Here is a 185,244-nt window from a genome sequence, read left to right as displayed (position 1 = left end):
GCGAGATGAGCGAGGAGACGAAGCTGTTCCAGCTCGCCGAATCCTCCTTCATGCCCTCCGCCACGCCGATCACCTCCCGATGCCCGTCCGACCCGATGCCGATCGCGACCAGTATGCTCACGTTCTCCACGGCGCCACCCCACGAACGCTTGTGCCACACGCCGTCCATGAACACATACGGGTAGGGCTGGGATAGCGGGCGTTCGCGCCAGGCGTCGATGTCCCCGTAGACCTTCCTGAGCTTGTCCGACAGGGTCTGCGACGGCATCCGCGCTCCCCACAGCGCCTGGGAGATGTCGTCGACGCGGCGGGTGGACACGCCCGCCAGGTACATGTCGATCAAGGCCTCCTCCACGCTCTCCTCCCGGCGTCGGTACCGTTCGATGACCGCCGACTCGAACAGGGCGCCCTTCAGCTTCGGCACCCTCACACTCAATTTGCCGGCCTTGACCGTCAGATCGCGTTCGTAATGGCCGGCACGATACGCCTTCCTGCCGCAGGAACGCTCGTAGCGGGCCGCGCCGGTGATCTCGTCGGCCTCGGCGTCCAGCATCCGGTTGAGGATCTCGGTGACCTTCTCGCTCACCATCCGGTCCAGTTGGGTCTCGAACATGGGTTGATTCACCTGTAAAATGTGCTTGGGCATGGCCCGTACCTGCTTTCCAATCGGTTTTCTCTTTCAGCGATTGAAAATCGTACACACAGGACGGGCTATGCTCCCACCACCTCAAAACTGCGCAAGAATCCGGACGTTATCGGCGTGCAACATTGCCAATACCTGACTGTCGGATTTGTGCAATATCTCAACCCGACCCTGCAATTTCTCTCTGCAATTCTCTTCCTGCACGAAGCCATCAATCACACCATGTTGATAGCCTTCTGCATGATTTGGCTATCTCTTGCCGTGTACTCCTTTGCATTGACAGCCCAATATAGAGCGACTCAAAAGGTGATACGGGATCTCTAGGTGGATAACGCACAACATGCTGCCGACTAAGGGAAATCCATGCTCGCGGTTGCTGTTTCGTCCGTGATATTTCAGTGCATGGTTAGTTCAAGGCACTGTGGGAGTGGCGAATAGCCGATATTTCGGCACTCCCACGATGCATGCTGAAATCTGCCCGGTGAGTGCACCGTTAGTTGACAGCGAGGGGCTTTCCGTTGCTGCCGATGGATGGCAGGGTTGAGCTTCCGATTTGCGATTCCTGAAGTCCGACTGCCGTGAGGAAATCGGATACCAGATCGCTATTGGCGCTCTCTATGCTGACCAAATCCCAGTAATTTTGGTTGATACGCACGGTCGGAGTCGTCATCTGGCCCTTGTTCGAGCCTGAGACATTCCATAATTCCTTACGCAATGGCGTGTAGGCCGAAATCTTCGTGATCCAGCTCTTGTAGGTTCCGGCCGTAGATTTCTTGGCGACATCGGATGGCACGCCGGATTTTACCGCCAGCTGTTGCAAGGTCGCGTCACTCACCGCCTTGTAGGCACTTTCGCTTGGTTGGAAGTCCTCAGCGAAGAGATTGGCAATGAAGGCGAGCACATGATCGGGATCGTTCTGTGCAATGTAAGCAACCTGGCTTGCAGTACGTGTCGAATATTCATCGGTTGAGAGAGAATCCAGGAATGCGCTCGGATAGATTTCGAGATTGACCTGACCGGCCTGCTCCATTGCCGTCAGTGTTGGATCAAGTGAGCGGTTCAGGGAGCCGCAGCCAGGGCAGAGGAAGTCCATGTAAATTTCGACCGTTGGAGCCTTGGCAATCTTCTTGTTCAGCCCGTCCTTGGAAATCAGGAATCCACCCTTGCTGTTTGCCCCCGTTGGCTTTGTCTTGACTGCCTGTGCGGCATCATATGACTGCTGCACGGTTGCCTCACTGACGGGACGGTTTGCTCGCCATACCGAGAACCCTGCTATCGCGACCAAGGCAACCACAACGGCTACAACGATGATGCCGATTATCGTCTGTTGCTTCCGCTCTTTTGCAATCAATGCAAGCTGCTCGCGCTCAGCCTGTTCCGCTGCTGCTCGATGCCTGTTGCTTGCATTGGTGTTGCGTGAGGCGCGAGCCGAAGAAGATCCTGATGTGGGTTTTGTATTGGTCGATTTCCTTTTGGGGTTCTGAGCCATCTGATGTCCTTTCGAGGTTCATATCAGCCTTACTCTACTGTATGTTTCTCAATATATTGCTTGCAGTGGATTCCAGTCGATATCTGGGGACTGTAAGAGAGCCACACATATTGCCATGCAGGCTGCCAACCAGACAAGGAGAAGCACTCTCGATGGCGTTGAGCTGAATGTTCCATGGGCAGATTCCGAATCATCCTGGGGACGCTCAGCGAACGTTTCGTGAATGTCGTAGTCATTGGGCATAGGGGATTCGTTAGCATTGTCGCCAAGATATCTGCCTCGAATGCGACCTGCACCAATGTGGATGATCTGGGAAAGAGGTCCGGAAGTCGTCAGTAGCCAGGCGAGGAGCATGGCCACGGCGAGCATGATGCCAGTCCCCGAAAGAGCGCTGCCAGAAGGCAGGGAAACGTTCAGGGTGACGGTACCCAAGGTCATGACATGCGTCGTTGTGGGCAGCGACAAGGCAACGGTGGTGAGTCCCACCACGATGAGCAGAATGATGATTTGCACCAGTGCGCGCGACAGCATGATGATGAAGGATTTGGCGATATGCCAGGGCAAGGTCGTGAATGATATAAAGGTATCGGACTTCGTACGAAACCCCCCTCTGCGCGCTTCTCGTTGCAATTGAGCCTCGGTGGCCGTTCCGAAGCACATGCAGATCCAGAGTCCAATGCAAGAGGCGACGAAGGCATAGACCGGTATGAATGCGAACATTGCAGTCATCAACACAGCTATGGCAATCAGAACAATCGTGCCTCGATGCCGGTATGCATCACGTTCCTGGTCGGGAATGTCGAGCGGCGCGAAGTCGCTGGGATCTCGGCGCTCAGGTGACTCTTTCGGCCGCTCGGGCTCGGCAGAATCAATGTCCCACAGCGCCCGGGGATTGGACAGGTCCTGTGCAGCCACCCCACCTTCGCCAATCGCAGTCGTGGAAAGATCATTCAAAGAGGTGTCGCCAAAAGGGCGCATCACCTTTGTTTCAGGCGCATGATCGGGGATTGCTGTGGGTTGCTCCCTGTTGCCCAGAGTTCTGGTGTTGGAGTTGTCGGCTGCAGCAGAGTTGCCGAGTAGGGCCGTAGAGGATTCCTGACTGGCGATTGCCTGATGCCAAACCTGGGGTTCAAGGGCATCCAGCGCAATCGCATGCAAAAGTTCCTCAGGTGTCGAGCGCGCATGAGGGTCTGGTGAAAGTGCCTTGCGAAAGGCGTGCTGAGTTCTCAGAGGCAGCCCTGATAGGTCTGCATTGCCGGAGGCTTCGCGCTCCAAGACCGTCATCATCGGACGTGTGCCAAATACTGCCTTTCCGGTGGCTGCATAGGCCAGCACAGCCGCAACGCTCCACCAATCGGTCGCCTCCGAGGATTCTGCGCCATCAATGATTTCCGGGGCGATGAACCCAGGCGTTCCCATGACCAAGCCTGTTCGCGTCACATGGCTTTCCCCTTCGCCCATGGCGATGCCAAAATCGACCAGAATCGGTCCTGTTGCAGCAACCATCACGTTTGTCGGCTTAATGTCTCGATGAACGATGCCGGCACGATGTACGGCGTGCACGGCATCCATGAGCTTATGCGCAAGACGTTCCAGATCATCGCCAATATATCGTCCATTGTCGGCAATGTCATCACGAAGGTTATTGCCTTCAATGAGTTCGGTCACAATAAAGGCAAGCGCGTCATCAAGCTCCATATCTACGATTTCTGAGACTCCCGGATGATGCACGCGCTGCAGTGCCATCGCCTCTCTGCGAAGGCGCTCGCGGGCGGTGACGGTCTCGGAGATGCCCGAATCGGCGTTCCTGTCGACGGTGGTGCTTACCAGGGATCGTTCGTCAGTCAGGGAATCTCGGAGGATTTTCATGGCGTGGAGCTGACCGCCGTCATCCCTGACCTTCCATACTGAACCCATGGCTCCTCCACCGAGAGGCGCAATCAACGTGTATCCGCCGATCTGCTCTCCAGGTTGAAGATTGACCATGCTCAAATCATCCATGCTTCTATTGTGCTCCATTTCAGGGTGAGTGGGCTTAAAGATGTGTCGATGTTGCTTGAAAGTCATGAAGATGCAGAGGAGCATCGCCGAACAGGGATTGTTTCATGTGGGTTTTCGGCGCAATCGTTTATATGAGACACGCCGTATGTTTGATAATTCCTCTGGTGTATAGTTGGCGGTGGCTCAAGGGAGAGTTTTCTTCGATGAACCACATAACATAACGCTGCAGCGAGCATTTTCCCACAGTCGGGAAGGTAATTGCTATACAGCACCACAGTGAAACCCTTCACTACGGATCGTTCGGCACGTACCTGCCGATGAAAGGAAAACAACATGGCAGAAGTGGTATTCGAGCATGTTACTCGTATTTACCCAGGCAACGATAAGCCTTCGGTAGATGATTTGAATCTGGATATCAAGGATGGGGAATTCCTGGTTCTGGTTGGGCCTTCCGGTTGCGGTAAGTCAACTACTCTGAGAATGCTTGCAGGACTTGAGGAAGTCAATAAGGGTCGCATCCTCATTGGTGGCAAGGATGTCACTACGATGCAGCCAAAGGATCGCGATATAGCCATGGTGTTCCAGAACTATGCGCTGTATCCTCATATGACCGTTGCAGACAACATGGGCTTCGCTCTGAAGATTGCCGGCACTCCTAAGAATGAGATTCGTCAGCGTGTTGAAAAAGCAGCTGAGATTCTTGATTTGACCGAGTATCTCGATCGCAAGCCGAAGGCGTTGTCCGGTGGTCAGCGTCAGCGTGTTGCGATGGGTCGTGCAATCGTTCGTGAGCCAAAGGTCTTCCTTATGGATGAGCCTCTCTCCAACTTGGATGCAAAGCTTCGTGTTCAGACACGTACGCAGATTGCGGCACTGCAGCGTCAGCTCGGTGTTACAACCCTCTATGTGACCCACGATCAGACTGAGGCTCTGACGATGGGCGACCGCATCGCCGTCATCAAGCTTGGTCTGCTCCAGCAGGTCGGCCGTCCAACCGAGCTCTATGATCGCCCAGCCAACGTCTTCGTTGCAGGCTTCATCGGCTCGCCTTCCATGAACCTGAACATCCACCCAGTCGTAAATGGTCAGGCAAAGATTGGTGATGACACAATCAGTCTCCCCAAGGAGGCCGTTGACAAGCTCACACCTGAGGACAACAGCAAGATCGTTCTTGGATTCCGTCCAGAAGATGCCTCACTCGCAGGCCCAGCCGAACCGGATGCGTTCTCGCTGAAGGTTGCAAACGTTGAGGATTTGGGTTCCGATGGTTACATCTATGGACACATTCTGACCGACGATTCAGCTGCCGAAGATGCAACGATGATGTCCGATCAGAACAACATGACAACTGTTCGTGTGTCTCCTCGTGAGCTCCCTGCGGTTGGTGCAACTGTGAAGATTCACATCGATCCAGCGAAGATGCACCTCTTCTCCACTGCGACCGAACTGCGTCTGAACTAATTCGGCTACCGAGCCAGGGCTTGTGGAGGCTTTGACTCGGTCACCGTATAATCCTCTCTATTCCTTCTCTCTGATGTGCTCCCGCCATGAAGATGGCGGGAGCATTTTATTTCTGTTCTGCCTGATTCGGCGTTTCGCCAGATTGGCAATCTTGTTCGGCTCTGTGTGGATACTGGAGATATGACTATGGATGATCAGAAACTCTCGCGGATGGACCCAAGGGCCGTCAAGGCAACGTCAGTCGTCTCAATGGATGAACCGAACGAGGCACATGTTGCCCATGCATTGCGCATTACCGCGGCAAGTTCGAACCCAAAGATGTTCACTCTTCCTTGGGAGAAACCGCTTTCACAGTGGCCAAAGGATTGTCTGGCGAATCTGCCTCGTGGCATATCACGACACGTGGTGCGTTTTGTACATGTCGGTGATGATGTGTACGCGATGAAGGAGATAACGCGCGCCGTGGCCGAACGTGAATACGAGTTGCTTCGACGTTTGCAGAAACTTGAATTGCCAACTGTCACGCCGATTGCCGTGGTGACCGGCAGACATACGCCAGAAGGGCAGGAACTCGAGGCCATTCTGGTGACGAGGCATCTGAAGTTCTCTCTGCCATACCGCGCATTGTTTGCACGCAACCTTCGTGCCGATACGGCTGAGCGCCTGATTGATGCCCTGGCAGTGCTGATGGTTCGTTTACATCTGGTTGGCTTCTATTGGGGTGATGTCTCGCTTTCAAACGCCCTGTTCCTGAGGGATGCCGACTCCTTCGCCGCATTCCTTGTCGATGCTGAAACCGGTGATTTGCATCCGAGTCTCACTGACGGTCAGCGAGAATATGACATTGACCTGGCGCGCACCAATATCATCGGCGAATTGATGGACTTGAATTCAGGGAATCTCCTGCCAGCGGATGTTGATGAAGTCGCTGTCGGTGATAGGCTCGTTGAGCGCTATCGGTCATTGTGGGGCGCACTGACCGATGTGGATAGCTTCAACCCCAACGAAATGTGGAAGATCGAGCAGCGCGTCAACAAACTCAACGATCTGGGTTTTGACGTTGACGAATTGGAGATGAGGACTGCAACCGATGGCAACCGAGTGCTGGTTCGCCCTCGTGTCGTCGATGCGGGATATGCCTCGCGCAAGCTGCTGCGTCTGACAGGCCTGGACGTCCAGGAGAACCAGGCGCGGAGACTGCTCAACGATCTGGATGCGTATCGTGCCTCGACATGGCGGCAGGGCGAGGATCTCGAGATTGTTGCCACAGACTGGATGCGTGAGGTATTCGAGCCCACAGTACGCATGATTCCAGCCGAGTATCGTTCACAGATCGAGCCGGCGCAGTTCTTCCATGAGATTCTGACCGATCGATGGTATCTGGCAGAAAAAGCCGGGCACGACATTCCTATGGGTGATGCTGTTGAAAGCTATATTGAGCATGTCTTGCCAAAGTACAAGCTTGATGAGGCTGCGATGAAGGACATCAATGAAGAGGCCGAGAGCGGCGTCATTGATGATGAGGCAAGCTATGGGGATTACAACCCCGAAGATGATCCAGATGCCGCGGTTTGGGCCAGTTGACACAAGTTGCAGTGCCGGTTTGAAATGAAATTCGCGAGTTTTGTGGCAATTCTCAAGTATGAATGGCATTCTCCGTTGAAAATTCAACGGAGAAAAGCCAAGAATCGACATTTTCCGGTCATCTCGAGCGGAGGCGAAGCCGGAGTCGAGAGATCTCCGCTGTGGATTCCAGCGGGATTGAGATCTCTCGACTCCGCTACGCTCCGCTCGAGATGACGAAAGAGGACAACGGTCAGGAACAGTTGGAACTTGAGAATTGCCACAAAACTCGGGAATCTTGCCTAACAGTTACTCGGTTCGTGCCTTTGCAACCGCATACAGGCTGATTCCTGCGGCAACCGATGCGTTGAGAGACTCGACCATCGAACTGATGGGTATTCCTGCTATGACATCGCATGTCTGGCGCACCAGTCTGCTCAGGCCCTCGCCTTCGGAACCGAGGACAACGACCAGAGAATCACGTTCGAAACCAGTTTCACCAACTACCGAAGTTCCACCTCCATCGAGACCGACTGTGTAATAGCCACGTTCTTTCAAGCCTTCGAGCGCGCGGGTCATATTCACGACGCGTGCAACGGGCATGTGCGCTGCGGCTCCGGCAGAGACCTTCCAGGCAGCAGCCGTAACTGAAGCGCTTCTGCGTTCTGGAATGATGACGCCTGAAGCTCCGAAGGCAGCTGCGGAACGGATCACCGCTCCAAGATTCTGCGGATCGGTAACATTGTCAAGGGCAATGAACAGTGGCTTAGCCTGGATTTTAGCCTTTTCGGATGCTCCATCCATGGCCCGAGACTTCTTCTCGGCATGTTCAACGAGATTCTGCAAGGAAGAGTATTCATATGGTTGAACCTTGAGAACAACACCCTGATGGTTGCTGGAGTGTGCGATGCGATCCATCTCATAATGGTCAGCCTCAAGCAGATTCAATCCAGCCAGGCCGGCAAGGCGCACGATCTCGCGTGTACGATCGTCGTGCTCGAGTCGACTCGCGATATAGAGCTGAGTCGATGGAACACCAACGCGCAATGCCTCAAGAACTGAGTTGCGGCCAAATACGAGATCGTCTGAATCCGAAGTGTAACGAGCCACGCGACGGCGCGCAGCAAGTCTAGGATCGGAAGCGCGACGGCGCTCGGATGCCTTCTTCTCCCTGTATGCCTTGTGATATGTACGGTCCTCTGCCTTCGGGGTGGGACCTTTTCCGCGCAGTTTGCTGCGATGCTTCCCGCCCGAACCCTTGGTCGGACCTTTCTTAATAGCCATGCAGTCAAACCTACCTGTTGCTCTTGTCATCGCCTATTAATTCCGGTACAAATCCCAGGATTCTTCGCTGACATCAAAACATTGCGTGTGAATTGCGTCATTTAACAAAGCCATATGACATAATAAACGTGTCACACCGGTGCAAACGCACCGGAAAACAACCGCGCAGTCATGGCTCTCGCTATCGTGTGTTGCTCGAAGCATCATGGGGATATGCGTTATGAAGCCCGATGACTGAACACTCCGCGGCTGATCTAGGAGTTCGAGAATGACTGGACCTACCAGTGAACATATCGAAGTATCCGTGCCACAGGTAGCGGGCAACAGCCCAGCTTCCGACATTCAGGCAGACATTCAGGACCAGGATCCTTCGCAGCTTGATGCACGGAATGTATTACGGGCGATGCATGTGGATGCATCTACAGGGTTGAGCTCTCAGGAGGCGGAGCGCCGCCTTGAGCGATTCGGCCGCAATGAGCTCGAATCCGCTCCACCCGTACCGAAGTGGAAGAAATTCCTTGAGCAGTTCAGGGATCCTCTGGTCTACCTGCTGTTCGTGGCCACAGGAATCTCGGTGGTCGCATGGTTCATCGAACGATCGCAGGCATCGCACGGCGGCGAGGGTAGCGAGGTGCTCCCGTTCGATGCCATGGTCATCGTGCTTATCCTTGTGCTGAATGCGGTGCTTGGATATTTGCAGGAGGCCAAGGCGGAAAAGGCGGTCGATGCGCTTGCGAAGATGACCGCGCCGCAGACATCGGTGCTGCGTGATGGCCGCGTCTCACATATCAACACAGCCGAACTCGTGCCGGGCGACATTATGGTTCTCGGTGAGGGTGACACAGTTTCGGCAGACGGACGTTTGCTCAGCGCTGCCAGTCTTCGTATCGCAGAGGCCTCACTGACCGGTGAGTCGGTTCCTGTCAGCAAAAAGCCCGAAACGCTTGCATCTGCCAAGGCTCTCGGAGATCGCACCAACATGGTCTTCAATGGCACAGCCGTGACTCAGGGAACGGGCAGGGCGATCATCACCGGCACGGGCATGAACACACAGGTCGGCAAGATCGCCGACATGCTTTCCCAGACCGAGGATGAAACCACGCCACTGCAGAAGGAGATGGCCCACGTCTCGAAGATCCTCGGCATTGCGGTATGCATCATCGCAGTGCTTGTGCTCGTGGCACTTGCGACCATCTCAGGATTCCACAGCACACAGGATGTCATTGATTCCCTGCTGCTGGCAGTCTCTCTCGCTGTCGCGGCGGTGCCGGAAGGACTCGCGGCCATTCTTACCGTTGTGCTCGCGCTCGGCGTTCAGCGCATGGCACAGCATCATGCCATCGTGAAGAAGCTCAGTTCAGTCGAGACTCTCGGCTCCGCATCGATTATCTGCTCCGATAAGACCGGAACGCTGACGCGCAACGAGATGACTGTTGAAAAGATCGTCACTCCCAGCGGCGAAGTCGAGCTGACCGGCACTGGCTATGCACCCATCGGTCAGATGGTGGGCACTGGTGGTTCCGATCTTTCCCTCGATGCGCCTGAACGCGTCGAAACGCTCAGTACGCTTGCAATAGGCGCGATAGCCAATGACGGCGATGTACGCAAGGACGACAATTCCAACGAATGGAAGATCGTAGGCGACCCGACGGAAGTGTCCTTGGTAGTTGCCGCACGCAAGGTTCATGCGGATAAGCAGCTCAACAGCATGAATAGAATCGCAGAAATTCCGTTCACATCGGAACGAAAGCGGATGTCGATAATAGCGGAAGACAAGGGCGATGGCAACAAGCTCAGCGTCTTTGCCAAGGGGGCCCCTGACGTGCTCCTGCAGTACTGCACACGAATCAGAGTGAACGGACAAGTCCGCAGACTCACCGAAGGTGACCGTCAGACGATTCTTGCAACCGTTGAGAGATTGTCAGGGCAGGCATACCGAACCCTCGGGCAGGCATACCGTCCACTTGGCACGGCAGCACTTTCCGAGGTTCCTGGAGTCATCTCCAACGCTGCCGGACAGGTGAGCGATATTTCGGAACAGGACGAGGCAATCGAAAAGGACTTCATCTGGACAGGCATGGTCGGCATAATCGATCCACCGCGTACAGAGGTTCGCTCGGCGGTGGCAGAGGCGCACAGGGCTGGCATCCGAACGGTCATGATAACCGGCGACCACCCTCTTACCGCGGCACGCATCGCAAGCGATCTGGGCATAATTCGCCCAGGTGAGCAAGCCAAGACGGGCGATGACCTTGACTCCCTGTCGGAGAAGGATTTCGACGCGACCACGAGCGATGTCTCCGTGTATGCGCGCGTGGCTCCCGAGCACAAGCTCAAGATCGTGTCATCCTTGCAGCGTCAGCGTAACATCGTTGCAATGACTGGTGATGGGGTGAACGATGCGCCCGCTGTCAAGACTTCGGATATCGGTGTTGCCATGGGCATCACCGGAACCGAGGTCACCAAGGAATCCGCGAAGATGATTCTTGCGGATGACAACTTCTCGACGATCGTTGCCGCCGTTCGTGAAGGGCGAGTGATATTCGACAACATTCGCAAGTTCCTACGGTATTTGCTCAGCTCCAATGTCGGCGAGGTACTCACCGTGTTCGGTGGTGTCATCTTCGCTGGATTCCTTGGCATCACGCAGCCTGGGGTGGAGGGTGTCACCGTTCCTCTGCTCGCCACGCAGCTTCTCTGGATCAATCTGCTTACCGATGCGGCTCCGGCACTCGCGATGGGCGTTGATCCACAGACGGACGATGTGATGGGACGTGCGCCTCGTGGACTTTATGATCGCGTGATCGACGGCAAGATGTGGGGCGATATCATATTCATCGGCATCATCATGGCTGCGGTGACCCTGATTGGCATGGACATGCATCTCAGCGGCGGATTGTTCACTGACCGTTCCGTTGAAGCGATGGGTCATGATGCCCAAATGGTGGAGGCGCGGACGATGGGCTTCACCATTCTGGTATTTGCTCAGCTGTTCAATGCCATCGCCTCGCGGTCGGCCCGCCAGTCGGCCTTCATAGGTCTCTTCACGAACAAGTGGCTGTGGGGTGCGATCGGACTGTCTATCGCTCTGCAGTTGCTGGTGATTTATGTGCCGTTCCTGAACACCGCTTTTGGAACCACAGCATTGAATCCTATGGCGTGGATCGAGTGCATAGCGCTCGCGGCCTTCGTGCTGGTTGCCTCTGAGCTGAGGAAGTTCGTGCTGCGCGCAATGAAACGTTGATTGGAGAACCGCCAGGCCGCTGAGTCGTGCCTGAAGTGTGCCAGGGCGTGAAAACAATGAAGGCATGGGTAACTTTAAGCGGTGGCTGGCCAAGATTATTGCGGTCGGCCACCGCTTTTGCATGCTCAGGATCGTGCAGCGATGAATGGACAATGAGCAAGGGCAACAATTCAAGAATGCCAATTAACTATGTTATTATATTAACTTAGTAAATAATGGTAGCTGCGATTTGGCGCACCTTGTGAACGATACTGTGCGGTCTACGGCGCGGCATCCCATTCTCTATGGCTGTGGCTGAGTTTCCATCACTGATTTCGCGAGGGGCAGTGACTGCAGACCACACATAATGGGGAGAGCAATGAGCACCGTAAGCGTGAATAATCGCGGCAAGGCGGACATCAAGTTTCTGATTCCAGTCATGGCATCATTCTTTGTCATGGGTTTCGTTGATCTGGTTGGAACAGCAACCAATTACATCAAACCAGAGTTCCACCTTTCAAATTCACAGACGAATCTCTTCACCTCCATGGTGTTCTTCTGGTTCTTGATCTTCTCCGTGCCGACAAGCGTGTTGATGAACAAGATTGGGCGTCGTCGCACGGTGCTGCTGTCTATCGTGGTGACGAGCCTGGCCATGCTGCTGCCGGTCATCGCATATATCGCCATGAGCGGCACCTCTCGTTATGTCATGATGATCGTGTCGTTCTCGCTGCTCGGCATTGGCAACGCCCTAATGCAGGTCTCGCTGAACCCACTGCTTACGGTCTTCGTTGGGGGCGATAGACTTGCATCAACGCTGACGACTGGCCAGTTTGTAAAGGCGATTGCATCATTCTTTGCACCAATCATTGCGGGTTGGGGTGCTGCGGCATTCAACGCCTGGTGGATTCTCTATGCCGTCTATCTCGTAGTTGGCGTTGTCATTGGCGTGGCCTTGGCCTTCGACAAGGTTGAGGAACCGTTACCAGATGCCGGAAAGGCGACGATCCTGAGCTGCTTCAAGCTCTTGGGCAAGCGCATCGTTCTACTCTGCTTCCTGGGAATTATTTGCCATGTTGGCATTGATGTGGGAGTCAATGCACAGGCACCAAGAATTCTTATGGAACATACCGATGTAACCTTGGAAGTCGCGGGTGGGGCAACATCCGTCTACTTCGCATTCCGTACCATTGGGTGCCTGACGGGTGGACTCATTCTTCATCGCCTGAGCAACAAGTTCGCGTTGCGCTGCTGCGGAGTGATCATGCTCAGCTCGGCAATCTGCTATGCGATATTCGCCATGATTGCCGTGAACCCTCCGCAGTGGCTCTTCTATCTTGCGACTGCATTGATTGGGTTCGGCAATTCCAATGTTTTCTCCCTCTTCCTTTCACATGCATTGCTGAAGATGCCAAAGCATCAGAACGAAATTTCCGGACTGATGATGATGGGCCTGCTTGGAGGCGCGATCTTCCCGCCAATCATGGGTACCTTGGCGGATCACTTTGGTCAGATCGGGAGTATTTCGATGATTGCCATCGGTGCCCTGTACGTGCTTGGCGTCTCGATCTTCTACAGGCTTCTGCAGACCAGGGACGGCAAGGAAATCGAGGCATAGGGCGATTGCCGCACAGACAATCGCTGAGTTACTTCGAGACGTCCGCCCTATAGAAGTTGACGAATGAGCGAGAGGGAGTCGGTCCGCGTTGCCCCTGGTAATGCGAGCCGGCTCCTTGTGATCCATAAGGATTCTCAGCAGGAGAAGACAGGCTGAAGAAGCACATCTGCCCAATCTTCATGCCTGGCCACAGCTTGACGGGCAGTGTGCTGACATTCGAAAGCTCTAGAGTAATGTGTCCCTCAAACCCTGGATCCACAAAGCCTGCGGTTGAATGGGTGAGAATGCCGAGACGCCCGAGAGAACTCTTGCCCTCAAGCCGCGCAGCAATGCTCGCATCCAGTTTGATATATTCCCATGTCGATCCCAAGACGAACTCTCCAGGGTGGAGAATCCATGGATCACCATTACGAACTTCAAACTGCTCCGTGAGCTGGCCCTGATCTTCCGAAGGATCTACATAGGTGTATTCGTGATTGTTGAACACGCGGAAGAAGCGATCCAAACGCACGTCGACACTTGCGGGCTGAACCATCTCAGGGGTCCAGGGATCCAACGAAATGCGCTTTTCCCGATAGGCAGCCTTGATGTCACGATCGCTTAATAGCATGTATTCTCCTTAAGGTCAGTACCCAAGTTTAGCGCCTACATGGGAAGGTCATGCGCATTGATGTCTTGTTGTGATGCTGGGAACCCCCGTGATTGCCGCTGCTAGGGGAGCACGCGGATGGTTCTGCCCTGTCTTAGGAAACCCGAGACGACGAAGCGCCGAGAGGAGATGGCTTCGGCTCGGCCTCGTTCGCCATTCGGATGCATGCTGCCAAGAGCGATGGTTCCGCTAAAGTCCTTATGCTCAAGCAGCAGAGGGATTGCATTGAGCGTTGTCCGCAATAGATCCGGTATCGGCTGCACCCATGACGTGATTGGCTGCGGAAAATAATTCGTGATGTCCCAGCCGCCAAAACTGGCAATGGAAAGCTGCTCGGGAACTTGAAAGTCGTTCTCGTAGAGCACGTGTATGAGCGCCGCGGCGAGAAAATCGCTCATTACCGCTACCGCCGTTGGGGAACCGTTTCCAGACTGCCGAAGGTAGGGAATGATGGTACGTGCAACGAAGCTTTCAGCTGAGGTTTTGTATCGTCGATAATCAATCGGTATCGAAAAAACGGTCGCGCTCCCGAATGGGAGATGGTGATGAGCAAACGCGTCCTTGACCCCGCTGATGCGGTCCTTGAAATAGGGCATTCCGCCTGAATTCTCTTCAGTCAGGATGAGCATTCTGCGATGGCCTGCATCAAGCAGAGCATTGGCCGCCTGCTGTGATCCAAAGCGCTCATCGCTGACAACAGCCGCGTAATTGTCTGGTGCATCGTCTGAAGAGACAAACAGAATTGGCTGCTTGACCTGCGAAAAGCGTCGTGAATCCGAGATGAGGGTCCAGCCGATAATAATGAACAGCGACACTGTGTTGCGATTCTCCTCAGCGACCATGGCATCGATGACATCGGCATCGTAGGGAACATACAAGGTCGAGAGGCGCATGCCCAAGGTTTGTTGAAACATTTCAAAATCCTGCATGGTCAGCAGATGCGCAACATCCTGACCGGTCCGCACCACCAGACACACATTCGTGGAGGAAGAGCCCATGCGCATGGCTCGGGCGTTGCTGTCGGGAAGATAGGAATACTCCTTCGCGGTGGCGATGATCTCTTTGCGCAAGGAACTGCTGACACCAGCTTTATGATTCAGTGCTCGTGAAACAGTGGCCGTGCTGACATGGCAAATCTTTGCTAGATCTTGAATGGTGGTCTGATGAATCCCCATGACGACTCTCTTTTCAGCCGAAATTCTCCCCTACGTGCAATTTCTCATGGCTTCGATTATTACGCAATCGTTTACGCCGAACCCGCAATCGTTTACGTTCTATTCTAGCCTATTTTCAACTGAAACCCCTGCCTATGATACTGGCGCAGAGTGGCGTCTGTGTCAGGGTGGGGGCCCTGACTTTATGTGTTGAGAGGGGGATAGATGAAGTATCGTATTTTCTCAGCAAAAATAACAAGTATTCACCGAGTAATACTTAGTTTTTGCATAGTTGTGCTGGCAATGCTTTCCTGCACGATAAGTCCATTTGCGGCACACGCTGACAATTCTTCAGGCAACATAGATCCAAGCCAACGAGGATCTGTGACAGTTCATAAATACGCACAACCAAACATCAATACGGATTTGCCGAATGATGGTTCGCAACTGGGAGCTGACCAGCTCGCAGATCTGACGGCAATCCCTGATGTCACTTTTTCCATCAAGAAAGTGCCTGGCGTTGATCTGACTACCGAGAGTGGTTGGAATGCCGTTACGTCCACCTACAGCGGTGATGATGCTGTGAACCATGCAATTGAAGCCACCAAGGATGTTGCCGCGCAGAGCGAGACCACCGACGCTTCCGGCATGGCAAGTTTCACCGACTTGGATCTGGGCGTCTATCTGATTCAGGAAACATCGGCTCCTGCGAATGTGACCCCGTCACAACCGCTTGTGGTGACGGTTCCGCTTCCTGGCTCTGACAATGATGGATCATGGCTGTACAACATCCATCTGTATCCGAAGAATGTCGTCTCCTCAATCACCAAGCAGGTCGAACAGGGCACGACAAGCGATGATCCAGTTATCTGGACGATCGAATCTTCGATTCCAGGCGGAAAATCGACAGATATATATCGCATCGTTGACACCTTGGATGCTCGGCTCGCATTGGTGTCAAGTGCGGTGGCAATAACCGGATCTTCGGGAGTCACCATCAGCTCACCTGACGATTACACGGTCACATCCGTGCCTGGTGCGGGTGGCGAAGGCAATACAGTGACTATCGAATTCACTGAACTTGGCCGATACAAGCTCTTCGAGGCTATAGCGGCTGATGCCAAGAGCTCGGTTCGGACAGTGCTTACCACCAAGGTCACGGATCTGGGAACTGATGGAATGATTCCCAATGTTGCGACGCTATTCCCGAACTCTTCGACAACGATCGTCTCAAACAAGCCAGAAGCGGTATTCGGCAATGTCACAATCAAAAAGGTCGCCGCAAGTGATCAGCGCACGCTCACGGGTGCACGCTTTCAGATTTTCCCATCGCTTGCCGATGCACAGACGTTGAAGCATCCTCTTTCCATCAATGGCAAGTCGGTCTGGGAATCCGACAGTCAAGGGTTGCTGACCATCAGTGGTCTTGCCTATGGCAACTATTGGATTCGCGAAGTCACGGCTCCAGATGGCTTTGTTGTCTCAGGTGATACCCATATGGTGACTGTCAATTCCTTCGATACGTCAGTGGATTACACCATATCGAACACCGCAGAGAGAGTCACCAACCCACCGACGACTGCTTGGGGTACAGGCGGCTGGTATAGCGGGCCATTGGCCAGAACGGGTTCAGGCATTGCTGCATTCGTGGTGCTGCTTGCAGTGAGCGGTGTGTTGGGAACGGCACTGTTGAGAAGAAAATTCTCATCCAGCGCCTATCTGGGAGGTGAAGAGCGATGAAGACACCACAGCATGTACTCACTCTGAAAGGTTGCGTGCGAGTTGCGTGTGCATTCCTTGCAGGGTTGGCCGTCTTTGCAAGTGCCGGAACAATCAGTCTGTTCAATCCACAGCATGCTCAGGCCGCTGTAAGCGCGCTCTCGTGTGCCACTGGCGATTTCTATTCGGTAGATGACTCCGGGGTTGTGTATAAGGCGACTGCGAGCGGGAATGGGATTAATTCCGCACTTGCAACCGTAGGCATTACTTTCCCTGATACGAGCAATACCAGCGTCAATGGCTTGGCGATCGGTTCAAACGGAAGCACTGTTTTTTCATTCACTAGAGCCAATCAGGGCGATAATGTGACACTGAACAAATGGAGCGCTTCAACGAATGCGATAACGACGAAAGTCTTGAATCCGCTGTCAATTCCATCGCAGTTTTCCTTTGAGACCTCGAGTCTCATCGCAGGAGGCGTCAATCCCAAGGATCCCACCGGCTACTACTATTTTGGCGGATATTCGCAACTGAATTCCCAAACGGTTTTCCTGCTGTGGAAGGCAAATCCTGACACTCTCGAGACTTCCTTTGTTGGCTATATCGTCATGCCCACAGTACCTTCGGGAACAAGGAACGGTGACTTGTCATTCGACCAGAATGGTGACATGTACCTGTTGCTGAGCACGGGCGGCGGCAATACCAATATGATCGTCAGCGTAACCGCTGCTGTGTTGGCAGCTTCGAACGCTTCCTCGATTCCACGCTCAGCCCCTGTGTCCATTGATGCATCAGGAATCGTATATAACGGCATGGCTCTGAGTAACGATGGCAAGGTGTACGTCCAGGGGCAGATCACTGTTCAGGGTGCAACGGTCACCGAGATTGGCATGGCCGATCCACAAAGCAGCGGTGCCGCAACATCCATGACTCCGGTCACTTCTCAAGGCCGCAATATCGCTGGTGTGGATCTGGCATCGTGCCAGACACCTCCTACGATTCAGTCCTTGAAGAAGAACGTCGTCAGCCGATACAACGCTACGGATCAGTTCCAGCTCAGCATCACTCCCGCTGGCAGTTCCACCGCGAGTGCCACGGCGACGACAACAGGTACTGCAAGCGGCATTCAAAGTGAGGTTGCAGGGCCGATTGTGGTCTCTCCGGGTTCGACGTATGTGCTCGAAGAAGTTGGAGCCGGAACCCCGGCTGCAGATATTTCGAAGTACGTCTCGACGCTGAGCTGCATTGACACGAACAATGGCAATGCAGCCGTCACGGTGACCCCTGTTTCAGGGAGTTCGACCAAATATACGATTACGATTCCAACCGGTACCATCGCTGCAATATCGTGTACCTTCACCAACACGGCTGTGCAGAAGCTCTGGAATTTCTTCCTGCAGAAGTATGGCCCCAACGCAGCGACGACGGGCACACAGACGGCTCTTGACGGAGCTGCCTTCCAGATTCTGGCAGATTCGGGCAATCAGCCGGGAGCAGTGCTTCCCGCCTACAATCCGGCAGCGGTAAGTGGGCAGACAGGGAAATTCTCGGTCGGCAACATACCGGAAGGTACCTATTGGTTGAAGGAATCCAATAGCCCTGCTGGATACAACGGGTTGGCAAGTCCGGTTCAGTTCAAGGTTGGAGCTGACGGTTCGATTTCACTCACCGGAAGTTCTACCCAGGTTGCGGTTGTGAAGGACCAGACCGGGAAGATCTTTACCATCAATGTTTCCGATCCTCAGAAGCCAGGAGTCGTGCTTCCCAATACGGGTGGCGAAGGTACGCAAATGTATCTCGTCGTTGGGCTGCTGGTATTGATTGGCGGTTTCGGAGCAGTGCTGTTTACCAAAAGAATGACGATTGCAAGGTAGCCAATCCTTCAATGTAACTGTTGTGCGCGCCGATGTCTGCAACAACGCCCTCGGCGCGTTGGGGAGTATCTGATTGAACAAGGGGAGATTATGAAACACCATTCACAGCCAAGCGTTATCAAAGCGCTAGCGGTCTCGCTGGTCTGCACCGCAGTAGGAGCTTTTGGATTCGTTTCAACGGCCAATGCTACGGAGGCCAATACGGGCAACCTGAATCCAAATACCAAGGGAACGGTGACGATTCACAAATACAGCGAATCCGTCAACAAAGGCTCTGCAGCTTCGGGCCACGAGGACGCGAGCCAAGTCCCGGCAGGTGCACAGCCACTCGCAAACGTCGTGTTCACTGCGTATCAGATTACCAATATTGATCTGATGACCAATGCAGGGTGGGATGCTGCAGCGACCTTGGCACCAGGCTCGTTTACCGTCGATACAACGGCGAAGACTCTCACGGCCGGTGCTGCAAGCTATACATTGGGGACCGGAACAGCTTTGCCGGCGACCAACTCGAGCGGTCTCGCCGTCTCACCTTCGCTGAGCCTTGGAGCGTATGTGTTTGTTGAAACGATTCCAGACGGAAGCAATATTGTCAGCTCTCAACCATTCGTAGTGACTGTTCCGCTTCCTGACTCGGACGGTTCTTGGAATTACAACATTCATGTGTATCCGAAGAACTCGATAACGGCGCTCAGCAAGGATGTCAACGATGCCAACGCCTATAAGGTCGGCGACACCATTGCGTGGCCTATCAAGCTCAGTCTGCCATACCTGCCTTCGGGCAAGAGCTTCGATACGGTTGAGGTCTATGACACTTTGGATGATGCATTGACCTATTCAGGAGTGGTTGTCACGCAAGGAGCCACGACCTTTGTGCAGGGAACGGACTATACGGTCGTTCAGGCTGGCCAGAAAGTGACCGTAACCTTCACTCCCGTTGGCCGAGCCAAGCTGACGCAAGGCACTGATGTCACCTTCACGCTGTCTACAACAGTGAACTCATCGCTTGCTGCAGATGCAGACGGCATTATTTACAACCAGGCATTCGCCAACGTCAATGACGGCAAGAATATCCCTTCAAACAAGCCTCACAGTGATTGGGGATGGCTGACCCTTGAAAAGTATGCCGAAGGCAAGAGTGAGAAATCCCTTGCTGGTGCGAAATTCGACGTGAAGAACGCTGCGGGTGATGTTGTGACCGCGCTTACCACCGATGCAGATGGGAATGCGGGACCGATTGCTCTCAAGGTCGGCAATTACACGCTCGTTGAGACCGCCGCACCTGCTGGCTATGAGCTCAGCACTGATCCGATTGCAGTGACGATCGTAGCGGGAGGGAAGAGCAGCGCGAAGGTTGTAAAGATTGCCAACAAGCAGAAGCCGCCTGTTAAATTGCCTTTGAGCGGCGGAACCGGAACCGTCATCTTCACGATTACGGGTCTCACCCTGGTCGGTGCTGCGACTGCTCTGACGATTCGTTCTCGTAGAAAAGTCGCACAGGCTTCATCGCTTCGTTAAACTCGGGCGTTCTGAGCAACGCTATTTCCAAGCAGAAGTCGGAGCCGGCTGATCTTCATTGCGCTGAGATTCCCAAACTCAGTGCAATGACCTGAAAAGGCGAATCGAGAAGTTAACGCTACTCTTCTCGATTCGCCGCTTATGCTTGTGCGTCACATTTGCACTTCTTGGGCATTCCGAAACGATAGTCGATCGCTATCTCTGATGCCCGGAATGGAGAAGAAGGACATGGCTCTTCAATTCCCGGAAATCATTGAGGCTGAACGAGCAGCCAGACTGCCACTCCTTGTGCGGGTGATGCAGAGCAGACTCTGGAACATTACGCTCGCCATCTTGATATGCGTTGGAGCCGCAATTGCGCTTTATCCTTCAGGTGCTGATTGGATTTCGGCCATCGGGCATGCACAGACGCTTCAGGTGTATCAGAGTGCTGTTCGATCAAAAAACCAGGTAGAACAGGCTCAGGCACTGCAACAGGCCACGATCTACAATGATTCGTTGGGGCCCAATACGGTGCTCGATCCATTTGCCGGCACTGCGGACGGCAATTCCCAAGGGAATGGTTCACAGGCGCAGCCAAGCACTGCTGCTGCGAGCGAGAAATACAACAGTCTGCTCGATCCTGCCGGTGATGGTGTGATGGCAACAATCGTGATCGCGAAAATTGGCCTTGATCTACCGATCTATCATGGCACGACAGAAGAGACACTGGCACGTGGAATAGGACATCTCTATGGAACGTCACTGCCCGTCGGCGGCGAAGGAACGCATGCGGTGCTCACCGGTCACAATGGGTATGCACTCTCGCAGCTCTTCTCGAACGTCCACAAGCTCGTCTTGGGAGATACGTTTCAGATTCACGTCGAAGGCGAGACGCTGAGCTATAAGGTGGATCAGATAAAGGTTGTCTTGCCCAATGACATGTCAAGTCTGCAGAAGGTGAAGGGCAAAGACTATGTCACCTTGGTTACTTGCACGCCAACGGGTGTGAATTCGCATCGTTTGCTGGTCCGTGGAGTCAGGGTTGCCTCGTCCAGGGTGGTGGATGCAGGAGCTCATGAATCCGATGCATCGGAGGATAAAGTCGTGGTGCCATTCCCCTGGTGGGCTGTTTGGCTTGCCGCTGCAGTCACGGCGGCGGTTTGGGTTGTCGCGGGTCCCGCTATCTCGACCCCCGCGCGCCACAGGAGATCATGAACGAACGAGACGCGCAATTGCGGCGCTTGCCTCGTGAACCTTCTCATCAGCATCCTCATCGCCCTGGTTGATTGCACTTCTTACGCAATGATCGAGATGGCTGTCCAAAAGCTCTAGGGCAACGGCCTTCAGAGCTTTGTCTGCTGCAGCAATCTGAGTGAGCACATCGATACAGTATGTTTCGTCTTCAATCATTCGAGTGATGGCTCGAACTTGCCCCTCAATGCGCTTCATCCGTGCGACTACCCTGGTCTTTTCCTTCACGTAGCCAACACTTGCATGGGATGCGCTGCCATGCTCAATATTCCCGTGGCTGGTGCCGCCCGATGTCTTGTCATTGCTGACGCGTGTCTTGTCCATTGCGATACCCCTGTGGTCTTGGTCCTCGTTAGTTTGCGCCGCCTGTGCTGAGCGTTATATGCCAAGAGAACATTTCTATGGCAAGTATACCCCCTAGGGGTATAATTATGTACGTTATTCGTTCAGAGCATGAGCCGATGGGAATTCGACGGCACAGATGACGATGGAAGAGGCGGAGGCATACATGACAATTGCAATCGCGGTGATTATTGCAGCGGTGCTGACGGCTGCTGTGGCGTTCTATTTCTTTGCACCGAAGAAAGCCAAGGAGGCATCCGACGAGGGAGGCGTGCAGATTGCCCATATTGAGGTTAAGGGTGGTTATACGCCTGCACATATAGCGGTGCGTTCTGGAAAGCCGATCAAGTTGGTATTCGAGCGTAAGGAAGCGGGAGAGTGCTCCTCGCATGTCGTCTTCTCCGATCTGGGCATAGACCAGGCCTTGCCCGCATATCAGACCACGACCTTGGAACTTCCATCGCTTGCTGTGGGAGAGTACCCGTTTGCATGCGGTATGAACATGTTGCATGGCATGCTCGAGGTTCGTGGCGAAGGAAAGATCGATAATGACCAGAGCTCCGGGAGCGCTGCAGTGCCTCAGCATGGGGAAGTTGACGTTTCGCGCTCCACGAGTGGGCAAGGCACGGATGCAAATCACGACAAGACATCTGATGAACATGCCTGGCGTGGGGCAGATGTCTCGGAACGGATTGACGCGAACGATTCAACTCGTTCTGCAGCACAGGGTGATGATAGCCATACCAAGGAAATTCATGAACTTTGGGTTCGTCTGATCGTTGGCATCGTCTTCACTCTGCCGGTATTCTCCGCTGCAATGCTGCACCCGTTCCTCGGTCATATGATTCCTTCGTTCCTGATGAATCCATGGGTTCAGCTTGTGTTGACGTTGCCGGTCATGTTCTATTCCGGTTGGCCGGTGCATCGCACAGGGTGGCTGGCCATGGCGCATCGCAGCGCAGAAATGAATTCCTTGGTCGCCGTAGGAACCGGCACCGCATTCATTTACAGCGTGGTGGTGACGGTAGACCCCGCCATCGTTCCTGCCGGTTCGCGAGAGCCGTATTTCGAGGCTGTCGGAACCATCATCACCCTGATGATTCTTGGCCAGCTCCTTGAAGCCAAGGCGCGCGCAGGTACTGGAGACGCCATCAGGAAACTCATCAATCTTCGGCCATCGACGGCTCGTATCGTGCTCGATTCCGGCTCTGCCGATGAACATATCGAAGAGATTCCAGTTGAAAAGGTTCAGGCTGGCGATGTTATCGTCATACGTCCCGGTGAGAAATTCCCAGTGGATGGTTCGGTGCTTTCTGGTGAGAGCAGTGTCGACGAATCCATGATTACCGGTGAATCAATGCCGGTCAACAAGGTCAAGGGCGATGATGTCATCGGTGCCACGGTAAATGCCAATGGCTCACTTCGATACAGGGCCACCAAGGTAGGCAAGGACTCGGTGCTGTCGCACATCGTTGACCTGGTGCGCAGTGCGCAAGCGTCGAAGGCGCCAATTCAGCGACTTGCAGACCGCATTGCAAAGTATTTCGTACCTGCTGTAATGATCATTGCAATATGGACTTTTGTAGTCTGGTGGATCCTCGGGCCAGTTCCGCAGGCGGTGCATGGTCTTGTTGCAGCGGTTTCGGTTCTGGTGATTGCGTGTCCATGCGCTCTCGGGATTGCCACACCGTTGTCGGTCACCATCGGAACTGGCAAGGGTGCGCAGGCAGGGGTGTTGATTCGTTCAGCGGTTGCGTTGGAATCATTGCACAGTCTCAAGGTTCTTGTGCTTGACAAAACGGGAACCATAACCGCGGGGAAGCCCACGGTAACCGATATTCTGCCGCAGAATCTCGATAACGATGCACTGGCGTTGATCGCATCTGTGGAGCAGAATTCCGAACATCCATTGGCCCAGGCCATCGTCTCCAAGGCTCAGCAGTCATCGGCACCCTTGAAGAAGGCAGAGCATTTCAAAGCTGTGGCTGGGCAAGGTGTAGCTGCCACAGTCGACGAGCATAGCGTCGTCGTGGGGAATGTGACGATGTTGAAGAATCAGCATGTCAATGTTGAAGATGAGGCAGCTGTGGATTTGTTCAGGCAGTCACGGAATTTAGCCGCGCAGGGCAAGACCCCGGTTGCCGCGGCAATAGACGGAACACTGGTGGCGGTCATGGCGATTGCCGACGCTGTTAAGGGTGATTCCAAGAGCGCAATCAGCGAATTGAAGAAGCGCGGCATCGATATCTACATGATTACCGGCGATGGAAGCGGCACTGCCGAATCAATTGCGCAACAGGTCGGCATTGAGCATGTCATTGCCGAGGTCCCACCAGAGGGCAAGGCAGCGAAGATTAGGGAATTGCAACGCAACAATGCGGTTGTTGGTATGGTTGGCGATGGCATCAATGACGCGCCGGCTCTGGCACAGGCGAATATCGGCATCGCAGTCGGAACGGGAACGGACATAGCCATCGAATCCTCTGATGTAACGTTGATGTCGGGCAAGCTGACCGGTGTGGTGACTGCGATTGATCTTTCGCGGGCAACGATGCGCAACATCAGGGAGAACCTTGGATTTGCGTTTGGATACAACATGCTTGGCATTCCGATTGGTGCAGGAGTGCTGTTCCCGTTCACCGGTCTGCTGTTGAACCCGATGATTGCGGGCGCTGCGATGGCATTCTCTTCACTTTCGGTCGTGATCAATGCAAACCGTCTGCGTTCGTTCTCTTGGAAGGCCGATGATGTGCATGCGACAACAGACCACGTAGCATCTTTGGACAATGCTCAGGAAACAACAATCCACGAAACAGAAATTCAAGAAAGTAGCAAAGGAGACAGTGCAATGTCACAAACAGGAGAATCCACAGTAAAAGATCCAGTATGTGGAATGAATGTCAATATTCGAGATGCGGCAGCAACGCGAACCATAGATGGCAAGCAATACGCTTTCTGCAGCAATCATTGCGCTGCCGAATTTGACAACAACCTCGATCAATACACCAAGGCGTGATGGCAAACGCCTCTGAAATGCAGAAATTGCCCTCCAACTCAACGAGTTGGAGGGCAATTCTTGAGTTTTGCGACAATTGCAAAGTGTATAACCGTATTTTTGACTTATCCTCGGTCGAATTTCAACGATTTCAAACCTGAGTACCTTACAATTGCCACAAAACTCATAATCTCGGTCGGAACGCGACCGATTTCACATCATCCGGTGTTCTGCAGACCTGCAGCGACACCCGAAACGGTGCAGAGAATCAGGTAGATGAAGTCTGACTGCTGGCTCTTGCTCAACTCTTCCTTGTCATTGCGACGGCGAAGGGTGCGGAGCGCACGAACCTGAGTCATCGAAAGCGCATCAACATATGGCGAGCGAATTCGGATTGCTTGGCCAAGCACGTGACGATGCTGCAATGGCCATTGATCACCAACAATGAGCAGAACCCACTTGCGGGTGAGCTCCATCTCGTGCAATACCTTCTTGCTCAAGTCATCGCGATCTCCCAAGGCAAGATACATCTTGGCGATACGCTCATCCGTCTTGGCAATCGACATTTCGATGTTGTCGATGAAGGTGCTGAACAACGGCCATTCCTCATATGCCTTGCGCATTGTATCGAGATCATTGAGCTTCTCGCAGGCCGTACCTAGGCCGTACCAGGCAGCGAGATTGATTCGCGCCTGAGCCCAGGAGAATACCCATGGAATAGTTCGCAAATCATCCAATGACTTTGCGCCTAGGCCTCGCTTTGCAGGACGAGAACCAATTGGCAGCAGGCCGACCTCATTCAACGGTGTCACAATCGAGAACCAAGGAGTGAAGTCAGGTGTATGCAGCAGGTCAAGGAAACGTTCGTGTGAGGCATCATTCAACGCAGCGGCCATATCCGCATACTTCTCAGTCATCTCCGTATTGCGCTTCTCGACGCTTGGAGCAGACTGGAGCAGCGTTGCCGCAGCAACGGATTCGATATGGCGAATGGCGAGAACCGGGTTGCCGTATCGCGCGAAGATGACTTCACCCTGTTCAGTGAGTTTGAAACGGCAGTTGACAGAACCCACAGGCTGAGCCAGAACCGCTCGGTTTGCAGGACCGCCACCACGTCCAACTGCGCCGCCACGGCCGTGGAACAGAGTCAGATCAATGTCGTGCCTCTTTGCCCACTTTGCAATGCGCTCCTGAGCGGAGTGCAAAGCCAGTGTGGCAGAAGTCGGGCCTGCGTCCTTGGAAGAATCCGAGTAACCAAGCATGACTTCCATCTTGTTGCCAGTGGCCTTCAGACGTGCCTGAACCTCGGGAATCTTAATGATTTCCTCAAGCGTATCCACGCTGTTCTGCAGATCTTCGAGCTGCTCGAACAAAGGAATCACATCGATCGTTGGGACATCTTCGGGATGGGCGAATGCGAGACGATTCAGCTCGAATACATCCTTGACATGCTGAGCCGACTTGGTGAACGAAATGATGTATCGGCGAGCGGCCTTGATGCCATTGCGTTTCTGAATCGAGCCAAGTGCACGGAAGGTGTCGAGCACCTCGTGGGTCATGGGCTGAAGTTCGCCGCGTTCGCCATGGAGGCCGTGTTCGCGAATATCTTCGAGCGCACGGGCATGAACGACGGAATGCTGACGGAATTCCATCTCGACAAGATGGAAGCCAAAGGTCTGTGCCTGCCAGATGAGCTCCTGCAAAGGACCATAGGCATGACGTGCGGCGCCGGCCTGTGCCAACGATCTCTGTACAATCTTCAAATCGGCAATGAAGTCATCACAGCTGTGATACATCAAATCTGCATCACGGTTGATGGATTCATGAAGGCGATCCGCGATGACCAGCATCACTGCACGATGCGTTTCGTGGCGAGAGATCAGAGCTGCCTTTTCAGTAAGGCGCTCACTCATCTCTTTCTGATGATTCCACAGGTTCAGCAGCTCAGGACTCGAAGGTGTCGTGTCCGTCTCAACCGTAAGGTTGCGGCCAACCGTACGCGTTGCATCTTCAAGCTTGGAAATGACGTGGTCGGTGAATTTGCGGGCAACGCGGCGGCTGATTTTCGCCGTAACGTTTGGATTGCCATCGCGATCCGAACCGATCCAGCTTCCAGGATGGAAGAATGCCGGGCAAACGGGAGGAACCGTGCCGGCCTTCTTGCCGAGAACCCAGTCATCGAAACGGCGATAGACCTTGGGAATGGTGTCGAACAAGGTGTTGTCGAAGATGTCGATAATCGTGTCGGCCTCTTCAACGGGCGTGGGCTTCTTCAAGGCGATTGGGGACGTGCGGAACAACGCGTCGATTTCGTTGCAGAGCCGACGTTCGTTCTCTTCCAAATCAGAGCCGCCAAGCGTTGGACGGAGCTCAAGCAAATCCGCGATACGGCGAATCTTGCCTTCCACAGCCTTGCGTCGGGCCTCAGTCGGGTGTGCGGTGAAGACGGGATGGAACTCAAGCTTGTCGAGCAGATCTGCTGCCTTTGCCGGACCCATTTCGTCAATGAGCTGGTGATAGGCACCGGTCATCTCGTTCACCGGATCGGTGGCCGAATTGATGCTGACTTTCATCTCACGTTGGTGCAGTGCTGCAACACGATAGTTCTCTTCGCACAGGTTGGCGAGATGGAAATATGTGGTGAAGGCACGAGCAAGGAGCTGGGAATCATGCATTGGCATACCGTCAATGAGGGATACGGACTTGGCAAGTCCATCCTCATCGGGATGCGGGTCAACGAGCACATCGCTGAAATGTTCAGCGCTTGCTTCGACTGCATCTTGCCTGAGGGCATCGAATTTCTCGAGCAGCTCAGGGCTGAATTCACCAAGCACAACGCGAAGAAGTCGCAGACATAAGTCCATATCGCGCTTGAGTGTTGTGGGAAGATCACGCTCTTCTGGGCCTCTGGTGCCCGTTCCGGATGTCACTATTGCAGCATCCGCAGCAGTGATCTGTTGATTGTTATCTGTCATCAGACCTCCTATTCCAAACTTTTGGTTGCCCGGTCATCTCGTCCTTCGCAGCTCCTCTGCGATTGTGATGCGAAACGTTGCAGGCCCACAGCCATCCATTTGGTAGTTACGGGGAACATTGTATGCCCTTTTGTTACATTTTCATGTCATATACCCGAAAACGTATGCTTTTTCGTGACTTTTCTATGCCCATGAATCATGGTAACGGGCTTGAATTGCGGATAATGAACCAAGAGCAAGAAATGCACGCCGAGGAGTACAAATAGAAGGGTGAGTTTCGGATCAATGTTTATTAAAGGTCGAGAAAAAGCCAAAAATCGGCGTGACAAGGAGCGAGAGGCCCAAGACAAGGTCTCCGTTTACCATAGTCATGCTTTGCCATTGGATATGGAAGACATCACCCGAGACTATGACAAGCCTGTCACCGATGCCGGTTTGGCAGCAAAGACCAGCCTTATCGTTCGGGTCGGCATGCTCGATCTTGGCGCAGGAACCGGAAGCTTTCGCGTCAGAGAGATGATGCATCGCATAGCATTCCCATTGGGGGTTCATGTTCGATCCGATGTGAACCTGACCGATATCGAGGCTACCTGCACCGATGGCAAGGAACGCATCACCGAAGTTGTCGATTTGCCAACCACTGGCGTGAATACTGAAAGAATCTGGTTGCTTGAACATTTTGCCGATTGGTTCAGCGTGCGCTGCGGACTGACCAGCCTCTACCACCATGAGTCATCCATCTCCACCGAATTGGTTGATTCATTGGGAACCAGGGAGTCAGAAGGCTCGGCGCTACGAGCGATCAAGAAACACAGAAAAAAGCTTGCGTCCAAGCTTCCCACCGGTGAATATGCGGAACATTTCGAGCACTATCAGCCAGATTCATTTGCTCATGGCACGAAGCCCATCACCGTGCGAGAGGCCCATGCTCGACTCGACACGATCGAACATCGTCATCCGCTGTATTCTCCTCAATTTGCAGGGTTCGCATCTGCGGTTGCCTGCGCATCATTCGTCTTTCTGCTCGGCGGCGGGCCCATAGACATGCTCGGCGCTTTCATCGGTGCGGGAGTTGGACACTATGTTCGCAGACTGCTTCTTGCCAGGCACATCAATCAGTTCTTCGTCACCTTTGTCGTTGTCGCTCTCGCTGCTGTGGCATGCGTTGGAACGTTGCGTCTCTTCGGTCTTTTTGATCCCGCCGCGTTGGAACACGACACGGCGTACATTGGCGCAACGCTGTTCGTGATACCTGGCTTTCCACTGGTGACGGGCGGATTGGACATTGCCAAGATCGACTACCCATCGGGTATTCAGCGGCTCACCTATGCGCTTTCCATCATTCTGATGGCCACATTGGCTGGTTGGGCGGTTGCTCGAATAGTCATGCTCAATCCGCGAGGCTTCGAGCCATTGGGCTTGAACGACTGGACGAATGGCATGCTTCGCTGCATCATGGCGTTTGGTGGAGTCTGGGGCTTCTCCGTCATGTTCAACTCGCCACAGCGCATGGCCCTGACGGCAGCCAGCATTGGTGCGGTCACGGATACCTTACGTTTGGAGATACAGGACCTATTCGGTGTGCCGCCGGAAGCCGCGGCCTTTGTAGGAGCCTTCATTGCTGGCATTCTGGCTTCATTCTGGCGCAGTGCCGTCAGACGGGGATGGCTGCCACCGCATCTGGGCTATCCTCGCATCTGCCTTACGGTTCCCTCCATTGTGATCATGGTTCCAGGGCTGTATATGTACCGCGCAATGTTCTATCTGGGGCAGTTCAACACACTTCAAGCTCTCGACTGGGGGTTCAGGGCCTTCATGGTCATTCTGTGTCTGCCGGTCGGTCTTGCTATGGCCAGAGTCATCACCGACCGTTCGTGGAGATACGACAAGTAAGTGGGAATCAGTACACCATACCCATGGCGGAACGGACCTCGTCGAGGGTCTGCTCGGCGATTTCGTTGGCCTTGCGATTGCCATCCTCGAGAATGTCGCGAACCGAGTCCATATCCTTGGCCAATTCGGCACGGCGCTCGCGATGAGGCGCGAGGAATTCATTCACTTGCTCGGTCACGTACTTCTTCAATGTTCCGGAACCCCCATTGCCGATTTCCTCGGCGATTTCTTCCGGCTTCCTACCGGTAACCAGCCCGGCGGTCGTCAGCAGCGCCGAGACCTGTGGACGAGCGATGGGATCGAAGGTGATCATCCGTTCGGAGTCCGTTGGCGACTTCTTGATGAGTTTCGCGGTTTCTTCGGCAGTTGCACCCAACTGAATCGAATTGCCATACGACTTGCTCATCTTGCGACCATCGAGTCCTGGAATTTCAGGTGCTTCGGACAGAATCGCCGATGGCTCCGGGAAAATCTCGTGCTTTGGGCTGTACCTTTCATTGAACCGACGGGCAATGGTGCGCGTGAGTTCAACGTGTGGCAGGTTATCCTTGCCGATCGGCACGACGTTGGCCTTGCAGAAGAGGATGTCGCATGCCTGATGCACCGGATAGGTCAGCAACAGTCCGGTGAGTGCATGACCGCTAGCTTCCATCTCGGATTTGACCGTCGGATTGCGGTGAAGTTCTGCTTCCGTAATCAGCGAAAGGAATGGCAGCATCAGTTGATTTTCGGCTGGGACTGCCGAATGCGTATAGATCATGGTCTTGCTTGGATCAATGCCCGCTGCGAGATAGTCGAGGACCATATTCAGGACGTTGTCTTGAATGTGTGCGGTGGTGTCGCGGTCGGTGATCACCTGGTAGTCCGCGATGATCAGATTGGTGTGGACTCCGCGCTGCTGCATCTGCACGCGTTCCAGAATTGATCCAAAGTAATGACCGAGGTGGAGCCGACCAGTTGGACGGTCTCCCGTAAGCATTGTGAACTGTGAGGGGTTTGCCTTCAAAGCGGCGAGCGTCGTGTCAGATCGCTTCTTTGCAGCGATAAAACTCGCACTGATTTCGTTGCCAGCTGCAGTCAACTGTTCTACGTCCGTCATCGGCATGTCCCTTGTGTTGTTCTTGCAAAGAGTGTAAAAATTCTCGCTATTATCGTAAAAGTTCCAGCAGACAACGTAACTGGTGGTAACCTCTTATGTGATGGAAATTACGAAATACATTGCCTAATACAGGCATCTAGCTGGCGAAGGGGGTCGGATGGGCCGCGGACGTCAGAAGGCTAAGCAGACGAAAATAGCCCGTAAGCTCAAATATCTGACAACTGATACCGATTACGATGAACTTGCTAAGGAACTCAGACACGAAGAAGCGGATACGAATAGCGTTGACCCCTTCATCGAGGATTCCAAAAAGTATAATCGGGATGAGTCGGATTCATCTCATAACCATTCCTACAATGATGATGCAGATGAAGTGAATCCTGTTGATGATGATTTGGATGATTACGCCAAATGGGCCGCACAGGCAGCAGCAAAGGCAACGACGGGAGAGATCCCTGCAACGCCTAAGGTACATAAGCCGATACCTATGCCAGTGCCAAGTATGCTTCATCACAGGAGCAGCAGGGGCAACGATGGCGAAGCATCTCCAGTCGCCGTCACCAAAAAGTCGAAGACAGCCACGAGTTCTGGTCACGCCAATGATCTAGATGCTCAGTCGAAGTCCAGCGAAGAGGCAAAACCCAAGGCTCGAAGCAAGGCAAGCGCAAAGGCGGGTCCTGGATCAGCCGCAAAGACTGCAACACGCACGAAGAAGGCTAAAGTCGTCAAGAAAGCCAAGGCGACGAGGAATCCTGCAGCAAAGGAGTCTTCTGCCTCTTGATCGGGGTAGGGTAGGGTATGCTGCTCACAATTAATTTAACGCCAGGATGCGCGTCTCAGTGAGACGCCTGGGCGTGCAACGGCGCGCGAGTCGTCTTGCGCATCCGGCTTGATTACTACAGCGAAAGATTCAATCTGGGATTGCTCATATTGCATAGCACAAGAATCACTATCAGCGCTGCAACAATGAATCCGCCATATATCCACATTCGTGTGGCAACACTTTTTCTCTTGAGCCGCGGAATTCCATTGGTGAGCAACTCAGTCAGCGCGATGCCTGTGACGAATCCTCCGACGTGAGCCTGCCATGCAATGCCACTGATGACAAAAGGCATGAGAAAGTTAATGCCAATCCAAATCAGCATGGGGCGGATATCCGCGCCGACCCTACGGAACACCACCATAACCGCGCCAAAGAGCCCAAATATCGCGCCCGAAGCGCCAAGCGCATATGTATACCAGCCAGGGGCTGGTTCGATGACAGCCCAGAGAGTCAAACCAACAGCACCGCCCAAGCCCGAGATAAAATAGAGCGCACAATACTGCCAATGCCCCATCAGCCGTTCCAGCAGCGGTCCAACCGACCACAGAGCCATCATGTTGAACAGAACATGCAGTACATTCGTGGAATGAAGGAACATGGAGGTAAAGATCCGCCATGGGTTCATCAAGACAAGACTGGGACTGACAACCCCTCCAAAGACAAAATCCATATAAGCTTCTGGGGCGAGAAAACGTAGAATAATCTCAATCAGCCACACTGCAACGCATACGACAATGATGCTTCCGGTAATGACCGGACCGCCACTGCGCCAGGACTTGCGAATCTCCTGTGGATTCACCAGAGTACGCAGTGGTGAGCGGTTGTTGAAATTGCCAAACCTGTTGAAGCCATTTTGCATAATCACAACTCTAACAACACCGTATGGAAAGCTCGTCACTCTGCCAGATTCCTTGTGCGCACAGAGAACTTCAAGCGAACATTACCGTTCGCTTCACACTATTCACACGTAATCGCCACATAAAGACCATTAAGATGAGTACTAGCGTTGGCTTGGAAGAGCAGGCTGACATTCATCGCTGAAAGGAGCCACCATGGAGAATAAGTCTTCAAACGGCTGGAAATTCTTTGCGCTGCTATTCGGCGCACTGCTCGCAGGTGTCGTCGGACTCTACATTTACAAGCAGCAGAATCCTGACTATGACCCTTGGGAGGAACCGTGGGAGAACAGTTCTTCACCGGTTGATTTGGGAATTGCAAAGGAATCTGAAAAAGACGAGGATTCTGATGCAGACGAGGATGCTGACAAGGGCACCGATGCTGACTCGGCGGAAGAGAATACCGAAGAAGCTGCTGAGGGAAAGTCAGCTGAAGCCGCTGACGAGTGAGTGCTGAGTTGAAATGAGACCCAAGCTGGGAGTGACTCAGACTGGGAATGGCTCAGGCCGGAAATGACTCAGACCGGAAATATAGTATAACTTCAAAACGTTCGATGGCGACACAGCAGTAATGTTGTCGCAGCTTTCAACGCAAGGGTCTGGAAACGCACGCGTTCCCAGACCCTTTTTTATGCGCCGAGAAGTCACCCAAGCGCTCATTGTGAACTCATCGAGGTATCAAAGCCTGAAATCCACGATATATCGATCCTTCAAGGCTAAAAATCGTTGTTGATACTTTGATAAGTTCACAATGAGTGCAAACATGACGCATTTGGCTCAGCGTTGCGGCTCGGTATGCCAGATGCGCGTGAGATAATCCTCGATGGAGCGGTCTGAACTGAAGAAACCGCTATGCGCAACATTGAGAATGGCCTTGCGCGTCCACTCGTCCGGATTGCGATACGTAGCCTCGATCTCTTTCTGAATATCCATGTAGGCAGTGAAATCTGCCATCGTCATGAAGTAGTCATGAGTCAGCCAGTCAGATGTCAAAGCTGCATAGGTATCGCGGTCGCCATGGGAGAATGCGCCACTGGCAACCAGATCAATGGCATGGTGCAGCCGTGGATCCGCATGCACGTATTCCATGGGATCGTAGCCATCGGCATAGAGCTTCTCGACATCTTCGACTTGCATGCCGAAGAGGAAGAAGTTTTCCGCACCGACACGCTCACGAATCTCGACATTGGCGCCATCCAATGTGCCTACGGTAAGCGAACCGTTCAGCGCAAACTTCATGTTGCCTGTTCCAGAGGCTTCCTTACCGGCCTGCGAGATCTGTTCATCGAGCTCGGTGGCCGGAATCAGGTGCTCCGCGAGGTCGATGTTGTAGTTCCACGGGAAATACACTGCAAGCTTGCCTTTGACGGCAGGATCGTTGTTGACCACGCGGGCGACGTTATTGATTAGCTGAATCGTGAGCTTTGCCATGGCATAGCCAGGGGCTGCCTTGGCACCAAAGAAGACTGAACGTGGCAGAATCTCGTCGACATTCACCGACCCATCCTTGATGGCGGCATATTCGGCGATGACCGCGAGAATCTTCAAAGACTGACGCTTGTATTCGTGCAAACGCTTGATCATCGAATCGAACATCGTGTTGGTATTGATGCTGAAGTCGAACTTGTCGCTCGCATACTTGGCAAAGTCTTGCTTGTTGGCCTCCTTGACCTTGCGGAAGCGCTCAACGAAGCTCGAGTCATCGGCGAGAGGCACAAGGCCCTCGAGCTCGTCGAGATCATGAAGCCACTTGTCGGTTCCCAGACCTTCGGTGATCAGGTCGGAAAGGCGAGGATTGGCAAGCTTGATGAAGCGGCGCGGAGTCACACCATTGGTGACGTTGGTGAACTTATTGGGATAGACGCTGCTGAAGTCCTTCAGCGTCACATCCTTGAGAAGCTGCGAATGCAGAGCGGCCACGCCGTTGACGTACGACCCGCCAACCGTTGCCAGATATGCCATGCGAACTTGGCCGTCGGGACCATCTGTAGCAATGCGCATACGATCAATCACATCATCATCAATGCCCTTGGACTCAAGTTCTTGAACAAACTGAGCGTTGATGGACCTGATGATTTCAAGATGACGAGGAAGCAGCTCGCCGATGAGCTTGGCAGGCCAGACTTCAAGCGCTTCGGGCAGCAGGGTATGGCATGTGTAGTTGAAGGTCTTACGAGTGATGTTCCAAGCAGCATCCCAATCCATGCCGTGCTCGTCCATAAGAACACGCATCAGCTCAGGAATGCCGATTACCGGATGCGTGTCGTTCAACTGGAAGCAGATCTTGTCGGGGAAGGTAGTCAGATCAGGGTTCTTCTCGCCCGGATAGAAGGTACGAATTGCGTCGTGAATCGAAGCGGAAACGAAGAAATACTGTTGTTCCAAGCGTAGCCGCTTGCCCTGGGGAGTCGAATCTTCGGGATAGAGCACCTTCGTGATGTTTTCGGCATTGACCTGTGGAATCACTGCTCCCATGTAATCTGATCGGTTGAAGGTGGCCAGATCGAATTCATCATATGACTTCGCAGTCCAGAGACGAAGCGTGTTGACTCTGCCTGAATCATAGCCTGGCACCAGATAATCGACAGGAACCGCACGCACAGACCACGCCGGCTTCCAGACTCGAGCGCCATCGTCACCATCAACGACAGAACCGCCGAAACTCACACGCTGGGATCGCACAACATCCTCATGTCCCCATGGATTGCCTTCGCTGAGCCAATAATCGGGTTTTTCGACCTGCTTGCCCTCGTCATCGAATTCCTGGCGAAAGATGCCGTATCGGTATTGAATGCCATAGCCAAAGGCGGGAACGCCAAGCGAGGCCAGAGAATCCACATAGCATGCGGCGAGGCGGCCGAGCCCGCCATTGCCAAGTCCTGGCTCAGGTTCTGTCGCGATAACATCCTTTGCCTTGAATCCAAGCTCTGCGACGGCACCTTCAAATTGCTGCGTCAGCCCTGCATTGAGCAGTGCGTTGGAAAGTTGACGACCTATTAAAAATTCTGCACTCAGATAGCCTACTGCTTTGACGTGGCCTTTTACCATGCGCTTCTTGGCATCAAGCGAGGAAACGGAGAGGTAGTCCCGAACGACCTCTGCAGTTGCTGCATAGACATCGGCAACTGTTGCCTCTTCGGGTTCCACACCCTGTTTCTCCTGCAAATTCGTGGTTATTCGTTTCCTCAAGTCATCAGCAGACAAGGATGCTTGCGGCGCTGTGATATCAACCATGAAAACTCTCTTTCCATAACGGCAACAATCTCGAACGGCTACGCTGCCCATTATGCCCGTCATTGCTTGAACCACGCAAACACATCAGCATAATCGAGGGCAAACTCTCTATGAAGTTAACACATCATGCTAAACAGTACCTATGGCTGTGATTCGAGAAAAAGATGTTGCTGTTGGGGAGCAATCATTGCAACAGTGGGCAGAGGGTGCAAGGAGGATGCTCCCTGCACAGGCGGGCGAAGAGGAGCGATCTCGTTTTGTCTCCCCTGATCTTCCAAGAGCGGTCTGGGCAATGTCGGTGCGATACTCCCTCTATCTTCTGCAATTGCGCGCTCCAGGCCCAGGGGTCGAGGTTCGCGTTGCACCGTGGGGTGCAGTGAAGATTCTCGATGGACCAGCTTCCGATCCCCATAATCTGACGCCGCCCGACGTTATCGAGCTGGAACCGGATGTCTGGCTTCGACTCGCGTGCGGAATTACCACGTGGTCAGAGGAGAAGCAAGCTGGCCATATCTCGGCCATTGGTGAACGAGATGACCTCAGCAGGCTCCTTCCCCTGGTGTGAGCCCGCAAAGAGTTCTTTGGTCTGCGTTCTGCCTCCTGGGATGGGTTCTGAGCAAAAACACGGCTGAAACCGACTCATGTGACGCAACATGTGACAACAGTGACTTCATAAGCACAACCAAGACCTTGAACGATTGTGGATTCCGATATGTGAGGCGGTTCGTATCGTATGACGGAATAAGCCCACGTCTGCTGATCTGGTTGGCTTCTCAGCACCTGATTGTTGAGTTTTGTGGCAAATTACAAGTATGAAGCGTGAGAAATGGCTTCATACCGACGGTAGCTGCAACGATTTCGACCGATGCCACTTTCGTAATTGTCACAAAACTCAAGAAGTCCTTCTACAACAAGTCTCAACAACCCGAACAGTCGTTTCCATGTAAATAACACGGATGTAGTTTATCCACATGTGTGCATAACAATGTGCATAACTTGTGGATAGACGGTGGACTGTGGTGGAAAACTTCGAAACCCTCAGTTTCCTGAGCTGTCGCTGGAGTCATCGGAGGATGCTCCAACATACAGCGTCACATTGTTGTTGCTGTCCGGAGTGGCTGAAAGTACCTTACCCGCCTGCGAGGGATCAGATGTGTCTTGCGACTGGGTGGTGAAGTTCGTATATCCATAGGTCTTCAGGGTCGCTTCCGCCTGCTGCACCGTGCTGCCGATCACCTTGGTCAGACCGCTGGAATCAGGAGACGTGGTCAAGGTGATAGTCGCACCTTTATCTGCCTGGGAGCCAGCCTGCAGATCCTGCGACGTGACTTTTGCCTTATCTGTATTCGGGCCACTGACCTTTACCGTCAGCTTTCCGTCCAGTGCTGCCTTGGCCGCGCTCAAGGTCATTCCGGTGTAATCGCTGACGGATATCTGCTGTTTGCCATTCGAAACGTACACATTGACAGTCGTTCCCTGCTCAACGGACGTACCGGATTGAGGATCGGTCCTGGTTACTGAACCGGATGGAACGGTATCTGAATTCTCCTGGGTGATGCTTCCGATACGCAATCCCTCGTCCTGAATCAGCTTGGTCACGTCGTCCTGCGATTTGCCGACAAGATCGTTCGGTACCTGAGTCATACCCGATGAAATGTACAGCAGGATGCTCCCGCCCTTTTCAAGCGATTTGCCAGCGGCTGGATCGGTTCTCGTCACGTGATCCTTCGCAATCGTGGCGCTGTCTTCCACCGAAGCTGAAGAACTCACCTTGAACCCAGCATCCTCAAGAGTCTGGCGGGCCTCCTCCTGAGTACTTCCCGAGACATCGGGTACCTGAACCGATTGCGGGCCAGCTGAGAACCATACCGTGACGGTCGAACCTTTGGCGACCTGCTTGCCACCGGCGGGATTCTGCTTGGTGAATGTTCCTTCAGCCTGATCAGAAGAGGTGTCTTGTTTCTGCTGGAACTTCAAACCAGCGGATTCGATGAGCTCCTTGGCGCGCGCCTCGGACATCTGTGAGGTAATGGTCGGCACGGTGACCTTCTCATTCGTTTCCTGATTGGACACCGCCCACACACCTGCGGCGATACCGATAAGAGCAAGGAATGCGATGACCGTGATGATGATCGCCCGCTTCTTGCGCTTCTTCTTTTCCTGAGCTGCCCGCTGTGCTGCTCGACTTTCGGTGCCATTCGCCGATGGAACCGCTTCGAACTGGCCTGTCACAGGATTAAAGGCCTGTGTTGCCGAGACGGTGTCTGTCTGCGGAGTCATGGCAACGGTGGCCGTACCCTGCTCGGCATTCTTCCGGGCCTGCATGTTGCTCAGATCGGTCAAAGGATTGAATGCCGCCGCGACCGGTGTGCCACCGTTCATGAAAGTCAGCACATCGTTCTTGAATTCGGCTGCAGTCGTATAGCGGTTTCTGCGATCCTTTGCCATTGCCTTGGCACAGATCGAATCCCACATCTTTGGCAGGCCGGGAACGATGTTGCTCGGTGGAGTTGCCACTTCCGAAACATGCTGGTAGGCGATTGCCACTGCGGAATCACCGACGAACGGTGGTCTTCCCGTAATCATTTCGTAGAGCACGCAACCCGCCGAATACAGGTCAGAGCGCACATCGACCGTCTCGCCGCGAGCCTGTTCAGGGCTGAGGTATTGTGCCGTACCGACAACGCCTTGTGACTGAGTCATTGTTGCCGCGGAATCGTCGAGAGCACGGGCAATGCCGAAGTCCATGACCTTGACCGTTCCCTGATCGCTGATCATGATGTTCCCGGGCTTGATATCGCGGTGGATGATGCCCATGCGATGCGAATACTCAAGCGCATTCAGCACGCCGAGCATGACCTGTTCGGCATCGCGTTGGCCCAATGCACCATTGGCACGCAGCACATCTCGCAAGGTCTGTCCCTTAACGAATTCCATGACCAGATATGGCACACGCTCGTTGCGCCCTGCCTCGTCCGTCAGTGTCTCCTCACCGGAATCGTAGATTGATACGATATTGGGGTTGTTCAGCTGTGCGACCGAATGCGCTTCACGCCGGAAGCGAGAGAGGAAGATCTCATCATTCGTCAAATCGGAACGCATGATCTTGATGGCGACGGTGCGACCAAGTCGCATATCTCGAGCCACATGAACCTCTGCCATGCCACCCCGACCGATAAGCTGTCCAAGCTCGTAGCGACCGTTGGCCAATGAATTCGGCAATGGAGTGCTCATTTCGATTCCTCTCTTCTTGACATCTCTGATTCGGTGTCCAAGTATCTGCCAATTCGGTCCGCTATCGGAGCTTGGGAAGCGTCCGTGTGACCTGTTGCGCGCCATGCTGCCTGCATCATATTCCGCACTGAATGCGGGGCACTCACAACCTTACGGGGAAGTCTAGAACCGGGTTGGAAAATCATTTCAGTATCCATGGTCTGCTGATCCAGCAGTCTTCTTTGGATTCTGGCAAGCGTCCGTGCCACGCTCAGGGCATCCGTTGGACGATCATTCGGATCTTTCGCCAACATTGACATGACGTATCCTGCAAGCTGCATATCTGTCGAATCGGGCAATGGAGGTACCGGTTCATTCACATGGGCTGCCGCGATATCAACCGGAGTTGCTCCGGTGAAGGGGCGGTGCCCGCACAGACCTTCATAAGCAACGACGCCGAGTGAATAGATGTCGGATCGTGCGGTTGCCTGGAAGCCTTGTGCCTGCTCTGGCGAAATGTATTGTGCGGTGCCTACGACCATCCCATCCTGAGTGATCTGCGCCTGATTTGTGGAATAAGAGACTCCGAAGTCGGTTATCTTGACCTCTCCGCTGTCGGAAACCATGATGTTTGCAGGTTTCACATCGCGGTGAATTACACCGTGCGAATGGGCGACGAATAGTCCACGAGCAGTCTGAATGAGTATCGGCAGGAGTTCCGTAGGATCCAAGGCACCGGATTCCTGATATATCTGTGCGAGTGATTTACTCGGCACATATTCCATGATCAGGAAGCCGATGCCGTCATGTTCGTAATACTCGAATAAGGCAGCGATATTCGGATGAGCCAGATTGGCAGAATTATGTGCCTCTACTCGTAGACGGCGCAGCTTGGCCTCTTCCTGCACCACATCGCCGCGCAATGCCTTGATCGCAACGGTTCTGCCGAGCTCGATGTCGTACCCTTTCCACACCTCGCCCATGCCACCCTGTGCAAGACGCTGATCCAGACGGTAGCGGCGGTGTATGAGCTGCCCTTCGACCAGTCTCATTGCAGCGCCTCCTTCATTATCTGCTGCATGATCGGGCCAGCAGCATCAACACCATACGTTGTCACATTATGGACAACAACGGCGACGGCAATCTTTGGATTTTCCGCAGGCGCAAAACCTATGGTCCAAGCGTCGTTCGAACCACCGGAGCCGATCTGCGCAGTGCCGGTCTTGGCTGCCACCTTGACATTGCTTATGGCAAGTTCAGGGGCATCCTTGGTAACCACATCCTCCATCATGGACGTGAGTTTTGAAGCAGTGCCCGACGAGAAGGCCTGTGAATACTCCTGTGGCGATGTCTTTGACAGCACACTGAGATCGCTCGCCCGCACACGATCGACGATTGTGGGCTTCATGAGCTTTCCGCCGTTCGCGACGGCTGCGGCAACCATGGCGTTCTGCAAAGGAGTCTCCACATTGTCGCCCTGACCGATGGAAGCAAGTGCCAGCTTGTCTTTCGTCGTTGTGTCAGGGAAGTTGGAAGCTGTAGATTTCATAGGTAGGCCTGTCGCGGTGCTGCCATCAAGAATCATTGAAGAGCCGAAGCCGAATTTCTCCGCTTGGCTGGCAAGTGTATTTTGGCCAAGGCTGACACCCAATTGCGAGAAAGCCGTGTTGGAGGAATATGCAAGTGCATCGTCAAGCGTGATCTTGCCATCCGTACCGTTTCCGGTGGATGTGGCATTCGTCAGGTTCGTGCTGGTGCCTGGCAAGGTATATGAACTACCTGCGGGAATCTCGGTGGTCGTGTCGTATTTTCCGCTCTCGAGAGCTGCCGCGGCCACGATGACCTTGAAGGTTGACCCCGGCGGATAATACTGGTTGATTGCACGGTTCAGCATGGGATTGTCGGTATTCGACGCCAATGAGGTGTATTCCTTGGCTGCATTCTGAGAGTTATGCGTTGCCAGCACGTTCGGATCGTAGCTAGGGGTGCTTACCATGGCAAGGATTCTGCCGGTGCTGGGCTCAATCGCCACAACCGATCCGGATTGAGTCCCCAACAGCTTGTATGCCAAGGTCTGAAGCTTGGTGCTGATGGAAGTCTCTATGGAAGCGCCGCGATTCTGGGTTCCGGTGAGTTGTGACTTGAAACGCTCCCACCAGAGGCTGTCGGATTGTCCACTCAGCAGTTCGTTACTTGATGCCTCGATGCCTCGATCGGCACGTGATGTTATCGAATAATAGCCTGTGACTGGGGCATACACAGCGCCATTGGAATATTTGCGCTGATATTGGAATGAATCATTGACCGCATCGGATTCGGCGAGAACAGTGCCATCTGACGCAAGTATGGATCCTCTGGGCAGACCATATTCCTGATATAGCGCTCGCGTATTTCGAGGATCGGCGTTGAGTGCATTCGTTCGGACCGTCATGAGCAGTGTCGTCGAGAATCCAAGCACGACGAAGAGCACCAAAACAGCGGTAAAGAGCTGGCGTAGATTCTTATTCATTGCGATGCCCCCTTACTGTTCTCGGCTCCCTGGGCCGTGGGGAATCAGCCGAATCAGTTGATTGCGGATCTGGATCCCGAATGATGGCCATGGTTGCCGTATCGGAACCTGCCTGCTCGGCCTTGCTCTTTTCGACCTCATGCTTTCTCAATGCCGCCAATGCCTGATATTGGAAGGTGTCGGAGAGCACCTGCGGATCTGGTTTGTTAGCTTCATTCGAGATAATCACCAGTAAGATCACCAGAATGAAATTAGCGAGAAGGCTTGAACCTCCTGCCGCCATGAAAGGCATGGTGAGACCGGTCAGCGGTATCACCAAGGTGATGCCGCCTACAACTGTGAAGACCTGGAAAGCCATCGTGAATACAAGCCCAGAGGTCAGAAGCTTGCCAAAACCATCGGTTACCTTCATTGCGGTAATCATGCCGGAACTGATGATCAGCAGGTAGAGCAGCAGCACGAGCATTAATCCTGTGAGCCCAAGTTCCTCGCCAACGGAGGAATAGATGAAATCGGAGTTTGCCAGCGGTGTGATCCATGGATGTCCCTGACCAAGACCCGTGCCAAGAAGCCCGCCGGCCGCAAGACCGAAGACGCCCTGCACCAGCTGGCCTGAACCACCGTATGTCTTGTTGTATTCGGCGCTGCTGAAGGGATTCAGCCACGCGGTGACGCGGTCACCAACGTGGCTGAAGACCACGGCGGAAGCGACCGCACCGATGACGAAGAACACGGCTCCTATAAAGATCCAACTTTTCTGACCGGTTGCGACATAGAGCATCGAAACGAACATGGCAAAGAACATCAGCGATGTGCCCAGGTCGTGCTGCAAGACCAAAACACCCATCGAGACAACCCACACGACAATGATCGGCCCTAAGTCTCGGGTTCTGGGCAGTCGAATGCCAAGTATTTTCTTGCCCCCCACGGCAAGTTGATCGCGATGATCAAAGAGATACGAGGCGAAGAAGAAGGCAAGAAACAGCTTTGCGAATTCGCCAGGCTGAAGACTGTGGCTGCCGATGCCCAACCAGATTCGCGCTCCGCCAATTTCACGGCCGATTCCTGGGAGCATAGGGGAGAGCAGCAGGACGATACCGATGACCATGCTGACATAAGAGAATTTTCGTAAGACCCGGTAGTTTCTTAAGAATACAACCAGAAGACAGCACAGCACCAGAGCGCAGGCAAGCCAGATCATCTGCTTGTCGCCAGCATCGGAACTGATACCCAACTTCTTGTTCCCCACGTCGATTCTGGAGATCATGGTAATGCCTATGGCATTGAGAATCATGACACAGGGCAGAATGGATTGGCTCGCATATGGCAGAAACGTGTTGATGAGAACCCAGAGCACGATGAACAAAGCCGCAACGATAATCAGCAGTATGGCGAAGTGAACTGGAAACGTTCCAGTTGTGCGTTCAAACATCTGGAAGAACGATATACCACTGATGGCCATCGCAACAATCATCAACGATGCCTGACGCAAGCGTGCACGAATCATCACTTGCCTCCCTCGGAGCTGCCTGAAGCGCCTGCAGAAGGACTTGAGGTCGAGCTCGATGACGGGGATGAACTTGCGGCGGTACCGTTCGTCAGGCTCTTGGCTTCGCTCTTGATGAGCGCTGCATGGCGTTCCGCCTCGCTCATGCTGGATACGACGATGCCTTCGGCCAATTGCTCGCGCCATGACTTTGGCAGTGCAGAGACCTTGACATTGGTTCGCTTGACTTCATGAGAAAGATTGAAACCGAAGAAATTTGTGGGAACGCCCTGATAGATGACCATCGTATTGTTTGATTCGCCAAGATAATATTGCGTCTGACTCCAACGGTATGCACCGAATCCGCCGATTATGCCACACAGCAGAACGGCTGCAAGAATGCTGACTATGGTGACGCGAATGCGCCGAACCCTGGTTTTCTTCTCGTGAAGTTCCTTATAATGTGCGCTGCGAATTGCATTCGCAACTTCAGGATCGTTCGGATCAGCGCTGGAAGTGCCATCCTGCTTATGCACGATAGGTATTTCTCCGGTATCGGGAACAAGTCTGCGGCCACTTTCCTCTCGTTCGGTCGATGGCTGAGCCACTCGTGCAGTTGACCCTTGTGGTGTCTGTTGGGAAGGATTGCGCAGTGCGGCGGCTCTTCTTGCAGGATTGTTGCCGCTCTGCCTCAAGGCAGGCGCACTGGCGACCTGACTGCCAATGATGTCGGCTATTGGCTCCAGAGAACTTCCTGCAGCGCCTCCAATCAGAGGCGTCTGATGTGGCAGATCGAAGGCATTGGCATCCAAGGCCAGAGTTGCATCGGCAATGATTGCGGTGACGTTATCTGTACTGCCAGCCTTCAGAGCCATGGTTACCAGCCGTTGGGCGCATTCTTCCTGATCCGAGACCGATTCAAGAACCTCTTGTATGGTCGAATCTTCAAGTACTCCGCACAGACCATCGGAACACAGCATCCAGCGATCTGCAGCCTTTGCAGGTCGAATTGATATGTCAGGACGTGGATCGATGTCGAAATCGCCCAAGACACGCATGACGACATTGCGCTGTGGATGATTCTTCGCCTCGGCTTCGCTGATTCGCCCGGTGTTGATCAGGTGCTGAACGTAGCTGTGATCCTGCGTCATTCGTATCAGTTTTCCGTCACGGAGCAAATACCCTCGGGAATCGCCGATATGCGCAAGAACCCAGTATCCAGCAACCAGTGAAACCGCGGTGACCGTTGTCCCCATGCCCGAGAGCTTGCGTTCACGCGTTGCCTTGCCAACGATCGCATCGTGCGCTGCCATGACGGACGTTTCCATCATGCGTGCAACAGCTTGCACATCGTTGTCGTCGTCATCGCGCTCAATATGCGCCAGTGAAAGCACGGCGATTGTGGATGCCGTGTCGCCTCCGGCGTGGCCGCCCATGCCATCACAGATGGCTACAAGGCGTTGACCGGCGAATGCGGAGTCCTGATTATTGCTGCGTACATATCCAATGTCGGAAACCGCAGTCGAATAGAGGAACAACGCATGAGCTGGTGTCATATCGGTCATACTTATTTACCTCAGCTCGAAAGTCGTTGCACCAATTCGTACGGGGACTCGCGCTGGCAAACTGACAGGCTCGCTGATGCGTTGTCCATCGACAACAGTGCCATTAGTGCTGCCCAAATCCTCAATGATCCATGTCCCGCTGGATGGATCCTGGAAAATGCGTGCGTGGTGCGAAGACACGAATTCATCTTCCAAAACCATTGTATTGGAAGCGGCGCGCCCCAAAGTAATCGCCTGATGACTCAGCGGAATGGAAACGCCGGCTGTTGGTCCATCAATGACTACGAGCAGCGTGGGGTCTTCATCCTGTGCAGGGGTGTTCGAAGCTTTGGGCTGCGTGGTCGAGCGTTGCGCCCGTGCCGTCGATCTGTTGGCTGCTCGGGCTCTTTTACGGCGTGCACGTGAGGTCGTCGGACTGAAACTCTGAATGTCCTGACGCAATGAGCGTACGGCGAGCCATGCGAAAACCCATAGCACTATCAGGAATCCGTATTTGAGGAAGGCGAATGTGAGTTCAGTCATATTGATTCGACCTTTGCCTCGGTCAAGGCCTAGTCCTGTTCCTGTGACGATGCCCAGTACAGAATGCGTGTGCGACCGATGGTTATTGTGTTGCCGTCAAGAAGCGTAGCCGCAGGTACCTGATGACCCTCGACATACGTGCCATTGGTGGATCCAAGATCCCGAGCTATGACACCCTTGTCTGTGACATCGATTTCGAGATGTCTGCGAGAGATGCCTGGATCGTCAATGACGATGTCGCAATTTGAACCGCGTCCCAGCACAGTCTTCGGTGCCGTCAGCAGGTATTGTCGTCCGTTGATCTCGAGGGCAGGGCAATCCTTGGAACTTGATTGGGGTGATGCCGGTGCCGCGTTGCCTTGAACTGATTCTGAACTCAGATGGAAGTCGCCCGCTCCGAGATTCAGGTCCTCTTCAAAGATGACAACTACGGGACCAACAAAGGCATAATGCTGAGTTTCTGCGTATTTTGTCAGTTTGTCAGCCAATTCATTGGCCAAGGTCTCAGAACCCCACTGCTCGATGCGGTCAAAGTCCGGTGTGGAAAGCTTAAAACGGTATTCGTTTGGTGCAACGGTTCTATCGCGGCCCATTGCCATTGCCTGAGAATCAATCTCTCGTTCCAAGGCACTCGACAGGTCAACAGGTTGAAGATCCTTGGAACCAAATTTTGAGAACACGCCATTAACGGCACCTTCAACGCTTTTCTCAAAACGGTCGAGAACGCTCATGGTCATCCCTTTCTATATGCTCACTACATCTTACGCAGTGTTGCGAATTCCTCATACCGTGCTCGGAAATTCTTGCAAAGTCTTCAATACGTCTCATTTGGTCAGAGTCCAAACGCAATACATACCTATGTGGCAATGCACATATCAGTGATGCCGTCTGGACTGCACGGTGCTAGCGTGAGATTCATGAGTGAAACCAAGCATAGTGTTATAAATCGGGGAATCGTCAACTTTCCAAGAAAAGAGGCACGAACCTTACGCTTCTCATTGGGGGCACCGCGTTCGGCTCGAGCCTTGGGGGACGGCTCACGTGTTGTATTTCTACGTTCCGGTGGCCAGGAGGATCCGGTTACCAGCATGTGGATGAGTTCTTGGAATAGTCAGGGAAAGCATTGCGAGACATTGATCGCCGACCCTCGAAAGTTGATGCAGGGAGCCGCAATCGGCGAGCATCTGGGACATGCTGATGACGATGTTCCGGATGAAGAGAAGGCACGCAGGGAACGCAGTCGTGAAAGTGCCGAGGGAATTGTCGATTATAGCGTTGATGATGACGGCGAACGTGCGGCTTTTGCTTTGGGTGGGAACATCTGGGTTGCCGATCTTTCAGCAACGGTGGCCGACGAGAGTTCCTCGGAGGGCAGGCACGCTCGATGCATTCATGTTGTTGATCCCACGGATTCAAGTTCGCTTGGAGCACAGGATAGTCCGAAGCTGAACCCGACAATATCTCCGGATGGTTCGCTGATCGCCTATACAACAGGCAGAAGTCTTGTAGTCATTCGGCTTTCGCAGAACGATGTCGCCGAATCCGGCGATGACATCAAATCCGAGGAGCTGAATGCCCCAATCGTAGCTGCGGTCGATCTGGCCGAGAGCGCCGGCGAAGATGTCAGGATAGGTCTTGCAGAGTTTGTTGCCGGTGAGGAAATGGACCGCTACGCAGGGTTCTGGTGGTCGCCGGATTCGCGTCAACTATTGATCGAACATTACGACGCCTCGAATGAGGATGTCTGGTATATCAGCGATCCGGCCAATCCAGATCATCCAGCATCTCGGCGGAGATATCCGCGTGCATTGACGAATAATGCCAAGGTTGGCCTGCTGCTTCTCGACATATGGAAACCGCAGCTTTCACGCGTTGCTTGGGATACTGCAGCATATGAATATCTCGCTTCAGTCCATTGGGTTGCCGGTCATGATGCGCTTATTCTGGTGCAGAATCGTCGGCAGAACGGCGACCAGATTCTTCAGATTCCACCATTCGAGTCCTCGCATGATTCTGCCACAGCAGAACAGTCATCGTCACGCTATGTGCTTGATAATAATGAGATTTCCGATCTGCACAGCATACTCACCCATGTTGCCCAGACGCATAGCGACGACTGCTGGCTCGATCTGACACCCGGAGTGCCGACATGGTCGCCGAAGGGCAAGCTGATAGATGTTCGTGCTGATGAAACAAACGACACCAATAGACTCTATTCGGATGGGAGAGCCATCTCACCAGTAGGCTGGCAGATTCGTAGCGTTGTTGATGCCAGCGATGATTCGATTCTGGCAATTGCCTCGAAGGATCCTCGAAGCTTTGATGTCGTTCGATTTTCATATGACGGCAACGCTGAAGTTCTTAACGATGAGCCAGGTCTATGGACTGCTTCTCAATCAGGAGAGGGCATTGTCATTGCAGGACGAGGGATGGATACCGCACGATCCCAGATGACGCAGTTCTTTACTGTGCGTGATTCCGTGTCTCATGAGACTTCTGCGAAGACCGCAGCGATTGATAATTTCGCGGCAGAATGTGGATTCACACCAAATGTCGAATTCGTGACCATGGGCAAGCATGCCTTGCGCGCTGCGATTGTGAGACCTTCCGAGGGCAGCGGGTACGAGCACGCAGAAAAGCTGCCGGTATTGGTCAAGCCTTATGGAGGTCCTGGCCATCAGCAGGTTGTGCTGGCACAGTCATATTACTGGGCTTCGCAATGGTGGGCCGATCAAGGATTCATAGTACTTACGGCAGATGGGCGTGGAACGACTGGCAGAGGTCCCGCTTGGGATCGCGCCATCATGGATGACATGGCTCAGGTCACCTTGGACGATCAGATAGAGGCGGTTCAAGCCCTACCGGAGTTTGCTCCTGAGGCAGATCTTGATCGGGTCTCGATCATTGGCTGGTCGTATGGCGGTTTTCTCTCGGCACTCGCAGTGCTTCGCGCGCCTGAAGTGTTCCATGCTGCATGCGCTGGTGCACCGCCAACGGACTGGACGCTCTATGACACGCATTACACCGAGCGCTACCTGGGTTTGGACGAAGACACATATCGCCGCAACAGCATTATCGATGATGCACCGAAGCTGCGCAGACCACTCATGCTGATCCATGGCTTTGCCGATGACAATGTCTCAGTGGCAAATTCGCTGCGTCTCTCTGAAGCTTTGCTCAGTGCAGGACGTGCCCACACCGTGTTGCCTCTCAACGGCATCACGCATATGACCAATGATGAAAAAGTCGCAGAGAACCTGCTGCTTCTCCAGCGTAATTTCCTCAAAAGTTCCCTTAGTCTGCGGTGAAAGTGCATACATCAGAGAAACATTGATTCATTGTGAACTTAGCAAAGTATAAACGAGGGAAAACGAGAGAATTTCGTGGTATTTTTTCGAAAAATTGGGTTCTATACTTTGCTAAGTTCACAATGAGCAGACTTTTGGTTCGAAACAGCTATCCGACGGGCCATTGTGTCGTGTTGCCGGTAGAGACTTGTGGAAGTGATCATGTGGGGAGGTAGCCGGTGAGTGTGGCTTTTCGAATATATTGGCGGGATGTCCTTCGTCTGCTGCGCAATCCCATCGCCCTGATCATTACGATTGGTGTCTGCCTCATCCCCTCGCTGTACGCATGGTTCAACATCGCTGCGAATTGGGATCCATACTCGAATACGAAAAACCTGAAAGTCGCCATTGCAAACGAAGACAAGGGTGCGCATTCGGATTCGTTCGGAACCGTCAACATCGGCAGTCAGGTGGTCACCAGTCTGCACAAGAACAAGGAACTCGGATGGCAATTCGTCGATGAAGATGATGCCATCAATGGAGTGAAATCAGGCGAGTATTATGCTGCCATAGTCTTGCCGAAAGGTTTCAGTGCACAGGTCATCGGCTCGGTAGAAGGCAAGACTGCTCAAGCGGCGCTGAAATATTATGTCAACGAGAAAAAGAACGCCGTAGCCCCGAAGATCACCGATACGGGTGCCAGTTCCATCGACAAGACGATCAATTCGATGTTCGTTTCGACGGTGAGCGATGTCGTTGCGTCAAGGCTATCTGCGGCTGCTGGCAATCTTGACAGCTCGGCTTCGAAAACCCGGGCAAGTGTCGTATCAAACCTGAATTCCACGATTGACGACATCAAGGGCCTCCGGGCGAACCTCCAAGGCATGCAGCACACGATATCCGAGGCTCAATCGGCTGTGCAATCTGCGGAAAAAACCTGTACAGGCCTTTCGGCGCAGATGACTTCGGCGCAACAGGCACTTGCTCAGTCACAGAAAACGCTTAGCACGGCGCGTTCATCATCTCTCACCTTTTCACATACATTGATAGGCGCCTTGAACAATGGTTCGACGGCGCTTTCTGGCATTACGGTCGATGTGAATCTGGCTTCGAGCTCGATTCTCGATGGATTCAATACCGCGGATAAAACAGTGAATACCGTGAATGACAGACTGACTGGCGTCTTGGACACCAACGACGATGCTCTCGATGACCTGCAGTCAGCGTTGAAGGATTCTGGACTCGACCCAGATGGGCAGGCATACCAAAGGATTGAAGCTCAGATAGACGCGTTGCAAGGAATCAACGATCAGCAGCGCAAACAGCTCAACACCTTCAATTCCTCGACGAACACCTTTATCGACGCTGGAAAATCCGCCACCGGAAGCATGTCGAGTGCGGTCAACAATTCCGCGAATTCAGGCATAGCGACCTTGAACACTGCGAGCAATACGCTCTCAACAACCACGCTTCCCGGCCTGCTGAATGGTCTCGACTCATTCTCGGCTGCTGCTGGCACCTTGTCCGGTTCGGTCACATCGCTGCAATCAACGGTTGATCAGTCTGCGTCTCTGCTCGCCGAGTTGAACAGTACGCTCGCGGATGCAGGCAGTTCAATTGGCACAACGGAAGCATCACTTTCAACAGTGCAGGCTCAACTCACCTCGGTGCGAACCGATGTGGCAGCGTTGGGCAGTTCGGCGGTGTGGAAGCAGGTCGCCAAAGTCATGCATCTTGATAAGGCCGGCATCGCACAATTCATGCAGTCGCCTGTCGACCTCACCACAACAACCGTGTACCCAATTGCGAATTATGGTTCGTCCGTAGCGCCTTTCTATACGAACCTTGCGCTCTGGGTGGGTGGTTTCGTCATCATCGCGATCTTCAAACTTGAAGTTGACAAGGAACAATTTTCGCATATCAGCACAACCTCCTCCTACCTTGGCCGGGGCATGCTCGTCAGTACGCTAGGAGTGTTGCAGGCCTTGTTCGTGACAATAGGTGATTTGGTCATCGGCATTCAATGCCAATACCCCTGGCTCTTCGTGTTCGCGGGTGTGCTGGCATCGTTCGTCTACGTGAATATCATCTATGCGCTTGCGACGGTTTTTCGGCATATAGGAAAGGCAGTGGCAGTGATTCTGCTGATCCTGCAGATTCCTGGTTCGTCGGGCATGTATCCAATCGAGCTGATGCCCGAATTCTTCCGCAGACTCAATCCCTGGCTGCCTTTTAGCTACGGCATCAACGCGATGCGTGAGACCATAGGCGGCATGTATGGCACACATTATTGGTGGTATCTGCTGAGCCTCTCCTATTACATTCCGATTGCCCTGCTGCTGGGCCTGTTCGTGCGTAGATATCTGTTGAACCTGAACGTCATGTTCGACAACAGGCTGGCAGTGGCCGATCTCTTCATTACCGAGCAGAGCAGTCTCACCAACCCGAGTTTGAATCTCGCTTCGATGATGCGAGTCTTCGGCAATTCCAAGGAATTCGAGAACGATCTTCGCAAGCGCGGTCGCCGATTCTTCCGCAATTATCCATTGATGATTCGCGCCGGACTCATATCCGTCGTCGTGCTCCCGATTATCTTCCTGGTGCTGCTGTTCAGTATCGAAGCGAAAATCGTGATGCTGAACCTGTGGATAGCTTCGATCATTCTGATAGATTTCTATCTGATCATGGTCGAATATGCGCGTGATAGCTATGCTCGGCAGTTGGGCATGACATCGGTCGCATTGCGGCATTCTCAAGATACCGGTGCTGTGCATGGAGCGGGACATGACTCCGCCTCAAGACTTTCAGACAATTCCGGCAGCATCTCTGAATCAGCGGGTGAGGTGACTCAGGAACTATGAGAAACATATGGAGGCTGTTCATCGGTGATCTGCGCAATGCCACTCGCAACGTGATTGCCATCATCGTGTGCATGGGGCTGGTCATAGTCCCTGCACTGTATGCGTGGTTTAATATCGCTGCGAGTTGGAACCCATATGACAACACCAAGTCATTGAAGGTCGCCGTTGCCAATACCGATGCTGGCTATAAGTCAGACTTGATTCCCATCAAGGTCAACGTTGGCGAAACCGTGCTGAACCAGCTGCGCGCGAACGACCAGCTTGACTGGCAATTCGTATCGAAGGCCAAGGCTCTCGATGGCGTGAAATCCGGTGACTATTACGCGGCGATCGTTATTCCCAAGCAGTTCAGCGCAGACATGATGACGCTGTTCTCGACCCAGATTCGTCACGCCAAGCTGCGCTATTACATCAATGAGAAATCGAATGCAATTGCGCCACACATTACCGATAAAGGCGCTGACACCGTCACCACGACCATCAACACCAGCTTTGCCAAGACAATAGGAAGTGTGGGTCTCGATATTGCATCGAGCGTTCTGAAATATGCATCAAGCCCACAGGCCAAGGACTATGTGACCAATGCTACCAATCATGTGGCAACTCTTGCAGACCAGCTCAATGGAGCTGCCAATCAGCTTGATGCCTACTCGGGTTTGCTCGGCGCTTCAGGTAATATCATTCAGTCAACCAACGCGTTGCTGGGCGAGACATCCGATGGTGCAAATTCAGCGCGGAAAGCCTTGAAACAAGGTGAATCTGGCATTGCTTCAGCTCGAGATTCGCTGGATGCGACAACACAGTCGGTGAACACTGCGCTCGCAAACGCCAGCAGTTCCTATGATGTGATTTCGCAAGAGGTCGATTCCGCCTTTGGCAACGTGTCGAAGCAGGGGAGCTCAATTCAGACTCAGCTCAATACCATCAAGACCCAGGTTGACAGGAACGCTACCGATTTCGGTACAATTGCGCAGAAATTCAATGATCTGGCTGCCCAGGCAGATAACGATAACGTGAAAAATGCTCTGCATGCTGTGGCCGATAGCGCAACGCAAACTCAGAAGAGGCTGGAAAGCATCTCCACACAGCTCTCGGACGCAGTCACATCCATCAGTACTGGCGATGGCAATGCACGCAAAGAGTTGAACAACATACAGGCCAGCATTGCTTCCGCCAAGGCCTCGATGACGAAGGTCTCGAACGATTATGCCAACAATCTGAAGCCACAACTCGAAGCGTTGAACCAGTCGATGCGCAATCTTTCCAACCAGACCGATTCGGTCATCGGCAGTCTTGCAAGCACCATCTCCGATGTTTCCGGACTCTCTGGCAACACGGTGAAGGGCATTCATTCGCTGCAGTCAAACCTGGGCAGCTCTGCCAAGACACTCCGCAAGGCAGCCACATCGCTTTCAGACTTCGGTAACCAGCTCACGGCTGCATACAATAAGGGCGACATTGCAGGGCTGAATGAGCTGAGCAGCGCCAACCCAGATGCCTTGGCAGCACTGCTCGCGGCTCCGGTCGGGCTCAAACGCATCCCAATCTATGCGGTTGCCAACTACGGATCCGCGATGACACCTTTCTACACGATTCTTTCGATTTGGGTTGGCAGCATCATTCTCGTTGCCATGATCAAGGTAGCGATTTCCAATAGGCAGAAGGCGAAGGTTCTGGGTTTGAAGCCCATGCCCAAGGAGGGCGTGACCCCTCTCGAGATGTTCCCGGAATCAGCGGGAAGCGCTCAGGACTATGGCCTGAGACTCCATCAGGAATATTTCGGACGATATCTGTTTCTGCTCCTGCTTGCCTTATGTCAGGGTGGTTTGGTGGGACTCGGCGATCTGTTCTATCTCAAGGTCCAGGCCGACCACGTCTTCCAGTTCATGCTGGTTTGCTGGCTTTGCGCAGTCGTATTTTCGAACATCATGTATACGCTTGCGCTCTCCTTCGGCACGATTGGCAAGGCGTTTGCAGTGATCTTGCTGGTGATGCAGGTCGCGGGTTCTGGCGGGACCTTCCCGGTTGAGCTGCTTCCGAGCTTCTTTCAGAAGGTCTATCCCTTCCTGCTCTTCCCGCATGCGATACAGGCCATGCATGCCGCGATGGCAGGTTCATATGGCAACGAGTACTGGCAGCAGATGGGCTATCTCACACTGTTCCTCGTACCCTCGCTCATTCTTGGTCTCTTCTTGCGCAAACCGGTGATCAGTCTGAATCAATGGATTGTCAGGAATGTGGAATCCACCAAGCTGATGTAATGCACAATCGCAGGCTGCCCTAGGCGTTCTATACTCCGTCAGTCGCTTTTTCGTCGCCGCGGGTGTTCTTTCTTTACCCCGTCAGTCCTTTTTTCTATTGCCGTGGCTTTTCTTTCTTTACCCCGTCATCTCGAGCGGAGGCGTAGCCGTAGTCGAGAGATCTCAGTTGTTGGCATCCTGTGGAGGGTGAGATCTCTCGACTTCGCTGCGCTCCGCTCGAGATGACGGGGGGGGGGGGAATCTCTCGACTACGGCTACGCCTCCGTTCGAGATGACAAGGAAAGAACGTTCGAGATGACAAGGAAAGAACGCTCGAGATGACGAGGAAAGAATGCTCGGGATGACGTAGTGAGGTGTGCTCGGGATGACGGGGAGGAAGGGCGCTGGGGTGCGAGGTGCGAGGGTTGGCTATTCCAGCTCGACCGCTCCGGTGTAGAGCTGATAGTATTCGCCGCGTTGGGCGATGAGCTCCTCGTGAGAGCCGCGTTCGATGATTCTGCCGTGATCGAGCACCATGATCACATCGGCATTGCGCACGGTTGAGAGTCGGTGGGCGATGACGAACACCGTTCGACCCTGCATCAGCGCATCCATACCAGCCTGTACCACTGATTCGGTTCTCGTATCAATCGAGGATGTCGCCTCGTCAAGGATCATGGTCGGAGGATCGGCAACGGCTGCCCTCGCAATCGAAACCAACTGGCGCTGACCTTGCGAGAGGCCGCTGCCATCGCCCTCCAAAATGGTCTGATACCCCTGCGGAAGCATGCGGATGAAGCCATCGGCATTCGTAAGACGTGCAGCCTCGATACATTCCTCATCGGTGGCATTGAGCCTGCCATAACGAATGTTGTCCATCACCGTTCCGGTGAAGAGGTTCACATCTTGCAATACAACGCCCAGCGAGCGACGCAGATCGGGTTTTCTGATGTTGCGAACATCGATGCCATCGTAGAGAATCTGGCCTTGCTGAATGTCATAGAAGCGATTGATCAGGTTCGTGACCGTGGTCTTGCCTGCACCGGTTGCGCCAACGAGAGCAATTTTCTGCCCCGGCTTGGCAAACCATGTGATGTCATGCAGCACAGGCTTGTTCGGCGCATATCCGAAAGTCACATCAGTAAAGCGAACGTCGCCACGAAGCAATGTCAAACACCCATCGACGGAAGTCACGGCGACATCCTTGGCCTTTTGTGCGACTTCTGCCGCGCTGGAGCTCAAGAGGCTGGCCTGTGCCAGGGAGCGGGTGCCATCGTCGTCCGGTGCACGCTTCCAAGCCCAATGCTGTGTTGGTGCATCGGATTCGACGAGTCCGCCGTTGGAATCCTTGGTCACGTTGACAAGCGTCACAGAGCCGTCATCGACCTCGCATGGCTCATCCATCAGCGCAAAGATTCGAGATGCGCCGGCCAGGGCCATCATCACCATGTTGAACTGCATTGATACCTGCCCGATGGGGTTCACATACGAACGAGTCAAGGTGAGCAGCGCAATGATGGTTCCGAGCGTCATCGTGCCTGCCCCTGAGAGTCCGAAGTTTCCCCAGCCGGAGATCGCCGTGATGCCGCCGGTTATGGCAACCAGGATGTAGAGCAGATATCCCATGTTGGCAACGACTGGCATCGTCGTGTTGCCGTACATGTTTGCCTGAGCGCTGGCATCGAACAGGAGCGCGTTCTTCCTATGGAACGTGTCCGCAGTCTGCTGTTCATGATTGAACACCTTGATGATCTTCTGACCATTGACCGATTCCTCGACGAAACCGTTGACATCGCCCAGGGCCTCTTGCTGAATGATGAAGAAGTGGCCGCTTCTCGTGACCAGCATGCGCACGACGACGATGAGCAGAACGCTGAACACAATGGTGAACAGCGTGAATGGGATGGAAAGCCAGGCCATGGCGATCAGAGAGGCGAGAGCCGTCACAATTGAAGAGAACATCTGTGGCAAGGACTGGCTGATTGCCTGACGAAGCGTATCGGTGTCATTTGTGTAGCGGCTCATCACGTCGCCATGCTCGTGCGAGTCGAAATATCCGATGGGAAGATGCTGCTGATGGGCGAACATCTGATCGCGAATGTCCTTCAGGGTTCCCTGCTCGACTCCGACGAGCAGCCAGTTATAGAGCCATGTGCTGAAGGTGCCCAAGCCATAGAGCAGCCCCATGAGCACGAGGGCTTGCAGCAGCGGTTCCCAATTCGGATTCGTCGCGCCTACAAGCGGCAGAATGTAACTGTCGACAAGTGTCTGCAAGAAGAGTGCGGAACCAGCCTGTGCTGCAGCAGAAATGAGGATCGAAAGCACGATGACGATGACACGCCACCGGTATCTGAGAATGTATCTGAAAAGACGCTTTGTGGTTCCGGGTGCGGCCTTGCGTGAGGCTTTCGACCGACTCATGTTCGCGTTGTCTGATTGTGGTGCGTTGCCATGGTTCAGAGCCTTTGGCGCCTGCGTTGCCTTCCCTGGCTGCTGTGCTTCAGTAGCGGTGCTCATGCCTGTGCCACCTCCTTGTTCTGGGTCTGTGACTCATAGATTTCGCGATATTCCTCACTGCTTTCAAGCAGCTCATCGTGTGTCCCCTCATCGATGATCTCCCCATCCTTCATCACGATGATCAGATCTGATTCCTGTACCGAAGCAATGCGCTGAGCGATGATGATCTTGGTTGTGTCGGGAATCTCTTCATGGAACGCATGGCGAATGAGCCGATCTGTATTCGTGTCCACTGCACTTGTGGAATCATCGAGAATCAGAATCTGCGGCTTCTTGAGCAATGCCCTCGCGATGCAGATGCGCTGCCGCTGGCCTCCCGAGACGTTTGTGCCACCCTCATCGATATGGGTGTCGTATCCGTCTGCGAATTCACGAATGAAGCCATCAGCCTGGGCGAGCTTGCATGCATGAACGATTTCCTCGTCAGTTGCCTTTGGATTGCCCCAGCACAGATTTTCTCTGATCGTTCCAGTGAACAGCAGGTTTTTCTGCAGTACCATCGCCACTGCATCACGTAGGGTTTCAAGATCGTATGCCTTGACGTTCACGCCACCCACCTTCAGTGAGCCGCCTGTCACATCATAGAGCCGTGGAATGAGCTGAACAAGGCTTGACTTCGATGAGCCGGTTCCGCCCACGATGCCGACCGTTATGCCGCTTGGAATCGAGAGTGAGAGATGATTCAGCACTGGCTTTTCGGAACTGCTTGCGTATCGGAATGTCACGTTGTCGAATGCTATGGAACCATCGGCAACCTTCGTGATGGGGTGTGCCGGATTGGTGACCGTGCTTTGTTCAACAAGCAGCTGCGTGATTCGTTCGGCAGATGCGCGCGAAATGATCACCATGACGAAGATCATCGAAAGCATCATCATGCTCATCAGAATCTGCATGGCGTAGGTGACCAGAGCAGTCAGATCGCCGGTGGTGAGTCCGAGTGAGGAAACGTTGCCTGATGCCACGATCTGGTGTGCGCCAGCCCACGCAATCACGATCATCGTCGCATACATGCATAACTGCATCAAAGGCATATTAAAGCTCAGAACCTTCTCGGCCTTGACGAAGTTCTTATAGATCAGCTGAGATATCTTCGAAAACTTGTGGACTTCAAAATTCTCGCGGTTATACGATTTCACCACGCGTACCGCCTGCAAATTCTCGTCGACCGTATTGTTGAGCACATCATAGGTGCGGAAGACGCGCTCGAAGATCGGGTGAACGAACCACGCCAAGGCCATCAGACCGATGCCGAGAACTGGAATGGTGATCAGGAAGATCACGGATATCGAAGGACTGATGCGGAATGCGAAAATCCACGACACAATGACCATGACCGGCGCACGCATGCCGAGACGAACAATCATCTGAAAGGCGTTCTGGATGTTGGTGACATCGGTGGTCAGCCGTGTGATGATCGATCCGGTGGAGAAGCGGTCGATATTCGTAAAGCTGAAGGACTGCATTCGGTCGAACATGTCGCCGCGAAGGTTTTTCGCAAGGCCCGAAGCAGCATAAGCCGCATATTTTCCTGAAAGGAATCCACAGGTCAACGACACTGCCGAACAACAGAGCAGAATAATCCCAAAACGCCATAGCGCGCTGATGTTCCTGCCGGTTATTCCCTCATCGATCAGCGCCGCCATGATGGTGGGGATGATGATTTCGAGAATGCCCTCGACGAATACGAACCCAGGCGCCAGCAACGTCGTCTTCTTGAATTCACGCAGACTTGAAAGCAACACACGCAAGGTATCTGTCCCGCGAGTCGTAAACGACTCCGGTGTCATCTGTCTGCGAACATCTTTCCGTTCAGTGCCTGCATGTTCTGGCTGTGAAATTATATCGTCACGTCGCGTTGCTCTTGACGTCATTCGCTCTCGTTCCTTCCTCGTCTCTTGTCTCAAATCCCTGCCTCTGGCTGAAGCTCGTGTGTCGTGGAATCGTTCTTTTCCCCTACTGCGCCAAGTTGAGGTTTCTCCCGTGAGTGTTGATCCCGATGTGTTCCGACCAGTCCGGTTGAAATCAGATTCTTCCTCATGGTTGCAAGCGCTTGCAGCAGTTGCTTGATCTGCGTCTCACTCAGACCTTCAAGCAGTGTCTCTTCCATATGAGACGCATTCTCGCGTAATTGCTCGACGATGCCCCATGACTTATCGGTGAGAGAAATCTTACGCAATCGCTTGTCTTGTGCGACTTCCTCGCGCTTGATCAGCCCCTTGGCCTCCATGCGTGTGAGCACTCGGGATGCCGTCGATCTGGTAATCGAAAAATGGCGTTCGATATCGTGCTGGAATACGTCGCCCGTCCGATGTCTGGAAAGATAGACGATTATTGGTGTATTCGAGCCTGTTGCGATGCGTGCATCTTCAGGCAGCGTTGCGCTGAGGTAGCGGTGAATGAGGTGGTGCAGGCAATGAATTGCCATGCTTGGCCGCTTCAGACCTTCGCTGTTGACAACTTTGTGGAGGAATGTGCCGTTGACCGTATGTTGTGTCTGCAAGTCCCCCCCCCTCACTTTCTCAATCTTGAAGCCCCCGCAACGAAAAAATGCGGATATAAGCAAGAAGTCAGAGTAATACCCGATATGTACATTTGTTGCATATACAACAATTAATGCTTATTGCGCGTCTTTGCCTTTGTGACACCCTTTGCTTTTGCAGCACCCTTGGCCTTAGCCAGGGTTCTTCGCTGGATAAAGGCCGTCTCATCTTCGTGGAATAGTTCATCGTCCGGTGCATTCGCTGCGTGGTAAGAGCCAGCGCAGTGCTTTGCAGACGAGGTCTGCAACAGGTCCAACATGGTATGCGCTGCGTAATGGGCGTTCTCAAGGGCATTCTGGCGGAATGTAGCCAGTCCAATGAGCTGAGAGACCGGATTGTCATCGAAGCCGACCACTGATACGTCTTCGGGCACTCGGAAACCGTGTTCGCGCAAGGCCGACAATAGGGTAATGGCAAAGTCGTCGGTCTCCACGAACAGCACCGAAGGCTGAACTTGCGAGGATTCCCATCGCGTGATGATCGATTCGACTCCAGCTTTGTCCGCTCTGCCATCTTCGCTGGTGAAATGCTCGAATGACTGCGATGTATATCCTTGCGCCTTGCAGATGCTCTCAAACTGCGGAATACGCTCCGAATAGCTGTAATCGCGAAACAATCCGGGCTGTGGATAGTGAACGAAACCGATCGTTGTGTGCCCGAGCCGCTTGATTGTCTGTGCGGCAATGGTCATTGAACGCTCGTTATTGAGTATAATCGCGGCATCGTAGCCCTGAGTCCCATACGAATCCAGTCCAACCACAGGAATGTGAGAGGCTGCGAGCTGTTCGGTATGCTTCTTGCTGAGATGAATCGAAGAGATGATGATGCCATCGGTGTTGTTGTTTTTCGATAACGATCTGAAATATCTGTCGAGCTCTTCGGGAGTATGCAATGCGAGTGGAAAGAGATCATAATCCGAAGTTTCGATTACTGAATACAGGCCTTCGAGAGAAGTTGAAGTAAACCAGGTGTTGAAATGATCGACAAAAAGAGCTGTAATGCGGAAGGATTTGCGTGACGCCAGCGCAGAGGCGCTTTTTGAGAGTACGAAATGCTCGCGGTCCGCGATCGCCTGAATGCGCTGCCTTGTAGGTTCGCTGATGCGGGGGTCACCGTGAAGCGCTCGCGAAACAGTCGAAAGGGACACGCCCGCCACCTTGGCCAAGTCCTTCAAAAGCATCGTTCACCCTACTCCCTGTGCGCAGCATGGCTTATCTCGCACGATCAAGAATACCCCTGCGCTGCCAGCGAGTTGCTACTCCATTGCCTCATGGCGGCGCGAGAGGCTTGGAATCTAGGAGCCGGGTCATTACGTCCAGCATGAGGTGGCACGATGAACGAAGAAATGCTAGCGCTTGCATAAACTGTGTGCAAGCGCTAGCATAAAACCGATATTGCAATCGATGACGATACGAAGAAGGTCAGAGTTGACTATGAATAACGACTCAAAGGATACTGCCGAATTGGGGCATGACAATGCTTCCCTCAGTGGGAACGTCTCTGCCAAGGCTTGTGCCGGTACCGACAATTCGGAAGGGACGTTGGTTTCTGATGATCAGGCATTGTGGTGGAAGCAGGCGAGTGTCTATCAGATTTATCCGCGATCCTTCAAAGACAGCACAGGCTCTGGCCTTGGTGACATCCGTGGCATCACCTCGAAGATGGATTATCTTCATGAGCTTGGCATCGATGCCATTTGGCTGAGTCCGTTCTATCCATCCCACTTGCTCGATGGAGGATATGACGTTGACGACTATCGCAATGTCGATCCTCGGCTTGGCACCATGGCAGACTTCAGTGACATGGTTCAGGCCGCACATAGCCGTGGCATCAAGGTGGTTGTCGATATCGTTCCCAATCACACATCGATGTATCATCCATGGTTCCAGGAAGCCCTCAACTCTCCGAAGGGTTCCGTGGCCAGAGATCGATACATCTTCCGTGATGGCCGTGGTGAGCATGGTGAATTGCCACCAACGAACTGGACCGCGAACTTTGGAGGTCCAGCATGGAAGCAGGTTGCGGATGGGCAATGGTACCTGCATCTGTTCACACCTGGACAGCCTGATCTGAACTGGAAGAATGAGGAGGTGCGTCAGGACTTTATCAAGACGCTTCGCTTCTGGTGCGATCATGGAGTTGATGGCTTCAGGGTCGATGTGGCACATGGACTGGCCAAGGATCTGGATCGTGACGATCTCGATGACTGGGATGTTGATGTTTTCAAGCCCATTCCTTCTGACGGATCGGATCCTGTATACGACCGCGATGAGGTTCACGAGATCTATCGTGAATGGCGCAAGGTGTTCAACCAATACAATCCTCCACGTTTCGCCGTGGCCGAGGCATGGGTCAATCCCGATCGCCAGTATCTGTATGCCAGCACGAAGGAGCTTGGTCAGGTCTTCAACTTCGAGTTTGCCAAGAAGAACTGGATTCGCGATGAGATGCATGATGCGATAGCCGAGGGAATTGCGGCTGCAGACAAGGCAGGATCGACATCCACATGGGTGATGAGTAATCATGATGTGCCGCGCAGTGCCAGCCGATATGCTCTTCCGCAGATTCCAAGCCCTGGGCACATGCATCAGATGTCGCTCGATTGGTTGCTGCGTGATGGTTCTGGATACGTCGAAAACAGGGAGCTCGGCACCAAGCGCGCCAAGGCTGCGATACTGCTTGAGTTGGCTCTTCCGGGCTCGGCATACATCTATCAGGGTGAGGAGCTCGGGCTCTTTGAGGTTGCCAACATCCCTTGGGACGAACTCGAGGACCCGACTGCCCTGCGTACGCGTCAGGCAGATAGCAGCAAGGGCCGCGATGGTTGCCGCGTGCCCCTGCCATGGGTGGCCGAAGACGGTTCGGAAGATTCCCATCACGATGGATTCGCTCGCAGGGGATCCTTCGGATTCTCGCCAGCATCGACGAATGGTTCAGAATTGCAGCGTCCACACCTTCCACAGCCGATGTGGTTCCATGATTGTGCCGTTGATCGTGAGGAGAGTGACGATGATTCGATGCTCAGCCTCTACCGCAAGGCCCTGCGCATTCGTCACGACTTGAAAGTCTTCAATACCGATTTCGAGTGGCTTCCTCAAGATTCGGCTTCTGACATTGCCGATGGCGCGACGGGCAATCACGGCGGAGTAATTGCGTATCGCAGGAGCAATGGCTGGGCTAATGTCACCAACTTCTCAGCTGCTCCCATCGAACTTCCCGAAGGCGAGATCATGCTTGCTTCCGGCACATTGACCGCAGACGGCACACTGCCACAAGACACCAGTGTCTGGATGAAGCTCCGCTGAGGGGCTTTAAGTAAGGAGCAAGACAATGAGCACACAAACTCGAAGCATTCCTGCACATTCCGACGCGGCAACACTGGATTCGCCTGAGATGCGCCCTACCATCACCCAAGCGCTGGGCGCACAAGCCGTTGTCGACGATGCCGGTCCAGCTGTTCAGCTGGTTGCGGTAAGTCCAAGCAACGATGATTCCACGTCTTCACCACTATCAACACGAGATTTCTGGAGATATCTGATTGGATTCTTCGTATTCAATACACTGATCTATGCCGGTTTTACGATGGTTACCGGTGTATTAATGCCGCAGAAACTCAAGGATTTGGGTATTGTCGATTACAGCTCGGCACTGGGAACCATCAACGCGGTTGGCGCGGTGCTTTCCATGTTCATCAACGTGTTTCTCGGAGCGCTTTCCGATAGAACGCGCTCGCGATTTGGCAAGCGCACACCATGGATTGTCGTTGGCGCATTGCTGACAGGCTTGGGATTCTTCATCATCAGTCTTCCGGCAACGTGGATTGGCGTAGGTATCGCCTATTGCACGTCACTGATTGGTTTGAACATGATGGTTGCCCCAATCACGGCAGTGCTTTCGGACCGTATTCCAGAGGAACGCAGAGCAACGATTTCGGCAGCATTTGGTGGCGGGGCAGTCGTAGGCCAGTCGATCGGCAACATGGTTGCTGCCGCATTCCTCACCACGGTGCTGCTCGGCTTCGGAGTGGCTGCGGTGCTGCTCATTCTTTCGGGCATCTTGGCGGTTCTTGCCTTTCCCCGCGAGCAGTCAAGCAAGAACCTGAAGCATGAACGCGAAAGCCTGGTCCAAGTAATCGTCAGATCGTTTACGCCCCCGATTGCAGGAGCGAGCGACTTCTGGAAGGCTTTCATATGTCGAACCGGCTTGATCATTGCATACCAGATGGTTACTTCATACCAGCTGTATATCCTTGAAGACTATATCGGTGCTTCCAAGGCGACAACGGCGGCAGCCATCTCGCTGATGTCCATCATCACCATGATCGTCTCGCTGATTGCATCCGCGACCTCAGGGCCAATCACCGATTTCATTGGACGCAGAAAGCCATCGATCTGCCTTGCCGGTGTGCTGTATGCGATTGGCATTGCCATGCCATGGATCATGCCGAGCGAACTGGGCATGTATCTTTTTGCCGGGCTTGCCGGTTTCGGTTATGGCATGTATATGGCCGTCGATCAGGCGATCAACGTGGATGTGCTTCCCAACAAGAAGTCTGCAGGCAAGGATCTGGGATTCCTCAACATCGCAACCTGCGCAGGTCAGGCTCTGGGCGCGTCGTTCACATCGTTGATCGTCGTGCAGCTTGGCGGATACTTCTGGGTCTTTCCCACGGCAATCGTCATGACCGTCATTTCAGTGATCTCCGCCCTCTCGATTCGCAGAATGAGGTGATGTGAAGCATCCCGTGCACAGGGTGGGCGCACCGTGTTAACAAAGATTCTCGCAAAGCCTGAAGTCCGTTCTCGTACCGTTGGGAATGCACATGCTCGTGGTCGAGTTGATGAAAATACCATCCATGAGCGGGAAAGCTCATGGATGAATATTGCGAATATTGCGTGCCGGGTAGTGTCGCCGGGTAGTGTTGCCGGGGCGAAGAGCTGCCAGCATATATGTCTGCAATCCAGACGAATGCGACTGCTCGAGGAACCTCGAACAATGAGGGCGCTCCATCTTCGAAGAACATGACGACAGTTATTTCTTCTCGCCCGAACACGAACAATTGATGTAGATCCGGCAGCTTGTCTTCACATGATTTGGCGTTCATAGCAGCTGCTGGCGCCAGTTGCCATATTCGGTCCTTTCGGAGAAAACCGTGGTTGCGCAAATGGCCATTAAGGTTCCCGATTGCTGCACCGAATACGGCACGCTTCCATGGCGCAATGCTGCTGGCCGCCTATTGAGGCTGTGAATTCCGCCAGATCCATCCAATCTCCGTCGTCACCATCTGAATTCTCCAGCGCAGTCATGGCCGAGATGTATGGAATCTTAGCAATGTGCCCTCATGAGACCGACTGCCAAAACACAGTGTGAGAAGAACGCTGTGTGGCCAAAACGCTGTGTGGTCAAAACACGGTGTGGCCAAAACACGGTGTGGCCAGCATGCCGAAATCTCAATCAATAGAACCATTGGTATACACAATAGAATGATCGTTAATGACCAACATATGAGTGCTTATCATCCTGTGTTTGTGGAGTCGGCCATTCCACGGCTTGAGCTTTGCGAGGTGCTTTTCGGTTGATCTTGCTCAACAAGCGTTCGCAAAGCACAAACCGCACGATAGAGACCGAAATTCGGGTAGAGTGGAGTGATTATGGACAAGAGTGTGCAGAGGGCTGAGCGAGTGTTCGGCATGACATTCGCATCCGTGTATCCGCTGCTGGTCAAGAAGGTGGAGCGCAAGGGCCGAACCCAGGATGAGGTGGATGCCGTGATCGAGTGGCTGACGGGTTATGACAAGCAGGAGTTGTTGGCTCAGCTCGACAAGCAGAACGATTATCGGACCTTCTTCGCCGAAGCACCCTGCATCAATCCCCATGCCAACTCAATAACAGGATCAATCTGCGGCATACGCGTGCAGGATATAGAAGATCCGCTTATGCAGAAAATCCGTTGGCTTGACAAGCTCGTTGACGAGCTAGCCAAAGGAAAACCCCTTGAAAAAATCCTGCGCTAGTCCGCTGTTGGCCAGTTAACATTGGCTAACATTGGCCAGTCACCATTGACCAGTCAACAATGCAACAGGTAGCGTGTATGCATGGCTACACACTTTTATACGGCCTCGAGTCTTGATGGGTATCTTGCAACGCCTGACAACTCTCTGGAATGGCTATTTAAACAGCATTTTGACATGCAGGGTCCGATGGCTTATACGGAATTCATCAAACGAATCGGGACTCTGGTCATGGGACGATCCACCTATCAATGGCTGCTCGATCATAGTGATGTCTGGGAATATGCTCAACCGACCTGGGTGTTTACCCATAAAGAGCTGAAACATCCGACTGGTGCCGATATTCGTTTCGTCCAGGGGGACATCGGTGCGATTTTTCCGAGGATTCAGAAGGCCGCTGGGGATAAAGACATCTGGATTGTCGGGGGTGGAGTTCTGGCGGTTCAATTTGCGCAGGCTGGGTTGCTCGACGAGCTTTGGGTGCAGTTTGCTCCTGTGACTTTGGGATCCGGCAAACCCCTCTTCCCGCGTGAACAGCAGTTTGAGCTTCTTGAAACCGTGAGAAATCAAGATTTCGTGTGTGCTCACTTCAAGCTTGCACATCAACGTACTATGCATTGAGTTCTTGGGATCGTGTTTTCGGTTGCTCAGCTTGCTTGAATTGCTTGAGTTGCAGCATCTCAGATAGCGTAGCCTAGTCTAGCTTAGCGTAGCGTAGCACAGTATATTAGCGGCCGAACTGGGTGGCGGATTCGATGGACGAGGTGAACAGTTCACGATAGAGGTCGGTTTCGTGGGGATTGACCGAGCTGCTGAGAAATTCAATGCTGCGATGCTCGTTACCTGTTCTCAACAGGTTTTTATCATCCAGCAGGTGCGTGAGATGACGTGTGAGCCCTTCGTACCCCGTGAAGAAGCGAGGATGCGAAGGAATGCACTCCGCAATCAGATCCTTGACGAATGGGTAATGCGTGCATCCGAGAACGATGGCATCGAACTGTGTGTCACTCGTGGTGCTGAGCAGCCTTCGCAAAAGGTCCTTGACGTCATCGAGTCGTTGTGCGCCGCATTCGATGAGTCCCGCGAGACCTGAGCACGGCAGGGTTTCGATGTGGCGCTCACCGGAGAAGAGACGCAGCTGCCTCTGGAATTTCGGCATGGCAAGTGTGAGCGGCGTCGCCATGACCAGAATGTTTTGGGCTCCGTTATCGACTGCCTCCTTGAGTGCGGGTTCGATGCCGACAATTGTCAGATCGGGGTAATGCTCAAGCAGCATCGGCTTGGATGCGCTGGTCGCCGTATTGCAAGCAATGACCATGCCCTTGATGTGGTGTGTCAGCAGCTTCTGGACTGCGTTGTTGGTCAGCCGTTGCACTTCTTCGCGTCGTTTTTCGCCATAAGGTGCGTTTCCAGAGTCGCCAAAGAAGACGAAATCCTCGTGTGGCAGCATCTTTGCAAGAACCTTGAGTGTGCTGATGCCGCCGACACCGGAATCGAAGACGCCGATTGGTGAATCTACCCTGTTCAACTTGCTGCCTCACATTCATATGGTTACGACATATCTTTACCACAACCATTTGTAGGTCATGTGCGCATCACGACGTCAACGGGGATCAGTCAGTTGGCTTATGGCCAGGTATGGCTTCCATACCTGGGGAATGTCTGTCATGGCGTGCCTGGAACGCGTAGAAGATGATGAAGATCAAGCACCAGACAATGGCACCGAAAGCCCCTGTGCGATCATCGGGCATAACGAACAGGCTTAGGAAAATCAGACCAAAGAAGGCAATGCTTACAGGACTGGTAATCGAATAGGCGGGCATGACGAAGCCGCTGGGCATGAAGTCGGCGGATCGCCGATATTTGCGGTGAGCGAGCATGGCAAGAATGTAGACCACTATATAAAGGTCACTTGAAATGCCGGTGACAATGGTGAAAGCGCCACCTACTCCTCGAAACATACTGATGAATGGCGCAAGAAGCATCAGCATTCCGGAGATGACGATACCATGCGCGGGAATGCCGTTCCTTGAAATTTGCGCAAGGAAGCCATTGAATCCATTGTTGCCCTCTGACTCTGTCGCGATCTGATAGAGATGCCTGCCAGCTGAGAATATCGAGCTGTTGAGTGCGGAAGCGGCTGCCGTGAGCACCACGGCATTGATGATCGCAGCTGCTGCTGGCAATCCAGCAAGCTGAAACACCTGAACGAACGGACTCTTGTCGGGTTGAATGCTCTTCCATGGGACGATCATCATGATGACGACGAGTGAGAATACGTAAAACAGCAGAATACGAATCAGAGTGTTGTTCACTGCCTTGCGAATGATCTTGCGAGGGGACTTTGCCTCGCCGATCGTAATGCTGATGAATTCAATGCCTTGGAATGCGAAGAACACCATGGGGAATGCTGCCGCAAAGGCCATGAAGCCTTTAGGGAATGCATGAAGATCAATGAAGAGATTCGAAACGCTTGCATGCCCAAGTGGAGTGGCTGCGTGATTGATGGTCATGACGATGCCCGTGACGATCAAGGCGATGATGGCCACAATCTTGATCATGGCAAACCAGAACTCGGTCTCTCCGAAAAGCCGCGCCGTCGAAAGGTTCAGCAGGACCAGCACTACCAGCACGCACAATTCGATAAGCCATGCAGGTACTTGGGGAAGCCAGAACTGGACGTAATTGCCAATGGCGGTAAGTTCGGCCATGGAAAGGAAGACCAGACCGAGCCAATAGGTCCACCCTGCGAACTGTCCGGTGCGACGGCCTAGATATTTTGCGATGTAGGCAACGAAGGTATGCTGCGAAGGATCGGCGTAGAGCATCTCGCCTATGCCACGCATCATGAGAAAGAAGAAGAGCCCGAGAATCAGATAGACCAACAGCACCGACGGGCCAGTCTGGCTGATTGTTGTGCCCGCACCGAGGAACAGCCCGGTACCTATCGTTCCACCGATGGCAATCATCTGAACATGTCGATTGCTGAGCGACCTGTGTGTGCCGTCCTTGTTGATAGTCGGCTGTGTTTGCGCCATTATTTCCCCTCCGCCCGGGCAGCCACGATGCAAAGACCGCCAAGACTCAAACTCTTTGACACCTTAGAGTCGCTCTGTGACATATTTCTGGGGGGTTATCTGTTCATTGCGAACTTGTCAAAGTATCATCCACAAAAATCGACCAAAATCGAGGGGTCTTGGCTCCAATATCGGGCATTTTCATGAATGATACTTTGATAAGTTCACAATGAAGCGGATGCTGCCACTTCCGCAGTTCATGAGGTGAGTATACGATTGCTCGACGTGCGATGGTTGTTGCACGTGATGGCATGGAATCATTGTATTTGTGTTTATTGGCACACATATTGGGGGATTATGGCCAGCAATAATGAGGAGTCACAAGAGGACTCCAAGCAGCGAATCGTGACTGAAGATCGAAGCGATGCCGATTATTCAAAGGACTTGAAGCCACGGCATATTCAGATGATCGCCATCGGCGGCTCGATCGGAACAGGTCTGTTCCTTGGCGCTGGTGGGCGTCTCGCGCAGGGCGGCGCTGGCCTGACCATCGCGTATGCGGTGTGCGGAATCTTCGCGTTCCTCATGGTGCGTGCGCTTGGAGAGCTGGCAATCCGTCGCCCTTCCTCTGGTGCGTTCGTGTCCTATGCTCGTGAATTCCTTGGCGAAAAGGGTGCTTACATCACCGGTTGGTTGTTCTTCCTGGACTGGTCAACAACGATCATGGCTGACATCACCGCTGTTGCAGTCTATGTTCATTATTGGAAGTCGCTGCAGTTCATTCCGCAATGGATTATCGCGCTCGCAGCTCTGGCACTTGTCTTTGTCATGAATCTCATGAGTGTGAAACTGTTCGGAGAGGCTGAATTTTGGTTCGCGGCCATCAAGGTTGCCACGATTCTCATATTTATGGTGGTGGCCATTTGGGCGATCGTATCGGGGGCTGCCGTAGGCAGCTCGCACGCAGGATTTGTCAACATCACCGACCATGGCGGCTTCTTCCCAGAGGGATTGCCGATTGTGTTCGCATTGACGCTCGGTGTGGTATTTGCCTTTGGCGGTACTGAGATGGTCGGCGTTGCCGCTGGCGAGGCAAAGAATCCTCGCAAGGTGCTGCCCAAGGCAATCAACTCAATGATTATTCGAATTTTTGTATTTTATGTCGGTTCCGTGGTTCTCATGGCGCTTGTTCTGCCGTATACCGCATACTCCAGCAACGAATCGCCGTTTGTCACTTTCTTCTCTGGCCTCGGCATACCCTATGCGGGAAGCATCATCCAGCTCGTTGTGCTGACTGCTGCGCTGTCTTCACTCAATGCCGGACTGTATGCAACTGGTCGCACACTTCGTTCGATGGCAGTGGCGGGTTCCGCTCCGAAGATTGCCAAGGTCATGAACAAGCATCACGTTCCTGCAGGTGGCATTATGATCACTTCAGCCTTGGGTCTGTTTGGTGTGCTGCTGAATGCCATATTGCCCGATGAGGCTTTCGAAATCATCATGAACCTTGCCGGCATTGGTATCGCTGGAACATGGGCGGCGATTCTGGTGACGCATCTGGTATTCCTGAGACGTGTGAAGCAGGGCAGGGAGACCAGACCTGCGTATCACATGCCTGGAGCTCCCTACACGAACTATCTGGCGCTGATCTTCTTTGCGGTTGTTGTCGTTTCGAATCTTGCCAGCACTTCTGGCCGGTGGACCCTTGCGCTATTCTGCGTGGTAGTGCTGCTGATGGTTGCTGGATGGTATTACGTGCGTGGTCGTGTGCGCGGGGATCTGCTTGATGAGATCGACCTTGGACAGGACGACGATGCCGATGAAGATGACGATGATGCCACGCCATCTCTGGCTTCGGCCAAGTCGATGATCGATGTTGCCGAGACAAAGTCGAGGCAATCCACCAAATAGACGAACAAAAACACTACGACGAGCAGTGACAAAGATTCACGAAAGGTGAGTGGTTGACATGCGCATTCATGTGACATATACGGGTGGCACCATCGGTATGGTTGAGTCCGATGAAGGTCTGGTCGTTGGCGCTGACATGCGCGGCTGGCTGTTCCGCATTCTTGCCGAGGGAAACGAGGAACGCAGCGATGAAGTCACTTTCACCGAGCTAGATCCGTTGATCGACTCCGCGAATGCGACGCCACAAAGTTGGCAACAGATAATAGATGACTTGCAGCAGCATCGTGACTCTGCGGACGCGTTCGTTGTCTTGCACGGCACCGACACGATGGGATATACCACAGCAGCGCTTTCGTACGCCTTGACTGAGTTTGGCAAGCCAGTCATATTCACCGGTGCCCAACATCCGCTTGGTCGTATCGAATCCGATGCGACTGCCAATGTGACGGGAGCATTGAACGCTGCCCTGAGCGGGCGCGCGCGTGGGGTCAACCTCTTCTTCGGCCATCATCTTTTTGCCGGCAACCGTGTGACAAAAACGTCTTCGTGGGCGTTTGAAGGTTTCGATTCGCCAATAACCGGTCCCGTGGCTCAATCTGGAACGCCGTGGCATTGGCGTGACATCAACCGTACAGGCAAGGGCTGGGTGAATCCCAAGCCGTATCAGCGCCATGATGTCGCGGTCATCGACATGGTTCCAGGAATCACCGCAACGCGATTTGCTGCAATGGCCTCGCCACAGCCCGAAGCAGTGATTATCCGTGCATACGGCGTGGGTAATGTTCCCAGCGATGAGGAGGGGTTGACCGGTGCAATTGCCGGATTGCTGGACAATCAGGTGCCCGTGGTCATCACTTCGCAGTGCGAACAGGCTGAGGTGTTGCTTGGTCGTTATGAGACTGGCGACGCGATAGCTCGAGCAGGCGCATGCAGCTCTGCCGACATGACTTTCGAAGCCGTCTATGCAAAGACGATTTTCCTGCTTTCGCAAGGGCTGAGAGGCAAGGAGCTTGCCAGTTGGATGAGCGTTCCCATCGCTGGAGAACTCACACCCGGGGTTGTCTGAGCAGAACAATAACGTGATTCCCGAGTTTTGTGGCAATTGCGGAGTAGAAACGTTGGAACTCGTTGGTACGGCACATGAAATAAGCCAAAAACGTGGGTTTCCATTCGGCAATTGCCACAAAACTCGGGAATCACGTTTCAGATTGCTTGGCTGGCATGCGCCAGCCGCCATGCATAGAGTCAAGGAGTGCCCTGCTTGCTCTGACGAGGGTGTACAAGGCGCTCCTTGACAAGCGCTGATTCAGCGGTGGTTCATCTTGCGGTCTGCCCAGTTCGCCACCAGGGTGAGCAGCGAGATCGCCACGAAATAGATCACACCAACCATGAGCAGCGTCTCGGTAACGCGGAAGTTTGCTGCATACAGCTGTTGTGCCTGATAGAGCAGATCCGCGAATCCGATGGTGAGCAGGAGCGAGGAATCCTTGATCATGATGATCAGCTGATTGATCACGGAAGGCGTCGCAATCTTGAATGCCTGGGGAAGAATGATCTCTCGCATCGTCTGACCGTAGGTCAGGCCAAGGGATTGTGCGCCTTCGGTCTGCCCTATGTTGACGGATTGGATGGCACCGCGCAGAATCTCGGTGAGATATGAACCGGAATTCAGCGAGAGTGTGAGCAGACCGGAAATCCACAGCCAATTGCTGATTGCGTGGCCGACCAGCTGCGGCACGCCAAAGTAGAAGAAGAATGCCCAGACCAACAGTGGTGTGCCGCGGAATACGGCGACATACAGCTGGGCTATGAATTGCACGATTCGATTCGGGAACACGCGCATCAGTCCGAAGACAAGCGAGAGAATCATGGCGACGATGAACGACAGCGCTGTGATGATCAAGGTGTTTCGAAGGCCGAGCAGCAGAGCGGGATATGATTGCTTCACCAACTGCCAGAAGCTTGCACGAGCAGCGGTCTTGATCTTTGCGGCTCCGGTCGAAGCGCTGCTTCCCAGATATTTGACCAGGACCTTGTCGTATTTGCCATTGTCCTTGAGATTTTGCAAGCCAACATTGAAGGCTGCCAACAGCGCCGCGTTCCTGCCCTTGTTTACGGCGAAGCCGTACGAACCTTCGGGAACTTTTTTGGTTACCGTCTTCAAGCCATTGTTCTGTGAAACGCCATAGGCCAACACCGGGTAGTCGTCGAACACAGCTGAAGCGTTGCCCGATTTGACCATCTCGTACATGGTTGCGGATTGATCGACCGACTTGACGGTAAAGCCGTATTTGCTGGCTATTGACTTTGCATAGCTTTCGCCCTCGGAGCCGGACTTTACAACAACCGTCTTGCCTTTCAAATCTTTGTATGACTTGATGGTGCTGTCATTGCCGGCGATGGCCATCTGGATTCCGGATTCAAAATAGGGGTCCGAGAAATCATAGATCTGCTTGCGCTCGTCGGTTATCGACATGCCAGCTATGACTCCATCGGCCTGATTCGAACTCAATGCCTGCAAAGCCGCATTGAAACCAAGGGATTGAATGGTTATCGTAAAGCCTTGATTCTTGGCTATCGCATTCATGAGATCCATGTCGATGCCGACCATCTTGCCACCTTCACGGAACTCAAATGGCGCAAAGGTCGTATCTGTGGCAATCGTGAAAGACTTGCCCTTTGCCTTCAACGCCTCTTTTTTGGTTGCTGTGGTGACTGTAGATGTGTTCGATGTCGACTGAGTGCCCTCGGCAGCTTGGGCGACCTGCGTGCCACCTACGAATAGTCCCATGACCATTGCGGCGGTGGCGATGATCGACACCAAGAGTTTCATCTTCTGAGATGGTCCGGCGTGCGTGTCAGTGCCTGATTGCATATGTATTCCCCCTATGCTCAGCCTGAACCGGCCAAGTATGTAATCCGAATTTCTACCTACGATAGTCGCAGGGGCATCTTTATGGCTTCTCAGTATTGGTAGACGGACATGGAACAGTGCCTATCCACGATCGAGAGGCTTTGATCCCACTTCTGGCAGGTGAATGAGTTTCATCCTTTGCAGGGCTCCGGTATGGGTCTCGTGACGTACGGAATAGACGATAAGGAGTGCAACTGCCAGGAGTGCCATGGGTATGCCGGACAAGGCGGGTGTGTGGTAGTTGCCAGAAGTGGCGGTAAGGCTCATTCCACCGATGATTGAGCCAACCGCATTGCCAAGGTTAAACGCGACCTGAACCGCTGCACCACCGATCAGTTCGCCACCGCCTTTCCCGGCATCGACCATCAGAATCTGCTGGGGAGAGGAGACGAAGAAGAGACCGAATGAAATCCAGAAGGTCAGGATCGCGGTGGTGAGTGTGGTGCCTGGAACAAGAAACGCCAGCAGCAACCCCACCGCAGATAGAATCTGCCCTATGGAGGCTGTGCCTGCATGACGCCAGTGATCGGCTATATTGCCCCCTATAAGACCTCCGATGACCATGCCGAATCCAGCCAACATCATCATCGTAGGGATTGATTCCGAAGCGTAACCGCCAACCTTGATGAGCCATGGCGAGACGTAGCTCCACCAACAGAAGATGCCTGCGTTGCCGAAGAATACCGCACCGAGAATCAGCCAAGGTGCGCGTCTGCGCAGAAAGGCAAACTGGCCGCCGATTCCGGCATCTGCGATGGCGGGCACGTCCGGCAGCCACACCAGAGAAAGCACCAAGGCGACAGCCGCCCAGGCACAGAGCGAGGCAAAGGTCATTCGCCATGTTAGATGTTCAGCGAGCAAGGTTCCGGCTGGAACCCCAAGCATATTGGCAAGCGTCTGGCCGGTGACCATCATCGAAACCGCCTTGGTCTCTTTACCGGGCTCAGCAACTGATTTTGCTATGAGGGTTGCCGTTCCAAAGAAGGCTCCATGTGGGAGCCCGGCTATGAAGCGAGAGACAATCAGCATCGGCGCGTTCACCGATAATGCAGAGAGCAGGTTGCCGACGATGATCAGTGCAATGAATATGATGATCAATCGTTTTGGAGGGATCTTGCGCCCGAAGACCAGTATCAAGGTACCTACGCAAACACCGATTGCATAGGAAGAAATGAAGTTGCCGGCAACCGGTATGCTCACCTTCATGGCATGAGCGGTCTGTGGGAGGATGCCCATCATGACGAACTCTGCCGCACCAAGCGCAAAGGCGCTCAATGCCAATGCAAAAAGACTCTTCTTCACCAGTGTCCTTTGGATAGCGTCATCATTCTTTTCGTGGCATGCTTCTCAATGATTATCATGCCGGCGACGTTCAGTTATGAGGATACAACAGTGGATTTCCTTATATTGAGCTCAGGTTCCAATTCTCGTCGTGAAGGAAGCCAGCTTTTTCGCTCACGCTCTGCAGTGACCAACATCATTGCCTGCTTGGCGATTCGATCCCACGGCAGCTGCACGGAAGTAAATGAGGGAGACTCCAACGTTCCACTCTCGCAGAGCAAGGAATCGTGCAAGACTGCAATTTTGATCTCCTCGGGAACGTTGAGTCCTGCTGCTTTACATGCCCTGAAAACGCCAACTGCGGTCAGACCATCGGAACAGATTACTGACTCAGGGTAGAAGTTGTGTTCAGACAGCATCTTCTTCATGATCCGATATCCGGAATCAACGCTTTCAGGTGTGAAGTGAATCCACTCCGTATAGGTTGAAAGTCCGGAAACGGTCATCTGCATGTGGAATGCGGTGAACAGCGTCATGCCATCGAGATCGTTCGTAGAAGACCCAATATAGGCAACGGATCTTGCCCCGGCTGTGCTCAAGTGGTCTGCAATGATCTGCATGATTGTGGTTTCACTGATTCCAACCCAGTCAAGTTTGTTGGAATAAGTCTGAGAAAGCAGCTGAACGACAGGAATTTGCCTCGCCACATTTTCAAGAAAAGGTACGATGAATTCAGTCTCGGCGGGGATGATGATGAGACCGTCGACACGATGAGAGATTCCCAGGCGAATTCGCTTCTCCTGTTCGGCTGCCGTGGACCCTATTCCGAGAATGAGTTGCTTGCCCACATGGTTCACCGCTGGTTCGATGGCCTGCACAAGAGAGGAGTACATCGAATTATTGAGTTCCGGCACAATGAGACCGATACTGTTTGTTATGGCGCTACGCAAGGCGCTTGCAGCATAGTTGACCGAATAGTTAAGCTGTTTGGCAGCTTCCCTGACACGTCTGCTCAGGTCATCGTCTTTGCGCCGACGACCTGAAAGTACGCGAGAAACCGTGGCTGTCGACACGCCGGCCAATGCTGCGACATTCGCAATTGATACATCACCGTCAAACGAATTTTGCGACATGTCACCTCACTGTTCTCGATGCTCCCACTTCAACACTCGCACCTCATAGGTTCTCAATAAGGAACAGGGACGTGCGGAGCTCGTCCAAAGTGAGATGTTACTTATTCTGCAACAAAGTCTGAACGAGTTGATCTGCCGTGTTTTCAGCGTCTTCCCCTTTGACGGTGATTTCTATGGTGTCGCCCTTTTTGATTCCAAGGCTCATGATCATCAACACGCTGGTTGCATCAACACTTGCATTATCAGGTTTCTTCGCGATGGTGACCGTACAGGCGCTACTTGCTGCTGCCTGAGAAAATGCCGATGCAGGACGTGCATGAATGCCGACTGGATCTGTTATCTCTACTGTTCGTGTTGCTGTTGACATGAATCCCCCTTGTGTGGAACGGCATTGTGCCTCTGTGCTCTGTCTGGTGACATCACGATTCATGATACCTCGGTTTGAACTTTTTCAGAAATCGATTACCATAATGATCAGTGGGTTTTACAGCCACATTGGGGTCGGTTGTAAAACAGTATTGTATCGCGAGCCCAAATCGATGAATCGCGGTAATGGCTTGGCTTACCTAAAAGCCTGACATTGGGGTAGTTGTCTCGCACAAGAAGGAGTGCGCATGAATATACAAGGAACAGGAATCGGACGTGGCGTCGCAACAGGACGTATCCTACGTGTGGCACCAGCGCTGAAAGAGCCGGAAGACGTGGCAAGGAATCCTCAGATTAGCGATGAGGATGCTGAACAGCAAGTACTCTCAGCTCTCGAAGATGTCAAGTCCCAGCTTGAAGCGAGGGCCGAGCAGGCCTCGAAGGCATCAAAGAATGATGAGATTTCGGACATTCTTGGCGCATTGGCACAAATGGCGGCAGATCCGGCACTTATTGGTGAGATTTCCAAGGTTGTGAAATCCGGTAAAACGCCGGAGCGTGCAGTTTTTGACGGCTTTGGTGAATTTGAGGCAAAGCTTGAGGCTCTCGGCGGCTATATGGCAGAAAGGGCGAAGGATCTTCATGATGTTGGGCAGCGCGTCATCGCTCTGCTCACCGGTGCAGCCATGCCAGGCATCCCCGAAGGCAAGGGACCGAGCATTCTCCTGGCTGAAGATCTCTCACCAGCGGACACGGCTTCCTTGGACTTATCTCAAGTCCTTGGAATCATTACCATCCAGGGAAGTCCGACCAGTCACACGGCCATTCTTGCACGATCCCGTGGAATCGTTGCGATTGTGGGAGCACAGAAGGCAGACTCTCTGCACGATGGCGATACAGTCATACTCAATGCCGCAAAGAATGTGATTGTTCTCGATCCAAGCGACGATGACATTGAAGAGGCGGAACATCAGAAACGGCAATCCGAGCGGGCACGTTTGCTCAGAGGCAAGCCAGGAGCGACAAAGGACGATGTTCCCGTTGCACTGCTGGCGAATGTAGGCAAGCCTGAAGACGCCAATGCCGCGCTTGAGCACGGAGCCGAGGGAGTCGGGCTGTTCCGTACCGAATTCATGTTTATCTCATCCTCGCAGTCGCCTTCTGTGGAAGATCAGACCAAGGCATACGTTGAGTTGCTCAGGCATTTCCCACATCGCAAAGTCGTTATTCGCATGTTGGATGCTGGTGCTGATAAGCCCATGGAGTTCCTTACACCAGAGAATGAGCCCAACCCTGCACTCGGCCTGCGTGGTCTGAGAACATTGCGTGCTCACCGTCAGGTGCTTGACGATCAGTTGGAGGCTCTTGCTCGTGCCAACGAACAGACCGACGCAGATCTTTGGGTCATGGCACCGATGGTGGCCGATGAGCATGAAGCTGACTTCTTCGTCAAGCTTGGCAAGGCGAAAGGCATCGAACACGTTGGTGCGATGGCAGAGGTTCCATCGATTGCGTTGATGGCAAATGAAGTGGCGAAAGTTGCCGATTTTGTCAGTATCGGCACCAACGACCTGACTCAATATACCTTGGCCGCGGATAGAACCCTGGCATCGGTCGGGGCGTATCAGACGGCTTGGCATCCAGCGGTATTGCGAGCAATCAAGTTGATTGCCGATGCTGGCAAGGAACACGATATGCCGGTTGGCGTCTGCGGTGAAGCAGCTGCAGATCCCGATCTTGCACTGGTTCTCGTCGGGCTTGGTGTGACTTCACTGTCAATGGCGCCGGTCGCTTTGGATGATGTGAGGGCGAATCTTGCGGAGCACACCTTCGAGGAGACGCAGAAGCTTGCTTCGCGTGCGCTTGCCGGTGAGTTCTATCCTCAGCGTACGGATGAGTAGTGGACACGAATAGCACCAACCTAGACATTGTTTATTGGAGGTAAACATGGCAACTGACCTTGAGGAATTCCTGCCGGATTCGGCATTCCTTATCGATAAGGAGGCACAGGATTGGAGGGATGCAATCCGCTTGGCGGGCAAGGGTTTGGCGGATTCTGGATTCACCACGGATGCCTACACGGATGAAATGATCGCAACCGTGGAAAAAATGGGGCCGTACATCGTAATCGCACCAGGGCTTGCCCTCGCCCATTCACGACCGTCAGACGCTGTATTGCACACCGGATTGAGCTGGGTGCGCCTTTCAAAGGCTGTACCTTTTGGCAATAAGGCGAATGACCCGGTGTCATTGGTGATTGGGTTGGCAGGGCGAGATGAGAATGAACATCTTCAAGTCATGTCTGCGATTGCAAGAGCATTGTCGAATCCCCAGACGAGTTCGGAGCTGCGCAAGGCTGCAACGCCGGAGGAGATCAGGGCCATTCTCAAGCGATAGGCAGGTTTCGTCTCGCCGTATCTCGAAGTTGTTAATCAGAATACCGATATTACAAAGGAAAAATTATGAACATTCTATGTGTTTGTGGAAATGGAATCGGAACATCTGTTCTTCTCAAAGTCAATGTCGAGCAGGTGGCATCGGACATGAATATGGATGTGACCGTCACGACTTCTGACGCAGGTAGTGCAAAAGGCACTGCAAACATGAATGATTTGGTGCTCACGTCGCCGCAGTTGGCGGCAGAGCTCGAAGGGGTTGACGTTCCTGTGGAGACCATTGAGAACTTCATGGATCCAGATGAAGTCAAGAAGATTTTGGAAAAATACGCCGATTGATTATTGCGCAATCGCAGAAACGATTGTGGCATCGCATATAGGAAGGTAGAAAATGGGCGTTATCGTGCAAGTCCTGAACTTCATCAGTCAGGAGATACTCAATGTCCCGGCTTATCTGATCGGCATCGTTGCCGTGGTTGGGCTGATAGCTTTGAAGAGAAGCGCAGGTCAGGTTATTTCTGGCGGTCTCAAGGCCGCCATGGGCTATCTGATTCTTGGAGCCGGAGCAACGGTCGTCACTGCGGCCTTGGCTCCATTCGGTGAATTGGTGTTGAAGTCAACTGGTGCACATGGTGTTGTACCGACTAATGAAGTCATCACTGCTCAGGCCTCGAACCAATATGGTGCAACGTCTGCATACATCATTGTGCTCAGCTTTGTGGTGATGCTTATCCTGGCAAGATTCACGCCACTGAAATACGTGTTCCTTACCGGCCACCATATGGTGTTCATGTCCACATTGCTCGCGGTTGTGCTTTCCGTGGGCTTGGGTTCACAGAATCAACTGCTGGTCATTCTTGTCGGCTCCGCCTTGATGGGAGTGCTCATGGTGGTGCTGCCTTCGTTCGCACAGCCATTCATGAACCGCATCACTGGTAACGACAAGCTCGCCATTGGGCATTTCAATACCTTGGGATACATCATTTCCGGTGCTGTCGGCACGCAGGTCGGCAAAAAGTCAAAGTCCACCGAAGATATCAACTTCCCGAAGGGCTTGAATTTCCTTCGTGATTCGATGGTCTCGACGACCTTGCTCATGGTCATCCTGTATTTCGTATTCTCGATCTGGGGCGCGATAGTGCTTCCTGCAAAGACTGCGTTTGCGATCTTTGCCTCCGGTCCCAAGGATTATGGCGCATTCTTCATGGCTGCCTTCGCTCAAGCCCTTCAGTTCGGCATCGGTGTGAGCATCATTCTCTATGGTGTTCGCATCATTCTTGGCGAGCTTGTTCCAGCGTTCCAGGGTATTGCAAAGAAGGTTGTTCCTGGAGCAAAGCCAGCACTTGATATTCCTATCGTCTTCCCCTTCGGTGCCAATGCTTCGCTTATCGGTTTCCTGTCATCATTTGCGGGAGGTCTTGTCGCCCTTGTCATCATCGCCGTATGGCTTGGGCCGGCCTGGGGTGTCGCTCTGATCCTTCCTGGAATGGTTCCTCATTTCTTCGATGGTGGTGGTGCAGGCGTGTTCGGCAATGCAACAGGTGGAAGAACCGGGTCGGTTGTTGGCGGTTTCATCAACGGCATGCTCATTACCTTCCTGCCAGCGGCATTGATGACAGTTATGGGAAGCTTCGGCATTGCGAACTCCACCTTCGGCGATGCAGACTTTGGGTGGTTTGGTACGATCGTCGGCAACATCGCCCACTTGGGTCCGATGGGTGGCGCAATTGGTCTCATCATCTTCGCGCTGATTCTGTTTGCGGGTGCCTGGATTTGGCAGGTACGTGTTGTCAACGCTGGATGGCTTCCAGCCAAGGAACATGCTGACTTCATTCAAAGTGTGAAGGATGCGGAAAAGGCAGAGAAGGAAGCCAAGAGGAACGCGAAGAAGGCTGCGGCCGCACAGGCATGAGTAACTCCTAGATACAAGGTCTGCTGCCCGGCAATGATGGTGCCTGTGTGTGATTTGATTTCGATCACATGCAGACACCATCATTGCCATTCAAGGACTCTCAATGTTCTCAACGCTTCTTGGATACCGAGCTGTGTCGCGATTCCTGCAAATGATGGTGCAGAAGATCAAGCATGCATACGATGATGCAGACCGCGACGATTGCAATCATCAGCAGATCGCCGCCTGAGACTGTGGAGTTGATTTGCAATATGTGGAACACCAGGGGCGTGGAAATCGCGGCACCAATGAATTGAGAGGTGCGGAACATGCCGGTGGCCTGTCCAAGCTGCTGAGGTCTGACAGTACGATTCAACTCAAGTTGATTGCCCATGTTATTGAACCCGGAGGGCGTGCCCAGCAGAAAAGTTGCAAAAAGGATCAGCGGATGCATCCCAAAATGGAAAAGAAGCATTGACATCAAAGCGCTGCCACCGAGCAACAGGCTACCTATTCTGCGTAACTGTGGTGGGGTGAATGATGTGAGTCTTGAAGAGGCAAGTCTTGTGGTGATCACTCCGGCAAGAAAATTTGGAAAAAGCAGCAATCCTGCCTGAGCCGCATTCAGGCCCTGCCTGGATTCGAGCCACTGGGGAATGCCATAGAAGACGATGTAGAATGCGATGTTGACGAGGATGGTTCTCACATAGACATAGGTCACCGTCGGGTGTGACGATATGAACGCGAAGTCAATGAACGGCCTGGGAGCTCGTCTTTCCTGGCAATAGAAGAGCGCGAAGCATATTGAAGATACGCATAGGCCCAGAATTGCAAGGGGAGTGGAGCTACCCAGCAGCGCATAGATGAGCGCTATCAGCGCAACACAGAAGAGCGCGATGCCACAAGGGTCAATGCTTGGAAACATGCCATGCCTGCGTGCTGTACGCGTGCTGGTTGATGCATCGCTGACATCAAAATCTTTCGCAGAGGTCGATGGCACCTTTCGAGACCATAGATAAGCGTTGACGATCAGGGGAATGTTAATCCAGAATATCCAATGCCACCCGAATGCGACGATAACGATACCGCCGATCAGAGGACCAATCGCCGCCGATACCTGCCCCAACAGAGAGATCACCCCGACGGCGGCCGAGGAGCTTGTGTGCCTCGTCTTCGCAAGATGTATGACCATGGCGATCGCAGCCGGAGACTGTGCGGATGTGCCAAGCCCCAGCAGGGCACGCGCGAGAATAAGGATCCAGATGTTTGGTGAGAGGGGGCCGAGAATGCTGGCCATGAGCGTAATGGCCAGGCCAATGTCATAGATGCGTTTGGCGCCGAACAGGTCTGAAAGATGCCCAAATGTGGGAGAACCGACCGCTGCTGTAAAATACAACGCGCTCACGAGCCAAGGCATGGCCGACGCGTCAGGGAAGCTGAGGCTGATGGATCCGATTGCGACAGCGATCATCGATGAATTCAAGCCCTGAAGCAGCGTTCCTAGTCCGAGCCGCCAGCTTGCATTGTCAGGGTCCAGAGCATCTCCCTGAGAGACTGAGCCGGTTCGCTGAGTGGTCATGTGCACTCTCCTGAAATCATTGATGGTTACTGATACATTGGGGATGTTGATTGTTTGCCCTGCGATAGATTAGGTGCGTAAGGCGATCGGCACCTGTAGGTTCCGATGTGAAGGCCAATGGCGGAGGTCACGGTAATGAAACCATCCGACGAGGGGACAAGTTCCACCACGGAACGTGTGATTCGAACATATTTGGCTCTTGTGTCAGGAAGCAGCGAAGTGGGTATAACGGATCTCGCTACGGCCACAGGCATGAGCAAGGCAGTCGTTCACCGCATCATCGGGCACTTCGTGGATTACGGTCTTGCGGCGCGCAATCCGGTCACGCGAAGGTATTCTCTTGGTCCAAAATCCTTCGCACTCGCAGAGGCAGTGCGGCCGAAACAGGTTCTCAGCACTTGTGCTCGACCATTCATGGAGTATCTGTACGAGCTGACTGGAGAAACGATCACCTTGACTCAGCGAGTCAATTTCCATCATCTGTATGTCTCTCAGATTGAAAGCCCGCACGAGATACACATTTCCGTCGCACTCGGCACTGATGTGCCGCTTACCGTGGGATCCTGCGGCCTGTGCCAGCTGGCTTTCCTCGATCAGGAAACGATTGACCTGATTCTCAGGATTCCGAGAAAGAAATACACGGATGCGACTGTCACGGATGATGCGACGATCCGTGCACGACTCGATGACATCAGAAGGGATGGGTATTCCGTCACATCGGGGGAACGCGTGTCTTTATGCACTTCCATTGCAACGCCAATCCTTGCGGGTAATCACAATCCAATCGGATCCTTGGGGGTGGCATGCTTGGATTCACGATTTCCCTTGATCGATCGGCAGATGCTGATTCAAGAGACGAAAAGGGCTGCCTCTCAGATTGGAAAGAAGGTTCTTGCCGCTTCCCACCCAACGTTGCCATGATGCTGAGCATGTGAAGATATCTGTTGCTCATGGTTTGGATTTCATGGCCTTTCGAGATGGAATTCGGTTATTCCCTGATATGCTTTCGCAAAGCTGAAGGCCAGATCCTCACGATGAGCGGGTGCCATGATCTGCATGCCGATTGGCAGTCCCTCAGCATCACGACCAATGGGAACGCTCATCGCCGGGATGCCTGACATGCTGGGGATCGCTGTGTATCTCATGTTTCCTGACAAAGCGCTCACGCTTTTGCCATTTTCTATTTCCACCGCGGTGCTGCCTATCCTCGGGGCTGTGAACGGCAGGGTTGGAGTCAGGACAACATCCACTGTCTTGAACATTTCGGCAACGAGCTTGCGGAAGTGCTCTCGGAAACGTTGCGCCTGAACGTACTCGACACCCGTTATCGCACAGCCTGCGAGCAGTCTGGAAAGGACATCCTTCCCATAGTCGTCCGCGCGTTCCTTGATGAGTCTGTAGTGGACCGCACTGGGCTCGACGGCATCGACGACCAGTTGCGCATCAACGACTTCATCAAGTCCCTGCAGACGAACCGGGACGATTGTCGCGCCTTTGCTCTCGCACAGACCGAGCATCGTCTTGAATGCATTGCGGACATCAGGTTGAAGCCCCTCAAGCGAGTAATCTTCGATGATTCCTATTCGTAGCCTGGACAGATCGGCAGGAGCAGTCGGCGTGAGCGTTTCTGATCTTCCACTCATAATCGAGAACATGAGTTCCACATCTTCCGCATTCGAGCAGAGAGGCCCAACCGTATCCATGCTCCAGGCAACGGGGAATATACCATCGATGCTGGTGTCTCCCAATGTCGGTCGTATGCCACAGACGCCATCCATGGCCGATGGCAGGCGGATCGAGCCTCCGGTATCAGTGCCAAGCGCCGAACAGACCATGCGCTTGGCAACGGCGATGCCTGATCCTCCAGAGCTTCCCGCGGGAATGCGCTCCTTATTCCAAGGGTTTCGCGCAACTCCATAGTGTGGATTGGAAGTCGTTCCTCCCCACGCGAACTCATGAAGGTTCGTCTTGCCTACAATGATTGCGCCAGCAGCCTTGAGGCGCTTGACGACGGTCGCATCCTCAGCGGCCTTATGGTCGCGAAAGATGCTTGATCCGTACGTTGTCGATCCATACGCATAATCGATGTTGTCCTTTATTGCGATGGGCATGCCATGCAGAGGGCCCAGATCGTAACCGTTGACGAGGAGGGATTGGTATGCGACCGCCGCATTCGTTGCCTCCTGGTCAAAAACGCTGATGAAGGCCTTGAGGTCTTCCCCTTGTCTGATTGATGACAGCGACTCGGATATGAGATCCTGAACTGTTATTTCTCCGACGCGCAGGAGCATGCCAAGCTGCCGAATGGTGTTGGTCCCAAGATATTCACCCACTGTTGTTCCTTTCAATTGGATTTGTAAGAGACGAGATGGCATCGACCGACGATCGTGCGGTCGATGCCATGCTGATCATCTGGGGTGAGGAACAACAATCATGCCGTCCTTGTAGTCGACCATGTCCGCAACTGCGTCGGCGAGATTTTCCGCCCGCTTTTTCCATGCGGCAGACACGTCGCTTGAATCCTCGTTTGACTCGTTCAATCGGTCCTGCGGGCTGCTCATGATTTCTCGGCCGCCTTCGCAAATGATGGGTCGACATTCGTGGCGTAGCTGGTGTTCTTGGTGTTCAGCCCGTCGACGTTTTTGATGAAGGCTTGGATGGTCATTGCATTCTTCCATGATGCTTCACTGACGAGTGCGTGTTCGGGATAGGATTTCATCTCGATCGAGTGCGTCACCGCATGCTTGACGATGCTTGCATCCATGTCGGGAAATTCGCTCTGGCCGATGCTGACCGCTTCGGCAGGGTGAGCGTAGATGTACTGGCAGGCTTTCTCGAATGCATTGACGACTGCCTGGGTCTCCTTCTTGTGGGATTGGGTATATTTTTTCGTGGTCGTCAACGATGAGAACGCGTATGGAGACCATCCCGAATCCTCTGGGAATGAATATACCTCGTGCAATCCCTGCTCCATCGTTGCCTTGCTGGCATTCGGCTCGGCGACCATGGCATAGTCGGCCTGACCTGCTGCGACAGCCGCAAGCTCGTTGCCTATCGAGACGTTGACCAACTGCACGTTTTTGAGATTGTTCTCCTTGATCAGATAGGTCATGAATGCCCATGTGGAATCAGGTTCGGGACTCACGATAACCTTCTTGCCTTCGAGCGCTTTCAAATTGTTCACTACCGAGGTGCTGCTTTTCCCGACAAGGTACTCTGCGGGTGCGTTCATTACAGCGGACACGATAACGCCGTCGCCGCCACTCATATGTGACTTGGGGGAAAATACCGGATCCTGTATGGAGAAGTCTGCAGAACCCCCAAGGACGGCAGAGAATGCCGCCGAGCCGCTTCCGCCGGTGTCAAGTTTGATATCGATGCCCTCTGCCTTGAAATATCCCTTGTCTTGTGCCACATAGAGGGGCAGGTACGATAACGTCTTGACCGCTTGATTGATTGTTACGGTAGTCAATCCACTTTCGGATGACGAGGATGATCCTGAGCCGGTCGCACCACACCCAGACACTGCCAGCACAGCTGCGGCAATGAATGAGACAGTGCTGATTTTCCAATTCTTCATTTCTTTCTTTCCTTTCATTGTCCTATCGGTGAAGATAAGAGCGAGGGATGGGCAGGCAACATGCCCGGTCTGAGTGGTCTAAGCCAAATGGCGCTTCCTGAGAATGCCATTGATTGCGCCTAGAACGAGATTGAATGCGAGCACGAGAAGCATGACGAGCACCACGCCGGCCAGAACCTCGCCGATTTCAAAGCTTGCTCCGGCAACCACGATCATGTGCCCAATGCCGGCATTCGAGGAGATGAATTCTCCGACGATGGCACCAATCAGGGCAAAGCCGACATTCAGTTTCAAGCTCACCATCAGCCAAGGCATAGATGCGGGAACGATGAGCTTGGTGAACATTTGCAATCGTGAGGCTCTGAAGGATCTGAAGAGTTCAATCTGGTCATTGTCAACCTTTTCTGTTCCTTCATATGACTGAATCAATGCGACGACGATGCAGGAGAATGCTGCGACCACAACTTTTGAGATGAAGCCGGTGCCAAACCAGATAATGAGCATCGGAGCGACTGCAAGGACTGGGATCGATCCAATGGCTGCGATGAATGGCATGGACACATCTGCTATGAATTTTGAGAACCACAGCAGCAGTCCCAGGACCGATCCGCCGATTGCTCCGATGAGATATCCCACAAGGGTCTCGTTCAGAGTGACTTGCACATTGTCCATAAGAGTGCCACGGCGGAACTGGTTGATCAGAATCTGAACAACGGCGCTGGGTGAGGAAAACAGAAACTTGTTGATGATGCCATGGTTGGCTCCCAGTTCCCATCCGCCTATGAACACAACCAGTATCGCCACCTGCAGTGAGGTGATTCCAACTGATTGGCGGGTGCCTGTTTTACCTTTTCTTCGGACTGCTGTTTTTCCTTTGGCTTTCTGCATTGTCTTGCTTTTTTCAGATGAAGAGACTTGCGAGTCTTTGTTGGGCAACACCGATTCGGCCAGCTTTGCGGTTGCACTCGATGGTTCGAACTTTTCGGTCATCGTTGTCATTCCTACCTTTTCTCCTGCCTGATGCCGCTCTCGACGGTTTTCCAGATGCGTTCGTAATATTCGTTGAATTCAGGGGCAAGACGGCGCTCGTTGATTTTGTTCGAATTGCAACTCAGATGGATCTGCATCTCGTCCACAATCTCTCCAGGATGGGCTTTCAGGATGTAAATTCTGTCCGAGAGGGTGACTGCCTCTTCGATGTCATGCGTGACGAACACAACCGTTTGCCCTGAATCCTTCACCCGGTCGAGCAACTCGCTTTCCAACTCGATCTTGAGGGGATAATCAAGGGCCTTGTATGCCTCATCCATGAGAATTATTTCTGGGTTCATGAGCATTGCTCTCATCAATGCGGCACGTTGTCTCATGCCGCCGGATAGTTGGTCTGGATAGCTGTCCTCGTATCCGTGAAGGTGGTAGGCGTGAAAGAGCTCCGTGATCTGTTGAGCGTCGATGTGTCTGTTGTGCGAAAGTTCGGGCCCAAGAGTGACGTTCTTTCTGATGGTTCTCCATGGCAGAAGGAGGTCCTTCTGAAGGACGTACCCGATTTTGTCAGAGGGAGAGCCTGTGTTTTCCTTGTAATCGACGATGACGCTTCCGCTGCTCGGTGCCAGCAGTCCTGCAACTATGTTGAACAGCGTGCTTTTCCCGCATCCAGAAGGTCCCACAAATGTGACGAATTCCCCTTTATCTGCATGGAATGAGATGTCGCGCAGCACCTCAGCATCATTTCCGGGATATGTCATGCTGACTGAGAGAATCTCCAGTGCTGTTTTGCTGTGCTCTTTCAATGCGGCTGAATGAACTCCTGATGGTTGCGAAGGATTCGTTTCAGTGGTGGATGTATTCGTCATGCAGTCCCCCAAATAAGTTGACGGATATTTCATTTAACGGAATATTGTTTGTGATTGATAGTATGAATTCACTGCATAAACATCGAATTACCTAACTATGACAACGATGTTACGAAGTAACGGATGTATCAACTAGTTCCACTGAACGGAACATAAATATAGAATAATTTTGCGATACCGAGTCATGTTGTTGGGGGTTATAGGCTCAGAGGTGTGGGTTTATGCCTTCGCTGGTGTGCTGGCGTGTGATTCGTTCCAGTCGATGTCATGCTTCTTCTCCGGTCACTCGGAGCGAGCGCAGCGAGTCGGTCGTATGAACTTGTCAAAGCTGTATGCACCATCGTCAGAGTCGGCCGTATGAACGACAAAGCTGTATGTTCCATCGTCATTCCGAGCGAGCGTAGCGAGTCGGCCGTATGAACGACAACACCCTTGTCATTCCGAGCGAGCGTAGCGAGTCGAGGGATCTTGGCTGTTGATGCTCGCAAGGGTGAGATCTCTCGACTCGCTGCGCTCGCTCGAGATGACATTCAGTCGGAGTGACGAGGCAAGTGGATTCGGTCGGAGTGACGAGGCAAGTGGATTCGGTTGGGGTGACAAGAGAGGTGGGGATGACAAGAGAGGTGGGGATGGCGGGCATCGGCATTGGGTTGTTCCTGCTCTCGTGGTTCTGTTGCGATGCATGATGGTGCCGCAATGCGGGCACAGGGTTGCGTTCATGCACCTCAAGTCAAACAGAATTATCAACCAGCCCAAACCCCAGTCGGAAGAACGTCTCACGGCCTGTTTCACACACACGTTCATGCCGTGCCGTTATCGCAGTGGAAAAATTATAAAACAGGAGCAACACCCACTCCCACAAGGGCTAGGAAACGATTTCCCACACACTTTTGTGCCTATGGTCCGAAAAGTCAAAACCATCGAAGCGTTGAATATCAACGGTTCGATGGTTTTCCATTCGTGCGCGCGGGGGGAGTTGAACCCCCACGACCTTGCGATCACTGGCACCTGAAGCCAGCGCGTCTACCATTCCGCCACGCGCGCAGACAACGCTCAAATCTAGCACCTACCGGCAACAAACTGCAACTATTTCAACTCGTGTCGTCAGGTTGCGTACAAAACGTCAGCCTCGTGAGCCGTTTTCATAGAAGCGAGTGACGGTTTCCTGCCTGAATTCATCAAAGTAACCACCCTCGATCGACTTGCGGATATCGGCAAGCAGTGTGATGAAGAAGTGCTCGTTATGAATCGTGGCAAGCGTATATCCGTTCATTTCGCGTGCCCGAAGCAGATGGTCGATATAGGCGCGGCTGTAGTTGCGGCACGCATAGCAGTCGCAGCCATCTTCGATTGGCCTGAAGTCATGTTTGAACTGCGCCCGTTTGATGTTCCATCGACCGTGATGCGTGAACACTGCGCCATTTCGTGCACAGCGTGCGGGTGCGACGCAGTCGAAGGTGTCGCCTCCGTTCTCTACTGCGCTGAATATATCGTCCACTGATGCGATGCCAAGGACATGACGTGGTCTACTCTCGGGCATCGCATCGCAGATCCACGCACAGGTCTGACCAAGCAGACGCTTTTCGATGGCGCCACCGATGCCTACTCCGTCAAAATCCAGCGAGGCTATCTGAGATGCTGCAAGTCGTCGCAGATCCTCATAGTTTGCGCCCTGAACAACGCCGAACAATGCCTGATATGGCTTGCCAAGGCGCTCTTCAGTAAGTCGTTGATGCTCTGCGACACAGCGCTTTGCCCAACGGAATGTTCTCTCCACTGATTGCTCCTGATATCTGCGAGTATTCATCAGGGTTGTGAGCTCGTCAAAGGAGAACATCATGTCGGCACCAATGTTGTGCTGAATTCTCATCGAAATTTCGGCTGAAAAGCGCTTCTTCTCACCGTTCAGAGGGGACTTGAAGGTAACCCCATCCTCATCGACAAAAGCCAGGCGTTCCTTGCCCTTTGCAATGATGTCGTCGGATTTCATGCCTTCGACATCCATGGCGAGAGTCTTCTTGAATCCGGCGCCCAATGAGAGTACCTGAAAGCCGCCGGAGTCGGTGTACGTTGGCCCGTCCCAGTTCATGAACGTGCTCAAGCCCCCAGCTTCATTCAGAACTTCGTCGCCAGGCCGTTCAAACAGGTGAAAGGCGTTGGAAAGCAGACATTGCGCGCCGAGTTCCTTCATCGCTTCCGGCAGCACCGCCTTCATGGCTCCCTGAGTGGCAACTGGTATGAAGGTCGGCGTCTGTATGTCTCCGTGCGGCGTGTGGATTATTCCCGTACGGCCATAGCGCGCACCATCCTTGCCAAATCCATCGGACCGGCTCTCCAGCCGCTTCTGTGTCTCAAAGCTGAAGGCGGAACGATCCCCGGGCTTTCCCTCTACTGCTCCCAATGGTTTTCTCATTTTCGTCATGAGCCCAACCATATCCTTAAGCATCGGCCAAGCGCCAAGGCTCTTGAAAGATACATGGCCATTCCAACAGCTTCAGCAGCATCGAAGGCTTCAGTGAATGAGATGAAGGGTCCCAGATTTTTCAGAGAATTCCGTCATTGGCGAACTATCTCGAAACATCGAAAACAATGAGATGGAGGCATATCAAGGGAATTCCCCGAATTTTCTATATTTTAGGGGAGAATTCGCTAACATCTTCCAAAGAACATTCAGATAACTTTCAGGCAAGCTATCTTAACTCATAGGTAGCAGCAAAATGCGTGAGTCGTGAAGTTGTCTTCACGGCTCCGCCTGGCGGAGAGCCCATGTGGCTTGCCGTGCGAAACGTAAGGAGCAGCAATGGCTGAAGATGAACACAAGATTCACCCGTGGGAGGGTGATGGCGACGATCAGTCGTGGCAGCCAAGCCACATTGATTCGCATGACACCACCAACAATGACGATAGTATTGACAATGTGAGCAATGATGCCGTGAATGACTCAGAGAGCACTGACCCACTCAACAGCGGCACCGCAGCCGATGGCACGGAAGAGAATCACGATTTCTTCTCTTCAAACGATACGAAGACGGAGTCCTTCAACGAGCCGTTGACGCAACCGATCGATACGAACCATGATTCGAGCGCACAGGAGACACAGCAACTCGATCCTGCCTCGTCCAATGATTATCCAACCACTCAAATTCCGAATGGTGATAATGACTGGTTGAATGCTGGTTCCTATGGATCCTCCACTGGTGTCGATGGCAATCCATTCGTGAGTCATGTCCAGAACGGAAACCCACAGAGCGACAGTGTTCAGAACGACAATGCTCGGAACGATGATATGCAGAAGGGCTATGACGATCCAGGACAAACACGAAATTTGAGTTCGGTTGCCGATGAAGACACGAATGACTCAGACAGCCCAACTGAAACTCTTCCTGCCAGCGCTGATCAGTCATCATCGACACAGCCTGACTATGCCAGCCAACAGGGGTATCGTCCTGCACCAGAATATGGAGCATTCGCTCCAGGATATAATCAGCAGAACGACGCTACTCAGCAGGGCAAGCCAGAATATGGCGCATCATATCAGGGCCAATTCAACCCATATCCATACGGAGGCCCTGAACAGGCGCAGGATTCGCAACAGTCCAATCAGCCCGACCAGCAGTCTCAGCAGAACCCTCAGTACGTTTCACAGTATGGTTCTGAATATCCGCAAGGATCGCAGTCTCAGCAGAATCCACAGACTCCAGGACCACAATATCCACAGGGTCCACAGGGTCCACAGGGTCCACAGGGGCCACAGGGGCCTCAATACCCGTTTGGACCGCAGTTCAATCCACAGAATGGACCGACAGGACCGAACCGCCGCAACGCGAAGGCAGGCAGTCGCAATAAGCCAATAAACACAATTCTGGTTGCAATCATCGCGGCATTGGTGAGCGCGGCATTGATGCTTGGCTTGGGCTGGGCAGCGATCAGCAACGGTTTGGTGACATTGCCCACTTCTGCCTCAATTTCCAGCCTTGATTCATCAACCTCGGGATCAGGCAGTGCAACTGCCAAGAGTGGCGAAGCACCAGATTGGCAGGCAGTGGAAAAGCAAGTCTCCTCATCGGTCGTGTCCATTGAAACCACGGTTTCGGACGGCGTTGATATGGGCTCAGGTGCGATCATCGATACTGATGGCGATATTGTGACCAACAACCACGTCATTACCGGTGCGACAAAGATTCAGGTCACACTCTCCAATGGTCAGATCTATTCTGCAAAAACTGTTGGAACAGATTCCACAACGGATTTGGCGGTCATCAAGCTGGAGAACCCGCCGAGCAATCTGAAGGCTGTCACATTCGCCGATTCGGATTCGGTTGCGGTGGGTGAAAACATCATGGCAATTGGTAACCCTCTGGGTTACGACAACACGGCAACCACAGGCATCGTGTCTGCTCTGAACAGGCCAGTCTCCGTTATGGATGATACGAGCACCACGATTGTTACGAACGCCATCCAGATCGATGCAGCAATCAACCCGGGCAACTCGGGAGGACCAACGTTCAACGCAGCTGGTCAGGTCGTAGGCATCAATTCGTCGATTGCCTCAACGGCAACTTCGAGTTCAACGGCGGGATCTATCGGTATTGGATTCGCGATTCCATCCAATCTCGTCAAGCGAGTGTCTCAGGAGATCATCAAGGATGGCTCGGTAAAGCACGTTGCCTTGGGCATCAGCATTCAAAGCGCAACAGTTGAATCGGATGGAGTCACCCGTGGAGGTGTCAAGATTGTCTCGGTTACATCCGGCAGTCCTGCAGCGAAGGCTGGTTTGAAGACTGGTGATGTGATCGTTGGGTACGATGGCAACGCAGTGAACAGCAACTACTCAGTTCTCGGCTTCGTGAGGGCCTCTGCCTATGGTGCGAAAGCAACGATAACAGTGGTTCGCAACGGCAGTACGCAGAACGTCTCGGTCACGCTGGACCAAGAGGAGTCTGCAGTCACCGGTAAATCAAAGACGGATTCGGATTCGGATTCAGGTTCGGGCAGTGGCTCGAGCGATGGCAATTCGGATAACGACAATGGATTGACAGATCCATTCGGTTTGCTCGAAGGCAACTGATTCACTGAGTGGTGCAACGGCTGAATTATTCATCTCAATCAGCTGGTGAGTTGCTCGCAGGAGGGTGTGGGTCGTCTTATGGACGCCGGCACCCTCCTCTCTTCTGAATAACGAAGCGAGCTGAATGGGACATCAGAAAGATTCCTGTTCAGATTATGTTCAGCAAAAATACAGCATGCAAGGTTAGGATTTAGCGCATGAACGGCAAGTTTAAGGTGCATGGGCATTTCAATGGATTGAAAACGACCCTGCTTTTTGCTCTGATGTGGGCGATAATCATGCTTATCTGGTGGTTCACCGGCGGCACACAAGCGACATTGGGAATCTATATTGTCATAGGCCTGGTGACGACCTTCGCTTCGTACTGGTTCTCGGACAAGATTGCGGTCGCCTCTATGCGCGCTCGCCAAGTCAGTGAGCAGGAGGCTCCCGAGCTTTATCAAATCGTGCGTGAGCTCTCGGCCAAGGCTGGAAAACCGATGCCTCGCATCTACATTGCACCGACAATGTCTCCCAACGCCTTCGCAACAGGTCGCAACGAACGTCATGCTGCGGTCTGCTGCACGCAGGGCATTCTGCAGGTGCTCAATGCGCGCGAGATTCGTGGCGTGCTTGGGCACGAGCTCATGCATGTCTACAATCACGATATTCTGACTTCGGCGATCGCTTCTGCCCTGGCAACGATCATCACCTATCTTGGTTATTCGATGATGTATCTCGGTGGGGGAGGCCGCGATCGCAATTCACGTGATTCCAACGGTTTTGGACTGATCGGCATATTGCTGAGCACGATTCTCGCTCCCATCGGAGCCACACTCATTCAACTCTCCATCTCTCGAACTCGTGAATTTGATGCAGACGAAGATGGAAGCCGTTTAACGGGTGATCCCGCGGCCTTGGCCTCCGCGTTGAATAAGATCGAAAATGGCGTGCAACAGAATCCGATGCCTCAGACAGCCGGCACGCAAAGCGTGTCTTCGATGATGATCGCGAATCCTTTCTCTGCAAAAGGTCTGAGCCGCCTGTTCTCGACGCATCCGCCGACCAGTGAACGAATCGCTAGATTGATGCAGATGGGCAATGAGATGTCGGATGCCCAAATTCAACAGTCTGCCGGCCAGACTCCAACATATTCGCAGTATTCAAATCCGAATATTCGCTGAATTGATCATTATCATTCTCCAAAGTTGAGTTTTGTTGCCAACAGTGGTGAGAGTCGCAAGAAAAATGGGTACATTCGTTGCAAATACACGGCATTTTTCTCGCAAATTCATGGAATAAGAAAAAATAAGCAACAAAACTCGAAGACCATGCTGCTCAGGGGAATGTGGGCATGGACTGTGTCGTTTCGGGCTGTGGCAGATGCTAGAATGTCTGCTTGTGCGCTATTCGAGATATCGGATAAGCCATGCGGGCGTAGTTCATCGGTAGAATGGAAGCTTCCCAAGCTTCAGAGGCGGGTTCGATTCCCGTCGCCCGCTCCACTCGGTTTTGCCGAAACGGTAATGATCATGATGCACACCTTCAGATTTTGTGCTCACAGAAATGTTAAAGGTATTCCTTATCTCCATCTACACGAATGGCATCTTGCTCGGTGAATGATCAGCTGTGAATGCGTGAGCGTGTCCCCTCCAGGTTCGGGCAAGTGGATGGTTTCAGCGGCATTCCTACGATTGTTGGCGGGACTGTTCGACCGCTCGGCATTGAGAACGAGGAATGGGTGAGTTCACGACACCGTGTGATGGCCAAGAAGTAAGCATGACCCCAACGATGATGGTCATTCCACCCACTATCTGTGCAACGCTGATGAGCTCTCCTGTGGCTACTGCCCAGAGTGCGGTAAAGACGGTGATGAGATTGAGAAACACGCCTGCCCTTCCCGATGGAATGACGGTGAGGGCGGTGTTCCACAGCACATAGGATAGGCAGGACGGGAACACGGCAATGAATAGCAAGGATCCCAATGCTGGCCCGCTGCTGGGTAAGGTCACTCCCACGAAAGGAGCGATACTGCCAAGCCCGATCACGATGAAGGCGACTTGAATGGTGACCGCGGTGATGGGTGGAAGCTTTGGTCCTTTGCGCATCGCTATCGTATAGGCAGTCCATGAGCAGATCACTGCAATCATCAGCATGCTGCCTGGTGTGAATATGGTTGCCAGCGTTGAGAAATCGCCTTGGGTAAGAACCACAAGCACGCCTATGAGCGCTACCGCGATGCCGATTGCGCCACGCCAGCCGATTCGTTCATGCAGCACAGCCATGGCTGCAAGTGCAATCAATGCAGGATTTGCAGCATTGATCAACGAGGCAGCGAATGCCGTGGAGCTGCGCAAAGCCTCATACAGGAGGAAGTTATAGGCGAAGAGACCCAGTGCGCTTTGCATGAGCAGAAAAGGCCAATGTCGCAGAACGGACAACCAGTCAGGGTGCTCGACGGTTTGAGAAATGATGACCAGCGGCACCAACGCAATCGACCAGCGCAGCAGCACGATGCTGAAGGGTGACATGTCTGCAACGGCAACTTTGCCGAAGACATAGTTACCCGCCCAGAATGCAGCGGCTAGAGTCAATGCCACAATCGCCTGGCTACGTCGTTTCATTGACGCACCCCCATAATTCCGTCATACTTGCAGATTTTTTCCTCGACTGCTGCGATTGAGGCATCGATCCGATCTCGACGTCTCACCAGCTCATCTCGATGGGCGATGAGCAGATCCCTGCGTGCGCCGACCGTTTCTCGCCCCTCATCACGCAACGCATCGAAACGGCGGATGACGGCGATCGGCACACCTGCTTCGCGCAACCAGTGGGCGCAACTGATTTTCTCCAGATCGAGCTCGCTGTATCGGCGAGATCCTCCGGAAGTGCGGCCTGCAGGTGCCATGACGCCTTCGCGCTCGTAGTATCGCAGGGTGTCTGCCGGGACTCCCGTGCGCCTTGCAGCGACTCCGATGGGGTAAAGAGGTTTCAGCCACTCGCTGGGCACGCCGTCCGATTCGCCGAGCAATCGGTCGACACCGTTCTCGACTGGTGTATCTTTCTGTGCATTCATATTGCAAGATGATAGAACCTGAAGTTCACTCCAAGTCAAATGCAGATCTGATTCTGCCGAAATCATCCTGTACATGAGCGGCATGATCGTTGCTTGCATGAAAATGCCATGCTGTTGCCCGAAGTGTCGCTCTGACTGTTTCAAGCTCGAGTTGAGCGGTGAATAAGGATATCTCGAATCCCTTATGTCACATATCAATCGCGTATCGCGAGTGCTGCATCAAGCGATGCGGCATCGAATCCGATACGTTCGTATGGTTGCAGATATGGGCGATACAGTTCCATAAGTGACGTGCTGATAGGTGTGCTGACCCCGGCAGCCCTGCCCAGATCTACGAGAGGGACGATGCCGAATGGAACATCCTCCTGAATGAAGCGATGCTGTAGAGAGCGTGGACCTTCAAGAGTGGCATACAGCGTCTGGCTTTGGAAGAAGTCCTGGAGCGTGGGGCGATGCACATTCCAAAATCCGTTGAGCTGCTCGAGAATAGGCAAATAACTCACATGCAGGCATCTGGCGAGCGATTCGCGCTCGGCATCAAGACCTCGTATAAGACTTTCGGTTTCTGGACCGAATCCATCCACCAGTATGTGAAAACTATCTCGCTCTTGGATTCGGGCAAGGTTGAGAAGACACAACGGGGCATGAATGACGGGATTGGGAGCTGAAAGCGAAGTTGCGAAGCAGGAGTCTTCATGATGGACATCGTTGAAAAGCTGCCCCAGCAGTTCGTCAAGCTCGAGATCGGGACTGCGTTGCTGAGAAATCGTTATCGAATCTTTGATCCCAGATATCGAAAGGCTTATATCATGCTTCGAGAGAGCATATCGGCTCACATAGGGCATGCCAGCGCTCTCTGCAATCTTGAAGTGAATTCCACGCGGCTTGACAAGCGAGCCGGCTTGGTAAGCCCCCCAGTTTCCGTTCAGGATGAGAATGCTTCTGCAAGAGCTCTTCTCTGTGCTGCTCGCGATCTGCCTCAATACCTCGCCGTGCGCATTCGCCCATGTCGATATGATGAGCAGATCACATGACGTGACAAGTTGCCGTACATCAGTGGTTGCCTGAATAGGGATATTGCCATGCAGCGCACCCTTGACCTTGAGTCCTTTGCCGAGCATCGACACCATCTGGGTGCGCCTGGTGAACATCAGCGGTGCAAAGCCCTTGGCCACAAGATGCGCTGCAAGTGCCAGACCTGTGTTCCCGGCACCGATGATGCCAATGCGTCTATACGTCATGATTCGCTCCCTGAGAGCATACTGGAAGAGTCGCGCAACCAGCACGACTCATTTGTAGGATAATTTGCTAATGAAAGCTTGGACTCGAGGCTCTTTCGGATGATCAATGACTTCTTCCGGAGTTCCCCTCTCTAATATTCTGCCTTGGTCAACGAACACGACCTGTGAAGCAACTCGGCGTGCGAAGCCAATTTCGTGCGTGACGATGATCATCGTCACGCCGGTCTTTGCCACGGCTGTGATCGCTTCGTTCACATCGCTCACCAGTTCTGGGTCAAGAGCCGATGTTGGTTCATCAAACAGAATCACCGATGGCTTCAAGGCAAGTGCACGTGCGATGGATACGCGTTGCTGCTGCCCGCCCGAAAGCTGAACCGGGTATCGATCCTCGAACTCCGATAGGCCGACATCGGCCAACGCCTTCCTTGCCTCCTGCCGAGCCTCGTCGCGTGACTTCTTCTGTACAACATGCAGACCCTCCATCACGTTCTGGAGCGCCGTCTTGTTTCGAAAGAGGTTATAGCTTTGGAATACCATCGCGGTTTTTCTCCGAAGATGCAGCACATCCTGTCTCGAATGCTTCTGGGAATAGTCGATCTTCTGCCCATCGATGCTCACGGTTCCACTCGCTGGTATTTCCAACGCATTGATGCATCGTAGCAAGGTGGTTTTCCCAGAGCCTGACGATCCAAGTATGGCCAATACCTCTCCCTGATGCACCTCCAGACTGATTCCTTTAAGGATTTCGTGCTCTCCAAAGGTCTTATGAATATCATGCAGGGTGATGACGATGCCATTTGTGGAGGCTTTCTGTGTGCTCATTGCTCTGATGCCTCGCTCCTTCTTCTCTTGAAGCGAAGCACGCAACGTGGCTTGCCATCCGCGATAGTGCCTTCAAGCTTGAACCTCAGTCCAGGGAATTCCGCTGCGAATGCGTGGTCGCCAGCCATGGCAATTTCGCAGAGACGCGAAATCTGGGCATCAGTCTTTCCCTGACGAACCCATTGCGTCACATATGGGCAATAATGAAAATCGATTTCCAACTCGTCGTCATTCTTGACGACAGTCTCCATTTCATAGATGTCCTTGTTGTGGTCAGTACCGAAGCTCTCCTCGAATTCCTTGAAGGAGTCAGGCTTTTTCATCGTTTTACGGAATTCCTTGGCGTTGTCGTGGCCATAATCGTATACGGCATCGTATGCGAACTGATCGTCAAGTCCGTGTTTTGCAGCCTCATCAACCATTCTGCTGATGGTTGCCGCACGACGCTCGGATATTTCTCGAGTTGCATCGACCGTGGCGTTCCTCACATGTGGAACATTGTTTTCGAATGACATGGTTTCCTTCTTTCGTTACAGATATGGGTGGATTCGTATCGATTGCGTTTGCTCAGGACGAGATCGGCCTGACCCTACTTTCGGGTTGACGCATAAAGAACCCGATGTGATGCTCAAAACGTCCCATCATGAATTCGATGCCCGCGCAGACAGCCCAATAGATGACCGCGGCATCAATATATGCTTCCAGATATTGGTATCCATCGGCTGCGCTGATCTTTGCCGTAGTGAGCATTTCGACCACATTCACAATCGATGCGAGTGCGGTGCCCTTGAGCAGCCAAATGAAATAGTTCGTCATGCTCGGGATCGAGATCACCGCAGCCTGAGGAATGATGAGATGCGTTATGCCTTGGAACTTGTTCATGCCGACGGCATCTGCCGCCTCGTACTGCCCGCGGTCGACTGCACGCATTGACGAGACAACGACATCAGTAATGTAGGCTCCGAAATTTGCTGCCAGTGCGAAGACGGCGGCTGCGAAATATGGAATGTGCCGAGGATTGTACTGATAGCCGAGGAATCCGTTGCAGCCTTTCGCGACATATGGAACGGCATAATAGCAGAACAGCAGCTGCACGGTGAGTGGAACGCCCTTGATGAAGGTGTTGATGATGATCACTGATTGTTTGAGAATGGGTACCCGTGAGAGGATGAGACCACCGAACACAACCGCCATGGCGATTGCGAACAGCATGGACCAGAAGGTAAGTATGAGCGTCTTTGGCAGACCTGCAAGAACGGTTGGAAGGTCTGAAATCATAAAGTCATAATCCAGATCCATTACGATCTCCTTCCGTGACGCTCCATATGGTGCGAAGCTGCCGTGAATCCCAGCTCAAGCAGCGCGCACAATATGAAATAAATGATTGCTGCCACACCTAGAATCCAGAGCTGCCCCACCCCAAATTGGTTGGAGATCACTCGATTCGCATAGCCAAGTATTTCCATCGCGCCGATCGTATATGCGACCGAGGTGTCCTTGAGAACGTCAATTTCGAGATTCTTGAGATTGAGTATGGAAATCTGAAGGGTCTGCGGTGCAATGACGCGGAAGAAGTTTTGGAATCTGCCAAAGCCGATGCTTTTCCCCGCTTCGATCTGTCCGTGGTCCACACCGAGGTAGCCGCCTTTCAGGACTTCACAAACGAAGCAGGACAGGTTGAGCGATGTGGCGATAATGAAATATGCACCTGCTGGCCAGCCATCGATGTCGACATGAACAGCCCAGAACAGTTTCGGCAGTCCGAAGAAGATGATGTAGATCTGGACTATTCCTGGTGTACCTCTGAAGAAGGATATGAAGACGGTGCATGCCCAATACAGAACTCTATGCTGCCCGACGCGCACGATGCACAGGAGCGTGCCAAGAAGCAATGCGATTGCCGATGGCACGAACCAATATAACAGTGTTGTCGGGACCTGTTGGAGTAACCCTGGAAGTACCGATTGCAATACATGTGTTGGCATATTAATTCTTTGTGGTTGATGATTTAGCACTGATGTTTCTCGAACCCCGGCCCCGTGTATGGGTGAACCGCCACATATGGGTCATGGGTTCGACACAGTCAGTTTTGGAAGACATCTAGTTTCTTTGCGAGGGCAAAGTTGTCCTGCTTGAACCATTTCTGAGTGAGTTTGGGAAGCGTGCCATCAGTGATCAGGGAGTCAATCTGTTTGTCAATTGCACCTTGCAGATCCTTCTGCTCCTTGTTGTATAGAACAACCGTGCCTGCGCCATCGACGATGTCAGTGACCTTCATCTTGTAGCCAAGCGTGCTGGCAACGCCCTCGTACTGTGCCTTGGAAAGATACACCGCGTCATAGGTTCCATCGTGAACGGAGTTGAACATGTCCTGGAACGTGGATTGATTGGACACTTCGGGTACCGTGATTTTCACCTTCGGGTTGCGCTTGAGCCAGTCATGTATCGCAAGGTAGCGTCCGTCGGTGGGAACGATCGGATCGAGGGTCTTGCCGTTCATGTCCTTGAGACTGTTGATGGGGCTGCCTTCGGGAACGATCAGATTCATGAAATAGTAGTTGTATGGTGTGGAAAGCAAATATTGTTCAGCTCGTGCCTTGGTTTTGAAGAATGCTCCGATCAACGCGTCATATTTCCCCTGCTTGACACCGACCAAGGCGGTCTCATAATCCTGGACGCTGTATTCAAATGAATACTGTGGCAGTTTCTTGTCGAGCTCCTTCAATACTGCAAGATCGAATCCTGCTGGCTTGCCGTTGTTATCGGCATATGAATATGGGGGATCCTGGCTCTCCAATGCAATCTTTATTGTCTTCACGCCACCTGAATTCGTATTCCCCTGCGCCGATCCGCTTCCGCATGCTGAAAGCGATCCGATCACGAGCACGGAGGCTATTGCAGCAACGATTTTTTTCCTCATGGTTCCTCTTCTTCAACAGTTGATGGTGCTTGCCGAATAGGTCTTGGCGAAGCCTCTCCATCCTAAGTTGAGGAGTTTGGGAATCTGAAATTCACAGTATTAGGTTTTTCTTGGGTGTCATTATAAGTTGGGCATATATCGAAGCATGTGCTCTTGCAGATGGGTATGGGCTGCATCCGTGACTGCTATTGTTGATGAGTTGTTATGAATATGGCAGATTCAGGGAAGGCAGGAATGCAGACCAAGCTGTTTTCTGTGTATCAGATCTTGCGCGAGAGGTATGGCGATTTGCATTGGTGGCCAGCAAAGACGCCATACGAAGTGATGGTTGGTGCGATTCTGACGCAGAATACGGCGTGGACCAATGTTGACAAGGCGCTTGATAATCTTCGCCCAGACAGGCTGCACGCTGAGATCATTGCCCGGATGCCCAGGGAAGAACTCATTGATGCCATACGTCCTGCCGGATTCTTCAACCAGAAGTCGACATATCTCAAAGCTCTGACGGCATGGTTTGCTCAATATGATTACGATGCCGAGGCGGTGCGTCGTCATCCGCTCAAGCAATTGCGCGCCGAATTGCTTGCCACCAAAGGAGTCGGGCAGGAAACAGCAGATGACATTCTGCTATATGCATTCAACAAACCCACTTTTATCGTGGATGCATATACGAATCGTCTCTTGCATCGTATCCCCATTGAGGCTGGCAAGAACAATACGGAAATCAAGACTTTTTGCGAGTCGCAGCTTCCCAGGAGCGTTGAACTGTACAACTCGTTCCACGCCCTGATCGTGACCAACGCAAAAGAGCATTGCCGCAAGCGCCCACTGTGCAACAACTGCCCATTATTTGACCAGTGTTCCAAAATGGGCATTCTTTTCTGAATGGTGTGGCAGTTTTTTTCGAACATATTGGCGTGATATCTGAACAATCGTTGATATTCCAACTGCTCCAGTCTCCTGAGTGGCGGCGTGTGAAGGCACAGACCACAACAGGCGACTGCCTTGAAAGCGAAGACCATGCAATCGAAATGAGCCATTAATATTCGGCCCACTCTTCTTAACTCCTCTGTAACAGATTGACCGCGATTCTGCTTGCTAGCTCTGCAAGAATTCAATGCATTGATGATACGCATATGCAATTTCAGGTATGCATATCTGGATTGATAACAACACATCGTATGCAATGAATCACCTGGTACAGATCGGAGAAGCAATGTCAGAAGTAGCACATGTTCTCGATGAGCCACAACAGTCGGTCAGTTTGAATGCCTTTAGTGACCTTTCCAAAGGCGATCCGGCTCCTTTTTGGCTGTTCAGCGGTGTCTGCGCGATTTGGGGACTGCAGAAATCTCAGACGACTCTGGATCTGATAACCGTTTCGGAAAATGCGACCTTTCTACTCAAGATACATGGTGTGAACGAAGGCGTGATTCGCGTATCGCAGCCAGGCTATGTGGGTGGACCAGAGGCGGTTGCATCCGAAATACTGTGGCTCAATGCGCTTCATGATGTCGCTGGAATCAATCTGATCAATCCAGTGCCGACCATTCGAGGGACCTTCGTCGGGACGGTTCGTGATCGCAACGACGTCGGATGGACGGTCATCTCAACCAAGTTTGTCAGTGGAACTGTGCTTGAAGATCTTGACAATCCAGCTCCGTATTACACGACGATCGGCTCGTGGGCCGCAAAATTCCATGAACAATCTCGACACTGGAAGAAGCCTTTTGGCTTTCGACGTTTCAACTGGGATATTTCGAACATGGTTGGACCTTCTCCCCGCTGGGGCAGATGGGAAGACGCATCGCTCACGCAAGAGCAGCGCAGCCTGTGCGAAAAAGCACTATGGAAAGCCATGGATGTGGTGATGAAAACCCCCCGAAATCCTCAAACTTGGGGGTTGATTCATGCAGATTTACGACCATCTAACATCATCAGAGACAACGACGAAACGTTGACCGTCATTGATTTCGATGATGCGGGATACAGCTGGTATCTCTATGATTACGCGTCCTCGCTGAGCTTTATAGAACATATGCCGTATGCTCCCGCTCTCGCAAAGTCGTGGATAGCCGGTTATGAAAGCGTTGCCGGTGCATTTGATGATGGGCAGCTAGCCGTAATGTCTGCACTCTCCATGATTCGACGATTGCAGATGCTTGGCTGGACCACAAATCACCGCAAAGATGCGTTGCCTCAAGAACTTGCGACAACACAGGTTAGTGGAACTGTTGATTGCGCCCATCGTTATCTGGAGGACTCCCTATGGCTGCTCAGATAACCCTATTCCATGATGGCATTCTTCATCGTGGAGCCGCCGGTAGGCGCCCGATGATGACGGTCATTTGAACACAGAGACAGCATAGAAACAAGAAAAGGTGGTGAGAGGTATGTCGGTAATTACCGCAGACGATACTTCACGAGAGCTCAAAGGTGCTGGTGGCGTCACATATGTGACCACAGACAAGGACTATTTCAAAAAGCGACAGCTGAGTCGAACCACAGGAGCTTTTGGACTGTGGGCAATCGGAATATCCGCCGTTATCTCTGGCGATTTCTCCGGCTGGAATGGGGGCATTCTGCAAGCAGGCTGGGGCGGCATGCTCATAGCGTCCATCGTTGTTTTCATCATGTATGTGTTCATGCTGAACTCGATCAGCGAGATGGCATCCGCAATGCCACACACAGGCGGTGCGTACTCGTTTGCTCGAGCGGCAATGGGGCCTTGGGGCGGATTCGTCACCGGTCTGGCCGAAACCATCGAATACGTGATGACTGCCGCGGTGGTCGTATACTTCTCTTCGGCATATGCTGATGCCATCTTGAATGATCTTGCCGGTTTCTCCCTTGATGCGCATGGTCTGATGTGGGTGTGGTGGCTGCTCTTATATGTGATCTTTGTGGCGATCAATTGGGTTGGTGCACAGACCTCATTCAGATTCGCGCAGGTTGTTTCGATTGCGGCGCTCGCCATAGTCGCCATTTTTGGAATCGGCGCATTCGTGTCGGGCAAGGTCGATTTTGGCAGTCTCCTGAACATGGCTCCGACAACAGGAGACTCAACTTTCCTTCCATTTGGTGTGCAGGCAATCTTCTATGCGATGCCATTCGCAATGTGGCTGTTCCTTGGAATTGAGCAGCTTCCACTCGCTGCCGAAGAGGTGCGTGATCCAGAACGCAACATTCCGAAATCGTCACGCCTTTGCATTCTGACGCTTGGCATTTCAGCACTTGTCATAGTATTCCTTAATCCGGCAGTCATCGGTTCCAAGGCGCTCTCGTCTTCGGATGAGCCGCTGCTTGACGGCTACCGCGCCATACTTCCAGGCAATCTTGCCGCAGTTCTTTCGGCATTTGCTCTCATCGGCCTGCTAGCATCGGTGCAGGGAATCATGTTTGCATACGGGCGCAATCTGTATTCGCTCTCGCGAGCGGGCTATTACCCTGCTTTTCTCTCTCTCACCGGCAAGAAGAAGACACCCTATTGGGGACTGATCGTTGGTGCGGTCTTCGGTTTTGCGGCGCTGTTCATCGTGGCCTATGGCGGTTCAGGAGCCGGTTCGGTGGTGTTGAACATCGCGGTGTGGGGAGCGGTTCTGGCATACCTTCTACAGATGGTCTCGTTCGTTATCCTTCGTAAGAAAATGCCGAAGATCAAGCGGCCATTCAGAAGCAGCTTTGGTAGCACCGGAGCAATCGTTGCAGGAACCGTTTCATTTGTTATCTTCATTGCAGTCCTGATGAATCCAGACTACAGGCTCGCCGTGTATGTGATGGTCGCCATATATGTGGTCGCGTTGTTGTTCTTCGCGCTGTATGGCCGCAAGCATCTGGTGCTGTCTCCTGAAGAGGAATTCGCCGCCTCAGGAGGTGAAACCGAATATAGAACCGACAACTGAGTGCAGTGCATCAGTACTCAGGCAATACTGCGGGCGAGAGCGAACATGATGGCGCTTGGCTCTCTGCCCGCACACGCTGTATCAACGAAGCTGCACAGCAACAGCACAACCTTTTCACGTAACTTATCAATACTGATTACTCAAGAATCGAAGGCATCATGGCAGTCCGCTCAACGATCATGGATACGAATAGTTTTCGGCCGGAAATGGAGAGTGCGCTCGACCCGCAAACGCGCCAACTTACGCGAGAACGTGCGGTACTCGGACCCGCATATCGTTTGTTCTATCGAAAACCTGTTCATCTGGTGAGAGGCAGAGGAAGCCACCTGTGGGATGCAGACGGGGTGGAATATCTGGATGTCTATAATAACGTGGCATCCGTTGGACACTGTAACCCACGTGTCGTTGAGGCGATAACCCGGCAGGCTTCCATGCTGAACACGCACACCCGGTATCTGCACGAGAACGTGCTTCATTACGCAGAAGACATTCTTTCGACGATGCCTGATGAGGTCAATCGCATCATGTTCCAGTGCACTGGATCCGAAGCCAACGATCTGGCCATTCGCGTCGCTCAATCGTATACAGGTGGCCAGGGCGTCATCGTCACGCATGAGGCGTATCACGGCAATTCGGCACTCACGTCGAAGCTGTCACCTGCTCTGGGCACTGCCCAAAGCCTGGGACTGAGGATGCGAATGATCCCGACACCTGACACGTATCGTGTCGAAATAGCGGGTCAGGTGGCCAATGAGTGCAGTCCTGAAGTGTTTGGCGGTTGGATGGCAGACCAGCTCGCTCAGGCAGTTGCAGACATGAAGCGGCATGGCATCAAGTTCGCTGCCTTCCTTGCCGACTCGATATTCTCTTCCGATGGTGTGTACCCCGCCCCGGTAGGTTACCTTAAGCCAGTCATCGATAAGGTCCATGAACTTGGTGGCGTCTTTATCGCTGACGAGGTTCAGCCCGGTTTCACTCGTACCGGTGATGCGTTCTGGGGGTTCCAACGGCACGGCGTGGTCCCTGATCTGGTGACTTCCGGTAAGCCGATGGCCAATGGTCTGCCGACCTCGCTTATGGCCGCAAGAGCTGAGGTCCTGGAACCTTTTGCCTCCTCAGTCCCGTACTTCAATACCTTTGGCGGCAATCCGGTATGCATGGCAGCGGCTCAGGCAACATTGGACGTCATGCGTGATGAAGACACGATGGGCAACGCCAAGAAGGTTGGTGGCGTATTCATGAAGGCGCTGAAGGAATTTCAGGCCGAACACGCGTGCATCGGCGATTTGCGAGGTGCAGGGCTCTATATCGCCTGCGAAATCGTGAAGCCGGGAACCAAGGATCCCGATCAGCGCAAAGCGTTGGATATTCTTGAATCTCTGCGAGGCAATCGTGTGCTGACCTCAGTATGTGGACGCTATGGCAACATTCTCAAGCTGCGGCCTCCGCTGGTTTTCAGCGAGGATGATGTGGATTGGTTCTCCACTGCCTTTGGAAAAACCCTCAAGGAATGCGGTGAATAGGCGCGCTGTGGATGCGTGTCCGCGAATGCCATGCTCGTGGCGACATTCCCGTGGTGATATATAAAACTCATTGCATGTCGTTAGCTCGTAACGCGCTTCGAAACGTGGACATATTAACTTCATGGGAATAAAGCAGCGATTGTTGGGTGCATGGGAACCACAGTGTGACCTTGGAACTGCGACTCCTGCAATGCAGGAATGAAGGTGGTGACAATCGGATGGGCCCATCGACTCACATGGCATCGAATCTTCCGCGTAGGTTGACTCAGCTGGACAACCTTCGGCTATTACGCAATCTGATTCATGAGCACGAGCTTTTGCCTGGTGAACGGCTCGGATCAGAACGGGAAATTTCGGCGCAACTGGGCATTACCAGAGCGGATTTGAGAATTGCGCTTGCATCAATGGAAAAAACTCATGAAATTGTCAGAAGGATAGGTCGTGGCGGGGGAATCGTAATCTCAGACGAACGGCTTGAACGCAATATCAACACCCTTGAGTCATTGCCGATGATTGCCCGTCGTCAGGGCAGAATATTGCATTCAAAGGTGCTTTCTGCAGTTATCGAATCGGCATCGGCTTCCGACATTCGGCTGCTTCAACTGCAACAATTTGCACCTGCATCGATCCACAACATCTATCACATCACGCGCTTGCGCTTCATCGATGGCACGCCGCTGTCCTTGGAAACTTCCCGGCTGCCATCCGATCTATTTCCAGGGCTGCTCAACAAGGATCTGACAACATCCTTCTATCAACGTTTTGAAGAGGATTATGGTCTGCGCCCAACTGAGGTTGATGAAACATTGGAAATCATTCAGGCTGATGCAGAATGTGCGGAGCATCTGCAAGTTGCCGAGGGAACTGCTCTCGTGAGAATCAGACGCATTGCCAAGGTCGCAACCGGCAGACCTTGTGAACGTGCAATCGATGTGTATATTGCCTCACGCATGCGCTTTGCCATGCACCATTCCGGCTATGTCAGGCTATCCGCAACGGCGAACAGTTGAGTACCTGAATCAAAATCATCAGCCTTCAGGGATCAGGCGCCGATATCGGCTGAATCTGATATGTGATTGAAAGCACAACGTCTATTTACGTTTGGCAATCAATCAAGGGGGATAATGGTGACTATGACGGTTGCGACTTCAGAGCGCTATGCGCATATGCTTGATTCTGCGAGGCAGGGTGGATATGCCTATCCTGCAATCAATGTAACCAGTACTCAGACTTTAAATGCTGCGCTTCAGGGCTTTTCCGAGGCTGAGTCCGATGGCATCATTCAGGTATCTGTCGGCAGCGCGGCATATCTATCCGGCCATGTGGTCAATGACCGCGTTGCTGGTTCCATCGCATTCGCCAGGTTTGCACATGAAATCATCAAGCATTATCCCAATATCACGGTTGCTTTGCATACAGACCACTGTGCCGTGCAATACCTCGATGAGTGGGTCCGTCCGCTGCTCCAATATGAAGCCGATCAGGTGACACACGGCGAGGAGCCTCTTTTCCAATCGCATATGTGGGATGGTTCGACGATTCCGTTGACCAAGAATCTCGAGATCGCCAAGGAATTGCTTGCCAAATCAGTGAAGGCACGAACAATTCTCGAAATTGAAATCGGCGCGGTTGGTGGTGAAGAGGACGGGCAGAGTGCCGCAATCAATGACTCGCTCTATTCCACGGTTGCTGATGGGAAGCGGGTGATTCGTGAGCTTGGACTTGGTGAAAACGGTCGGTATATGGCCGCCTTCACCTTTGGTAACGTTCATGGAGCGTACAAGCCAGGATTCGTGAAATTGCGGCCCGCATTGCTCAAGGAGATTCAGGAGGGCACGGCAGCTTCACTCTCGGATTCACATGGGGGCAAGCCTTTCCTGTTGGTATTCCACGGTGGTTCCGGCTCTCGCCCTGAGGAGATCGCTGAGGCGGTTTCGTATGGCGTTGTCAAGATGAACATCGATACTGATACGCAATATGCATTCACCAGGGCAATTGCAGACCACATGTTCAAAAATTACAATGAGGTGCTCAAAGTCGATGGTGAGGTCGGAGAGAAGAAACTCTACGACCCACGTTCATGGGGACGCGAGGCCGAAACCGCAATGGCGCAGCGTGTGGTCGAGGCTTGCAAGCAGCTCGGCAGCGCCGGCAAAGCCCTGCGCTGATTCCCCTACGCGCTTCCCAGACCTTCCTCATACCGGTCGTCCCATCCCCGTCACCCCCCAGCGTTCTTCTCTTCTGTCATCTCGACTCCGCTCGAGATGACAGAAAAAGCGTGCGACAGAGGGCGTGAGTTATGGAATCTTGACAATCTCCAACTCATGAAGGTGTTGCACTTGCTAATTAAACAACGGAGAGGTAGGTGAAAACATGTACATAATGTATGATTTTGTTCATCATGTTCGGTTGCATGTTCTCTCCGTTAGGGTTATGCCCGGTGGTTTTGGTGGTTTGGCGAGTTGGCGGTTTCTAGTGAGCCAGTAGCGGGGGGGGGGGTGCTGTTTTTGCTTTCTGCGAGGTGGTGTCGTTATGGGTTGGTTGCGCGTGGTGGTCACTCGTGTCCTTTTGGTGGTTTCGTATACCGATGGTCGTTCCCATTCGGTGTCATCCCGAGCGAAGGTGCGCGGCGCCGTAGTCGAGGGATCTTCCGCTGTCTCTGCCCTTGTGCTGTCATTCCTGATGCTCCTATCGGCCGTGCTCGTGGTGGTACCGGTTGAGCGTGCGTCCGCGGATTTGGTTGAACTTGGCCCCGATGGGTATTTCAGCACCCTTGAGGATGGTGCGACTCCGGTGATCGACAATGAGACCGGTACTGCGGGGTCGATGTCGGCGACTGGTTGGGCGAATACGCGGCGGATACTTTTCGGTAAGCAGGGCTCGTCGGGTACGTATGACGGTAAGCAGGTGTCTGGTGGGTATAAGACCTTGGGGTATGGGGGCGCGACTGGTATTGCTTCGGTGCCGGATGCCTTGTTCCAAGGTATGGATAGCGCGTATTGGAAGTCGGCGACGACGGCTGTTGCTGCGAACGAGGCCATGTTGTGGGCTGATGATGTGGTGACCTCTGGTTTTGCGTTTGACACGAATGATACGTATCGCAACTCCTTTGACAGTGTCACGGGGCCTTATCAGTCGAATGTGGCGGTGGTGTCGAATGCGGTGGGGGCTGCGAATTATTCGGGTTTTGAACAGGGTCTGTTGCGTGCGGCTCCGGTTGAGGGGGTGTGTACGGCGGCGCAGTCTGCAGGCTGTGGGTCAGGCACTTATACGCAGCAGAGTGTTTCAATGAATAATTACACCGTGTTTCCCTTGTCGATTGGTGATGTGCGTCAGTATCTTGGTCATGACACTGGGTATACGGCTGATGCGAATTTCGACTGCCCTTCAAGCTCCTGTGCAAATAATGTTACTGGATCTTGGCTGCGTTCTGCTCACTGGAGCTATACCAACGTTGCATACCTTTTGAAGTCCGACGCCACACTGGGCAATGACTATACGCTCGCCCAGGTTTTTGGGTTGCGTCCTGCTCTTCGTTTGAATCTTGATAATCTGCTGCTGTCGGCAGACAGCAGCAATCAGAGCCAGAGCGTTGCGGGTGATCTGCGTCTGACTTTTGTGGAGACTGGCAGGAAGTTGGATACGTGGTCGGCTTCGGTTACGGGTGGTACGGGTTCGCGCACGTTGAGCCTGTCGGGTTCGTCTAATTTGGCTTCTCAGTCTGGTTTGGGTTGGAAGATTGTTGATCCCACTACGAATACGGTGTTGGGTCCGGGTAAGACGAGTGCCGGTGGCAATGTGGCGTTGCCCGAGTCGCAGATGACAGAAGACTCGAAGAATTATGACTTGTATGTGTGGGGTCAGCAAGACGGTAGTTCTGCGGAGGGTTTGACGAATAGGGCGAGCGAGCCGGTGAAGGCCACAATCAGGGGTTGGCAGGTGAAGACTCCGCCCTCCTATGGTATCGAGCTGACGGGTATCACGTCGGGCATGTTGAAGGCATACAAGATTGGCGGCTATGAGGATGTGGCGTTCGATCAGGCTGGTGCGTTGAAATCAGTGAAGCTGGCGACTCCTGTTGATCCGGTGAAGGCTTCGGTACTTGCTGCAGTGCAGGCTGCTGGCGGTGCGGGTGTGGATGCTGATAATCCTGCAGGCTGGGTGGGGGCGCATTGGTTGGGGTACCCGACCGATCCGTTGAGCGATGACACGACGAGCGCGTATAGCCCGTATGCGGGTAAGCTTCAATTGTTTGCGCAGGAGCTTGTGAAGCTGGGTGATGCGGCTCTTGGCGGGGTTAAGGGCTCTCTGGCTGGCTCAGATCTGGCATCTGCCGGTGGCACTGCGACGCTCACGGTGTCTGGTCCGGGTGTGTATCTGATTGTGGATAATAGTCAGGCTTCCGGCGGGTCCCTGCCGATCATCGTGGGCACGAAGGCGTTCAACGAGGATCTGGGCGATGATGGTCGGATGGTGGATTTCGTGGATGCGGGCGTCAAGGGTAAGCCTCGTCTTGGTGTGGCCGCGTTGAAAACCTCGGTGACGGACGTGTCGAAGCGTGTGCTCAATGATGCCGGGATGGATGGTTTTGATGTGGGTGCGTCTGTGGCGTTTGAGATTGCGCTTCGGGTGCCTGATTTGAGTGGTTTCTCCTCGGTGTCGTATGCGGCGTATGAGTTCAAGGTGCAGGATGTGGCGGGTGAGGGGTTGGTGTTGCCTGACTCGTCGGTGGTGCGGGTGTTGATGGATGTGCCTGCTCCTGATAGTGAGGTGACGGGTGGTTTGCCGGGTTCGTCGATCCAGGTGGCTGGCCAGTCGTTGACGGTGGATGGGTTAAAGGCCTTGTTCGCGGAGGATGCGTCCGGGCATGTGGCGCTCAAGGCTGATGTGCCTGTGGGTTCGTTGATTCGTGTGCGGTATGCGGCGGTCGTGGATGCGGATGTCGAGTATTCGAGTCCTGGTGGTGGTGGCATGCATGCGAATGTGAACACGGCGACCCTGACGCGCTCCACGAGTGAGAGTGATCTTGAGACCAAGACCGCTACCGCGAACGTGTATTCCTTCGAGGTGGACTTGGTGAAGGTGGATAAGGATGACACGTCGAGGCTGCTTGGCGGCGCGAAGTTCGAGGTGTCGCGTGACGGGCAGCCGTTGAAGTTCTCGAAGTTGTCCGATGGACTGTATCGGTTGGATGCCGCGGGTGGCACCGAGCTGGTGACCCGTACGGATGGGTCGTTGACCTTGCAGGGTGTGGAGGCGCGTGGCTTGCAGTTCAAGGAGACTAATGCCCCGTCTGGCTATTTCAAGGTGGCTGATTTCACTGTGGAGACGCTGCCGTTGTGGGATGTGGATGCCAGCGAGGTGACTTTGGCGTCGTACCGGACCAGTGGCACGAACCTGGCGTATGTGTCGCAGGACGGTCGCACGGTGGTGGTGGCCGACCCGGCGCATTCCCTGGCGAATCTGCCGTACACGGGAGGCTTCGGGGTTCTGGTCCTGCTCGTCGTGGGTGGCTTGATTCTCGCATTCGCGGTGCGCCCGTATTACCTGTCCCACCGTGCCGAGACCACCGCGAATATTCTCGAATAACCCTGCACACTCGGCAGGGGTGCAACGAGATCACGCAGTGTTTATTGCGCGTTAGAGGTTCTTGAGATTTTGGCGCGTAGGTTTCCTGCTATGTACCCTGTCATCGCGAGCAAGGCGCACACTCGTCCCTGACATCCCGAGCGTTCTCTTCTCTTGTCATCCCGAGCGTAGTCGAGGGATCCCGCTCCATTGGAATTCAGGCGAGACGCGTCCACTATGTTGAGCTGTTGAAGCAGGGCATGAACTTCACCCAGGCCGCGCGCATGGTCGGGGTGTCCAAACGTACGGGGAAAGCCTTCCATCCGAGCCCGAGGACACTTCCCCAACGAACAGGCCGCGCTCAAATGACTCTAGCTGACCATACGGTCGCTCGACCCCACCGGTAAGGGCCAGATACGATGGGTCACCAGATGGAAACCCGCGTTAAACGCATTCGCGTTTCCCCTTCGCCGACCGCTGGCCAGACGGCAAGGAACAACAATGAAAACCGCCAGTTACACACTTAACGAGATAGACCCGAGAAGAACGCTGGGGGGTGACGGGGAAGGAACGACCGGGATAGGGAAGGTCCTTGGGACGCGAGGCCGAAACCGCAATGGCGCAGCGTGTGGTCGAGGCTTGCAAGCAGCTCGGCAGCGCCGGCAAGGCCTTGCGCTGAACGTTCTGACGCGGCATGATTGATAACCGCCTTTTTACGCACTGCGCAACAGATTGCTCCATGCGTTGGGGTAGTCTCGTCATGGCGGAGAACTGTTCCGCTGCCGCACATTATGGAGGTGCATATGCCTGGAATTGTTCTTGTTGGAGCCCAGTGGGGCGATGAAGGAAAAGGCAAGGCAACTGATCTTATCGGCGACAAGGTTGACTATGTCGTTCGTTTCAATGGCGGCAACAACGCAGGCCATACGGTCGTTGTGGGTAATGAAACGTATGCACTGCACCTTCTGCCATCCGGTATCATTCATCCAAATGTGACCCCGGTTATCGGCAACGGAGTTGTTGTTGATCCAGAGGCACTGTTTGCGGAACTTGATGGACTTGAATCACGCGGTGTTGATTGCAGTAATCTTCTGGTCAGTGAATCTGCGCACATCATCGCTTCCTATGACCGCACCATCGATAAGGTGACCGAACGGTTCCTTGGCAAGCACAAAATTGGCACCACCGGTCGTGGCATAGGTCCTGCGTATGCAGATAAGGTCAATCGCGTCGGCATACGCGTTCACGACCTCTTCAATACAGACCATCTGCGCGATAAAGTCATCGCAAGCCTGCACCAGAAGAATCAGATGCTCGTCAAACTGTACAACCGTCGCGCCATCGATGTCGAACAGACCGTCGATCAGCTCGCGGCCGTTGCCGATCGTTTGAAGCCCTACGTTGCCAATACTTCCCTCTTGCTGAACAAGGCGCTTGATGACGGCAAGTCCGTGCTCTTTGAAGGCGGTCAGGCCACGATGCTTGATGTCGATCACGGCACATACCCATTCGTAACCTCCTCGAACTGTACGGCCGGTGGCGCTTGCACTGGCAGTGGCGTTGGTCCAACGAAGATCGATCGTGTCATCGGTGTCTCCAAGGCATACATCACCCGCGTTGGCGAGGGTCCATTCCCCACGGAACTCAATAATGATCAGGGCGAGTGGCTTCGTCAGCAAGGTCACGAATTCGGCGTCACCACAGGCCGCCCGCGTCGCTGCGGATGGTTCGATGCATTGGTGAACCGCTACGCTGTGCAGGTCAATGGTCTCACCGATATTGTGCTCACCAAGCTTGACGTTCTGACTGGTCTTGAGACCATTCCGTTCTGCATTGGCTACAACGTCACGATGGCTGATGGTTCGCACGCCCGTTGCGACGACATGCCAACCGATCAGGCTGAATTCGCTTCCGCAACCCCAATCTATGACGAGATGCCGGGTTGGAACGAAGATATCGCAGGGATGCAATCCTTCGACGAGTTCCCGCAAGCCGCACAGGACTATGTGCATCGTCTCGAAGATCTCTCAGGATGCCGTATCTCTGCAATCGGTTCAGGTCCGGGACGTGATCAGATAGTTTCGATTCATTCACTTATCGACTGAGGATTCACGCTCGCTTTGAGCTAGATAAGAAAAGAGGCGATGCACATGGTGGGCATGCGAGACGTTGCACGCAAGGCCGGAGTATCCCTCAGTACTGTTTCTTTGGTGGTCAATAGCAACGGATATGTTTCCGACGAAATGCGGGTTCGCGTTGAATCGGCCATGAAGGAATTGAGCTATGTTCCCAATGAACTGGCGAGAAATCTATATCACGGCCGGACCAATACGGTCGGCGTGATCATGCCAACCGTGCAGCATCCATTCTTCGCGACGCTTCTTGGATCCTTGCAGAAGGCTCTCTACAAGCGGGGGCTGAATACGATGCTGTGCACCACTGCCGATATGGAGTCTGGCGAGGAACACTACGTTGGCATGTTGCAACGCCATATGATGGATGCCATCATCATGGGTGCCCACACGTCGCATGGTCAGAACTACTGGACTTCCATCAGACGACCGATTGTGGCCTTTGATCGTTATCTTGGGGATGGAATTCCTTCCGTTGGTTCTGATCATGAGCAAGGTGGTGAGCTTGCTGCCATGATGTTTGCACTCTCGGGGGCGCGGCATGTGGTGCTTCTGGGCGGGCCGCGTTCGCGCTTTCATGATTTGGCACAGACCCATGGAGGACCGAATGCTTCGGATGATGCCTCTCATGAGCTGACGTCATTCCCGTCTGTCAGGTATCAGATAGCGCTTGAGGACACCCTGGACAGCGCAGGAATCCGTCACGATTACATTGAGATTGACGACCTTGCGAAGATGCAGGAATTCGAGAATGCTGCGCGTTCCGTCCTGGAACGCTTCCCCGATGTCGATGCAATTGTGGCACCGGATCTGGCTGCCGCTCTCTGTGTCCAGGAGGCCATGCGCAGAGGCTTTGTCGTTCCCAGTTCTCTCCAAATACTTGCATATGACGGCACCTTTGTCACTGATACCGCAGGTCTTCGTGTCACGAGTATTCTTCAGGGCTTTGACGCGATTGCCGAACGCATTGCGATGCGCACCGTAGAGCAGATTGAACGGTATCAATCTGAAGCTTCGTCCAATGCTCACACCAGCTCCTCTGGATCGACGATCGCAGGCAGCGATGGCGATAATGAGACTATCTCTGATCCAGAAGCCGGAAGAATTGGTGATCTAATCCCAATGAAAGTGAAAATTGGAGCAACCACGCTCTGGAATGATGCAATTCATGAACTCTTGGATGGATCGCGGCCGCAAACCGACTGAATGGCCTCTGGGACGCTCCTGAAATTCAGATAAAGCGACTGAAATCTCGATGTGGCACACGAATGACACACTGTGTCAAACCGGTTCGATATGCTTGGCGAGACGAACTTTTCACCAAAGACGGAGGAGGTCCGATGCTCAATAAGGTGCAACTCATTACGTATGCCGATAGGCTCGGCGAGGGAACACTCGAATCGCTGACCAAGGTGTTGCGAACCAGATTCAACAACATTTATGAGGGAGTGCATATACTGCCGTTTTTCACTCCATTTGATGGGGCGGATGCGGGTTTCGACCCGATAGATCACACCAAGGTAGATCCTCGGCTTGGGTCATGGACTGATGTTGCGGATCTCTCGAAGACCCACGAGCTCATGGTAGATGCAATTGTGAATCACATGAGCTGGCAATCTCGACAGTTCCAGGATGTTCTTGCTCGCGGCGAGGAATCGCCCTATGCCCCCATGTTCCTGACCATGAGTTCCGTCTACCCTGATGGGGCAGACGAGAAGGAGCTTGCGGGTATATATCGTCCGCGCCCGGGTCTGCCATTCACCCATTATGACTGGGCAGGTACCACTCGACTGGTCTGGACGACATTCACACCACAGCAGGTCGACATCGACACGAATTCGACCGAAGGTTGGAACTATCTGATGTCGATCCTCGACACGATGGGCAAGTCAGGGGTGACCAACATTCGTCTAGATGCGGTTGGGTATGGTGCAAAAACCGCTGGAACCAGCTGTTTCATGACACCTGAAACATTTGGACTCATCTCACATCTACGCGAAGAAGCAGCCAAGCGTGGACTGCAGATCCTCATCGAAGTGCATTCGTATTATAAAAAGCAGATTGCGATTGCGGGCAAGGTTGATAGAGTCTATGACTTCGCGCTTCCACCACTGCTTTTGCATACGCTGTTCACGGGTGATGCCACAGCACTCGAACAATGGATTCGCATCCGCCCGACGAACGCGGTCACCGTTCTCGACACTCACGATGGCATTGGTGTGATTGATATTGGGCCAGACCAGCTCGACAAGTCACTTGCTGGTTTGATTTCGGATGCTCAGGTCAACGATCTGGTCGAAAGGATTCACAGCAATACCCGCGGTGAGAGTAAAGAGGCAACAGGCGGCGCTGCTTCGAATCTCGATCTCTATCAGGTAAATTCGACCTTCTACTCGGCTCTCGCATGCGACGATCAGGCGTATCTTGCGGCGCGCGCCGTGCAGTTCTTCGTTCCTGGCGTTCCTCAGGTTTATTACGTTGGTGCACTCGCAGGCAAGAACGACATGGATTTGTTGAAACGCACCAACAATGGGCGTGACATCAATCGTCATTACTTCGACACTGCCGAAATCGACAGAAATCTCGAACGACCGGTGGTTAAGGCACTTAATGCGCTGTGCAGGTTGCGCAACTCGCTCGATGCCTTTGACGGAGAATTCTCATATCAGGCCAATGAAGAGGCCAATGCCATCACCTTGCAATGGAAGGGTGCACAATCCTCAGCGAAGCTCATCTTTGAACCATCTCGCGCAACTGTCGGCACGGGTAAGGGGGCATCTGCCTCGTTGTTGAAACTTGAGTGGAATGATGCGAACGGAGCGCATGAGACGGCCGATCTTTTGGCACATCCCCCGATTGTATAAGCCATGTCTTTCCGTGTGGGCCATGGAAATCACGTGACCGGCCAGCTGCAACCTATGTCCACTATGTGGACATAGGTTGCTTCTTTGTAGGAGGAGACCTAACTTCATAATCATTCAAGGCAAGAAATCAGTACACAAGAGGTCTTGATCATCACAGTGAAGGGGATCCACATAATGAGATGCACATCAGCATTCCGCGTTGTGGTTTCCTCTAACATTGTTCTGCTGCCGATTCGAATTATTAACCCGTCTTTCTTGACGGACTGAATCCAGCACAACACACTGTTCGGCCCCGTTGAGAAGCGGGGTAGAACACATCAGGCGGCGCATTCCAATTTCCTTTTGTTGTAGCACTAATTCATAATCTGGAATTCAAAGCAGCTCATGCTCCATCTCGCATCTCAATGAAGGTCGTGGTTTCGGCTGAAAGCCAGCCGGACCGAAAGAGTATTGAGGAGATGAAGTGATGACAGCAGTCAATCAGACTGTTCAGTCTGCGGGCAGTGCCGCAGCCGTTGGAGCCCCAAGCAAGTTGGGCGTTTCGGCAGCGAGTTCGGTCAATCTGCCAACAAGTCGTTCACTCGCAAACCGGTTCAAGACAATGAGCCGCGATTCGGTGAAAACGGTTATCGGGGCATCCATGGTCGGTACCGCCATTGAGTTCTACGATTTCTATGCATATGGAACTGCCTCGGCCAACTACTTTCCTAAGCTGTTCTTCCCGGAGACTAACGGAACCGTTGCACTTCTGGCATCGCTGCTCACTTTTGCCGTCGCCTTCGTAGCGCGGCCGGTTGGTTCATTGGTATTCGGCCACTTCGGTGACCGTCTCGGCCGCAAGGTAACGCTCGTGGTTTCGCTGCTCACGATGGGCTGCGCGACCGTGCTGATCGGCGTGCTGCCAACATATTCAACATGGGGCGTGTTCGCAGTTGTTGCGCTCTGCCTCTGCCGCTTCGTTCAGGGCATCGGTCTTGGCGGAGAATGGTCCGGTGCGGCGTTGGTCGCCACTGAAAACGCACCTGAGAATCGCCGTGCATTGTATGGATCCTTCCCTGAGCTTGGTGCCCCGATTGGTTTCTTCCTCTCCAACGGAACGTTCTTTATTCTTGGACTCTTCTGCACTCCAGACCAGATGATGAGCTGGGGCTGGCGCGTGCCCTTCCTGCTTTCGTCAGTCCTCGTGCTTGTTGGGCTTGCAGTGCGGGTGACGATGGAAGAAACCCCGGTATTTCGCCTTGCACTTGAACAGAAGACGGTGGTAAAGGCCCCGTTGCTTGAAGTGTTCAAGAAAAGTTGGAGACAGGTTCTTCAAGCAACCTTCCTCGTGGCTGTCACATACACGCTCTTCTATACCCTCGCAACCTGGTCGCTTGCATTCGGTACCAAAACCACCGCACAGGGTGGCGGTGGCCTCGGCTTCACGACTCAAGAATATCTGCTCATGCTCATGGTCTCCATCGTTGTTTTCGCGGTATTCATCGTGCTTTCGTGTGTTTATGCGGATCGAGTCGGTCGCAAGCGTGTTTTGGTCGGGAGCTACGTGGCGTTGCTTGTGTTCAGTCTGCTCTTTCCATATCTGCTTATGGCGCATCACAACACATTCCAGGTCATGACTTTCCTCTGCGTCGGATTTGCACTCATGGGCATAGCATTCGGACCTATCGGCGCATTCCTGCCAGAGCTTTTCGAAGCGAATGTCCGCTATTCGGGCGCTGGAATTGGATACAATCTCGCGGCCATAGTCGGAGCGGCATTCGTGCCAACAATCGCAACTTGGCTCTCCAGCCATTGGGGCGTGCGTTCGGTCGGCGTCTACCTCGCGGTGATGGCGGCGTGTTGCTTGGTATCAGTGCTTTCGTGCAGCGAAACCAAGTCTGTGGATTTCACAAAATAATTAAAATCTTGCTTTGATCACAGCGTCTAACGAAAGCTTGGCGCTCTGTTGAAAAGCACTCGAGAAAGCACTTGCGGACAGAGAAATCCCAAAAGGATCTGCTCGAAATGTGACTCGTGGAGCGGTTCGCTAGAAGAGTCGGGTACAATCAAGAACGGCTACCATAAGACTTTACTTCGGTAATGGCCACGCGGGACAAAATCTCGTAGCGTCACACCGACTAGCAGCGACATTCAGTACAAGACAACCAATGGCATGGCAGCAATTTCTAACCTGCCCTACATATAAGCATTTACATTACAAGGAGTACACATATAATGGCAGCACAAATCTGGTATGAAAAAGACGGCGATCTCTCGGTTCTCGCGGGCAAGAAGGTGGCCATCATCGGCTACGGTTCGCAAGGTCACGCACATGCGCTGAATCTTCGCGATTCCGGCGTGGATGTGGTTGTTGGTCTGCGTCCAACGTCAAAGTCCGTTGAATTTGCAAAGGAACAGGGTCTCGAAGTCAAGTCGGTACCGGAAGCGACCGCTGAGGCGGATATCGTGATGATTCTGGCACCAGACCAGTACCAGCGCACCATCTGGAAGAACGATATCGAGCCAAACATCAAGGAAGGCGCAGCAGTCGCCTTTGCACACGGCTTTAACATTCATTATGGCTACATCAAGCCTTCCGCAGATCACCCGGTCTTCATGGTCGCGCCAAAGGGCCCAGGCCACATCGTCCGTCGTGAGTATGCCGCAGGCCGTGGCGTCCCCGTGGTTGTCGCCGTCGAGCAGGATCCCCGCGGTGATGGCTGGGCAATCACCCTGGCCTATGCCAAGGCACTCGGCGCGCTGCGCGCAGGCGCCATCAAGACGACCTTCAAGGAAGAGACCGAGACCGATCTCTTCGGCGAGCAGGATGTGCTCATGGGTGGCATCAACCACCTCGTCGAGACCGGCTTCGAAGTGCTGACCGAGGCTGGCTACCAGCCAGAAATCTCCTACTTCGAGGTTTGCCACGAACTCAAGATGCTCGTTGACCTCATGAACGAAGGCGGCCTGAACAAGGCTCGCTGGAGCTGCTCCGACACCGCACAGTACGGCGATTACGTGTCCAAGGTCGTTGACGAGTCCACCAAGGATCGCATGCGCTTCCAGCTCGGCCGCATTCAGGATGGCTCCTTCGCCAAGGAATTCATCGACGATCAGGATGCAGGAGCTCCTAAGTTCAAGGAACTGCAGGAGAAGTACTCCCACGAGAAGATCGAGGAAGTCGGACCGAAGCTCCGCGCCATGTTCTCCTGGAACAAGGGCGAGGCGGCTGACGCTGATGAAGCACAGTCCTTCACCGGCAAGATCGCTCGCGCACAGGTTCAGGAGTAGTCTTCGGGCCTTCGGGTTATTTCGAAGTCTGATTGTTCTGACTCAGTGTTAGTCGTAAATCGAGGGGGATGGTGTCTGAGTTCGCGCCCAGGCACCAGCCCCCTTTTTTGCCGCGATTGCGTGACAGGCTAAGGATCAATGAGCGAAAATTCTCGATTTGGCCACCAAAGCTGGTTGACTGAACTCGGAGAGTCAAGTTCGATGAGGAGCGTATGGGCATAACTGCGATTTTTGCCCCATTTTTTCTAATCTAAATTATTTTGTTGCCTGATTCTGGGTTTTGCCGAGTATCGCTCTTTTTCGCCGTTGATATGAAGCCAATCTTCAACGGTGCGAAGGCGTGTTTCTCAAACCCCGGCCGCAATTTAACGCAGGCAGGCTTGCTTTCGGTCGTTGGAGACACAGAATATCTGAATGTTCCATAAAATGAGACGAAACGTCTCATGTTATGGAATAGGTGAACGCACTTCACTCAGACTGCGCTTTGTGCGTCACTTTCCCAATTGCTTGTGCTTCGTGAGTCGTTTTTCGGGCATATTCAAGCAAAAAGCGACTCGCGAAACACAACGCCTACACAGACTACTGTTAGATGCGCTTTGACCTGCTCTGCTGTTGGGCCCGGCTGCTGTTTCGCTTGCGAATCTGGTAAGCGACAAGCAGTACGGCTATCCAGATGGGGCCGACCAGCACGGCGATGCGATAGCTGGGCGAGAGCAGCATCAACACGATGAGCATGGCCAGCGAGACGAAGACGACATTGCGGCTCACGGTCGGCGCGGGAAGCGCGAAGTGCAGCCGTTGCAGCCCTGCGTTGCCGTGGACTCCGGCAAGTTCGTTCGGGCCTTTGCCCGCGACGATTGCCTTGCGGAAATGTGATTCGGTGATCATGATCATCGTCCAATTGATGACTCCTGCGATGGTGGCGACCGACATCAGATAGTTGAAGGCGAACTGCGGCCAGAGGAATACGACAACGACGGCGAGCGAGATGATCACAGCCGATGTGAGTACGCCTGCAACGGGGACGCCGTTGCGCGATACGCGGCGCAGATATCTCGGTGCATTGCCCTGGCGCGAAAGTGAATATAGCATACGCGAATTGGCGTAGAGGCCGGAATTATAGACACTCATGACGGCGGTCAGGCATACGAAATTCAGGATTCCTGCCGCGGCGTGAATGCCGACCGATTCAAAAATCTGTACGAACGGGCTGATAACCGTTCCTTGCGCGTTGGGCTTGCCGATCATATTCCACGGAACCACGGCCATGATCACGCCAAGCGCCCCGACATAAAAGATCAGGATGCGCCAGATGATGCTGTTGGTCGCCTTTGGGATGGTGGTGCGTGGTTTTTCGGTTTCTCCTGCGGTTATGCCCACAAGCTCTGTGCCGCCGAAGCTGAACATCACCACTGGCAATGCCATGAGCAGTCCGGTCCAGCCAGTGGTCGAGGAATGTTCGATGATGCCGTGAGGGAGGAAACCGCCGCCGATATTGAACCAATGAGCGAAGGACGCCGCAACGTCATTCGTGGATTTGAGCTGGAATGCAACGACTGCGAGACCTCCGAGAATCATCGCGACAACCGCAACGATCTTGATGATGGCGAACCAGAATTCAAACTCTCCGAACTTGCTCACGCCCAGCAGATTCGTCGCGGTGATGAGCACAAGGAAGAACGCTGCCGAAGCCCATGCGGGAATGTTTGGGAACCAGAAGTTCACGAATGAACCGACGACGGCGAGCTCGACCATTGATACGAGCACATAGTTGAACCAGTAGTTCCAGCCTGAAACGAATCCTGCGCGCTGCGACCAGTACTTGTTTGCGTAGTAGCTGAATGCTCCGGCCGCCGGTTCTTCGGTGCTCATTTCGCTCAATGCGCGAACCACGAGGAAGATGATGATCCCTCCGGCAATGTATGCGAGAAGAATAGAGGGCCCTGCAATGGATATAGCTTCACTGGATCCATAGAACAGCCCGGTTCCAATTGCTCCGCCGAGTGCAATGAGCTGAATCTGACGATTCTTCAATGTTCTGTGCAAAGTCGGCTGTTCCGCGCGTATGTGGTTGCCAGATGGGTCGGTTGAACTTCCACTGGTGGCCGAGGCGCTATCGGTCATTTCGGAACCGTCCTCATTGCTTTCCTTGGTATTTGCATGCATATGCATCGCTTGCGTATTCCCCCCGTGCAGTCTTGCCCAAATACTAGTACGATTTGCGCTCGTGTACGCCAGATTCTTCAAGTGGGTGGACGAAAAGTCGGTGAGATTTCGAGTTTTGTGGCAATTGCGAAGTAAACATGTGTAAATCGGGCTTAATCTGACCAGTATTGCAACGATATCGAGGTCCTGTAGTTTGAGATTGCCACAAAACTCGTAAATCTCGGTCGTGGACACCTCAAGAAGGCAAGCACGTTGCATGCATGTGTTCCATAGTGAACGCCCTAGTGGTGGATTCTGTGAAAATCGATTGTCTCACGCTGTGAGCAATATATCATCGTTAATAATAAACAGTGTTAGATAAATGGTATACAGTGTCTTTCGATTGGAGGTGCAATGAGCTTTGCAGATGAGGCATTCGAACAGATGAAACGAAATTTCCGGAGCGCACACTCCGGAATGATGAAGAAGGCGAACCGAGAGTCGCAGGGCGAGCCCTTGATCCTGAGCATTCTCATGCAAAAGGGAGAGCAGACTCCGTCTCGGCTAGCCGAGTTCTCGGGCAGCAGTTCGGCCCGGATCAGTGCGGTTCTCGGAACTCTGGAAAAGAAGGGAATGATTACACGCCGGATTGACTCTGATGATCGCCGCAACATTCTTGTCTCCATCACGAGTCAGGGAAAGGAACGGATAGAAAGCAACCATCGCGAGATGCGCGATACGCTCACATGGATTTTCGAGCAGATGGGGGAGCAGAAAACGCATGACTTCATGAAGTTGATGAATGAATTCGTCACCTACATGGCGCTCACTCATCCTGGCGAGCCCCGCCCAACGAAGGAATTGGTGCAGGAGTCGCTGAGAGAGGCACAGGACTCTTTTGAAAAGGAATTTTCTGCCTCGAAGGATGAAACCTAGGGCAGTACGCGGTATGAACTCGTGAAAAGCCCAGAGCGGTGCACTTCGTGCAGAAAGGAATGGCATGACGTTGCTCGCGACATCAGGCACCGCACTAGCTCATTGCCCGCTGCGCGCTCCTTGCCTGCAAAGTTCAGCAAACTTCAATCTTTCACAATCACATAGCAATACCTGACACATACTTGTAATTCAGAAACGAGGCCAGACTTGGCCTCTCTTAGTCCTTGGAGGACTTCGTGCTTCGTATATGTAAATATCTTTCAAAGCTTGAGATCGGGGAACTCATTCTTGGGGTTGCCCTCGTGATCTCGCAGGTCTGGTTCGACCTGAAACTGCCTGACTATATGTCAGACGTTACGCGAATCGTCGAGACGCCGAATTCAAAGGTTTCTCAAGTCTGGACGGCGGGCGGCAAGATGCTGCTCATTTCGCTGGGCTCCATTGCGTGCGCCATCGCGACAGGCTTCATCGCAGCCCGGGTTGCCGCAACGTTCACCCAGCGTCTGCGTTCGCTTGAGTTCAAGCACGTGGAATCATTCTCAACCCAGGAGTTGGGCAATTTCTCGACGGCAAGCCTGATAACTCGCTCGACCAACGACATCACGCAGATTCAGATGTTCATCACGATGGGATTGCTATTGATAGTGCGCGCGCCCGTCATGGCCGTGTGGGCAGTCCTGAAGATCGCTGGAAAAGGTTTCGAGTGGACCGTCGCAACAGGTGTCGCGGTCGCATTCCTGGTCGTTGCCATCATCATCCTGATGAGCATGGTCGGCCCGAAGTTCCGTAGCATGCAGCGGCTTACCGACAACATCAACCTCGTCGCACGCGAGAATCTGACAGGTCTCAGAGTCGTCCGTGCATACAATGCGGAGGATTATCAGGAAGAGAAGTTCGATCATGCCAATGACGATCTGACCTCGACCCAGCTCTTCACCAACCGTGCCATAGCCGTGCTGATGCCAATGATGAACACGGTGCTCAACGGCCTGATGCTTGCCGTCTACTGGATTGGCGCCTATCTTATCGAACAGGCGACGCTGGGCGACAAGCTCACCCTCTTCTCGAACATGGTCGTGTTCTCGAGCTACTCGGTGCAGGTAATCATGGGCTTCCTGCTGATGAGCATGGTGTTCGTGCTGCTGCCTCGTGCGAACGTCTCGGCAAACCGTATCCTTGAGGTTCTTGACACCCCTATCTCAATAAGCGATGGAAGCCGGGACGATGGGGAGCAGGGACTCAAAGGAACAGTGGAATTCCGCAACATGGGATTCAAGTACCCCGATGCCAAGCACAACGTCCTCGATGACATCAGCTTCACGGTGAGCAAGGGTCAGACCATAGCGTTCATCGGTGCGACAGGCTCGGGAAAGTCGACGCTCATCAACCTCGTGCCGAGATTCTATGACGCCTCATCCGGCCAGGTGCTTGTCGATGGTGTCAATGTGAAGGACTACAAGCTCAGCGCACTTCGCAATAAGATCGGCTACGTGCCTCAGGAATCATTCCTCTTCCGAGGAACCGTCGAGTCGAATATTGCCTATGGCGCGAAGGCGGATGCGATCTCGCCTGAAAAGAGGAAGGAAGGTGTCGAGACTGCGGCTTCAATCGCTCACGCGACGGAATTCGTTGAAAAGATGCCAGAAGGCTTCGACTCTCCAATCGCCCAGTCCGGATCGAACGTGTCAGGTGGTCAGAAGCAGCGACTCTCGATTGCGCGAGCGGTATGGAGCAAGCCGGAGATACTGATCTTCGATGATTCATTCTCGGCTCTCGACTTCAAGACGGATCGAGAGGTTCGCGACGCGCTCGCGCGTGAAACTGCCGGCAGTACGGTCATGATCGTCGCTCAGCGCATCGGAACCATAATGAATGCCGACACAATCGTCGTGCTTGACGAGGGGCGCATCGTTGGCGTGGGAACGCATAAGCAATTGCTGGACTCTTGCGAGATATACAGGCAGATAGCCGAAAGCCAGCTCAGTGCAAAGGAATTGGTGGACTGATGTCTTCAGCAGATACACAATCACAGAGTCAGCAAGCTCCCCGCAGGCGTATGGGAGGTCCAGGGCATGGCATGGGCGGGCCTGTTGAAAAACCTGAGAATTTCAGCGTTTCGATGGGCAAGCTCGTCAAGTTCACGCGCAAGTATATTCCGGCCACCTTGCTTGCCTTGGTTTTGGGCGCAATCGGCACGGTCTTCCAGGTCGTCGGCCCAGACAAGCTCAAGGACATTACGAACTACATTGCCAAGGGTTTGCCAGAAATCATCAATGGAAAGCCGGTGCTGCGTTCGATCGACATGACTTCCGTCGAACATGTCGCCTATCTGCTTGTGGGTCTTTACGTTGGATATGCCTTGCTCAGCTATATTCAAAGCTGGATCATGGCGACCATCACGCAGAATACCGCGCGCGAGCTTCGCGATGCAATTTCGAAGAAGATCAACAAGCTACCGTTGAAATACTTTGACAAGGTCAGCTATGGCGATGTGCTCAGCCGCATCACGAACGATGTGGATGCTATCGGCCAGACCCTGGGTCAGAGCCTTGGCGCGCTGATCACTTCCGTGACGTTGTTCGTCGGTTCGCTGGTCATGATGTTCGTCAACAATGTGATCATGACCCTTGCGGCCATCGGATCAAGCATTCTCGGACTCGTTCTGATGTTGGTGATCATGAAGGTCTCCCAGAAGTACTTCGTGCAGCAGCAGCTTGCACTGGGTCAGGTAAACGGACATGTGGAAGAGAAATACACCGGTCACATCATCGTCAAGGCATATAGTGGCGAGGCTGATTCCATCAAGGAGTTCGAGCGTTACAACCAGAGTCTGTACGAATCAGGCTGGAAGTCGCAGTTCCTTTCCGGACTGATGATGCCAGTCATGAACTTCATCGGCAATCTTGGATATGTCGTCGTCTGCGTCGTCGGTGCCGTGCTGGTCATCAACAATTCGATAACCTTCGGCGTGATCGTTGCCTTCATGATGTACATCCGCCTGTTCACCCAGCCGCTGAGCCAGTTCGCCCAGGCCTTCCAGAACCTTCAGCGCACGGCTGCCGCGTCTGAGCGTGTCTTCGGATTCCTCGAAGAGCCGGAGATGGCCGATGAATCGCAGAAGCAGGCGCTGCTTGGCCGGGATTCCACAGGCAATCCCGTGCCCGTGAAGGGTGATGTTGAATTTGACCATGTTCGCTTTGGCTATGATCCGCAAACTCCAGTCATTCATGACTTCAGCGCCTCTGTCAAGGCAGGCGAGAAGGTTGCAATCGTTGGGCCGACAGGTGCCGGAAAGACGACTATGGTGAATCTGCTCATGCGCTTCTATGATCTGACCGGAGGCACGATTCGCATCGATGGGGTTGCAACGAACGATGTTCCTCGCTGGAACGTGCACAGCCAGTTCTCCATGGTTTTGCAGGATACATGGGTATTCCGAGGCAGCATCTACGAGAACGTCGCCTATTCCAAGAAGGGTGTGACGCATGCGGATGTTGAGCGAGCATGCGCCGCAGTAGGGTTGGATCGTTTCATTCAGACTCTGCCGGACGGATACGATACCAAGCTTGATGACAAGACCTCGCTTTCGCAAGGTCAGCGCCAGTTGCTTACGATTGCCCGTGCCATGGTTCAGAATGCACCCATCCTGATCCTTGACGAGGCGACAAGCTCGGTCGACACCCGAACCGAGGAGGTCATTCAGAAGGCCATGGATTCGCTGACGGTTGGGCGCACCAGCTTCGTGATTGCACATAGGCTTTCGACAATCAAGAACGCCGACATGATCCTCGTCATGGATCACGGCGACATCATCGAGCGTGGCACACACGATGAGCTTCTTGCCAAGGGCGGTTTCTACGCCGATCTCTATAACAGCCAGTTCGCCCAGACAGAGCTCACTGCATAGAATTCGCCTACTATTGAAATATCCAGAGGGAGGTGAGTCATGATCGTAGAACAGCGTGAGCTCATGTGCCGCAACCATGCGGTACTGTCATTCGCGGTAGATGCCGATTCTGGAGATGCAATTGGTTCCGGGCATCTCCTTGATGAGTCTCGTCTACCTTTGGAATTCTACGATCATGGCAGACTGAGTCTGCATGCCCGGAAAATCAGCGATTGGTGGAGGGCAAGAGCGATTCCCGATACTCGAGACCACATTCACGGCGGACTTCAGTCAATCGGCGTGAAATCGACCACAGATGTGTTGAATCGCTCACTTGGACTCAGTCTTTCGGATCAATACTGGGTACGCCCTCAACACAGCGACACACAATGGGAAGAAGTGAACTTCTACAACAATGATTTCGATGAGGATCTTGGAAAGGCGTTATTCTCAGCGGTCTCATCGTCTGCACGCATCGCTTCAGACAAAGTTGATTTCAACTCGCCAGATGCCACAAGTGCAGGCGATTTGCCGAAACGCTGGTCAATTGATCCTTCAGATGGTTCTCGCGTTCTCATTAAAAGTAGCCGCTATAATCAGGAACCACTCAATGAGCGCATTGCTTCGGATCTGTGTGCAAGGCTCGGCATTTCACATGTTGAATATCAGCTTGCCGAAGTCGATAACCGTCTTGTTTGCATGTGCAAGGAGATGTTGACCGACGATGAGGAATTGATTTCGGCATGGCAGGCAGTCAGCGCTCGCAGTCAAGACAATCAGCTGAGTAAGAAAAATCAGTGGATAGTTTCGGCAACCGCTTTGGGGGCGGAAGTCGAAGCGGTGACCTTGCTTACCGACGGATTTATTCTTGTGGATTTTCTCATGCGCAACATCGATCGTCACTACGGGAACTTTGGACTGATACGTAATGTTGAAACATTGAGCGTGCGGCCGGCACCCCTGTATGACATGGGTGCATCGCTTTGGGTCGGTGAGCTCCATATAGACAATCGCGATTATGTAGCCAAGCCATTCTTTTCATTGGTGAGGAAACCCAACGCCCTGCGCCATCTTCGACTCTTGAGCAAGGCTTCTTGGGAACGGCTTGATCTCGGAGCTTTGAAAGATTGGCCACAATGCGTTGCGCATGAATTGTCCCGTTTCGACCTGATTGCACCGAAACGGGTTATGGCTATTCGCAAACTGCTCTCAGAAAGAATCGAGCTGGTAGCTTCCGAACGTGAGAAGGCTTTACGCTAAAAACCATTCAGGATCACTCGACCGGCGTTTCCTTCGCGATGCTGCCCGCCTTGGAGACCAATTCGTTGGTTTCACCCGCGCCATCCTTGGCCTTGCGCGTCCAGATGTCTGCGAGCTGGCTTTTCTGATCCTCAATGATCGACTTCGGCAGAACGTTCCTGTACATTGGGTCCTTTGCCTTGATGATCGTGATCGCTTCGTCAATCACGATCTGCGGATCATATTGTTCGTGAGGAAAATTGAGCTTCGAATAGTCGAAGACTGGCTTCGGCGTATCCTCGCCCCAGTTGCGGTACGTTTCAAACATTCGATCGTTGAATCCGGTCAGGAACGGACCGGGATTGATCGTCAGAACATCGACATCATAAGGTCGTGTTTCCTTGTACAACGCTTCTGCAAAGGCCTCGACCGCATGTTTCGAGGCTGAATATGCGCCGGAGAATGGATCGACGGTCAATCCTGCCACAGAGGACATGAATATGATCCGGCCGGATTTTCTCTCGATCATCTTGCGGGCGATTATCTGAGTCAGGGCTATCGGACCGATGACGTTGGTCTGAAGTTGGGCATCGATGGCCTTGGCTGGTATATCCAGTACAGAGCCACCCTCGCTGATGCCAGCATTGTTCAAGAGCACATCAACATCCCAATCCGCTGCCTTGCTGCGGCTGTCAGCAGAAGTTACATCAAGCTTGTCGAATTCGATGTTCTTCAATCCGAGCTTCTTGGCTTCCTGCTCGAGCGGAAATATCTGTGCGTAATCCTGAGTCGTTGCAATGACCTTGTAATTGCTGTCTTTTGCCAGTCCAAATGCGATGCCACGTCCGAATCCTGAGCCGGTGCCTGTTATCAAAACCTTTGTTGCCATGTTTCTTCCCTCTTCTATGTTCAGTTTTTGTCTGACTCTTTTGCCTACCACTGTAGAGATTGAGAACCGATATATCTAAGACCCACCGCCTATCCGCTTGGCGCGAACTTGGAAATGGGCAAGTGCAGCCGAGGACGAAGGAAGACAAACACAACTACTCTTAATTAGTATTGTCAAGAAAGGAAACAACATGAGAGTGCTCATGTCAATAAAACCGTGCTTCGCGAATGCGATACTTTCTGGTGAAAAACGCTATGAATATAGACGAAGGATCTTCTCTGATACGTCGGTCAATACAATGCTGATATATGCTACGCACCCAGTATCCAAAGTTATTGGTCAAGTTCATATAGATGCAATAATGCATGATGATCTTGAGACAATTTGGAGAAATACCCATGAGTTTGGCTGTATCGATCACGATTCCTTTATCCAATACTTTACGGACCTATCCGAGGCATACGCAATCAAATTAAGTGATCCAAGAAGATATGCAAGTGGCCTAAGACTCTGTCAATTGTCAAATCGAATTACACGCCCACCTCAGTCTTTTATGTATGTATAATTACTGAGAACTACTCAAATTCATTGGTCCCGGAGGCTTCAGTGGAGAGTTTTGCAGTATGGTGCAAGAAAGCGCGACCTGAGGGGAATGCCACTGATTCCAAACTCAAGCTCCTATTGAATTTCAATCTATGGACTAACCAGAAAAGTAGTAGTCGCAATGTTAATCTTGACGTGGGTTTTATGCTTTCGCAAGAGAAAAATGGGTCAGAAGAAGCTGTGCCCATAAGCAAAATCGCTGAATCAATCATATTTTTCTGCCCATTTCGGATTTTGGATGCCGATATTGAGGATTTACAGACTAAGCTTGATCAGAATGTACTTGGTGCAGTTTTTAATGATCGGTGTACGTTAACAAAACCTGATGGCCACAATTATTCAACTGCGACTTTGATCAATGAGCCATCGGAGTCCAACTTTATGCTGTATTCAATTAAAGGCATTCCTGAGACGAGGCTTCTCGAGTTAGAGGAACATTCGCAAGGAACGATGTTGAAGATTACAGTACCTGACTCGAACGAGGCGTCTTTACCAATCTATTATCGTTTCAGAATAACAGGTTCAGGAATTTCAAAATTAGTTTTGGATTCCTCTTCGAAGGATACTTTGCTTACCAACGCGTTTGCGAAGGAAGAAGTCATCGATTTCAGGCTCAACGACTACAGGACGTTGCCGCTGGATATTTCAGATAATATTTCAGAAAATTCGAAGACAAATGTTCATCTTGTGATAGAGCCAATCCATTTTCTTTTGATGACAGATGCAAGTGTGGATGTAGATTCTGCAGAGGAACTTAAAGAACGTCGTTTGTTGGAAAAAAACGTTTGGAAAAACTATGTTCCAGCGCAGGTCAAAAACGATGTTATCGCTTGGCACTGGAAAACTAGTGTGAAAAAACCGAGCGATGGTTATCGCAATTATATTAAATTGCGTTTACATGAGTTTAATGTCAGAACTATATTGATTTATCTTTCGATCCTCATCGTCTTGACAATTGGTTCAGATATAATTGAGCATTTCTTATTCAGCACATGGGGGTGGAGTTGATAGACTATTACTTAGTCAATCAAATTGGTAAAAGAAAGGAGTCGAGATGACTGGAAAGATTGTTTTGTGTACCGATTATAGCTCCGGATTCGGGGCCATTGATGCGTATAGATTATGTATATCTCATTTTTATCCCGACTTCGATGATTGGTTCTCAAAAAAAGTACTACCTGATATGGGCATTACAAGACAGATACTGTTCTTTATTGGCGATGACGGTTCAGTTCAAGGGGCGGAGGTACTCAAGGACTCTCCGGCCGAAAAAAAGATTTGTGCGATACGCGTTTTGCCCAAATACAGGGAGCAAGGCATAGGCACAATGCTTGTAGGGGCAGCTTTAGATGTGTTGGGCACGGCTTATCCACTTATAACTACACCTGAAGAGATCAACGACAGTTTTGAAGGTATTTTCAAATACTTTAATTTCAAGCTTGAAGGGGTTTACAACAATTATTATAGGGAAGGCATTCGTGAGTTTTCGTATAATGGTCTCTTAAGACCTTCTTATGAAACACCTTGGAAGAAGGAAACCGAGACAATGCAATTGATGGGAATTTAACGGCACTCTCAACTCTTTAGCTTATCGGTGCTTTTGAGCTACTCAGTTAATCCCCAGCTATTCGTGGGTGAAGAACGTGCCTGGGAAATGCTCTGATGTGCTGGCTCGGCGTTGGACGTTGAGGATCGCGCAGTCGAAGGTGACTTGGTCGGCAAGCCTCAATGCCAGATCGTTGGGGTTGGTGACGAAGAGTGCGGTTGAGATGCCGTCTGCCCAGGCGGTGGGATGGTTGCGAACGTTCTCTGGGTTGTCTTCTTTTGCAACCTGTACCCATGTGGCAGCGATACTTCGTGCCGGTTCTCCATCAATTGCGTTGAGCAGATGATGCATGAGCAGCAGATGGGAATCTTTCGCGATGGATTGCTCAATGGATTGGGCGGCGGAAGATCTGTGCGATTCATTGGCGGATTCCTTGGAAGTATTGGAATCTTTGATGGCATTCGTGTAGTTGGGGTCTTTCACGAACCAATGCCGCCTACTGGGAGCAGATGCACAGAAGGAAGCATCGCTGACTGAAGCCGTTCCCACGGCCCGCGTTGTATCGAGCGGATCTTCGAGAGCTATGGACTGTGGTTGCGATGTGTGTATGCGCAAGTCCCCACCGGCATCGATGACATAGGATGTCTGCGGCCCACATTGGTCTGCAATCTGGTCGGCAATCACATCAACGATGAAGCCCTTGCCGACTGCGCCAAAATCGAGCTGGACGGCGCGATGAGTGCGCAACATAGAACCATCGCGTTCAACGGCTTCTGCCCAGCATGGTCGACCATGAGCTGCGCCGTTATGTGCCAGCGCGTCGGGCTGCATCTGGAAACTCAAGCCGGGGCTATAACCCAATCGCACCAAATCTGCACCAACAAGCGGGTCTATGGCACCCGCGGTAGCGGAGTAGAGGGCATCATATATTTCGAATATGGAAGTCAGAGTTGCAGAGAAATCAAAAGTTCCTCCATGCTTGGCATGGGCCATGGCGCTCACTGTGGAGTCGTCTCGGAATCTGGACAATTCAATCTCAAATTTTTCAATCATCTCAGCAATGACATCGTGAAAATCCTGCGCTGGGAGCTGGTCAACAGCGATGATGATGCCGGTCCCTAGTGCTTTCGGGAAGGTCACTATATGAGATAACACGCTCATAGTGCATCATCGCCCTTCCAAGGTTGACCCAGAAACCCCACCATTGCACAAGAAATCAATCTTTACACTATAAATCCTAAAATAACAAGACTGTATATCTTAGCTTTTTCAGATTACATTATGGGATTGGTGATATTCATCACACCCTTCACGCGCCCATCGCAAGGCGATTGTACCGAGAACACTTGAAGAAACCTTTGGAGAGAGTCGAAAATGCAGCATGAACCTCTTGTTCAACGCAAAGGCTTACGAGCGGTTGTAGCACTTGGCATTGCGCTGCTATCGATTGCTGCCATGTTCGTACCCACCGCAGCACACGCGGCAGATACCATTCAATACGCAACTTGGAGTGACGTTTCCACCGCCATCTCAAAGCAGCTGAGCGAGGGACAACAAGGCTATGCATCCGGTGACACGGCAGGGGCGGCATCGGATTTTGGCAGTGCCTACAACACCTTGTATGTGGCTACAAACTTCGCAAGCGTTACCAGCGAAAAACTCGGTGATCAGACGCAGCAGCAGTTGCAGCAAGAGTTCCAAGATATCCAGCAGCTTTCATACATGACTGGCAATGGCGAGAAGATTCAGCAGCAGATTGCCACGCTCGACCAGCAGGTGAATGCAGCGGCTCAGAAACTCGATGCCGACACATCACTCGCCAAGCCGCCGGCATACGCAAAAGCATTGAATGCGCAAATCGAGGCCGACCGTAAAAAACTTGATGCTGCGAAAAAAAACAAGAACAACGGCAAGGGATCAAGAACTTGGGTTCAAGTTGCATCGCAGATGACGAAGATTCTTGACAAGGCTCAAAAGGCCAGTGATTCCGGTGATGGCCGCAAAGGATCTGACCTCGTCAACGAGGCGTATTACCAGTATTACGAGAAGCTTGGCTTCGAAAAGACCGTGATGAACGCCATCAGTGGCAATCGCGTCTCACAGGTTGAATACCAGTTCAAAGAGACGCGCATGGCGATGGTGAAGGGCGAATCGAAGACAACCATTGCCAATCTTGTTGCTGAGCTCAAGAAGATGCTTGTCAAGGATGCATCGATTCTGGACGGCGGTGCCGCAGGCACAGTAAGCCCGATGACTGCATTCTTTACGAGCGCCTTCGGTCAGGCTTTCGTCGTGTTGCTCCGTGAAGGTCTGGAAGCGATTCTCGTTGTCGCGGCAATCATCGCATACCTGCTTAAGGCTGGTCACAGGGACAAGATCAGATACATCTATTGGGGCATTCTGGCAGGCCTTGTTGGGAGCGGTTTGGTTGCACTGCTCTTCACCTTTGTGTTCAGCTCGGCTGGTGCACATCAGGAGATGCTTGAAGGTGTGACCGCGCTGATCGCCATGGTCATGCTGCTCTTCACGAGCAGTTGGATGCTTTCCAAATCGTCGGCTGAATCCTGGAATCGTTACATCAAGGAGAAGACGGTAGCGGCCGTGTCGACCGGCAATGTCATTTCGCTTGCACTGCTCTCATTCCTTGCTGTGTTCCGCGAGGGAGCCGAGACCGTGATGTTTTATCAGGCGATCTTCACGATGGCGCCCAGTGGAAGCCGCGAGATATGGGCTGGATTCGCGGCGGCGGCGATTCTGCTGGTATGCATATTCCTGCTGATCCGCTTCACTTCGGTGAAGATCCCGATTCGACCATTCTTCGTGATCACCAGCGCCCTGATGGCAATCATGGTGGTGATTTTCGCCGGAGGCGGCGTGCACGCACTTATCGAAGGCGACCTGATTCCTGCGACCTATTACCCATCCGTTCCAACGAACGATTGGCTTGGTCTGTATCCATACGCGCAGACCATTGCTGCACAGATCATCGCAATCATTGCAGTCATTGCCCTGCTGCTGATTTCGGTGATTCGCTCTCGAAGAGAACGCAATGTACAGACGGCCGAATAACGCAGTCTCTTGCAACACGAGCAGTCGCAGGACGAGGCATTGAATGGACGGACTGTAGAGCGGCACATACAACTTCAACTGAAACCAATCAATAACCCTATAAAACAAGGAATAAGAGAAATATGAAGAAGAATAAACTCATGATAGCCGCCGTGCTTGTTCTTTCCGGAGCACTTGCGCTCTCCGGCTGCGGTTCGGCAGCCACCAGCAGCAGCGCGAAGAGTACATCGTCGGCATCCGATAGCTCTTCGAGCAGTTCCAATGGCTTCGAGGAGGTTCCCATCGGCGATGACCAGCAGGTTGGCCCACTCAATGTGGGCACCGTGTTCTTCCAGCCAGTCGATATGGAACCGGCAGGCATGGGTCTGAAGGCAGCGGATGCAAACATGCATTTGGAAGCGGACATTCATGCGCTCGCCAATAATGAGCTCGGCTACGGCAAAGGTGAATTCGTCCCCGATCTCACGGTGAATTACACCATTACTGATGAAAGCGACGCCAGTAACACTCAATCGGGAACCTTCATGGAGATGAATGCTTCCGATGGCCCACATTATGGTGCAAACATCATGCTCAAGAAGGCTGGAACATACAAGCTTACCTATAAGATCGAATCGCCGGAATCCAAAGGCTGGATGCTGCACGTCGACCCGGAAACCGGTGTGAAGGGCCGTTTCTGGACAACACCATTGACGGTGAGCTGGAACTGGGATTACACGCCACACGAGTGGTAAAGAGTCAGGCGGTACATAACGCTGTACGTTGCCTGTGATGTGCTCGCATTTGTGAAGGGTGTTCTGACAACATTGGTTCTGAAGCATTGGCAGAAGCTCCATTCAGAAATGCGAGTGTGAAAACTGTTTCAGGGAAGGGGTGCACATGCTTGAACAGTTTGTTACCGTGATGCCGGGGACATTGGGCCCGGCTTTGCTCGTTATGTGTCTGAACGTTCTGCTCTCGGTTGGGGAAGGCCGAAAGCGGCCATTGAGCGCACATTGGCGCTGTATCGGACTGGTTGTGGGCATACTTGGAGCCGTTGTATTTGCGGCCTTGCGTGCGACCGCAGTAATCATCCAGCGCACCTTCATCAACTATCCGACGCTTGTGTGCTGCGTTATCGCTGATATCGCGCTTATCATGGTCATCGTGCGTGCGCGTGGCCTCACCCGCGATTGGGCTCATCACGCAGTCTGGCTTCACATTGGAAATGCTGTCGCTGGTATTGCGATTGCCCTCACCGTATTTCGCGCCTTGCCTGATGTGATACTCGAACTGACGATTTTCATTGAGCCAGGCGATCCGGTATTCACTTCCGAGATGCTGCTGCGTGCGCTCGGCTTCATTCTGGGAGTCGCAGCGTCGATCATCGTCGCATGCATCATCAGATCAATACGGCTCACAGCCACACCGTTATGGTTTACGGTTGCAGCGCTGATGTTGATTGCCTTGATTGTTATTCAGCATCTGACGTCGTTGGTTACCTTGATGCTTTCCGTTGGCGACATCATGCTTCAAGGCTTGAGCTTCCATGTGTTGGTGTGGCTCATCAATAATGCGAGTTGGCTGATCATCGCACAGGTATGGGTTTTCATCGTGCCCGCGATTGCAAGTGTTGTTGCTGGTTTCCGCATTCCCGCCGTTGCACGCAATCCAGCGGATTCGCGTAGGCGTACGGCGTTGAGGCGCCGTGCGATGCTTTCGGCAGCGTGGACTGTAATCGTTGCCATTGGTGTCACGGTTGCATTGACCTATGGTGTTGCACAGACCAACAAACAGCCGGTACTCTCTCCTCCAGAAAGCTATTCGCTCTCCCATGATGTCGCAACGATCAAGTTCTCTGAGGTTTCGGACGGGCATCTGCATCGCTTCCAATACAAGGCGAAAGATGGCACAGTGATGCGGTTCATCATTATCAAGAAGAACGGGGGGGCATACGGTGTCGGACTTGATGCATGTGATAACTGTGGCGATGCCGGATACTACGAAAAGGATGGGAAGATCATCTGTAAACGCTGCGATGTCGCTATCAATCTTGCGACCATCGGTTTCAAGGGTGGTTGCAATCCGATTCCTTTCCCCTATAAGACAACCCACGGCGCGATTGTGATCAACACCGCGGATCTTGATGCTTTGTCCAGTCATTTCAAGAGTTGAGGTGATGCTGAGATGTTCTTGAATCGTATGGTGTTTCGCTCGTTAAGCAGGCAATTGCGCCGTCGCATACTGATTGCGGTGAGTGTGGGGCTTTCGACCTGTGTGTGCACTGCCATGCTTGGAGTCGTGTTTGATGTCGGTGACAAGTTAAACGCCGAGCTTTCTACCTATGGCTCGAATATCGTCGTACAGCCAAAGTCGGATGCGGTGATTTCAGATCTGTATTCGTCCGGTGGCGCCGATTCCGGAGATGATTCGGGCAATGCCGCTGCAACAGGAGGTTCGACCGATACCGATCCCACTGCATTCATGAAGGAATCTGACGTGCAGAAGATCAAGACGATCTTCTGGGCATATAACATCACGGATTTTGCGCCTCAGTTGAACATGCATGCAACGGTCGGGGAAGTATGCCGCGATGATTCGCAGAAGGCATCGTGCTCTTCTTCGCCCGGATCCGGGTCATCGTCTGTGGCAATTGTTGGCACATGGTTCGCGAAGACGCTCAGTCTCGATACCGGCGAATCCACCGTTGCCGGCATCCGTAACATGCGCTCGTGGTGGAAGGTGACGGGCAATTGGGCATCCGACAAGATAACCAAGCGGTCTGGCATGGAAAACAGTGAGGCGATGATTGGCAGCACGCTCGCCCAACAGTTGAACGTGCAGGTCGGTGGAAGCATCACCCTGCATAAATCGGGCCGAGAACAGCATGTGCGCATTGTGGGCATCTTCCAATCAGGCGATAGTGATGACAATGCGATATACATGACTTCTGAAGCTGCCGAACGCTTGAACGATACTCCAAATTCGGTTGATCGCATCGAGGTGAAAGCGCTGACTACGCCAGAAAATGACCTGGCGAGGAAGGCGGCGCGTAATCCTGCAGCACTCTCTCAGGAAGAATGGGAAACATGGTATTGCACTGCATATCCTTCGTCAATTGCATATCAGATTGAGGAGGTTATTCCTGGTTCGGTTGCCAAACAGGTGCGTCAGGTTGCCGCGTTGCAGGGCGATGTGCTGAAGAAGACTCAGGCAGTGATGATTCTTATGACAGTGCTGAGTCTGATTTCAGCTGCCATTGCCGTAGCGAATCTTATGGCAGCGTCGATTGGTGAACGTTCCTCGGAATTCGCGTTGCTCAAGGCGATTGGCGCGAGCGATGGTGCGGTGATCCGGTTGATCCTTCTTGAAACGGGTGTGGTAAGTCTGGTGGGTGCGCTCGTTGGGACTGCACTTGGTTCTGGGGCTGCGCAGGTGATTGGACACGTCGTGTTTGGTTCCGGCATTTCGATGAGCCCTATGGTCTTTGTTCTGGTCTTTGTGCTGCTTGCTGTCACGATCCTGTTGGCATCATTGTCTGCCATTCGGTCGATTCTCGGGCTGCGACCGGCGGAGGTGCTGCATGGAAGATAGGATCGCGAGTTTCGCGGATTCGCTGCCTCACTGCGTGGCGTGGCGATACGAGGGGAAGTTGGTTGAATGGTGTTGTCAATGTGTGCAGAGGGATTGATATGAATAACTCACGGATGTTCATGGCGATGATTCTCGGGGCGATATTTCGTAGACGTTCGCGTGCACTGATGGCAGTCATTGCAACGATGGTCGGTGCTGCAACGCTGTTTTGCCTTGCGGCGGTATGTATCGCAGTGCCGCAGCAGATGAATGAGGATATGCGCCCCTATGGTGCGAATCTTGTCGTTGCTGCCATCGAGAAGCAAGGAGCTGAGAAGACCGGCATCTCTGACGCGATGGTTGCGCACACCACCTCGATGGTGCGTGCGAAATCATCTGCCAAATTCGCGACATACCGGTACGAGACCGTGCGTATTAACGCAGCTCCATACATGCTTGCGGGAATCGAGAGCACTCAGGTGAGGGCTCTGAATCACCACTGGAGTGTGCAGGGTTCATGGCCTTCGCATGGTGCGGTAATGGTTGGCAGTGATGTGGCTTCGGCTTTGGGATTGAACGTTGGTGGCAATGTAACGATTGCCTATCAATCCTCAGATAATGGCGGTTCGACTACTTCGAAGACAACGCAGGATGGCCGGGTTTCCACGGATATTCTCAACGGCGGCGGAAGCACATATCGGGTTGCGGGCATCGTTAATACCGGCGGTTCGGAAGACGAGATCGTGTACGCCACGAATGCCGATGTCAATGCACTTTCCGGTGTAAAGCGTGGAGCGGATGTCATTGAATATTCTTCGAGTGCGATGGGTACCGATCTGACCGCGATTGCAACGAGCATCAACGACATGACCAGTATGGGCGTGAAAGCGCAGACTGTCACGAAAATAAGCTCTTCCGACACGAAGATCATCACCATGCTGCAAACATTGTTCTGGTTGATTTCCGTGGTGGTTCTTGCACTCACCTTCGTTGGTGTGGGAACGACCATGACCTCGATCGTTTCCCAAAGGCGCAATGAAATTGGACTTCGCAAGGCTCTCGGTGCTCCCAACTCGAGCATTCGTACCGAGTTCTATACGGAATCGGTTATCTACGGCCTCGTTGGTGGCGGTCTGGGCGCGACCATTGGTTTCTGGCTCGCTCGTTTGCTCTGTTCGCTCGTATTCGGCAGAAACATCGCGATGAATTGGTGGCTCGTGGGTGTCGCGGTTGTCTTGAGTGGAATCATTGCCATTTTGGCGACGATTCGACCCGTTGTGAAGGCTTCGCGCATAGATCCGGCAGTCGTTTTGAGTGAGGAGTGAGCGAAAAATGAATTTTGCGGCCTATTTTAGAGAATCTCCGAGTATAAGCGTTTTTTCGCACCGTCGTTTCAACGTTTTTCAAGCTTCGTTTTTAGACAAGGCAACAAAAAACAATCTCATCGTGAATTTGACACGAAAGGAGCAGACATGCTGCTCGAATTAGATCATGTTTCGAAGATTTATGGCGATTTGCATGCGGTTGATGATCTCAGCCTCTCGGTTCAGGAGGGGGAGTGGCTCGCTATCGTAGGCTCGTCAGGTTCAGGCAAGACCACGCTGATGAACATCATCGGCTGTATGGATACCCCGAGCGAGGGAACGGTGACGCTTGAAGGTCGAGAGCTCAATGATCTGAATGCATCCCAGCTTGCCGATGTAAGAAAGAACATAATCGGACTGGTCTTCCAGAAGTTCTATCTGGTTCCTCACCTGACCGCGGTCGAAAACGTGATGGTCGCCCAGTACTACCATTCGGTCGTCAACGAGAAGCAGGCGATGGAGGCACTCTCCAATGTTGGGCTGGCCGAACGTGCGCACCATTTGCCAAGCCAATTGTCTGGAGGGGAACAGCAACGCGTGTGCATTGCAAGAGCTTTGATAAATTGCCCCAAACTGATTCTGGCTGATGAGCCTACGGGAAACCTTGATGAGGCAAATGAGAAGATTGTGCTCGATCTTTTCAAGAAGTTGCATGCACAGGGTACGACTATTGTGGTCGTTACTCATGATTCGCTTGTTGCTTCATGTGCACAGCGCGAAATCATGCTCAACCATGGTGTATTGGTTGGCGAGCGATGGAACGACGAAGCCGCGCAGCAGCGATATGTCGATGCAGGCGGTGAACCGGCCAAGACTCGTCATGCTGAAAACAGCAAACAGTCGGCCGAGGAATCATCGATGCCTGTAGGTTTTGATACCATCACGAAATCGGCAAAAGCACACTGATTATCAAGCATTGCGGTTGTGATGCAGCCGAAGCAGTCCGAGGGAAGCACAGATGAAGAGCAAGAACAGCACAGATGTCGTTATCAACGCCGCAGCTGTGCCACGAAGAGTGAGACATGCAGCCTTGGCTGCTGTGGGAGTGGTTGCGGCGAGCGTGGTGTTTAGCGCATGCGGTCAGCCGAAAGCCGTACCGATGGACGACGAATACGCTGGCGGTGGCGAAGAGTCAAGTTCCGCTCCCACGGACTCGAGTGGGTCGAGCGGCTCATCCTCTGCATCCTCGACTGCCTCTGCGTCGCCATCATCGACGAAAACTGACAGTGGCACCTACAAGGATGGAACGTATTCAGTCAAGAGCACATACGGGCCGGTTGGTGAAGATTCGATTGATGTGCATGTTAAGGTAACGGCCGGCAAGGTGAGTGATATAGAAGTCGTCGGTCACTCCTCAAACTCGATCTCACAGAAGCATCAGCGAGCCTTCATCAAGGCAGTTCCAGGGGTTGTCGATGGCAAAGCTCTCAAGACCCTCAAGGTGGACAAGGTGGCAGGAGCCAGCTGGACATCTGACGCCTTCAACAAGGCCATAGAGGTAGCCCGAGAACAGGCCTCCGAATAAGACGAGAAACAGATTGTGCTTTGGATGACGGTTTTTCAACCACAATGGTCAAAAACCGTCATCCAAAGCACAAGGTATATCAGTGCCGCGGCCACCATGGGCGGAGCGGGTACGTCGTCGTTCCGGTTTCAGGGTCTGGCTTGATGCAGAGGAACTGATGTATCTGGATTGTGTTCATTTCGAAGTTGAAGCGTGAGCCTGCCATATACACGCCCCAGAGGCGTGCCTTTTGCTCTCCGACCATGTCGACGGCCTTTTTCCAGTTACGCTGAAGGTTCTTGTTCCAGTTCATCAGGGTCAGGGCATAATGCTGGCGAAGATTCTCCTGGTTGATGACTTCGAAACCCACATTGTTGATCACGTATTCGATCTCACCTGGGCTTGCGAGTTCACCATCGGGGAAGATGTAACGGTCAATGAAGCCGCCCGCACGCTTGCCCTGATGTGAATTCGTCCGTGTGATCTGATGATTCAGCAACATGCCGCCTGGACGCAGCTTCTCAAGCATTTCCTTGAAGTAGGCGGGATAATGCTTATGCCCAACGTGCTCCATCATGCCAAGCGAGCAGATTCCATCGAAACCGGACTCAGGAATATCGCGATAATCCTCGAGTCGGACTTCGGCCAGATCTTCAAGACCCTCTTTGCGAATCCAATCATTTGCCCACTGTACTTGCTCCTCTGACAGGGTGACGCCGATAACGTGGATGCCGCGCTTTGCGGCGGTGACCTCCATTGAGCCCCAGCCGCAGCCGATATCCAGCAGATAGTCGCCGGACTTAAGGTTCAGCTTGTCAAGCACAAGGTTCAGCTTGTTGTATTCTGCCTTTTCGAGTGAGTCGTCTTCCTTGTCGAAGCAGGCGCAGGTGTAGGTCATTGAAGGACCGAGGAAGAGATTGTAGAACTCGTTGCTCAGATCGTAGTGATAGCTGACTGTAGTTGCATCGCCCTTTTTGGTATGTGGCAAAATGCCCTCGCTGATGCGCCTGGCCACGGATGGCAGTTCGATCTGAGGTGGCTTGGGAACGTGGAACCCGTGTGAAAGAATCGACGAGGTGATGTTTGCCAAGGTCGCTGCCGTTGGCTTGTGGAACTGAGCTTGCAGTTCCTCCAATTGCTTGAACACCTCATAGGGGTCTCCGGGCGTGAGTTCTGGAGAAGCGATGTCGCCCTGCAGATATGCGCGGGCGAGTCCCAGATCGTTCGGATTTTCGAATATATAATATACAGCCCGTGAATTGCGGACTTCAAGATGAAGTTGTGCATCGTCACTGCCAAAATGGGAACCGTCGAACGCGGTGACCTGTAGAGGCGCGTCGGGATCGACAAATGCCTCAACCATTTCTGCAACATTCATTCTATGCTTCGCCATAAAACCCCAATCTTTTCTGAATGTTCCCCAACAGCCCTGTATCGCAGGGTAAGTACTGCTTACCTAGGTTACTACCCCTGGCATAACAAATCATATGTTTGTTCACTTGTGCAATTTCGGACTGGCGCTATGATTCTCACGTTATACAGTGGAGTCATGCAGCCGAAATATGACACTCAATGGGTTCAGGGGATGCTGGCAAAGCTCGCAAAATCAAAGTTTCGTGCGAGCTTTACGCTGAGTGTAAAAGATAGAGCCTATGCACGGAGCAAGGGTCTGGACACCATCGACCGGCATGCTCATGACATGTTGGGTACTCGCGTTGGTGCTGCTTTCCCTGTAAAGGACGGTAAGCAGACACCGTATCGAGGACATCCAGTCTTCACCGCGCAGCATGCGACAGGCACATGCTGCAGAACGTGTATGGAGCGCTGGTACGGCATTCCCAAAGGTCATGAGCTTACACCAGACGAAATCAACCATCTTTCGGCTGTCATCATGGCCTGGATAGAGCGCGACATGCGTGAACACCCGGTGCAAGCGGCAAGTCACGAGGCCGAACAGCTTACCTTGCTGTAGTGGCTGTAGTGGCTGTAGTGGCTGTAGTGGCTGTAGCGGCTGTAGCGGCTGTAGCGGTTCGGAATGGCGTGTAAGGGTATTTGCCCTACATCTCCTGATGGGTTCGTGGATCGAAGTCGCCCATGCTGCCGTTCGGGCTGTCGAGACTGGCCAATTGTCTGCGGTCTTCGTCGTCGAATTCGAATCCCATGACATCGAGGTTCTCGAGTTGGCGCTTTGGATTCTGCGACTTTGGAATCGGTACATCACCATTGTCTACGTGCCAGCGCAATACGACCTGAGCGGGATTGGCATGGTGTTTCTCTGCAATTTCTACGATTGTTGGGTCGTTCAGCGTCTCACGCATACGGCGGAGCGGACTCCAAGCCTCGGTGATAATGTCATTGCGATCATCGAATGCCTTGATCTCCCGCTGCTGCAGATAGGGATGAAGCTGGATCTGGTTGACGCAAGGTGCGACTCCTGTCTCGGCAACCAAGCGTTGTATATGTTCCGGAAGGAAGTTGCTCACGCCGATATGATGTACCAAACCGCGCTTTTTTGCCTCGATCAGACCTCTCCAGGCGTCAACGTAATGATCCTCGAGCGGATTTGGCCAGTGGATCATATACAGGTCAATGTATTCGAGGTGAGTACGCATCAGGCTCTCCTGCACGGTTGCCAGAGCGTCATCGAAGGACTGATACTTTCCGGGCAGCTTCGAGGTCACGATAATGTCTTCGCGGGAGACTGAGCTGAGCTGGACAGCCTGTCCGACTGTGCCTTCGTTTTCGTATCGGACGGCGCTGTCGAGCAGACGATAGCCGGCATCAAGCGCGGAAACAATCGATTTCACGTCATTGTTACCGCGCAGCTTGTAGGTGCCAAAGCCAATCGCGGGCAGAACCAATCCATCATGCGACTTGCGGGTGGGCAACGGCTGGTCGGCGAACGAGGGAGACAAGGTCATAGGAAACGCCCATTTCTTCTCAACAGTGTGGAAACGACTTCCACTCTAGCAAGGTTTGCAGCGGTTCATGCGTTTGGGCAGGGAATGACGTGCTAGAGCGATGGTGATTTTTCACGGTGTGCAGATCTGGGCGTAAAAGCTCACTGCGGCATGCCGCTCTTGTGTCCCTCACACATTCTTGGCCAGGTGCTCGGCTGCGGCGATTACGCCCTTGTCCGAACCTGAGGGGCCAATGAGACATGCGCCGCAGGGCAAGCCTGCCTTGGTCCTTATCGGAATGTTCACTGCCGGCAAGCCTGCGATGCCGGCGATTGTCGTCAATAGCATGGTTTCGGCTCTGGCGTGCGCGATTGCCTGGATGCTCTCGTCGGAATCTCCGGCGAGCGGTGCGACACAGCTGACGGTTGGAATAAGAAGGAGATGGTTGCCGAGGAGATTCCTGATCTCGGCTCTGGCATCGGCAAAGGTGACGCAGAAATTCTCATAATCTTCCGCGGTGATGTGCATGTCGCGTTCAAAACGTGATGCAATCTGTGGATCCATATCATTCCAATGGTTGCTGACCCACCCACCATGTGCCTTCCATGCTTCGTAACCCCGCACGGTATTGAATATGGTGAGCCAGGCATCAAGCATGTCGTGTGTGATTGCAAGCTCACCCGAATTGGCTGTGATTGTAGAATCGTGGATTTCGCAATCGTGAGTGTGAAGATTGCGAAGCGCTGTGGAACGCCATTGTGAAAATGCGATTCGAACATCCTCGTCAACACAGGAATCCAACAGCACGTCTGTCTTCACGCCGGCTGGTGCGGCTCTATCCGGTTCCGGCATGAGTTGCTCTGCGGCGATGGCAAGTGTGTGCGCATCCCTGGCAAGGATGCCTACCGTGTCAAAGGACGGTGAGAGCGGATGAACACCGTCCCGCTGAATTCTGCCCGTAGAGGTGCGAATGCCCCATAATCCCTGATAGGCGGCAGGTACGCGAATCGAGCCTGCCGTATCTGTGCCGAGCCCAATCTCTGCCTGCCCGCCTGACACCGCAGTTGCGGGTCCTGAAGAGGAACCCCCACTGATTCTGCCAGGTGCGGATGGATTGGGTGCAGCCCCATAGTGGATGTTGACCCCTGACAACGAATAGGCGAATTCATCGGTTTGAGCGATGCCGACCACGTGAGCCCCCGCTTCAAGCAATGAACGAACTGCCGATGCGTGATTCTTCTGTATGCGCGCTTCGCTGAGGAACTTCGGATTACCGGCACCGATGGCAAAACCTTGAACGGCAAAGAGATCCTTGACTGCAACGCCCAAGTCGTGCAGGGGACCATCGTGCACTGGGGGGACAAGAGGATTCCCCACAATTCGCCAGACGCTGGGATCTATGAATTTATGGTCTTGCGATTGCTGAGAATGAGGGCCACCCGCAGCTTCGTGATCGGGAGCGGAAGACAAATCGGGCATCCTCGCTGACACATCTTCGGATGGTTGCAGAGTACGATCTGCTTTGCAATCCTGTCTACTTGATCCATTCATGGCCTGCTCCATCGATTATCGCTCCCATGCCTATTCCCTCTTATTTTCTCAGAATCAAATGTTCCCTGCTTGCAGTCGGCTCTGCCCCGCCAATGAGTGTACGAACGACCACCCCCTGAAGATCCTTGCCGTCAAAGGCACTGATTGGATTGCGGCTACTGAGCTTGGCAGCATCGACAATGAAATGCTCCTGAGGTTTGAGTACAACGAGATCGGCCCTATTGCCGACGGTGATGGATCCGCGATCATGTAATTCTACAAATGCAGAGCTATTGGTCGACATCCAGCGAATCACATCCGCAAGACCTAGACCTCGTTGCATGGCTGAGGTGAGTACGGCACGGAATCCGACTTGTAAGCTCGAAACCCCACCCCAGGCAGAGGCGAGTGTTCCCGCCTTCATACGAGCGGTCGTTGGAGAATGGTCTGTCACCACCATGTCAATCGTGCCGTCCACCAGACCTTCCCACAGCTTGTTCTGTTCCTGGAGACTTCGAATCGGTGGGCAGCATTTAAACGCAGTATTGCCGTCGGGGATGTGGTCGCAGTCCAGAGTGAGGTAATGAGGACAGGTTTCCGCTGTGACTGGCAATCCGCTGGCCTTCGCATCGGCAAGAACGGACACCGTCAGACCGCTGGAAACATGCAGAATATGAGTTTTGCAACCAGTGCGCTCGACCAGCTTCATCACATGTTCCACCGCATCGCTTTCGCTCTTGGCGGGTCGGGATTCAGCGAAGCTGCGATAGCTCTGACCGATTTTTGTGGGGTCCGTCATCAATTCATCCGGTTCTTCCGCATGAATGATGAGTTGACCTCCGAAATCGGCTATCTCCCGCATGGCATCTTCGAGCTGATCAAATGAGAGTGAGCCATATTCTTCGACCCCGCTGGGGGAGAGGAACGCCTTGAATCCGAATACTCCAGCATCCCAGAGTGGTTTGAGATGACCAAGATTCGAACCGTCCACGCCTCCCCAAAAACCGAGTTGCGTATAGGCTTTGCCTGCCGCGATCGATTGTTTGAGTTCGAGTGCATCAACACTTAACGTTGGTGGATTGCTGTTGAGAGGCATGTCGATGACCGTGGTGATGCCACCGTATGCCGCTGCTCGCGTGGCATAGTCGAATCCTTCCCACTCGGTACGCCCTGGCTCATTGATGTGTACATGGGTATCCACCACGCCAGGAATGAGCACCTCATCATCACTGAGCAACGTTTCTCGCTTCGATGCAATGCTCCCGGCAGGATCTTCGCAAACCTGGCTTATCGTTTCGCCAGTGATGCCAACTGAAGCTTGAGAGACAACACCATTGATCAGTATCTTGCCTCGGAAGACTTCGTCGGCAGTTCGAGCGGAACCGTCATCGTTATTATGCATATGAAACCTCCAACTTCGTGTTGAGCTGTGTGATGTGCCTAAGCTTGATCGAATCGAGCGGCGAGCGTTTCCACAGCCTGCTCAAATGCATCGATGCCAAGGGCGACATCGATGTCTCTCACGGATTCATCAGGACTGTGGCTGATGCCTCCCTTGCAGCGTACATACAGCATGGCAATGGGAAGCAAGTCGGAAACGGCCATGCCATCATGCCCGGGGAAGCTTACCAGACCAAAGGCATCCTTGCCCTCAGCCTTCTCGATGCCTTCGGCGATGCATGAGCGCAATTGAGTATCGCAAGTTACCGCACTCGCGGTGTGAATGAGCTTTCTTTCCACGCTGACCTTACGGGATGTGCAGATGGTATCGATGGCGTTCCACATCGCGGCCAATGTCGAATCACGTATGTCATCGGTGCCCGCCCGCACGTCGAGGCTGAACGTCGTTGTACCGGCAATCACATTCACGCCGCCCGGGAAGGCGGAGATTTCGCCAACGTTGGATCTTGCCCCTGCCTCACGGCTGATACGATCGATGCTTTCAATCATCTCTGCGGCGGCGGTAAGAGCATCCCTTCTCAGGTTGTATGGGGTGGCAATGTGCCGAGATTCCCCGGTTACTGTTATGACATATCGCGATGCAGCTGCAATGGAAGACACGAAAGACAAGGATCTGTCACGAGACTCAAGAATAGGTCCCTGTTCAATGTGGAGCTCCATATAGCCAAAGGCATCTGCAGGGCTCAAGGCTGCCTTGCCGACATCGTCAGGGTCAAGCCCAAAGTCGAGGAATGCCTCTCTCATGCTGATGCCGTCGGCGTCCTTGAGATTGAGCCATTCGCGATTCCAACTGCCCGCAAGGGCATACGAACCGAGAAGAGTGGCTCCAAAGCGTGCACCCTCTTCATCTCCGAATCCCACGACTTCCAGTGAGAAGGGCAGCCTGTTCATCAGTCCACTGGTAGTTAGCCGTTTCGCTACAGCAATTGCAGAGACGACACCAAGGATGCCGTCATATCGTCCGGCATCGGGCACGCTGTCAAGGTGTGAGCCAAGAACGAGTGCCGGAAGACCATTTTCGCGCCCTTCGACTTTGCCCACAAGATTGCCGGCCGGGTCGATATGGACCGTCAAACCCGCTTCCTTCATCCATGAGCCCGTGAGCTGGTATGCACTCTTCATCTCTGGTGAAAGATAGGTGCGTTCAATGCCGTGTTTCATCTGAGAGAATCCGGCAAGCTGGTCGCAGCGATCCATGATGATGCCGGCCTCGCTGCTTGCCCATTCACTTGGTCTGCCATATGGATGCGAGAGTGCCAGAGCCGAATCCAGGGAATCCGTTGTCGTTTCCCGCGTTGTTTCCCTCGTCGTTTCCTTCAGCGATGCCTTCATGCCTTGCTCTCTTTCTCTGACTGGGCGTAGATGGCGGAAGCTGCATCAATGCCCTTCTGAATGTCAAGTTTCGCGCCGTTTTGATTGAGAACCGTGCCCAAAGCCGATGCGGCCGTGAGTACTGCATCCTTCCGGGCATTCCACGCCATGACTCCGATTCGCCAGATTTTGCCTTGCAGTGGGCCGAATGAGGACGCGATTTCAACGCCGAACTCCTCAAGCAGTTGTGAACGGATTGCCGTGTCATGAAGACCGTCTGGAATGACTACGCCTATGACGTCGTTCATTCGCGTTTGCTGATCTCCATACAGTTTCAGGCCCATCTTTAGCAGTGCGGTTGACATTGCAAGTCCGTTGATTTGATGGCGTTCGATCACATGATCTATTCCCTCTTCAGCGATGATTCGGGTAGCCTCGTGCACTCCATAGAGCAGGTGTGTGGCCTCGGTGTGGTGATTGAGATGCCGCGGTCCCCAATAGTCGATGATCTGTGGCAGATCGAAGTAGTTGCTGTTAATGCGGTTGTTCTGTATCTCTTCGCTGGTGTCGGCTATGCCGGCCTCAATGCTTTTGCGTTCATCCATCACTGCGACCGCTCGCTCAGAAATGGTGATTGGAGCCATGCCCGATGAAGCTCCCAGGCATTTCTGCATCCCGGCAGTGACGATGTCGATCTGCCATTCGTCGGTTTTCAGCTCGTTGCCGGCTAGTGAAGCGGTTGCATCGGTGAAGAGCAATGCGCCATTCTCGTGGCAGATCTCACCGAGTCCTTCGAGTGGTTGCAGCATGGTCGTCGATGTGTCTCCATGAACCGTGGCTACAAGTTTTGGGTGAATGCGCCTGATCGCATCGGCGATTTCGTCGATGCTGAAGACTTCACCCCACGGGCGCTCGATAACATGGGTCTCAGCCTTGCACCGTTGGGCAATCTCCTTGAGAAGCATCCCGAAGCGTCCGGCGCAGCAGACCAACACCTTGTCGCCTGGCGCAAGCACGGAGACGAAGGCGGCTTCGATTGCTGAACGTGACGTTCCGTCAACGACGAATGTCTGTTTGTTGGTTGTTTTGAAAATCGCACGCAGCATGAGCTGAACTTCGCCCATGACCTTGAACATGTATGGGTCGAACTGTCCGACCGTAGGCTGTGACATCGCACTCAATACTCGTGGGTCGACATTCACCGGTCCCGGTGCCATAAGCAAACGATGCGGTGGGTTCAAAGGTTCCACCTGCATGACTTCTGCATTGATATTTTCATTGGACTCTGCGCTCATAACCTCTCCTTTGGGCTTGAAACCTCTGTAGGAAATCTCTGGATCATTCATATATGAAATTTATTATTCAAAAATTACCAACTTGAAACAATTATTTCTATCATGAATCTGCCCCATCCAGAGTGAACGGTTGCAACAGCCCAACGACAGGCTTTGCCGGAGGAAGTGCGAATTCTCCCGTGGTGCTTGTACGTATCTTCATTCTCACCAAAGCCTGAGCGAGTGATACAGCGGCCTCAACACCGTCAATCACAGGAACATGCAGCGCTTCGGTAAGGCGTTGGCACATTCCGGCCATGCCGGCGCAGCCCAGAACGATGGAATCTGCGCCGGATTCGGCAAGCACCTTCTTTGATTCGGTCTCCAGCTTGCGATAGCAGGTCTGCGGGTCGTTCTCAAGAGCGAGAACGGGTATTTCACAGGCTGCGTAGCTCACACAGAGCTTTGAAAATCCATAGGCATCAACCAAGTCCCTTGCCCTGCCCAATGTTCGAGACAGTGTGGTGACTATGCCGAATGATCTGCCGGTGAAGCTGGCTGCATGAAACGCCGCTTCAGCAATGCCGAGAACCGGAGCGGACGTCAACTCTCTGGCTGCGTCGAGCCCTGGATCTCCAAAGCATGCAATCACATACGAATCTGTGCCTTCGTCTTCACCTCGGCGAATCTCGTCAAGTACACCGAGACTGGCAAGAGCTTCGTCATAGTGACTCTCAATGGACACGGGTCCCATCCTTGGGCTCACTGCCTCGATGGTTGTGCCATCTTCTGCTACCAATAGCGCAGCGTGCTTGATGGACTGCGTCATCGCTTCGGTTGTATTCGGGTTGATTACCTTGATTTTCATAACGGTGTCTATGCCTTCGTTGAATGATCAATTATTTGCCGGCAGAGCGCCGTTGTTGACGTCTGGCGAAGCGGCATCCAGCTGTGGCATCTGTGGATTCCTCCGTTCGAGGATCACGAACAGAACATATCCCAAGCCAGCGCCGATGAACCAGCTGAAGTTGGAAATCCATGTGATGTCGAAGAGTCCAAGCTGCTTAAGAGGCGAAGGGGCGATGGCGCTTGCGACCGAGATGACACCGGCGATGGCGAGTGCAAGCACTGCATTGGGGTTGAATCCCTTGTGATACCAGTAGTGTCCTTTCGGACTCATCGTGAACATGTCGTCAACGGCTACGAGCTGCTTTGAGATGGTGAAATACCCGGCGATCAGAATGCCGAAGAGTGGTCCAATCAGCGATCCGAGAAGGTCGAGCGTGTAGTGGATTGCCTGATCGTTTGCGTACCAGTTCCATGGGGTGATGACGACCGATCCGATTGCGGCGATCATGCCACCTGCGCGCCAGCTGATCTTCTGAGGATTGACGTGTGAGAAGTCGAATGCCGGTGAAACAAAGTTTGCAACGATGTTGATGCCCACGGTTGCAATGACGAAGGTCAAGCCTCCAAGAAGAATTGCAACTGGAGCGCCGATCTGTTCAACGGTTTCGATTGGGTCGGTGATGAGTTTGCCGAACACGGGTTCCGTTGCCGAGGCGCAGATGACGGTGAGCAGTGAGAAGACGAGGAAGTTGACGGGGAGTCCCCAGAAGTTACCCTTCTTGACGCTCTTGTAGGTGTGCGAGTACCTTGAAAAATCGCCGAAGTTCAGCATGGGTCCTGCAAAGTACGACACGACCAGTGCAATCGCGGTGATGATGACTGGGATTGACTGCATGAAGCTCAGTGGCTTGCCGGATGAGAGATTGAGGTTGATGTGGCTGATGCCTCCGGCCTCGATAACGAGGTAGACGGCGAGAATGAACATGACTGCATACACGAGTGGGCCCGCCCAGTCGATGAATTTGCGGATGGCGTTCATACCCTTCCAGAAGACGCAGGTCTGTGCGATCCATAGGATTCCATACGAGATTCAGCCGAGTGCAGACAGCCCAAGGAACTTATAGTCCGTCGCAAGGGTCTGGGATGAGGGAATGAATTTCAGAAATACGATGTTCAACGATTCGGATGCAAGGAATGTCTGGACGCCGTACCATGCCACGGCGATGATTCCTCTGATGATTGCGGGAATGTTGGCACCCTTGACGCCGAATACGAATCGGGTGGTGACGGGGAATGGGACACCCATGCTTTGGCTTGGTTTTGCAACCAGATTGACGAAAACCTGAACGATGACGATTCCCACAATGAGTGCGAGCAGCACCTGCCAGCTTGCTATACCCAGTGCGAAGAGGCTTCCTGCGGTCACATATCCACCCACGGAATGAACGTCTGACATCCAGAATGCGAAAATGTTGTACCAAGACCACGTCTGTTTCTTGAGTGGTGCGAGATCCGAATTGGCCAGACGTGCATCGTAGTCGCTTTTGATGATCACCTCATCTTGCGGGGTTGTGTGACTGTGTTGTATTCCTTCTTCAACTGATATTGAAGTCATGTCTGTTCTCCTTGCCAAGCGAGCTTCTGCGATGGTTGACGGCAGAGGGTGTGGAAATTTCAATTTCAGTGAGAACTTAGTGAATTGAACCGATTGCTGTATATCTTGAAGCTCAACGTGTGATGACGGATTCACTATCTGAAATATTTGTTTCAGAACTTATATTCTGAAATTTCTATTTCGTTACGTAATTGTGCGAGACGGAACATTTGGTGTCAAAGTCACTTATATGTGGAAACCTATTGGTAAAGGATCGGAAATATTCGTTACTTGGTGCCTGCTGCTGCTCTGCCGGGCAGCACATGCGGGTGCGCAAGTCGCCAGCTCATGATCTGGGGCAGTGTTCAAAGGCGGCCACCATTGTAAGATGTGAGGGTGATGAGCATAGTTGAGCGTATACAGGAAAATTACGATTCACTTACAGCAGCTGAGCAAGACGCAGCGATGTTCATTCTTGGGCATCTTTCGGATGCGCTCCTTTTGAACTCGGCGGAACTCTCCAAGCTCTCCAAGGTCTCTCAGCCAACCCTAAGCCGCCTGTACCGTAAGATAGGGTTTCGCAATGCAGCGGAATTCAAGCGTGATATACGAAGGCATCATCAACCCGGATCGCCTGAGTTCCTCAGCCAGGGAGAAACCACCAGGGGTCTGTTGGTCGATCATATGAACAACGATGTCGCCGCGCTGCAGCACACCTTCAGCCGACTCGACAACGCCACGATGGATCGAATTGCTCAATCGATTATGAAGGCCAGAAATGTTGCAGTCATTGGGCTGCGAAATAACTATCCGATGGCCCTGCACCTACGTGAGCAACTGATGCAGTCACGGGCAAGGGTGCAGGCGCTTCCAGAGCCGGGGCAAAGCCTGGCCGAAGAGATAGTGGATTTGAACAAGGAGGACGTTGCAATCCTCTTTGGAGCGCGCAGACGCACGGCAGTGTTCCACAATCTTGCCACAACGCTTGCGGAACAGCATGTGCAACTCATCATCATCGGCGATTCTACAGTTCGTCGAACCGCACTCGAAGCAGATGCGCAATTCATTGAGACCGATCTCCACTCTCATGTGCTCTCAAGCTACACGGCCGTATTCAGTGTGCTTGCACTGATCGCCGATTATGTGGCAACCAGCGCTCAGCAAGGTGAGAATGTGGATGCATCCCGGAGTCGAATCGATACGATCAATCAGCGTTTTGACAAACTCAGAGAGCTGGAGAACTATGCATCCCGTCGGTGAATGTGAGATGCAGCACAACAGGCTTATCGCGCATGGGATGCCTCCTGAATCGGATTTCTCAAACGCTCAGGATGCAGGTCGGCGAGGGGATATGCAGCGAAGCTTCCTCATGAGGTTGGCCGTCATCATCGCAGGTAAAGCCATTGATCGTGGACGTAAGCTGATTCGAGACGAGCAGTCTGTGACCGATTGCCAGAATATGTCTTGGCCAGCTTCCGCCGCTGGGGAAACCGCTCTGCCATGAGTCGTCACCTGAATTTGAGAGTCTTGCCAGCGTGGATCCATTCCAACGCAGCGGGATGATGCGGTTGGTTCCACGCAGCCCGACATAGGCGAAGCCGTGCTCGGGGTCATTGGCATCGTCGGGGATATATGCCAGCGATGATGCCTGATCCTTCTGCGTTGCGCCAAGATCCACATTCGTGACGATGCTGATTCCTGCAGGATTGGATGAGTCAAGTCGCAACACGAACGCCTTGCGGCTCCATTCGGTAATGAGGATGATTGCAACCGAATCGCCAAAGTCCTGCAGATGCGCGGGCAGCATGTGCAAGTCCCTCGGCCCGGTACCGGCTGGCAGCTGTAGTGATCCAATCTCGTTGAGATTTCCGTTGCTCCAAGCATATGTGCGGATGCGGTCTGCGCCGAGGTCACTGACCAATACCAAATGGCGGGCGGATGGAGATGATCCGGCAGTATTCTGCGCGCGGGCCTCTATCGGGAGAATCCAATGAGCATGGGAATGTTCCTGTGCGGGGAGAGGACCATGCCCTTCTCCATGCAAGGCTTGCTCGGCCTTGCCAATGCTTCCCTGCGCATCGATAGGATGTACGGTTACGGTTCCATCGCCGTAGCAGGCACTCACTATATGCATGGAGCCCACATCGTCCTTGCACAGGGCAACGTGCGTCGGACCTTCACCCGGCGTGCTCACTCGCGATAGCTGGTGGAGTTGAAGCCCTGGGTGCTGCCGATCCCTGCTCGTCGTGCATGAGTATGACACGAGTTCGTTGCTGAATTCCAGACAGCCATACACGCTGCCGTTGTTGAGGCACAGCCATGATGGTGAAGGAATCTTAGCCACGCATCCGTGATGTTCGAGTCCGATGCCATCTTCGTTACCATACCCATGACCTGATCGGCCAGTAGATTGATGGCATGCAGTGATCCATTCGATGCCCTGTGCCTGGCCATCTCCGTCTGCACTCCAGCCGCCCACAAGCAGTTCCTGATCATTGTCATATGCCGGTGTTCCCAAACGTGTTCCCATACAGAGCATTCTACCGATGCTGTGGAGATGATTGATACTGGGCAGATTCCCCAATTCCGCACCATGCGGTATTATTGTCGGGCTTTGCGATACGACGTGTGGTGCGCGTTGCCACGCGATGGAAAGTCCCGTATCGATAAGGTCAGTGCATAGAGCATCACATTCACTGACCGAATGCTGACTGTGGCGCGTTATTTGCGTGTGTTTTCCGCCTGATTGAGGACCATTGCTCCGGTCTTTTGCATGAATTTTGGCTGCAGAAAGTCAATTTGGGCTTCCGAGCTCGATTGCGCAATAACGACAAAGTCGGCCCATAAGCAGGATCGAAGAGCACGATCTGCATATACAAGGAAAGAATGCACAGCAAGTCAACTACACGAACGTCACATGGTATGAAAACCTCTTCCGAAGCTTCGATGGCTGCAGCGAGATCGGCCACTCAGAAGGAAACGCAGACAAGGCAAGCAGAGGAGGAAAGAAAGGTCGCGAAATCGGATCGCACAAGGAAGCATCATCGCATTCGCTTCCCCTTCCCACGACCCAGAAATCTTCAACGAGATGACATCGTTATGGTCGAGGAGGATTCCGTCAAGCAGGCAGTGCTTGGCACTTCGGTGGGCAATTTCATGGAATGGTTCGATTTCGGCATTTATGGCTATCTGACGGTGGTGATGACGACCGTCTTCACCAAAGGCATTCCGAATTCGCTGGGCGTTCTGATAATGTTGCTGGGCTTTGCGGTGAGCTTCCTGGCTCGTCCTCTCGGAGGATTCATTCTCGGGCCATTGGGCGATAGAATCGGCCGGCAGAAGGTGCTGTTCATCACCATGTCGGTGATGGCAGTCTCCACATCGTTGATCGGGGCCCTGCCTTCTGCGGCGCAGATCGGTCTATGGGCACCGGTGCCTCTGTATGTTCTCAAGATGATCCAAGGTTTCTCCACAGGCGGTGAATATGCAGGAGCAGCGACATATGTGTCCGAGTTCTCTCCAGACAGACGCCGAGGGTTCTTCAGTTCATGGCTTGATGTCGGTTCGTATCTTGGTTTCGCCGTCGGTGCAGGCGCGGTGGCGGTCACGACCGCCATTTCCGAACACTACTGGGGTATTGACGCGATGGTGAACTGGGCTTGGCGAATCCCATATTTCCTGGCGATTCCTCTTGGGGTCATCGCGGTGTACTTCCGGTCTCGAATACCTGAGACTCCTCATTTCGAGCTTGAAGATCCTGATGTTGACATGAGCAAACCGAGAATATCCAAGCGAGGGCGTTGGCGCTTCTCCATCGTTGGACCGAAGCAACGCGATGAACGCATATTCGCCACGCATTCGCTTCGTGGCGTTTTCAAACATTTCCACAAGGAGATTCTTCTTGGCATCGCACTCGTCGCAGCAGGCAACACACTTGGATACATTCTGACAAGCTACATGCCAACATATCTTTCACATGAACTTGGCGAAAGCACCACCAATTCAGCCATGGCCACGATTCCAGTACTGGTGCTCATAACAATCCTGATGCCGTTCGCCGGCCGTCTTTCGGATCGCTATGGAAGAAAGCCTGTGTTCGTCACATCCGCGGTGATTGCTGTGGCCGCGGTGATTCCTGCATTCATGCTCATCAATTCGGGCAATTCGCTTGCCATGCATCTTTCGCTCATCATGCTTGCACTGCCGGTTGCCGGTTATATCAGTGTGATTGCCTCGGCGCTTCCGGCACTTTTCCCGACAGCTTCACGTTTCGGAGGAATGGCCATCACCTATAACGTTGGTGTTTCACTTTTTGGTGGCACCACACCATTCTTCGTGCAGGGATTGATCGAGTTGACTGGCAACGCCTATATGCCTGCGTTCTATGTGATGCTGTTCTCAGTGATTGGCGGAATCGCCATCCTGTTCCTTCCTGAAACTGCCGGAAAGAACCTCATGGGTTCGATGCCGGCCGTATCTTCGGCCCAAGAGGCCTCAGAAATACTCGCCACACAGCAGATTGATCCGAAAATCGATCTGGACACGATGCCCGTTGACGCGGTGACTGAAGCGTGGAAAGTTTCGGGCACAGGCGAGCAGAAAACATCTCACAACGCAAACGATCAGCAGCTTGCACGATAGCATGTCGAACGAGTCAACGAGATCGCGAGTTTCTATCTCAAAACTTTGCAGCGGAATTGTGAATCTCCACTGTATTATCATCGTTCTGCGCTGCGGGCGAGAGGCAATCGACCGTATAATCCTTAAACGGTATGCATATAAATAATGGCGAGAGTGAATTTCGCCGGTAACGGTTCGTGCGACGGTTCTGAATCGCGATATGCACCAGGATCGTTGAGCCGGAAAGGTGGAGCAGAGCTTTCATGAAGGAACTGACGTATGAGCAAGACCGTAGACGAGCGCAGTCGGCCCTTCTGGGCACTGAGACTGCGTCGAAGGTCTCGGGTCATGTGATGCGTTCTGCCAGTCCTCAGCTTGCTTCCCATACTGCGCACGTCGATAGCACCTCGCGTGGGGCATTTCATTCCGGATATGGCGAAACATGGGCAAAGACGATACTTATTGGAGAGCACAGCGCAGTCTACGGATACCCTGCGGTGGCCTTTCCCCTGCACAGCATGAAGATGAAGGCGTGGGCAACTCCGAACCTCAATGGCAGACACGAATTACGAGCCCTGGGATTCAGCGCCCCGTTGGAGGAATCCGGTCAACGTTTCGCCGGCATTCGAAGAGCTGTGACTGTTGCAGAGGAATTCGTCTCACCGAGACGCTGGTCGGCCTTCACCTTCGTGACCGAGGCGGATTTTCCGGCAGAACGAGGACTTGGTTCTTCGGCCGCCGCGGCTGGAGCCGTTATCCGAGCAGTGCTGGATGCCTACGGAATGAGCGCTACTTCTCAAGAACTGTTTGAACTCACCAATCGCGCAGAAATGGTCACCCATGGTCACCCATCTGGTCTGGATTCGGCAACCACATGCTCTCGCAATGCCGTGATGCTTAGCGCAGGCAGAATCTCACAGCTATCCATTCAGTCTTCGGGTGTACTGATCATTGCCGATTCGGGAATCTGTGGAAGTACACGTGAGGCGGTTGATAGTGTACGTAGCCAATACGAGCAGGATAAGCCCCGTGTTGGCGCGATTCTCGCGGAACTTGGCACTCTGGGGTCACAGTCCGTGAATGATCTGCAACGAGGAGCGATTGGCGATTTGGGAGTTCATATGAACGCTGCTCATATCCTGCTTGCCCAACTCAAGGTAAGCGATCCAACCTTGAACAGGTTGGTGAGTGCCGCACGCGAGTCAGGAGCTTTGGGTGCGAAGATGACCGGCGGTGGACTTGGCGGCTGCATCGTCGCACTCGCGGCAGACCAGAGGCAGGCTGATACGGTTATGCGCAAGCTCAAGCAAACAGGTGCACGAGGCGTCTGGTCCCATAGGCTCGGAGCCGTGGCATGAGACTGGAGAGTGCACAGATCAACGCACAGATAGATCAGGTGTCTTCCGGGTCGATGCAGGCAACCGCCAGTGCAAACGCCAATATCGCTCTCGTGAAATACTGGGGCAAGGCCGACGAATCACTGATCATTCCAAATGCGTCCAGCCTTTCTCTGACCGTTGATGGATTGAGCACGACCACCCAGGTCACGTTCCATACCGATACATCCAGCAGGGACTTGAAATCCATACATACGTCCGAAGAGTGTAGCGATGCTTCTGCGACGAGTCCCGATACTTTGATAATTGACGGAGAACGGCATCAGGGAAAGGCCTTGCACAGGGTGAGTTCCTTTCTCGATAGGATTCGTGAGCTCTCTGGAATTCATGCGCCTGCCAGCGTTATCTCACACAATACCGTGCCGTATGCGGCAGGCCTGGCGAGTTCCGCATCCGCATTCGCAGCGCTCGCGGCAGCGGCTTCGCGCGCGGCTGGTCTGAATCTGGACGACAGGTATCTTTCAAGACTGGCAAGGTGTGGTTCGGGCTCGGCTTCACGCTCCATCTATGCTGGTTTGGCGGTGTGGCAGGCCGGACATGACGATGCCACTTCATATGCCGAACCAATTGCATCCCTGCTTGAATCCAATGGTGAGTCTGTTGCTGCGGGTAGGTCTGCACACGACTTCGGCATGCAGCTCGCGATGATCGTAATACTTATTTCTGACAAGAAGAAGGCCGTCTCAAGCCGCGTCGCCATGCGTCGCTCTGTTGAGACTTCGCCCTTGTACGGATCCTGGATTCAATCATGCACAGACGATCTGCAGCAGGCCATCACTGCTGTCAGTCGTGGCGACGTCGAGATGCTTGGAGTTGTGACTGAAAGAAACTCATATGGCATGCATGCAACGATGATGACGGCGCAGCCGCCAGTTCTGTATTGGCAGCCAGAAACAGTGGAGGCATTGCACGCGGTTGAGGATGTTCGCGCCAGTGGCTTGGGAGCCTGGTCTACGATGGACGCAGGGCCAAATGTCAAGGTGCTCACTTCTGCGCAGGATGCTGTGCACGTATGTGAAGCACTGCGTGAACGTATGCCGCAGCGCGATATTCACATACATATGGCCGGTGAGGGTGTCCGAATACTGGATCAACATTTGGACATATAAAGTCGTGTGCTCTGATAAACAGCGCAAATGGAAAATCGGACGAAGGACGATGATTTGGAAGAGACAGCTACTGGCAGAGCACCTGGAAAACTCTATGTGGCAGGTGAATATGCGGTTGTCGAGCCTGGCCACCGTGCAATTGTCGTTGCGGTAGACCGTTTTCTTGATGTTGAGGTTCGAGCTTCGCATGGCGATTCCTCTCAGGGATCATTGCAGTCGAACAGATTTACGCAGCAATCTGTCCAATGGCATCGCAGTCAGGACACGATAGTCGTTGATTCTGCGGATCAATCGGGCTGGGGATTCATCATCAATGCCATCCGCATGGTTGAAAAGCTTGCACGTGAAGTGGGAAAAACGCTGAAATACTGTGATATTTCCGTATCAAGCGGATTGGATGATGCGTCGGGAAAGAAATACGGCCTTGGCTCTTCAGCTGCGGTCACCGTAGCCACGGTCCAGGCACTCTGCAGTTTTTACAATCTTGACATCGATGCGATGCAACGTTACAAGCTAGCCTTCCTCGCAGCGAACGAAGTGCAATCATCGGGTTCGGGCGGAGACATTGCAGCAGGTACATTCCATGGTTGCATTGCATACAGTTCGCCAGACCGTGCATGGATAGCGGCGCGCAACGCGGAATCATCGCTGAGCATTGCACAGCTCATCCATATGGATTGGCCGGGATTGTCAATCGAACAGCTGCCGATCCCTACAGCAATGAAGTTCCTCGTCGGATGGACGGGAGCGCCTGCTTCGACGCCTGAGCTGGTCGCAAACGTGCAGCACAGGGTGCATGGAAATACCAAGCATCAGCTTCATGCGCAGTCCGGCACCGTGGTTTCAAAAACCGTGGTTTCAAAAACCGTGGTTTCAGAACCAGTGGTTTCAGAACCAGTGGTTTCAAAAACCGTGAAAGCGCATGAATCGTCTGCTCACGCTGAACAGCGTTATGCAGCGTTCATACAGCGCAGCGATGCCTGTGTTCAATCCATGGCCGAAGCCTTCGGACATGGCGATATCAGTGCAATCCAGACACAGATTCGCGAGGCACGCCGGATCCTGCTGAGTCTTACCGAGATAACCGGTACCGTCGTTGAAACACCAGCGTTGCATCGCTTGGTGAGCATTGCCGAATCCCATGGTGCTGCTGCAAAAAGTTCTGGAGCAGGGGGAGGCGACTGCGGTATCGCCATCTGCGGAATGGATGTTGATGCGCGTGCAATTCAACACGATTGGAATGCCTGCGGTATCGAGGCGTTGAATCTTCGCATCAGCATGGGGGATGAATGATCATGTCAACTGGGAACACGCCTGAACATGCTGATCCTGCAATGTCACCGGCACACGCTACTGGTCTGCAATCCGCGTCCGCATCAGCCGCTGCGCCCCATGCTGCATATGCCGATCAGGTACATAGAGCCGCGCAACAGTCGTATTCTCGTAAAGACGACCATGTGAGACTGGCAAACAGCCAGCATGAAGCCGAGAATCGCAACTCCTTTGACGATGTCAGATTCATTCACAACAGCTTCCCTGACATCGCGGTCACCGACATCGATCTCCACACGGATGTGCTCGGTGCGCGTTGGGAGCTTCCGTTCTATATCAACGCCATGACGGGTGGTTCCAAACAGACGGGAGTCTTGAACGCTTCGCTGGCAGAGGCAGCCAATGCAACAGGCATCTCCATCGCCTCGGGCTCGCAGCATGCGGCCTTGCGCGATTCGTCGCTCACGCCAACATTCGCAACGCTCAGAGAACATACGCGAGGCTTTCTCATAGCCAATGTTGGGCCGAGTGTAACCGCGGCACAGGCACAGCAGGCCGTCGAGATGATTGATGCAGATGCGTTGCAGGTCCATGTCAACGCTGCCCAGGAGATTGTGATGCCCGAAGGCGACCGGGACTTCAGGGATTGGAAGGCGAGCATCGATGCGATTGCAGAGACTGTGCAGGTTCCGGTCATTGTCAAAGAGGTCGGTTTCGGCATGAGCCAGGCAACGATCCGTTATCTCTACACCACGAAGGCTGCCGCAATCGATGTGAGTGGCAAAGGTGGGACTGATTTCATCACCATTGAAAATCAGCGCAGAAAGCGTTCCGAATTCAGCTACATGACGGGTTGGGGAGAGTCAACGGTGCTGAGTCTGATGAACGTTGCCACAGTAGACAACGATATATTCGGCCAAAACCGTCCCACTCAAGAAGGTGCAGAGCGGCATTGTTCCAAACCGCAAGTGATTGCCTCCGGTGGAGTCAGAACGCCACTCGACGTTGCCATTGCGCTCTCCATGGGTGCTCAGGCGGTCGGGGTGTCCGGGCATTTTCTGCATACGTTGATTGCATCCGGCACGGAAGGCCTGATCGCAGAAATCGAGCGATGGAAGCAGCAGTTGGGTTCCATCATGACCTTGTTGGGGGCGCGTTCTCTCACTGAGTTATCGAGGACTGATCTTGTGATCACGGGCGAGACGGCGCAAGAGGCCGAGGTGCTCGGAATTTCACTGAAAGGCTACGCAAATCGCTCGGTTCACTGAGTGGACTACTATTGACATGTCCTTTTTGCATCATCAGATTTTCTTGCGAACACCATGTTGGCATCGTTGGGAGAAAGACGTCTGCATGATGGCAATTGGTTGAGAGCGAGATAGGGAAATGGCCGGCTGAGACCGGCGATGGACGCAATGAGAGAGCAGTTGAGCACAACTGCAGAAGGCGAGTAAGCGACTCGATGACAGTTGAGATGACGGAAACGGTACCAGAGCGGCAAATTCGGCGATATTTCGGGACTCGAGCATATAACCGTGCGTATGAAGTGATATCCAGCGGTCGTATGCATTCCATGAGAAGTGCGACCAAGAACGAAGGCACCTCAGATGCTCTGCTCATGCTCTCCGCAGAGGTGGAGAGCACAGCTCCCGTGGTTTCCACACGATTCCACTCTTCGGTTGGAAACTCCGACTATCAGGTAAGTGCAGCAATCGCGATTCCCAGTGGAAAGATCGTATCAATCTCATGCACATGCCCTGCATTCAATCGCATGGGTGCCGGCTGCAAACACACAGTTGCGCTGATCAAACAATATAACGAACATCCAGAACTGTTCCTTGGCTCAAGTGTGCCACGCTCTCCACTGCGGGAAAAGGTGAATCACAAAGGCACTACGAGAATCTTGAGAAGGTTCATGCGTCAACGCGATGCCGAACAAAGCGCTGAGGCCAAAAGCCGCCAGATAGCACTTCTGAAGGAAGTCAGCACCGTATCTGAGGTAGCCGGTGGCCATGCTCACTCGGATATGCACAAGAACATGCCTGATGGTAGCGTGCGGCTGCGCCCCAGCATTGAATGTGCTGCACGTGGTTGGTCGCTGCGCCTCCGCATTCTTGTACCCTCCCACAACATCAACTACGTGGTCAAGGATATTCAAGGCATGATCGATGCCTTTCGCGCTCGAGAATATTTTTCGTATGGACAGCGTCTTTCCTTCATTCACACGATGGAAGCTCTCGCACCGCGCTCTCGCGAAGTACTGGGCATTATCGACCGTGCTCTCGAGATCCGAAAGAGTCTGGCTTCCGAACGCAGTTCGGGCTATTATGCCGAGCATTATCAGCCGAAGATAGCAGCCCTTTCGCTCTCTGACTCTGAAACCGCAGAATTGCTGGAACTGTTCGTCGGTTCGGACGAAACCATCGACTATGCCCCACCACAGGAACTTTTCGAGGCTTCGGGACCGGCGCATGTCGTTGACGGCGATCCCGATCTGGGGATTCGGATAGTCCCAGAGCATGACTCCACAGAGAAGCCTGATGCCTTCGGGTCGCGGAGCGATCAGGACTCGGGATATCTGATTCAGCATGACGCTGTTGCCGAGCGGTTCATCCCAGGTAGAAACTCGTCATTTGTGGTGATTCGCCCCGTCGAAGCACCTTCTCGTGCCGTGAAGGCAATCGAAAGGAATGCCGCACTTGCAGCGTTGGCCGAAACGTCGAATCCATCAGCCTCAATGCCTTCTCTGGCATCACAGAGCATGGTCATCAATCAAGCTGTCATCTATCGGTGCAGTCAGTATTTTGTGAATCATCGTGAGCTTATTTCAACCCTGTGCGCTGAGGGAGACCCGGATGGACTCTATCTCGGTGAGGATGACCTGGATGCCTTCACGCGTACCATTCTGCCATTTCTTGCCACTCCTTCTGAAACGCAAACTTCGCCAGGCATCCCAGAGGATCATGATCCCGCAGGCTCAGGCGCCCCATCGTCCCGTCCAGGCGGGAAGAGCCATATCATTGCGGACATTCCAGAGGAACTGCTGCAGTTGCGCACTGAGCCCTGCGTCATCGAGTGCTATCTCGACCGTGACAAAGAGGGTGTCATCTGCGACGTACAGGCCAGATATGGCGATGAGAGCTTCCACGTTTTTTCTGGAATTGATGCCAGAAACAGCAATGGAATCAAGCGTGACAAAGACACCGAGCGCTTGGCTGTCGAGGCCGTGCGCCAGTACTTCCCCATGCCTGACGGTGTGACTGCCCGCATCGAAGAATCTGATGACAAGGCAATATACAAGCTCATAACCGAGGGATTGACCATCTTGAAGAGCCTCGGGAGCGTGTTCGCAACGCCAGCTTTCGACGGTCTGACCGACATGCCGAAGCCAATCATTGGCATTGGTCTGAATATGAAATCTGGGCTGGTCGAGATTTCGCCGATTGCCGACGAAATCGACCCAGACGAGGTACGGGAACTGTTGCAAAGCTATCGCAAGCATCGGCGCTTCCACAGACTGCGCAACGGTACCTTCGTCGACATGGGAACTGTCGATACCCATCAGCTTGACGATATTGCCGACGACCTGGCCATCAAGCAGAGCGCATTTACATCCGGCAGTGTTGAATTGCCTGCTTTTGAGGCGTATTACCTCGATAGTCAGGTTCCCGATTCTGCGAAATCAGACAGCTTCAAAGCGTATGTGCAGGAGTTGAAGGTCATAGACCCGGCTCGGTATTGCGTGCCAAAGTCCTTGCAGGGCGTGCTGCGGCCTTACCAAGCCGAAGGCTTCAGATGGCTCAGTGCCGTGTGTGACAAGGGATTTGGCGGCATTCTGGCCGATGAGATGGGCTTGGGCAAAACTGCACAGCTGCTATCCTTCTTGCTGGCACGCCAGAATGAGGCGAGAGCGACGGGGCCTAACCTGATCGTGTGCCCAGCATCACTGGTCTATAACTGGGCTGCAGAAGCTGAAAAGTTCGCCCCAGACTTGAAGGTTGTGGTGGCATCGGGAACGAAGGCCGAACGCCATGAATTGCTTGAACAGGCAAGAGCTTTGAGTGTTGCCGAAGCGGAGCGGACTACGGACGATATGCCATTGTCTGCCACGGCAGAGCATGTGGCATCATCGACCCAGGCTCCCGATGTGATCATCACGTCGTATGATCTGCTGCGCCGCGACTTGGACGACTATAAGACATTGCAATGCTATTGTATGGTGCTTGATGAAGCACAATATGTGAAGAATCATGCAACCAAGTCATCTCGCGCCGTGCGATCGATCAAGACTCTGCATCGATTTGCCCTGACCGGTACGCCAATTGAGAACCGACTCTCGGAGTTGTGGAGTATCTTCGACTTCCTGATGCCGGGCATCCTGGGATCCTATGCTCACTTCCGTGAACGATTTGAAATGCCTATCCTGAGCGGCGATCGCAATGTTCAGTTGAAGCTGCAAGGGTTCATCGGACCATTCATCTTGAGGCGTTTGAAATCCGAGGTCCTCAAGGATTTGCCTGACAAGATTGAGAATGTCATCACCGTGAAAATGCAGGGAGAACAGCGAAAGCTCTATGCCGCACTTGAACAGCGTCTGCGCGATACGCTTACACGCCAGAGCGATCCCGATTTCACGGAGGGGAAGCTGCTTGTCTTGGCTCAGCTCACCAAGTTGCGCCAGGTATGTTGCGATCCGCGTCTGCTCTTTGCCGATGCTGCATCAGGCAAGGGCGAGTCTGCAAAGTTGGATGCCATCGAAGACTTGGTATCAGCATCCCAGGATGCTGGGCGCAAGATGCTCATCTTCTCGCAATTTACAAGCTATCTCGATCTGATTGCGGAACGTTTGCGCATGGACGGTGTCAGATACGATGTCATTACAGGTGCGACGCCGAAGAAGAAGCGTCTCGATCTTGTCAATCAGTTCAACAAGGACGATACGCCGGTGTTTCTGATTTCGTTGAAGGCAGGAAACACCGGACTGAACCTCACTGGTGCCTGCGTTGTGGTGCATGCCGACCCGTGGTGGAATGCGGCTGCACAGAATCAGGCAACCGATCGCGCTCATCGTATCGGTCAGACGCAGGATGTGAATGTCTATCAGGTCGTTGCGCAAGACACCATCGAGGAGCGCATTCTGAAGCTGCAGCATTCCAAGTCTGATCTCGCTTCCCGTTTCGTGGATTCCGCATCCCGTTCCGGTCAGTCCATGTCGTCCCTCACCAAGGACGACCTGCTCTCTCTGCTTTCATAAGTAACAGTGGCAATCCAACTTCGTGACGAATTGCAAGAATTCTCAGCTATTCTGCCATCTGAATGGCTGAGAATATGAACCAGCATCGATGCGGCGGATGTGTTCGCCATCATATAAATCCCCTTTCGGTATCTGCCGCTTCGTATCATATTGCTGTATATGGCAGATTGAAGAGTCTTTGACGGTGATGTCGTTTTTCGCATGGAGGTAGGGGATTGAGCGGATCTGAAGATGACTGTGGCAGGAGCTCGAAGCATGGGCGGAAGCGGGAAGGAAACCAGCAGCGCAAGGAGAACGGGGTCTCACGCTCTGGGCGTCGCACTTCAGCGATGTTTGCATTCGGCATTCCGATTGGGCTGATTGCGTTCTTTCTTGGGAAGAATATCCCGACAGCATGTGTTATCGGATGGGTCAGTGCATGCCTGTTCTATCTCGCACGAGTGTGGCTGCGCATCGCCAGGCTTGATGGCGAGAGAACCCGCGAACACGCGCAGGGTGAGGATCCATCACGAACCATCGCGGATATTGTCATTGTGGTTTCCAGTGTGGTTTCGGTGGCAGCGCTCGTCATCATGATGAGCACAGGGCGCACTTCTCAGGAGCATACCTTGCCGGTCGCAGCGCTGACCTTGTCGAGCATCCTGCTCACGTGGGGGCTGATTCACACCTTATACACACTCAGATATGCGGGAATGTATTACAGTGCGGATCATGGATGTGTTGACTTTCCTGGCACGAAAAATCCGCAATACAGTGATTTTGCCTATCTTGCCTTCACCATGGGTATGACTTTTCAGGTCTCTGACACTGATCTGACAACTCAAGCCGTCCGCAAGGTCGCTCTGGCCCATACGCTGCTTTCATACCTATTCAATACGTTGCTGATCGGCGCAACCGTCAACTTCCTCGCGGGCGCGATGTCGTGAAACGCTTGTTGAAGCCACGACCGCTGTCTGGTGCGGTTTGAATGTCGTTACACTGATAGGGAGCGACAAAGAATGTGGAGGATTGCGTGAAAGAGCAGCACAGTGGTAATCGGATCGAGCAGAAGACGCTGAAAGTCACGGTATATTGTGGAGCGGCAACCGGGAAGGATCCCAAATATGCGGATTGGGCAGATCGGCTGGGCAAATGGATTGCCGATTCGAGGGGTGAGCTGGTATTCGGTGCAGGAGGCGTTGGGCTTATGGGTATCGTTGCCAAAAGCGTGCTGAAGCATGGCGGTTCGGCACATGGCATTATTCCACAGGCACTCGCCGAACGCGAACGACCATACGAAGGATTGACGACTGTTGAGGTCGTGCACGACATGGATGAGCGCAAACGTCGAATGATGGAGCTTGGCGATGTGTATATTGCGTTCCCCGGTGGCCCAGGAACTGTCGAGGAGATCACCGAGGCATTTTCGTGGGCCAGAATTGGTCTGACTTCGAAACCATGCGTCTTCTTCAATCTGGATGGTTACTGGGATCCGATTCGTACCATGTATCAGCGCATGGTTGACAACGGTTTTCTAAACCAAGGTTCATTTGACAAACTTCTGTTCGCCAATTCCTTTGATGAAATCATCCCGTGGGCCAGGCAATACGTTCCGCCAACAGTCCGCACCTATACCCGCACGCAGTGATTTGCCGCACCTTGTATGCACAAGACCGTTCACAAGGCGGTGTACGCCTTCGCATCACTGAAGCAGTGTTTGTTGCCTGCCCATAAACTTGTCCCGCACAGGCACAGGGGAGGTAAACCCGTGATGGGGAAGTTCAAAAATGTCATATGGAGCTCTGCTCCTCGCTGTAAAACTGGATTTTGAGCATGTGATTGTCTTGCGAGAAGTGATGTCAATGAAAATTCATGCAATTTGTATACGGGACTGCAAGTTTTGTTGCCTTACAGTGCCGTGGTTGTTTTAAAACGAAAACACTCTTGCGTTTACGGTTCAACCGCAGGGGCGTTGTGTCTGATGCAGCGGCCTGTCGATTCACGCACGATCAGCTCGGGCTCGAAGAGAATGACGTCTCTGCGTGATGTCAGTGTCTTGTTTTCCATCATTGCCATGAGGGCATTTATAGTCGAAAGGCAGATCCTTGCCACCGGCTGGCGAACTGTTGTCAGCGAAGGGGTCATGAAGCTCATGGCCGGTGAATCATCGTATCCAGTGACTGAAACGTCCTGGGGAATGCTCAAGCCGAGTGAACGCGTGGCCTTTATCGCGCCCAACGCCAATTCGTCGCTGGCACAGGCGATGGCTGTAGCCCCATTTTCGATGAGCAGTCGTGCTGCCATCTGCCCGGATTCGACACCATAGGTGGTCCAGGCTGTCATGTCATCACCATGCTCAATTGCATGCCGGGCAAAGAATTCAAGAGCTGCCCCATGCTTGATGATCGAGGGGAAATGATTCCTGTCTCCGAGCAGAAGTCCGATATGACGGTGCCCGAGGTCGGTGAGGTGTTTCAATGCGATGGTCATTGCCAGCGCATCGTCGGTGCTCACGTAGATGCCATCCATGTTTCGCTTGGCACCGTTGACGAATGCTGCGGGGATGCCGCGGTCGGCGAGTGTGTTGTAAATCAGCAGATTCGAGTCTTTGGTATCGTACTTTCCGCCAAGAAAGATAACGCCGGCGAGGGGCTGACTCTGTAGGAGTTCAAGGTATCCATCCTCTGAAGTTCCCGAAGGTGTATATGAGCATACAATGACGAGAAAACCGCGTTGCGCGAGAAGATTCGTAATTTCTGTCACGAATTCGGGAAAGATGGGATTCGACATATTTGGTGTGACGATTGCAATGAGACGTGTCCCGTTACGCTGCATCTTGTCGACTGGCATGCCTAGGGATGTGATGGCATCGATAACGGTATTGCGTAGATCCTCGGAAACCCCGGGTTTTGCATTGATAACGCGCGAAACCGAAGCCTGGCTCACCCCTGCCTTGGAGGCTATATCTGCGAGTGTTGTTCCCAATCGACCGCTCCGTTCACTATATTCTTCACCTATTGTGCCCCAAAAATCGATTTTGGGAAGCTAAAACAGCAAAAAACTCGAAAATATTTCGAATAGTTTCCAGAAAGCTTACATTTCTGCGATTGAGCTGTTATTTAACATTCAACTACGTTGACAGCCAGACCACCGCGTGAAGTCTCCTTATATTTGTCCATCATATCGTGACCCGTCTGCTTCATGGTGTTGATTGCCTGATCAAGGCTCACCATATGCTTGCCCTCTGCCAGCATGGAGATGCGCGCTGCGTTGATTGCGGTCATGCTTGCCATGGCATTGCGTTCAATGCAGGGTATCTGAACAAGCCCTGCAACAGGGTCGCATGTCAGTCCCAGGTGATGTTCGATGCCGACTTCCGCTGCATTCTCAATCTGGGCGGGTGTGCCCCCAAGCACTGCGCATAGGCCGGCTGCTGCCATCGAGCAAGCAGAACCAACCTCACCTTGACATCCGACCTCCGCGCCAGATATGGAGGCATTTCTTTTGAAAAGATAGCCGACTGCACCGGCCGTGAGCAGGAAGCGCTCGATGCCGTGCATGTTTGCACCATCGACAAAATACCAATAATAATGGAGCACAGCTGGAATGATGCCAGCGGAACCGTTGGTTGGTGCCGTGACGATTCGACCGCCACTGGCGTTCTCCTCGCTCACTGCCAGGGCAAAAAGATCAACCCACTCCATTTCCTTCTCTCTCAGCGAGGCGTTGAAGGAATGGCTGTTTTCATTCAGTATGTCGATGCCGCTGGGCTTGAGATTGGCGTAGATATGTGCAGCGCGGCGAGGAACATGCAGACCGCCAGGCAGTGTGCTGCGCTTGCTGGTGCACCCTGCCTGGACGCAGGAATGCATGACATTCCAGATCGAATCCAGCCCGGCAACAACGTCGGCTTCTGAACGAGATGCCTTCTCGTTGGCCATCATGATTGCTTCAATGCTCAAATGTTGCACATCACACAGTGTGAGTAGCTCGTCGCACGATGCGAAGTTATAGGGAACCGGTGCCGAGTCACTGTCTTCGTTGGCTGGAACATCGCCGATGTTGCCCTGTGAAGCGTCACTTGCCGGAGTCGTTGTCTCGCCAAGCCAACTTGAATCTGCCGTCGCATTGTCATGTAGACCGACGAGAGGGTCGTGAGGTGTCCCCTTTCTGATGAAACCGCCTCCTATGGAATACCAGACCTGTTCATCGAGTACTGAACCTGAGTCGTCGAATGCTTGGAATCTCATGCCATTGGGGTGAAGTAGCATGCGCTTCCAACGCTCAAAAACGATGTCCTCGCCATAATCAAAGGCAATGCTGTGCGTACCCATCAGATGTAGGGATGCGTTACGCTCGCAGTTCTGCACGATTTCGGCCATGTGGTCAGTGTCAACATCAGCCGGCGTTGCGCCTTCGAGCCCGGCGAGAATGGCTCGGTCCGTGCCATGTCCGAGACCGGTAAGCGCCAGCGAACCATAGAGCGTCACTTTGATGCGCCTTATGGCGCATAGCAATTCACCATCCTCCACAGATCCGATGAATGCTCGTGCTGCGCACATCGGACCAACGGTATGTGATGATGACGGTCCCACGCCGATACTGAAAATGTCCTGTATGCTCAACATGGCTGCCTCTCCTTCCGTAGAGAAGCGTATAACCAAAATGATTCGGACATATATACGCATGCTCTCTCGTGGCAAACACTCTCTCTGGGCGAACACTGTCAGGTGCACACCTGACACCGCTTGAGGCAGCACCGCAGATTGCCAACCCAGACCCTGAAGATCTAGCGCCCCGGCGCAGGCTGCTGATACTTGGCGAGCAAGAGTTCGGCGGTACTTTGATCCGTCACCAGTGCCGAAAGATATCCGCCCACCAGGCAGGCGCGAATGGCCTCGATCTTCTGCTTTCCCCACGCCACGCCGATAACCAGAGGAATATGCTTCAGGCGTTCGATGTCAATAGAAATGGTTCTTACGCACAATTCGGTATGAACGTGATTGCCCTGTGCGTCAATGAAATGACCGCAGACCGTTCCGACCGCTCCCAGATCCCTCATTCGCCTGATCATGGGTGCATCGACATAATTATCGAACACCGGACTCAAATGATTGTTGATAACGGCACCAACGCCCTCTATCGCTACATCGGCTCCGCCACCCAGGGCGAGGGAAGTGGCGATCTGCGGTTCTCGCCGCATCGCAGCGGCGATCGATGGAGCTGACATGATCATCGGTGCATGCAGTGGGGTAAATGTGCAGTTCAGACGATTGGCAAGCAGATGGCAGATATCTGGAGAATCTGTCATGTGGTTGGATGGCGAAAGCGCACCCACCATTTGCGCGACATTGGCCTTGGGCCAGTTTCTGATAGGAATGTTGCGCACGGTTGCGGCAACCGCACGACCGTTGGAGACGGTGATCAGCGAGTCCTCCTGCGCCTTTTCGGAAAACAGGGTGGCAGCATACTCCGGGACTGTTTCTGAAGGGGTCTGATCGGAAAAGCTTGGCGCCACACGGGCGTATTTCAGACCGAAACAATCGATGAGCCTGTTTTCAAGCGTCATCACGCGTTCAAGTACATGGCCGATGTCGATGTGGACTATGCCTTCGTCTCGAGCCTCTTGAAGCAGGCGGGAGACCGTTGGGCGGGAGTAGCCGATTGATGCTGCAATTTGTGCCTGGGTCATGTCATGCATGTAATACATGCGAGCCACCCTGAGCGTGAGCTGGATATGCTGACGTGATTCAGCTGATGCCAGCTGCGAATTTCTTATGAACATTTGTTCATAATCATACACTCAAATTCGAAGACACCTGTGTTAAGTAGCCATAATTTTGGGAATTGCTGTTTAAATGAGCGAAGACTTGAATAGTCCAATGAACATATGTTCATCAATTCCATAGATGTGACCACCTAATTGCGATACGTTACATAGGTAAGTCTGTTACGGCGAAATCGTTCGTCTGGGGAACCGAACAGGGGGTTGTGCAGCGAACAACGTGTATGCGTACGCGTCAACGTTGCGCGATTCGATTCCTCAGCACACAAGCGACGGTGCTTGGTAACAACACGATGACTCCCAGGACTCAAGGAAGAAGTTCTGGAACAACGAAAGGGAAACCATGAGTGTCATCAATACAATAATAGGTTTGGGCGCAGCTGTGATGATGCCTATAATCTTCTTTGTCGTCGGCCTGATATTTAGGCTCGGCATCGGAAAATCGTTCAAGGCCGGCATGACGGTTGGTGTCGGTTTTGTTGGCGTCAATATGGTCATCAACCTGCTGCTCGACAACCTCGGGCCCGCATCCAAGGCGATGGTCAATCGCCTGGGCATGCACCTGACGGTGGTCGATGTCGGTTGGCCAACAGCCTCGACGATTGGCTGGGGCACGCCTATCATGGCCGCAGTCGTTGTCGGTTTTCTGATAATCAACGCAATCATGGTTGTTTTGAAGCTGACGAAGACCGTTGATGTCGATATCTTCAACTACTGGATCTTCCTGCAGGTTGGAGCGACGGTATTCGCCGTCACGAAGAACTTCTGGTTCTCGACCGTTTTCGTCTGGATCATATTCGCCATCGTGCTCAAGGTTGCCGATTGGTCTGCGCCTTACATCCAGAAGGAATACAAACTCTCGGGCATTTCGTTCCCGCACCTTGCCGGCATGATGTGGTCTCCATTGGCCATTGGTGTGAACTGGGTGATCGATAGAATTCCTGGACTCAAGAAGGTGGACTTCAACGCGGAGAAGATCCAAAAGCGTTTCGGCGCCTTTGGCGAGCCAGTAGTCCTGGGCTTTATCCTTGGTCTGATCATTGGAATTCTCGCTGCATATTCGCCTGCGAAGGCCATCAGCCTCGCCATCAACGTCGCGGCTGCCATGGTGCTGCTGCCAAAGATGATTGGCGTGTTGCTCGAAGGTCTGATTACCGTGCGTGATGCAGCCGAGAAGCAGCTGAAGAAATGGTTCCCGAACAGAGAGTTCTTCATCGGCATGGATACTGCGCTGCTCATTGGTGAGCCATCGGTTCTCGCCTCTGGTCTGCTGCTGATTCCTGTCGCAATCGTGCTCGCGCTCATACTTCCTGGCAACAGGATGCTCCCATTCGCAGATCTTGCATCCCTTACCTTCCTGCTCGCGCTGGTCACCCCATTCGTGCGCAGAAACATGTTCAAGATGCTCATAACAGGAGCGATCAGCATCGTCATCATTCTTTACGTTGGTTCATATATCGCACCGTACGTTACGCAGTCCGCTGTAACGAGCAATATCAAGCTCCCTGCAGACTTCACGGGCATATCCAACATGACCGGTGCCGTCAGCGGCTGGGTCGGCTGGATTGCCGTCGAGGCCGGCAAACTCTTCAATTTGATCTGATATTGAAATCTGCATAAGGAGATAGGTATGTCAATGGAGCATAAGCATTTTCTCGTCATCGACAATGGTGGAACCAATACCAAGGTCATCATTCTTGATGAAACGGGCAATCAGTTGTCTGTGGTTTCGTTCCCAACAGATGCAGTGGAGGGAAGACCTGGATTCCGTGAAGTCAATCCGCAGCAGATGTGGAGAGATATCGGCAAGGCCACGAACTCGTCACTGATGGATGCCGGTCTGACCGGCGACCAGATCGATGCCGTAGTGCCGGTCGGACACGGTAAGGGCCTGTACATGTTGGATAAGGAAGGCAAGCCTTCGATGGATTGCATCCTTTCGTCTGATAGCCGAGCATCCGATCTTGCCAATGCATTTGAGGCTCGGGTTGGTGAGATCTATCCCATAAGCCACCAGCATGTCATGGTGATGCAGTTCCCGGTGCTGTTGCGATGGATCAAGGATCATGAGCCGCAGAAATATGCATCGATCGGCCATGTGCTTTCCAATAAGGATTTCATTCGGTTCATGCTGACCGGTGAGATCTGGGAGGAACAGGGAGATGCATCAGGCAATAATCTGGTGAATCTCGAAACTGGTGAATACGATTCACGGCTCTTCGATTTCTTTGGAATCCCGGAGATGCTGCCTGCAATGCCACAGCTGGTGCGTGCAACGGATCAGTGCGGAAGCATTTGCGAACAGGCCTCGAAGAATACGGGAATCGCTGTTGGAACGCCTGTATTCGCAGGCATGTTCGATATCGATGCCTGTGCAATCGCCACAGGTGTTCTCGACGAAGACCTGTTCAGCGTGACCGCAGGAACATGGAATATCAACGTATTCCCGAGCAAGACCAAGGCTGCGCAAAGCAGTGGCTGCATGAATTCACTGTTCCCCACAGGTGATGTGTTGGTTGAAGCCTCGAGTCCTACATCTGCGGGAAACCTCGACAACATGCTTCGCATGCTTTCGAAGGATGGCCGTCAGGCTATCGGATACGACGAGCTTGAAAAGATTCTCTCGTCGTCCGATGCGCGAAATTCGACATCGCTCTTCTTCCCGTTCCTCTATGGAAACAATGTGAATCTGGGGGCTGAAGGTGCGCTCATTGGCATGCGCAGCTCGGATTCCTTTGCACAGATCATCAGGGCTGTCTATGAAGGTGTTGCCTTTGCCCACCGCCAGCATGTTGACCAACTGCTTCGAGTGTTGAAGCACAAGCCAACGGCAATCAGAATGTCAGGTGGCGCGTGCAACTCTGCGGCGTGGGTGCAGATGTTTGCAGACGTGCTCGGCATCACGGTTGAAACCGTTGCAGTCAAGGAGCTTGGTGGCCTCGGTGGCGCCATTTGCGCATCTGTGGGTCTTGGAGTCTACAAGGACTTTAACGAAGCCTCTGCACACATGACGAAGGTAGCTCAGCAATTCACGCCAGATCCTGAGCAGAGCGCGATATATGACAAGAAATACCAAGCGTATTCTTCAATGCTCGACGTTCTGGATTCGGGCTGGAATGTGCTGCGCACGATGCAACGGGAGCTGGAGGATTAATCGATGGTTGTCAATGCTGTTGGCATCTATGAAAAAGCTCTGCCTAACGGTCTCTCCTGGGAAGACGAATTCAATCTGGTGCATACACTCGGCTTCAATTTTCTGGAGTTCTCAGTTGATGAGAGCGATGAACGGTTGAAGCGTCTGGATTGGAATAAGCCTGAACGGGAGGACTTCAGAAAGGCTCTCTGGAAGACAAACAGCAGAATCAATACCTTGATGCTCTCTGGGCATAGGCGCTTCCCGCTCGGTTCCGCAGATCCAGAAACGCGGCGCACGTCGTTGCAGATCATGCGCAAGGCCATTGATCTGGCGAGCGACTTGGGAATCCGCAACATTCAGCTCGCGGGCTATGACGTGTATTACGAGCACAAATCCTTGAGTTCTCGGGAATATTTTGTAGAGAACCTGAGGAAATGCGTGCACATGGCCGCCAAGAAAATGGTGATGCTGTCCATCGAAACGATGGATGACCCATTCATCAACACCCTTGACAAGGATGTGTACTACAAGTCATTGATCCGAAGCCCCTGGTTGCAGGCATATCCAGACATTGGCAATCTGACGGCATGGGAGGGTGCAGATATGGGACGCGATATCGAAAGCAACATCGATAACGTCGTCGCCGTGCATCTCAAGGAGACCAGGCCCGTTACCGACACATTCCCAGGAGCTTTCCGCGACGTGCCCTTTGGGGAGGGAACGGTTGATTTCGAGGCTGCCTTGAGGTTGTTCGCAAGACTGCAATATTGCGGATCCTATACGGTGGAGATGTGGAAGGGCAAGGAGTCCGATCCTCTCGCCGCCGTGCGCAAGGCCAAGGCCTTCTTCGATGCGCTATTCGAAAAGGTTGGCATCGTTCAGGAGCCGATACTGGCGTGAAATCATGCCGGTGGTGAGGAGCTGCGTCTGCGATCCGGTGCATTCGCAGCTCACGGTGCTCTTCTGCAGCAACCATGATGTACAGATTTGTTTTTCAGATTCGTTTCCCAATACCTTTTACAACATTCAAGAAAAGAGCGATGAATATGGCATCACTGAACGATTACTCTGACGAGGTCAGGGCCGAAGTCAAGGAAGTTCGCGAAACGGTTGCGACCTTGCACCAGCAACTATTGAAGTGGAACCTCGTGGTCTGGACTGCCGGCAATGTCTCCCAACGTCTGCATTCTGCCGATTTGATGGTTATCAAACCATCCGGCGTGCGATATGAGTATCTCACGCCACAATCCATGGTTGTCACGGATCTCGATGGCAATGTGGTTGATGGAACGGAGGCACCCTCATCGGACACGGCCTCTCACGCATATATCTATCGCCATATGCCAGATGTATATGGGGTTGTGCATACGCATTCGACCTATGCAACGGCATGGGCGGCAACGGGAAGGGACATACCCTGTGCGCTGACGATGATGGGGGATGAATTCGGTGGACCGGTACCAGTCGGCCCATTCAAACTCATCGGGTCAGAAGCCATCGGTCAGGGAGTCGTGGAAACGCTGAAGCAGTATCCACACTCACCAGCTGTGCTGATGCAGAATCATGGCCCTTTCACCATTGGCAAGGATGCGGAAGATGCGGTAAAGGCCGCTGCCATGACTGAAGAAGTCGCGCATACCGTGTGGGCCGCTCAGCAGCTGGGCGATGTCATTGAGATCGAGCAGAGCGATATTGACAAGCTCAATGATCGCTATCAGAACGTGTACGGCCAGCACTGAAGTAGTTGAACCATCTCTTCGCCCATGGAAAGTTCCATGGGCGAAGATGGCCTGTGATGATTACGATGAATTCATGCAAGAAAATTCGACAATGAACGCCATCGTAATCAATCAGGTGCAATCGCACGATGATTCGCGGAGCTTTCGCGATATGGTCGTGGATCGACCGGCACAACCGCAGCATCGAGACCTTCTCGTCAGGGTTCATGCCATTTCGATCAATCCGGTTGATACGAAGATACGCGCCTCGATGGGATCTCAGCCCGCATCTGAAACCCTCCGAATTCTTGGATGGGATGCTGTCGGGGATGTCGTCGAAGTCGGTTCCGAGGCAAGTCTCTTCCATGCAGGTGAGCGAGTCTGGTATGCGGGAGATATAACCCGGCAGGGTTCGTATGCTGAATATCAGCTGGTCGATGAACGCATCGTTGGCCATGCTCCGGCCAGTCTTGATGACGCCCACGCTGCAGCGATGCCATTGACGAGCCTTACCGCCTGGGAGGCATTGTTTGACAAGCTGGGCATTGAACATGACTCGCACCCAGCAACGATCAATCCAACATCCACACAAGCTATAGACACGTCGCAGAGGCAGACGCTTCTGGTCGTTGGCGCTGCAGGTGGAGTCGGCTCCATGGTCATTCAACTCGCACACCGCTTGACGACGCTCAGAATCATAGCACTTGCCTCGAGAGATGAATCTCAGCAATGGGCTCTAGACATGGGTGCCGATGAGGTGGTCGATTACCACGAGGGAAACCTTGCACGGCAGATACAGGCACTGGCACCGGCCGGTATCGACTGGATATTCAGCGCCTACAGCAAGGGCAACATAGAGCTGTACAACACAGTGATGAAGCCATTCGGCGAGATTGTGGCGATTGATGATGAGAATGATCTCGATTGGTATTCTCTCAAGGACAAGGCTCTTTCGTGGCATTGGGAATTCATGTTCGCACGTGCAAAGCATCACGCACCCGATATGATTCGCCAACATGAGATTCTCGATGCCGTTGCCGAACTTGTCGATTTGGGTATCATTCGCAGCACCTTGGCACGGCAGCTCGGCCCTGTGAACGCTGAATCCATAGACAAGGCCCACCGCATGGTGAAAAGCGGACACATGGTGGGCAAGGTAGCCATTTCGGGCACATCACCGGAGTGAATCCTTGACATAGAGATGCTCCACGCCATGTATGTTCCCAGATTGCATGTTCCGAGGCAGGCATGGTCTGGCGAGTTATGCCAGTGCGATGCCGCGCTGGCATAACTCGCTTGTTTTTCAAGAGAGTAAGCGCTTGCGTACCGCGTTGCCGAGTCATATACTTGTCAGTGCTACGCGTTTTGCCGTTCAATGCAGAGGGGCATCGAACGGTCTGAATATTATCACTTCGTGATAACTCAAGTACTCTCAACAAGGTACTTCGAATCCAATAGTCCAACTAACAGCTGTGTATATTGCAGGGGATGAGTCGGCAGGCGAATGCCGTTCAGGCAATGCATGCAGTTCAGACACAGTGTTATCGAAACATCTTCACAGTCGAAGAGGTGGGGAACATGGGGACACATATAACTCGAAAGGCCGTATCTGCTGCCGTTGCTACATTGAGCATTCTGGGATTGGCTGGCTGTGGTGGTTCGGCCACTTCGGGAACGGCATCCACAATAACATTATTCGATTCAAAAGTTGAAATCGTCGATTCCTTGAAGGCCCTGGCCAAGGAATACAAGAAGGAAAAGGGCGTAACCGTTGAGGTTTGGGGAACTACCGGGGACGATTACATTACTCAGCTGAAGACCAAGCTCACCAATCAGACTACCGGACCGAACATTTTCATGACCGGTGGCGGACAGGAGGGCGATACGCTCAAGTCGTATATGGCCGACCTGACGAACGCTCCATTCACCAAATATATTGCGAAAAACAAGGCATATGAAGTAGGTGGGAAAGTCTTCGGCATGCCTGCAGCCGTTGAAGGATATGGGCTGATCGTCAATACCGGTCTGGTCAGTGCCTCGAAAGTGAGCACGCAGAGTGATTTCATCTCTATGCTCAAGCAGGCAAAGGCCGATGGCAAATACACAGGGTTCGAGCTTTCGCAGGAATCATACTTTCTGATTGGGCATATGCTCAATACGGCGTTCTCGATGCAGAGCAACCCGAAGCAGTTTGTCGCAGATGTCGTATCGGGCAAGGTGAAGCTTCAAAACGTCAAGGAATTCAAGGAACTGGGCACGATCTACGAGGCAATTCGTGCCAATACCAATAATCCGCTGCAAATAAACTATGACAAGGAAATTGGCGATCTGATGACGGGGAAGACCGCTTCGGTAAACCAAGGCATGTGGATCAACACGATGATTTCGTCTGACTACAAGGATTCCGCTGCGAAATTGCAGATGGTTCCTTTCCCTCTTGATGGCAACGACAAGCTAGCCGTAGGGGTGCCGCTGTACTGGCATGTCAATGGCACAAAATCGACCGCTGAGCAAAAGGCCAGCATTGATTTCTTGAACTGGCTTGTTACGAGTAAAACAGGTCAGGATTACATTGTGAACAAGTTCCAATTCATTCCGGCAATGACCAATATCAAGGTCGATGAATCGAAGATGGACGTCTTGGCCCAAGCCGTCTACAAGGCCTCGAATTCCGGTGATAACATCCCTTGGGTGTATCAGTACTGGCCTTCAGGAATTGCCGACACGTATCTTGTTGGAACGGCACAGTCCTTCTTCACCGACAAGGCGATGACCGGTCAGCAATTGATGACAAAGCTCAGCGAAGACTTTGTCACAGCTGGTGTCAAGCGCTGATTGCCTATTGATGAGACAACTGGCGCGAGGTTGAAAGGGCATTGACATATCAGGGTGGTCAGCGGTCGACTGACCCCTGCCACCCTGACTTTCTTGACACCTGCCCGCCAGCGCCTCCAAGCTGAGGGGAGTAATGCAATGAAAAGAAAAGACTGGTATTGGAATCTTCTCTTCGTTGGACCTACGGTTTGTATTTTTTCGCTGGTGGTACTGGTTCCCTTTGTTATGGGAATCTCATATTCCTTCGTGTCATGGGATGGCATCGCGGCGAATGCGAAACGATTCATAGGTTTTACGAATTATGTTTCTGCCATGAGCGACACGAGATTCATCCGTTCTGCTGTGAAGACCTTCATATTCACCGCTGGAGCAGTCGTGTTGACGAATGCCCTGGGGCTCATTGTTGCCTTGCTGGTGACATCGAAGATGAAGCTCGCGGGTGTGGTCAGAACCTTCTATTTCATGCCCTATCTGATAGGCGGTCTGATTCTTGGCTACATCTGGAAGTTCATCTTCTCAGACGGCTTTGCCATCATCGGCAATGTGACGGGATGGAAGTTCATTTTCTTCAACTGGCTCCTGAATCCAACTTTCGCGCTGTTCGCCCTGATCTTCGTCTCGACATGGCAGACGGCAGGGTATGTGATGATCATCTACATCTCAGGTATCCAGACCATCCCTCAGGATCTGATTGAAGCTGCCGAAGTTGATGGTGCACATGGGTGGAAACTGTTCTGGCATATCAAATTCCCGCTTATCATGCCGGCGTTCACAATCTCGCTGTTTATGACCCTGTCCAATTCTTTCAAGATCTTTGACACCAATCTCTCGCTCACTGCTGGTGGTCCGAGTAATGCCACCGAACTGTTTGCCATGAATATCTATAACGAAATATTCCTCAACGGCAATTATGGCTATGGCCAGGCCAAGGCAGTGCTGTTCTTCATCATCGTTGCAATATTTACCTTGGCGCAGGTCAGCATCACCAAGAAGAGGGAAGTGGGGCTGTGATGAGTGAAAAACAGGCAAAAGTCTGGCTTTGGATCGGCAGTCTGCTGGTGTTTGCAGTCTCCCTGATCCATCTCTCGCCGCTGTATCTCTTGGCAGTCAACTCGTTCAAGACACGGGAGGAACTGTACGAAAACGTGCTCTCTCTGCCCAAAAGTCTCAGCTTCCAATACTACCAAGTGGCCATGGAACGCATGAATATTCTGACGGCCATCATGAACAGCTTCATCATTACGGTGGTCTCAACCTTGCTGATCATCCTCTTCTCATCCATGACGGCATGGGTTCTGGCACGACACGAAGATAGGATGTGGGCGAAAGTTATCTACATGACTTTCGTTGCCACGATGCTGATTCCCTTCCAGACATTGATGATGCCGCTCATCCAGTTCTTCTCACAGATTCAGCAGACGCTAGGATTCCAGATCATCGATACGCGGCAGGGTCTGATATTCATGTATATCGGTTTCGGATCGGCAATGTCGGTGTTTCTCTATCACGGATTTGTGAAGTCGATCCCCATCAGTCTGGAAGAAGCAGGATATATCGACGGTGCGTCACCATGGACGGTCTTCTGGAGAATAGTCTTTCCCATGCTGCGTCCCATAACGAACACCGTCGTGATTCTGAACGTGATTTGGATCTGGAATGATTATCTGCTACCTTCTCTCGTCCTTTCGAGTGAGCACGTGAAGACGATTCCTCTTTCAACATTCTCGTTCTTCGGACAATTCACGATTCAGTGGAATCTTGCCATGGCCGGGCTGGTCATGACAATTCTGCCGGTCATCATCTTCTATGCGGTCGCGCAGAGAAACATTATTCGAGGTATCGCTGACGGAGCCGTGAAATAGCACCGATTCGTTACGGAGATAATGATAGCTATGAATGTCAGAATTGAGGAAGTGGCCAATGCTGCCCAAGTATCGACGGCGACCGTCTCCAGAGCGCTCAACAACTTGCCTGGTGTGGGGCAACAGACACGGGAGCATGTGCTCAAAGTAGCACTGGAACTTGGCTATTCGCCATCGCATAGTGCCTCGGCGCTGGCAAGCGGCACCTCGCATTCGATCGGGATTGTGCTGCCCGATGTGTCACGATGGTTTCTTGCCACGGCTGTGCAGTCGATTGAGATGGCACTTCATGAGAGACATTATGATGCCCTGATATACACGCTTCCTGATGACGAGGGAAAGCCGAGACCGACCTTCAATCCAACAGTGCTCCGTAGCAAGGTCGATGCAGTGGCCGTGCTCTCGGTGTACTTCAGCGAACAAGAGGTTGAGCTGTTGAAATCGTTGAATCTGCCGGTTGCGTTTCTTTCGGTGCGCCAGCCCGGGTTCTCGCACGTCGGAATCGACGACGAAGCCGCGATGCGCAGCGCGTGCGAAAATCTGATTGCTCACGGTCACAGGATCATTGGTCACCTCTCCGGCATGACGAACGACACATGCCCCAATGCACCAACGGAGCGCAGACGACGGGCATGGAAAGCCATGCTCGGAAGGCACGGGCTGGAATGTTCCGACAGCCTTGATTCGCCGGCACGGGTGATGACTGCACAGCATGGATACGAAGCTGCCAAGATTCTGTTGAACCGGCGGCCGGATGTGACAGCCATCGTTGCGTCTTCCGACGAGATGGCCATGGGTGCGATCCAGTGTCTGCGAGAGCGCTCGCTTACACCCGGCGTAGACGTTGCAGTCATTGGCATTGACGGCAACAATCTCAGTGAAGCCTTCGGCCTGACAACCGTTGCTCAGCCGGTATATGAGCAAAGCATGGCATTGGTGACGATTCTTCTCGCGGCGCTCGCCGGCGACACTGCACACAGAGAGCTCATTTTCCCGACGCACCTCATCGCCAGGAACTCAACGGCAAGACAGCATGTCGATATTGCTCATGCATTGCAAGGGGGCTGAATATCAACGGTTTCAATGATGTTCGTGGTACCCGCATTACTCGTGGAAATTCAAATGCACAGGGCATCACGTCACCCATGGTTGCCTTGGCAGCAATTCCGGCGAGTGGCTCGAACAGGCGGAAGAATATAGGTAGACTTCTTATATGTTGGGTGAATTCGCCTGCAATACTTGCCAATCTGGCATCATGAGCGTGAAGGAAGTGCGTTGAGATGAAGGCTCGAGAGCAAAGGGTCGTGCAACATCGTCCTGAGACTTTTGCGAAGCGTCAGGAGATTCTCAAGGTGGCGGCCTTGATGTTTGGCGAGAAGGGGACAAGCAACACCACGTTGCAAGATATCGCAGGGCAGGTCGGCATGACTCACGCCGGGGTCTTGCATTATTTTGGCAGTAAGAAGGGTCTGCTGCTTGAAGTGTTGAAATATCGTGACAGTCAGGACGTTGCCGGCCTTGAGGGCAAGCACATGCCAGGCGGTCTTGATACATTCCGCCATCTGGTCAAAACGGCCTTTGAGAACATGAAGCGACCTGGCATTGTACAGACATATCTGATTCTTTCTTCAGAATCAGTCACCGAGGGAAATCTGGGCAAGGAATACTTCTTCTCGCGATACCACTCTTTGAGAGCCGAGCTCGCGGAGGCTCTATGCATGGTTGTTGAAGGAGAGCATGGGACGTTGGATGAGCAGAGTCGGCAACAGATTGAGGATGCTGTGGCGAGCATTCTTGCTGCAATGGACGGCTTGCAACTGCAGTGGCTTCTTGATCCCGAACATGTGAACCTTGCTCGCGCGTCTCGCTTCATCATCGAAGCGGCCGTTTCGGCAATCATCGATCCACATGAGGATTGCCTGGAGTCGAAGCACTGATTCTGCACGCTATTTTCTTGGGGTTTTCTGACATCATACGAAGATGTCAGATATGCGAAAATCGTTGCAATTTCAATGATTTGACTTTTTACTTTCAAGTAAGTAAGCTTTTTTACTGGAAGTAAGGGCATGTTCTTGAGGGGCATTGGTTTTCAACACAACATATGTGCAAAGTGGCGCAATATATGAAAAACCAAGCTTACGTTCCCAAGAGATGGTCCTGATCCAAAGCATTACAGAGACGTAAGAAAAGGATCAGCAATGAAGTGGAGAATAAAAGGGGCTGTGGCGGTGCTTGCCGCAGCATCAATGATTTTCGCAGTAGCTGCGTGCGGCTCAGGGTCGTCCGCCAGCACATCACGTCCTCTGACTTTTGGCAAGCCAGATGGTCCTCAAACCAATAATTCAAACCCATTCCTAGGAACCTCAGCAGCAAGTGTGCAGGGATACCGTTATGCGATCTATGAGACCTTGGTGCAAATCAATGATGTAAAGCCAACGGAAAAGCCTGTTCCGTGGCTTGCCACGAAATGGTCATGGAATTCCGATTACACTTCGGTTACCTTCACGATACGAAAGGGAGTCAAATGGACTGACGGCAAGCCGTTGACGGCTGCCGATGTTGCATTCACCTTCAACCTTGTCAAGAACAACCCAGCCTTGAACACCGGTTCAATTCCGTTCAAGGACGTGACACGATCCGGCGACGACGTCACGGTGACCTTCACTGAGAATCAGTATGTTCACATGAGCTCGCTGTATCAGCAATTCATCGTGCCAGAACACATCTGGAAGTCGGTCGGTGACCCCTCGAAGTATCTTGACAAAAATCCTGTGGGGACGGGGCCATACATTCTCAAGACCTGGTCGACGCAGGGCGTGACGCTTACCTCAAATCCGAATTACTGGAAGGGCAAGCTCAATGTTGCAACCATTCGATACATCGAATACAACGACAACACGGCACTCACCAGTGCCATGACATCTGGCCAGGTTGACCACGGATTTGTGTACATCGCCAACTACAAGACCGCATGGCTATCCAAGAATTCTGCAAACAAGGCGTGGTATCCATCGACTTTGGGTAACACCACGCTGTTCATCAACAATGCCAAGGGAGCATTCTCCAACATTGCATTCAGAAAAGCAGCCTCAATGATCATCGATCGTTCTGCCCTTTCCAAGCAGGGCACGACCGGAGCTGCGAATCCAATCACCTCGGTGACCGGTCTGCCGTCATCGGGCAAGAGCTTCATCGATTCGGCGTATTCGGGTCAGACCTTCAAGGTGGATGCATCCGGTGCCAAGGCAATCCTTACTCAAGCTGGATACACAGGAGTGGGAAGCAGCAATGGCTTGAAAGATTCGACCGGGCAGGCGGTTACCGTAACGCTCACGGATCCTTCCGGATGGTCCGATTACGACACAGAGCTGCAGCTCATCGGTTCTGAACTGCAATCGCTGGGAGCCAAGGTCACGGTGCAAAACCCTTCGTATGATACATGGAATGAGCAGATCGCCAAGGGTAACTTCGACGGCGCACTGCACTGGACCGATTCAGGCTTTACGCCATACAACATTTATCTCGACAGCATGGGAGGCACTTTCTACAAGCCGATCGGAACCGATGCGAATTACAACTTCGGCCGATTCCAGAATGCTCAGGCTGATGCTGCGATCAAGGACTATGCGGCTGCAACGACCGACGCACAGCGAACCAAGGATCTGGCGACACTGCAGAAGATTTATGTTGAGCAGGTTCCGGTCATTCCAGTTCTCGAAGTGCCGGTGTGGGGCAACTACACCAGCCGCAGCTACACCGGATGGCCCTCGGAGAGCAATCCATACAGCAACATCAACATGACGACTCCTGCCGAGACCTTGGTACTGACCAAGTTGAAGCCAGTCAAATAGATGCACATCTTGATGAACAGTGCCGTCGCTGCTTCAACACGACTGCGCTGCTAACTCGAATATTCACAGAACATGTTGTGCGCCCGCGCATTCTTCCCGGCGCGGGCACAACATTATTCCTTAACGTCATTGCTCCCTACAAGGAGGTTACTGTGTCTGAATTTCGACAAACAGTGCCTGATAATATACGAAAGCCAGTTCTGAGCGCCCAACATGTCACCAAGCATTATCCGGTTTCAGGTTTTGGCAAGAAGAACGTGGTGCATGCAGCCGATGATGTCAGCCTTGATCTGTATTCAGGTCAGGTTGTCGCGTTGGTTGGAGAATCCGGTTCAGGAAAGTCAACAATAGCGAAACTCCTTGCACAATTGGAGCCCATCACATCCGGTTCCATCAAACTCGATGACAAAGAGGTCAGGGTTTCTTCCGGTCACCATTTTCGCTGGTATGCAAGCCAGGTGCAGATGATTTTTCAGGATCCCTTTGGCTCCTTGAACTCAATTCATACGGTGAATTACATTCTTGGACGTGCCCTTCAGATCCATCATCGCCATCTGCGCGGTGAAAAGTTGGACAAGTCCATCAGAGCATTACTGACGCGTGTCAAATTAACGCCTCCCGAGCGTTACGTCGATAAGTTTCCCCACGAGCTTTCGGGCGGCCAGCGGCAACGTGTCTCCATCGCTCGCGCACTCGCAGCGGATCCTAAAATCCTACTTGCAGATGAGCCGATTTCGATGCTGGATGTTTCCATACGCTTGGGAATTCTGAACTTACTTGAGGAATTGCGCGACAAGGATGGCATCGCCATCCTCTACATCACTCATGACGTTGCATCAGCCCGTTATTTTGCCGATGAAACGCTGGTCATGTATGCCGGCAGAATCGTTGAACGTGGCGATTCGGAAACGGTCACACAGCATCCGGCACATCCCTATACGGCCCTGTTGGTGGGTTCAGCACCTGATCCAGACCAGCTTGCCGACATAGCACATGCCGCACGTGGCGAAGCACCGAGCCTGATCCATCCACCATCGGGATGCAGATTCAGAACGCGCTGCCCATTTGCCACAGCAATATGTGCGGCCAAGGTGCCCCCCTACTTCACGTCACCACACGGCCAGCAGGTTGCATGCTGGTTGTATTCAGACGAGCCTGACACCCCGGTTCGTGGCGGCGATGATCTTATTGCACAGATGAGTCACCCTGCGGAAAAAACCATTGAAGCAATGACGCATAACAATACAAATCAGGTGTCCCAATGAAATTCTTTATTCGGCGTGCAGTGTTCTATGTCATCACAGCGTGGGCTGCGGTGACGCTAAACTTTTTCATACCTCGTCTGCTGCCAGGCGATCCGGTTCAATCGCTGCTTTCAAGATATCAGGGCAATATAGATGTCAATGCCGTCAAATCGCTGAGAGTACTGTTCGGACTGGATAGTCAAAAACCATTGTGGCAACAGTATTTCGATTATTTTGGCCAACTCTTCCACGGCGATCTTGGCATATCGTTACAGTCTTTCCCGACTCCGGTCAGCGAGATCATTGGTCAATCCCTACCGTGGACGATTGGTTTGGTGGGGATGTCGACGATCATCGCCTTTGTGCTGGGCACGCTGCTTGGCATCGTTCTCGGCTGGCATCGCGGCACCAAGTGGGATGCCTTGATTCCTCTCACGACCTTCTTCTCGTCGGTGCCGTACTTTTGGATTGCCCTGATCGCCATTGCAGTGTTCGGAGTCAATCTTGGGTGGTTTCCACTGTCAGGATCGTATTCACCGGATGTGATGCCCGGCCTGAATATGTCCTTCATCGCTTCGGTCTGCTATTACAGTTTCCTGCCTGCCTTGACCATTGTCATTTCGTCCATAGCAGGTTGGATTCTCGGCATGCGCAATATGATCGTGACCGTATCGTCCGAGGATTACGTCACCGTCGCGCAAGCCAAGGGATTGCCGGAATCCGACGTGATGTTCCATTATGCAGCTCGCAACGCCATCCTGCCGCAGATTTCAGGTTTTGCGCTATCGCTCGGCTTTGTCGTCTCAG

At 52.9% G+C, this 185,244-nt stretch carries 133 protein-coding genes, 2 tRNA genes and 3 pseudogenes (1 of these 138 cut by a window edge); 79 read left to right on the top strand and 59 right to left on the bottom strand.

What is annotated here, in order from left to right; genetic code table 11:
* The 3 genes from BAQU_RS01715 to BAQU_RS01705 all read right to left on the bottom strand — a co-directional run.
* Positions 1 to 646: IS256 family transposase (locus BAQU_RS01715; RefSeq protein ID WP_211277081.1), on the bottom strand; the 646-nt coding region annotated here is incomplete at its 3' end.
* 490 nt (positions 647 to 1,136) lie between these two features.
* Positions 1,137 to 2,132, bottom strand: coding sequence for a DsbA family protein (locus tag BAQU_RS01710; RefSeq protein ID WP_143241943.1), 996 nt, complete (start codon positions 2,130 to 2,132; stop codon positions 1,137 to 1,139).
* 48 nt (positions 2,133 to 2,180) lie between these two features.
* Positions 2,181 to 4,133, bottom strand: coding sequence for a serine/threonine-protein kinase (locus tag BAQU_RS01705; RefSeq protein ID WP_094692317.1), 1,953 nt, complete (start codon positions 4,131 to 4,133; stop codon positions 2,181 to 2,183).
* A 333-nt stretch (positions 4,134 to 4,466) separates the two neighbouring features.
* On the opposite strand from BAQU_RS01705, the gene BAQU_RS01700 reads away from it, so the two are divergent.
* Complete coding sequence (locus BAQU_RS01700) at positions 4,467 to 5,594, top strand: ABC transporter ATP-binding protein (protein WP_094692316.1); 1,128 nt, start codon at positions 4,467 to 4,469, stop codon at positions 5,592 to 5,594.
* Between the two features lie 210 nt (positions 5,595 to 5,804).
* On the top strand, positions 5,805 to 7,178 hold the full coding sequence (locus tag BAQU_RS01695; RefSeq protein WP_415447715.1) for a DUF4032 domain-containing protein: 1,374 nt from the start codon (positions 5,805 to 5,807) through the stop codon (positions 7,176 to 7,178).
* Positions 7,179 to 7,466: 288 nt separating this feature from the next.
* Here BAQU_RS01695 and rlmB read toward each other — a convergent pair whose 3' ends face one another.
* The gene (gene rlmB, locus BAQU_RS01690; protein ID WP_094692314.1) at positions 7,467 to 8,441 is read right to left on the bottom strand and encodes a 23S rRNA (guanosine(2251)-2'-O)-methyltransferase RlmB; all 975 of its coding nucleotides are present in this window, start codon (positions 8,439 to 8,441) and stop codon (positions 7,467 to 7,469) included.
* 268 nt (positions 8,442 to 8,709) lie between these two features.
* Here rlmB and BAQU_RS01685 point away from each other — a divergent pair, with 268 nt between their 5' ends.
* Together BAQU_RS01685 and BAQU_RS01680 are read left to right on the top strand one after the other, a co-directional pair.
* Complete coding sequence (locus tag BAQU_RS01685) at positions 8,710 to 11,685, top strand: cation-translocating P-type ATPase (protein ID WP_094692313.1); 2,976 nt, start codon at positions 8,710 to 8,712, stop codon at positions 11,683 to 11,685.
* A 358-nt stretch (positions 11,686 to 12,043) separates the two neighbouring features.
* Entirely contained in the window at positions 12,044 to 13,282 is a 1,239-nt protein-coding gene (locus BAQU_RS01680) for an MFS transporter (protein WP_094692312.1), read from the top strand.
* Between the two features lie 28 nt (positions 13,283 to 13,310).
* Here the strand turns inward: BAQU_RS01680 and dcd are convergent, their stop codons facing one another.
* Positions 13,311 to 13,892 (bottom strand): dCTP deaminase, encoded by a 582-nt coding sequence (gene dcd, locus BAQU_RS01675; protein WP_094692311.1) that lies wholly within the window; start codon positions 13,890 to 13,892, stop codon positions 13,311 to 13,313.
* A 101-nt stretch (positions 13,893 to 13,993) separates the two neighbouring features.
* Positions 13,994 to 15,106 (bottom strand): LacI family DNA-binding transcriptional regulator, encoded by a 1,113-nt coding sequence (locus tag BAQU_RS01670; protein ID WP_094692310.1) that lies wholly within the window; start codon positions 15,104 to 15,106, stop codon positions 13,994 to 13,996.
* Positions 15,107 to 15,310: 204 nt separating this feature from the next.
* Between BAQU_RS01670 and BAQU_RS01665 the strand changes: the two genes are divergently transcribed.
* The 4 genes from BAQU_RS01665 (at position 15,311) to BAQU_RS01650 (ending at position 21,393) form a co-directional block, all read left to right on the top strand.
* The gene (locus BAQU_RS01665) at positions 15,311 to 16,825 is read left to right on the top strand and encodes a SpaH/EbpB family LPXTG-anchored major pilin (RefSeq protein WP_094692309.1); all 1,515 of its coding nucleotides are present in this window, start codon (positions 15,311 to 15,313) and stop codon (positions 16,823 to 16,825) included.
* Complete coding sequence (locus BAQU_RS01660; protein WP_094692308.1) at positions 16,822 to 18,678, top strand: SpaA isopeptide-forming pilin-related protein; 1,857 nt, start codon at positions 16,822 to 16,824, stop codon at positions 18,676 to 18,678. Before BAQU_RS01665 ends, BAQU_RS01660 begins: the two co-directional genes overlap by 4 nt.
* 90 nt (positions 18,679 to 18,768) lie before the next feature.
* On the top strand, positions 18,769 to 20,196 hold the full coding sequence (locus BAQU_RS01655) for a SpaH/EbpB family LPXTG-anchored major pilin (RefSeq protein ID WP_094692307.1): 1,428 nt from the start codon (positions 18,769 to 18,771) through the stop codon (positions 20,194 to 20,196).
* Between the two features lie 228 nt (positions 20,197 to 20,424).
* Positions 20,425 to 21,393 carry a class C sortase gene (locus BAQU_RS01650; RefSeq protein ID WP_158215606.1) on the top strand — a complete coding sequence of 323 codons (969 nt, stop codon included), beginning with the start codon at positions 20,425 to 20,427 and terminating at the stop codon, positions 21,391 to 21,393.
* Here the strand turns inward: BAQU_RS01650 and BAQU_RS01645 are convergent.
* The gene (locus BAQU_RS01645; protein ID WP_415446290.1) at positions 21,388 to 21,657 is read right to left on the bottom strand and encodes a metal-sensitive transcriptional regulator; all 270 of its coding nucleotides are present in this window, start codon (positions 21,655 to 21,657) and stop codon (positions 21,388 to 21,390) included. The two genes, BAQU_RS01650 and BAQU_RS01645, sit on opposite strands and share 6 nt — an antisense overlap.
* 280 nt (positions 21,658 to 21,937) lie before the next feature.
* Between BAQU_RS01645 and BAQU_RS01640 the strand changes: the two genes are divergently transcribed.
* Complete coding sequence (locus BAQU_RS01640; protein WP_094692357.1) at positions 21,938 to 24,787, top strand: heavy metal translocating P-type ATPase; 2,850 nt, start codon at positions 21,938 to 21,940, stop codon at positions 24,785 to 24,787.
* A 197-nt stretch (positions 24,788 to 24,984) separates the two neighbouring features.
* Here the strand turns inward: BAQU_RS01640 and BAQU_RS01635 are convergent, their stop codons facing one another.
* A complete protein-coding gene (locus BAQU_RS01635) occupies positions 24,985 to 27,741 on the bottom strand; it encodes a phosphoenolpyruvate carboxylase (RefSeq protein WP_094692304.1) in 2,757 nt (918 codons plus the stop codon).
* 285 nt (positions 27,742 to 28,026) lie between these two features.
* Here BAQU_RS01635 and BAQU_RS01630 point away from each other — a divergent pair, with 285 nt between their 5' ends.
* Positions 28,027 to 29,634 (top strand): threonine/serine exporter family protein, encoded by a 1,608-nt coding sequence (locus BAQU_RS01630; RefSeq protein ID WP_094692303.1) that lies wholly within the window; start codon positions 28,027 to 28,029, stop codon positions 29,632 to 29,634.
* A 7-nt stretch (positions 29,635 to 29,641) separates the two neighbouring features.
* Here the strand turns inward: BAQU_RS01630 and trpS are convergent, their stop codons facing one another.
* On the bottom strand, positions 29,642 to 30,733 hold the full coding sequence (trpS, locus tag BAQU_RS01625) for a tryptophan--tRNA ligase (protein WP_094692356.1): 1,092 nt from the start codon (positions 30,731 to 30,733) through the stop codon (positions 29,642 to 29,644).
* A gap of 157 nt (positions 30,734 to 30,890) precedes the next feature.
* On the opposite strand from trpS, the pseudogene BAQU_RS10560 reads away from it, so the two are divergent.
* A pseudogene (locus BAQU_RS10560) lies at positions 30,891 to 31,256 on the top strand (DUF3073 domain-containing protein); the annotation flags it as partial.
* 373 nt (positions 31,257 to 31,629) lie between these two features.
* On the opposite strand, the gene BAQU_RS01615 reads toward BAQU_RS10560, so the two are convergent.
* Positions 31,630 to 32,415: a rhomboid family intramembrane serine protease gene (locus BAQU_RS01615; RefSeq protein WP_094692355.1), complete on the bottom strand. Its 786-nt coding sequence runs from the start codon at positions 32,413 to 32,415 to the stop codon at positions 31,630 to 31,632.
* Between the two features lie 193 nt (positions 32,416 to 32,608).
* Here BAQU_RS01615 and BAQU_RS01610 point away from each other — a divergent pair, with 193 nt between their 5' ends.
* On the top strand, positions 32,609 to 32,902 hold the full coding sequence (locus BAQU_RS01610; RefSeq protein ID WP_244568392.1) for a hypothetical protein: 294 nt from the start codon (positions 32,609 to 32,611) through the stop codon (positions 32,900 to 32,902).
* A gap of 327 nt (positions 32,903 to 33,229) precedes the next feature.
* Here BAQU_RS01610 and BAQU_RS01605 read toward each other — a convergent pair whose 3' ends face one another.
* Positions 33,230 to 35,686 (bottom strand): glycogen/starch/alpha-glucan phosphorylase, encoded by a 2,457-nt coding sequence (locus BAQU_RS01605; RefSeq protein WP_094692300.1) that lies wholly within the window; start codon positions 35,684 to 35,686, stop codon positions 33,230 to 33,232.
* Positions 35,687 to 35,828: 142 nt separating this feature from the next.
* On the opposite strand from BAQU_RS01605, the gene BAQU_RS01600 reads away from it, so the two are divergent.
* Positions 35,829 to 36,251, top strand: coding sequence for a sterol carrier family protein (locus BAQU_RS01600; protein WP_094692299.1), 423 nt, complete (start codon positions 35,829 to 35,831; stop codon positions 36,249 to 36,251).
* A gap of 473 nt (positions 36,252 to 36,724) precedes the next feature.
* Here BAQU_RS01600 and pknB read toward each other — a convergent pair whose 3' ends face one another.
* From pknB to BAQU_RS01565, 7 genes are read right to left on the bottom strand one after another with little or no spacing between them, the layout of a single operon-like run.
* A complete protein-coding gene (pknB, locus tag BAQU_RS01595; RefSeq protein ID WP_094692298.1) occupies positions 36,725 to 38,920 on the bottom strand; it encodes a Stk1 family PASTA domain-containing Ser/Thr kinase in 2,196 nt (731 codons plus the stop codon).
* Positions 38,917 to 39,951, bottom strand: a complete 1,035-nt coding sequence (locus tag BAQU_RS01590) for a serine/threonine-protein kinase (RefSeq protein WP_094692297.1) — start codon at positions 39,949 to 39,951, stop codon at positions 38,917 to 38,919. The genes pknB and BAQU_RS01590 overlap by 4 nt, the downstream gene beginning before the upstream one ends.
* The gene (locus BAQU_RS01585) at positions 39,948 to 41,408 is read right to left on the bottom strand and encodes a peptidoglycan D,D-transpeptidase FtsI family protein (RefSeq protein ID WP_094692296.1); all 1,461 of its coding nucleotides are present in this window, start codon (positions 41,406 to 41,408) and stop codon (positions 39,948 to 39,950) included. The genes BAQU_RS01590 and BAQU_RS01585 overlap by 4 nt, the downstream gene beginning before the upstream one ends.
* Entirely contained in the window at positions 41,401 to 42,915 is a 1,515-nt protein-coding gene (locus tag BAQU_RS01580) for an FtsW/RodA/SpoVE family cell cycle protein (RefSeq protein WP_094692295.1), read from the bottom strand. Before BAQU_RS01580 ends, BAQU_RS01585 begins: the two co-directional genes overlap by 8 nt.
* On the bottom strand, positions 42,915 to 44,459 hold the full coding sequence (locus BAQU_RS01575; RefSeq protein ID WP_094692294.1) for a PP2C family protein-serine/threonine phosphatase: 1,545 nt from the start codon (positions 44,457 to 44,459) through the stop codon (positions 42,915 to 42,917). Before BAQU_RS01575 ends, BAQU_RS01580 begins: the two co-directional genes overlap by 1 nt.
* Before the next feature lie 6 nt (positions 44,460 to 44,465).
* Positions 44,466 to 44,981: an FHA domain-containing protein FhaB/FipA gene (locus BAQU_RS01570; RefSeq protein ID WP_094692293.1), complete on the bottom strand. Its 516-nt coding sequence runs from the start codon at positions 44,979 to 44,981 to the stop codon at positions 44,466 to 44,468.
* A 29-nt stretch (positions 44,982 to 45,010) separates the two neighbouring features.
* On the bottom strand, positions 45,011 to 45,712 hold the full coding sequence (locus BAQU_RS01565; RefSeq protein WP_094692354.1) for an FhaA domain-containing protein: 702 nt from the start codon (positions 45,710 to 45,712) through the stop codon (positions 45,011 to 45,013).
* 186 nt (positions 45,713 to 45,898) lie between these two features.
* Here BAQU_RS01565 and BAQU_RS01560 point away from each other — a divergent pair, with 186 nt between their 5' ends.
* From BAQU_RS01560 to BAQU_RS01550, 3 genes are all read left to right on the top strand, one after another.
* Positions 45,899 to 48,289 carry a S9 family peptidase gene (locus BAQU_RS01560; RefSeq protein ID WP_094692353.1) on the top strand — a complete coding sequence of 797 codons (2,391 nt, stop codon included), beginning with the start codon at positions 45,899 to 45,901 and terminating at the stop codon, positions 48,287 to 48,289.
* A 218-nt stretch (positions 48,290 to 48,507) separates the two neighbouring features.
* Positions 48,508 to 51,129: a YhgE/Pip domain-containing protein gene (locus BAQU_RS01555; protein WP_094692292.1), complete on the top strand. Its 2,622-nt coding sequence runs from the start codon at positions 48,508 to 48,510 to the stop codon at positions 51,127 to 51,129.
* Positions 51,126 to 53,390 carry a YhgE/Pip domain-containing protein gene (locus BAQU_RS01550; RefSeq protein ID WP_094692291.1) on the top strand — a complete coding sequence of 755 codons (2,265 nt, stop codon included), beginning with the start codon at positions 51,126 to 51,128 and terminating at the stop codon, positions 53,388 to 53,390. Before BAQU_RS01555 ends, BAQU_RS01550 begins: the two co-directional genes overlap by 4 nt.
* Positions 53,391 to 53,798: 408 nt before the next feature.
* On the opposite strand, the gene BAQU_RS01545 is transcribed toward BAQU_RS01550, so the two are convergent.
* The 4 genes from BAQU_RS01545 to BAQU_RS01530 all read right to left on the bottom strand — a co-directional run bounded on the left by BAQU_RS01545 (position 53,799) and on the right by BAQU_RS01530 (position 59,606).
* Positions 53,799 to 55,790, bottom strand: a complete 1,992-nt coding sequence (locus BAQU_RS01545; protein ID WP_094692352.1) for an ABC transporter ATP-binding protein — start codon at positions 55,788 to 55,790, stop codon at positions 53,799 to 53,801.
* A 92-nt stretch (positions 55,791 to 55,882) separates the two neighbouring features.
* Entirely contained in the window at positions 55,883 to 57,673 is a 1,791-nt protein-coding gene (locus BAQU_RS01540; RefSeq protein WP_094692351.1) for an ABC transporter ATP-binding protein, read from the bottom strand.
* 113 nt (positions 57,674 to 57,786) lie between these two features.
* A complete protein-coding gene (locus tag BAQU_RS01535) occupies positions 57,787 to 58,386 on the bottom strand; it encodes a MarR family winged helix-turn-helix transcriptional regulator (RefSeq protein WP_211277079.1) in 600 nt (199 codons plus the stop codon).
* A 110-nt stretch (positions 58,387 to 58,496) separates the two neighbouring features.
* Positions 58,497 to 59,606: a LacI family DNA-binding transcriptional regulator gene (locus tag BAQU_RS01530; RefSeq protein WP_094692290.1), complete on the bottom strand. Its 1,110-nt coding sequence runs from the start codon at positions 59,604 to 59,606 to the stop codon at positions 58,497 to 58,499.
* A 253-nt stretch (positions 59,607 to 59,859) separates the two neighbouring features.
* Here BAQU_RS01530 and BAQU_RS01525 point away from each other — a divergent pair, with 253 nt between their 5' ends.
* From BAQU_RS01525 to BAQU_RS01510, 4 genes are all read left to right on the top strand, one after another.
* Positions 59,860 to 61,731, top strand: a complete 1,872-nt coding sequence (locus tag BAQU_RS01525) for a glycoside hydrolase family 13 protein (RefSeq protein ID WP_169713246.1) — start codon at positions 59,860 to 59,862, stop codon at positions 61,729 to 61,731.
* Between the two features lie 25 nt (positions 61,732 to 61,756).
* Complete coding sequence (locus BAQU_RS01520; protein ID WP_244568391.1) at positions 61,757 to 63,157, top strand: MFS transporter; 1,401 nt, start codon at positions 61,757 to 61,759, stop codon at positions 63,155 to 63,157.
* Between the two features lie 920 nt (positions 63,158 to 64,077).
* Positions 64,078 to 64,440 carry a DUF2200 domain-containing protein gene (locus BAQU_RS01515; RefSeq protein WP_094692288.1) on the top strand — a complete coding sequence of 121 codons (363 nt, stop codon included), beginning with the start codon at positions 64,078 to 64,080 and terminating at the stop codon, positions 64,438 to 64,440.
* 81 nt (positions 64,441 to 64,521) lie between these two features.
* Positions 64,522 to 65,058 carry a dihydrofolate reductase family protein gene (locus BAQU_RS01510; protein ID WP_094692287.1) on the top strand — a complete coding sequence of 179 codons (537 nt, stop codon included), beginning with the start codon at positions 64,522 to 64,524 and terminating at the stop codon, positions 65,056 to 65,058.
* A gap of 106 nt (positions 65,059 to 65,164) precedes the next feature.
* Here the strand turns inward: BAQU_RS01510 and murI are convergent, their stop codons facing one another.
* Positions 65,165 to 65,965, bottom strand: coding sequence for a glutamate racemase (murI, locus tag BAQU_RS01505; RefSeq protein ID WP_094692286.1), 801 nt, complete (start codon positions 65,963 to 65,965; stop codon positions 65,165 to 65,167).
* 85 nt (positions 65,966 to 66,050) lie between these two features.
* The gene (locus BAQU_RS01500) at positions 66,051 to 67,475 is read right to left on the bottom strand and encodes an amino acid permease (RefSeq protein WP_094692285.1); all 1,425 of its coding nucleotides are present in this window, start codon (positions 67,473 to 67,475) and stop codon (positions 66,051 to 66,053) included.
* A 336-nt stretch (positions 67,476 to 67,811) separates the two neighbouring features.
* Here BAQU_RS01500 and BAQU_RS01490 point away from each other — a divergent pair, with 336 nt between their 5' ends.
* Both BAQU_RS01490 and BAQU_RS01485 read left to right on the top strand, forming a co-directional pair.
* Entirely contained in the window at positions 67,812 to 69,365 is a 1,554-nt protein-coding gene (locus BAQU_RS01490) for an amino acid permease (protein WP_094692283.1), read from the top strand.
* Positions 69,366 to 69,423: 58 nt separating this feature from the next.
* Positions 69,424 to 70,431, top strand: coding sequence for an asparaginase (locus tag BAQU_RS01485; protein WP_094692282.1), 1,008 nt, complete (start codon positions 69,424 to 69,426; stop codon positions 70,429 to 70,431).
* Positions 70,432 to 70,671: 240 nt separating this feature from the next.
* Here BAQU_RS01485 and BAQU_RS01480 read toward each other — a convergent pair whose 3' ends face one another.
* The 4 genes from BAQU_RS01480 to BAQU_RS01465 all read right to left on the bottom strand — a co-directional run bounded on the left by BAQU_RS01480 (position 70,672) and on the right by BAQU_RS01465 (position 75,060).
* The gene (locus tag BAQU_RS01480) at positions 70,672 to 72,240 is read right to left on the bottom strand and encodes an amino acid ABC transporter substrate-binding protein/permease (RefSeq protein WP_244568390.1); all 1,569 of its coding nucleotides are present in this window, start codon (positions 72,238 to 72,240) and stop codon (positions 70,672 to 70,674) included.
* A gap of 120 nt (positions 72,241 to 72,360) precedes the next feature.
* A complete protein-coding gene (locus BAQU_RS01475) occupies positions 72,361 to 73,581 on the bottom strand; it encodes an MFS transporter (protein ID WP_094692281.1) in 1,221 nt (406 codons plus the stop codon).
* 74 nt (positions 73,582 to 73,655) lie between these two features.
* On the bottom strand, positions 73,656 to 74,693 hold the full coding sequence (locus BAQU_RS01470; RefSeq protein ID WP_094692280.1) for a LacI family DNA-binding transcriptional regulator: 1,038 nt from the start codon (positions 74,691 to 74,693) through the stop codon (positions 73,656 to 73,658).
* 97 nt (positions 74,694 to 74,790) lie between these two features.
* The gene (locus tag BAQU_RS01465) at positions 74,791 to 75,060 is read right to left on the bottom strand and encodes an HPr family phosphocarrier protein (protein ID WP_094692347.1); all 270 of its coding nucleotides are present in this window, start codon (positions 75,058 to 75,060) and stop codon (positions 74,791 to 74,793) included.
* 247 nt (positions 75,061 to 75,307) lie between these two features.
* Between BAQU_RS01465 and ptsP the strand changes: the two genes are divergently transcribed.
* From ptsP to BAQU_RS01445, 4 genes are all read left to right on the top strand, one after another.
* Positions 75,308 to 76,960 (top strand): phosphoenolpyruvate--protein phosphotransferase, encoded by a 1,653-nt coding sequence (ptsP, locus tag BAQU_RS01460; RefSeq protein WP_094692279.1) that lies wholly within the window; start codon positions 75,308 to 75,310, stop codon positions 76,958 to 76,960.
* A 46-nt stretch (positions 76,961 to 77,006) separates the two neighbouring features.
* A complete protein-coding gene (locus tag BAQU_RS01455; protein ID WP_094692278.1) occupies positions 77,007 to 77,456 on the top strand; it encodes a PTS sugar transporter subunit IIA in 450 nt (149 codons plus the stop codon).
* Positions 77,457 to 77,521: 65 nt separating this feature from the next.
* The gene (locus BAQU_RS01450) at positions 77,522 to 77,794 is read left to right on the top strand and encodes a PTS sugar transporter subunit IIB (RefSeq protein ID WP_094692277.1); all 273 of its coding nucleotides are present in this window, start codon (positions 77,522 to 77,524) and stop codon (positions 77,792 to 77,794) included.
* 52 nt (positions 77,795 to 77,846) lie between these two features.
* On the top strand, positions 77,847 to 79,367 hold the full coding sequence (locus BAQU_RS01445) for a PTS ascorbate transporter subunit IIC (RefSeq protein ID WP_094692276.1): 1,521 nt from the start codon (positions 77,847 to 77,849) through the stop codon (positions 79,365 to 79,367).
* Between the two features lie 109 nt (positions 79,368 to 79,476).
* Here BAQU_RS01445 and BAQU_RS01440 read toward each other — a convergent pair whose 3' ends face one another.
* A complete protein-coding gene (locus BAQU_RS01440; RefSeq protein ID WP_094692275.1) occupies positions 79,477 to 80,925 on the bottom strand; it encodes an MFS transporter in 1,449 nt (482 codons plus the stop codon).
* 117 nt (positions 80,926 to 81,042) lie between these two features.
* Between BAQU_RS01440 and BAQU_RS01435 the strand changes: the two genes are divergently transcribed.
* Positions 81,043 to 81,846 (top strand): IclR family transcriptional regulator, encoded by an 804-nt coding sequence (locus BAQU_RS01435; RefSeq protein WP_094692274.1) that lies wholly within the window; start codon positions 81,043 to 81,045, stop codon positions 81,844 to 81,846.
* Positions 81,847 to 81,887: 41 nt separating this feature from the next.
* Here the strand turns inward: BAQU_RS01435 and BAQU_RS01430 are convergent, their stop codons facing one another.
* The 7 genes from BAQU_RS01430 to tgt form a co-directional block, all read right to left on the bottom strand.
* Positions 81,888 to 83,258, bottom strand: coding sequence for an amidase (locus BAQU_RS01430; protein WP_211277078.1), 1,371 nt, complete (start codon positions 83,256 to 83,258; stop codon positions 81,888 to 81,890).
* A gap of 75 nt (positions 83,259 to 83,333) precedes the next feature.
* Positions 83,334 to 83,486 carry a hypothetical protein gene (locus tag BAQU_RS10395; RefSeq protein ID WP_158215605.1) on the bottom strand — a complete coding sequence of 51 codons (153 nt, stop codon included), beginning with the start codon at positions 83,484 to 83,486 and terminating at the stop codon, positions 83,334 to 83,336.
* A complete protein-coding gene (locus BAQU_RS01425; RefSeq protein WP_094692272.1) occupies positions 83,483 to 84,505 on the bottom strand; it encodes an ABC transporter substrate-binding protein in 1,023 nt (340 codons plus the stop codon). Before BAQU_RS01425 ends, BAQU_RS10395 begins: the two co-directional genes overlap by 4 nt.
* 78 nt (positions 84,506 to 84,583) lie before the next feature.
* On the bottom strand, positions 84,584 to 85,504 hold the full coding sequence (locus tag BAQU_RS01420) for an ABC transporter permease (protein ID WP_211277077.1): 921 nt from the start codon (positions 85,502 to 85,504) through the stop codon (positions 84,584 to 84,586).
* A 2-nt stretch (positions 85,505 to 85,506) separates the two neighbouring features.
* On the bottom strand, positions 85,507 to 86,358 hold the full coding sequence (locus tag BAQU_RS01415) for an ABC transporter ATP-binding protein (RefSeq protein WP_211277076.1): 852 nt from the start codon (positions 86,356 to 86,358) through the stop codon (positions 85,507 to 85,509).
* A 961-nt stretch (positions 86,359 to 87,319) separates the two neighbouring features.
* Positions 87,320 to 87,402, bottom strand: a tRNA-Leu gene (locus tag BAQU_RS01410).
* 79 nt (positions 87,403 to 87,481) lie between these two features.
* Positions 87,482 to 88,780, bottom strand: a complete 1,299-nt coding sequence (gene tgt / locus BAQU_RS01405) for a tRNA guanosine(34) transglycosylase Tgt (protein WP_415447710.1) — start codon at positions 88,778 to 88,780, stop codon at positions 87,482 to 87,484.
* Positions 88,781 to 89,158: 378 nt separating this feature from the next.
* Here tgt and BAQU_RS01400 point away from each other — a divergent pair, with 378 nt between their 5' ends.
* The 3 genes from BAQU_RS01400 (at position 89,159) to BAQU_RS01390 (ending at position 92,910) form a co-directional block, all read left to right on the top strand.
* Positions 89,159 to 91,426 carry a trypsin-like peptidase domain-containing protein gene (locus BAQU_RS01400; RefSeq protein ID WP_169713245.1) on the top strand — a complete coding sequence of 756 codons (2,268 nt, stop codon included), beginning with the start codon at positions 89,159 to 89,161 and terminating at the stop codon, positions 91,424 to 91,426.
* 197 nt (positions 91,427 to 91,623) lie between these two features.
* Positions 91,624 to 92,589, top strand: coding sequence for a zinc metalloprotease HtpX (gene htpX, locus BAQU_RS01395; RefSeq protein WP_094692270.1), 966 nt, complete (start codon positions 91,624 to 91,626; stop codon positions 92,587 to 92,589).
* A gap of 247 nt (positions 92,590 to 92,836) precedes the next feature.
* Positions 92,837 to 92,910: transfer RNA gene (locus BAQU_RS01390), tRNA-Gly, on the top strand.
* A gap of 183 nt (positions 92,911 to 93,093) precedes the next feature.
* Here BAQU_RS01390 and BAQU_RS01385 read toward each other — a convergent pair.
* The 8 genes from BAQU_RS01385 to BAQU_RS01350 form a co-directional block, all read right to left on the bottom strand.
* Positions 93,094 to 94,029, bottom strand: coding sequence for a DMT family transporter (locus BAQU_RS01385; RefSeq protein ID WP_094692269.1), 936 nt, complete (start codon positions 94,027 to 94,029; stop codon positions 93,094 to 93,096).
* On the bottom strand, positions 94,026 to 94,481 hold the full coding sequence (locus tag BAQU_RS01380; RefSeq protein WP_158215604.1) for a MerR family transcriptional regulator: 456 nt from the start codon (positions 94,479 to 94,481) through the stop codon (positions 94,026 to 94,028). The genes BAQU_RS01385 and BAQU_RS01380 overlap by 4 nt, the downstream gene beginning before the upstream one ends.
* Before the next feature lie 194 nt (positions 94,482 to 94,675).
* The gene (locus BAQU_RS01375; RefSeq protein ID WP_094692267.1) at positions 94,676 to 95,722 is read right to left on the bottom strand and encodes an NAD/NADP-dependent octopine/nopaline dehydrogenase family protein; all 1,047 of its coding nucleotides are present in this window, start codon (positions 95,720 to 95,722) and stop codon (positions 94,676 to 94,678) included.
* Positions 95,723 to 95,770: 48 nt separating this feature from the next.
* Positions 95,771 to 96,544: an amino acid ABC transporter ATP-binding protein gene (locus BAQU_RS01370; protein WP_094692266.1), complete on the bottom strand. Its 774-nt coding sequence runs from the start codon at positions 96,542 to 96,544 to the stop codon at positions 95,771 to 95,773.
* Positions 96,541 to 97,059: an L-2-amino-thiazoline-4-carboxylic acid hydrolase gene (locus tag BAQU_RS01365; protein ID WP_094692265.1), complete on the bottom strand. Its 519-nt coding sequence runs from the start codon at positions 97,057 to 97,059 to the stop codon at positions 96,541 to 96,543. The genes BAQU_RS01370 and BAQU_RS01365 overlap by 4 nt, the downstream gene beginning before the upstream one ends.
* 52 nt (positions 97,060 to 97,111) lie before the next feature.
* A complete protein-coding gene (locus tag BAQU_RS01360) occupies positions 97,112 to 97,843 on the bottom strand; it encodes an amino acid ABC transporter permease (protein WP_094692264.1) in 732 nt (243 codons plus the stop codon).
* The gene (locus tag BAQU_RS01355; RefSeq protein ID WP_094692263.1) at positions 97,843 to 98,529 is read right to left on the bottom strand and encodes an amino acid ABC transporter permease; all 687 of its coding nucleotides are present in this window, start codon (positions 98,527 to 98,529) and stop codon (positions 97,843 to 97,845) included. Before BAQU_RS01355 ends, BAQU_RS01360 begins: the two co-directional genes overlap by 1 nt.
* Positions 98,530 to 98,627: 98 nt before the next feature.
* On the bottom strand, positions 98,628 to 99,464 hold the full coding sequence (locus BAQU_RS01350) for a transporter substrate-binding domain-containing protein (protein ID WP_094692262.1): 837 nt from the start codon (positions 99,462 to 99,464) through the stop codon (positions 98,628 to 98,630).
* Between the two features lie 210 nt (positions 99,465 to 99,674).
* Between BAQU_RS01350 and BAQU_RS01345 the strand changes: the two genes are divergently transcribed.
* The 13 genes and pseudogenes from BAQU_RS01345 (at position 99,675) to ilvC (ending at position 118,723) form a co-directional block, all read left to right on the top strand.
* Complete coding sequence (locus tag BAQU_RS01345; protein WP_211277075.1) at positions 99,675 to 100,349, top strand: endonuclease III domain-containing protein; 675 nt, start codon at positions 99,675 to 99,677, stop codon at positions 100,347 to 100,349.
* 331 nt (positions 100,350 to 100,680) lie between these two features.
* Positions 100,681 to 101,748, top strand: coding sequence for a phosphotransferase enzyme family protein (locus BAQU_RS01340; RefSeq protein WP_094692342.1), 1,068 nt, complete (start codon positions 100,681 to 100,683; stop codon positions 101,746 to 101,748).
* A 109-nt stretch (positions 101,749 to 101,857) separates the two neighbouring features.
* Positions 101,858 to 103,366, top strand: a complete 1,509-nt coding sequence (locus tag BAQU_RS01335; protein ID WP_094692261.1) for an amino acid permease — start codon at positions 101,858 to 101,860, stop codon at positions 103,364 to 103,366.
* Between the two features lie 158 nt (positions 103,367 to 103,524).
* A complete protein-coding gene (locus BAQU_RS01330) occupies positions 103,525 to 104,889 on the top strand; it encodes an aspartate aminotransferase family protein (RefSeq protein ID WP_094692260.1) in 1,365 nt (454 codons plus the stop codon).
* A 218-nt stretch (positions 104,890 to 105,107) separates the two neighbouring features.
* Positions 105,108 to 105,899, top strand: coding sequence for a GntR family transcriptional regulator (locus BAQU_RS01325; RefSeq protein WP_244568389.1), 792 nt, complete (start codon positions 105,108 to 105,110; stop codon positions 105,897 to 105,899).
* A gap of 123 nt (positions 105,900 to 106,022) precedes the next feature.
* The gene (gene fbaA / locus BAQU_RS01320; RefSeq protein WP_094692259.1) at positions 106,023 to 107,057 is read left to right on the top strand and encodes a class II fructose-bisphosphate aldolase; all 1,035 of its coding nucleotides are present in this window, start codon (positions 106,023 to 106,025) and stop codon (positions 107,055 to 107,057) included.
* Positions 107,058 to 107,421: 364 nt separating this feature from the next.
* Positions 107,422 to 110,478 (top strand): SpaA isopeptide-forming pilin-related protein, encoded by a 3,057-nt coding sequence (locus BAQU_RS01315; RefSeq protein ID WP_094692258.1) that lies wholly within the window; start codon positions 107,422 to 107,424, stop codon positions 110,476 to 110,478.
* Positions 110,479 to 110,757: 279 nt separating this feature from the next.
* Positions 110,758 to 110,962 (top strand): annotated as a pseudogene (locus BAQU_RS01310) (IS256 family transposase); the annotation flags it as partial.
* Positions 110,963 to 111,260: 298 nt separating this feature from the next.
* A complete protein-coding gene (locus BAQU_RS01300; protein ID WP_094692340.1) occupies positions 111,261 to 112,562 on the top strand; it encodes an adenylosuccinate synthase in 1,302 nt (433 codons plus the stop codon).
* A 45-nt stretch (positions 112,563 to 112,607) separates the two neighbouring features.
* Positions 112,608 to 113,795, top strand: a complete 1,188-nt coding sequence (locus BAQU_RS01295; protein ID WP_094692339.1) for a LacI family DNA-binding transcriptional regulator — start codon at positions 112,608 to 112,610, stop codon at positions 113,793 to 113,795.
* Between the two features lie 134 nt (positions 113,796 to 113,929).
* A complete protein-coding gene (gene gtfA, locus BAQU_RS01290) occupies positions 113,930 to 115,453 on the top strand; it encodes a sucrose phosphorylase (RefSeq protein WP_094692257.1) in 1,524 nt (507 codons plus the stop codon).
* Positions 115,454 to 116,054: 601 nt separating this feature from the next.
* Positions 116,055 to 117,350 (top strand): MFS transporter, encoded by a 1,296-nt coding sequence (locus tag BAQU_RS01285; protein WP_094692338.1) that lies wholly within the window; start codon positions 116,055 to 116,057, stop codon positions 117,348 to 117,350.
* Positions 117,351 to 117,664: 314 nt separating this feature from the next.
* Positions 117,665 to 118,723, top strand: a complete 1,059-nt coding sequence (gene ilvC / locus BAQU_RS01280) for a ketol-acid reductoisomerase (protein ID WP_338022666.1) — start codon at positions 117,665 to 117,667, stop codon at positions 118,721 to 118,723.
* 585 nt (positions 118,724 to 119,308) lie between these two features.
* On the opposite strand, the gene BAQU_RS01275 is transcribed toward ilvC, so the two are convergent.
* A complete protein-coding gene (locus BAQU_RS01275) occupies positions 119,309 to 120,889 on the bottom strand; it encodes an amino acid permease (RefSeq protein ID WP_244568388.1) in 1,581 nt (526 codons plus the stop codon).
* A gap of 393 nt (positions 120,890 to 121,282) precedes the next feature.
* Here BAQU_RS01275 and BAQU_RS01270 point away from each other — a divergent pair, with 393 nt between their 5' ends.
* From BAQU_RS01270 to BAQU_RS01255, 4 genes are all read left to right on the top strand, one after another.
* On the top strand, positions 121,283 to 121,804 hold the full coding sequence (locus BAQU_RS01270) for a MarR family winged helix-turn-helix transcriptional regulator (protein ID WP_094692254.1): 522 nt from the start codon (positions 121,283 to 121,285) through the stop codon (positions 121,802 to 121,804).
* Positions 121,805 to 122,040: 236 nt separating this feature from the next.
* Positions 122,041 to 123,810: an ABC transporter ATP-binding protein gene (locus tag BAQU_RS01265; RefSeq protein ID WP_094692253.1), complete on the top strand. Its 1,770-nt coding sequence runs from the start codon at positions 122,041 to 122,043 to the stop codon at positions 123,808 to 123,810.
* A 50-nt stretch (positions 123,811 to 123,860) separates the two neighbouring features.
* Entirely contained in the window at positions 123,861 to 125,711 is a 1,851-nt protein-coding gene (locus tag BAQU_RS01260) for an ABC transporter ATP-binding protein (protein ID WP_415447171.1), read from the top strand.
* 39 nt (positions 125,712 to 125,750) lie between these two features.
* Positions 125,751 to 126,950 (top strand): HipA domain-containing protein, encoded by a 1,200-nt coding sequence (locus BAQU_RS01255; RefSeq protein WP_094692252.1) that lies wholly within the window; start codon positions 125,751 to 125,753, stop codon positions 126,948 to 126,950.
* Positions 126,951 to 126,963: 13 nt separating this feature from the next.
* Here BAQU_RS01255 and BAQU_RS01250 read toward each other — a convergent pair whose 3' ends face one another.
* A complete protein-coding gene (locus BAQU_RS01250; protein WP_094692251.1) occupies positions 126,964 to 127,818 on the bottom strand; it encodes an SDR family oxidoreductase in 855 nt (284 codons plus the stop codon).
* A gap of 606 nt (positions 127,819 to 128,424) precedes the next feature.
* Between BAQU_RS01250 and BAQU_RS01245 the strand changes: the two genes are divergently transcribed.
* Entirely contained in the window at positions 128,425 to 129,429 is a 1,005-nt protein-coding gene (locus tag BAQU_RS01245) for a hypothetical protein (protein ID WP_094692250.1), read from the top strand.
* Positions 129,430 to 129,475: 46 nt separating this feature from the next.
* On the top strand, positions 129,476 to 129,988 hold the full coding sequence (locus BAQU_RS01240) for a GNAT family N-acetyltransferase (RefSeq protein ID WP_094692249.1): 513 nt from the start codon (positions 129,476 to 129,478) through the stop codon (positions 129,986 to 129,988).
* A 57-nt stretch (positions 129,989 to 130,045) separates the two neighbouring features.
* Here the strand turns inward: BAQU_RS01240 and BAQU_RS01235 are convergent, their stop codons facing one another.
* Complete coding sequence (locus tag BAQU_RS01235) at positions 130,046 to 131,128, bottom strand: FAD:protein FMN transferase (RefSeq protein WP_094692248.1); 1,083 nt, start codon at positions 131,126 to 131,128, stop codon at positions 130,046 to 130,048.
* A gap of 213 nt (positions 131,129 to 131,341) precedes the next feature.
* Between BAQU_RS01235 and BAQU_RS01230 the strand changes: the two genes are divergently transcribed.
* The 7 genes from BAQU_RS01230 to BAQU_RS01200 all read left to right on the top strand — a co-directional run bounded on the left by BAQU_RS01230 (position 131,342) and on the right by BAQU_RS01200 (position 139,477).
* Positions 131,342 to 133,036, top strand: coding sequence for an FTR1 family iron permease (locus BAQU_RS01230; RefSeq protein ID WP_094692247.1), 1,695 nt, complete (start codon positions 131,342 to 131,344; stop codon positions 133,034 to 133,036).
* Between the two features lie 122 nt (positions 133,037 to 133,158).
* Positions 133,159 to 133,770, top strand: a complete 612-nt coding sequence (locus BAQU_RS01225; RefSeq protein WP_094692246.1) for an iron transporter — start codon at positions 133,159 to 133,161, stop codon at positions 133,768 to 133,770.
* 145 nt (positions 133,771 to 133,915) lie between these two features.
* Entirely contained in the window at positions 133,916 to 135,190 is a 1,275-nt protein-coding gene (locus BAQU_RS01220; protein ID WP_094692245.1) for a DUF2318 domain-containing protein, read from the top strand.
* A 12-nt stretch (positions 135,191 to 135,202) separates the two neighbouring features.
* Entirely contained in the window at positions 135,203 to 136,609 is a 1,407-nt protein-coding gene (locus BAQU_RS01215) for an ABC transporter permease (RefSeq protein ID WP_094692244.1), read from the top strand.
* Positions 136,610 to 136,707: 98 nt separating this feature from the next.
* The gene (locus tag BAQU_RS01210; protein WP_094692243.1) at positions 136,708 to 137,913 is read left to right on the top strand and encodes an ABC transporter permease; all 1,206 of its coding nucleotides are present in this window, start codon (positions 136,708 to 136,710) and stop codon (positions 137,911 to 137,913) included.
* Between the two features lie 147 nt (positions 137,914 to 138,060).
* Positions 138,061 to 138,858: an ABC transporter ATP-binding protein gene (locus BAQU_RS01205; protein WP_094692242.1), complete on the top strand. Its 798-nt coding sequence runs from the start codon at positions 138,061 to 138,063 to the stop codon at positions 138,856 to 138,858.
* A gap of 52 nt (positions 138,859 to 138,910) precedes the next feature.
* A complete protein-coding gene (locus BAQU_RS01200) occupies positions 138,911 to 139,477 on the top strand; it encodes an FMN-binding protein (RefSeq protein ID WP_094692241.1) in 567 nt (188 codons plus the stop codon).
* Between the two features lie 79 nt (positions 139,478 to 139,556).
* Here BAQU_RS01200 and BAQU_RS01195 read toward each other — a convergent pair whose 3' ends face one another.
* Entirely contained in the window at positions 139,557 to 140,849 is a 1,293-nt protein-coding gene (locus tag BAQU_RS01195) for a class I SAM-dependent methyltransferase (protein WP_094692240.1), read from the bottom strand.
* Positions 140,850 to 140,978: 129 nt separating this feature from the next.
* Between BAQU_RS01195 and BAQU_RS01190 the strand changes: the two genes are divergently transcribed.
* Positions 140,979 to 141,428, top strand: coding sequence for a DUF4186 domain-containing protein (locus tag BAQU_RS01190; protein ID WP_244568387.1), 450 nt, complete (start codon positions 140,979 to 140,981; stop codon positions 141,426 to 141,428).
* 85 nt (positions 141,429 to 141,513) lie between these two features.
* On the opposite strand, the gene BAQU_RS01185 is transcribed toward BAQU_RS01190, so the two are convergent.
* The 7 genes and pseudogenes from BAQU_RS01185 to BAQU_RS01155 form a co-directional block, all read right to left on the bottom strand.
* A complete protein-coding gene (locus BAQU_RS01185; RefSeq protein ID WP_094692238.1) occupies positions 141,514 to 142,377 on the bottom strand; it encodes an aldo/keto reductase in 864 nt (287 codons plus the stop codon).
* A gap of 168 nt (positions 142,378 to 142,545) precedes the next feature.
* Positions 142,546 to 143,907, bottom strand: coding sequence for an amidase family protein (locus BAQU_RS01180; RefSeq protein ID WP_244568386.1), 1,362 nt, complete (start codon positions 143,905 to 143,907; stop codon positions 142,546 to 142,548).
* A gap of 40 nt (positions 143,908 to 143,947) precedes the next feature.
* On the bottom strand, positions 143,948 to 145,288 hold the full coding sequence (allB, locus tag BAQU_RS01175; protein ID WP_094692237.1) for an allantoinase AllB: 1,341 nt from the start codon (positions 145,286 to 145,288) through the stop codon (positions 143,948 to 143,950).
* 38 nt (positions 145,289 to 145,326) lie between these two features.
* Positions 145,327 to 146,679, bottom strand: a complete 1,353-nt coding sequence (locus BAQU_RS01170; protein WP_094692236.1) for an allantoate amidohydrolase — start codon at positions 146,677 to 146,679, stop codon at positions 145,327 to 145,329.
* The gene (locus BAQU_RS01165) at positions 146,676 to 147,953 is read right to left on the bottom strand and encodes a pyridoxal-phosphate-dependent aminotransferase family protein (protein WP_244568385.1); all 1,278 of its coding nucleotides are present in this window, start codon (positions 147,951 to 147,953) and stop codon (positions 146,676 to 146,678) included. Before BAQU_RS01165 ends, BAQU_RS01170 begins: the two co-directional genes overlap by 4 nt.
* Before the next feature lie 100 nt (positions 147,954 to 148,053).
* A complete protein-coding gene (locus BAQU_RS01160) occupies positions 148,054 to 148,800 on the bottom strand; it encodes an aspartate/glutamate racemase family protein (RefSeq protein WP_094692235.1) in 747 nt (248 codons plus the stop codon).
* Between the two features lie 27 nt (positions 148,801 to 148,827).
* Positions 148,828 to 150,396, bottom strand: a pseudogene (locus BAQU_RS01155) (NCS1 family nucleobase:cation symporter-1).
* 378 nt (positions 150,397 to 150,774) lie between these two features.
* On the opposite strand from BAQU_RS01155, the gene BAQU_RS01150 reads away from it, so the two are divergent.
* Positions 150,775 to 151,635, top strand: coding sequence for a MurR/RpiR family transcriptional regulator (locus BAQU_RS01150; protein WP_094692234.1), 861 nt, complete (start codon positions 150,775 to 150,777; stop codon positions 151,633 to 151,635).
* A 58-nt stretch (positions 151,636 to 151,693) separates the two neighbouring features.
* On the opposite strand, the gene BAQU_RS01145 is transcribed toward BAQU_RS01150, so the two are convergent.
* Positions 151,694 to 152,905 (bottom strand): lactonase family protein, encoded by a 1,212-nt coding sequence (locus tag BAQU_RS01145; protein ID WP_158215603.1) that lies wholly within the window; start codon positions 152,903 to 152,905, stop codon positions 151,694 to 151,696.
* A 356-nt stretch (positions 152,906 to 153,261) separates the two neighbouring features.
* On the opposite strand from BAQU_RS01145, the gene BAQU_RS01140 reads away from it, so the two are divergent.
* The 8 genes from BAQU_RS01140 to BAQU_RS01105 all read left to right on the top strand — a co-directional run bounded on the left by BAQU_RS01140 (position 153,262) and on the right by BAQU_RS01105 (position 165,654).
* The gene (locus BAQU_RS01140) at positions 153,262 to 155,016 is read left to right on the top strand and encodes an MFS transporter (protein ID WP_211277074.1); all 1,755 of its coding nucleotides are present in this window, start codon (positions 153,262 to 153,264) and stop codon (positions 155,014 to 155,016) included.
* A 242-nt stretch (positions 155,017 to 155,258) separates the two neighbouring features.
* Positions 155,259 to 156,353, top strand: a complete 1,095-nt coding sequence (gene mvk / locus BAQU_RS01135) for a mevalonate kinase (RefSeq protein ID WP_211277073.1) — start codon at positions 155,259 to 155,261, stop codon at positions 156,351 to 156,353.
* Positions 156,350 to 157,501, top strand: coding sequence for a diphosphomevalonate decarboxylase (gene mvaD, locus BAQU_RS01130; RefSeq protein WP_211277072.1), 1,152 nt, complete (start codon positions 156,350 to 156,352; stop codon positions 157,499 to 157,501). Before mvk ends, mvaD begins: the two co-directional genes overlap by 4 nt.
* A gap of 27 nt (positions 157,502 to 157,528) precedes the next feature.
* Positions 157,529 to 158,794 (top strand): phosphomevalonate kinase, encoded by a 1,266-nt coding sequence (locus BAQU_RS01125; RefSeq protein ID WP_094692232.1) that lies wholly within the window; start codon positions 157,529 to 157,531, stop codon positions 158,792 to 158,794.
* Positions 158,795 to 158,796: 2 nt separating this feature from the next.
* Positions 158,797 to 160,041, top strand: a complete 1,245-nt coding sequence (gene fni, locus BAQU_RS01120; protein WP_211277071.1) for a type 2 isopentenyl-diphosphate Delta-isomerase — start codon at positions 158,797 to 158,799, stop codon at positions 160,039 to 160,041.
* A gap of 194 nt (positions 160,042 to 160,235) precedes the next feature.
* Positions 160,236 to 164,027 (top strand): DEAD/DEAH box helicase, encoded by a 3,792-nt coding sequence (locus BAQU_RS01115; protein WP_244568384.1) that lies wholly within the window; start codon positions 160,236 to 160,238, stop codon positions 164,025 to 164,027.
* A gap of 215 nt (positions 164,028 to 164,242) precedes the next feature.
* Positions 164,243 to 164,953 (top strand): DUF1345 domain-containing protein, encoded by a 711-nt coding sequence (locus tag BAQU_RS01110; RefSeq protein ID WP_143241940.1) that lies wholly within the window; start codon positions 164,243 to 164,245, stop codon positions 164,951 to 164,953.
* A gap of 86 nt (positions 164,954 to 165,039) precedes the next feature.
* The gene (locus tag BAQU_RS01105; protein ID WP_211277070.1) at positions 165,040 to 165,654 is read left to right on the top strand and encodes an LOG family protein; all 615 of its coding nucleotides are present in this window, start codon (positions 165,040 to 165,042) and stop codon (positions 165,652 to 165,654) included.
* A 302-nt stretch (positions 165,655 to 165,956) separates the two neighbouring features.
* On the opposite strand, the gene BAQU_RS01100 is transcribed toward BAQU_RS01105, so the two are convergent.
* The 3 genes from BAQU_RS01100 to BAQU_RS01090 all read right to left on the bottom strand — a co-directional run bounded on the left by BAQU_RS01100 (position 165,957) and on the right by BAQU_RS01090 (position 169,791).
* Positions 165,957 to 166,991 carry a LacI family DNA-binding transcriptional regulator gene (locus BAQU_RS01100; RefSeq protein ID WP_094692230.1) on the bottom strand — a complete coding sequence of 345 codons (1,035 nt, stop codon included), beginning with the start codon at positions 166,989 to 166,991 and terminating at the stop codon, positions 165,957 to 165,959.
* A 134-nt stretch (positions 166,992 to 167,125) separates the two neighbouring features.
* On the bottom strand, positions 167,126 to 168,634 hold the full coding sequence (locus BAQU_RS01095) for an L-serine ammonia-lyase (protein WP_094692229.1): 1,509 nt from the start codon (positions 168,632 to 168,634) through the stop codon (positions 167,126 to 167,128).
* 161 nt (positions 168,635 to 168,795) lie between these two features.
* Entirely contained in the window at positions 168,796 to 169,791 is a 996-nt protein-coding gene (locus tag BAQU_RS01090; protein WP_094692228.1) for a sugar-binding transcriptional regulator, read from the bottom strand.
* A 343-nt stretch (positions 169,792 to 170,134) separates the two neighbouring features.
* Here BAQU_RS01090 and BAQU_RS01085 point away from each other — a divergent pair, with 343 nt between their 5' ends.
* The 13 genes from BAQU_RS01085 to BAQU_RS01025 all read left to right on the top strand — a co-directional run.
* A complete protein-coding gene (locus BAQU_RS01085; RefSeq protein ID WP_094692227.1) occupies positions 170,135 to 171,394 on the top strand; it encodes a PTS galactitol transporter subunit IIC in 1,260 nt (419 codons plus the stop codon).
* Positions 171,395 to 171,421: 27 nt separating this feature from the next.
* The gene (locus tag BAQU_RS01080; protein WP_094692226.1) at positions 171,422 to 172,945 is read left to right on the top strand and encodes an FGGY-family carbohydrate kinase; all 1,524 of its coding nucleotides are present in this window, start codon (positions 171,422 to 171,424) and stop codon (positions 172,943 to 172,945) included.
* 3 nt (positions 172,946 to 172,948) lie between these two features.
* Positions 172,949 to 173,827 carry an L-ribulose-5-phosphate 3-epimerase gene (locus BAQU_RS01075; RefSeq protein ID WP_094692225.1) on the top strand — a complete coding sequence of 293 codons (879 nt, stop codon included), beginning with the start codon at positions 172,949 to 172,951 and terminating at the stop codon, positions 173,825 to 173,827.
* A gap of 146 nt (positions 173,828 to 173,973) precedes the next feature.
* Complete coding sequence (locus BAQU_RS01070) at positions 173,974 to 174,666, top strand: L-ribulose-5-phosphate 4-epimerase (protein WP_094692328.1); 693 nt, start codon at positions 173,974 to 173,976, stop codon at positions 174,664 to 174,666.
* Positions 174,667 to 174,757: 91 nt separating this feature from the next.
* Complete coding sequence (locus tag BAQU_RS01065; protein ID WP_094692327.1) at positions 174,758 to 175,831, top strand: zinc-binding alcohol dehydrogenase family protein; 1,074 nt, start codon at positions 174,758 to 174,760, stop codon at positions 175,829 to 175,831.
* Between the two features lie 392 nt (positions 175,832 to 176,223).
* Positions 176,224 to 177,480 (top strand): ABC transporter substrate-binding protein, encoded by a 1,257-nt coding sequence (locus BAQU_RS01060; RefSeq protein ID WP_158215602.1) that lies wholly within the window; start codon positions 176,224 to 176,226, stop codon positions 177,478 to 177,480.
* A 138-nt stretch (positions 177,481 to 177,618) separates the two neighbouring features.
* Entirely contained in the window at positions 177,619 to 178,491 is an 873-nt protein-coding gene (locus BAQU_RS01055; RefSeq protein ID WP_094692223.1) for a carbohydrate ABC transporter permease, read from the top strand.
* Positions 178,491 to 179,342 carry a carbohydrate ABC transporter permease gene (locus BAQU_RS01050; RefSeq protein WP_094692222.1) on the top strand — a complete coding sequence of 284 codons (852 nt, stop codon included), beginning with the start codon at positions 178,491 to 178,493 and terminating at the stop codon, positions 179,340 to 179,342. Before BAQU_RS01055 ends, BAQU_RS01050 begins: the two co-directional genes overlap by 1 nt.
* 30 nt (positions 179,343 to 179,372) lie before the next feature.
* Positions 179,373 to 180,410 (top strand): LacI family DNA-binding transcriptional regulator, encoded by a 1,038-nt coding sequence (locus tag BAQU_RS01045; RefSeq protein WP_158215601.1) that lies wholly within the window; start codon positions 179,373 to 179,375, stop codon positions 180,408 to 180,410.
* 212 nt (positions 180,411 to 180,622) lie between these two features.
* Complete coding sequence (locus BAQU_RS01040) at positions 180,623 to 181,279, top strand: TetR/AcrR family transcriptional regulator (RefSeq protein ID WP_094692220.1); 657 nt, start codon at positions 180,623 to 180,625, stop codon at positions 181,277 to 181,279.
* Between the two features lie 261 nt (positions 181,280 to 181,540).
* Positions 181,541 to 183,193, top strand: coding sequence for an ABC transporter substrate-binding protein (locus tag BAQU_RS01035; RefSeq protein ID WP_211277069.1), 1,653 nt, complete (start codon positions 181,541 to 181,543; stop codon positions 183,191 to 183,193).
* A gap of 152 nt (positions 183,194 to 183,345) precedes the next feature.
* On the top strand, positions 183,346 to 184,458 hold the full coding sequence (locus BAQU_RS01030) for an ABC transporter ATP-binding protein (protein WP_211277068.1): 1,113 nt from the start codon (positions 183,346 to 183,348) through the stop codon (positions 184,456 to 184,458).
* A protein-coding gene (locus BAQU_RS01025) for an ABC transporter permease (RefSeq protein WP_094692218.1) crosses the window boundary here: on the top strand, positions 184,455 to 185,244 show its 5' portion. 191 nt of this gene lie beyond the right edge of the window; the window shows 790 of its 981 coding nt (coding positions 1-790); the start codon lies at positions 184,455 to 184,457; the stop codon falls past the right edge of the window. Before BAQU_RS01030 ends, BAQU_RS01025 begins: the two co-directional genes overlap by 4 nt.

It is taken from the genome of Bifidobacterium aquikefiri (genome assembly GCF_002259795.1).
In the GTDB taxonomy this organism is placed as follows: Bacteria; Actinomycetota; Actinomycetes; order Actinomycetales; family Bifidobacteriaceae; genus Bombiscardovia; species Bombiscardovia aquikefiri.
The sequence above is the reverse complement of the archived record's forward strand: the minus strand, read 5'-3'. Positions and strand labels throughout refer to the sequence as shown.

Bases quoted from the DNA above. Each gene is read 5' to 3' on its own strand.
- BAQU_RS01710 (WP_143241943.1), bottom strand. From the start codon at position 2,132: ATGGCTCAGAACCCCAAAAGGAAATCGACCAATACAAAACCCACATCA.
- BAQU_RS01705 (WP_094692317.1), bottom strand. From the start codon at position 4,133: ATGGATGATTTGAGCATGGTCAATCTTCAACCTGGAGAGCAGATCGGC.
- BAQU_RS01700 (WP_094692316.1), top strand. From the start codon at position 4,467: ATGGCAGAAGTGGTATTCGAGCATGTTACTCGTATTTACCCAGGCAAC.
- BAQU_RS01695 (WP_415447715.1), top strand. From the start codon at position 5,805: ATGGACCCAAGGGCCGTCAAGGCAACGTCAGTCGTCTCAATGGATGAA.
- rlmB (WP_094692314.1), bottom strand. From the start codon at position 8,441: ATGGCTATTAAGAAAGGTCCGACCAAGGGTTCGGGCGGGAAGCATCGC.
- BAQU_RS01685 (WP_094692313.1), top strand. From the start codon at position 8,710: ATGACTGGACCTACCAGTGAACATATCGAAGTATCCGTGCCACAGGTA.
- BAQU_RS01680 (WP_094692312.1), top strand. From the start codon at position 12,044: ATGAGCACCGTAAGCGTGAATAATCGCGGCAAGGCGGACATCAAGTTT.
- dcd (WP_094692311.1), bottom strand. From the start codon at position 13,892: ATGCTATTAAGCGATCGTGACATCAAGGCTGCCTATCGGGAAAAGCGC.
- BAQU_RS01670 (WP_094692310.1), bottom strand. From the start codon at position 15,106: ATGGGGATTCATCAGACCACCATTCAAGATCTAGCAAAGATTTGCCAT.
- BAQU_RS01665 (WP_094692309.1), top strand. From the start codon at position 15,311: ATGAAGTATCGTATTTTCTCAGCAAAAATAACAAGTATTCACCGAGTA.
- BAQU_RS01660 (WP_094692308.1), top strand. From the start codon at position 16,822: ATGAAGACACCACAGCATGTACTCACTCTGAAAGGTTGCGTGCGAGTT.
- BAQU_RS01655 (WP_094692307.1), top strand. From the start codon at position 18,769: ATGAAACACCATTCACAGCCAAGCGTTATCAAAGCGCTAGCGGTCTCG.
- BAQU_RS01650 (WP_158215606.1), top strand. From the start codon at position 20,425: ATGGCTCTTCAATTCCCGGAAATCATTGAGGCTGAACGAGCAGCCAGA.
- BAQU_RS01640 (WP_094692357.1), top strand. From the start codon at position 21,938: ATGACAATTGCAATCGCGGTGATTATTGCAGCGGTGCTGACGGCTGCT.
- BAQU_RS01635 (WP_094692304.1), bottom strand. From the start codon at position 27,741: ATGACAGATAACAATCAACAGATCACTGCTGCGGATGCTGCAATAGTG.
- BAQU_RS01630 (WP_094692303.1), top strand. From the start codon at position 28,027: ATGTTTATTAAAGGTCGAGAAAAAGCCAAAAATCGGCGTGACAAGGAG.
- trpS (WP_094692356.1), bottom strand. From the start codon at position 30,733: ATGACGGACGTAGAACAGTTGACTGCAGCTGGCAACGAAATCAGTGCG.
- BAQU_RS01615 (WP_094692355.1), bottom strand. From the start codon at position 32,415: ATGCAAAATGGCTTCAACAGGTTTGGCAATTTCAACAACCGCTCACCA.
- BAQU_RS01610 (WP_244568392.1), top strand. From the start codon at position 32,609: ATGGAGAATAAGTCTTCAAACGGCTGGAAATTCTTTGCGCTGCTATTC.
- BAQU_RS01605 (WP_094692300.1), bottom strand. From the start codon at position 35,686: ATGGTTGATATCACAGCGCCGCAAGCATCCTTGTCTGCTGATGACTTG.
- BAQU_RS01600 (WP_094692299.1), top strand. From the start codon at position 35,829: ATGGCTGTGATTCGAGAAAAAGATGTTGCTGTTGGGGAGCAATCATTG.
- pknB (WP_094692298.1), bottom strand. From the start codon at position 38,920: ATGAGCACTCCATTGCCGAATTCATTGGCCAACGGTCGCTACGAGCTT.
- BAQU_RS01590 (WP_094692297.1), bottom strand. From the start codon at position 39,951: ATGAGACTGGTCGAAGGGCAGCTCATACACCGCCGCTACCGTCTGGAT.
- BAQU_RS01585 (WP_094692296.1), bottom strand. From the start codon at position 41,408: ATGAATAAGAATCTACGCCAGCTCTTTACCGCTGTTTTGGTGCTCTTC.
- BAQU_RS01580 (WP_094692295.1), bottom strand. From the start codon at position 42,915: ATGATTCGTGCACGCTTGCGTCAGGCATCGTTGATGATTGTTGCGATG.
- BAQU_RS01575 (WP_094692294.1), bottom strand. From the start codon at position 44,459: ATGACCGATATGACACCAGCTCATGCGTTGTTCCTCTATTCGACTGCG.
- BAQU_RS01570 (WP_094692293.1), bottom strand. From the start codon at position 44,981: ATGACTGAACTCACATTCGCCTTCCTCAAATACGGATTCCTGATAGTG.
- BAQU_RS01565 (WP_094692354.1), bottom strand. From the start codon at position 45,712: ATGAGCGTTCTCGACCGTTTTGAGAAAAGCGTTGAAGGTGCCGTTAAT.
- BAQU_RS01560 (WP_094692353.1), top strand. From the start codon at position 45,899: ATGAGTGAAACCAAGCATAGTGTTATAAATCGGGGAATCGTCAACTTT.
- BAQU_RS01550 (WP_094692291.1), top strand. From the start codon at position 51,126: ATGAGAAACATATGGAGGCTGTTCATCGGTGATCTGCGCAATGCCACT.
- BAQU_RS01545 (WP_094692352.1), bottom strand. From the start codon at position 55,790: ATGAGTCGGTCGAAAGCCTCACGCAAGGCCGCACCCGGAACCACAAAG.
- BAQU_RS01540 (WP_094692351.1), bottom strand. From the start codon at position 57,673: ATGACACCGGAGTCGTTTACGACTCGCGGGACAGATACCTTGCGTGTG.
- BAQU_RS01530 (WP_094692290.1), bottom strand. From the start codon at position 59,606: ATGCTTTTGAAGGACTTGGCCAAGGTGGCGGGCGTGTCCCTTTCGACT.
- BAQU_RS01525 (WP_169713246.1), top strand. From the start codon at position 59,860: ATGAATAACGACTCAAAGGATACTGCCGAATTGGGGCATGACAATGCT.
- BAQU_RS01520 (WP_244568391.1), top strand. From the start codon at position 61,757: ATGAGCACACAAACTCGAAGCATTCCTGCACATTCCGACGCGGCAACA.
- BAQU_RS01515 (WP_094692288.1), top strand. From the start codon at position 64,078: ATGGACAAGAGTGTGCAGAGGGCTGAGCGAGTGTTCGGCATGACATTC.
- BAQU_RS01510 (WP_094692287.1), top strand. From the start codon at position 64,522: ATGGCTACACACTTTTATACGGCCTCGAGTCTTGATGGGTATCTTGCA.
- BAQU_RS01500 (WP_094692285.1), bottom strand. From the start codon at position 67,475: ATGGCGCAAACACAGCCGACTATCAACAAGGACGGCACACACAGGTCG.
- BAQU_RS01490 (WP_094692283.1), top strand. From the start codon at position 67,812: ATGGCCAGCAATAATGAGGAGTCACAAGAGGACTCCAAGCAGCGAATC.
- BAQU_RS01485 (WP_094692282.1), top strand. From the start codon at position 69,424: ATGCGCATTCATGTGACATATACGGGTGGCACCATCGGTATGGTTGAG.
- BAQU_RS01480 (WP_244568390.1), bottom strand. From the start codon at position 72,240: ATGCAATCAGGCACTGACACGCACGCCGGACCATCTCAGAAGATGAAA.
- BAQU_RS01470 (WP_094692280.1), bottom strand. From the start codon at position 74,693: ATGTCGCAAAATTCGTTTGACGGTGATGTATCAATTGCGAATGTCGCA.
- BAQU_RS01465 (WP_094692347.1), bottom strand. From the start codon at position 75,060: ATGTCAACAGCAACACGAACAGTAGAGATAACAGATCCAGTCGGCATT.
- ptsP (WP_094692279.1), top strand. From the start codon at position 75,308: ATGAATATACAAGGAACAGGAATCGGACGTGGCGTCGCAACAGGACGT.
- BAQU_RS01455 (WP_094692278.1), top strand. From the start codon at position 77,007: ATGGCAACTGACCTTGAGGAATTCCTGCCGGATTCGGCATTCCTTATC.
- BAQU_RS01450 (WP_094692277.1), top strand. From the start codon at position 77,522: ATGAACATTCTATGTGTTTGTGGAAATGGAATCGGAACATCTGTTCTT.
- BAQU_RS01445 (WP_094692276.1), top strand. From the start codon at position 77,847: ATGGGCGTTATCGTGCAAGTCCTGAACTTCATCAGTCAGGAGATACTC.
- BAQU_RS01440 (WP_094692275.1), bottom strand. From the start codon at position 80,925: ATGACCACTCAGCGAACCGGCTCAGTCTCTCAGGGAGATGCTCTGGAC.
- BAQU_RS01435 (WP_094692274.1), top strand. From the start codon at position 81,043: ATGGCGGAGGTCACGGTAATGAAACCATCCGACGAGGGGACAAGTTCC.
- BAQU_RS10395 (WP_158215605.1), bottom strand. From the start codon at position 83,486: ATGAGCAGCCCGCAGGACCGATTGAACGAGTCAAACGAGGATTCAAGC.
- BAQU_RS01425 (WP_094692272.1), bottom strand. From the start codon at position 84,505: ATGAAGAATTGGAAAATCAGCACTGTCTCATTCATTGCCGCAGCTGTG.
- BAQU_RS01420 (WP_211277077.1), bottom strand. From the start codon at position 85,504: ATGACAACGATGACCGAAAAGTTCGAACCATCGAGTGCAACCGCAAAG.
- BAQU_RS01415 (WP_211277076.1), bottom strand. From the start codon at position 86,358: ATGACGAATACATCCACCACTGAAACGAATCCTTCGCAACCATCAGGA.
- tgt (WP_415447710.1), bottom strand. From the start codon at position 88,780: ATGACGAAAATGAGAAAACCATTGGGAGCAGTAGAGGGAAAGCCCGGG.
- BAQU_RS01400 (WP_169713245.1), top strand. From the start codon at position 89,159: ATGGCTGAAGATGAACACAAGATTCACCCGTGGGAGGGTGATGGCGAC.
- htpX (WP_094692270.1), top strand. From the start codon at position 91,624: ATGAACGGCAAGTTTAAGGTGCATGGGCATTTCAATGGATTGAAAACG.
- BAQU_RS01385 (WP_094692269.1), bottom strand. From the start codon at position 94,029: ATGAAACGACGTAGCCAGGCGATTGTGGCATTGACTCTAGCCGCTGCA.
- BAQU_RS01380 (WP_158215604.1), bottom strand. From the start codon at position 94,481: ATGAATGCACAGAAAGATACACCAGTCGAGAACGGTGTCGACCGATTG.
- BAQU_RS01375 (WP_094692267.1), bottom strand. From the start codon at position 95,722: ATGACGTATAGACGCATTGGCATCATCGGTGCCGGGAACACAGGTCTG.
- BAQU_RS01370 (WP_094692266.1), bottom strand. From the start codon at position 96,544: ATGAGCACACAGAAAGCCTCCACAAATGGCATCGTCATCACCCTGCAT.
- BAQU_RS01365 (WP_094692265.1), bottom strand. From the start codon at position 97,059: ATGTCATTCGAAAACAATGTTCCACATGTGAGGAACGCCACGGTCGAT.
- BAQU_RS01360 (WP_094692264.1), bottom strand. From the start codon at position 97,843: ATGGATCTGGATTATGACTTTATGATTTCAGACCTTCCAACCGTTCTT.
- BAQU_RS01355 (WP_094692263.1), bottom strand. From the start codon at position 98,529: ATGCCAACACATGTATTGCAATCGGTACTTCCAGGGTTACTCCAACAG.
- BAQU_RS01350 (WP_094692262.1), bottom strand. From the start codon at position 99,464: ATGAGGAAAAAAATCGTTGCTGCAATAGCCTCCGTGCTCGTGATCGGA.
- BAQU_RS01345 (WP_211277075.1), top strand. From the start codon at position 99,675: ATGGCAGATTCAGGGAAGGCAGGAATGCAGACCAAGCTGTTTTCTGTG.
- BAQU_RS01340 (WP_094692342.1), top strand. From the start codon at position 100,681: ATGTCAGAAGTAGCACATGTTCTCGATGAGCCACAACAGTCGGTCAGT.
- BAQU_RS01335 (WP_094692261.1), top strand. From the start codon at position 101,858: ATGTCGGTAATTACCGCAGACGATACTTCACGAGAGCTCAAAGGTGCT.
- BAQU_RS01330 (WP_094692260.1), top strand. From the start codon at position 103,525: ATGGCAGTCCGCTCAACGATCATGGATACGAATAGTTTTCGGCCGGAA.
- BAQU_RS01325 (WP_244568389.1), top strand. From the start codon at position 105,108: ATGGGCCCATCGACTCACATGGCATCGAATCTTCCGCGTAGGTTGACT.
- fbaA (WP_094692259.1), top strand. From the start codon at position 106,023: ATGACGGTTGCGACTTCAGAGCGCTATGCGCATATGCTTGATTCTGCG.
- BAQU_RS01315 (WP_094692258.1), top strand. From the start codon at position 107,422: ATGGGTTGGTTGCGCGTGGTGGTCACTCGTGTCCTTTTGGTGGTTTCG.
- BAQU_RS01300 (WP_094692340.1), top strand. From the start codon at position 111,261: ATGCCTGGAATTGTTCTTGTTGGAGCCCAGTGGGGCGATGAAGGAAAA.
- BAQU_RS01295 (WP_094692339.1), top strand. From the start codon at position 112,608: ATGGTGGGCATGCGAGACGTTGCACGCAAGGCCGGAGTATCCCTCAGT.
- gtfA (WP_094692257.1), top strand. From the start codon at position 113,930: ATGCTCAATAAGGTGCAACTCATTACGTATGCCGATAGGCTCGGCGAG.
- BAQU_RS01285 (WP_094692338.1), top strand. From the start codon at position 116,055: ATGAGCCGCGATTCGGTGAAAACGGTTATCGGGGCATCCATGGTCGGT.
- BAQU_RS01275 (WP_244568388.1), bottom strand. From the start codon at position 120,889: ATGCATGCAAATACCAAGGAAAGCAATGAGGACGGTTCCGAAATGACC.
- BAQU_RS01270 (WP_094692254.1), top strand. From the start codon at position 121,283: ATGAGCTTTGCAGATGAGGCATTCGAACAGATGAAACGAAATTTCCGG.
- BAQU_RS01260 (WP_415447171.1), top strand. From the start codon at position 123,861: ATGGGAGGTCCAGGGCATGGCATGGGCGGGCCTGTTGAAAAACCTGAG.
- BAQU_RS01255 (WP_094692252.1), top strand. From the start codon at position 125,751: ATGATCGTAGAACAGCGTGAGCTCATGTGCCGCAACCATGCGGTACTG.
- BAQU_RS01250 (WP_094692251.1), bottom strand. From the start codon at position 127,818: ATGGCAACAAAGGTTTTGATAACAGGCACCGGCTCAGGATTCGGACGT.
- BAQU_RS01240 (WP_094692249.1), top strand. From the start codon at position 129,476: ATGACTGGAAAGATTGTTTTGTGTACCGATTATAGCTCCGGATTCGGG.
- BAQU_RS01235 (WP_094692248.1), bottom strand. From the start codon at position 131,128: ATGAGCGTGTTATCTCATATAGTGACCTTCCCGAAAGCACTAGGGACC.
- BAQU_RS01230 (WP_094692247.1), top strand. From the start codon at position 131,342: ATGCAGCATGAACCTCTTGTTCAACGCAAAGGCTTACGAGCGGTTGTA.
- BAQU_RS01225 (WP_094692246.1), top strand. From the start codon at position 133,159: ATGAAGAAGAATAAACTCATGATAGCCGCCGTGCTTGTTCTTTCCGGA.
- BAQU_RS01220 (WP_094692245.1), top strand. From the start codon at position 133,916: ATGCTTGAACAGTTTGTTACCGTGATGCCGGGGACATTGGGCCCGGCT.
- BAQU_RS01215 (WP_094692244.1), top strand. From the start codon at position 135,203: ATGTTCTTGAATCGTATGGTGTTTCGCTCGTTAAGCAGGCAATTGCGC.
- BAQU_RS01210 (WP_094692243.1), top strand. From the start codon at position 136,708: ATGAATAACTCACGGATGTTCATGGCGATGATTCTCGGGGCGATATTT.
- BAQU_RS01205 (WP_094692242.1), top strand. From the start codon at position 138,061: ATGCTGCTCGAATTAGATCATGTTTCGAAGATTTATGGCGATTTGCAT.
- BAQU_RS01200 (WP_094692241.1), top strand. From the start codon at position 138,911: ATGAAGAGCAAGAACAGCACAGATGTCGTTATCAACGCCGCAGCTGTG.
- BAQU_RS01195 (WP_094692240.1), bottom strand. From the start codon at position 140,849: ATGGCGAAGCATAGAATGAATGTTGCAGAAATGGTTGAGGCATTTGTC.
- BAQU_RS01190 (WP_244568387.1), top strand. From the start codon at position 140,979: ATGATTCTCACGTTATACAGTGGAGTCATGCAGCCGAAATATGACACT.
- BAQU_RS01185 (WP_094692238.1), bottom strand. From the start codon at position 142,377: ATGACCTTGTCTCCCTCGTTCGCCGACCAGCCGTTGCCCACCCGCAAG.
- BAQU_RS01180 (WP_244568386.1), bottom strand. From the start codon at position 143,907: ATGAATGGATCAAGTAGACAGGATTGCAAAGCAGATCGTACTCTGCAA.
- allB (WP_094692237.1), bottom strand. From the start codon at position 145,288: ATGCATAATAACGATGACGGTTCCGCTCGAACTGCCGACGAAGTCTTC.
- BAQU_RS01170 (WP_094692236.1), bottom strand. From the start codon at position 146,679: ATGAAGGCATCGCTGAAGGAAACGACGAGGGAAACAACGCGGGAAACG.
- BAQU_RS01165 (WP_244568385.1), bottom strand. From the start codon at position 147,953: ATGAGCGCAGAGTCCAATGAAAATATCAATGCAGAAGTCATGCAGGTG.
- BAQU_RS01160 (WP_094692235.1), bottom strand. From the start codon at position 148,800: ATGAAAATCAAGGTAATCAACCCGAATACAACCGAAGCGATGACGCAG.
- BAQU_RS01150 (WP_094692234.1), top strand. From the start codon at position 150,775: ATGAGCATAGTTGAGCGTATACAGGAAAATTACGATTCACTTACAGCA.
- BAQU_RS01145 (WP_158215603.1), bottom strand. From the start codon at position 152,905: ATGGGAACACGTTTGGGAACACCGGCATATGACAATGATCAGGAACTG.
- BAQU_RS01140 (WP_211277074.1), top strand. From the start codon at position 153,262: ATGCACAGCAAGTCAACTACACGAACGTCACATGGTATGAAAACCTCT.
- mvk (WP_211277073.1), top strand. From the start codon at position 155,259: ATGAAGGAACTGACGTATGAGCAAGACCGTAGACGAGCGCAGTCGGCC.
- mvaD (WP_211277072.1), top strand. From the start codon at position 156,350: ATGAGACTGGAGAGTGCACAGATCAACGCACAGATAGATCAGGTGTCT.
- BAQU_RS01125 (WP_094692232.1), top strand. From the start codon at position 157,529: ATGGAAAATCGGACGAAGGACGATGATTTGGAAGAGACAGCTACTGGC.
- fni (WP_211277071.1), top strand. From the start codon at position 158,797: ATGTCAACTGGGAACACGCCTGAACATGCTGATCCTGCAATGTCACCG.
- BAQU_RS01115 (WP_244568384.1), top strand. From the start codon at position 160,236: ATGACAGTTGAGATGACGGAAACGGTACCAGAGCGGCAAATTCGGCGA.
- BAQU_RS01095 (WP_094692229.1), bottom strand. From the start codon at position 168,634: ATGTTGAGCATACAGGACATTTTCAGTATCGGCGTGGGACCGTCATCA.
- BAQU_RS01090 (WP_094692228.1), bottom strand. From the start codon at position 169,791: ATGTTCATAAGAAATTCGCAGCTGGCATCAGCTGAATCACGTCAGCAT.
- BAQU_RS01085 (WP_094692227.1), top strand. From the start codon at position 170,135: ATGAGTGTCATCAATACAATAATAGGTTTGGGCGCAGCTGTGATGATG.
- BAQU_RS01080 (WP_094692226.1), top strand. From the start codon at position 171,422: ATGTCAATGGAGCATAAGCATTTTCTCGTCATCGACAATGGTGGAACC.
- BAQU_RS01075 (WP_094692225.1), top strand. From the start codon at position 172,949: ATGGTTGTCAATGCTGTTGGCATCTATGAAAAAGCTCTGCCTAACGGT.
- BAQU_RS01070 (WP_094692328.1), top strand. From the start codon at position 173,974: ATGGCATCACTGAACGATTACTCTGACGAGGTCAGGGCCGAAGTCAAG.
- BAQU_RS01065 (WP_094692327.1), top strand. From the start codon at position 174,758: ATGAACGCCATCGTAATCAATCAGGTGCAATCGCACGATGATTCGCGG.
- BAQU_RS01060 (WP_158215602.1), top strand. From the start codon at position 176,224: ATGGGGACACATATAACTCGAAAGGCCGTATCTGCTGCCGTTGCTACA.
- BAQU_RS01055 (WP_094692223.1), top strand. From the start codon at position 177,619: ATGAAAAGAAAAGACTGGTATTGGAATCTTCTCTTCGTTGGACCTACG.
- BAQU_RS01050 (WP_094692222.1), top strand. From the start codon at position 178,491: ATGAGTGAAAAACAGGCAAAAGTCTGGCTTTGGATCGGCAGTCTGCTG.
- BAQU_RS01045 (WP_158215601.1), top strand. From the start codon at position 179,373: ATGAATGTCAGAATTGAGGAAGTGGCCAATGCTGCCCAAGTATCGACG.
- BAQU_RS01040 (WP_094692220.1), top strand. From the start codon at position 180,623: ATGAAGGCTCGAGAGCAAAGGGTCGTGCAACATCGTCCTGAGACTTTT.
- BAQU_RS01035 (WP_211277069.1), top strand. From the start codon at position 181,541: ATGAAGTGGAGAATAAAAGGGGCTGTGGCGGTGCTTGCCGCAGCATCA.